The sequence below is a fragment of the Paenibacillus algicola genome, from assembly GCF_005577435.1.
Lineage (GTDB): Bacteria > Bacillota > Bacilli > Paenibacillales > Paenibacillaceae > Paenibacillus_AQ > Paenibacillus_AQ algicola.
This window is the reverse complement of the sequence record NZ_CP040396.1, coordinates 2,112,748-2,343,433: the sequence shown is the minus strand read 5'-3', so window position 1 is coordinate 2,343,433 and position 230,686 is coordinate 2,112,748. Positions and strand designations below refer to the sequence as shown.

At 48.7% G+C, this 230,686-nt stretch carries 239 protein-coding genes and 2 pseudogenes (2 of these 241 running past the window's edge); 51 read left to right on the top strand and 190 right to left on the bottom strand.

Going from position 1 to position 230,686, the window contains the following annotated elements; all coding sequences use genetic code 11:
- The 3 genes and pseudogenes from E6C60_RS10810 to E6C60_RS10800 form a co-directional block, all read left to right on the top strand.
- Window positions 1–611, top strand: a pseudogene (locus E6C60_RS10810) (glycoside hydrolase family 11 protein) (it extends 30 nt beyond the left edge of the window).
- A gap of 106 nt (window positions 612–717) precedes the next feature.
- Window positions 718–1,578, top strand: coding sequence for a formylglycine-generating enzyme family protein (locus E6C60_RS10805; protein WP_138225862.1), 861 nt, complete (start codon window positions 718–720; stop codon window positions 1,576–1,578).
- A gap of 108 nt (window positions 1,579–1,686) precedes the next feature.
- Window positions 1,687–3,204, top strand: coding sequence for a Ppx/GppA phosphatase family protein (locus E6C60_RS10800; protein ID WP_138225861.1), 1,518 nt, complete (start codon window positions 1,687–1,689; stop codon window positions 3,202–3,204).
- On the opposite strand, the gene ppk1 is transcribed toward E6C60_RS10800, so the two are convergent.
- The gene (ppk1, locus tag E6C60_RS10795; RefSeq protein WP_138225860.1) at window positions 3,193–5,274 is read right to left on the bottom strand and encodes a polyphosphate kinase 1; all 2,082 of its coding nucleotides are present in this window, start codon (window positions 5,272–5,274) and stop codon (window positions 3,193–3,195) included. The two genes, E6C60_RS10800 and ppk1, sit on opposite strands and share 12 nt — an antisense overlap.
- 597 nt (window positions 5,275–5,871) lie before the next feature.
- On the opposite strand from ppk1, the gene E6C60_RS10790 reads away from it, so the two are divergent.
- Entirely contained in the window at window positions 5,872–6,333 is a 462-nt protein-coding gene (locus tag E6C60_RS10790; protein WP_138227749.1) for an SRPBCC family protein, read from the top strand.
- Between the two features lie 219 nt (window positions 6,334–6,552).
- On the opposite strand, the gene E6C60_RS10785 is transcribed toward E6C60_RS10790, so the two are convergent.
- The 4 genes from E6C60_RS10785 to E6C60_RS10770 all read right to left on the bottom strand — a co-directional run bounded on the left by E6C60_RS10785 (window position 6,553) and on the right by E6C60_RS10770 (window position 10,141).
- A complete protein-coding gene (locus E6C60_RS10785; protein ID WP_138225859.1) occupies window positions 6,553–6,843 on the bottom strand; it encodes a hypothetical protein in 291 nt (96 codons plus the stop codon).
- Between the two features lie 793 nt (window positions 6,844–7,636).
- Window positions 7,637–8,065 carry a hypothetical protein gene (locus E6C60_RS10780; protein WP_138225858.1) on the bottom strand — a complete coding sequence of 143 codons (429 nt, stop codon included), beginning with the start codon at window positions 8,063–8,065 and terminating at the stop codon, window positions 7,637–7,639.
- A 175-nt stretch (window positions 8,066–8,240) separates the two neighbouring features.
- Window positions 8,241–9,047, bottom strand: coding sequence for a hypothetical protein (locus E6C60_RS10775; RefSeq protein ID WP_138225857.1), 807 nt, complete (start codon window positions 9,045–9,047; stop codon window positions 8,241–8,243).
- Between the two features lie 23 nt (window positions 9,048–9,070).
- Window positions 9,071–10,141 carry a hypothetical protein gene (locus E6C60_RS10770; protein WP_233280979.1) on the bottom strand — a complete coding sequence of 357 codons (1,071 nt, stop codon included), beginning with the start codon at window positions 10,139–10,141 and terminating at the stop codon, window positions 9,071–9,073.
- A gap of 187 nt (window positions 10,142–10,328) precedes the next feature.
- On the opposite strand from E6C60_RS10770, the gene E6C60_RS10765 reads away from it, so the two are divergent.
- Complete coding sequence (locus E6C60_RS10765; RefSeq protein WP_138225856.1) at window positions 10,329–10,709, top strand: hypothetical protein; 381 nt, start codon at window positions 10,329–10,331, stop codon at window positions 10,707–10,709.
- 369 nt (window positions 10,710–11,078) lie between these two features.
- On the opposite strand, the gene E6C60_RS10760 is transcribed toward E6C60_RS10765, so the two are convergent.
- From E6C60_RS10760 to E6C60_RS10715, 10 genes are all read right to left on the bottom strand, one after another.
- Window positions 11,079–11,393, bottom strand: coding sequence for a ribonuclease FAU-1 family protein (locus E6C60_RS10760; RefSeq protein WP_138225855.1), 315 nt, complete (start codon window positions 11,391–11,393; stop codon window positions 11,079–11,081).
- Window positions 11,394–11,408: 15 nt separating this feature from the next.
- Window positions 11,409–11,597, bottom strand: a complete 189-nt coding sequence (locus E6C60_RS10755; RefSeq protein WP_175415271.1) for a hypothetical protein — start codon at window positions 11,595–11,597, stop codon at window positions 11,409–11,411.
- A gap of 19 nt (window positions 11,598–11,616) precedes the next feature.
- Window positions 11,617–12,237, bottom strand: coding sequence for an ABC transporter ATP-binding protein (locus E6C60_RS10750; RefSeq protein ID WP_138225853.1), 621 nt, complete (start codon window positions 12,235–12,237; stop codon window positions 11,617–11,619).
- Complete coding sequence (locus tag E6C60_RS10745) at window positions 12,234–13,094, bottom strand: DUF1430 domain-containing protein (protein WP_138225852.1); 861 nt, start codon at window positions 13,092–13,094, stop codon at window positions 12,234–12,236. Before E6C60_RS10745 ends, E6C60_RS10750 begins: the two co-directional genes overlap by 4 nt.
- A gap of 60 nt (window positions 13,095–13,154) precedes the next feature.
- Window positions 13,155–14,219: a hypothetical protein gene (locus E6C60_RS10740; RefSeq protein WP_138225851.1), complete on the bottom strand. Its 1,065-nt coding sequence runs from the start codon at window positions 14,217–14,219 to the stop codon at window positions 13,155–13,157.
- A 68-nt stretch (window positions 14,220–14,287) separates the two neighbouring features.
- Window positions 14,288–15,205 (bottom strand): pentapeptide repeat-containing protein, encoded by a 918-nt coding sequence (locus tag E6C60_RS10735; RefSeq protein ID WP_138225850.1) that lies wholly within the window; start codon window positions 15,203–15,205, stop codon window positions 14,288–14,290.
- 35 nt (window positions 15,206–15,240) lie between these two features.
- The gene (locus E6C60_RS10730) at window positions 15,241–15,753 is read right to left on the bottom strand and encodes a hypothetical protein (RefSeq protein ID WP_138225849.1); all 513 of its coding nucleotides are present in this window, start codon (window positions 15,751–15,753) and stop codon (window positions 15,241–15,243) included.
- 196 nt (window positions 15,754–15,949) lie between these two features.
- Window positions 15,950–18,721, bottom strand: coding sequence for a glycoside hydrolase family 3 protein (locus E6C60_RS10725; RefSeq protein ID WP_138225848.1), 2,772 nt, complete (start codon window positions 18,719–18,721; stop codon window positions 15,950–15,952).
- Between the two features lie 242 nt (window positions 18,722–18,963).
- Window positions 18,964–20,196: a carboxylate--amine ligase gene (locus E6C60_RS10720; RefSeq protein WP_138225847.1), complete on the bottom strand. Its 1,233-nt coding sequence runs from the start codon at window positions 20,194–20,196 to the stop codon at window positions 18,964–18,966.
- Window positions 20,197–20,353: 157 nt separating this feature from the next.
- On the bottom strand, window positions 20,354–21,157 hold the full coding sequence (locus tag E6C60_RS10715) for an AAA family ATPase (RefSeq protein ID WP_138225846.1): 804 nt from the start codon (window positions 21,155–21,157) through the stop codon (window positions 20,354–20,356).
- Between the two features lie 239 nt (window positions 21,158–21,396).
- Here E6C60_RS10715 and E6C60_RS10710 point away from each other — a divergent pair, with 239 nt between their 5' ends.
- Both E6C60_RS10710 and E6C60_RS10705 read left to right on the top strand, forming a co-directional pair.
- Window positions 21,397–23,385, top strand: a complete 1,989-nt coding sequence (locus E6C60_RS10710; protein ID WP_138225845.1) for an ATP-dependent DNA helicase — start codon at window positions 21,397–21,399, stop codon at window positions 23,383–23,385.
- A 12-nt stretch (window positions 23,386–23,397) separates the two neighbouring features.
- On the top strand, window positions 23,398–24,564 hold the full coding sequence (locus E6C60_RS10705) for an MFS transporter (RefSeq protein ID WP_138225844.1): 1,167 nt from the start codon (window positions 23,398–23,400) through the stop codon (window positions 24,562–24,564).
- A gap of 31 nt (window positions 24,565–24,595) precedes the next feature.
- Here the strand turns inward: E6C60_RS10705 and E6C60_RS10700 are convergent, their stop codons facing one another.
- Both E6C60_RS10700 and E6C60_RS10695 read right to left on the bottom strand, forming a co-directional pair.
- Complete coding sequence (locus tag E6C60_RS10700) at window positions 24,596–26,893, bottom strand: heavy metal translocating P-type ATPase (protein ID WP_138227747.1); 2,298 nt, start codon at window positions 26,891–26,893, stop codon at window positions 24,596–24,598.
- 5 nt (window positions 26,894–26,898) lie between these two features.
- Window positions 26,899–27,222, bottom strand: coding sequence for an ArsR/SmtB family transcription factor (locus E6C60_RS10695; protein ID WP_138225843.1), 324 nt, complete (start codon window positions 27,220–27,222; stop codon window positions 26,899–26,901).
- A 1,045-nt stretch (window positions 27,223–28,267) separates the two neighbouring features.
- On the opposite strand from E6C60_RS10695, the gene E6C60_RS10690 reads away from it, so the two are divergent.
- Both E6C60_RS10690 and E6C60_RS10685 read left to right on the top strand, forming a co-directional pair.
- A complete protein-coding gene (locus E6C60_RS10690) occupies window positions 28,268–28,771 on the top strand; it encodes an RNA polymerase sigma factor (protein WP_208202703.1) in 504 nt (167 codons plus the stop codon).
- Complete coding sequence (locus E6C60_RS10685; RefSeq protein WP_138225842.1) at window positions 28,755–29,405, top strand: hypothetical protein; 651 nt, start codon at window positions 28,755–28,757, stop codon at window positions 29,403–29,405. Before E6C60_RS10690 ends, E6C60_RS10685 begins: the two co-directional genes overlap by 17 nt.
- Window positions 29,406–29,692: 287 nt before the next feature.
- On the opposite strand, the gene E6C60_RS10680 is transcribed toward E6C60_RS10685, so the two are convergent.
- The 9 genes from E6C60_RS10680 to E6C60_RS10640 all read right to left on the bottom strand — a co-directional run bounded on the left by E6C60_RS10680 (window position 29,693) and on the right by E6C60_RS10640 (window position 39,286).
- Window positions 29,693–29,968 (bottom strand): hypothetical protein, encoded by a 276-nt coding sequence (locus E6C60_RS10680; protein ID WP_138225841.1) that lies wholly within the window; start codon window positions 29,966–29,968, stop codon window positions 29,693–29,695.
- A gap of 152 nt (window positions 29,969–30,120) precedes the next feature.
- Entirely contained in the window at window positions 30,121–30,396 is a 276-nt protein-coding gene (locus E6C60_RS10675; RefSeq protein ID WP_138225840.1) for a hypothetical protein, read from the bottom strand.
- A 60-nt stretch (window positions 30,397–30,456) separates the two neighbouring features.
- Window positions 30,457–32,853, bottom strand: coding sequence for a polyprenyl synthetase family protein (locus E6C60_RS10670; RefSeq protein WP_138225839.1), 2,397 nt, complete (start codon window positions 32,851–32,853; stop codon window positions 30,457–30,459).
- A 321-nt stretch (window positions 32,854–33,174) separates the two neighbouring features.
- Window positions 33,175–33,960, bottom strand: a complete 786-nt coding sequence (locus tag E6C60_RS10665; protein WP_175415270.1) for a hypothetical protein — start codon at window positions 33,958–33,960, stop codon at window positions 33,175–33,177.
- Between the two features lie 175 nt (window positions 33,961–34,135).
- Entirely contained in the window at window positions 34,136–35,584 is a 1,449-nt protein-coding gene (cls, locus tag E6C60_RS10660; RefSeq protein WP_138225837.1) for a cardiolipin synthase, read from the bottom strand.
- 221 nt (window positions 35,585–35,805) lie between these two features.
- Window positions 35,806–36,690, bottom strand: coding sequence for a metal ABC transporter permease (locus tag E6C60_RS10655; protein ID WP_138225836.1), 885 nt, complete (start codon window positions 36,688–36,690; stop codon window positions 35,806–35,808).
- 1 nt (window position 36,691) lies between these two features.
- The gene (locus E6C60_RS10650) at window positions 36,692–37,615 is read right to left on the bottom strand and encodes a metal ABC transporter permease (RefSeq protein WP_138225835.1); all 924 of its coding nucleotides are present in this window, start codon (window positions 37,613–37,615) and stop codon (window positions 36,692–36,694) included.
- A gap of 3 nt (window positions 37,616–37,618) precedes the next feature.
- A complete protein-coding gene (locus E6C60_RS10645; RefSeq protein WP_138225834.1) occupies window positions 37,619–38,347 on the bottom strand; it encodes a metal ABC transporter ATP-binding protein in 729 nt (242 codons plus the stop codon).
- 3 nt (window positions 38,348–38,350) lie between these two features.
- A complete protein-coding gene (locus E6C60_RS10640) occupies window positions 38,351–39,286 on the bottom strand; it encodes a metal ABC transporter solute-binding protein, Zn/Mn family (RefSeq protein ID WP_233280978.1) in 936 nt (311 codons plus the stop codon).
- A gap of 661 nt (window positions 39,287–39,947) precedes the next feature.
- On the opposite strand from E6C60_RS10640, the gene qoxA reads away from it, so the two are divergent.
- The 4 genes from qoxA (at window position 39,948) to qoxD (ending at window position 43,838) form a co-directional block, all read left to right on the top strand.
- Complete coding sequence (gene qoxA / locus E6C60_RS10635) at window positions 39,948–40,928, top strand: cytochrome aa3 quinol oxidase subunit II (RefSeq protein WP_138225832.1); 981 nt, start codon at window positions 39,948–39,950, stop codon at window positions 40,926–40,928.
- An 84-nt stretch (window positions 40,929–41,012) separates the two neighbouring features.
- Window positions 41,013–42,956 (top strand): cytochrome aa3 quinol oxidase subunit I, encoded by a 1,944-nt coding sequence (qoxB, locus tag E6C60_RS10630; RefSeq protein ID WP_138225831.1) that lies wholly within the window; start codon window positions 41,013–41,015, stop codon window positions 42,954–42,956.
- Window positions 42,953–43,549, top strand: a complete 597-nt coding sequence (qoxC, locus tag E6C60_RS10625) for a cytochrome aa3 quinol oxidase subunit III (RefSeq protein WP_138225830.1) — start codon at window positions 42,953–42,955, stop codon at window positions 43,547–43,549. The genes qoxB and qoxC overlap by 4 nt, the downstream gene beginning before the upstream one ends.
- 1 nt (window position 43,550) lies before the next feature.
- A complete protein-coding gene (gene qoxD, locus E6C60_RS10620; RefSeq protein WP_138225829.1) occupies window positions 43,551–43,838 on the top strand; it encodes a cytochrome aa3 quinol oxidase subunit IV in 288 nt (95 codons plus the stop codon).
- Between the two features lie 89 nt (window positions 43,839–43,927).
- On the opposite strand, the gene E6C60_RS10615 is transcribed toward qoxD, so the two are convergent.
- The 4 genes from E6C60_RS10615 to E6C60_RS10600 form a co-directional block, all read right to left on the bottom strand.
- Complete coding sequence (locus tag E6C60_RS10615; protein WP_138225828.1) at window positions 43,928–45,172, bottom strand: DHH family phosphoesterase; 1,245 nt, start codon at window positions 45,170–45,172, stop codon at window positions 43,928–43,930.
- 77 nt (window positions 45,173–45,249) lie between these two features.
- Complete coding sequence (locus E6C60_RS10610; RefSeq protein WP_138225827.1) at window positions 45,250–45,579, bottom strand: antibiotic biosynthesis monooxygenase; 330 nt, start codon at window positions 45,577–45,579, stop codon at window positions 45,250–45,252.
- Window positions 45,580–45,677: 98 nt separating this feature from the next.
- The gene (gene bioB / locus E6C60_RS10605) at window positions 45,678–46,640 is read right to left on the bottom strand and encodes a biotin synthase BioB (RefSeq protein WP_407669158.1); all 963 of its coding nucleotides are present in this window, start codon (window positions 46,638–46,640) and stop codon (window positions 45,678–45,680) included.
- 184 nt (window positions 46,641–46,824) lie between these two features.
- Window positions 46,825–48,744 (bottom strand): LTA synthase family protein, encoded by a 1,920-nt coding sequence (locus E6C60_RS10600; RefSeq protein ID WP_138225825.1) that lies wholly within the window; start codon window positions 48,742–48,744, stop codon window positions 46,825–46,827.
- Window positions 48,745–48,962: 218 nt separating this feature from the next.
- On the opposite strand from E6C60_RS10600, the gene E6C60_RS10595 reads away from it, so the two are divergent.
- Window positions 48,963–49,880, top strand: coding sequence for an NAD-dependent epimerase/dehydratase family protein (locus tag E6C60_RS10595; RefSeq protein WP_138225824.1), 918 nt, complete (start codon window positions 48,963–48,965; stop codon window positions 49,878–49,880).
- 105 nt (window positions 49,881–49,985) lie between these two features.
- Here the strand turns inward: E6C60_RS10595 and E6C60_RS10590 are convergent, their stop codons facing one another.
- The 6 genes from E6C60_RS10590 to E6C60_RS10570 form a co-directional block, all read right to left on the bottom strand.
- Complete coding sequence (locus E6C60_RS10590; protein WP_138225823.1) at window positions 49,986–51,047, bottom strand: glycosyltransferase family 4 protein; 1,062 nt, start codon at window positions 51,045–51,047, stop codon at window positions 49,986–49,988.
- Between the two features lie 20 nt (window positions 51,048–51,067).
- Window positions 51,068–51,406 (bottom strand): hypothetical protein, encoded by a 339-nt coding sequence (locus E6C60_RS10585; protein WP_138225822.1) that lies wholly within the window; start codon window positions 51,404–51,406, stop codon window positions 51,068–51,070.
- 35 nt (window positions 51,407–51,441) lie between these two features.
- A complete protein-coding gene (locus tag E6C60_RS20930; RefSeq protein WP_175415269.1) occupies window positions 51,442–51,609 on the bottom strand; it encodes a hypothetical protein in 168 nt (55 codons plus the stop codon).
- An 18-nt stretch (window positions 51,610–51,627) separates the two neighbouring features.
- Window positions 51,628–52,851 carry a glycosyltransferase family 4 protein gene (locus E6C60_RS10580; protein ID WP_138225821.1) on the bottom strand — a complete coding sequence of 408 codons (1,224 nt, stop codon included), beginning with the start codon at window positions 52,849–52,851 and terminating at the stop codon, window positions 51,628–51,630.
- A gap of 10 nt (window positions 52,852–52,861) precedes the next feature.
- The gene (locus E6C60_RS10575; RefSeq protein ID WP_138225820.1) at window positions 52,862–53,575 is read right to left on the bottom strand and encodes a glycosyltransferase family 2 protein; all 714 of its coding nucleotides are present in this window, start codon (window positions 53,573–53,575) and stop codon (window positions 52,862–52,864) included.
- 196 nt (window positions 53,576–53,771) lie between these two features.
- Entirely contained in the window at window positions 53,772–54,698 is a 927-nt protein-coding gene (locus E6C60_RS10570; RefSeq protein ID WP_138225819.1) for a DMT family transporter, read from the bottom strand.
- Window positions 54,699–54,763: 65 nt separating this feature from the next.
- Here E6C60_RS10570 and E6C60_RS10565 point away from each other — a divergent pair, with 65 nt between their 5' ends.
- Together E6C60_RS10565 and E6C60_RS10560 are read left to right on the top strand one after the other, a co-directional pair.
- A complete protein-coding gene (locus E6C60_RS10565; protein ID WP_138225818.1) occupies window positions 54,764–56,125 on the top strand; it encodes a TrkH family potassium uptake protein in 1,362 nt (453 codons plus the stop codon).
- A gap of 256 nt (window positions 56,126–56,381) precedes the next feature.
- Window positions 56,382–58,205 carry a UbiD family decarboxylase gene (locus tag E6C60_RS10560; protein ID WP_138225817.1) on the top strand — a complete coding sequence of 608 codons (1,824 nt, stop codon included), beginning with the start codon at window positions 56,382–56,384 and terminating at the stop codon, window positions 58,203–58,205.
- A gap of 60 nt (window positions 58,206–58,265) precedes the next feature.
- On the opposite strand, the gene E6C60_RS10555 is transcribed toward E6C60_RS10560, so the two are convergent.
- Window positions 58,266–58,541, bottom strand: a complete 276-nt coding sequence (locus E6C60_RS10555) for a hypothetical protein (RefSeq protein ID WP_138225816.1) — start codon at window positions 58,539–58,541, stop codon at window positions 58,266–58,268.
- A gap of 152 nt (window positions 58,542–58,693) precedes the next feature.
- Here E6C60_RS10555 and E6C60_RS10550 point away from each other — a divergent pair, with 152 nt between their 5' ends.
- Window positions 58,694–59,926 carry an aminopeptidase gene (locus E6C60_RS10550; protein WP_138225815.1) on the top strand — a complete coding sequence of 411 codons (1,233 nt, stop codon included), beginning with the start codon at window positions 58,694–58,696 and terminating at the stop codon, window positions 59,924–59,926.
- Between the two features lie 129 nt (window positions 59,927–60,055).
- A complete protein-coding gene (locus tag E6C60_RS10545; RefSeq protein ID WP_138225814.1) occupies window positions 60,056–61,285 on the top strand; it encodes an aminopeptidase in 1,230 nt (409 codons plus the stop codon).
- Window positions 61,286–61,357: 72 nt separating this feature from the next.
- Here the strand turns inward: E6C60_RS10545 and E6C60_RS10540 are convergent, their stop codons facing one another.
- Window positions 61,358–63,250, bottom strand: coding sequence for a sensor histidine kinase (locus tag E6C60_RS10540; RefSeq protein ID WP_138225813.1), 1,893 nt, complete (start codon window positions 63,248–63,250; stop codon window positions 61,358–61,360).
- Between the two features lie 277 nt (window positions 63,251–63,527).
- Here E6C60_RS10540 and E6C60_RS10535 point away from each other — a divergent pair, with 277 nt between their 5' ends.
- Window positions 63,528–64,115 (top strand): RNA polymerase sigma factor, encoded by a 588-nt coding sequence (locus E6C60_RS10535; RefSeq protein WP_138225812.1) that lies wholly within the window; start codon window positions 63,528–63,530, stop codon window positions 64,113–64,115.
- A complete protein-coding gene (locus tag E6C60_RS10530; RefSeq protein ID WP_138225811.1) occupies window positions 64,096–64,953 on the top strand; it encodes a DUF4367 domain-containing protein in 858 nt (285 codons plus the stop codon). Before E6C60_RS10535 ends, E6C60_RS10530 begins: the two co-directional genes overlap by 20 nt.
- A gap of 303 nt (window positions 64,954–65,256) precedes the next feature.
- Here the strand turns inward: E6C60_RS10530 and E6C60_RS10525 are convergent, their stop codons facing one another.
- From E6C60_RS10525 to E6C60_RS10510, 4 genes are all read right to left on the bottom strand, one after another.
- Complete coding sequence (locus E6C60_RS10525; RefSeq protein ID WP_138225810.1) at window positions 65,257–65,754, bottom strand: hypothetical protein; 498 nt, start codon at window positions 65,752–65,754, stop codon at window positions 65,257–65,259.
- Between the two features lie 132 nt (window positions 65,755–65,886).
- On the bottom strand, window positions 65,887–67,167 hold the full coding sequence (locus E6C60_RS10520) for a hemolysin family protein (protein WP_233280977.1): 1,281 nt from the start codon (window positions 67,165–67,167) through the stop codon (window positions 65,887–65,889).
- Between the two features lie 408 nt (window positions 67,168–67,575).
- Window positions 67,576–67,986: a spore coat protein GerQ gene (gene gerQ, locus E6C60_RS10515; protein ID WP_138227745.1), complete on the bottom strand. Its 411-nt coding sequence runs from the start codon at window positions 67,984–67,986 to the stop codon at window positions 67,576–67,578.
- A 150-nt stretch (window positions 67,987–68,136) separates the two neighbouring features.
- The gene (locus E6C60_RS10510; RefSeq protein WP_138225808.1) at window positions 68,137–68,559 is read right to left on the bottom strand and encodes a cell wall hydrolase; all 423 of its coding nucleotides are present in this window, start codon (window positions 68,557–68,559) and stop codon (window positions 68,137–68,139) included.
- Between the two features lie 191 nt (window positions 68,560–68,750).
- On the opposite strand from E6C60_RS10510, the gene E6C60_RS10505 reads away from it, so the two are divergent.
- The 3 genes from E6C60_RS10505 (at window position 68,751) to E6C60_RS10495 (ending at window position 72,005) form a co-directional block, all read left to right on the top strand.
- Window positions 68,751–69,722, top strand: coding sequence for a carbohydrate ABC transporter permease (locus E6C60_RS10505; protein ID WP_138225807.1), 972 nt, complete (start codon window positions 68,751–68,753; stop codon window positions 69,720–69,722).
- Window positions 69,723–69,730: 8 nt separating this feature from the next.
- Window positions 69,731–70,543 carry a carbohydrate ABC transporter permease gene (locus E6C60_RS10500; protein ID WP_407669157.1) on the top strand — a complete coding sequence of 271 codons (813 nt, stop codon included), beginning with the start codon at window positions 69,731–69,733 and terminating at the stop codon, window positions 70,541–70,543.
- A gap of 76 nt (window positions 70,544–70,619) precedes the next feature.
- Window positions 70,620–72,005, top strand: a complete 1,386-nt coding sequence (locus tag E6C60_RS10495; RefSeq protein ID WP_407669116.1) for an ABC transporter substrate-binding protein — start codon at window positions 70,620–70,622, stop codon at window positions 72,003–72,005.
- Between the two features lie 52 nt (window positions 72,006–72,057).
- Here the strand turns inward: E6C60_RS10495 and E6C60_RS10490 are convergent, their stop codons facing one another.
- The 5 genes from E6C60_RS10490 to E6C60_RS10470 form a co-directional block, all read right to left on the bottom strand.
- Entirely contained in the window at window positions 72,058–73,134 is a 1,077-nt protein-coding gene (locus E6C60_RS10490) for a copper resistance D family protein (protein WP_138225805.1), read from the bottom strand.
- A gap of 3 nt (window positions 73,135–73,137) precedes the next feature.
- Window positions 73,138–73,800 (bottom strand): copper resistance CopC family protein, encoded by a 663-nt coding sequence (locus E6C60_RS10485; protein ID WP_138225804.1) that lies wholly within the window; start codon window positions 73,798–73,800, stop codon window positions 73,138–73,140.
- A gap of 235 nt (window positions 73,801–74,035) precedes the next feature.
- On the bottom strand, window positions 74,036–74,782 hold the full coding sequence (locus E6C60_RS10480) for an SDR family NAD(P)-dependent oxidoreductase (RefSeq protein WP_138225803.1): 747 nt from the start codon (window positions 74,780–74,782) through the stop codon (window positions 74,036–74,038).
- Between the two features lie 7 nt (window positions 74,783–74,789).
- On the bottom strand, window positions 74,790–75,191 hold the full coding sequence (locus tag E6C60_RS10475; protein WP_138225802.1) for a DUF2500 domain-containing protein: 402 nt from the start codon (window positions 75,189–75,191) through the stop codon (window positions 74,790–74,792).
- Between the two features lie 140 nt (window positions 75,192–75,331).
- Window positions 75,332–76,624 carry a WD40/YVTN/BNR-like repeat-containing protein gene (locus E6C60_RS10470; protein ID WP_175415268.1) on the bottom strand — a complete coding sequence of 431 codons (1,293 nt, stop codon included), beginning with the start codon at window positions 76,622–76,624 and terminating at the stop codon, window positions 75,332–75,334.
- A 234-nt stretch (window positions 76,625–76,858) separates the two neighbouring features.
- Between E6C60_RS10470 and tlp the strand changes: the two genes are divergently transcribed.
- Window positions 76,859–77,092 carry a small acid-soluble spore protein Tlp gene (gene tlp / locus E6C60_RS10465; RefSeq protein ID WP_175415413.1) on the top strand — a complete coding sequence of 78 codons (234 nt, stop codon included), beginning with the start codon at window positions 76,859–76,861 and terminating at the stop codon, window positions 77,090–77,092.
- 54 nt (window positions 77,093–77,146) lie between these two features.
- On the opposite strand, the gene E6C60_RS10460 is transcribed toward tlp, so the two are convergent.
- Complete coding sequence (locus E6C60_RS10460) at window positions 77,147–77,773, bottom strand: LysE family translocator (protein WP_138225799.1); 627 nt, start codon at window positions 77,771–77,773, stop codon at window positions 77,147–77,149.
- A gap of 119 nt (window positions 77,774–77,892) precedes the next feature.
- Here E6C60_RS10460 and E6C60_RS10455 point away from each other — a divergent pair, with 119 nt between their 5' ends.
- Complete coding sequence (locus tag E6C60_RS10455) at window positions 77,893–78,822, top strand: L-lactate dehydrogenase (protein ID WP_138225798.1); 930 nt, start codon at window positions 77,893–77,895, stop codon at window positions 78,820–78,822.
- Between the two features lie 125 nt (window positions 78,823–78,947).
- Here E6C60_RS10455 and E6C60_RS10450 read toward each other — a convergent pair whose 3' ends face one another.
- Complete coding sequence (locus E6C60_RS10450) at window positions 78,948–79,880, bottom strand: tyrosine-type recombinase/integrase (RefSeq protein ID WP_138225797.1); 933 nt, start codon at window positions 79,878–79,880, stop codon at window positions 78,948–78,950.
- Window positions 79,881–80,278: 398 nt separating this feature from the next.
- Between E6C60_RS10450 and E6C60_RS10445 the strand changes: the two genes are divergently transcribed.
- From E6C60_RS10445 to E6C60_RS21145, 3 genes are all read left to right on the top strand, one after another.
- Window positions 80,279–80,653 carry an AbrB/MazE/SpoVT family DNA-binding domain-containing protein gene (locus E6C60_RS10445; RefSeq protein ID WP_208202731.1) on the top strand — a complete coding sequence of 125 codons (375 nt, stop codon included), beginning with the start codon at window positions 80,279–80,281 and terminating at the stop codon, window positions 80,651–80,653.
- Window positions 80,654–80,950 (top strand): type II toxin-antitoxin system RelE/ParE family toxin, encoded by a 297-nt coding sequence (locus E6C60_RS10440; RefSeq protein ID WP_138225796.1) that lies wholly within the window; start codon window positions 80,654–80,656, stop codon window positions 80,948–80,950.
- A gap of 109 nt (window positions 80,951–81,059) precedes the next feature.
- Window positions 81,060–81,455 (top strand): hypothetical protein, encoded by a 396-nt coding sequence (locus E6C60_RS21145; RefSeq protein ID WP_138225795.1) that lies wholly within the window; start codon window positions 81,060–81,062, stop codon window positions 81,453–81,455.
- Window positions 81,456–82,160: 705 nt separating this feature from the next.
- Here the strand turns inward: E6C60_RS21145 and E6C60_RS10430 are convergent.
- Window positions 82,161–83,324, bottom strand: a complete 1,164-nt coding sequence (locus E6C60_RS10430; RefSeq protein ID WP_217496330.1) for a hypothetical protein — start codon at window positions 83,322–83,324, stop codon at window positions 82,161–82,163.
- 233 nt (window positions 83,325–83,557) lie between these two features.
- On the opposite strand from E6C60_RS10430, the gene E6C60_RS10425 reads away from it, so the two are divergent.
- Window positions 83,558–84,232, top strand: a complete 675-nt coding sequence (locus E6C60_RS10425) for a hypothetical protein (protein WP_217496329.1) — start codon at window positions 83,558–83,560, stop codon at window positions 84,230–84,232.
- A gap of 304 nt (window positions 84,233–84,536) precedes the next feature.
- Window positions 84,537–85,037: pseudogene (locus tag E6C60_RS10420) on the top strand (Tn3 family transposase); the annotation flags it as partial.
- Window positions 85,038–85,448: 411 nt separating this feature from the next.
- Here E6C60_RS10420 and modB read toward each other — a convergent pair.
- The 4 genes from modB to E6C60_RS10400 form a co-directional block, all read right to left on the bottom strand.
- On the bottom strand, window positions 85,449–86,129 hold the full coding sequence (modB, locus tag E6C60_RS10415) for a molybdate ABC transporter permease subunit (protein WP_138225793.1): 681 nt from the start codon (window positions 86,127–86,129) through the stop codon (window positions 85,449–85,451).
- Complete coding sequence (gene modA / locus E6C60_RS10410) at window positions 86,126–86,926, bottom strand: molybdate ABC transporter substrate-binding protein (RefSeq protein ID WP_138225792.1); 801 nt, start codon at window positions 86,924–86,926, stop codon at window positions 86,126–86,128. The genes modB and modA overlap by 4 nt, the downstream gene beginning before the upstream one ends.
- Before the next feature lie 377 nt (window positions 86,927–87,303).
- Window positions 87,304–88,200, bottom strand: coding sequence for an aldo/keto reductase (locus E6C60_RS10405; protein WP_138225791.1), 897 nt, complete (start codon window positions 88,198–88,200; stop codon window positions 87,304–87,306).
- 24 nt (window positions 88,201–88,224) lie between these two features.
- A complete protein-coding gene (locus E6C60_RS10400) occupies window positions 88,225–88,767 on the bottom strand; it encodes a GNAT family N-acetyltransferase (protein ID WP_138227742.1) in 543 nt (180 codons plus the stop codon).
- A 131-nt stretch (window positions 88,768–88,898) separates the two neighbouring features.
- Between E6C60_RS10400 and xerS the strand changes: the two genes are divergently transcribed.
- Complete coding sequence (gene xerS / locus E6C60_RS10395; RefSeq protein ID WP_138225790.1) at window positions 88,899–89,987, top strand: tyrosine recombinase XerS; 1,089 nt, start codon at window positions 88,899–88,901, stop codon at window positions 89,985–89,987.
- Here the strand turns inward: xerS and mobB are convergent.
- The 10 genes from mobB to E6C60_RS10345 form a co-directional block, all read right to left on the bottom strand.
- Window positions 89,976–90,509, bottom strand: a complete 534-nt coding sequence (gene mobB, locus E6C60_RS10390; protein WP_138225789.1) for a molybdopterin-guanine dinucleotide biosynthesis protein B — start codon at window positions 90,507–90,509, stop codon at window positions 89,976–89,978. The genes xerS and mobB overlap by 12 nt on opposite strands.
- Window positions 90,506–91,795, bottom strand: a complete 1,290-nt coding sequence (locus tag E6C60_RS10385) for a molybdopterin molybdotransferase MoeA (protein WP_138225788.1) — start codon at window positions 91,793–91,795, stop codon at window positions 90,506–90,508. Before E6C60_RS10385 ends, mobB begins: the two co-directional genes overlap by 4 nt.
- A gap of 124 nt (window positions 91,796–91,919) precedes the next feature.
- Window positions 91,920–92,684, bottom strand: coding sequence for a twin-arginine translocase subunit TatC (tatC, locus tag E6C60_RS10380; protein ID WP_138225787.1), 765 nt, complete (start codon window positions 92,682–92,684; stop codon window positions 91,920–91,922).
- Window positions 92,641–92,859 (bottom strand): twin-arginine translocase TatA/TatE family subunit, encoded by a 219-nt coding sequence (tatA, locus tag E6C60_RS10375; RefSeq protein ID WP_138225786.1) that lies wholly within the window; start codon window positions 92,857–92,859, stop codon window positions 92,641–92,643. Before tatA ends, tatC begins: the two co-directional genes overlap by 44 nt.
- 38 nt (window positions 92,860–92,897) lie before the next feature.
- A complete protein-coding gene (locus tag E6C60_RS10370; protein WP_138227741.1) occupies window positions 92,898–94,523 on the bottom strand; it encodes a PhoX family protein in 1,626 nt (541 codons plus the stop codon).
- 167 nt (window positions 94,524–94,690) lie between these two features.
- Complete coding sequence (locus tag E6C60_RS10365) at window positions 94,691–95,440, bottom strand: DUF4247 domain-containing protein (protein ID WP_138225785.1); 750 nt, start codon at window positions 95,438–95,440, stop codon at window positions 94,691–94,693.
- 10 nt (window positions 95,441–95,450) lie between these two features.
- A complete protein-coding gene (locus E6C60_RS10360) occupies window positions 95,451–95,957 on the bottom strand; it encodes a DUF4178 domain-containing protein (RefSeq protein ID WP_138225784.1) in 507 nt (168 codons plus the stop codon).
- Window positions 95,958–95,988: 31 nt separating this feature from the next.
- Window positions 95,989–96,393, bottom strand: coding sequence for a DUF350 domain-containing protein (locus tag E6C60_RS10355; protein ID WP_138225783.1), 405 nt, complete (start codon window positions 96,391–96,393; stop codon window positions 95,989–95,991).
- Window positions 96,394–96,515: 122 nt separating this feature from the next.
- The gene (locus E6C60_RS10350) at window positions 96,516–97,190 is read right to left on the bottom strand and encodes a PspA/IM30 family protein (RefSeq protein WP_138225782.1); all 675 of its coding nucleotides are present in this window, start codon (window positions 97,188–97,190) and stop codon (window positions 96,516–96,518) included.
- Window positions 97,191–97,288: 98 nt separating this feature from the next.
- A complete protein-coding gene (locus E6C60_RS10345) occupies window positions 97,289–98,320 on the bottom strand; it encodes an NADH:flavin oxidoreductase/NADH oxidase (protein ID WP_138227740.1) in 1,032 nt (343 codons plus the stop codon).
- Window positions 98,321–98,554: 234 nt separating this feature from the next.
- Between E6C60_RS10345 and E6C60_RS10340 the strand changes: the two genes are divergently transcribed.
- Window positions 98,555–99,259, top strand: coding sequence for a polysaccharide deacetylase family protein (locus E6C60_RS10340; protein WP_233281233.1), 705 nt, complete (start codon window positions 98,555–98,557; stop codon window positions 99,257–99,259).
- A gap of 72 nt (window positions 99,260–99,331) precedes the next feature.
- Here E6C60_RS10340 and E6C60_RS10335 read toward each other — a convergent pair whose 3' ends face one another.
- From E6C60_RS10335 to E6C60_RS10325, 3 genes are all read right to left on the bottom strand, one after another.
- A complete protein-coding gene (locus E6C60_RS10335) occupies window positions 99,332–100,000 on the bottom strand; it encodes a 3D domain-containing protein (protein ID WP_175415267.1) in 669 nt (222 codons plus the stop codon).
- Between the two features lie 142 nt (window positions 100,001–100,142).
- Entirely contained in the window at window positions 100,143–100,865 is a 723-nt protein-coding gene (locus E6C60_RS10330; RefSeq protein ID WP_138225781.1) for an amino acid ABC transporter ATP-binding protein, read from the bottom strand.
- Window positions 100,852–102,276: an ABC transporter substrate-binding protein/permease gene (locus tag E6C60_RS10325; RefSeq protein ID WP_138227737.1), complete on the bottom strand. Its 1,425-nt coding sequence runs from the start codon at window positions 102,274–102,276 to the stop codon at window positions 100,852–100,854. Before E6C60_RS10325 ends, E6C60_RS10330 begins: the two co-directional genes overlap by 14 nt.
- A gap of 305 nt (window positions 102,277–102,581) precedes the next feature.
- Here E6C60_RS10325 and E6C60_RS10320 point away from each other — a divergent pair, with 305 nt between their 5' ends.
- Window positions 102,582–104,339, top strand: coding sequence for an alpha-glycosidase (locus tag E6C60_RS10320; protein WP_138225780.1), 1,758 nt, complete (start codon window positions 102,582–102,584; stop codon window positions 104,337–104,339).
- A gap of 81 nt (window positions 104,340–104,420) precedes the next feature.
- Here E6C60_RS10320 and glgA read toward each other — a convergent pair whose 3' ends face one another.
- Window positions 104,421–105,857, bottom strand: coding sequence for a glycogen synthase GlgA (gene glgA, locus E6C60_RS10315; RefSeq protein WP_138225779.1), 1,437 nt, complete (start codon window positions 105,855–105,857; stop codon window positions 104,421–104,423).
- A 46-nt stretch (window positions 105,858–105,903) separates the two neighbouring features.
- Window positions 105,904–107,826, bottom strand: a complete 1,923-nt coding sequence (glgB, locus tag E6C60_RS10310) for a 1,4-alpha-glucan branching protein GlgB (RefSeq protein WP_138227736.1) — start codon at window positions 107,824–107,826, stop codon at window positions 105,904–105,906.
- Between the two features lie 242 nt (window positions 107,827–108,068).
- Here glgB and E6C60_RS10305 point away from each other — a divergent pair, with 242 nt between their 5' ends.
- Window positions 108,069–109,283 (top strand): glucose-1-phosphate adenylyltransferase, encoded by a 1,215-nt coding sequence (locus tag E6C60_RS10305; protein ID WP_138225778.1) that lies wholly within the window; start codon window positions 108,069–108,071, stop codon window positions 109,281–109,283.
- A gap of 74 nt (window positions 109,284–109,357) precedes the next feature.
- On the opposite strand, the gene E6C60_RS10300 is transcribed toward E6C60_RS10305, so the two are convergent.
- The 6 genes from E6C60_RS10300 to E6C60_RS10275 all read right to left on the bottom strand — a co-directional run bounded on the left by E6C60_RS10300 (window position 109,358) and on the right by E6C60_RS10275 (window position 115,426).
- Window positions 109,358–109,885, bottom strand: a complete 528-nt coding sequence (locus E6C60_RS10300) for a GNAT family N-acetyltransferase (protein WP_138225777.1) — start codon at window positions 109,883–109,885, stop codon at window positions 109,358–109,360.
- Window positions 109,886–109,917: 32 nt separating this feature from the next.
- Window positions 109,918–111,384, bottom strand: a complete 1,467-nt coding sequence (locus E6C60_RS10295; RefSeq protein ID WP_138225776.1) for a sensor histidine kinase — start codon at window positions 111,382–111,384, stop codon at window positions 109,918–109,920.
- Window positions 111,381–112,079, bottom strand: coding sequence for a response regulator transcription factor (locus E6C60_RS10290; RefSeq protein WP_138225775.1), 699 nt, complete (start codon window positions 112,077–112,079; stop codon window positions 111,381–111,383). Before E6C60_RS10290 ends, E6C60_RS10295 begins: the two co-directional genes overlap by 4 nt.
- Window positions 112,080–112,082: 3 nt before the next feature.
- A complete protein-coding gene (locus tag E6C60_RS10285; protein ID WP_233281196.1) occupies window positions 112,083–113,396 on the bottom strand; it encodes a hypothetical protein in 1,314 nt (437 codons plus the stop codon).
- Between the two features lie 53 nt (window positions 113,397–113,449).
- Window positions 113,450–114,169, bottom strand: a complete 720-nt coding sequence (locus E6C60_RS10280) for a phosphonate ABC transporter ATP-binding protein (protein WP_138225774.1) — start codon at window positions 114,167–114,169, stop codon at window positions 113,450–113,452.
- A gap of 81 nt (window positions 114,170–114,250) precedes the next feature.
- Window positions 114,251–115,426 carry an MFS transporter gene (locus E6C60_RS10275; RefSeq protein ID WP_138225773.1) on the bottom strand — a complete coding sequence of 392 codons (1,176 nt, stop codon included), beginning with the start codon at window positions 115,424–115,426 and terminating at the stop codon, window positions 114,251–114,253.
- Window positions 115,427–115,573: 147 nt separating this feature from the next.
- Between E6C60_RS10275 and E6C60_RS10270 the strand changes: the two genes are divergently transcribed.
- Together E6C60_RS10270 and E6C60_RS10265 are read left to right on the top strand one after the other, a co-directional pair.
- Entirely contained in the window at window positions 115,574–116,500 is a 927-nt protein-coding gene (locus E6C60_RS10270) for an ArsR/SmtB family transcription factor (RefSeq protein WP_138225772.1), read from the top strand.
- A 40-nt stretch (window positions 116,501–116,540) separates the two neighbouring features.
- Window positions 116,541–117,290 carry an HAD family hydrolase gene (locus E6C60_RS10265; RefSeq protein WP_138225771.1) on the top strand — a complete coding sequence of 250 codons (750 nt, stop codon included), beginning with the start codon at window positions 116,541–116,543 and terminating at the stop codon, window positions 117,288–117,290.
- 79 nt (window positions 117,291–117,369) lie between these two features.
- Here the strand turns inward: E6C60_RS10265 and E6C60_RS10260 are convergent, their stop codons facing one another.
- The 8 genes from E6C60_RS10260 to pdhA form a co-directional block, all read right to left on the bottom strand.
- Complete coding sequence (locus E6C60_RS10260; protein WP_138225770.1) at window positions 117,370–119,661, bottom strand: type IA DNA topoisomerase; 2,292 nt, start codon at window positions 119,659–119,661, stop codon at window positions 117,370–117,372.
- Between the two features lie 137 nt (window positions 119,662–119,798).
- Window positions 119,799–121,286, bottom strand: a complete 1,488-nt coding sequence (locus tag E6C60_RS10255) for a glutamate synthase subunit beta (protein ID WP_138225769.1) — start codon at window positions 121,284–121,286, stop codon at window positions 119,799–119,801.
- A gap of 311 nt (window positions 121,287–121,597) precedes the next feature.
- Complete coding sequence (locus tag E6C60_RS10250) at window positions 121,598–122,095, bottom strand: dihydrofolate reductase (protein ID WP_138225768.1); 498 nt, start codon at window positions 122,093–122,095, stop codon at window positions 121,598–121,600.
- A 59-nt stretch (window positions 122,096–122,154) separates the two neighbouring features.
- Entirely contained in the window at window positions 122,155–122,949 is a 795-nt protein-coding gene (gene thyA, locus E6C60_RS10245; protein WP_138225767.1) for a thymidylate synthase, read from the bottom strand.
- Between the two features lie 185 nt (window positions 122,950–123,134).
- On the bottom strand, window positions 123,135–124,556 hold the full coding sequence (lpdA, locus tag E6C60_RS10240; protein WP_138225766.1) for a dihydrolipoyl dehydrogenase: 1,422 nt from the start codon (window positions 124,554–124,556) through the stop codon (window positions 123,135–123,137).
- Between the two features lie 3 nt (window positions 124,557–124,559).
- Window positions 124,560–125,885: a dihydrolipoamide acetyltransferase family protein gene (locus tag E6C60_RS10235; protein WP_138225765.1), complete on the bottom strand. Its 1,326-nt coding sequence runs from the start codon at window positions 125,883–125,885 to the stop codon at window positions 124,560–124,562.
- Window positions 125,886–125,914: 29 nt separating this feature from the next.
- On the bottom strand, window positions 125,915–126,892 hold the full coding sequence (locus E6C60_RS10230; protein ID WP_138225764.1) for an alpha-ketoacid dehydrogenase subunit beta: 978 nt from the start codon (window positions 126,890–126,892) through the stop codon (window positions 125,915–125,917).
- Between the two features lie 82 nt (window positions 126,893–126,974).
- Window positions 126,975–128,042: a pyruvate dehydrogenase (acetyl-transferring) E1 component subunit alpha gene (pdhA, locus tag E6C60_RS10225; RefSeq protein ID WP_138227734.1), complete on the bottom strand. Its 1,068-nt coding sequence runs from the start codon at window positions 128,040–128,042 to the stop codon at window positions 126,975–126,977.
- Window positions 128,043–128,297: 255 nt separating this feature from the next.
- Between pdhA and E6C60_RS10220 the strand changes: the two genes are divergently transcribed.
- Window positions 128,298–129,026, top strand: a complete 729-nt coding sequence (locus E6C60_RS10220) for an alpha/beta hydrolase (RefSeq protein ID WP_138225763.1) — start codon at window positions 128,298–128,300, stop codon at window positions 129,024–129,026.
- A 167-nt stretch (window positions 129,027–129,193) separates the two neighbouring features.
- Here E6C60_RS10220 and E6C60_RS10215 read toward each other — a convergent pair whose 3' ends face one another.
- Together E6C60_RS10215 and E6C60_RS10210 are read right to left on the bottom strand one after the other, a co-directional pair.
- Window positions 129,194–129,658, bottom strand: coding sequence for a low molecular weight protein-tyrosine-phosphatase (locus tag E6C60_RS10215; protein WP_138225762.1), 465 nt, complete (start codon window positions 129,656–129,658; stop codon window positions 129,194–129,196).
- Window positions 129,659–129,714: 56 nt separating this feature from the next.
- On the bottom strand, window positions 129,715–130,353 hold the full coding sequence (locus tag E6C60_RS10210; protein ID WP_138227733.1) for a trimeric intracellular cation channel family protein: 639 nt from the start codon (window positions 130,351–130,353) through the stop codon (window positions 129,715–129,717).
- Between the two features lie 152 nt (window positions 130,354–130,505).
- On the opposite strand from E6C60_RS10210, the gene E6C60_RS10205 reads away from it, so the two are divergent.
- The gene (locus tag E6C60_RS10205; RefSeq protein ID WP_138225761.1) at window positions 130,506–131,150 is read left to right on the top strand and encodes a thiamine diphosphokinase; all 645 of its coding nucleotides are present in this window, start codon (window positions 130,506–130,508) and stop codon (window positions 131,148–131,150) included.
- Window positions 131,151–131,406: 256 nt separating this feature from the next.
- Window positions 131,407–131,913 carry a C40 family peptidase gene (locus tag E6C60_RS10200; RefSeq protein WP_138225760.1) on the top strand — a complete coding sequence of 169 codons (507 nt, stop codon included), beginning with the start codon at window positions 131,407–131,409 and terminating at the stop codon, window positions 131,911–131,913.
- A gap of 94 nt (window positions 131,914–132,007) precedes the next feature.
- Here the strand turns inward: E6C60_RS10200 and E6C60_RS10195 are convergent, their stop codons facing one another.
- From E6C60_RS10195 to metH, 21 genes are all read right to left on the bottom strand, one after another.
- A complete protein-coding gene (locus tag E6C60_RS10195; RefSeq protein ID WP_175415266.1) occupies window positions 132,008–132,712 on the bottom strand; it encodes a response regulator transcription factor in 705 nt (234 codons plus the stop codon).
- Between the two features lie 165 nt (window positions 132,713–132,877).
- A complete protein-coding gene (locus tag E6C60_RS10190; protein ID WP_138225758.1) occupies window positions 132,878–134,428 on the bottom strand; it encodes an ABC-F family ATP-binding cassette domain-containing protein in 1,551 nt (516 codons plus the stop codon).
- A 116-nt stretch (window positions 134,429–134,544) separates the two neighbouring features.
- Window positions 134,545–135,537, bottom strand: coding sequence for a hypothetical protein (locus tag E6C60_RS10185; RefSeq protein ID WP_138225757.1), 993 nt, complete (start codon window positions 135,535–135,537; stop codon window positions 134,545–134,547).
- On the bottom strand, window positions 135,524–136,072 hold the full coding sequence (locus E6C60_RS10180; protein ID WP_138225756.1) for a hypothetical protein: 549 nt from the start codon (window positions 136,070–136,072) through the stop codon (window positions 135,524–135,526). The genes E6C60_RS10185 and E6C60_RS10180 overlap by 14 nt, the downstream gene beginning before the upstream one ends.
- Window positions 136,073–136,082: 10 nt before the next feature.
- The gene (locus E6C60_RS10175) at window positions 136,083–136,490 is read right to left on the bottom strand and encodes a hypothetical protein (RefSeq protein WP_138225755.1); all 408 of its coding nucleotides are present in this window, start codon (window positions 136,488–136,490) and stop codon (window positions 136,083–136,085) included.
- On the bottom strand, window positions 136,491–136,949 hold the full coding sequence (locus E6C60_RS10170; RefSeq protein ID WP_138225754.1) for an ABC transporter permease: 459 nt from the start codon (window positions 136,947–136,949) through the stop codon (window positions 136,491–136,493).
- Window positions 136,950–136,969: 20 nt separating this feature from the next.
- On the bottom strand, window positions 136,970–139,042 hold the full coding sequence (locus E6C60_RS10165) for a hypothetical protein (protein ID WP_233281195.1): 2,073 nt from the start codon (window positions 139,040–139,042) through the stop codon (window positions 136,970–136,972).
- Window positions 139,039–140,832: an ATPase, T2SS/T4P/T4SS family gene (locus tag E6C60_RS10160; protein ID WP_138225752.1), complete on the bottom strand. Its 1,794-nt coding sequence runs from the start codon at window positions 140,830–140,832 to the stop codon at window positions 139,039–139,041. Before E6C60_RS10160 ends, E6C60_RS10165 begins: the two co-directional genes overlap by 4 nt.
- Complete coding sequence (locus E6C60_RS10155; RefSeq protein WP_138225751.1) at window positions 140,832–141,665, bottom strand: hypothetical protein; 834 nt, start codon at window positions 141,663–141,665, stop codon at window positions 140,832–140,834. Before E6C60_RS10155 ends, E6C60_RS10160 begins: the two co-directional genes overlap by 1 nt.
- On the bottom strand, window positions 141,662–142,369 hold the full coding sequence (locus tag E6C60_RS10150; RefSeq protein ID WP_138225750.1) for a hypothetical protein: 708 nt from the start codon (window positions 142,367–142,369) through the stop codon (window positions 141,662–141,664). The genes E6C60_RS10155 and E6C60_RS10150 overlap by 4 nt, the downstream gene beginning before the upstream one ends.
- Before the next feature lie 25 nt (window positions 142,370–142,394).
- On the bottom strand, window positions 142,395–143,483 hold the full coding sequence (locus tag E6C60_RS10145; protein ID WP_138225749.1) for an SAF domain-containing protein: 1,089 nt from the start codon (window positions 143,481–143,483) through the stop codon (window positions 142,395–142,397).
- Between the two features lie 19 nt (window positions 143,484–143,502).
- Complete coding sequence (locus tag E6C60_RS10140; protein ID WP_233281194.1) at window positions 143,503–144,984, bottom strand: serine/threonine-protein kinase; 1,482 nt, start codon at window positions 144,982–144,984, stop codon at window positions 143,503–143,505.
- 172 nt (window positions 144,985–145,156) lie between these two features.
- Complete coding sequence (locus E6C60_RS10135) at window positions 145,157–146,182, bottom strand: SAM-dependent methyltransferase (protein ID WP_138227731.1); 1,026 nt, start codon at window positions 146,180–146,182, stop codon at window positions 145,157–145,159.
- Window positions 146,183–146,232: 50 nt separating this feature from the next.
- On the bottom strand, window positions 146,233–147,006 hold the full coding sequence (locus tag E6C60_RS10130) for an ABC transporter ATP-binding protein (protein WP_138225748.1): 774 nt from the start codon (window positions 147,004–147,006) through the stop codon (window positions 146,233–146,235).
- Window positions 147,003–147,353, bottom strand: coding sequence for a thioredoxin family protein (locus E6C60_RS10125; RefSeq protein WP_138225747.1), 351 nt, complete (start codon window positions 147,351–147,353; stop codon window positions 147,003–147,005). Before E6C60_RS10125 ends, E6C60_RS10130 begins: the two co-directional genes overlap by 4 nt.
- Window positions 147,350–147,688: a cyclic-phosphate processing receiver domain-containing protein gene (locus tag E6C60_RS10120; protein ID WP_138227730.1), complete on the bottom strand. Its 339-nt coding sequence runs from the start codon at window positions 147,686–147,688 to the stop codon at window positions 147,350–147,352. The genes E6C60_RS10125 and E6C60_RS10120 overlap by 4 nt, the downstream gene beginning before the upstream one ends.
- A 13-nt stretch (window positions 147,689–147,701) precedes the next feature.
- Window positions 147,702–148,562, bottom strand: a complete 861-nt coding sequence (locus tag E6C60_RS10115; protein WP_138225746.1) for a deoxyribonuclease IV — start codon at window positions 148,560–148,562, stop codon at window positions 147,702–147,704.
- Between the two features lie 6 nt (window positions 148,563–148,568).
- On the bottom strand, window positions 148,569–149,381 hold the full coding sequence (gene mutM, locus E6C60_RS10110; protein ID WP_138225745.1) for a DNA-formamidopyrimidine glycosylase: 813 nt from the start codon (window positions 149,379–149,381) through the stop codon (window positions 148,569–148,571).
- 27 nt (window positions 149,382–149,408) lie between these two features.
- Entirely contained in the window at window positions 149,409–150,215 is an 807-nt protein-coding gene (locus E6C60_RS10105) for a TIGR01457 family HAD-type hydrolase (protein ID WP_138227729.1), read from the bottom strand.
- Window positions 150,216–150,365: 150 nt separating this feature from the next.
- Window positions 150,366–151,295 (bottom strand): ribonuclease Z, encoded by a 930-nt coding sequence (gene rnz / locus E6C60_RS10100; RefSeq protein WP_138225744.1) that lies wholly within the window; start codon window positions 151,293–151,295, stop codon window positions 150,366–150,368.
- A 93-nt stretch (window positions 151,296–151,388) separates the two neighbouring features.
- Window positions 151,389–154,829, bottom strand: a complete 3,441-nt coding sequence (metH, locus tag E6C60_RS10095) for a methionine synthase (protein ID WP_138225743.1) — start codon at window positions 154,827–154,829, stop codon at window positions 151,389–151,391.
- 179 nt (window positions 154,830–155,008) lie between these two features.
- Between metH and E6C60_RS10090 the strand changes: the two genes are divergently transcribed.
- Window positions 155,009–155,542 (top strand): cupin domain-containing protein, encoded by a 534-nt coding sequence (locus E6C60_RS10090; RefSeq protein ID WP_138225742.1) that lies wholly within the window; start codon window positions 155,009–155,011, stop codon window positions 155,540–155,542.
- A gap of 96 nt (window positions 155,543–155,638) precedes the next feature.
- Here E6C60_RS10090 and E6C60_RS10085 read toward each other — a convergent pair whose 3' ends face one another.
- The 6 genes from E6C60_RS10085 to E6C60_RS10060 form a co-directional block, all read right to left on the bottom strand.
- A complete protein-coding gene (locus E6C60_RS10085; protein ID WP_138225741.1) occupies window positions 155,639–156,073 on the bottom strand; it encodes a FixH family protein in 435 nt (144 codons plus the stop codon).
- 187 nt (window positions 156,074–156,260) lie between these two features.
- Window positions 156,261–156,905 carry an SDR family oxidoreductase gene (locus E6C60_RS10080; RefSeq protein WP_138225740.1) on the bottom strand — a complete coding sequence of 215 codons (645 nt, stop codon included), beginning with the start codon at window positions 156,903–156,905 and terminating at the stop codon, window positions 156,261–156,263.
- A gap of 178 nt (window positions 156,906–157,083) precedes the next feature.
- A complete protein-coding gene (locus E6C60_RS10075) occupies window positions 157,084–157,884 on the bottom strand; it encodes an HAD family hydrolase (RefSeq protein ID WP_138225739.1) in 801 nt (266 codons plus the stop codon).
- A gap of 35 nt (window positions 157,885–157,919) precedes the next feature.
- Window positions 157,920–158,441 (bottom strand): hypothetical protein, encoded by a 522-nt coding sequence (locus tag E6C60_RS10070; RefSeq protein WP_138225738.1) that lies wholly within the window; start codon window positions 158,439–158,441, stop codon window positions 157,920–157,922.
- A gap of 39 nt (window positions 158,442–158,480) precedes the next feature.
- Complete coding sequence (locus tag E6C60_RS10065) at window positions 158,481–158,684, bottom strand: DUF896 domain-containing protein (RefSeq protein ID WP_138225737.1); 204 nt, start codon at window positions 158,682–158,684, stop codon at window positions 158,481–158,483.
- 199 nt (window positions 158,685–158,883) lie between these two features.
- On the bottom strand, window positions 158,884–159,156 hold the full coding sequence (locus tag E6C60_RS10060; protein WP_217496401.1) for a LysM peptidoglycan-binding domain-containing protein: 273 nt from the start codon (window positions 159,154–159,156) through the stop codon (window positions 158,884–158,886).
- 281 nt (window positions 159,157–159,437) lie between these two features.
- On the opposite strand from E6C60_RS10060, the gene lexA reads away from it, so the two are divergent.
- Complete coding sequence (gene lexA, locus E6C60_RS10055) at window positions 159,438–160,064, top strand: transcriptional repressor LexA (RefSeq protein ID WP_138225735.1); 627 nt, start codon at window positions 159,438–159,440, stop codon at window positions 160,062–160,064.
- A gap of 129 nt (window positions 160,065–160,193) precedes the next feature.
- On the opposite strand, the gene E6C60_RS10050 is transcribed toward lexA, so the two are convergent.
- The 6 genes from E6C60_RS10050 to E6C60_RS10025 all read right to left on the bottom strand — a co-directional run bounded on the left by E6C60_RS10050 (window position 160,194) and on the right by E6C60_RS10025 (window position 165,128).
- Window positions 160,194–160,511 (bottom strand): hypothetical protein, encoded by a 318-nt coding sequence (locus E6C60_RS10050; protein WP_138225734.1) that lies wholly within the window; start codon window positions 160,509–160,511, stop codon window positions 160,194–160,196.
- 136 nt (window positions 160,512–160,647) lie between these two features.
- Complete coding sequence (locus E6C60_RS10045; protein ID WP_138225733.1) at window positions 160,648–161,835, bottom strand: IS256 family transposase; 1,188 nt, start codon at window positions 161,833–161,835, stop codon at window positions 160,648–160,650.
- Window positions 161,836–161,937: 102 nt separating this feature from the next.
- The gene (locus E6C60_RS10040; RefSeq protein ID WP_138225732.1) at window positions 161,938–162,222 is read right to left on the bottom strand and encodes a hypothetical protein; all 285 of its coding nucleotides are present in this window, start codon (window positions 162,220–162,222) and stop codon (window positions 161,938–161,940) included.
- Between the two features lie 1,216 nt (window positions 162,223–163,438).
- A complete protein-coding gene (locus E6C60_RS10035; protein ID WP_138225731.1) occupies window positions 163,439–163,948 on the bottom strand; it encodes a hypothetical protein in 510 nt (169 codons plus the stop codon).
- Complete coding sequence (locus E6C60_RS10030; RefSeq protein ID WP_217496400.1) at window positions 163,945–164,367, bottom strand: hypothetical protein; 423 nt, start codon at window positions 164,365–164,367, stop codon at window positions 163,945–163,947. Before E6C60_RS10030 ends, E6C60_RS10035 begins: the two co-directional genes overlap by 4 nt.
- Before the next feature lie 428 nt (window positions 164,368–164,795).
- Window positions 164,796–165,128 carry a DUF4064 domain-containing protein gene (locus E6C60_RS10025; RefSeq protein WP_138225729.1) on the bottom strand — a complete coding sequence of 111 codons (333 nt, stop codon included), beginning with the start codon at window positions 165,126–165,128 and terminating at the stop codon, window positions 164,796–164,798.
- Between the two features lie 295 nt (window positions 165,129–165,423).
- Between E6C60_RS10025 and E6C60_RS10020 the strand changes: the two genes are divergently transcribed.
- Window positions 165,424–165,825 carry an SH3-like domain-containing protein gene (locus tag E6C60_RS10020; RefSeq protein WP_138225728.1) on the top strand — a complete coding sequence of 134 codons (402 nt, stop codon included), beginning with the start codon at window positions 165,424–165,426 and terminating at the stop codon, window positions 165,823–165,825.
- A 45-nt stretch (window positions 165,826–165,870) separates the two neighbouring features.
- Here E6C60_RS10020 and E6C60_RS10015 read toward each other — a convergent pair whose 3' ends face one another.
- The 47 genes from E6C60_RS10015 to E6C60_RS09785 all read right to left on the bottom strand — a co-directional run bounded on the left by E6C60_RS10015 (window position 165,871) and on the right by E6C60_RS09785 (window position 196,589).
- Complete coding sequence (locus tag E6C60_RS10015) at window positions 165,871–166,479, bottom strand: hypothetical protein (protein ID WP_138225727.1); 609 nt, start codon at window positions 166,477–166,479, stop codon at window positions 165,871–165,873.
- Between the two features lie 10 nt (window positions 166,480–166,489).
- On the bottom strand, window positions 166,490–166,957 hold the full coding sequence (locus E6C60_RS10010) for a hypothetical protein (RefSeq protein WP_138225726.1): 468 nt from the start codon (window positions 166,955–166,957) through the stop codon (window positions 166,490–166,492).
- A gap of 241 nt (window positions 166,958–167,198) precedes the next feature.
- Window positions 167,199–167,933, bottom strand: a complete 735-nt coding sequence (locus E6C60_RS10005; RefSeq protein WP_138225725.1) for an N-acetylmuramoyl-L-alanine amidase — start codon at window positions 167,931–167,933, stop codon at window positions 167,199–167,201.
- Window positions 167,926–168,198, bottom strand: a complete 273-nt coding sequence (locus tag E6C60_RS10000; RefSeq protein ID WP_138225724.1) for a phage holin family protein — start codon at window positions 168,196–168,198, stop codon at window positions 167,926–167,928. Before E6C60_RS10000 ends, E6C60_RS10005 begins: the two co-directional genes overlap by 8 nt.
- A gap of 1 nt (window position 168,199) precedes the next feature.
- Window positions 168,200–168,493: a hypothetical protein gene (locus E6C60_RS09995; RefSeq protein WP_217496399.1), complete on the bottom strand. Its 294-nt coding sequence runs from the start codon at window positions 168,491–168,493 to the stop codon at window positions 168,200–168,202.
- An 85-nt stretch (window positions 168,494–168,578) separates the two neighbouring features.
- Window positions 168,579–168,737 (bottom strand): hypothetical protein, encoded by a 159-nt coding sequence (locus E6C60_RS20925; RefSeq protein WP_175415262.1) that lies wholly within the window; start codon window positions 168,735–168,737, stop codon window positions 168,579–168,581.
- Window positions 168,737–169,030 carry a hypothetical protein gene (locus tag E6C60_RS09990; RefSeq protein WP_138225723.1) on the bottom strand — a complete coding sequence of 98 codons (294 nt, stop codon included), beginning with the start codon at window positions 169,028–169,030 and terminating at the stop codon, window positions 168,737–168,739. The genes E6C60_RS20925 and E6C60_RS09990 overlap by 1 nt, the downstream gene beginning before the upstream one ends.
- A gap of 14 nt (window positions 169,031–169,044) precedes the next feature.
- Window positions 169,045–170,397, bottom strand: a complete 1,353-nt coding sequence (locus tag E6C60_RS09985; protein WP_175415261.1) for a pyocin knob domain-containing protein — start codon at window positions 170,395–170,397, stop codon at window positions 169,045–169,047.
- Between the two features lie 11 nt (window positions 170,398–170,408).
- Window positions 170,409–171,050, bottom strand: a complete 642-nt coding sequence (locus E6C60_RS09980) for a hypothetical protein (protein WP_138225721.1) — start codon at window positions 171,048–171,050, stop codon at window positions 170,409–170,411.
- Complete coding sequence (locus E6C60_RS09975; protein WP_138225720.1) at window positions 171,043–172,215, bottom strand: baseplate J/gp47 family protein; 1,173 nt, start codon at window positions 172,213–172,215, stop codon at window positions 171,043–171,045. Before E6C60_RS09975 ends, E6C60_RS09980 begins: the two co-directional genes overlap by 8 nt.
- Window positions 172,205–172,570, bottom strand: a complete 366-nt coding sequence (locus E6C60_RS09970) for a DUF2634 domain-containing protein (RefSeq protein ID WP_138225719.1) — start codon at window positions 172,568–172,570, stop codon at window positions 172,205–172,207. The genes E6C60_RS09975 and E6C60_RS09970 overlap by 11 nt, the downstream gene beginning before the upstream one ends.
- Entirely contained in the window at window positions 172,567–172,944 is a 378-nt protein-coding gene (locus E6C60_RS09965; protein ID WP_138225718.1) for a Gp138 family membrane-puncturing spike protein, read from the bottom strand. The genes E6C60_RS09970 and E6C60_RS09965 overlap by 4 nt, the downstream gene beginning before the upstream one ends.
- Window positions 172,941–173,729, bottom strand: a complete 789-nt coding sequence (locus tag E6C60_RS09960) for a phage protein (protein WP_138225717.1) — start codon at window positions 173,727–173,729, stop codon at window positions 172,941–172,943. The genes E6C60_RS09965 and E6C60_RS09960 overlap by 4 nt, the downstream gene beginning before the upstream one ends.
- Window positions 173,722–174,042 carry a phage baseplate plug family protein gene (locus tag E6C60_RS09955; protein WP_138225716.1) on the bottom strand — a complete coding sequence of 107 codons (321 nt, stop codon included), beginning with the start codon at window positions 174,040–174,042 and terminating at the stop codon, window positions 173,722–173,724. The genes E6C60_RS09960 and E6C60_RS09955 overlap by 8 nt, the downstream gene beginning before the upstream one ends.
- A gap of 9 nt (window positions 174,043–174,051) precedes the next feature.
- Window positions 174,052–174,600, bottom strand: coding sequence for a phage baseplate protein (locus E6C60_RS09950; RefSeq protein ID WP_138225715.1), 549 nt, complete (start codon window positions 174,598–174,600; stop codon window positions 174,052–174,054).
- Window positions 174,600–176,801, bottom strand: a complete 2,202-nt coding sequence (locus tag E6C60_RS09945) for a phage tail tape measure protein (RefSeq protein WP_138225714.1) — start codon at window positions 176,799–176,801, stop codon at window positions 174,600–174,602. Before E6C60_RS09945 ends, E6C60_RS09950 begins: the two co-directional genes overlap by 1 nt.
- 191 nt (window positions 176,802–176,992) lie before the next feature.
- A complete protein-coding gene (locus tag E6C60_RS09935; RefSeq protein WP_138225712.1) occupies window positions 176,993–177,295 on the bottom strand; it encodes a hypothetical protein in 303 nt (100 codons plus the stop codon).
- A 26-nt stretch (window positions 177,296–177,321) separates the two neighbouring features.
- A complete protein-coding gene (locus E6C60_RS09930) occupies window positions 177,322–177,717 on the bottom strand; it encodes a phage structural protein (RefSeq protein WP_233280997.1) in 396 nt (131 codons plus the stop codon).
- Between the two features lie 14 nt (window positions 177,718–177,731).
- Complete coding sequence (locus E6C60_RS09925) at window positions 177,732–178,736, bottom strand: DUF3383 family protein (RefSeq protein WP_138225711.1); 1,005 nt, start codon at window positions 178,734–178,736, stop codon at window positions 177,732–177,734.
- Complete coding sequence (locus tag E6C60_RS09920) at window positions 178,723–179,220, bottom strand: phage neck terminator protein (RefSeq protein ID WP_138225710.1); 498 nt, start codon at window positions 179,218–179,220, stop codon at window positions 178,723–178,725. The genes E6C60_RS09925 and E6C60_RS09920 overlap by 14 nt, the downstream gene beginning before the upstream one ends.
- Window positions 179,195–179,557, bottom strand: coding sequence for a hypothetical protein (locus E6C60_RS09915; protein WP_138225709.1), 363 nt, complete (start codon window positions 179,555–179,557; stop codon window positions 179,195–179,197). Before E6C60_RS09915 ends, E6C60_RS09920 begins: the two co-directional genes overlap by 26 nt.
- A complete protein-coding gene (locus E6C60_RS09910) occupies window positions 179,554–179,994 on the bottom strand; it encodes a phage virion morphogenesis protein (RefSeq protein WP_233281193.1) in 441 nt (146 codons plus the stop codon). The genes E6C60_RS09915 and E6C60_RS09910 overlap by 4 nt, the downstream gene beginning before the upstream one ends.
- A 44-nt stretch (window positions 179,995–180,038) precedes the next feature.
- The gene (locus E6C60_RS09905; protein WP_138225707.1) at window positions 180,039–180,581 is read right to left on the bottom strand and encodes a phage gp6-like head-tail connector protein; all 543 of its coding nucleotides are present in this window, start codon (window positions 180,579–180,581) and stop codon (window positions 180,039–180,041) included.
- Window positions 180,581–180,967, bottom strand: coding sequence for a collagen-like triple helix repeat-containing protein (locus E6C60_RS21455; protein ID WP_138225706.1), 387 nt, complete (start codon window positions 180,965–180,967; stop codon window positions 180,581–180,583). Before E6C60_RS21455 ends, E6C60_RS09905 begins: the two co-directional genes overlap by 1 nt.
- Window positions 180,968–181,006: 39 nt before the next feature.
- Window positions 181,007–182,173 (bottom strand): phage major capsid protein, encoded by a 1,167-nt coding sequence (locus E6C60_RS09895; RefSeq protein WP_138225705.1) that lies wholly within the window; start codon window positions 182,171–182,173, stop codon window positions 181,007–181,009.
- Between the two features lie 42 nt (window positions 182,174–182,215).
- Complete coding sequence (locus E6C60_RS09890; protein WP_138225704.1) at window positions 182,216–182,818, bottom strand: HK97 family phage prohead protease; 603 nt, start codon at window positions 182,816–182,818, stop codon at window positions 182,216–182,218.
- Entirely contained in the window at window positions 182,819–184,093 is a 1,275-nt protein-coding gene (locus E6C60_RS09885) for a phage portal protein (protein WP_138225703.1), read from the bottom strand.
- Between the two features lie 21 nt (window positions 184,094–184,114).
- Complete coding sequence (locus tag E6C60_RS09880; protein ID WP_233281192.1) at window positions 184,115–185,818, bottom strand: terminase large subunit; 1,704 nt, start codon at window positions 185,816–185,818, stop codon at window positions 184,115–184,117.
- A 70-nt stretch (window positions 185,819–185,888) separates the two neighbouring features.
- On the bottom strand, window positions 185,889–186,407 hold the full coding sequence (locus E6C60_RS09875) for a phage terminase small subunit P27 family (protein ID WP_233281191.1): 519 nt from the start codon (window positions 186,405–186,407) through the stop codon (window positions 185,889–185,891).
- 117 nt (window positions 186,408–186,524) lie between these two features.
- Complete coding sequence (locus E6C60_RS09870; protein ID WP_138225700.1) at window positions 186,525–187,142, bottom strand: PIN domain-containing protein; 618 nt, start codon at window positions 187,140–187,142, stop codon at window positions 186,525–186,527.
- Window positions 187,142–187,498, bottom strand: a complete 357-nt coding sequence (locus tag E6C60_RS09865) for an STAS-like domain-containing protein (protein ID WP_138225699.1) — start codon at window positions 187,496–187,498, stop codon at window positions 187,142–187,144. The genes E6C60_RS09870 and E6C60_RS09865 overlap by 1 nt, the downstream gene beginning before the upstream one ends.
- Before the next feature lie 9 nt (window positions 187,499–187,507).
- Entirely contained in the window at window positions 187,508–188,392 is an 885-nt protein-coding gene (locus E6C60_RS09860) for a sensor histidine kinase (protein WP_175415259.1), read from the bottom strand.
- A gap of 100 nt (window positions 188,393–188,492) precedes the next feature.
- On the bottom strand, window positions 188,493–188,660 hold the full coding sequence (locus tag E6C60_RS21510; protein ID WP_325053203.1) for an HNH endonuclease: 168 nt from the start codon (window positions 188,658–188,660) through the stop codon (window positions 188,493–188,495).
- A 349-nt stretch (window positions 188,661–189,009) separates the two neighbouring features.
- Window positions 189,010–189,558, bottom strand: coding sequence for a tyrosine-type recombinase/integrase (locus E6C60_RS09850; protein WP_138225697.1), 549 nt, complete (start codon window positions 189,556–189,558; stop codon window positions 189,010–189,012).
- Between the two features lie 542 nt (window positions 189,559–190,100).
- Window positions 190,101–190,478, bottom strand: a complete 378-nt coding sequence (locus tag E6C60_RS09845) for a hypothetical protein (RefSeq protein ID WP_138225696.1) — start codon at window positions 190,476–190,478, stop codon at window positions 190,101–190,103.
- An 18-nt stretch (window positions 190,479–190,496) separates the two neighbouring features.
- The gene (locus E6C60_RS09840; RefSeq protein ID WP_138225695.1) at window positions 190,497–190,700 is read right to left on the bottom strand and encodes a hypothetical protein; all 204 of its coding nucleotides are present in this window, start codon (window positions 190,698–190,700) and stop codon (window positions 190,497–190,499) included.
- 3 nt (window positions 190,701–190,703) lie between these two features.
- The gene (locus tag E6C60_RS09835; RefSeq protein WP_138225694.1) at window positions 190,704–190,982 is read right to left on the bottom strand and encodes a hypothetical protein; all 279 of its coding nucleotides are present in this window, start codon (window positions 190,980–190,982) and stop codon (window positions 190,704–190,706) included.
- Complete coding sequence (locus E6C60_RS09830; protein WP_138225693.1) at window positions 190,979–191,893, bottom strand: DUF3102 domain-containing protein; 915 nt, start codon at window positions 191,891–191,893, stop codon at window positions 190,979–190,981. The genes E6C60_RS09835 and E6C60_RS09830 overlap by 4 nt, the downstream gene beginning before the upstream one ends.
- The gene (locus E6C60_RS09825; protein ID WP_138225692.1) at window positions 191,890–193,446 is read right to left on the bottom strand and encodes a PcfJ domain-containing protein; all 1,557 of its coding nucleotides are present in this window, start codon (window positions 193,444–193,446) and stop codon (window positions 191,890–191,892) included. The genes E6C60_RS09830 and E6C60_RS09825 overlap by 4 nt, the downstream gene beginning before the upstream one ends.
- 7 nt (window positions 193,447–193,453) lie before the next feature.
- On the bottom strand, window positions 193,454–193,759 hold the full coding sequence (locus E6C60_RS09820; protein WP_217496398.1) for a hypothetical protein: 306 nt from the start codon (window positions 193,757–193,759) through the stop codon (window positions 193,454–193,456).
- Between the two features lie 20 nt (window positions 193,760–193,779).
- A complete protein-coding gene (locus E6C60_RS09815; RefSeq protein ID WP_138225690.1) occupies window positions 193,780–194,163 on the bottom strand; it encodes a hypothetical protein in 384 nt (127 codons plus the stop codon).
- The gene (locus E6C60_RS09810; protein WP_138225689.1) at window positions 194,160–195,233 is read right to left on the bottom strand and encodes a DUF4373 domain-containing protein; all 1,074 of its coding nucleotides are present in this window, start codon (window positions 195,231–195,233) and stop codon (window positions 194,160–194,162) included. Before E6C60_RS09810 ends, E6C60_RS09815 begins: the two co-directional genes overlap by 4 nt.
- 84 nt (window positions 195,234–195,317) lie before the next feature.
- A complete protein-coding gene (locus tag E6C60_RS09805) occupies window positions 195,318–195,548 on the bottom strand; it encodes a hypothetical protein (RefSeq protein ID WP_138225688.1) in 231 nt (76 codons plus the stop codon).
- Window positions 195,545–195,742, bottom strand: a complete 198-nt coding sequence (locus E6C60_RS09800) for a hypothetical protein (protein ID WP_138225687.1) — start codon at window positions 195,740–195,742, stop codon at window positions 195,545–195,547. The genes E6C60_RS09805 and E6C60_RS09800 overlap by 4 nt, the downstream gene beginning before the upstream one ends.
- Entirely contained in the window at window positions 195,739–195,957 is a 219-nt protein-coding gene (locus E6C60_RS09795; protein WP_138225686.1) for a hypothetical protein, read from the bottom strand. The genes E6C60_RS09800 and E6C60_RS09795 overlap by 4 nt, the downstream gene beginning before the upstream one ends.
- Window positions 195,958–195,976: 19 nt before the next feature.
- Complete coding sequence (locus tag E6C60_RS09790; protein WP_138225685.1) at window positions 195,977–196,240, bottom strand: group-specific protein; 264 nt, start codon at window positions 196,238–196,240, stop codon at window positions 195,977–195,979.
- Window positions 196,221–196,589, bottom strand: a complete 369-nt coding sequence (locus tag E6C60_RS09785) for a helix-turn-helix domain-containing protein (protein ID WP_233281231.1) — start codon at window positions 196,587–196,589, stop codon at window positions 196,221–196,223. Before E6C60_RS09785 ends, E6C60_RS09790 begins: the two co-directional genes overlap by 20 nt.
- Window positions 196,590–196,643: 54 nt before the next feature.
- Here E6C60_RS09785 and E6C60_RS09780 point away from each other — a divergent pair, with 54 nt between their 5' ends.
- The 3 genes from E6C60_RS09780 to E6C60_RS09770 all read left to right on the top strand — a co-directional run bounded on the left by E6C60_RS09780 (window position 196,644) and on the right by E6C60_RS09770 (window position 198,734).
- Window positions 196,644–197,054, top strand: coding sequence for a helix-turn-helix domain-containing protein (locus tag E6C60_RS09780; RefSeq protein ID WP_138225684.1), 411 nt, complete (start codon window positions 196,644–196,646; stop codon window positions 197,052–197,054).
- 17 nt (window positions 197,055–197,071) lie between these two features.
- A complete protein-coding gene (locus tag E6C60_RS09775) occupies window positions 197,072–197,494 on the top strand; it encodes an ImmA/IrrE family metallo-endopeptidase (RefSeq protein WP_138225683.1) in 423 nt (140 codons plus the stop codon).
- 82 nt (window positions 197,495–197,576) lie between these two features.
- Complete coding sequence (locus E6C60_RS09770; protein WP_138225682.1) at window positions 197,577–198,734, top strand: site-specific integrase; 1,158 nt, start codon at window positions 197,577–197,579, stop codon at window positions 198,732–198,734.
- 66 nt (window positions 198,735–198,800) lie between these two features.
- Here E6C60_RS09770 and glnA read toward each other — a convergent pair whose 3' ends face one another.
- From glnA to E6C60_RS09670, 20 genes are all read right to left on the bottom strand, one after another.
- Window positions 198,801–200,129: a type I glutamate--ammonia ligase gene (glnA, locus tag E6C60_RS09765; RefSeq protein ID WP_138225681.1), complete on the bottom strand. Its 1,329-nt coding sequence runs from the start codon at window positions 200,127–200,129 to the stop codon at window positions 198,801–198,803.
- Between the two features lie 27 nt (window positions 200,130–200,156).
- The gene (locus E6C60_RS09760) at window positions 200,157–200,567 is read right to left on the bottom strand and encodes a MerR family transcriptional regulator (RefSeq protein ID WP_138225680.1); all 411 of its coding nucleotides are present in this window, start codon (window positions 200,565–200,567) and stop codon (window positions 200,157–200,159) included.
- 83 nt (window positions 200,568–200,650) lie between these two features.
- The gene (locus E6C60_RS09755) at window positions 200,651–201,904 is read right to left on the bottom strand and encodes a methionine gamma-lyase family protein (RefSeq protein WP_138225679.1); all 1,254 of its coding nucleotides are present in this window, start codon (window positions 201,902–201,904) and stop codon (window positions 200,651–200,653) included.
- A gap of 97 nt (window positions 201,905–202,001) precedes the next feature.
- Complete coding sequence (gene hflX, locus E6C60_RS09750) at window positions 202,002–203,288, bottom strand: GTPase HflX (protein ID WP_138225678.1); 1,287 nt, start codon at window positions 203,286–203,288, stop codon at window positions 202,002–202,004.
- Between the two features lie 54 nt (window positions 203,289–203,342).
- Window positions 203,343–204,314, bottom strand: coding sequence for an AAA family ATPase (locus tag E6C60_RS09745; RefSeq protein WP_138225677.1), 972 nt, complete (start codon window positions 204,312–204,314; stop codon window positions 203,343–203,345).
- Between the two features lie 74 nt (window positions 204,315–204,388).
- Window positions 204,389–204,988, bottom strand: coding sequence for a YdcF family protein (locus E6C60_RS09740; protein ID WP_233281190.1), 600 nt, complete (start codon window positions 204,986–204,988; stop codon window positions 204,389–204,391).
- A gap of 88 nt (window positions 204,989–205,076) precedes the next feature.
- Complete coding sequence (locus E6C60_RS09735) at window positions 205,077–205,634, bottom strand: ribonuclease FAU-1 family protein (RefSeq protein ID WP_138225675.1); 558 nt, start codon at window positions 205,632–205,634, stop codon at window positions 205,077–205,079.
- Window positions 205,635–205,802: 168 nt separating this feature from the next.
- Entirely contained in the window at window positions 205,803–208,538 is a 2,736-nt protein-coding gene (locus tag E6C60_RS09730; protein WP_138225674.1) for a transglycosylase domain-containing protein, read from the bottom strand.
- Between the two features lie 150 nt (window positions 208,539–208,688).
- Complete coding sequence (gene hfq / locus E6C60_RS09725) at window positions 208,689–208,928, bottom strand: RNA chaperone Hfq (RefSeq protein ID WP_138225673.1); 240 nt, start codon at window positions 208,926–208,928, stop codon at window positions 208,689–208,691.
- A 40-nt stretch (window positions 208,929–208,968) separates the two neighbouring features.
- Window positions 208,969–209,928 (bottom strand): tRNA (adenosine(37)-N6)-dimethylallyltransferase MiaA, encoded by a 960-nt coding sequence (miaA, locus tag E6C60_RS09720; RefSeq protein ID WP_138225672.1) that lies wholly within the window; start codon window positions 209,926–209,928, stop codon window positions 208,969–208,971.
- The gene (locus tag E6C60_RS09715) at window positions 209,921–210,697 is read right to left on the bottom strand and encodes a class I SAM-dependent methyltransferase (protein WP_138225671.1); all 777 of its coding nucleotides are present in this window, start codon (window positions 210,695–210,697) and stop codon (window positions 209,921–209,923) included. Before E6C60_RS09715 ends, miaA begins: the two co-directional genes overlap by 8 nt.
- A 17-nt stretch (window positions 210,698–210,714) precedes the next feature.
- A complete protein-coding gene (gene mutL, locus E6C60_RS09710; RefSeq protein WP_138225670.1) occupies window positions 210,715–212,703 on the bottom strand; it encodes a DNA mismatch repair endonuclease MutL in 1,989 nt (662 codons plus the stop codon).
- Window positions 212,704–212,736: 33 nt separating this feature from the next.
- Window positions 212,737–215,421, bottom strand: a complete 2,685-nt coding sequence (mutS, locus tag E6C60_RS09705) for a DNA mismatch repair protein MutS (protein ID WP_138225669.1) — start codon at window positions 215,419–215,421, stop codon at window positions 212,737–212,739.
- Window positions 215,422–215,478: 57 nt separating this feature from the next.
- Window positions 215,479–216,729 carry a putative amidoligase domain-containing protein gene (locus tag E6C60_RS09700; RefSeq protein ID WP_138225668.1) on the bottom strand — a complete coding sequence of 417 codons (1,251 nt, stop codon included), beginning with the start codon at window positions 216,727–216,729 and terminating at the stop codon, window positions 215,479–215,481.
- Window positions 216,730–216,864: 135 nt separating this feature from the next.
- Entirely contained in the window at window positions 216,865–217,428 is a 564-nt protein-coding gene (locus E6C60_RS09695; protein ID WP_138225667.1) for an outer spore coat protein CotE, read from the bottom strand.
- A 107-nt stretch (window positions 217,429–217,535) separates the two neighbouring features.
- Complete coding sequence (locus tag E6C60_RS09690) at window positions 217,536–218,501, bottom strand: aromatic acid exporter family protein (protein ID WP_138227724.1); 966 nt, start codon at window positions 218,499–218,501, stop codon at window positions 217,536–217,538.
- A gap of 82 nt (window positions 218,502–218,583) precedes the next feature.
- On the bottom strand, window positions 218,584–219,363 hold the full coding sequence (locus E6C60_RS09685) for an ABC transporter permease (protein ID WP_138227723.1): 780 nt from the start codon (window positions 219,361–219,363) through the stop codon (window positions 218,584–218,586).
- 68 nt (window positions 219,364–219,431) lie between these two features.
- Entirely contained in the window at window positions 219,432–220,208 is a 777-nt protein-coding gene (locus E6C60_RS09680) for an ABC transporter ATP-binding protein (RefSeq protein ID WP_138225666.1), read from the bottom strand.
- A gap of 38 nt (window positions 220,209–220,246) precedes the next feature.
- Window positions 220,247–221,251: an ABC transporter substrate-binding protein gene (locus tag E6C60_RS09675; RefSeq protein ID WP_138225665.1), complete on the bottom strand. Its 1,005-nt coding sequence runs from the start codon at window positions 221,249–221,251 to the stop codon at window positions 220,247–220,249.
- A 182-nt stretch (window positions 221,252–221,433) separates the two neighbouring features.
- Entirely contained in the window at window positions 221,434–222,951 is a 1,518-nt protein-coding gene (locus E6C60_RS09670) for a carboxypeptidase M32 (protein WP_138225664.1), read from the bottom strand.
- A gap of 125 nt (window positions 222,952–223,076) precedes the next feature.
- Between E6C60_RS09670 and E6C60_RS09665 the strand changes: the two genes are divergently transcribed.
- The 6 genes from E6C60_RS09665 (at window position 223,077) to E6C60_RS09640 (ending at window position 226,363) form a co-directional block, all read left to right on the top strand.
- Window positions 223,077–223,412, top strand: coding sequence for an iron-sulfur cluster biosynthesis family protein (locus E6C60_RS09665; protein ID WP_138225663.1), 336 nt, complete (start codon window positions 223,077–223,079; stop codon window positions 223,410–223,412).
- 45 nt (window positions 223,413–223,457) lie between these two features.
- On the top strand, window positions 223,458–224,027 hold the full coding sequence (locus tag E6C60_RS09660) for a beta-class carbonic anhydrase (RefSeq protein ID WP_138225662.1): 570 nt from the start codon (window positions 223,458–223,460) through the stop codon (window positions 224,025–224,027).
- Window positions 224,028–224,201: 174 nt separating this feature from the next.
- A complete protein-coding gene (locus tag E6C60_RS09655) occupies window positions 224,202–224,753 on the top strand; it encodes a PadR family transcriptional regulator (RefSeq protein ID WP_138225661.1) in 552 nt (183 codons plus the stop codon).
- Between the two features lie 83 nt (window positions 224,754–224,836).
- Window positions 224,837–225,274, top strand: a complete 438-nt coding sequence (locus E6C60_RS09650; protein WP_138225660.1) for a hypothetical protein — start codon at window positions 224,837–224,839, stop codon at window positions 225,272–225,274.
- Window positions 225,275–225,276: 2 nt separating this feature from the next.
- The gene (locus tag E6C60_RS09645; protein ID WP_138225659.1) at window positions 225,277–225,555 is read left to right on the top strand and encodes a YxcD family protein; all 279 of its coding nucleotides are present in this window, start codon (window positions 225,277–225,279) and stop codon (window positions 225,553–225,555) included.
- A 106-nt stretch (window positions 225,556–225,661) separates the two neighbouring features.
- Window positions 225,662–226,363 carry a DUF6199 family natural product biosynthesis protein gene (locus tag E6C60_RS09640; protein WP_138225658.1) on the top strand — a complete coding sequence of 234 codons (702 nt, stop codon included), beginning with the start codon at window positions 225,662–225,664 and terminating at the stop codon, window positions 226,361–226,363.
- A gap of 13 nt (window positions 226,364–226,376) precedes the next feature.
- On the opposite strand, the gene E6C60_RS09635 is transcribed toward E6C60_RS09640, so the two are convergent.
- The 5 genes in view from E6C60_RS09635 to E6C60_RS09615 are tightly spaced (at most 26 nt apart) and all read right to left on the bottom strand, a layout consistent with a single transcriptional unit that may run on beyond the window.
- A complete protein-coding gene (locus E6C60_RS09635; RefSeq protein WP_138225657.1) occupies window positions 226,377–226,892 on the bottom strand; it encodes a DinB family protein in 516 nt (171 codons plus the stop codon).
- 26 nt (window positions 226,893–226,918) lie between these two features.
- On the bottom strand, window positions 226,919–228,391 hold the full coding sequence (locus E6C60_RS09630; protein ID WP_138225656.1) for a phytoene desaturase family protein: 1,473 nt from the start codon (window positions 228,389–228,391) through the stop codon (window positions 226,919–226,921).
- Window positions 228,388–229,545 carry a glycosyltransferase gene (locus E6C60_RS09625; protein WP_138225655.1) on the bottom strand — a complete coding sequence of 386 codons (1,158 nt, stop codon included), beginning with the start codon at window positions 229,543–229,545 and terminating at the stop codon, window positions 228,388–228,390. Before E6C60_RS09625 ends, E6C60_RS09630 begins: the two co-directional genes overlap by 4 nt.
- A complete protein-coding gene (locus tag E6C60_RS09620; protein WP_138225654.1) occupies window positions 229,518–230,276 on the bottom strand; it encodes a lysophospholipid acyltransferase family protein in 759 nt (252 codons plus the stop codon). The genes E6C60_RS09625 and E6C60_RS09620 overlap by 28 nt, the downstream gene beginning before the upstream one ends.
- On the bottom strand, window positions 230,245–230,686 hold the 3' portion of the coding sequence (locus E6C60_RS09615) for a carotenoid biosynthesis protein (protein ID WP_233281189.1). Its footprint extends 311 nt past the window's final position; the window shows 442 of its 753 coding nt (coding positions 312–753); its start codon lies beyond the right edge, outside the window — the gene reads right to left on this strand; it ends in the stop codon at window positions 230,245–230,247. Before E6C60_RS09615 ends, E6C60_RS09620 begins: the two co-directional genes overlap by 32 nt.

Here is a 230,686-nt window from a genome sequence, read left to right as displayed (position 1 = left end):
GTCACCGTCATGCTGGCCGCCGCTATGAGCCTGGTGGTATTCGGTCATACGACCTATGCGGCTACAGATTACTGGCAGAACTGGACAGATGGAGGCGGTACCGTCAATGCAACGAACGGCGCTGGCGGAAATTATAGTGTTCAATGGACAAACACTGGGAACTTTGTCGTCGGCAAAGGCTGGAAGACGGGCACAGCCAATCGTGTCGTGAATTATAATGCCGGGGTCTGGGCGCATCGGGTAACGGCTATCTTACCTTGTACGGCTGGACCCGAAACTCCTTGATTGAATAATACGTCGTGGACAGCTGGGGCACCTACAGACCGACAGGCACTTATAAAGGAACTGTCACCAGCGATGGCGGCACCTATGATATTTACTCGACCATGCGGTACAATGCTCCTTCCATTGATGGCACACAAACCTTTCAGCAATACTGGAGTGTCCGTCAATCGAAGCGTCCTACCGGTAACAATGCGGCCATTACGTTCAGCAATCACGTGAATGCTTGGAAGAGTAAAGGCATGAATCTCGGAACGAGCTGGTCCTATCAGGTCATGGCCACCGAAGGCTATCAGAGCAGCGGCAGCTCTAATGTCACCGTATGGTGATGCCGGAATAGCTGCATTATAGACGGAAGGCCGTTGGCAGGATCGACGGTCTTCTTTTTTTTAGAAAGAGAAGAATGCATCAATAGAGTGGAGAAAGGAGCGTCCTATGAATCGGATCATAGGCATGGTGTGTGTGTTAAGTATGCTCCTGGTGACCTCATTTACGGAGGATCGTATGGGGGCGGCCGAGGAGCACTTTATGATATTTGTACCGGGAGGAACATTCCAGCATCCCTCGTTTTCCCAATCCGGACCTGGGCTGGAGCGAGGGGTGGAGGTGCCTTCTTTTTATATTGGCGCTTATGAAGTTACGCAGGAGGAGTGGAATGAGGTTTATGAGGATAACCCATCTGCCTTTCGCGGGAAAGGGCTGCCTGTGGAGGGAGTGAGCTGGTATGCTGCGGTTGAATACTGTAATAAAAGAAGCCTGCTGGAGGGCCTGGAGCCGTATTATGTCATCCATCCTCAAGATCAGGATTCTGAAAATTACAACCCCAATGATCCCCTCCAATGGAGCGTCACAATTCAACCTGAGGCGAATGGTTATCGCTTGCCTACTGTATTGGAGTGGGAATATGCGGCTAGCGGAGGAGCTGGAAGCCTGGGATTCAGGTATAGCGGCAGTCATAATCTCGATGAGGTAGCCTGGTATTGGCGGAATTCAGGTACCCGCTACCTGACCGGAGACTGGAGCTGGCCTCTCATCGAGAATAATAACAGTCAGACCCGGCCTGTAGGGAGCAAGCTCCCGAACGAGCTGGGCATTTATGATATGTCGGGGAATGTGCGGGAATGGGTCCAGGACTGGATGGCCGATGAGGGGACCCCGCAGGGAGTATACCGCATCGTCAAAGGTGGCGGGTGGATCGGTGATCTCGGCAGTCATTCCATTGAATTCAGAGGGAAATTCGAACCCAGTGGCTTCGGTCCGGATCAGGGCTTTCGGGTGGTCCGGAGCAGGCTGTAACGATCTTTTGCCTCCTGATTTGTTCATTTGCAGCTTGGTTGATACAATATCAATAGCGATTCCAACCCATGGCTAAGCTGCCAATGACACAGATAAGGAGTATGAACGATGAACATCAGAGCCGGGATTATGGATATTGGATCCAATTCCATTCGATTAGTGATCTATGAGGTCACAGAGCAAGGCCACTATCGGGTCATCCAGGAGTGCAAGGAATCCGCCCGACTCAGCGAGAAAATCGATCAGCAGGGGTACATGAGCCGTCAAGCGGTGGATAAGATCGTACCCATCATCCGCCAATTCAAAAGCATCTGTGATTTATACAAGGTGACTCATCTGCGTGCGGCCGCTACCGCGGCAATTCGGAATGCCGAGAATTCCAGCCAGATTATTGAATGGCTCTATCAGGACACAGGCGTGGCCATTGAGGTTCTTTCCGGGGAGCAGGAGGGGGCCGCAGGCTTTCTTGGAGTTGTGAACACGATGAACGCTCAGGACGGGATTATTATCGATATCGGAGGGGGCAGCACAGAGGTCACGCTGTTCCGGTCCCGGCAGCTGATTCACACGTACTCCTTTCCTTTTGGAGCGGTGAACATGAATGTTCGGTTCAGTGGAGACGGTCAGTGGGAAGCCAAGCACACTCAAGCTCTGGAGCAATATATCCGGGAGCAGCTGCTGCAGCATGAATGGATTGCCTCGAATCCGGGTCTGCCAATTATCGGCCTGGGCGGAACCATCCGTACGGTGGGCAAGATGAATCAGAAGAAGCACCGCTATTCTCTGCCGGTCACGCATCATTATCAGATGCGCGGTGAGGATGTAGAGGAGCTCTATCACAGCCTGCCTAGCATGACGGTTCTTCAGCGCAAGAAAATTCCGGGTCTCTCCAAAAGCCGCGCCGATATTATTATCCCTGGCGTCATTATCATGCAGACCATCTACCGCACCGCTCAGGCCTCAGAGTGGATGATCTGCGGCTCGGGCCTGCGGGATGGATTATTTCAGGAGCTGATCACTCCGGAGCATCCGATCGTACCGGATCCGCTGGAGATCAGTCTGCAGAACATTCTTGCCTTTAACACGCCCGTGCCGCCTGAGCATCTGGAGCGGGTATCCGCTCACGCCCGGCAGCTCTACGCCGCTCTAGAGCCGGCTCCATTAGAGCTTGATCAGAAGCTGCTCCAGGTGTCCAGCAGGCTATACAAAACCGGAGCTGCGCTTAACTATTATCAATACAGCCGGCATACGTATTATTGGCTCCTTAACACCGGGCTTCGGGGAATGACGCACCGGGAGGCTGTGCTCACGGCCCTGATTGCCGATTATCATCCCAAGGCAAGGACGCCTGAGCAGATCCAAGAATTCAAAGACATCCTTCACGATGCTGATGATATGCGAATTTACCGCCTGGGCTCACTGGTTAAGCTGGCTGCTGCACTGGACCGCAGTGAACTGGGAAGTATCACCGAGGTGACGGCGCAAACAAAAACCGGCTCTGTGCATTTGCAGCTAAGCTGCAAAACAGAACCGGTTCTGGAGATGGGCGAGCTGGAGGCCGCTGCGAAGGATGTGCAGAAGGCCTGGGACGTCAACCTATCCTGGTCCGTTCATTTACTTCCATGAGGCAATATTCATCGCCTCGAATTGACTGCGTATAAGCTGGCTATCACTGCTCACGCGGGTATAGCTTCCGTTAGGGAGGAGCATTCTGGCCTTCACGTTATCCCGCAAGGAAAGGTCCAGGATGCTCCATATAATATCTTTGAGCTTGGGATCGAACACGGGGCACATAAGCTCGATTCTCCGTGTCAGATTCCGCGTCATCCAGTCCGCACTGGAGAGGAATACATCCGGCGTACCGGCATTTTGGAAGTAAAAGATTCGGGAATGCTCCAGGAAGCGGTCCACAATACTAAGAACCCGAATATTCTCGCTCAGGCCCTGAATGCCGGGGCGAAGACAGCAGACTCCCCGCACGATCAGATCAATATGCACTCCGGCCTGGGAGGCGGCATACAATTCATCAATCATTTCCTGGTTGGATAAGGAATTGATCTTGGCAATGATTCTTGCCGGCCTTCCGGCGGCGGCATGCTCCGCTTCCCGGCGAATGAGCGAGAAGAGGTTGTCCTTCATGCCTGTGGGAGCCATGCTGAAGGCTTGCAGCTCTCGTTGAGCGGCATAGCCTGTAATCTCGTTGAACAGCGCAGATGCATCCTCGCCGATGATTGGATTGGAGGTCAGCAATCCGATGTCCGTATAGATTCTTGCTGTTGTTTCATTGTAATTGCCGGTTCCTACATGCACATACCGGTTCAGCACCTGATTCTCGCGCCGTACGACGAGAATGATCTTAGCATGAGTTTTTAAGCCGACGAGCCCGTAGACCACGTGGCAGCCGGCTTTTTCCAATGTGCGGGCCCAGGCGATATTCCGCTCTTCATCAAATCTCGCCTTGAGCTCCACAACAACCGTGACCTGTTTACCGGATTCCGCAGCCCGGGCGAGTGCCGGGATCAGGCGGGAGTCACCGTTGACGCGGTACAGCGTCATTTTGATCGCCATGACCTGCGGGTCCTCTGCTGCCTCAATAATAAAGTCAGTGACCGCATCAAAGGACTCATAAGGGTGGTACATCAAGCGGTCCTGTGCACGCAGCAAGCTGAACATATCCTGCTCGGTGTGAAGCTCCTGCGGGTATACCGGCTTGATCGGCGGGTAACGGAGATGAGACATGCCTTCGATACTGTCCGCGAACGAGATCAGAAAGCTGAGATCCAGTGGTCCGTCGACCTCAAACACATGATCAGCCAAACCGAACTCCTCCTGCAGATGCTCCAGCGCAAACGGATGAATGCCTTTCTCCACCTCCAGCCTGACCGGGGCACCTCGGCGTCGGCGTCGTAACTCTTTCTCAATTTCCTCCAGTAAATCTTCGGCTTCTTCTTCATTAATTGTAAGATCCGCATTCCGGGTGAGCCGGAAGCCGTGGACTGCCTCAGGCCAGTAACCGCCAAACAGCGACTGGATGTGATGCTTGATCAGCTCCTCAATAAGAATAAAGGACCGCTTCTTGCTGTTGGAGCGGTGGGGGACCGGAATCACCCTTGGTATATTGGAGGGCACCTGCACAATGGCGAAGAAGCGTTCATCCTCCAGATCACTATGATGCTGACGCAATACAACGGCCAAATACACATATTTATTGTGAACGAGTGGAAAAGGACGGCTCTGATCCACGGCCATGGGGGTAAGAACCGGAAATACAATATCATGATAGTATGTATCCATTGCTTTTTGCTGGGTGGCATTGAGATCGTGATAGCCCAGCATCACAATCCCTTTCTTGACCAGCTGACGGGACAGATCCCGATAAGCGCGGTATTGCTCGGTGACCATAGCGGTCGTTCTTTTTCGCAGACGACGAAATAAGCCGGCAGGGGAATAGCCGGTAAAATCTTTATGAGTGAAGCCTGCCTTTGTCTTCTCTTTCGTTTCGGCGACCCGGACCGCCATAAATTCGTCCAGATTACTGCCTACAATCGCCAGGAATTTGGCGCGTTCGAGCAGGGGAGTTGCAGCATCCTGAGCTTCCTCCAGCACTCTTCGATTAAATTCGATCCAGCTCAGATCGCGGTTCAAGTAGCGGTTCGACACGCCCTTTTCTCCTTGCTTTATGATTTCTTGTAACATAACATTAGCAACCTCCGTTAAGATCCAGACTTGACCTTATGCTTATTGTACGTGTATAGAAAACATCATTCATCAGAAGAATGTAAAAGCAAAGTAAAGCCAATGTAAAATGTGCAAATTTGCATAAAAGCTGGATGCGCTGCTAGCAAAAAAAGGACTTTTTATTAGTTATAGTATAAAGAGAATCACTGCCCGAAACAATATGGGGCAGATGGATGAGAGGATGTCAGACAACATTACCTTGATACGGATTCTTCTCGAGTGAAAAATAAAAATGACTCCCGTGTTACACAGGAATCATTCATATTTTGAATGGTAGAGACAAAATGTAGATTAGGAAATGTTGGACAGCGAAGAGGGACTTTGATTCTCAATGGCGAATTCTACAAGGAACCCATGACGATCCGGAAGAGCAGATTTACGTTAATCCGTCTGCCGCTCAAGTAGGGTATCATTGATCATCGCTTGACTCCCACCCTAACGTCACCGTAGAGGTGACGAAAGCTGAGGCTAAACAACTTCGAGAATAAGCAGGCTATTCTTCCGAGAAAGTAAGTGAAGGAATCATTATCGAATCCAAGGGAGCGGGGAATCAAGATGGTAATTTATAATCAGGGGCCTGTTGCAAAAGCAGAAATGCTGATCAGAAAATCTGTAGAATTAGTATTTGAAGCCTTTATTAACCCGGAGGTAACTACCAAATTTTGGTTTACCAAAAGTAGCGGAAGATTAGAGGTGGGTAAAAGCGTTCGGTGGGATTGGGAAATGTATGGTGTGTGGGATGAAATACTCGTGAAACAGCTTGACAAGCATAAACGAATTATTGTCGAATCGTCCGATGGTACTACCATTGATTGGGTTTTTACATCAAGAGCAGATCACGAGACGTTCGTTACAATTGAAAACTATGGATTTACAGGCAGCGATGATGAAATTATTCGTCAGTGTATGGACTCTGTCGGTGGATTTACAATGGTGTTATGTGGGTTGAAAGCATTGTTGGAGCATAATGTTGAATTAAATTTGATTTCAGATAAAGCGCCAGATGCTCGAATATGAGTGACAATGACGAGGGAGCGGGGATTGTAAGTTTATACAGTATCTCGCAAAATTCAATTAATTATAATTGATGAGCTAGTACTATTCTAAGTTGTATATTAACCGTCTTCTTTCATATTTATGAGAGAAGGCGGATTTTTTACCAGTGAAAGTGAATAAAATTAGATATTAAATTACTTGAAATTTATTATTTTCTAAATTTGGAGCTGCCTAGAAAATTCACGAAAACATCATTTTTTTCAAGCTGATAACATCGCCTTCCCAGCCGCATTTGGACTGTAAGGTAACTAACTGGCCAAAGGGTACCTTTTTAACAGAAACTACTCCACATTCTTCACATTCCAAAGAACAGCTGTCAGCAGAATTTTCCCATGCTCTTTGGAAGCTAGAAATTGCTTTAGCATGAGCAACATTTGTATTGATCCAAGGAGACCAAATCATTACAAAAAGCAAAATAATTAAGGTAAGTGTACCTCCAATAGAGATGTACACCAGGTTCTTTTTTTTCATGACATTTTCACTCCTATCCTTAATTTTGTACATGACTGACTAATTATAGGTATTAACGCTTATTACCCGTATAAAGTTGTAAGGTTCTTTACGCAGTGTTAATTCACTATGTAACTTGTTCTGAGGCTGTAGGAGTCAATGATAATAGGCTGGTACTTCATCAAATACGGTTTGCAAAGAATATGGAAGGAAAATTCTTGTATTTCGTAAGCAATGGGACCGGATGCTCTCTTTATTTATATACTGAGAGGGCTCTTTGTTGTGGTATCATCTATGCGTGGCTTATAGGAATAGAGAGGGAGGGGATGATCCGTCCAGTCGGTATGCTTAAATATGGTATTACGCCGAGTATTCGCCGGAAAGTGTTTCTTAGGCTTCTGAAAACAATGGTAAAAGAGACAGAAGATTTTGCTTAGTACTACTAATACACAAAACTCGTATTTTGTACATATGTTGTTCTTGTTTTGTTTCTCTTCCCACAGCTCCGATAACTTATTACTAACGTCCTATCTACGAACTTCGCTAATAATCACAAGAAAAAAGTATTCGCGAAATCTTTGGATTATCCTGCCTGTTACCTTAATGAATTAGAACTAATCGGTAATCGGAACATGTTCTTGTCCTTTTCGGCAATCGGTACAAGTTCTTGTCCTTGGCTCGGGACTGCTCGCTTATAAAATCATTGTGTTTTGACAAGAACTTGATAACATAAATATAAAAAGCCGCAATATCAGCGGCTTTTTATATTACTATGTTTTGTCACCCGACACATGACTTTAGTGGTATTATCACCTTATTTTATAGAATCGTAAAGCTCTGTCATTCGGTCTGCTAATTCCGATTGCGTCTCCATCCGGTAATGATTAATATTGATTGGCGTCATATACAACTTTTTTTCACCTTGCTCTAACATAGTGACATGGAACAAAACCCCTGATGAATCTTCTCGGTCTGGATCAAGTATGATTTTCAAGTGGCGCACCTTTTCGATCCATTCCTGAATTAGTATTTGATCTGTAGTTGTTTTTTTTGTACCATTATCGCCACTCATTATTTCAATAGAATCAAGCAGTGTAATGTCGCTAGGATAGAAGGTCTCTAGTTCTTTTGATTCCTTGCTTACTCCTACCATATCGGACTGATTAGAAGTTTGGCAGCTACTTAGAATCAAGACCAACAATGAAGCGCATATTAAGATATGAAATAATTTTATTTTCATCATATTTTCCCCTTAACCCTCTACCTGAAAAACTCATAGAGCATTGCTTAATTCTTCGAACTCAGCCCACTGGGCATGTAGTGCTCCCTCTATATCAAAACAAAGTGCTGTATAGCCACTTGTTTTCAAAAATCTTTGCATTAACGGGAGAAGGGATAAGTATTTTTTGATTTCTAATTCACTTCTCAATAGGCGTAGCCGGAATATCCATGTTTTTTATTACCACGGCTTTTCCGGACTCATCTAGGCCTTGAATTTCGATGTTCATACCCATGGAAATTGGAAAACGGGCAAACCAGATCGTGCGGTCGTCTTGAATATAAATCATTTTCGCAACCTGCTTATATTGATTCTGTTTATCAGTCAATTCAATATTAACTACATCCGGTTTAAACGATTCCCCATAGACGATCGGTAGCGGCGGTTCTCCCGATCCGTCCGGTTCAGTTCCTGTTACATATTCAAAGATCAGGCTCTCATCCTGCTTCAAATTTTTCAGGCTGCTGAACTGATAACTGCCTCCTGTTACCCATTTCCAGCCCGTAAGTGTCTTCTTCCAATATTCCAAGTTCAAATCCACGTCTTCATCATCATTTTGACCGTAATCTTTTGTATAAAATACAAGTACACCATTGTCGGTCCATTCTTTATGTACGATTTCATCTAAGTCGAAACCCGATACGTTTAGGGTGCGATACCTTTCTGTGATGACCTGACTTAAAGTCTGATCAATAGCGGGGTCAGCAGCCGGATTTGTCAGATTCATCGGGAAAAACCAAGCAAATACGATAAATCCAATTAAAGTAATACCTGCCGCTGCTGCAGATGTCTTCCAAAACCATCGTTGTTTTCTCACATTAGCCACCTCTTCTTTTATCAATTGCATTTGGCTCGACCATTGAGGTTCATTTGGATCATATGAATCCGCCTCCTTTATTTCATGGGTAAAATGGCGCCGGAGCACCAGCTCCCATATCCAGTCCACGATCTCTACCGTTATACTTTGTATTAGAATCCTCTTACAACCTGAATATTATTAATGAACCCAGCCGTAGGTGTAAATAGAGCAGTGAATTGATTGCTTTTCACATCATATTCAAATAATCCACGTTCATTTTTAACGACTGCTATCGCATATATTTTGCTGCCGTCATAAGAGTAATTAGCCTCTCCCCTTTGTAATCTTGTAGTTCCCCACTTACTCAAACTAATAGTCTTGTTTCCAGTATCGTAATCAACAACCATAGAGGGTACTTGCCCCTGGTTATATTTCTTATCACCAAATGCAATAACATGACCTTCTTTATTCATGAGCATTCGAATCCAATAATTGTTACTAAATAGCTTTGTTTTTTCTTTTAAATTGTAATCCGTTTCGTATATCGTATACGTTGGCATTTTGAAATTATTCTGTCCCACGGGTCCATCTTGATGTGCCAGATTATATTGCCTTTCCTTCAAAGAGTACGCAGAAGCATATATTTTTTTGTTATTTTGATCTAATGTAATAGCTTCTACCAATATGTCATCATCACCCCATAGTGTCATCTCCATGGAGTTTAGATCAACAGCTCCTAATCGTATGGCTTGCTCACCTTTAACATTAGCCACAAAAAACAATTGATCCCCTGAGGGAATAATATAGTTGACTGCAAATAAGTTATCTGTAAGTTGAGTGTTTTTTTCACTCAATAAATCTTTGACAAAGATTTGATCTCCATGATCCTTGTCTGTTCCTACCCTTTGAGTATAGTATACTAATTGATTTGGTTTATCATAGAAGCCCAATGGATATTGAGCTGTATAATCGAATTGAAAGACTGTTTTTATTTTCTTTGTATCCGTATCATAGCTTAGTATTTGTGTCTTTATGGCTCCATTCTCATCTGTAGTCGCATATTCTGAATAAGTCAATGTAATGTAATCTGCTGTAGGGGCCGGTGATTGCTTCTCTGGACTAGCGGCAGGAGCACGGGAGTCTGTATTTGATGTTTCGGAACTTGATTCTTTAGAAGAAAAACATGAAACCAGTAACATTGCAATACACAATAACCAAATTGAGATCTGAGTTTTTTTCAAATAAATTTCTCCTATAACCGATTAAATAATCCGTTCAGCTATAATAACACCCATGCTATAGTAAAAGTTTCATAATTCATTGATTTTATTATTATTTAGTGTCATATATAGTATAATATGTAATCCTTGGTATTTTAGTATGTATATATTATTATAAAAGATAAATTACATATTTAAGGAGTGTATTATGGAGAAATTAAAAAAGGAATTTGTTGTTGGTGTAACTCTTATTTCATTTTTAATAAGCATTCTTATTGGCGCCCTAATGGCAACTTCAGAAATGAATTCCTCTCTACATCGTGATCGTGGTCAGTGGTTTTTATCATTTTTGTTCTTAAGTATGTTTGCTTACTTATTCAATTTTGTTGCAAGCAGTTTGAGTTTTCTCATAGGTAAGTACGTCCTCGTTCAAACCATGTACCGGATCGTTATTCTTAATTTAGCAGGTATAGTATTACTAGTAACAATGTATTTTATTATTGGTAGTAATTACTACTTCTTTCTCTTTATCGCCTTTCCTCTGTATACTTTATACATGCTCATTTATCAAAATAGGAATGTCGCATAAGCGCCTGTTCTTGAGAATATTAGCGACTTTCTATAAGTAGATTGAGATCGATTCAAAATATAAATGTTTCTGCTCACGATCTTCGCTGCATTTAATGTATTACTTGGGTGGATCAGATAGATTGAGATTTTTTATATAGTTACCTCTGAAGAAATTATGATGGTATGTTATGAAATAGGTTTTATTCGTTTCAACTAAGCTAAACGTTGACTCAGGTACAGATATTTTTACTTCATTGCCACCCAATTTTAACATCATTCTCTCCTTTATTGTAGGCTCTGATCCGTGTTTGAAGTTGTGTAACCTGGCTTCGTTCTCCATAAAGCCTAGAGCAACGGTAAAGACCAGAGTTTAAATTCCAGGGGCTTGTCATTGTTGATGGTTATAGCCGGCAGGCAGCTGCCCGAGTACATGTTCGTCAAATGGAAATATTCCATTGACCGCACGCTCCAGCAAGCGTGCCAGTGCCGCTCTGGCACTGGTCTGCAGCTCTGCTGAATAATTGAGGATGATGCTATTAGAAGCAAACTCGTCCTCGTCAACCACCTTCCAATCATCGCCAGGCTGCTTGATTAAATCCAGATCGAGATCTACGAAAGAGATCCCTGTTTCTGTAACGATCGACGGCATCGCTACATTGCAGTAGTACGAGACCGCCTTTCCATCCTCGATGCCGATAGCCACGGTGAACCATTCTTTTTAAAAAAACAGCTCCAGTGAAGTATTATCCATGATGAATACACTTTTCTTGGTATGGTGAATCAGCTTGCGGCCCGGTTGGCACAAGACCATAACATATTCGTCGTTCTGTTCAAGCCGCTCCCCGCTCCATTCGTAATGAGGACGGTTGGGGTGCTTGAGGGCTTGGAGATGCATCATTCGGGTCATGGGAAGGACACCAAGCTTTCTATTTATTTTCGCTCAAAGAAACCACTTTGTTCCCTTGATGTATGATTTTCTCATCGTGTGTGACAAGTACAATGGTCTTGCCCTGCTGATTGAACTCTTTGAGAATAGCAAGAACAGTCTTTGCGTTATTATGATCTAGTGAGCCCGTGGGCTCATCGGCCAGAATAACATCGCATTTCTTAAGCATCAAACGAGCAAGTGCTACCCGTTGTTGTTCACCTCCTGAAAGAGTGTACACTTTGGAATTTAATTTATCTTCGAGGCCCACCTTTTGCAAGGCTTCCTCTATGGAAAGATTTGATCTTGAATTTTTTCGAATCATTAGTAAATTGTTACGCACTGTTTTGTGATCTACCAATGCAAAATTCTGGAATAAAAAACCTACTTTGGTGCGAAAATATTGAAGTTGATTGTTCTTCTTGCTGATATCAACGCCATCTACCTCGATGATGCCAGACTCAACAGACTCTATTGCACCGATCATATTCAGAAGAGTGGTCTTACCACAACCGCTGGGACCCGAAATGATCACAAAATCTTGAGCTTGTATCTCCATATTAAAATTGGAGAATAATGTCTTGCCGCCAAAAGACTTATTGAGGTTTCGAATGGATATCATGTCACATTCCCCCCTTTCAAGATTCGTTGTATGTTAGCTTTTTCAATACGCTTAATGTTGCTGAAAATAACAATCAACTCTAACATCATTATTACTGCGCCAGCAGCTGCCAAATAACCGACAAGATGATAGTTCATCAACATGGTAATCGCTGCAGCAGAGGCCGTACCTAGAATCGTTGTAATGAGTGTAATGAGAATCATCTTTCTATGTTTCTCCCAAACGCTGAAGCCGAGTACTTTTTTCACTGAAAGTTCGATTGCGTTTGCTTCATATTCTAATTTGATTAAAGAGAGGATAATCATGAATTCTAATATGAGCACTAGTAAACTAAAGACAAGGTTTATATAAAGAATTTTCTTGGCAGCATTCCACTGGTTATTGAACTTGTCCATCACATTGGTTTTAGATAGTATGGCATTCGATTCAGTAAGCTGATGCTTCACAAGAAATTGATCGAACGCCTCGTCTGTAATATCATACATCACTTCTCTGATGTAATTGGCTCGATGGGGACTAACATGAAGAGGCTGCGACTCAGGTACCGTATTATCGTACATAATAACGGGATTCTCCAGACGCTCACTTCCGTAGTTGTTGTTTTCATTGATTGCTGTAACATAAGCCTTTTTATCATAATAAATAACTTTGTATTGATTTTCTTGGATGCCTTTATTCTCGAAAAATAAATATTCTTGCTTTAATTCTTCTATAATGCGGGAATCATTCAACAGATCTGCTGGAAGTATAAAGTAATAATCATGCTCCAAGGGCTCGCTTTTCAGCGGGTCCATTTGATCTGACAAATAGCTCCATGTATTTCGATTGGCCATAACGGCTGGATGCGATGTGGACAAAGGGCTGTAAACCACCGAAATTAATGTAGCCTTAGTTGAATTGAAGTGTTCAGAATAGAATTAGGATTGTAATAGCTCGCTTTCTTCAAACATTGCATGAGCTGTACCGTTTTGATCAACATACGGTCTATATTGTATGTAAATATAAGAAAATTGAGCATGCTTTTCGAAAAATGGCTTTTGTTTATATAGCTGATAGGAATCATGAATCATAACAAGATTACTGGAAATAATAGCTATAGTTACTATAACGGTAAAGGCCTTGAAGACATAATTAAGCGTGAGAAGTCTCCTCGTATTGCTGCTAGTATTTGAGAAGGCTTGTTTGATGTGCGTGGTACGAAGACTTAAATAAACCGATCCATTCAAGAAAAGAAGAACAGCTATACATAAGAGTGACTCCGTGAATTGATGTGTAATAGACGTGAGGCGATTTAATCCTATGAATATAATACTAAACATAAGCGCAAAAACTAGGGTGTCGCTAACGATATTTTTAATCAAGATCGTGCTTACTCTTTCGCCCATCGAAATGCGAATCAGATTTTCCTTTCTTTGACGAAGTACATCATAGTACGTGAGCAAGAGAACAATGCCTGCTACTAACCCCCAAATTGCAAACACGGTAAACTGTGCATCTCGGTTCTGATAGCCTTCCCGGGGAAAATTACCGGCATACGTATTTATTAGCTCAGACTTAAATTGATCGGCTTCATCTTTACCCCCTATAATATAAAAATCATGGACATCTTTAAAACCTTGGATTTCTTCAAGCGAATGAAAGCTGAAATGTATGTCGCCCACAAATAAGCTTTTATAATGCTTATCATATATACTGAGCTCAAATTTAAGGTGCTGCTGGTAATTTGGCGTTCCATATAGCTTTATGGAATCGTAATTGCCAGTCGGAGTTTTGATATAGGTAAACACCTTCACGTTATTTCTGTCTGCAGCCCGGAGAATATCTTGAACCATTTCCTTCTCGTCCTGACCATATTGAAGATACAAAGAGGTGTACCGGTATGGGCTGTGAAACTGATCCAGACGAAAAATCTGACTTTCAGCCACAATCACCATCGCAAAACAAAAAACAAAGAAACAAATGATGTATTTAATCCCCTTCAAAGGTACAAACCTCCAGACATATTGGTTAGTGTTTAACCAGCGGCTCGATGGGCTGAGTATTCGTAATTTCACCTGAAAGCTCCGTCCACAAAAGGATCGTCCCAGTGCTGTGGACGTGTGAGTGCCAAAGGTAATCGTGTATGATCATCGCCTTTAGCCGCATTGATCTGAGATTGAGTTAGAAAAATGCTCTTGGAGAGGTCAGCTCCTCTAATATCGGCATCACGAAAATCTGCACCGATGAGATCTGCCCCCCTCAGATTCACTCCTCTCAGGTCAGCAGCAATGAGATACGCTCCTCTCAAATAAGCTCCTTTCAGGTCCACTTTTCTCAGATCGGCGGCAATGAGGTCGGCCCCTCTACCCATCTTCACTTTACGAGCGGAACCCCCTTTTTTCGGCCTCGTTCCATGTTTTTGCTTACTTCGAGCCTCCGCACGCACTAGTTCACTGGTTTTAATAAGCAGTGTATTTACGTGTGCACGGTGTTCAATCATGTCTAATTCCAGGAGCTCGTTAGCTGGGAGCAGACTCCATCGTTCTGTCATCTCCAGCAAGCTGCGAATCTCGTCATGTACAGGCTTTCCCGCTTGAAGCGTCATTACCTCTGTCAAATACCACATCAATTCATGAAGCTGCAGCATAACCAGGAATGCGTTGAACATTGACTTAGCTGTGTCCGGAAACTGGCGCCAGTCTTGCCCGCGGAACGTAATCTGAGAAACCTTCTGCCCCGCTCCGAAACAGTCAAATGCCAAACACCCTTTAAGACCACGGGCACTCAGGCTTTTGTGAATATTGCACCGAAAGTCATGCTGCAGTTGGATACACGGTTGACCTGCTTCTTTATCAATGGGGAAACCTTCAGAAGCTGAGAAACATAGAGAGACACAGCATAGCCCAAAACAATGATCACAATCTGCCCGAAGATCTTCGCCGTCCTTCTCTTGCTTGACCTGGACGTTTCCGTCATTCAAACATTTCATCTGCACCTTCACCCTTTACCTATATGATTTGTGCTTTATCGCATTTGAGCGGCTGATATCCATTTCACCAGATCTGCATCAATGAGAGTTTCTTTATACAGCACATCCCCGCTATTTTGAAAAAAAGGAATATGTAATGAAGCGTCATTCATAAATTTGAAGACAAGCAAACCTTCAGGGCCCTTTTCAAACACTATTTCTGTGGCTTTTACTCGTTCAGCGCTATTTATCTGGTTGACAATTCTATGAATCGTTTGCAGATCCGTAATCGTCTGGCTGCTTTGATTGGACATATAGACATTCTTATAAATGGTCATGGACTGTATGTCGCTCTGGTTAGAAATAAACAGATTTCTTTCATCGTTGTTATCCGAAAACAAAATATAAGCCACGCTGGTCAATACGAGGAGCAATAAGATAAATATATAATTCACCTTTTGAATCCAATGACTTATATGCCAATAACGACTTTTCAGTTTAGATTTCTTTCTTAATTGTTCCTGCATGGTCAAACCCAACTTTCTATCATCCAATGATAAATCATTCATCTTATATAATACCAAATTGAACTAGTTAATGGAATAATATGACTTCGATGATAATCTTTAATAAAATGCCTATTATTCTAATGCCATGTCATCGAAGGTACATTTGCGCAAAAAAGGAGCTTATAGCAGTCTCCAAGACTGTCATAAGCTCCTCAATCTAGTTAATGATGCTCAATGATCATTATGGCGTTCTCAATTATTCTTTCTTGAATGCAATCCAGCCCAGCTCGATTCCTGGCTTCACAAAGTCCAGCCTCATCTCATAATACCCCTGCTCCAGCTCCACCTTGCCGAGACGCTGCTGCAGCCAGCTTCCCTCTGTACCGCTGGTTTGCACGGTCGTTAACAGCTCCTCATTCAAGTACACGTTACAGGCACACTGTGCCCAGCGTACAGCATCCGATTTCAGCTTAACGACAAGTCGGTAGATTCCGGCCTCTTCTACGCGGAATGTGATGGACTCGGTTTCGTTAGGAATGATCTGCCCTTCGCCTTCTAGCACCTGTACTGCTGAAGCAGAAGCTTCTGCCGCAGCCATTCTTGCGACAGGCGGCTCCGCTTGAGGTTCACGTGCAAATACCGGAGCATTCATCAGGAAACGGCAGATGTTGCTGGCCGCCCGCTGCAGCTCAGCCCGTGTAACGAGCCCATCTGCTAGGCCTTGTATCGTGTTGTCGTTCATGACGTTGAATTGAGCTCCGTAGTTCTGTACAACCATGTACAGATCGTTCTGTGCCCGGACCATGGCGGCCGTGTTCTTCTCATCATACGCTCCGCCCAGGACGGGGTCATTCATCTTGGCCCACCAGTCCGTCATCACAATCCCGGTAAAGCCCCACTCGCCCCGCAGGATGGTGGTGTTCAGATCATAGCTGGATGCAGACCAATATCCGTTCACCGGATTATAAGCAGTCATGATGCAGGTCGCGCCGCCATCCTTCACGGCGATTTCGAAGCCTTTCAGGTAAATTTCCCGGATTGCGCGCTCAGACACTACGGCATTGACGAAATGACGCTGATGCTCCTGGTTGTTACAAGCAAAATGCTTCAGCGTCGCATGAGCGCCGCCCTTTCGAATTCCCCGCACTGATGCACTGGCCATAACACCAGTTAGAAGTGGGTCCTCCGAGAAGTATTCAAAGTTACGTCCATTCAGCGGATGCCGGCGGATGTTCATCCCCGGTCCGAGCAGAGCGTCAATCTGGTAATCCAGCAGCTCCTGTCCTTCCCATACATACAGCGCCTCCACCAGCTCTGTATTCCAGCTGGCAGCAAGCAGCGTACCGATCGGAACCTGGGTGGCCAGATGTCCGCTATCCATTCGGATGCCGGATGGGCCGTCTGCCGTACAGGCGACGGGCAGTCCATAGTGAAGCAGCTGCTCGGTTACTCCGCCAAAGGCTGAAGCAGTCCCGGGTGTAACGAGCGGACTGCTCATGCCTTCGCCTCTGACAAGCGCAGCGAGATCTTCATCACTCAGCTGAGCAATAAACGTCTCCAATGTCACGCGGCCCGCCTGCACGTCCTGCAGCTTAAATCCCTGATCCCCTGTCGGTGTCATTTCTGCCGGAAGTCCAGCTTCTATACGTTTGGCCATATCGACCTGACGCGTAGGCACCTCTGCATAGGTCAGCTCGTAGGTTCCGTCCTGCTTCCGCTCTCCCGGCACGATGCGGGTGAAGCCTTCAGTGGGTGCCATTGCCTCTTGCAGCTGCTTGACCACCTGCAGCGACTTCACCTCATAGCCCTCCAATCCATCCAGCTGGACTGGCACGGTCTCACGTACACTGCATCCCGCATGGAAGCGATAATGCCCCGCTTCCAGCACATATGCCGACCGATGTCCGGTGACACCGCTGTCATCGTAGGACGCCAGCGCATGAGCATGTATTCGCACCGTCACTTGTTCGGATGATCCGGGCTTCAGCAATCCGGTCTTGATAAAACCGGCAAGCACGCGAGCAGGCTTACCCAGCTTGCCTTGCGGAGCCTCCACATACACCTGGAACACTTCTTTTCCTTCATAAACAGCTCCGGTATTGGTCACGGTGGCTTCAACCTGAATGATGTCCTCACCATTCTCACGCACTACAGTTCCTTGTACACCTTCGATGCTAAACGTGGTGTAAGACAGACCATAGCCGAAGGGATATTGGACCTTCTCCGGGCAAAAGGTCTCGAAATACCGATAGCCGACATAAATGTCTTCCTGGTACAGGTTTTTCGTATCACTGCCATAGTTAGCGCTTGACGGATAATCCTCCAGCGTATAAGCAATGGTATCGGTCAGCTTGCCGCTCGGCACAGCATCCCCCGCCAGCAGATCCGCAATGGCATTGCCGCCTTCCATACCACCCTGCCAGGCATAAATCACACTCAAAATAGGATGCTTGTGCCCGCTGTCCTTTAGCCAGCTCATATCTATAATATTGGGCACGTTCAAAACAACCACAGTACGCTCAAAATGACTACTGACCAAGGTGAGCATTTCCTGCTCCGCAGTCGTTAACAGATAGCTGCCAGGAGCATGTGCGTTATCCTGATCCTCGCCAGCGGTCCGGCCAATAACAACGATAGCTTGATCCGAGAGGCTGCGGGCATGTTGCACGATGTCATCGCTTAAAGGCATTTCCTGCTGATGCCAAGGCTCTGCCGCCCAAGCGCCGCCGCCGTTATCAAACGGATGCTCCTTGATCCACTCCTCGTAAATACCTGCCAGAGCCTCGTTGACTTTAACCTGCGGCTTGCTGCGCAAACCGTCTAACAAATTCGTTGTATAGGCTACATTGACGCTGCCGCCAGAGCCGGTACCGCTGCGATAATAGTCAATCTGGGAGCGTCCGAACACCGAAACAACCTTCCCTTGTCCAATCGGCAGACCTTGTTCGTGATTTTGGAGCAGTACGGCTCCTTCTGTTGCGGCTTTGCGGCTGAAGTCTGCAAAGGCCTGTGATGGTTTCTGGTTCATATTCTTTGGCAAAGCATTCCCTCCGATGATCATAATCTCATACTATGTAAATTGTACTTGGGTTTCAGTCAACAGGACATACCAACAATTTAAGGTAGATGCTACAATTTCAATATTTTCGAGTGAAGTCTGCCGTATAGATCCGCTATATTCCCCAAAAAAAAACAGCAGCCTGGACCTAGCCCAAGCTGCTGTTTGATCGTAAACCCTATGACTACGGAGTGCTGTGATGTTCAATGTTCCTATTGCTTCTCAAAATAATGCTCGCGGAAATTTTTCACATGTCCATTATTGTATCTTGCAATTCGAATGATTCGTTTGAGGTTCAAATCCGGGGGATACCAGAGCGATTTTAGAACCTTTTTTTGTTTATACAGCTCATGGATTTCTTGAAGCAGCTTCGAGTTCGATACGTATCTGTTCAGTACGCTCTTAGGAACATTGGTCCACATTCCTGTCTGATTCCCGTAGACACATTCCTCTTCCTTGCCATAGACGACATTGTCGATCAGCACCTTGATCATATTCAGGCCCGCCGCTCTGACAAAAAGACTGCTTCTTCCCATTCTCGGATTGATTTCAAACATCATATACTTTCCGGTTCGGCTATCGTATTTCATATCGATATTCGAGAAGCCCACATAACCGATCTCTTCCAGAAAGGTCTTGATCTGCTGGTACAGCTTCATGTCGGAGCGAGCAATAATGGCGGCATAATTACCGAGTGTTTTGGGAGCGTATTCCTCCAGGACGGGCTGTCCCAGACTCATCAGCTTGACCTTGCCGTTCTCATCCGAATAGCTGTTCATGACTCGCATGGCGTCATCCCCGCCGGGAATGAACTCCTGAATAATTAATTTTCCTTGATAGTCTGAACGATTCAGGCTTGTGACCATCTTGAGATATTCATTCTTATCATGGAAAAAGAACACCTTCTTCTTGCCTTCAAAATCACTATGCAGGTAGTCATAGGCATTGCTGTTCTCCGGCTTTACTACGATCGGAAAGTCAAAGCTCATCTTATCCAAAGCGGTTTCGCGTTCATGCGGTTGACATACAATCGTCTTGGGATAGTCCAATCCATGGCGCTCACACAGCTGATAGAATTTATCCTTTGTATCAAAGGTATCCAGCAGCTCCTCAGAAATAAAGTGATTTGCAATCAGCCCTTTGAATTTGGAATAATGACGGGTCAGCAGGCTGGCATAATAGTCTGAGCATGGAATGACCACTATTTTTTGATTGTCGGCAGCGTGCTTCTCCAGAATGGATAAGAGCGCTCCGGGAAAGACCTCGTCATGGTCAAATCTGTCGATCTGCACAAGGTGAAACAACTGACTGTTCATCGTTGGAATGAGCAGCCGGGTGCACAGCAGTAAAGGCTTGATCTGATAGGCTTCATGAATCAGCCGGGCATTGCCATATGCGTTTTCATCGCTTCCTAGGATGATGGGTAGAAAATCGTATGTTTTCATGTCTGCTCCTTATCCTTTATGTACTTGTCCATCTCACTTTGCATCAAAGCTCACATGTTCTGCATTTTAGTTTATGCGCAGTTCCTGGATATTTCAAGTTTGATATGACGGTCAGGATCAGGAAGCCGATGATTTTCAGATCTTCTTCCATTAAAGGTTAACGCTTGGGCTGGTACTCCGCAAAAGCTTCTTCAATATGATCTGCGCGCAGCAGGCTATCCTCGATGATTGCCTTTCGCTTCGCCTTCAGAACAATTTGCTCCATCTCTGCGTAGCTTGATCCTTGAAGAATGGATGCAGCGATCGACTGGAGGTGATCCTCTTGGCCGAAACCTCCGATCAGGAGCGAAATATATTGATCCCGTTCCTTCTCATCCGGCAGGCTGTAGGCCATCTTGGTGTCAAACCGCCGCCAGATTGCGTGATCCAGCTCGGTTTCCAGATTGGTTGCCGCCATAAAGATGCTGTCGCCCTCAAACTCATCCAGACATTGCAAAAGCGTATTAACCACCCGGGACATTTCTTTAACCTCATCGTTGTTCTCTCGCGTTCTCGCGATGGCGTCGAATTCATCCAGAAACAGGACACAAGGTGTGGCCTTCGCATATTCAAAAATTTTACGTACATTGCTCGCGGTCTCTCCCAAATGACTATGAATAACAGCATCCAGACGCACCAGCAGCAGAGGCAGCTCCAGCCGGGTCGCTACATAGAACGCGGTCAGCGTCTTGCCTGTCCCGGGAGGCCCGAACATCACAATCTTATTGGGAATCGGAACATCATGCTCCTTAAACCTTTCCTTCATGCCCAAAATGGTAATGAACTCCTCCACAATCTGCCGGTTTCGATCCGGCAGCACAATACGCTTTACCCTGCTCTCACATTCTTTAACCGTATAATAAGCAGCCATGTCGATGCCTTTGGCCCGTGGCAGCCGTTGATTGGATGACGTTTTGCCCATGCTTCATTCTCCCTTGTCCATCATAATGATGACATTCATTTAATTGTAATGATTACGAATAAATGAAGTATATGCAATTTGTTTTGCCGTTGTCAACCATTTTGCAAAGCGTAGGATGTGTAGTTCATTCAACTTTATCTTGCTAAACCTGTTACTCCATGAGATAATTGATGTTTTCCAAATCGTAATGAGATTGATGTTTACATTAAACGATATTACATTGTGTCGGAGGCGTGAGCGTGGAGCGATATCCTTTTTCCTATAATCCGTCAGAACCGTTCGTCAAGCAGGTTGGCGATTGGGTGGCGGATGTTTTTTATGATGTGCTGCCGGAGCATGGGTTCGAGATCCGGGATGAACAAATTTATATGGCCTACCAGCTGGAGCGTGCCTATGCAGAGCAACAGACCATTTTTGCTGAAGCCGGTGTAGGTACAGGGAAAACCCTGGTGTATCTGCTTTATGCCATCAATTATGCGAGGTATACCCGCAAGCCGGCTGTCATTGCCTGCGCGGATGAATCGCTGATCGAGCAGCTGGTGAAGCAGGAAGGAGATCTGGCGAAGCTGGCTTCTTACCTGGATCTGCAGATTGACGCAAGGCTTGGTAAATCACCCGATCAATATCTGTGTCTCCGTAAAATAGACGGTGCTCGTCTTCAGGATGAGGATGCAGCATTCATTGAAGAGGTGCACGAAAGCCTCCCTGACTTTGTTCATGCTCCCGGTACGATGCAGGCCTTCTATCCTTATGGTGACCGAAAGCAATATCCTCATTTGAGTAATGAGCAGTGGCAGAAGATAAACTGGGACTCATTCCAGGACTGTTTTGTATGTGAAAAAAGGCATCGCTGCGGCATGACCTTATCCCGGGATCATTATCGCAAATCGACCGACCTCATTATTTGTTCCCATGATTATTACATGGAGCATGTATGGACGTATGAGGGGCGCAAGCGTGAAGGCCAGCTCCCTCTGTTACCGGAGCACAGCTCTGTTGTCTTTGATGAGGGCCATTTGCTGGAATCCGCGGCGCAGCAAGCCCTCAGCTACAAGCTGAAGCATAGTGCTTATGAGGAGATTATCACCCGGCTTCTGGATGGCGAGATTCGGGAGACACTGGCCGAGTCCATTGAAGCTTCGTTGGATCAGAGTCAGCTGGTGTTTGACCTCATTGCCAAGCAGGCCAAAGCCATTCCGGGATCCGACCGTTATGAAATTGACGTGGATGAGAAGCTGATTTCTGAACTGAATCGCTGGCGGAGCACGATTGAGCAAATCGATGAGGAGCTGGTGTTTGAGAGTGGACTGCATACCCTGGATGAGTATAAGCTGCGCATTGTAGAGGAGCACCTGGAGATGATCCAGATTGCGCTGCAGCTGTTTCAGAAGCGTGACCGATTCATCTGCTGGGCGGAAATGAATCAGAATGGCGAGGCTACGCTGGCCATGATGCCCCAGACGGTCAAAGAGGTGCTGAAGGAGCGCGTGTTCGGACTGAAAATGCCGATTGTCTTCTCGTCCGCCACGATGTCAGTGGATGGATCTTTTGACTATGTGGCCGAGAGCCTTGGTATAACGGATTATATCTCCTTCTCGGTAGCCTCTCCTTATGATTACGAGAAGCAGATGAAGCTGCTTGCGCCGCGGGAGCTTATGCACAACGATTCTATGACGGAGGAAGAGAAGCTGATGCAGAAGCTGGAGCTGGCAGCCAAGCTGATTGAGCGGACCGGCGGACGAGCTCTATTGTTATTCAAAACCATGGACGAGCTCAAGGCATTCAAGCATGCGTCAATGCGTCATCCAAAGCTCACAGCCTATACCATGCTGTATGAGGGGGACCGGGAGATCAGCAGCCTGATTACACAATTTCAGCAGCAGGAACAGAGCGTGCTCTGTGCAGCGAGCCTGTGGGAGGGCCTTGATGTACCGGGGCCTTCATTATCTAACGTCATCATCTGGTCACTGCCCTACCCGCCGCAGGACCCCGTATTTACCGCAAAACGGAAGGCTGCTGCTTCAGCTGTTGAGGAGGTTGACCTTCCCTATATGCTGCTCCGCTTGCGTCAAGGCTTGGGAAGGCTGATTCGTACCTCGACCGATCAAGGCATTGCAGCCATGCTCGACGCAGAGGTGGTGCTGGACCATGGTGTCCGCGAACGCATCGAAGCCGTATTGCCGCCGGGAGCGGCTCTTGAGATTGAAGCTTTGTTGAGCTATAGCTAGCGGAAGAAGCATATGTTATTTCTAATTCTGATCTATCTGACGTTTATTAGTCTTGGATTACCAGACTCGCTGCTTGGCTCATCCTGGCCGCTAATGAATTCAGATTTGGGGGTCTCTACCGGTAGTGCAGGTCTTGTTTCGTTCATAATCACTTCGGGAACGATTCTCTCCAGTCTTTTCTCTCATTCCCTGATCTCGTTATGGGGTACAGGGAAAATAACGCTGACAAGTGTGTTCATGACCGCCATTGCGCTGCTTGGCTTCTCTTTCTCCCACTCATTTTTGTGGCTGCTGTTATGCTCAATACCGCTAGGCTTAGGCGCTGGGGCCGTTGATGCAGGGCTGAATAAATTTGTAGCTGAGCATTACGAGGCCAAGCACATGAACTGGCTTCATGCATTCTGGGGAGTGGGAGCCATGCTGGCTCCCCTGCTCATGTCTGTACTTCTGTTCGAGGGAAATACGTGGAGAGGCGGATACTTGACCATCTCCTCGCTGCAAATGGCTATAGTAATATTGCTGGTATTCTCACTTCCAGTGTGGAAGAGGGTTGAAGCCTCACCCATTTCCATTCATGGAGAAGCCGAGGACAAAAGGCAACCGGCGCTGCTGAGTACTTTAAGCCGCAGAGGTGCCCTGTGGGGATTGCTATCTTTTTTTCTGGTAGCTTCGATCGAAGCATCCATGATGCTGTGGGGCTCGACGTACTTGGTGAAGCAGGAGCAGGTTTCGCCGGAAAGTGCAGCTGGTTGGGTATCGTTATTCTTTCTCGGCATGACGGCCGGGCGGATGCTAAGCGGATGGATTTCCAGCCGCTGGAGCAACGAGACCTTAATCCGTTTCGGAAGTGTACTGACGCTTTTGGGTTTTATCGTCATGCTCCTGCCCTTGCCCACCCCATTCACGCTGACGTCATTCATCTTGGTGGGCAGTGGCCTGGCTCCAATCTTCCCTTCGATGCTGCATCAGACGCCGCAGTATTACGGTCAACACGCACCGGCAGCCATGGGAGCTCAGATGGCTTGTGCTTATACGGGAACGACACTTGTCGCTCCCGGTATGGGTCAGCTGCTGAGCTTTATTTCGTTCTCCTTTTTCCCGTATTTGCTGTTGGCATGTAGTGCGGGACTGCTTCTTAGTAGAGAGCTGTTTAAATGGAGAACTAGTGATTTACCCTAAATACAGATACACCAAAAAGGGATAGATGGCTCTATCCCTTCACTCGCAGCAGTCTCATACTGTTCAAGATTACGAGCAGTGCGGCCCCCGTGTCGCTTAACACGGCGATCCATAGTGTCAATATATCAGGAAAGATTAGGACCAGCGCAGCAGCCTTGATGATCAGCGAGAACCAAATATTCTGCTTGATGATGCCGAGCGCTTTACGGCTGAGCTTGATCGTATGGGGCAGCTTCTGCAGATTGTCGGCCATCAGCACAATGTCTGCGGTTTCCATAGCGGTGTCCGTCCCGGCGCCGCCCATGGCGATGCCGAGATCCGCAGCAGCCAGAGCAGGAGCATCATTTATTCCATCGCCGACCATCGCTACGCGGTGGCCTTCGTGCTGCAGCTTCTCAATAGCACTTACCTTCTGCTCTGGCATCAGCTCGGCAAAATACCGGGATACCCCGGAGTTCGCAGCCACATGCTTTGCGGTTCCTTCATTATCCCCGGTCAGCATGACCAGCTCCTGCACTCCCGTCTGCCGAATGCCTTGCAGTGCATCTACGGTCACCTGCCGAAGGCGATCCGACACCGCAATCAGCCCTAGCAGCCGATCCGCTGTGCCGATCAATACTAAGGTGTTCCCTTCCTGCTCCAGCTTCTGCACTTTGGATTGTATGGAGTCAGGCATATGCAGGTGCTGAAACAGCTTCATATTCCCGGCCCAATACGTGGTTCCGTTCATTTCAGCCTCGACACCGCGTCCTACCTTGTTATTAAATCCGGTTCCCTTCTGTTTGACGACGCCTTTGCTTTGAGCATAGGCCGTGATCGCTTTAGCGATCGGATGCGTTGAGTACTCTTCAAGTGTGTACGCAATGGAGAGCAGCTCGTATTCGCTGACCTTCCAGGCCTCCAGGTGAGATACGGAGGGCTTGCCTTCCGTCAAGGTGCCTGTTTTGTCAAAAGCAATGGCACTAATGCGGCCAGCCGTTTCCAAAAATGCGCCACCCTTGATGAGCACCCCATGCTTCGCAGCGTTTCCGATGGCGGAAACAATGGCAACCGGCGTAGAAATAACCAACGCGCAAGGACAGGCTACCACGAGCAGCTCCAGCCCTTTATAAAACCACTCTCCCCAGCTTCCCAGCCCGATTACCGGAGGCAGCACCATGGTGAGCAAGGCTGCTGCAAACACAATAGGCGTATATATTTGAGCAAAGCGATCGACAAAAGCCTGTGTCGGCGCTTTCTTCTCCTGTGCTTCTTCTACGAGATGGATGATCTTGGAGATCGTTGTATCCTCCGCTAGAGCAGTAACCTCTACTTCCAGCGTACCCTGCTCGTTAATCGTTCCTGCGTAGACAGCATCCCCGATCTCTTTATCGACCGGAATGGACTCACCTGTAATAGGAGCCTGGTTAACACTGGACTCTCCCACCACGACCCTGCCATCCAGCGGAATACGATCCCCGGGCTTGATTACAATAATCTGTCCCAACCTCATCTCCTCGACCGGCACCTTGACAAGCTTATCCTGCTCCTTAACCCATGCTTCAGGCGGCGCGAGGTCCAGCAGGTTCCGGATGGATTGACGAGTTCTTTCAATTGATGCGGTCTGGAGCATGTTGCCAAGGGCGAACAGCCAGACGACCGTGGCTCCTTCTAGCCATTCTCCAATCAGGGCCGCGCCAACGACGGCAGCCGTCATCAGCACATTCATATCTAAAGCTCTGCTTTTGAGGGCGTAATATGCGCTTTTAGCCGGCTTGTAGCCGCCGGTGAGTATCGACAAGACATAAGCAAATGTACTCCATGCAGCAGAGAAGCCAGTAAATGAGCTGATCAAGCCTAAGGCTAGCAGCACGCCGGAAAGGATCAGGGGATATGGCTTGGCAGTAGGTGCCGCCGGTGCCTTCTGCTGCTTCTTGGTCAACAGGGTGGCTTGAAACCCGGCCTTGGACACCCGCTTGATAATTTCCTCTACCGGATGATCGTGCTCCATTTGCATTTTACCGGTGGAAAAGTTAACGCTGACGCTTTGCACCGCCGGATCGCCCCTGAATTGCTTCTCAATCGTTGCAGCACATGCACCGCAATCCATGCCCTCTATAGCATAGGTTCTGATCTTCGAGGAAGCATTCATGTGTGCAGCCGGTGTAATGCTCTCAACAGCCTTTGCAGGTGCTGCTGTGCAGCAATCATCCTGACAAGCGTCAGCACGTTCACTGACCTGCACCTTTGGCCGAAGGTCAACCTTGATCTGATGTTTAGGCTGTACCGTTTCCTTCGTGGTACAAGAAGAATCCTGACAGCAGCCCGTCTCTTTCTTCTCCTCATTCATGCTCATCACTCCATTATCGGGTTATCGCAAGCCATCATTTCGTTCTGAACCTGCTCATATACCTCATCCAGCAGCTGGATGAGAGACAAAATCTGCTCGTTACGCAGGGCATAGTAGATATACTTGCCTTCTTGCCTGCCGACAATAATGCCACAGCCCTTCAAGCATGCCAGATGTTGGGAGATGTTGGACTGATTGCCTTGCACAGCCTCTACAATCTGAGATACCGTCTTCTCTCCGCTTTTCAATATATTCACGATTTGCAGACGCGTCTTATCGGAGAAGCCGCGGATAAACTTTGTTTTGAGATCCAGATCTATTGTATGCACGTGAGTCACTCTCCTCCTCAATCATATTAGTTTAAACGCATATGTTAGGTTGAAAACATATTAGCATAATCTAATCTGATAAATCAAATCAAAAAAGCCGCAGCTTTTATTGCAGCACCTTTTCTTTATGTATGTTTCTCAAAGTCTTCCAATAATTGTAATAATATTGTAAATTAAAGAAAAATATTCTCTTTTATAATAAATAAGATTCATAAGAAGAAAGGTGGCGGAAAAATTGAAAAAAGGAATTGGAGTATTTTTGCTAGCAAGTGTTGTTGTAGTACCAGCGAAGCTGATACCATCCGCAAAGTAGATGTTATTAAATAGCTAATATTATGGATAATATCCTTACTTAAACCAACTCTTCTCCTGCTTTAGTTCATGCAACTTGATTGCATATGTGAAGAGTGAGTATACATTGGGGAGATATACACCCTCTGAATAAAAATTTCCTATTTCCATTCAGCATATTCACTTCACATTTATAGATAAAGAAGAAGCGCCCCGAATTCGGGATGCTTCTTCTTTGTTTTCAAAATCGAGAACTCAGGGGAGATGAATTCCCTTATTACTGTTTAAATTGTGGCCCCTCATATCCTTTGTTATCTACTTCAGATGGCCCAGTTGTAATGTCTTTACTAGCAGCAGACTCCTGACCCTATGGTTTGGTTTTTGTCCACACTTCATCGCCTAAAGCTGGGGACTGCCACCAATAGAAATCACGATACACTAAATCTGTTGTCAAATATAATAAAGTCGTCTCGTTATCACTTTTATCATCAATGGTCAGCTCATATTAAGAAATTCCAACACCATCGGAATCATTAAACTCTGTGATCCATTTCTCAATTTTAGGAACAAGACTGTTTACCTCTGAAATGTCAGCTGTAAGTACAATAGTCGCTAGCTTCCCACCTAGTGCGTTGCCTAGTGCCTGATGGCTACTACTGACTTAAATCATGCTGCTTAACTACGCAGTTATTTTTTTGAGGGATGAAACATTTCCCCATTTACCAACGTGTTAGGGGTGAAAGGAGGAGAGCAATTGGGAGTTAACGAGCTAGACAAACATGAGTACATCACAAGTATAGTGAACAAATACGCCGATATGATACTACGGCTGGCACTAGCCCACCTCGGCAATTTAGCAGATGCGCAAGATGTGTGCCAGGAGGTCTATATCAAGTTCTTTAAGCACCAACGTTCCTTTAACGACACTGAGCATGAAAAGGCATGGATCATACGAGTAACGATAAATGCGTGTAAGGACGTGATCAGAAGTCCGTGGAAGAAATGGTTCTCACCATCCGAGGAGGTACCCCTGCCAAATAATCATACAGAGAACATGGAGGTCGTGTCCCTTATTCTTATGCTTCCTCGGAAATACCGGATAGTCATACATCTCTACTATTATGAAGGCTACAAAACAGCCGAGATCGCCGAGCTTTTAAATATAAAAGAGAGTACGATTCGGACACAACTAAAACGAGCTAAAGAACTTCTGAAGATGAAGATAACGGGGGGATTTGACGATGATGATGAGAAGTAAGTATGTGAACGGTATGAACGAAGTAAAGGCGGATGATGATCTCAAACAATTAATCATCCGCAAAGCCAAATCGAGTGCCAATGCTCCTCATACCGCAGCTCGGGAATTTCGCAAAACGGTCGCTACGATTACCGTTTCCTGCTTGATTATCCTTCTTCTGGCCATTGGAGGACCGCTTGTTCTTCGCAATGGGGATCAAGCTAATCCATCTACATTATTTAGCGGGTTCGTGGTTACTGCTTATGCAGCAGACGGAGCACCATTAGTGGTAAAACCAGATGTAGAATTCCCGCTTGGCGAATACTCTATGTTAATGAGCAGTGTGCCAGGCTTTCCTGTAACCATTGCTTCTGAAGGTACTGAAAAAATTGAATTACAAACCTCAGAGGGACAACTGTTATTATGGAATCCAGAGGATTCTAAGGTGATACCGCAGGGAAAGAAAGCGACCATTAAATCAGGTGAAAATATTTATTGGACTCCTTTGGTAAATGATGACCCTTCTCAATCAGCGACAACTGACAGTATCCTTGAGATAAACGCCTACAAGGATAGTACAAAGATCGGTAGCACTAAGATTGAGATCAAATCGGAAGATCAAATCATATACAAAGGAAAGTTAATCTATGAATGAACTGGGTTATTAGATTGATAAAGATAAGGGGAGGATACTTCGCGGACAGATAAAAACAAAGATCACTCAGAAAAATTAACTTCTAGATTCTTGGTTACGTATAAGTTTGACAGTTCAAAGAATGAATTTGTGATCGATCAAATCAATCCGGAACCGGTGACACAAAAATAGGCTCGTCCGATCTCTCGCTGATGTGCCTTGTTCCAGAATCGTTGTGATGAAGCCCTGACTATAGGGCCGCCCTTTAAGTTTCTAAAAGCTCGAAGCTGACATTTTCCGCAGCTGGATTACCGATTCAACAGTGAATCCAGCAATTCATCCAGGGATGCATCCTGCAGCTCGTTAATCAATTGATCCAGCCTGGTTTTCCTTCTCAGCGAGCCTCCAAGAACGATTTGCAGTCGCTGCTCCTTGTCAATGAGTAAGGAGTCTACGGTCAAGGCATTGGTAAGTAAACCGGCAATGACCGCGATTTGCTGAGGCGTTAGGTTATTTAACAGAGACCGATCCTGCTTAGGCTTGGAACGTCTGCGGCTTCCTTTTCCCGATTTTCCTTGTGCCATAGCTAGCCTCCACTACACATGAATCCATCCGTTACGGAATGATTGTTTCCGGTGCCTCCGGCGTCAATTCTTTCCCGAATCCGTAAATGAAAGAGAGTGAGATTACAATAAATAACACCAGATTTATGCTTCGCTGTTCATCGTTTGGAGCTTTAGAGGTTCTCGTGCCTGCCAACGGGGTTCCCTCCTTCCTCCTCTGTCGAACGGGGAGCTACAAACAGAAGATAAAACGCAATGGCGGTGATCAGGATGATGTAGAAATCCTTGGCATCCTGCTGAGGGCTGCTTTCACTGCTGTTCAAGGTGTTGAAGGTATAGCTGATGATAAGCACCGCCTTTACGCAGAAAATGTCATCGCTGTCCATGGTTAAGCTGTTACATATATCTTCTTTAGCATATGAAGGCTCACCGCATTTGGGTACTATCATTTATAACGGCTCCAGGACAGGTGTGAAGGAATGTGCGTATGATCCAGGAAAACCTGTGCTTCAGTGGCTGCGATGAATAATGTAATCCAGAAAATGCTGAAAAAAAGCCGTTTTTAATTTTAGCTTCTCTACCGCCTCGATGGCAGAGCAATAATGATCCCACATGGCTTGCCGGGCACCCTCCACGCCAAGAATGGTCACAAAGGTAGAATTTCCGTTCTGCCGATCCATCTGGGTATCTTTACCGAGGGTCTGTGCATGGCCTTCGGTGTCCAGGACATCGTCCTGGATCTGGAACGCGATGCCTGCATGGTAAGCAAATTTCTTGATGCTGTCGATGACGTCGGGCGGTGTCCCGGCAAGAATAGCAGGCATGACCAAAGCTGCCTCAAAAGCAATACCTGTCTTGTAGTAGCAAATCGCATTCAGCTCCTCTAGCGTCAGCGTCTGGCCTCTTGTGCTTAGATCCTTCATCTGGCCGGCGCACATATCCCCCGCGCGCTCCGCGGAATATTTCATCAGAGACTGCACCCGGGAAGGATCAAAGGAGGTCAAGGAAGCCTGCTCCTGCATCGCCTTCTGAATAAGGTAGACTCCGGCCAGCTCTGCGGAGGCACTATCGTAGACCTCATGCAGCGTGGGCCGCCCTCGCCGGGTAGCTGCATTATCCTGAGAGGGCAAGTCATCAAAAATAAGCGAGGCTGTGTGCATATACTCCAGGGATCGGAGTAAAGGCAGGAGGTCCGTTTCCGCAAATCCGTATTCCAGGACTCCCATGACATAAGCAATCACAGGGCGCAGCAGCTTGCTCTCGCCCTGCAGGCTGTAATTCGCAGCAGCAATGATGTCAGCGGTAAAGGCTTGGTCTTCTTGCGGCAAGGTTACCGGAAGGGATGCTTGTATGACTTGTCGCGCATTCTCCATGGTTTGTCGGAACTGAGCCTTTTCTTCCTCCTGACTGCGCAGTGAGCTGATCAGCTGATCCCGTAGCAGTTTGTCGAAGAATTGGACAGGATTACTGTTACGAACCAGCTGCTGCAGCAGGACCGCAAACGGGGTGTGGCTTGGTTCGAGCTCCTTCATCAAGAACTTATACTTATCATAGCCGAGCCGGGACCGGCATCTGTGCAGACTGCTGATCGCTCTGCTTAGAATCGCCTCCTGTACCTGCTTATGACCTTGATACAAATGATGAATGAGATAATGAACGACAGCCCAGTACAATTCAAATGGATTGATCAGATCCGGGCGGTTTTCTCGGTGGGTCAAGTAATAGGTGTACGGCGTTACAGACTGATGCTCCAGATCCTCATACAGATCTGCGAAATCATCGGCCAGCTGGTTGTAAATCCCAAAATAAAAGGTGCGCTCTTCATAGTCTGCACTCGCGTCCGCTGCAAGAACAGAACGAACAATAGTCCGGGAAGCAGCAGACTTCAGAATGATCGGAATATAAAGCTCTTCGTTGCTGTACGCTGCGTAATCCAGCCGTTTGATCCGGTCGATTTCCTGGGCATGAAAAAACACATAAGTCTGTTCAAAGAACGCACTTCGCGTTTCGTCACGCTGGATGGACTGTATATATTCAAAGGCTGATTTCAGCTCACGATAAATAAATGCTGCCAGCTGCTCATGCTGCCGGGCCCAATCCCCCGGTTCGGGAACAATGCCTGTGACAAGAGCATGGCGGATCATTTGAGCATATTGCAGGTTATCTTCTGGACTGAGCACATCGGAGTCCAGAAGATCATCGATAAAAGGATAGGTCAATCCGTAAGAATAACCCAGCTTGATGGCTTCGCCCAGTCTTCTGCTGCGCTCCTCGGCAGAAACGTCCTCTCCCAGCTCCTCCAGGGCGTGCATAACGACGCCTGCGATCAGTTTGATCAGCTTTCTTTGGGCATGCTCCTTATGAATGCCTTCCGGAATATGGTCGCGCACTTGCTTCAGCTTCTCAATGAGCCAGATGATGACAGGCTCAATCTGTTCCTTCTGTCCCCAGCGGTATAGATCCTTAAAGCTGAACAAATTGCCGTTTGCAGCTTCATGATTTGAGTTAACGTGCTGTTCAAGTAGATGTTCTATTTTTACGGTCAGGTTCTGTATCCTTTGCTGGATTGCCGGATTCTCAGGAGAAGCTCCAAGATCTCGCATATAAATATAAGTGATGCTGCGACTCAAGTAGTCGTTCAGCCGCCCGTTATACTGAAGATACTTCAGATAAGTGAAGTTTTCCGCTGGTCGCGGCTCCTTGCGGACTTGCAGGAGCCGTGAAAGTAAAGGCCTGTGATGCTGCTGCTTCCATGCCTTTACCTCCTCCATAAGGTGTTCTGCATAGTCTTGCCGATGAACATAGGCTGACAACAGCTCAAAATATTGTGAAGCCTGCGCTGCTTTCTTGTCATACCATCCTGCGGCCTGATTGTCATTATCCTGATTGTCATTGTGATGTGTCATGTAAGCTTCCCCCGACTGCCTTGACTTCGACTCTGAACTGTTAATCTTTACAACGTATAACAAACTTACGTCTGAACATTGAAGCCGTTTCAAAATGATGAATAATATTGGATTGAATACGGGCTGATTCATTTCCATCGAGTCCATGAAACAACATACTTCATGAAACCTTCCTAAGACAAAAGCCCGATCCGGAATTAGGAATCGAACTTTCGTCGTGTTCTTCAGTGGCAATTTTATTCACGGTCCACCCTGCGGCGTTGAATTTCAAACCATCTATCCACATTGAGTTCCGCGCGCCACAGCCTTCTTGCCCTGGTATTACCGGGGCAGCTTGGCTTCGGCGAGGAATAGCTGCTGCTTGATATCCTTCTCCCATTGATAAATATGCTGATGAGACTGATACATGCCCTTTAGCTCTGAGAGAAGCCGGTTCAGCTCGATTGCGGCGCCGATCGCATCTCCCAGTTTGACTGAGCTTTTGTATCGTTGATCTGCAGCTGATTTGCGTTTATTCATTTCAGCAATGGTCTTGTTCTCGGCGGTAATTCTGGTCTTATTGGCATATACAGGCTGCAGCGCATCCTTCACGAGCTTGGCTTTAGCTGCAGTCTGCTTCTTAGCTGCATCCAGCTCGTCATACTTCTTCTTGATTTCAAGGCGCGCTGCCGCGGCTTGCTCCTTGATCTGATTACGCTTGAGGTCGTACACAAGGGCGCCCTTGCTGTCCTTAGCCTTTCGAGCTGCTGCCGCCTTCTTCCCAAGCTCCGTATATTGCTTCAGGAGCGGGTCATGCTTCTCTTTCAGCTTCTCATAGGCCGTCTGCAGCTGATTCAGCTTGCTCTTGTCAATCTGCTTCACGGCCGCATTCACCTGATCCAGGCGTTCGTTATTCTGCTTGCGGATGTAACTGACCTCGCCCTTAAGGACCTTTAAAGACAGCTCAGCCGCCTCATATCCGTCATACAGCCCTTCAACGCTTCGCAAGGCGGCGTCCCAAGCCGAGGCCGAAGCCTTCCCTTCTCCCGCTGTACTGCCGATGAAGGCGACCGTGAGCAAGGTCATTACCCCCACTTTCACCCATCGTTTCAGCCCTTGAATAAACATATGATCCTCTCCTTCTACTGTCATTACGCAACAAAAAACACCCCGCCAAACAAGCTGCAATCAGCTCGTTCAGCGAGGTGCTTCTCCCGCAGTAACGTATTGAATTCCAATATACTCCAGTTCAAACGACTCGTCAAGCTTAAATAAGAACATTCGTTCTAAGCAGCTCTTTCCCTCACAATATAGGTGATAACAGTCGCGAGATCGCTTCCTTTAACCGTACCCATTTGGAGAGAGCGTGGTATTTGTCCAGAGTCAAGAGTGTGGAAACCTCCAGATCCTTACGGAATTCATCATTAAGGCGGCAGGCAATCGTTTCGTCATAGATGAAGGCATTGACCTCAAAATTCAAGCGAAAGCTTCGGTAATCAATATTTGCCGTGCCGACCGAAGCCACCTTATCATCGACAACCAGCGTCTTGGCATGCACAAAGCCGTTATTATATTGATAAACATTTGCTCCCGCCTTCAGGAGCTCTCCAATGTAAGAGAGCGTGGCCCAGTACACGAACATATGATCCGGCTTGTCCGGAATCATAATATTGACCTCAACCCCGGACAGGCATGCGACCCGCAGAGCATCCAGCATACTGGGATCGGGTATGAAGTACGGCGTTTGAATAAAGATGGAATCTCTGGCGGAGGTAATCATTTTGAGATAACCATTCTTAATATGCTCATACTCGCTGTCCGGTCCGCTGGATACGATTTGCATGCCAACAAGTCCGCCTTCAGGCACCTCCGGAAATAAGGAGGGAAAATACGTGATGTCATGCTCCTGCGATGCCTGATTCCAGTCGAGCACGAAGCGGGTCTGAATCGAATACACCGCGGTCCCCTGCAGCCTTAAATGCGTGTCGCGCCAGTATCCGAACTTCGGATCCAGCCCCAGGTATTCATCTCCGACATTAAAGCCGCCGATATAGCCGACCTTGCCATCAATGATAACGAGCTTCCGGTGGTTCCGGTAATTCAGCCGGAGGTTGATCAATCTGAACTTGGATGGAAAAAAAGCCTCAGCCTGGCCGCCAGATTCCCGCAGCTCCTTCAGAAATCTTTTGCCGATCCCTCTGGAGCCCAGCTCATCATACAGAACCCGGACGCGAACCCCTTCTCTCGCCTTCTTGGACAAGAGATCCATGAGCTTCCTGCCCAGCTTGTCCTTGCGCATGATGTAGTACTGAATGTGAATGAAATCGGTCGCCGCTTCAATGTCCCGGAACAGCGTTTCAAACTTTTGATGGCCGTCTGTAATAATCTCCACCTTATTGTCTTCAGTCAGAAAAGCCTGATTGTTCAGCAGGTTCATGGTAATCAGGTCCTGATACTCCTCCGAGATGCTGTTGCGGAACTCAAACTGCTGGGACCGAAACTGGGAAACCTGGGATTTCAGGCCTCGATCCAGGCCGCTTTTCTTATATTCTTCCCAATAGAACAGCTTTTTGCGTCTGAAATTTTGGGCGAGAAACAGGTACAGAATAAAGCCGGCAATCGGAATCAGCAGCAGAACGAGCAGCCAGGCCCATGTAGATCCAATGTCCCGCCTGCCCTGAAAAATGACAACCATTGCAAATGTGATGTTGAGCAAAATAATGAACCCGAATATACCGCTGGACAAGCTCATATGTTCATTCCTCTTCCTTTATCTATGTAATGAAAAGAATGCTGTTTTCCAGGGTTCTTTCCGGTGACCCCTAATATACAACAATAACAATAGGAGCGTGGTTCTGTCCACTAGCGGCCTGTAACCGATTTGACATTCTTGCCTTGAATCTTGTCTGATCAACAGAAAATCCCCTGGAGCGAGATCCCCAGGGGATTTTAAGTGATGATTGAATGCAGATGCTACAGCTTCTGCTCCGACATGTTCGGACGATAACGAAGGCGGGAGGCAAGACCATGTCTTGGCGAGCACAGAAAGCTGAACAAGAACACCAATCCCGTAGCAAAGGCCATGGAGCCGGAGATGGACGTGTCCAGCCAGACGGCGATATAGTAGCCCGTAATGGCCGAGATCACACCAAACATGGCACTAAGCCCGATCATTACAGACAGACGATCTGTCCATAGATAAGCGGAGGCTGCCGGTGTAATAAGCATGGCCACAACCATAATGGCTCCAACCGCATCAAAGGCGGCCACCGTTGTCAGTGAAACCATGGACATAAACAGATAATGCATAAGCACCACCGGAATGCCAAGACTCGCGGCCAGCGCGGGGTCAAAGGATGTAATCTTCCACTCCTTGTAGAACAGCGCAATCACCGCAATGACCAGCAGAAGCACGATGGATAAGGTCAGCGTCGCTCGCGGCACCTCTCCGAGTCCCGGAACAGCAATCGTGTCCCATGGGATAAAGGTGATTTCGCCCATCAGCGCATGCTTGGTATCCAGGTGCGCATTCCCGACCTGAGTTGCGATCAATACAACACCGATCGCGAACATCGTAGTAAATACAACCCCGATCGAAGCATCCTGCTGAACACCGCGGGCGTGGAACCACTGCACCAGAACGGCTGTCAACAGGCCCGCAATCACTGCGCCAATCAGCATATGAATGCCGCTCAGCTCTCGTGTGATCAAATAAGCTACCACAATGCCTAGCAGCACACTGTGGCTGATGGCATCGGCCATCATAGCCATTTTTCTCAGAATAAGCAGGGCCCCGATGATCCCGCAGGAAAGGCCGACTAGAGAGGCGGTAAGGAGAATCCACATGGCGTAGGTCATGTTAGTCTGCCTCCTTCACGTGAACGGTCTTGTGCTGCCAGGTACTATGCTGGTATTGTTTCTTCTGACTGCGAAGCTGAAGCGCCTGAACGAGAAGCCCTTTCTCAGCTCCAAATACAAGGGAGACGAGGAAAATGGCCGATGAGGTCAGCACGACAAACGGTCCTGTGGGCCAGCCGCTGCCCAGCGAGCTCAGCAGGCTGCCGCTCATCCCGGCCATGCCCCCGAACAATCCGGAGGTGACCACCATCGTCTTGAACGAGTGGCTCCAGTATCTCGCACTGACCGCGGGAATAATGAGGAGCGCAGCCATCAAGATGACACCAACGGCTTGGATGCCGATGACAATGACGAGCACGAGAACCGATAAATAGATGTTGTTCATCCATCTCGCAGATAAGCCAAGCCCTTTCGCAAAGCCGGGATCGAACAGAAACAGCTTCCATTCTTTAAAGCCGATAAATACCACGAGGATGACCAGCACCGCCATGCCGAGCATAATATACACATCCTGCCGAACCATCGATGCAGCCTGCCCGAATATAAATCCGTCAAGGCCGCTCTGGCTTCCGCCAGCAGAACGACTAACCAGGGTCAGCATCATGATGCCAAATCCGAAAAACACAGATAATATAATGCCCATCGCAGTATCCTCTTTAATCCTGCTGGAGGAACGAATGCCCTGAATCATGAGCGCACCCAGCAAAGAGCTGATTGCAGCACCGATAAGCAGCACGGGCAGGCTCTTGACTCCAGTGAGCGCAAAGGCAATAACTACGCCAGGCAGGGCGGCGTGAGACAATGCGTCACTCATGAGGCTCTGTCTCTTCCAATAGGCCAGGCAGCCGATCATCCCCGCAGCCATGCCTAAGATCAACGTACTGAGCAGGACCCACTGTGTATTCGGCGATAACCAAGATAACATTCGTTACGCCTCCTTCATCCAGCGCAATGTTCCGCCGTAGGTACGGTAAACATTCTCCTGTGTAAATACTTCCTCCGTGGGTCCGTGAGCCCATACCGAGCGGTTCAGCAGCAGTACATGATCGAAATAATCCTCCACCGTCTGGAGGTCATGATGCACGACCATCACGGTCTTGCCTCTATCTTTAAGCTCCTTTAAGGTATGCATAATCGCTTTCTCGGTTGCGGCGTCAACCCCGGCAAGCGGTTCATCCATAAAATACAGATCTGCTTCCTGTACCAGCGCCCGAGCCAGAAACACCCGCTGCTGCTGACCGCCGGACAGCTGACTGATCTGCCGATTAGCGTAGTCGGCCATCCCCATTTGCTCCAGACATGCCATAGCGCGTTCACGATGAGAGCGGTTTGGACGTCGAAGCCAGCCTATTTGGCCATAGAGCCCCATGGTGACGACATCTAATGCATTCGTTGGAAAATCCCAATCCACCGAGCCCCGCTGCGGAACGTAACCGATCCGCTTCTTCATCTTCTGCAGAGAAGAGCCGAAGAAAGCGGTGGAGCCGGAGAGCTTCGGATGAAGCTCCAGCAGCACCTTGAGCAGAGTTGACTTCCCGGCACCGTTAGGTCCAATGATGGCCGTCAGCGTGCCAGGCTCAACCGTAAAATTCACATCTTTAAGTACTTGATTCTTCCGGTATGATGCGGTTATGCCTTGAACCTCAATCACACTCATGCATTACTCTCCCTTTCCGGCCAGCGCCTCATAGATGATGTTAACATTGTGTCTGTACATGCCCAGGTAGGTTCCTTCTGCGGTTCCCTCATCGCCCATCGCATCAGAGAACAGCTCACCGCCCAGCTTTACATCCAGCCCTTTACTGGACGCCCCCTCCACTACCGCTTCAACGGACTTGGAATTAATGCTGCTTTCTACAAATACGGCAGGAACCTGATGCTGCATTAGAATATCAATCGTTTGATCAATATCCGATACGCTGATCTCATCCTCCGTGCTTAGTCCCTGGAGTCCAACAACCTCCATATCATAGGCTCTGCCGAAATAGCCGAACGCATCATGTGCCGTTACGATCACGCGATGATTCTCGGGGATTGAAGCCAGCTTCTCCTGAGCTTCCTGCTTGAGCGCCTGCAGTTCTTCGAAATATTTCAGCTTATTGTTCTCAAATTCCTCTGCATGCTCCGGAGCAAATGTCTTCATCTCCTCGACCGCTGCCGTTAATGAAACCTCCCATAACTCGAGGTCGAACCAGACATGAGGGTCAATAGCGCCTGTTTCATCGGTCAGAAGCTGATCCTCGGATACAGATTCACTAATCGCAACTACAGGTCTGGATTTGCCAATCTGCTCAAATACTTCCGTCATATTCCCTTCTAAATGCAGCCCGCTGTAAAACACAATATCTGCTTGGTCGAGTTTGCTGATGTCACCTTGAGTAGCGTTGTACAGATGAGGATCAACACCAGGACCCATAAGACTAGACACCTGCACCTTGTCACCGCCGATGACAGAAACCGGCTCTGCAATTTGAGCGATCGTGGTAACAATGTTGATTTTGCCTTCAGCCGTACTGCCGTTTTTCTCATTTGATCCGGCACAGCCAGCCAAAGCCAGCACCAGAATGAGCGTTGCAGGAATCCAAACCTTCTTCATGTGAGACAACATCTTCAAATTTCCCCCTTAACCATATTATTCATTATTGTGTGGGATGAAACAATTAAATTTCCCTTGGGCAAAATATATGCTTGATAACAAAATAACGTGATTTTTGCGGTTTGTCAACGATTTTTCTCAAGGGAAACATTTATAGTGTGCGCTAACTAATTCTGAGCGTTGCAAAGACCCAGATACTGACTCTTTCGATTCAAAAGAAGGTGAATGCTTTAAATAACGCATGTGAGCTTTTTACTCAGCTTGGCTGAGATGTGCTTTCAGCCCTGCACAGTGGACTACATATCTTATTTGCTTTAGGATCAAACTGATTTATTCAAGGCTATTTTGGGCAAATAACCCTTACCCACCAGGCATTACAGCGTATTTGGAGGCGGTGATTTGTGACGAATCTGGGAACACTCGTGAATATTTGAACAAAGTTTGAACTCACTAAAAACCGCATAACGACAGGGTTTTGCTCTTCTTGAGAGTCTTTTTGAAACAATTTGATCACAAAACGTTACGGTGTTCGTCAAAGTTAAACCATAAAATGTTAAATATACAATGTAATGGGTTTTGCAACGAATGAAAATAGTCATTACTATAGGATTATGAAGTGACAAGCGAATGTGAGATTTAATATGTCAGAAAGGGGTACACCATGAAAAAACGAGGGCCGTTATTTGCATTGTTGATGAGTATAACCTTGCTTTTATCGGGCTGTAGTTCATTGACCGTCTTGGATCCGAAAGGTCCGGCTGCAAGGACCCTGTCCGATACAATCATATTTTCTATCTTCATGATGGTCGGCATTCTGGCTGTGGTATACGTTCTTTACATCTATATGCTGGTCAAATACCGCGCTAGAAAATCCAATGAAGGCTACGAGCCGCCGCACGATGAGGGCAGCAAGCTGCTGGAGATTACATGGACGATTATTCCGATCATTATTGTAATCATCCTTTCCGTAGTGACAGTCAAATCAACCATAGCTGTTGAGAACGTGCCGGAGGGCTATGAAGATCAGGAGCCGCTGGTTATCTACGCTTCCACCTCCAACTGGAAATGGCATTTCAGCTATCCGGAACAAGGCATTGAGACTGTCAATTATGTGAACCTCCCGACCAACCGTGCTATCGAGTTCCGCATGTATTCTTACGGTCCGATTACGAGCTTGTGGATTCCACAGCTTGCCGGTCAGAAATATGCCATGAGTGACATGGTTACGAAGATTAACATGGTAGCAGACGTTCCGGGCTCATATATGGGTAAGAACGCAAACTTTAGTGGTGAAGGCTTCGCCCATATGGACTTTGAAGCGCTGGCGATGCCTGCTGCTGAATTTGAAGAGTGGGTAGAAGACGTGAAGGCGAATGAGAAGGATCTGACCGAGGAGCAGTTTGATGACCTTCTGGTGACCCCTCATGTTGGCAGAATGTCCTTCTCCAGTACGCATCTCGAATTCAGTCCTCCGCCGGAGGATGGCCACCATTCCAATGGTCATACAGATCATCAGGATAAGAAGCAGAAGTTCCCGGAGCCGGCAACCTCTGAAGAGGAAGTGGAGTTCGATGGCGAGCCCAATGTCGAGCCGGACACTTCTAATGAAGATTCTACTCACAACAACCACGAAGGTCACTAGGGACTGATGAGGCTGAGGCAGATGGCGTAAATTTGCGTATACTGCCCCCTCTCCCCTGTACATCCTGAAAGGAGATAAGCCCTTATGAAATGGGACGAATTTTTCGTTACCGGTGAACCATTAATCTATGGCGCCATGGTTAGTATCGTTCTCGTTTCCCTGGCCATTGTAGTAGGCTTGACCTACTTCAAGAAATGGGGATACCTGTGGAAAGAATGGCTGACAACCGTTGATCATAAAAAAATCGGGGTCATGTACATTTTGGCTGCACTCATCATGCTGTTCCGCGGCGGCGTCGATGCGATTATGATGCGGGCGCAAACGTCCATGCCGGATATGAAATTCCTGGACGGACAGCACTACAATGAGATTTTTACAACACACGGGGTTATTATGATCCTGTTTATGGCGATGCCATTTATCTTCGGCCTGATGAACGTTATCATCCCGCTCCAGATCGGGGCGCGCGACGTTGCTTTCCCTCGGCTGAATGCGATCAGCTTCTGGCTCTTCTTCGCCGGAGCGATGCTCTTTAACATCTCGTTTGTGATCGGGGGCTCTCCGGATGCCGGCTGGTCGGCATACTTCCCGCTCGCCGGACCTGAGCTGAGCCCGCATGTGGGGAACAACTATTACTCGTTATCCATCCAGATTTCAGGGATTGGTACTCTGATGACCGGTGTGAACTTTATTGTCACCATCCTCAAGATGCGTGCACCGGGCATGACGCTGATGAAGATGCCGATGTTCACCTGGTCGGTTCTGATCACAAGCGTGATCATCATCTTCGCCTTCCCTGTCCTGACGATTGCATTGCTGCTGATGATGCTGGACCGTCAGTTCGGCACCCAATTCTTTACGATGCAGAACGGCGGCATGGATATGCTCTGGGCCAACCTGTTCTGGGTATGGGGACACCCTGAGGTTTACATTGTCGTACTGCCGGCATTCGGGATTTTCAGTGAGATCATCTCGACCTTTGCCAGAAAAAATCTGTACGGCTACACCTCCATGGTACTCAGTATGCTCGTCATCTCTGCCTTGTCCTTTATCGTATGGGCACACCATTTCTACACGATGGGTCAAGGTGCTATGGTCAACGGCTTCTTCTCCATCACCACGATGGCGATTGCTGTACCGACCGGGGTTAAAATATTCAACTGGCTCTTTACGCTCCATCGAGGGCGAATCCAGTTTACGACACCTATGCTGTATTCCCTGGCCTTCATTCCGATCTTTACGATCGGCGGGGTAACCGGCGTTATGCTGGCTATGGCCAGTGCCGACTACCAGTATCATAATACGATGTTCCTGGTGGCGCATTTCCACTATGTGCTCATCCCGGGTACCGTGTTTGCCGTCATCGCCGGCTTCCACTACTGGTTCCCGAAAGTGTTCGGCTTCCGCTTGAACGAGCGTAAAGGCAAAACCGCTTTCTGGTTCATTATTATCTCGTTTAACGTGACCTTCTTCCCACTGTTCTTCCTGGGTCTGCAGGGCATGACGCGCCGGATGTACACGTATTCGGAAGAGACCGGCTTCGGTCCGCTGAATATGCTGTCGATGGTAGGTGCGATCGGCTTGACCATCGGGTTTATCCTGCTGGTGTACAACATTTACTGGAGTACCCGCTACGAGCCGCGTGATAAGACCGGCGATCCTTGGGACGGACGCTCTCTGGAATGGTCCATTCCAAGTCCGGCTCCCGTGTATAACTTCGCCGTTGTTCCGGAGATTAAGCAGCGGGATGAATACTGGTTTGCCAAGAAAGAGAAGCGTTCCCTGTTTGATAAGAAAATTGAGAAGATTCATATGCCAAGCAATTCGGGCAAGCCATTTGTCCTTGGCATCGCGTTCTTCTTCCTCGGATTCTTCGTGGTATTCAGCTGGTGGAGCCTGGCGATCCCAGCCGGCCTGGCCGTTCTGATCATCATGGCCACCATGTCCTTTGACAGAGACCACGGCTACTACATTCCAGCGGAAGAAGTCGCCCAAACTGAAAAGAAACTGCGGGGTGATACGGTATGAAGATAGATGCCACTCAGCCTCTGGAATATGGAACGGAAGAGAACCGCAATAAGATCTTTGGGTTCTGGTTGTTCCTTGGCGCGGAGATTGCACTGTTCGCGACACTGTTTACCGTATACTTTGTTCTGGTTGACCGGTATGCTTCCGGTCCGAACGGCGCCGAGATCTTTGAGATCGGCCCCGTTCTGGCCGAAACCTTTATCCTCCTGACCTCCAGCTTCACGATCGGCCTGGCGGTTCACGCCATGCGTCTGGGGCTGAAGAAGCAGATGATGATGTTTATGATCATCACGCTGGCATTGGGAGCGGTCTTCCTGGGTATTGAGATTTTCGAATTTTTCACGTACGTTCATGAAGGGGCTACAATTACTACAAGTGCATTCTTGTCCAGCTTGTTCACTCTGCTGGGAACGCACGGTGCTCACGTCACCTTCGGCTTGCTGTGGGGGATTGCCATCCTGGTCCAGCTGAGAAAGCATGGACTGGATCATAGCACAGCGAACAAATCGTTTATCTTCTCGCTGTACTGGCACTTCCTGGACGTCGTTTGGATCTTCATTTTCAGCTTCGTATATCTGAAAGGACTGATGTGACATGTTGAAGCAGCTGTTTCCCATCAAGCACGTCGTTGGCTATGTGGCCTCCCTCGGCCTGACTGCTTTGGCACTGGTCGCATTGATGGACCTGCCCGAAGCTGTCAAAATGGCCATCCTGGTGGTCACTGCCATTCTACAGGCTACGCTCCAGCTGGTCCTGTTCATGCACATCGGTGAATCGGACGACAAGAGATCGCTGTATATCAATATATTCTTTGCCGTCTTCGTAGCCCTCGTCACCATCTTCGGCTCCCTCTTTATCTTCGTGTGGGGATGGTACGCTTAAGCTCGAAGGCCAATCGTTAGAAATACTCACAAAGAAGCTGCCTCGAAGATTAGATCTTCAAGGCAGCTTCTTTGTGCTTACGTAAGGTATTACAGATCATCAATAATCTTTTCTTCATCCAAATCGGGCTTAAGCCCTCTGCGGCGGCTGCGAAGCCAGTGCTCCGACAGAAATTGAACATATCGGTCATCGCGGCAGAGCCAGGCCCCATAGTGTCGTTTGATATGACGCTCGGCGTCTTCAAAGGAAGGGAAGTCAAACGGCAGCGCCTCCTTGTCCCATTCCGCCGTCCAGTTGCCGGAGCCGGATTGATACAATAGGATGTTGCTCTTCCCCGGTGTGTCGTAGAGCACGCCGTGCTCGGAAGCTTTTACGTTATAGGCGTTTCGGGGTGCATCCAGCGGCAGTGGGTCCAGCTCAAACGGCTCTGCCGCATATAAGCGGAACACCTCTTCGTTCATCGTACAGCCCGCTGCCTTGGCATGCCCGCCTCCGCCATAGCGCTTGGCAATGTCCGCTACATCCATATGATCGTGGATCGTTCTCAGACTCATGCGCCGTCCACCCAGGTTCAGAATGGCAATATAATCAAGATGAGGGTTGCCCTTGCCCAGCTCACTCGCCAGCTCGGAATGATAGCTCTCTGCGTACACAATTCCCACGCACTCCTCACCAATAAAGGTCTGAGTCATCTCCCGGCGCTTGCGGCGGATATAGCGTTCAATCTTGTCCTCTTCCAGCGTCAGCAGCTTCTCCTCAAACTCATCAAAGGCAAAGTGACTGCTGCCCTGAAGGCGGCTTAACATGCGGGTCTCAAACTCCTCGGGAGACAGCAGATAAAATAGATCATTCAGCCGCTTTGCCTCAATTTCACCTGCTTTCTCCCACTCCCATGTATCATATAAGCGAACCCATTCTACAAATTGATCTAGTGAGGGTGAAGGCTGCAGCCACTCCCGGGACTGCATATATTCATAAAGCAAGGAGGTGGCAGATGCAGTACGTCCATCCTCATGATGAATGTGCACGCTCCCCCATTCGTGTGCGTTCAGATGCAGTGAGGTCTTATGGTGATCCAGCAGCATCACCTTCCCGCCTGACGTGACAAACCTATTTATGCGCGCTTCAATCTCCGGACTCACAGCAAGATCCGTAATCAGAAGCATATTCTCCGGCTGGTTCTGCTCCGCCTGCTGAAGCAAATACCGTTCTACCTGCGCATTTAAGCTATGAACTGCATGATACCGCACCTCAACCTTGGATCCGAACGCCAGCCTGGCAAGAATTCCACAGCTCACCCCGTCCAGATCATTGTGGCTATATAAGTGAAACAATAGGAACGCTCCTTCACAATTAAAAATGAGGCAGACCTAGCTGCCTCATTAACATTCCCGTCTATTTTCCAAAATACTCAATCGGCTCGGGGTCCCTTGGACGACTCTACAGTATACACCCCGTGGGTGCTGCTGACATGATAGTCAGGCTTGGGCTTGCCAATCTTCGCCTTATGGCCTTGAATATGCGCTTCACTTGTTTCCCAGCGCTTCCATGCTTCTTTGGATTCCCACCGGATGACCACCATAATTTCTTCCGTTTCATCCTGGCGCCGCTTCTCCTTCACCATAACGCTGAGATCGATAAAGCCCTCAATCTTCTCAATCTCACCGGGACCGGTGAAGTTGTCCACCACATGATGTGAATGACCAGCAGTAACTACGATCGTCTTGACCTCTACGAACATGAACAGCACTCCCTTGTATGAAAATAGTCCTCCTGACAGCCAGTCGCTCACTGATCAGATATGAATATCCTCATTGTAAATGATAAAGATTATCATTGTCAAAGAGCGCATGTCTCAATTTCAAACCCGAGATCCTCAATCATCGACCAATCAGACTGCTGATCTTGTCCATCTGTGGTCAAATAGTCACCGACAAAGATCGAATTAGCTGCATAAAGTCCCAGCGGCTGCAGTGATCTTAGGTTGATCTCGCGCCCTCCGGCAATCCGGATTTCTGCGGAGGGGTTCACCATTCGCATCATTGCAAGCCGTTTCAGGCACTGAACAGGGGTGAGCTCCTTGACGCCTTGCAGCGGTGTGCCCTCAATCGAGTTCAGAAAATTACAAGGAATGGATTCAGCTCCCAGCTCACGCAGTGCAAATGCCATCTCTACCGCTTCCTCTTCACGTTCACCCATGCCAAAAATAACTCCGGAGCAAGGTGAAATGCCGGCGGCCTTCACTTGATTCACGGTATCCACCCGATCCTCATACTGATGCGTCGTTGTAATGCGGCTGAAATGGTCCTTCGACGTATTCAGGTTATGGTTGTAGCGATGCACTCCGGCCTCAGCCAGCTGACCTGCCTGATCCTCATTCAGGAAGCCCAGGCAGCAGCAAATTTTCAGGTCGGTGGTGGCTCGTATTTCCTTCACAGCCTCTGCCACATGTCGCACCTCCTTATCCGTCGGACGTCGGCCGGAAGCGACAATGCAGTAGGTACCGGCTTTACGGCGAATCGACTCCTGCGCACCCTCCAGGATCTTCTCCTTGGTCAGCCAGGCATATTTGTCTATGGGTGCTTCCGAAACGATCGACTGGGAGCAATATCCACAGTCCTCGGGACATAACCCGGATTTGGCGTTAATAATCATGTTCAGCTTGACCCGGTTTCCGAAATAATGACGCCGAACTTCATAAGCCGCCTGCATTAAGGACAGCAGCTCCTCATCGGGACATCGAAGAATAGCCAGGGCATCCTGGGGTAGAAGGTCTTGCTTCTGCAGCACTTGAGCGGCCATGTGCTGCCAGCGGTTCTGGGTTAAGGTTATCATCCGTTGTACTCCCTTACTTATATTGTTAACTCAAATATCATATTATCAAGTTAACAATAGACTGGCAAGACTAGGATGAAGCGCTTTTGCGAACGAGAATATAAAAAAGAAGCTGCCAGCATCTCTCGACACGGACAGCTTCTCCTATGGCTCATGGTGCACGGGATGGAAGCAGATTGACATACTCATCAGACAGCTTCATGATTTGCAATATAAAATCATAATCATTTCGGTAAGCCGAGAAATCCTCTACAGGCTCCAGGGTATCCAGCGATACTGCTCTGCCGTCTTCAAATCCATTACCGGGAATGAACAGAATTTCATCGTTCAGAAAAGAGCCCGTTGGCAAGTAGTATCGCATCCCCGTCACATTATGATCAATGTTCAGCAGGTCTTGACCAAAGGCTGTGAAGCCTTCTTTTTCCAAAGAAATCCCCATAATGTTTGCCACCGTCGGGAGAATATCAATCTGCCCTCCGGTGCGCTCGATGGTCTTGCCGCCCTGCTGCCCCGGAATACGTATCACAAGCGGCACGTTCAGCCGACTGACATCATCCTCGTAAGGAATATTTAGCGTGGATGAAATGAGGCTCGCCGGGGTTTCGGCGGGGTTGATGCCAAAATGATCTCCATACACAACAAGCACCGTATTTTCCCATAGCCCTTTCTGCTTCAAAGCGTCAACCAATAGGCCAAGCGCATAGTCCGAGTAGTTCACAGCATCCAGATAATGTCCAAGCTGGGTCCCTTGCAGTTCAGCAGGGATGTCAATCTTGGATCGGTCCTCCGGTACGATAAAGGGAGAATGGCTGGATACCGCAATAAAATGGCCATAGAAGGACTTGCCGGTTTCTTGCACTTCGATCAGCTTTTGCAGTCCGGTTCTGTACATCTCCTCATCCGAAGCACCAAAGTCGTTAAACTGGTCATTGTTGAAGCTCGGCTTATCGTAATATTGATCAAAGCCTAGAGCCGGGTACAGCTGTGCACGATTCCAGAAGGCGGCATCATTAACGTGAAAGGTACTGGAGATATAATTCCGCTCCGCCAAGAGCTTGGGCAGACTCGGCAGCTGTTTATGGCCGAACCCCTTGGACATCGCAATCGACCCTGCGGGATAGATGGACGTATTGGTTAGAAATTCCGCATCCGACGTATTCCCTTGGCCAATCTGCTGAAAAACATTCGGAAAGTACAGTCCCTCATCAGCGAGTGTGTTCATCACCGGAGTAATTTCCTGTCCGTCCAGAAAAGCATGCAGCGGAAAGCGCTGCAGTGACTCCAGCTGTACGATCAGCAGATTCATTCCCTCTCCGCTGCCGAAATAGTCAGGCTCTGCTCTGCTTTCGGTCTTATCCTGATACGTATAGGATGCTTTGAGCTCCTGCACCTTCTGTGCCGTCTCCTCCAAGCTGGTATCTGCCAGCGCTTTGGTGTCCCGCGCATCCCGGAGAGCTTCGGCCACCTGATAACTCACAAACCCCAGCTGTTCTGCGCGCACCTTCTCGTTCTCAATGGTCCAGCTTCTGGTCATCGCCACTGCCGACAATCCGAGGGATGAGATCAATATGAGTGCCATCGAGAGCTTCCAGAGCTTTGACGGTCTCTTTCCTGCTTCACGAGTGCCAAAGGAAAGCGCACTTCGATGTCTTCTGCGAACCGCCACGGCTCGAGCTGCGCGAGCTACCAGCAGCGCCGCCAGATCGATAAAGAATAGAAACTGCTCCGGACGCAGCAGCGTATGGACACTGCCCTTTACCTGATTGACCTGACCCAGTCCGGAAAGCGCTGTGTAGGTCGGGACGGAGCCGAAATATGCGACGTACACGACGGAAGCAAACAACAGGATTGAAATGATTCCATTAAACATCCAGTAGACCAGCGGCCTGACTTTAGCACTGATCGACAGCTCCAGCAATGCGAGTAAGCCTGCAACCGAGATCACATCCCAGATGATCCTGCCCCATTCAATATCCTTAAAAACAAACCATCTGAACAATAGCAGCTTGAGCAGCAGCAAGACAAGCATGCCGCTATACCAGAGCAATCCGGTTCTTGGTGATGTATTCATCGTGTACTCTTCCTTTATGATTGTTATTTTTACATACTTCGGTATTCATTTTTACAATAGTCATTATTATATCAGCAAAATAACACCCAAACCAATAGCGGCAGCCGAAGAGCCTGGAAATGCCCAATCAAGACTCCTCTGGTCATCACCACAAGCGCACCTCCAGCATTTCACGTATCATAGAGCATCCCAACCAAGGCTGGAGGTTGTTCCCGAACATGAAAGTAGTAGTTACCGGAGGTGCCGGATTCATTGGCTCGCATCTCGTGAACCGTCTGGTGATGAGCGGCTATGAGGTGCATGTACTTGATAATCTGGCCAGCGGCGATGCCGGGCGTCTTCATAATGAAGCGATCCTTCATGTCTGTGATGTTCGAAGTGAGTACGCTGCCTCCCGTCTTGCACAGATTAAGCCGGAGCTTATTTTCCACCTGGCGGCCCAGGCTGATGTACAAAGCTCCATTGCCAATCCTTGGCTGGATGCAGACACGAATATTTCAGGTACCTTAAGGCTCCTGGAAGCCGCCAAAGCAACAGGTGTACGGAAAATCATATTTGCCTCCACCTCCGGCGTTTATGGCGCGCTGGATCAGCCGCTCATTACAGAGGGGGACCCTGTGGCTCCGATTTCCTTCTACGCCTTGTCCAAGCTGTGTGGTGAGAGATATATCCAGCTGTACAGTCAGACCTTTGGTCTCGACTATACCATCCTGCGCTATGGCAATGTTTACGGACCGGGACAGACACCGAAAGGAGAAGGCGGTGTTATTTCCGTGTTTGGCGAACGGCTGGCCCAAGAGCTGCCTTTGAATGTGTACGGAGATGGTAATCAGACCCGTGATTTCATTTATGTACAGGATGTTGTAGGGGCCAATCTGGCCGCGATGTACAAGGGACATGGCGAGATTTTGCATGTAAGCACAGGACAGTCTACGAGTATCAACCGCTTAATTGATCTTCTTGCCAGTCGCCTAGCCAGAACCATTATCCCACACTATCATCCTGTCAAAGCCGGTGACGTTTATCATAGCTGTCTCTCCAGCACCAAGGCGCTGAAGGTACTCGACTGGAAGGCTCAGTATGATATGGAACAAGGGCTGGCGGAGACTGTGAAGGCTTGGCGTCTCTCCTCTTGATCCGGGCAGGTTCTTCGCGTATCCCCGTGATCCTGCGAGCGGGAAATCTTATCAAACATTTCAAAAGAGGTGGCACCCGGGATGAACCGGGTGCCACCTCTTGATTTATACGGAGTGCAGCATTTGCGCGAAATTCGCGGCATAGATGTGGGGGTTAAACGCTTGTTGGACATGGCCCTGCGCCTGGGTCCGGATCTGCTCCCGTAAAACTGAATCCTGCATCAGCCCTAACCCTTCATGGACGGCATTCTCTATATTCCCGAGCGTGTAAAATTTCCCGGTAAAATTATGATATACCGAAGTGGAGACGCCGTCTGAATCTGTCGTTAAGACCGGACAGCGACAGCTCATCGCCTCCAGGATCCCATACGGGGCTCCTTCCACCTTGGAGGTGGAGCACAGAAACCCTCCCGAATCTCCGATCACTGAATAGTAATATGGCATATCGGCATTGGGGACATTCGAGAACAGGGTCAGACGTTTTTCGAGACTCAGCTCAGCAATGAGCTGCAAAAACTGCTCTCGTTCTGAAGGGATGCTTAGCTGAGGATCCTCGAACATCCACATGTTCAGTTCCGGGACGTATTGACTCAAGTGATATCCAATCCACAAAAACTCACGCCAGTTTTTATTATCCTCAATTCGGCCGAGCCAGGCAATGACTGGTGATTGCGGTGCAGGAGCAGCATAGTAGGTAAAGCTTGTAGTATCAAAGCAATTATTGAAATTATACTGCGGAATATATGGGTACAGCTCGTTAAACAACGAGGAAATATGAGGCGTGCATGGATTTAGAAGCGCTGATGCGTGTGCGTTTACATAAGGTGCTGCCGATATTAATTGGGTACGCGCATAATCCTTAGGTCCATACCCTTGAATTTCCAAGATCAGCTTGCCAGTGTAGCCCAGCATTCGCAGCCGGGGAAAGCTGAGATGGTCTGTCGTGACGATGATGGCAGCATACTGGTGCAAATCCAGGTAATGCTTGATTTCAATGTCATTTCTGGTCACATAGATCGGGAAATCCACGGGATTCTGCATGCCGGACCCCCAAGTATAATACAAGCAGTGCGCTTCAATGCCCGCTAATCGAAGCGCACGGCAGCGTTGCCGATTCAAGGTCTCAACCCCGCCGCTCGGAGTATAATAAACAAATAATACCTTCATCTTTAGCAGGCCTCCCTTCTTTATTCCATCACACTGAAGTGGGAATTGGAGAACACCGCGATCAACTGTCCCTGGTCCTTGGCATAGACAGTAATGCCGGTCGTAAGAGAGGTGTTAATGTTTGTTACTAGCAGCAGGCTAAACGCCCGGTGGTGATTATAAATATCAGGAAGGCTGACCGTGCTTCCGGCAGCGGCGTGGACCAAGGTGACATAGAATATGCTCCCATCCGGATAATATCCGTGAACCAGCACATCAAAAGGCTCACTGCCATGGTTACTGATATATAGATCACTGCTTTGAATGTATCTGGCATCAATGGGGCTAAAGGGTGCAGCTTCCAAGCGAAATACCGACATGATGAATGACCTCCTTGTACAGACCAGAACCTCGCTTAGCCGATATTGTAAATCAGCGGGTCCGGCAGTACGTAATCTTTGGGCAGAGCGGAGACGATCTGATTCCATACGACATAATCCACCAAGAGCTCGGGATTGGAGGTCTGAACGGCAAACCACCGATTATAGAGGTCGCTGATGACCTGATAGGCATCCGGATTCATATGACAGCCCTCCTGTCGTTATATTTTTCGTGCCAGAACTTCATGATAGGTCATAATCATCTGCTCCATCATTCGATCCATGGACCAGACCTCATTCGCATATGCCTGGCCATTTCTGCCCAGGGCTTGACGATACTCATCGTTGGCCAAGAGCAGTATCAGCTGCTCTGCAATGGCTCCGGCATCTCCCACCTGACTGATCAGTCCGGTGACTCCCTCCTGCACCATTTCCGGCAGCCCTCCCGCGTTGGACACTACGCATGGCAAGCCCGCCAGCTGTGCCTCCATCACGGAATACGGCTGGTTGTCCTGCACACAGGTATGAACGAAAATATCCGATTGCCCCAGCAGAGCCGGGATGTCATTTCGTGCCCCGTGAAATATAACGTACTCCTGCAGGCCCAGCTGCTGCGTCAACGCCTGAAGCGACGCCATAAGCTCTCCGTCACCAACGATCCAGCATACCCAATCGGATCTTCGGCGAGCCACGATGGCGAGCGCGGCAAGCAGCACATCAATCCCTTTGACAGGAACGAGTCTGGCCGGAAAAATGAACACTTTTTTGCCAGGGGGCCGCTGGATCAGAGTACCTCGCGCCATTTTGTCATAGAACGCCTCAGTTTCAATGCCATAAGGCAATACCTGAATCCGCTCTGACGCTACACCGTATTCTTTCACGAGGATGTTCTTGCTCCATTGATTCGCCGTTACTGTCAGATCGGAGGACATCGCGGATTGAAATTCCATCTCCGGGTAGTAGTTCCAGGTTGGAGAGCCGTTGGCTACCTGCAGCTCAGGACGCTTGCGAAAATGCTCATGCATCTCCCGGGCAACCGACCCGTGCACCTGTGAGATGAGCGGGATGTGCTTGGGCTTCACCCGATACAGTGCGCGGGCTGCGAAGATATCCTGTGTGTGGATGATGTCGTAGTGATCCAGTCCAAAAAAAGCTGCTGCCAGCTCCAGACTATAACGTTCAAATTCGTAGTATTTTAGATAGCTTTCGCTGTTCACAATCGGTGCTGTCACCAGATTCAGTTTCGTTCGCAGCATCGGCAGCAGGAGCTCCTTGGGCAGCTCCCGCCCTTGGTTGACAAGATAATAGGATGAGTAGTCCGGGCTATTGCCCAATAGGTCTACCTGATGCCCCATCATCACGAGCCGGTCATGCAGCTGCTGCATAAAGTTCCAGACCCCTCCAACATGAGGCACAAGCCACATCGTAGCCAGCAGTATTCTCATCTTTCTCTCCTCACCCGCCCAGTGCCCACCTTTGATTCAGGCTGGCTCTGTACATTTTCTTAAGCTTTCCGTATTCTCGCAAAATCGTTTTCTTATGCCGGACCGTTCCCATCCCGGAATGAACCCGGTACAGGGTAAGTGGCTCATGCAAATAACCAAACCGTGCGCCGTGCAGAATCATCCGTACCCACATGTCGTAATCATGAGTGTAACGCAGCCGTTCATTGAACAGGCCAAGGCTCATGAACAAATCCTTGCTTGCGACGACGGTGCAGCCGTTCACCGGATTGCTATACGTAAGCTGGCGCGCAAGATCAGCGGTTCCGCTCATGGGTATCCCGCAGGTAGGACGCGTAATGGCATGCTTGCTGTCAATGGTAGAGAAATCGGTGTAGCTCACTTGAAGTCCGTATTCCTGCATGAAGGCCATTTGCTGCTCCAGCTTGCTGTAATGAAACAGATCATCCGAGCTGAGCCATGCGATATATTCTCCGGAGGCATGCAGAATGCCGTGATTCAGCGCACTGGCGGTGCCTCCGTTTTTTTTGCCCAGATAGTGAATGGAGTCCCGAAAGGGTGTAATCCGATGGCTATGCTGGGAAGAACCGTCATCCACAACAACCACCTCGACATTAGGGTAGGTCTGTCCGCAGGCACTGGACAAGGCATGCTCAATATATGGGCAGTTATAAAATGGAATGACGATTGTCACCTTCGGTGTCATCCATGCTTCCCTCCTTCTAATGTGCTTCATAAAGCTTTGCCTCCGCTGCAGCAGGCGGGTTAGTACACCTTATGCAAATATTTCCCAAGGGAAGCGGCTTCCTGCCCTGTGCATTCATCCATTTCCACACAAAGAAAAACCGGATTCCCTGACAGGGACCCGGCATGTTGAATGACTTATGGATGTTATTGACAAGCTATAGCTGCGGCACACTTTCCCTTATGGGAGGAGCCGGTTCGCTGTGAGGCTGCTTATACCTCAGGAACCAGATTAAGCCGCACATCACGAAGAAGCCCCCGGCAAACTGCCAGGCATTCATGGTTTCGTGCAGGAGGATAAAGGCCAGCAGGCTTGCCCCGACCGGTTCCCCTAGCACACTCATCGAGACAACGGACGCGCTGGAGAAGCGCATCATCCAGTTAAACAGCAGATGGCCGAACACGGTCGGAACGATTGCCAGCAGCAGGAAGATTCCCCACTCCTTTGCGGGATAGCCTGTGACGGGAATGCCGAGAGCCATATTGTATACCCCCAAGCACATCGCTGCGGACAGAAACACCATCCAGCTGTACACGAGTGAGCTCATCCTGCTCATAAGCGATTGTCCCAGCAGCATATGAACGGCAACCGCGGCTGTACCTAGCAGTGACATCATATCGCCGGTAAAGCTGGCGTCAGAGCCCGAGACACGACTTGCGCCCATCAGCAGAAAAATGCCCATAAACGCTATAGCCACGCCGACAAGCGCAGATAAACTCGTCCGCTCCTTGAACCAGATATAAGCCCCCAGCATGACAAACACTGGCTCCAGCGCAAGAATCAGGGTCGAGCTGGCAACGCTGGTATAGCGTAAGGACCCCATCCAGAGCAGAAAATGCAGCGCCAGCATGAAGCCCGAGAGAAACAACAGGCCTAGCTGTTTAGGCGTAATTTGATTGATTTCAGGTGCCTTGCGCCAAACAAAGGGCAGCATCATGAAGGCTGTCATAAAGAGACGGTACATCGCCTGCACCGACACCGGCGCCTCCGACCATTTTACGAATATGGATGAGAACGAGATGGCAGTGATGCCGATCAGCAGCAGGATGAGTACAGGAATCGGCGCTTTGCCCGATTTTATCATTGTGGGACCAGCCTTTCATGGTATAGTAGTAATGGTTTAATTTTTGGTAAGGAGCTTTTTATCCCATGATTTCGAAAAAAAACAAAACCCGTAATGATCCCATCAGCCCCCCGAAATTTCTCGCGCTGGGCTTCTCCGCCATCATCTTGACGGGCACCTTTCTCCTGGAGCTTCCGATGGCTACCGCCGATGGCACCCGCACCTCGTTGGCAGACGCCTTCTTCACCGCAGTCTCTGCCACGAGCGTAACCGGACTCGTCGTCGTCGATACCGGCACACATTGGTCCACGTTCGGCCAGATCGTGCTGCTGCTTCTGTTCCAGCTTGGCGGATTGGGATTTATGACCTCGGCTACCTGGATTGCGATGATGCTGAACCGCCGGATCTCGTTCCGTGAACGGATGATTCTGCAGGAAGCTATGGGACAGTATCAGATTCAGGGCATCGTCGATCTGATCCGCAAAGTGTTAGTGTATGCGTTCACTATTGAGGGCATTGGCGCTTTATTGCTGACGCTCAGGTTCTGGAGAGACATGCATTTTGATGAAGCTCTCTATTTAGGCATTTTCCAGAGTGTATCCATCTTTAATAATGCAGGCTTTGATCTGCTGGGCTCGATTCACGGGCCATTTGCCGGCTTCCCGGTATATGGTACGGATATTTATCTTAACCTGGTGAACATGGCTCTTATATTCCTGGGCGGGATTGGATTTATCGTCATGTTCGACGTGATGGAATATCCGAAATGCCGCAAGCTCTCCCTTCATTCCAAGGTCGTGCTGTCCGTCACCGGCTTTCTGATATTGCTCGGAGCGCTTTCCCTGTTCCTGCTAGAATACAGTAATGACGCTACCATTGGCAATATGACCTGGGGTGAAAAGTGGATGGCTGCTTTCTTTCAGTCCATCACCGCAAGATCCGGCGGCATCAGCACCATTGATATCGGAAGTATGCAGCAGTCCAGCCAGTTTTTCCTCATCATCCTGATGTTTATCGGCGCAGCGCCCGGCTCTACCGGCGGCGGCATCAAGGTCACGACCTTCGCTGTCCTGATCGGCGCTGTGATCAGCATGATTCAAGGAAAGCGGGATGTGGTCCTGTTCAAAAAAAGAATTCCGGAAGCGATGGTCTATCGCTCCCTGACCGTTACGATTATCGCCCTGATCGTGCTCGTAAGCTCCGCGATGTTCCTATCGGCTACTGAGGATCAGCAATTTCTAGTCATCTTTTTCGAGGCCGTTTCTGCCTTCGGCACCGTGGGCTTGTCCATGGGGATGACGCCGGAGCTGTCTGAGGTTGGCAAGGTGTTTGTGGCGCTGCTCATGTTTCTCGGGCGATTGGGTCCATTGACCCTCGCTTACGCTCTGACGCGCAAGAAGCACAAGGATTTGTACCGCCACCCGGAAGGCCGGATCATTATCGGGTAACCGTTAAGCGTATCTCTATAGAGGGCGGAGCCTGCGGGCGCCGCCCTTTCTCTATGCAGCTTGGTTTACCCGCGTCTTCGGGCTAAGATCAGCTTCTTCTTACAGTCTTTATTGACTTCAGAGCTTACTGACAGATGAAACGCTTCTAGTGTCCTGCCGATGCTGTAATGCTGTACGGCCGAAAAAATGACGCTCCGTTACAGTTCTGCTAAAATAAAAACAAAGAATGTTAATCATGAATAGGAGCGGCAAAGCTATGTACCCAACACTGGAAGCATGCGTCAATGATCTGGAACGAAATGGACATCTCGTACGGATTCGGGAGGAGGTCGATCCGGATCTGGAGCTGGCTGCCATTCATCTGAGAGTATTCGAGGCGGGAGGGCCGGCTCTCTTGTTTGAGAATGTGAAAGGCTCACGCTACCGGGCTGTCTCCAATCTGTTCGGGACGCTGGAGCGCAGCAAGTTTATGTTTCGTCAGACCTGGGAATCCACAAAAAATGTCATTGCGCTGCGTAACGATCCCATCCAGGCGCTCAAGCAGCCGCTGCGGCATGCCAAATCCGCCGCCGCCGCAGCAAAGGCATTACCTATGCGTCAAGGCGGCGCGGCCGGCTTTCAGGAGATCTCCATTCAGGAGCTGCCCCTGATCAAGCATTGGCCTATGGATGGCGGCCCTTTTATTACACTTCCACAAGTATATTCCGAGGACCCGGACAAGCCTGGCATCATGAATGCGAATCTCGGCATGTACCGTGTACAGCTGCAGGGCAATGACTTCATCGCGGATAAAGAGATTGGCCTGCATTATCAAATCCATAGAGGCATTGGCATTCACCAGCATCATGCGGCCCGCAAAGGCGAGCCTCTGAAGGTGAGCATCTTTGTCGGCGGGCCTCCCTCACATACGCTGTCGGCCGTTATGCCTTTGCCGGAAGGCCTTAGTGAGCTCACCTTCGCCGGCTTGTTAGCGGGGCGCCGCTTCCGATACGGCTACGAGGATGGCTACTGTATAAGTCGCGATGCGGATTTCGTCATCACCGGGGAGATTCATCCCGGCGAGACGAAGCCCGAAGGGCCTTTTGGAGATCATTTAGGCTATTACAGCCTTGCACATCCCTTCCCTCTGATGCGCGTCCATAAGGTATATGCGAAGCCTGAGGCGATCTGGCCGTTCACTGTCGTAGGCCGGCCGCCGCAGGAGGATACTGCGTTCGGAGCACTGATCCATGAGCTGACCGGAGATGCGGTTAAACAGGAAATTCCCGGGGTGAAGGAAGTGCACGCTGTGGATGCGGCAGGTGTTCACCCGCTGCTGTTCGCGATTGGCAGCGAGCGATATACACCGTATGCGCCCGCCAAGCAGCCAGCTGAGCTGCTCACCATCGCCAATCGGATTCTTGGCACAGGACAGCTGAGCCTGGCCAAATATTTGTTCATTGCCGCCGAGGAGCAGGAGCCGATCAGCACGCATGACGAGGCGGCGTTTCTCTCGTATATCCTGGAGCGAATCGATCTTCAGCGGGATCTGCATTTTCAGACGAATACGACGATAGATACCCTGGACTATTCCGGTACGGGACTGAACCAGGGCAGCAAAGTCATCCTGGCCGCTTGCGGCGAGAAGAAGCGCGAGCTGGGCATCAGCGTACCGTCGCAGCTGCAAGAATTGCGGGAGTTCGTTCATCCGCGTATCGTTCAGCCCGGTGTTGTAGCGCTGGAATGTCCACCGTTCACAAGCTATACCGAGGCAAAGGAGCAGCTGCAGGAGCTGTCTCAGGCTATCGTGGAGCGCGGTGGTATACCGGACATTCCTTTGATCGTGATCTGCGACGACAGCGGGTTCCTCTCCGCATCGCTGTCCAATTTCCTGTGGGCGACCTTCACTCGCAGTAATCCGTCTCATGACATGTACGGAGTGAACAGCGGCTATTCCTTCAAGCATTGGGGATGTGACACCCTCATTATTGACGCCCGGATCAAGCCGCACCATGCCCCTCCACTCATTCCTGATACGGCTGTTCAGAAGCGGATTGACCGACTGTTCACCTCAGGCGGCAGCTTGAACGGCATGGGATAAGCATAAAGCAGAAGACGTAAAAGCACCCGCCCCTTCAATTAGCAGGGGGCGGGTGCTTTTTTATTCAAATCCGCCGGCATCAATCGCAGCATCCAGTAGATCGTCAAACAAATCATCGTGAAGCTCCAGCCATTCATCCACCTGAAGGAATTTCTCCTCCGGTCCCGGTTCACCGGCAAAGTGCAGACTGTAATCCCAGTTCTTGCCGTCCTTGCTCATGAACGTAACCTCGTACGATTCAGGATGATCCTCCACATTAAATACCGTGCTGCCGGTGAAATGCTTCTCTTCATCCAGCTGCATGGCTGCCCGCTCTATGGTATATGAAATCAACATCTTTACTCTCTCCTTTAGTGTTCCATAAATGCTTCTCAGGTCCCTGTAAGTATATCACTTTTTCCATTTCTTCATCAGTCGTTTTTCTTATGGAATACAATTTAGTATAATGTGGTTGTTACCCATTAAATCATGTATTGGAGGATACCACAATGTCCGACTTCACAGCATTACTGGACAAATATGCGGAATTGGCCGTCAAGGTGGGGGTCAATATTCAACAAGGACAGACCCTGGTCGTTCACGCTCCGGTGGAATCCGCCGACTTTACCCGGTCCATTGCTGCCAAAGCGTATGAAGCCGGTGCCCGGCTTGTTAAGGTATACTGGAATGATGAAGCGCTAACCCGGATGCAATACGAGCATGCGAGCGACGATGTGTTCACAGAGCAGCCCAAATGGTTCGCCGGCGAAATTACGGAGCTCGTGGAGAACGGAGCTGCGGTGCTTCATATTTTGGCGGAGAACCCGGATTTGTTGAAGGGCATTGACGCGGAACGTATTGCGAATTACTATAAGACCCGCGGAGAAGCGCTGAAGCAATACCGCGCGTATCAGCAGGCAGATAAATTCAGCTGGTGCCTGATCGCTGTTCCTTCTCCTGCGTGGGCAGCGAAGGTGTTTCCGGAGGCGCCGGAGGCAGAACAGATGGAACGCCTGTGGAAAGCAATCTTCCATACCGTGCGCATTGATCAAGAAGCTCCTGTAGAAGCCTGGAAGCAGCATCTGGACGTTTTGAATCAGAAATCGACGGTGCTGAATGCGAAGCAATACAAAGCCTTGCACTATACTGCCCCAGGTACAGATCTTACGATTGAGCTGCCGAAGGGCCACATATGGGCTCAAGGAGACAGCATTAATGAGCAGGGGCACACGTTTGTTGCTAACATGCCAACAGAAGAAGTATTTACCGCACCGCTGAAATCGGGTGTGCATGGGAAGGTCTCCAGCACGAAGCCTTTGAGCTACGCGGGCAACATTATTAACCATTTCTCATTGACCTTTGAGGAAGGTAAAGTGGTTAGCTTTACAGCCGAAGAAGGCTATGAGACGCTGGAGCGTCTGCTGAACATGGACGAAGGTGCCCGCTATCTTGGAGAGGTCGCGCTAGTGCCGCATCAATCACCAATCTCAGAGTCGGGAATCTTGTATTTCAATACGCTCTTTGATGAGAATGCGTCCAATCATCTGGCGATTGGCAGTGCCTATGCATTCTGTCTGGAAGGCGGCAAGCAGATGTCTCAGGAAGAGTTAACTGAAGCGGGCTTGAACACCAGTGTCACCCATGTCGATTTCATGATCGGCTCTGCAGATATGAACATTGACGGCATTACACATGACGGCAGCAAAGAGCCTGTATTCCGGAACGGAAACTGGGCATTTTAAGAATAAGGTTCTAGCAGCCGGCAGATGCTCCTGCCGGCTGGAACATTGTTTCATTGCTTCGTCCTCTCTTTTTTGATATTTATTAACCAACGGTAGAATAAAAGAACATGTGATGGAGGAGTTTTAAGCATGCTGACATTTCAACAAAAGCTGGAGAGATATGCGGAGCTTGCCGTTAAAGTAGGTGTCAACCTGCAGCCTGGGCAGGTGCTGGTTGTGAATGCGATGATTGACTCGGCGGAGCTTGTTCGCCTCGTCGTGCGCAAAGCCTATGAGGCCGGAGCCAAGCATGTTAAGGTCAATTACAGTGACGAGCAAGTGAACCGCTTACGGTTTGATCTTGCGCCGGACGAGGATTTTCTGACGCCCCCTACCTATTATGCCGAAGAAATGACGGAGCTTGCCGGCAACGGCGCCGCATTCATGACGATTCTGTCCTCGAATCCGGATTTGCTGAAAGGGGTACAGCCTGAAAGAGTATCTAACTTTCAGCGTACATTTGGCGCAGCGATGGCTACCTACCGCAGATACCAGCAGGCCGACAAGATGAGCTGGACCGGTCTTGCTTTCGCATCGCCGGACTGGGCTGCCAAGGTGTTTCCCGATGAACCTCAGGATCAGCAGGTGAAGCTGTTATGGGATGCTATTTTTGAAGCAGTACGCGCGGATCAGGAAGACCCGGTTGCTGCCTGGGAGCAGCATATTAATAAGCTTCAGAAGAAATCAGATGAGCTGAACCGCAAGAAATACCACAAGCTGCATTTTACGGCCGAAGGCACTGATCTTGTCATTGAGCTCCCTCCAGGCCATATCTGGGCCCAGGCTGGAAGCCTGAACGAGAAAGGTGATCGTTTCGTCGCCAACATTCCGACCGAAGAGGTGTTTACTGCCCCTCTGAAAACCGGCGTGCATGGCACTGTGCGGAGCACGAAGCCGCTGAGCTATGGCGGGAATATCATCAACAACTTCTCATTAACCTTTGAAGAAGGCCGAATTGTACATTATACTGCTGAAGAAGGCTACGATACCTTGAAGCGACTGATTGAAATGGACGAAGGCTCCCGCTATCTTGGCGAGGTTGCGCTGGTGCCTTTTGATTCCCCGATCTCGAACAGCGGAATACTGTATTACACGACGCTGTTCGATGAAAATGCATCCTGCCATCTTGCTATTGGCAGTGCCTATGCCTTCAACCTGGAGGGCGGCAAGACCATGTCTCCTGAAGAGCTGGCTGAGCACGGACTGAATGCAAGTATCACTCATGTAGACTTTATGATGGGCTCCAAGGATTTGAGCATCACGGGGATTACAAAGGAAGGCCTGGAAGAGCCTATCTTCATCAATGGAAACTGGGCGTAATGCTGGGATGAATGATTCATTCATAACGAAAAGGGGTGCCTTTAGCTGTAATCAGCCGGGCACCCCTTTGTCTTATGTGGCCGCTGCGGTCTCCTGTGCGGCCTTGGATTTCCGAATGGGTACGCGAAATGCAAAGCAAGCGCCTTGTTCAAATCGCGGCTCTACCCAAATCTTTCCGTCCATCAGCTCTACGAGCTTGTGGCAGATGGCAAGGCCAAGCCCTGTGCCTTCGTACTTGCGTTCCCTGCCCTCCTCTTCATGAAGCTGGGAGAAAGGCTGGAACAGCATCTCAGCCTGCTCTGGCTTGATGCCAATACCTGTGTCCGCCACGGTAAATTGAAGGCTGAAGTAGTCTCTGGCTTCCTCTACTACGGATACGTGCAGACTCACATAGCCCCGCTCCGTAAATTTAAGCGCATTGCCAATCAGGTTGACCAGAATTTGTCGTAATCGCATAGGATCTCCTGTCAGCAGGCCTGGAATCTGCTCGTCAACGACGTAACGAACGATAAGATCCTTATCCCGGGATATAATCTCAAACAAATCGAAGCATTCTGATATGAGCTGGTGCAGATTGAAATCATCCCGAACCAGCTTCACCTTGCCCGCTTCCATCTTTGATAAATCCAATATATCGTTGATTACATTTAATAAGGCGTGACTGCTCTTAAGCTGCAAATCTAGCAGCTCCTTCCTGGTATCCTCATCCTCTTCGTCCACAAGCAGCTCGTTGATGCCGATAATCCCGTTTAACGGAGTTCTTAATTCATGGCTCATCGTCGCCAGGAATTCACTTTTCATCCGTGCTGCTCCTTCTGCTGCCTCTTTTGCGGCCATCAGCTCCTGCTCAAACAGACGCTTGTCCGTGACGTCCTTTGTAATAATATAAGACCATTGATGACCCGGCGTCTCCAGAGGAAATACGGTAGCGCTGTGTATGAGCATCACTCCTTGCTGGCTTCGGATACGGATTTCCACTTGCCTCGGGCTTCCCTCCGATGCTTGGCGGACTGCGGAGAGCATAATGAGATAGTCACGGCGATTCCAGAACAGATCATCTAAAGGCAGTGATATTAATTCCTCTGGGGTATAGCCCGTCAGGGCGAGCACAGCCGGATTTACGCTCAAGATTTTTTTCTGATGGTGATCTACACAGACAACAAGGTCGGGGTTATGCTCGAACAATGTCATGTAGCGCCGTTCATTGAATCTCGCATCGGTTAAGACCCTTCTCCGGTCCCAGTAGAGCCCAGTAAGAATGATTGTGATGAGCAGCAGCGAAGCGGTGATGACCATAGCTGCCAACAATGTGCTGTTCATCCCTTCGTTGAGCGAGTCTGCAGTAATCTGAGAGCTTGGTGTAAAGGTCGTTCCCTCCATCGCCGTATCATGCATCAGTGAAACGGACAGCACGAGGATTACCGCACCTGCCCAGCGGCGCAAGCGGGATTGGCGATACGGTGAGACTGAGCGATAGATGCCTAAATATAAAGCGGTATACACGGCCAGCATGGCAATAATTACGGAAAGTGAAGCATAAAGAGGATTTTGGCGGTACATGAAAGGAATATCCAGCGAGAGCATCCCGGCATAGTGCATGGACACCATCGCCAGCGAGATCAGCAGTCCGCTTAATATAAATTGAATTCTGGAGATGACATGGTCCATGAAGACCAGGCGGACAGCAAAAAATGAGGCCATCAATGGGAGAAGAAATGAAACGGCAAACATGGGTGGTTCGTATGCTAAGGCATAGCCGAAATCCATCGACAGCATCCTTGCGAAATGCATACTCCAAAGCCCTGTCCCCAGGGCAAATGAAATGAAGAATGTATATCCTAAAGTTTTAATATTTCTTAACAATGCTTGCTGAATATAATGAAAGGCTGTATAGGTAGACACTACAGCGATCAAGACGGATATGAAGATGAGTACATTCGGGATCCTGTCCGGCAGGTTATCCATAAGCTAACGCTCCTGTCATCATGATCTCCCCCTTGTACTCCCCATTTAAAATTATATATTCCAAAAAAGCAACCCTGTCGACATAACCAGACAGGACAGATTAGTCCTACAAAAGTCCCGGTTTCAAACTGTTGTGGTCACCCTGAAACGGTTTATCTTGACAGGTTATATTTAGAACGCTTACATGCTATACATAAGGTTTATTGGACGTTGTTTCAAGAAAGTTATAAAATATATAAAAGATTAGAGAAAGATGCATCGGAGAGGAGATTATCGTGTGTCTAATCGTCTTCAGCTGTTGTTAGCAGCAGAATTTGAGAATATAAATGAAGCCTTACAGGAAGAAATTTATTATGAATTTTATGATCTGGTATACGGACAGATCATGTATATTGTACGAGATCATGCAGCGGTTGAGGATATTATTCAGGAATCATTTATTAAAGTCATCACCCATAAGCCGGAATTTGAGAATGAAGGCAAGCTAAAAGCCTGGCTGCGTGTAGTAGTCAAAAATTCAACCATGAATTTTTTGAGAAAAAACAAAAACAGCCGTAACCAACTGGATGTTGACCGTGTTTATATTAGTGAAGAAGCGGTGCTGCCTACCTCTAATAATGTGGAGCACCAGGTGGAATCGAAGCTGATGGAAGAATCGATTGCAGCATACCTGGAGGAGATGAAGCCGGAGTACCGACTTCTGATTGAGTATCGCTGGAAGCACGGATTGTCTTATAAGGAAATTGCCGATGTGCTAAATACGAAGGAAGAGATCGTGAAGCAGCGGCTTTATCGCGCCAGGGAATCCGTGAAGAAGAAGCTGAACAGGGAATGGGGTGTTTTTGATGAGCAACGAAAAATTTGAAGATGGATTTGACCCGGCATTTGATGAGGCGTTTGACAAGGCGTTTGACGAGGCCTTCGAGTCGGCCGCATCCAAGATGGATTCCCCCTACCCCGTCCCGACATCTAAAGTGGAATCCTGGCAGAAGGTAAAGCAGCAGCTAGATCAGCAGCATAAAGTAAGAAAGCGTGTTAAGAGGTATCAGATTGCAGGCATTATCGCGGCTTCCATCGCCGGTGGGGCGATTATCTTCTCGCCTCCTGCTGTGACCCAGGCAATCTCCCCGCTCTACCAGCAGGTTAAGGATTGGGGCGATGGGATTATTACCATTGTATCCGGGCGAGATGAACCGGTCAGCGAGAATGAGTCCAAGGCCAAGACGTTACCACCTCCAGACTACAGGGACGATGAGCCCGCGCAATTACATCCGAATGAAGGCCAGGTTACGATTCCTGAAGTCGACAATACGACTTACACCTGGGACGAAATTCAAGAAAAGCTGACCTTTGCGATGCCAGAGCTGGGATATATTCCAGACGGCTACCGTTACGAAGAGGCCTTGCCTCATGTGGTGAAGAGAGACGATCCGATTGGCATGCTGACTATGGTCTACACCAACGATCAGGGTGATCGCTTAACGTTCGACTTCTATGATTTGTCAGATGGCAAGAAGGTTAGCATTGGTGTGCTCGGAGAACTGAGCGAAATTACGTTAGCTTCAGGGGTGACAGCACAGATTAAAGAAACCTCGACCGGCTATAATCAACTGGATTTCGTAGACAACAATGTTCGCACACTCATTACCGCCCCCGTTACCCGGGAAGAGCTCATTGCTATTGCGGATGGCATGCAGCGCTAAAGAAAAGTATAGCTTGACAGTAAGAAGCTGTCCCCAAAAGTAGTTTTTTGAATGCCGAGACAGTTCCCTTTTTGAAAAATTAGTTCTGAAATAAAGACATGGCGATGCCTGGGGAGGTTATCCCAGCACCGCCATGTCTTTATTTTGGTCTATTGCCGCCTTCTTGAGCAAATTAAGGCAAGCGAAAACCATCCGACCTTAAGGCTTACTTTTGTCAGGCCACGAAGCATCTCGCAACAATAAACGAGGCCATCCCGCAAGACCCTAGATCTTTTGGGACAGCCCCTTGAAAAATGATTTAAGTTAGCGGAGAATTGTCTCGGTGTAATTCAGCGTTTCCTCATAGAAAGTACCTTTTCTCACCCAGTGAATCGTTTTGCCTCGGTAGTAGTAGCCTGTAGTGGCGCTGAATATTCGGTTGTCGTTATAGAATGCTGCATTGTTAGATTGTCCGGAGCTGGTACCGCTGTCTACCCAGGCAGAGCCTGTCCAGCGCTGCAATATAAAGTTAACTCCGATGCTGTCGACGACCGTGCTGGAGCTGGTTGAACCATTAAGCTGGAATTGAATGGAGCCGTATCGCTGCAGCGATGCCCCAATCGAGGTTATGTACATGGTGCTGGAGTTGGCGGCGTTGATGTTCATTTCTACTGGAGGCGGAGCCGTTAAAGCACGAGGCTCTTTGTTGGCGCTCTCCAAAGAAGTGTCGGCATAAACGCCAGAAGCGAGGGTCAAGCTAAGGGCACATGCTGCGGCAAACATAGATGTAATTTTAGCAGGCTTGAACAATTTCAACATCATATCACCTTACCCTTTATTTTATTTTCGATCCATATTCTAGCACGACCTCCTTGTATATTCCTTGAAATATTTTGCATTTATGACATGGAAAATAATAAAACCAGCGAAATATTTCGCTGGTTTTATTAGAAACTAAGATGCGCCGGCTTCCAGCAGTTCCATATGGCCCTGCTGGATCAGTCGAATCCGTGATATTCGCTTATGGTCATACTCCTCAACGACGAGCAGCACATGCTCAAACGCATACGATTGACCGACTTGAGGCACTACAGCTTCAAGCTTGGATGATAGCCAGCCGCCAATCGTATCATAATCTTCTGTATCTACGTTCAGGCCGAAATGGCCGTTTATTTCTTCAATTAGCATCAAGCCGTCAATAGAGTACTCGTCCTCTGATATCACTTCAATCCCTTGTCGTTCCTGGTCAAATTCATCTTGAATTTCCCCGACAATCTCTTCCATGATATCCTCCATCGTGACCAGCCCCGAGGTTCCGCCATACTCATCAATAAGAATGGCAATCTGGGTCTTGGAACGCTGCATCCGTTTCAGCAGCTCACTGATTTTGATGGATTCCGGCACGGCAATGATTGGGCGGATCAGGGTGAGCTGATCTCCGATATGTCCCCTCATTAAATCCTTGATATGAATGAAGCCGGATATATGGTCTTTATCCTCTTCACAGATCGGATAACGGGTGCGCATGTTATTCAGCGCAATATCCAGATTTTCTTCCATCGACAGGTTGGTATACAAGCAGATCATATCGGTTCTCGGAATCATGATCTCTCTGGCTGTGGTGTCTGCAAATTCGAAAATATTGTCCACCAGAGCAAGCTCGGTATCATTAATGAGACCTACCTCGCTGCTCTCCTTCATAAGATCGAGAATTTCCTCTTCCGTATGAACCGCTCCCTTCTCCACGACGGGCGTCATCCGAAATACACGCAGCAGCACATTCGACACTCCGTTCACCAGCCAGATCACGGGGTAGGTCAGTACATAAAACCCACGGATCAAGTTGGCGGTATGCAGTGTCATGGTTTCTGCCTTGCGCACGGCTACGGTTTTAGGTGCCAATTCACCAAAGATCATATGCATGATTGCAATGAATGCGAAGGTAATCAGTATAGAAATAGTGTGAAGTACCCCGGTGCTCCAGCCAGTCGCTGACATCAAAGGGGCAAGCATGCCCGCTAGCGTCTGCTCTCCCACAAAGCCAAGTGCCAGGGTCGATAACGTAATGCCCAGCTGACAGGAGATCAGATACGGGTCCAGATTGCGCAGGATTCGCTGCGCCTGTCTTGCTTTACGATGGCCTTCTTCCGCTAATGCGTCAATCCGGCTGCCTTTCACCTTCAGAAATGCAATTTCTGCAGTTACAAAAAAACCGTTCAAAAATACCAAAATCATAACCAAGGATAAACCTATTAGACTCGGTAAGGGGTCACTCAAATGTTCTCCTATCCGCCGGATGTGGCTCTAAGGCGAATAGGAACACCTCCTTCGGTAATTAAAAATGTGTGTTGCCAACTCGGGATACGACGTCATCTCTGTCATCAGATTCAGCTTCAACTTCCCAACGGGCTCATCTCCTCTCAAGATTCAAGGGTTACTATCCTATATCATTAATTATATAGCTAACCTTTTGACAGTCAAATTGAATGTGATGACAACATCTTCAGATGTTACAGGCTGTTTTGCAAGCATAAACCCGATATCTCTTGATTTCGCCTGATTCTGCACCCTGGAGTAAAAAAACACCGGCATGCACCGCGGCTAAGCTGTACAGGCCGGTGTCCGGGCCAAGACGATTATGGATTAACGCCCTGTAGGCGGCGGATTCCCAATGACGCCGGGATATTGATAATTCAGCGGCTCATCAAACACGACATAATCCAGATTTACCATGAGCAGGATCAAGCGCCGACCGCTCTGACGCTCGGAGATGACGATGTGGTCCCGCCCCGCTGCTTCGATGACACCTGTAAAAATTTTGGCGTTCCACTGGGAGTTGTTCTCATAAGTCATGTAGAAGGTCGCTTGCTTTCCAAGATTCAAACGCAGAATATTCTCGATGTAGGACTGCTCGAACTGCGGCGTGGGCAGCACTTGGCCGCTCGGAGTCATGGTTGCGCCGCTCATGACTTGAGGCGGTACATTCGCAGAATACCCTTTGGAGCCCATAGCCTGCTGAGGAACATTCGCCGTATAGCCTGCGCCTCCAGTCATTTGCGGCGGTACGTTTGCGCTGTATCCGGGTGCAGCTCCGCGCTGAGATTGCTGGGATAAGCCTGGATAGCCGTTGCCGTTGCCAATTACCGGATTTGAAGGGACGCCGAAATTCATCATAAGTATTTTCCTCCTCGTACTTCTTAAGTTTTAATACACGGACGGACAATCGGCCGCTGTCGGCCTGAAGAAGCAGTGAGCTTTATAGCGTCCTGTGTTCTGCTGATTGTACCAGGTCGCCGGACAGCCTCCGGCAGGCCGGAAGAACCAGAGCGCGTTGCTTGCAGGCCAGACGCGTTCGCCGGCAATGACGCGGCGGGCCAGCCTGCGGTCGCGCTCTCTTGCCTTTTGATAAAAGTAGCCCTTCTGTGTTGCCTCGAACCCTCCAGGGCTTTGATACACCATGTCATTCATGCTGCGAATTCCCTTGAAGTCCAGGCAATTGGACAGGATGCGGTTCACACCGACATTTCCAACCATCAGCATCCCCTGCTCCCCGTCTCCTTCAGCCTCAGCCCGAATCAGCCTAGCCAATAAATCGACATCAGATGAGTTGGTATTGATGACCGCCATGATGGCTCCTCCTTCCTACCGCACATTAATTGCACAACGTATCGTATGTGCATTCGCCCAGAAATGTGACAATAAATTTTATGATTGCAAAAAAATTACTCTTTCATTACAAATTCATCCATTTTATTTAACATCCTCTTTCTATACTTTGATCTGTAAGCCTAAACCTGATAGAGAGGACTAAAGAAAATATGGACAAAGATCTGCTGCTTTCACCTCCCGGAACTGCAGCCACCGAGGCCCGCTCTCCCAGCACACGTCAGCCGGTCGCTGCCCGTGTCTTGCGAAACCCGCGGCTGCAAGACAGCTGGGTCGCCTATTTGTTGCTGTCCCCTTCATTGGTGCTGTTCGGCCTCTTTTTGTTTTATCCGCTGCTGAAATCCATATATCTGAGCTTATTTTTAACGGATCCTCAAGGAAGAGTCGCTGTCTTTGTCGGCATGGACAACTTTATGGACATACTGACGGCCGATATATTTGTAAAGAGTCTGAGTAATACCTTTCTGTTTATGCTGATGACCGTACCGACCGCCATGGCGGCGGCTCTTATTCTGGCGGTTCTCTCTTTCAATACGCTAAAGGGGATGAAAATATTCCGGTTTATCTTCTCCCTGCCTATGGCTGTTTCCGTCGGCACAGGATCCATGATCTGGATGATCCTCTATCATCCGACCATGGGCATGTTCAATTATTTACTCTCCTTGGCAGGGATCGGACCCGTTCAGTGGCTCACAGATCCCGATTGGGCTATGTTCTCGGTCGCGCTTATGACGGTTTGGATGAATCTAGGCTTTAACTACATCCTGATGCTGAGCGGGATTCAAGGCATTTCAGAGGACATTTTTGACAGCGCCCGGATCGATGGCAGTGATCCCTTTAGAACGTTTTTCCGTATCACACTGCCGCTAATTTCTCCTACCCTTTTCTTTACCCTGGTCGTTTCCATCATCGGAGCATTTCAGGCGTTTGGCCAGATTAATATTTTAACGAAGGGCGGTCCAATAAACAGCACGAATGTGATTGTATTTAACATTTATCAAGACGCATTCGTCAATTTCCGTTTCGGTATCGGCAGTGCGCAGGCCCTGATCCTGTTTGTCATCATTTTGCTGCTGACGCTGCTCCAATTTAAATTCGTAGAGAGGAAGGTGCATTATCAGTGAGCGTAAAAATCGCTTCTTCTACGTTAAATTATGTGCTGCTGGTGCTATGCGCGCTTCTGATCACTTTTCCGCTGCTGTATACTTTGTCCTCTTCTATGATGACCGAGGCCGAATCGTCAGTGTATCCGCCTCCTTTACTGCCAGAGAGCATCAGCTTACATAATTACATGAAGGTTATAGAGACCGTACCGGTCCTTCGCTTTATTACGAACAGCTTCTGGGTATCCCTGGTCATTATGCTGGGACAAATAGTGACATCAAGTCTGGCAGCTTATGCGTTTGCTTTTATGCGATTTCCAGGCAAAACCCTGCTCTTCAGCCTGTTTCTATCCACGATGATGGTTCCTTGGGAGGTCATTATGATCCCGAATTATCTAACGATCAAAAGCTGGGGCTGGCTGGATTCCTATCCCGGCCTGATCGTTCCGTTTCTGGCTACCGCATTCGGCACTTTTTTGCTGCGGCAAACCTTTCTCCAGCTTCCCAAAGAGCTGTTCGAGGCTGCGCGGGTTGACGGCTGCGGACATATTCGCACCTTTATCACCATGGCGCTTCCGCTTTCCCTGCCCGGTATAGCGACACTGGGTGTCTATTCCTTTCTGAATCACTGGAATATGTATTTATGGCCCCTCCTGACCACCAACCGCGAAGAGATGCGCACGGTGCAAATCGGTGTAGGCATGCTGCAATTTGAGGAGATGAATGCCTGGAATCTGATTCTCTCCGGTGTGCTGCTCATGCTGCTTCCCTCCCTGCTGCTGCTCGCCTTAGGCTTGAAGCCTCTCATTCGCGGCATTACGGCAGGAGCGCTGAAGGGTTAACAATCAGCCTTGAGCTGAAGCTTCAGTCAGCTCAATTTCTGATATAGCAAGCTCAATAACTCATAAGGGAGAGATTATGAAGATGAAGAAGGGCTATGGAAGAAGGTCACTGACGCTCATGCTGCTGGCATGGACCATGCTGGTCAGCGCAGCGTGCAGCAGTAACGGAGCAGGGGGCAGTGAAGAGCCGCTGGCTCCACCGGCTAAAGCAGCGGCAGCTACCTCTAGTACTCCGGTTAAGGTCGTATGGTGGCATTCTATGAGTGGTGAGCTGGGACAGGCGGTAGACAAGCTGATCGCAGATTTTAATGGGAAGCAGGATGGAATCGAAGTGGAGGGCGTTTTTCAGGGCACCTATGACGAGAGCTTGAACAAGCTAAAGGCGTCTCTTGGCTCGGACAGCGGACCCACGATGATTCAGGTGTATGAAATCGGCAGCCGCTTTATGATGGATACACAAGCGACCCGCCCTGTTCAGGATTTTATGGATGCTGAAGGCTATGACATTTCAGGCCTGGAGCCGAATATCAAGAACTATTACACCTTTGATGGCAAGCTGTATTCTATGCCTTTTAACTCCTCTAACCCGATTCTGTACTACAACAAGGATGCTTTTAAAGCAGCCGGTCTTGACCCTGAGAACCCGCCTCAAACGTATGAAGAGGTAGCTGAAGCTGCCAAGAAGCTGACTCAAGGTGGACAAACCGGAGCATCCTTTGCCATTTACGGCTGGTTCATGGAGCAGTTCTTTGCGAACCAGGGACAGGAGCTTCTTAACAATGGGAATGGCCGTTCTTCAGCCGCAACGGCATCTCAGCTAAATAGCGAAGCCGGTGTGAACACCCTTGAGTGGTGGAAGGAAATGCTGGACGATCAATCTCTGTTAAACCTGGGCCGGAAAACGGATGACACGAAAAAAGCCTTTGCGGCCGGCCAAATCGCGATGATGCTGGATTCTACTGCTTCCTTGAGAGGTATTGTCAGCTCTGCCGAAGGCAAGTTTGAAGTCGGAACAGGCTTCCTGCCGAAGCCTTCAGACGCCGGTGAAGGCGGTGTTATCATCGGTGGAGCCAGCCTGTGGCTCATGAACAATAAATCCGAGGAGGAATCAAAAGCAGCCTGGGAGTTCATGAAGTATCTTGCGGACCCGGTTACGCAGGCCGAGTGGCATATTAACACCGGCTACTTCCCGGTGCACACCAAGGCGTATGAGGAAGACAGCGTCAAAGAGAACCTGAAGAAGTATCCTCAGTTTCAAACCGCGGTAGACCAGCTGCATCAAACGGTGCCGAATGCGGCAACTCAGGGCGCAGTGATGGGCGTGTTCCCAGAGGCAAGACAGATTACCGAAACAGCGATTGAAGAAGTATTAAACGGGCAAAGCAGCCCTCAAGAAGCTCTGGACAAGGCTGCCAAAGAAATTACGTCCAAGATTGAAACCTACAATAAGACGGTAAAATAAGTAAAAGGCTCAGATGCGTCGCGTGACGCATCTGAGCCTTTTATTTCATAATTCAGGCAACACTAAACATGATGCCTGCATAAGCCGCAGCCGCAGCGCCCAGCGATAGCAGAAGCGCGGTGACTGCTTTTTTATGCTTGATAAAGGACCATAGCATTCCTGCCAGCATTCCGGCAGCCAGAAGCAGCAGCAGGGTTCCAGTAAAGCTCCACTCCAGCATGATGGGTCCCTCGGTAAACTCAGGATGAAACCATAGGAACGGCTTTGCTGCAAAGGAGGACGTTAGGACCTCGGGGTAGGCATGCGGTGCGCCTTGCTGGTTTAAAAAACCGGTAACGACATAAATGAGAAACAGCAGCACCCCCTCCGCCTTGGCCCAGCTTGCAGGAGCAAAGCTTGAGGAGCGTTCCAGCCTTTGCCGGACCCAGCGTCCATTGACCAGCCCGAACACCAAAACCGGAAGGATCAATATGTGCTTAAGGAGCAAGGCCTGTCCATAGGGCAGAATCCAGCTCTGCACGGGCTGGGGGGTGACCGCCGACATCAGAAAAAGGCCTGATGATATAACCAGAAGGACTGCCGTGACCGCTAACGGATGAAACCAACGCAGGTATGAGCTCCAGCCCTCTCTGCCCTTATTGTAGAAGCCTGCGATCAACAGCGTCCCCGTCCAGATTGCCATGGCCGTAAAATGAATGAAGTACCCAGCCTGCCCTTTCCAGCCCATGAGCGAAGCGGCATGGTTAAAGGCGGACATCGCCGCTGCTGTAGCCAGCAGCAGCAGCAATAGCACGCCTCTCAGTCTGGATTGCGGGTTCTTGATGACTCTCCTTGAAGTCACAGCCATTAGCAAGGACAGAATCAGAATCCAGGTATAGCGTTCACCTTCCGAGAAGGAAAACATCACCGCTTCAAAGGAAGCATACAGACCGATATCATCTTTGAAGAACATAATAATTTGCAGCACTGGAACAAAAGAGCCGATCATCACGACACCTGCAGCCGCGGGTCCGAGCCACGATGGAAGCGAAAGCTTCGGCTTCTGACTGGAGGGAACCAGAGACAAGACGGCAATCCCGGCAAGAACTGAATATCCCAGATAGAGGATGGGTTCGCTGAGCCAGTACATGGCTTATCCTTTGTTACGGGCTTGTCGTCTTACGATATACACTCCCGCAGCAGCCACAATCACAAGGACAATGACTCCGATCAGGATCGCAGGAGAGCTTCCGGCTTCAGCTGCTTCCGAGGTCTTGGATTGTGCTTCATCTTCGCCTTCGGCGGCATTACCGTTATCTTCCGGAGCAGACTCTTCTTCAGGTGCCGCCTCAGAAGCTGCCTCCTCTTGGCTGTCCGTCTCTTCCGATGCTTCGGAGCCCGCAGGAGGCTGTTCTGTCGCATTCTCACTAGAGTCTGCTGCCTTTTCCGGGGCCGTAACGGTAAATGAATACTTGTCTTGAATAGGATGGCCATCCGCACTAATAATCTTCCACTGTACCTCATACGTCCCGGATGGAAGTGCGTTCTCGAGAACAGCCTTCATTTCCAGTCCGGTAACCGTAACCGCGGATAAGGCTGAGGACTGTCCCTCTGCATTCGTAATCGTGAGACTGCTAAGCTTGGGATCAATATTTTCATTGAAGGTCAGGACCAGCTCAGATACAACATCATTAACATCCGATCCGGCCGCTGGCTCCGATGCCGTAAGCTTGGAATGAGCCCAGACGTCAGTCGGATGGCTAAGGATGAGAAGCATGATGAATAGTAGTGCGGCAGCTTTGATAGATTTAGACACGTTCGCTCCTCCTTTAAGGATGATTATGGTCGTTCATGTAACATAATATCAAAGCGTGCTGACCAAAGCTAATGAGAGTTTTGTGACTGAAGCTTATAAGCGTGATGTAAAAAATTAAAGTGGCGAGAAAATAGTTTACATAATAATTAATATGATCACTCATGTATTGAAAAGGACAGCAAGCTTTGCTTACTGTCCTGACGCTTTCTATGACTGGAAGGAACAAAGGAGTGATCTACTCTTCATATATCATTTTGCGAGTCATTCCGCCATCGACTACCATATAGGTACCTGTAACGAAGGTATTATCCGGATCTGTGAGATAGAAGCAGGCTCTTGCAATATCCTGCGGGGTTCCTACTCTCCCGGCAGGGTGCTGTTCGTGATCTTCTGTCCGGAGTGCACTATAGTTTTGAGTTTCGATCCATCCGGGACTGACGCAGTTCACTCGAATCTGAGGTCCAAGACTCATTGCGAGCGCATGCGTTAAGGCAACAATGGCTCCTTTAGACGCAGCATAAGCTTCTGAATGGGGCTCCGACATCAGAGAGCGGGTAGAGGAAATGTTAACAATGGCTCCCCCCTGCTCCTGGGATTTCATATGCTTGGCTGCCTCCCTAGATAGCAAGAAGCTGCTGCGCACATTAATGTTCAGCACATCGTCCCATTCCTCTATAGTCAGCTCAAGCGGCGATTTCCAACGAGAAACTCCGGCGTTGTTGATGACAATGTCCACTCGCCCTGTCTGCTGGATTGCCGCCTGGACGAAGTGCTGAATCTGATGCTCCTTTCGAACATCACAGGGTACAAACGTGGCAGACCATCCTTTCTGCCGCAGGGTCTGGGCCAGCTCCTCCCCTTCCTTCTCCTGCACATCTGCCATATATACATGTGCACCTGCAGCTGCATACGCTTCTGCAAGACCACGGCCAATGCCTTGAGCAGCACCGGTAATTAGTACAGTCTGTTGTTGAAATTTCATGCGTTCCTCATCCTCGAAGCGCCTGACGGCGTATTTTATGATGTCTTTCGAACTTTAAATATCGGGTCCCTTGAAAAGAGAGCCGGCCTTCATCTCCTTCGGCGCACATGCCGAATTCATCGCCGCTGACGGCAAATTCCATTCGATCGCCGCTCTCCACCTCAAAGGTGATGAAATACAGGGTACGAGGGCGACTTCCGCTGCCATCCTCCGCAGGAGCCGTGTGCTTCAGCTCGCTTCGCTTGCTAACAATCACCGAATACACCGTCAACAGCGGCTGATGGTTGTTGCGATTCCATTGCAGTATATTTTTGCCGGCTGACAGCAATACAATGCCCAGTACTGCAACCAAAAAAACGGGCATCACGCTTCCGAAAAAGTCGAACATCCACAGTGAATCCGATCCCATTTCGGCACCCTCCCCGCAAGGTTCATCTCACGCAGGCCATCCCTCGTGATCATTCAAGTATATGCGCCTGTACGAGAAAATAACTTGAATCCTTGCAAAGGAGGACACGTTGCGCTATACCGCGGCTTTGGTGTTTCGTATTATCGCACCTTCCAGCTCTTCCCTCCATCGAGGCTAAGAAGCAGTCTGGATCGGGATCCATCCAACGTTTCAACCAGCATCCAGCCTACCTCACTCGAAGCAAACTGCAGCTTGGATATGATCGGGTAGTTGTCCAAATTCTGAGCCAATACTTCATCCTCTTCAAAGGGCTCCCAGGTTTGACCCTTGTCCTCTGTAACATAAACGATGCCGTCCATAATGGCATAGCCCCGATTCATGCGATAAAAGAAAGGGGCGGCATTCCGGGTGCTGCTCTTACGAACCAACGGAAATTCAATCAGCTCCCACGACTTGCCCCCATCCTCGGAGAAATAGCCCAGATCGTGAAGCTGTTCTTCCATAAAGCATTGCAAGGGAACCCAAACCTTCTGCGCATTTCCTAAAAATACGGCCGAGCCGGGATAAAAGGTTTCGCACTCCGTCAGCGGTTCTTCCGAAAACACGCGGTCGACCGGACTCCAGGTTTCGCCTCCATCCCGGGTAATATAAAGCGCTCCACCCCGGCGCTCTTTTACGGAAACTAATCCGGTATAGGCATTGGCATAGGACATGCCTGTCACGAAGCCGCTTCTTGGAAGTACAAAATCAGGTACTCGCGAAGCCGGATAGTTCCGGTTCTGCATAATCTCTGTCCAAGCCGTATCTTGTGGATCGAGACGGTACAGAATTTTCTCCTGGATACCCAGAATGGATTTAGGAGCCGTCATGACCCAGCCCTGATCAGAGTCAAAGCTCAAGGCTGTAACCCGTCCGGTGTTCGGTAAAGACGAAAATCTCCACTCTCTTCCCCCGTCCACCGTTGTCAAAATCATCGTATCTCTCTGTCCCTGTCCATTCCGGACAATATAGCCATGCCGCTCATCGGTGAACACCAGATCGGTGCCATAGACAAGCTTGTCCATAAATTTCACATTGGAGGAGGGAGAAATGTCTACCCACGTTTCACCATAATCGTCTGTAATGTAGAGGCGCAGAGCCGTTCCATTGAGTCCCCAGGCTACTCCGGATGCCTCGTCCAGCATATGAAAATCGGTTAAACGGGTTTGGATTTGATATTTATTTTTGGTTTCAGGAGGGTTTTTAGCAGTTTCCGGAGTGACCACTGTAAGAGTTTGTCCATCCTTGATGGACTCTTCTTCTTCCGGTTTTGTCATTGCGGGAAGGCTGTCTGCGGCCTCTGGAGCTTCTTGATCCGGGGTACACGCTGTGAACATTAAGATCATGAACCCGAGGATTCCCCAGCGCCTGAGCTGTATGGTGTAACCTTTCATCTCACCTGTCCTCCTCATTCTTGCCGCGTAAATGGACTCCTTTAGTCGGAGTCATTATAACATACCCGTCCGCTCTTTTCAGGACAAGGATGAAGTGGGATGAAGTTACAATATTGTAGCCATCGGCTTTTACACGCCGTTCGTGCATAACGCTCGGCAACGTTTGGAAGACTGATGACGTGCTGCATCCGCACCTGGACGGATAAGCCACAACCATTAAGATCAGGAGGGTGAATATTGATGCCGAAACCGGATGACCGCAGTGATAACGTAGAACGTCTACAAGAAGCCGTGCAAAATACGATTGAGAATTTTCGGGAGACCAAGGACTACTTGTATGAGCATGGTGACGAAATATCAGCCTCCGAGAAAGAACAGCTGATGGAGAAAAACGAACGCCGTCAGAGAAGCATCGCGAGCTTCCGCAACGAAATTAAAGATGAGGCGGCGCAGCGGGAAGAAACCTGATTGGGGTCTAGATCAAACAAGCAGGAAGCCGATCTGGCTCCCTGCTTGTTTGATTTACATTTTGGTGAAGAGCAGCTTGATGCCGAGCGCCGCAAAAATAGCACTTCCAGCGGTTTGACTCCAAATCCCGAAGCTTGGCTTGCTGAGCAGCTGTTCGCTGAATGCACCCGCAAAATAAGCCAGCAGTCCAAAGATCAAGCCGCTGAGCACCAAGAAGATCACCCCGAGCAGAATCAACTGCAGAGCCTCACTCCCATAGGAATAATTGACGAACTGAGGCAGAAACGTTAGAAAAAAGAGTGCCACCTTCGGATTCAGGACATTCATCATGAACCCTTTTAGAAGAAGCTGAAATCCACTTTGATTCTTGCCCTGCTTCCATTCAATGGGGTCCTTGCGGTGTTTAAAGGACATGTACGCCAGATACAATAAATAGCCAGCAGCGAGAATTTTGAACAGCGTAAATGCAAACGCAGAAGTTTTCAGAATCAGGGAGAGCCCCAAAGCAGCAGCTAAAGTATGAATGACATTGCCGAGACTAAGCCCGATGGCCGTCATGACGCCTGCTTTTTTGCCGCTGGTCAAGCCCTGGGTTACTGCAAAGATCAAATCAGGTCCAGGGACAAGGATCAACAGCACGGCAGCGCCGATAAAAAATAATAACGATGAAATTGTAATCATTTGTTCAATCCTTTCTATTGCGGAGGCTAATCTGCATCCCTTAGTATTAAGGTGACAAGTCGTTCCAATGCTTTCCACGCGTGTGTATACCTCAATCTTACTTTAAAGGAGACGGTAACATGAACACAACGACGTACAAGCCCACTCGAGCCGTAATTATCGGAGCGGGAGCGGTAGGAACTACGACAGCCTATACCCTTATGCTGCGCAAACGGGTATCCGAAATTGTTCTCATTGACGTGAATCATGAGAAGGCTGTCGGCGAGGCGCTGGATATGAATCACGGTCTTCCCTTCGTTGGCGGTGTAAAGATCTGGGCTGGGGATTACTCCGACTGTGCCGGCGCGGATATTATGATCGTTACGGCCGGCGCTGCTCAAAAGACTGGTGAAACCCGTCTGGACCTCCTTAAGAAGAACGCTGCCATCTTCAAAGACATTGTACATAATATTACGCAATATAATCAGGAAGGCATTCTTCTGATCGCTACCAATCCTGTTGATATTTTATCTTATGTGACCTTAAAATATAGCGGGTTCCCTGTTCACCGCGTGATCGGCTCCGGAACCTTGCTCGACAGCGCCAGATACCGTTATTTACTCGGCAAGCACAAGCAGATTGATCCCCGCAGCATTCATGCTCACATTATCGGCGAGCACGGAGATACGGAGGTTCCTGTATGGAGTCTTGCCAATGTCGCCGGTGCAGCGCTGGCCATTGAAGATGAGCACAAAGAACGTATTTTTGACAGCACGAAAAATGCAGCCTATGAGATTATCCACGCTAAAGGCGCCACCTTCTATGCCATTGCCTTGGCCCTTGATCGAATTGTCACCGCCATCCTGCAAAATCAAAGCGCCGTACTCAATGTGTCCACACTGCTAGATCAATATAATGGCGTGTCCGATGTGTATCTGGGCGTGCCGTGTGTTGTAGACCGATCTGGCGTGCGGGAAGTGTTGGATCTTCCTCTGAGTGAAGAAGAAACCAAGCTGTTCCATCAATCTGCCGACAAGCTGAAGGCCGAGATTGCCAAGCTGAATCTGTAAATGTAAGGCGTCCATCTTATAAAATGAGGTGGGCGTCTTTTTTTGCCGCAAATCATGCGTGATGTGAGAATCTCGGAGTGAATCATAGCTACCCGTTCATTAGTTTACATAATAATTAATATGTATTAATTGGTTATACTAATGGGAAGCTGGATGTCGAGCTTGTCTACGGCCGCTGCTTTTTCTTTGTCAGTGACATGTGTATAGACCGTAGTCGTTTGAATGGAGGAGTGACCTAAAAGCTCCTGCACTGTTCTCAAATCAGCCCCTTTGCGCAGCAGCATGGTCGCGAAGGAGTGTCTCAGCTTATGACTGGAATACGCAATTCGCCGTTCTGCCGGTAAATGATGCTGAAAGCGGTCAAACGTTTCGGCGGCAATTTGCTGGATACATCGAACAGACAGCCGGCGTCCTTTTTGCGAGGTGAACATGGCGTCCTCCTTGATCCGGCGAGGCTCAATTCTGTCCTTCAAAGCACCTTCGAGCATCATAGCGACAGTCTCTGGTACCGGTATGGTTCTCCACTTACGTCCTTTACCGAATACGTTCAGTGACCGCTGCGAAGCTCTATAATCGGCTAAGTTCAGCGAATGCACCTCACCGATTCGAAGCCCCATATAAGCCATAAGCAGGAAGATCGCAATGTTCCGAGTCCGGTACTTCCCTTGCACCGATGCAAAAAAACGGGACAATTCCTGTTCGTCTAGATACATGGGTGTTTTGTTCTTTTCGGTTTTGGATTTTTTGACTCCGGCAGCAGGATTGTGAGTTGCAAGCTCCAGCTCCATCAGCGCTTTAAAAAAACAGGTCACAGCTGCATGCTTGCGATTACGCGTGGCATCACTTACCCCTCTCTCCCTCACCGAGGATAAATACGACATGACATGAATCTTCTTCACTTGATGAATCTGTTTACCATTTAAAGCGTTCAAAAACTCCAGCAAGTCACTTATGTACGAACGAATCGTATATGAGGTATAGCCGGCATCCTTCATCCAGATCAAGAACCCCTCTATTTCTTCTGCATATTGTTCTCTAACATCTTGCTCTTCCTCCATGACAGAACCTCCTTGATACTTTGAAATCCAGCAGAGCGATGATGAATCATCTGTTTATAAATGTATGATATAGATGATTATTACACTTATTGAGGTGGGACAAGGGTGCATTAGTCATTGAAAAATTGCTTAAAATCGAAACAGCGTATAATTTATATTATACGCTGTTTTTTAAAGAGAGTAAATCTTTGTTAGGAGTCTAGCCATGCTATGGCGCGAAGCGCTTTAAAACCTGTGAGTCGCTAGGGATTTAGGGACAGTGATCGGGGGAAGCAAGATCGCATTTTTTTGCCCTTCCCGATCTCTAAATTTTCGCATATAATGTAGTCATGGAATCTAGGAATCAAAGAAATTTACAGTTTTGAATAAAAGAAAGCAAGGAGGGTTAGACTCTGGCTATGAATCATAAGGATGTGTCTGCAATGGAATGGAGACGTGGCCGTGTTTCCGGAAAGCGCCAAGTCACAATACCACAAAAGCTTTTTGAGCAATTGGGTATTAAAGACGAAGTAGAATTTTCCGTAAAAGATCAATGTATTCTGATACGACCGGTTCGAGAAGATATGGGGAGTGACCATTTCTCCGACATGATCCTGGCTGATCTGATTCAAGAAGGTTACGAGGGCAAGGAACTGTTGGGCAAGTTTCGTGAGAAACAAACAGCCTTGCGCGGCGCTGTACAGCATTTGATTACGGAATCCGGAGATGCCGCTCGCCAATACAAAAAAGACAGCCAAACCGAAGAACTATTTACCGATGTTATGGGGGATTAGATGCTTCCAGTTACGTATCTACCTCCAGCAGCACGCTATTTTAAGAAACTCGTGGAAAAACCGCTAAAACGGCTATATTTTGAAGCTATCGAGGCCATCCGTAATGACCCTTCGGTTGGTTCCCCAAAGACCGGCGATCTACGAGGCTTATATGGTTACGACGTATTCTACCAAGGTAAGAACTATGAAATCGCCTACCGGCTGGAGGAAAACGACGAAGGCGAGATCATAGTTGTCATTCTCGCTGGTTCTCGCGAAAATTTCTACAACGAGTTGAAACGATATATGAAAAGCTGAATCAATAAAGCGCCGTGACCCAAAACGGGAGTCGCGGCGCTTTATTTGTCTTTTTTTGCAGCACACCTACCAGGACCGGGTCCTGCTGGATTCCGCATCCAAAATCCGAATGATAATTGAATACTGGCGGATTAATCATTCGGATTTTTTGGCTCAAAGCTTGTGCCTCATCATTCTAACCACATTGATACTCGGATGTGAGAAGGAGCGCCAAGGCCCACCTACGGATGTCCTTTCACAAAAGGAAGGGAAATATGTGTTGTGTATAGTTTCGAATTCAGTTGAATTCGATTTTGAAGTGAACAAAGTCGTTAATGCGGATAATGCACTTCTAAATGCAATAGATATGGTAGTTGTGCATCACACCGAAGATGAAAGAGAGATGTGGCATAAGCTGGGCGTCAATGAATTCCCCAGCGTAGTGGTATTGGACTCCACAAAAATAGTATTTCAATCCACTGATCCTAGTATGCTGAACGATTTTGCCATAACTCATGGAAAGTAAGATCCCGAGTGCCAATCATCCGCCTCCCGTTAATAACGAAAATTACAAGGCAAAACAACTTTCAACATGCTGCCAGGGCGTGACGATACCATGAGAAAAGCCGTAAATCCCCCTTTAGGGTTTACGGCGCTTCTTAGCTACAACGATCATTCCGCCAGCTTGTTCTCTATTCGACAAGTCTGCAACCAAGCAATGACCAGGAGGTGTTCATATAGGGGTCACCTCACGAAACGGAAAAAATCGTACGCTAAGCAATTCATAACAGAAAAAACCGGACCCTTTACCCTACAAAGGAATCCGGTTTTCTTAATTCGGGGTAGCTAGAAATTAAACTAACGGTATCCGCAACAATCTAAGCTACTGGGCTGCTTTTCTTTCGTGGTCGATATTTAATGCGGATACAGCATTGGATCCGTGCACAGTTACACGGATGCATTCTGTATTGGGATAATACCAGCGTAACTGTCACAGACCGCAAACGTATGGAACCGAAATGGTAATTGTCACTATGCTTTTTCACTGTACCACTATCAATTATCAATCAAAGTTCCGAATTTGTTTTCGCAATTGGAACTCTAATGACTTTTGAAGCTGGAACCTAATACTAACATTTACTCACAGATGTCTGCCCCTGGTGTCAGCTACGCTGGTACTGGGCCAGTTCCTCTATTAAATTCATTAATGCTGAAGCCATTTGACGAAACATTAATTCGTTTGATTGATTGGAGATATAATCTCAAACTCAACTTCTCCATTATTGTTTTTAGCATCCATATATGAATATCCTAAGTAATCTGACGTATTGAAGATCTTCGATGTTGATAGACGGTATTCAGACAGTTCACTTGTCTTGCCGGTCGTTAAATCAACGTCAAAGATTTGATACATCGAATACCGATAATAGAGATGGTTATCTCTAATAAATGGAGAATCTATTGTAAGGTCTTTATCTTTAGCTTCGATTACGTACCTGATTTCTCCTGTTTTTCTGTCCGCGACACTGAGTTTCCCTATCTCGCTCCATACAAACCACTTTTGATCAGCTGTGAAATCAACCATACCTTGTTGGCTTTGTCGTAATGTAATCGGCTTTGATTGATCATAGGGATAAAATACAATTTCATAGGATTTATCCGTTGTATCTCCTACGGTCTTGAATACTGATTGTTGAACAAGCATGCCATCAGGAACCGGTCGTTGAATGGCCATATAAATGCCTTTACGATGCTTTCCTTGCTCATTCAGTTCACTTGTAGCCACTTTAACAAAATCATTAGTAATTGGTTTGTATAACATTGCAGAACTGTATACAATGTGATCTTTGATCGTTTTTTCAATCCATGTGACTTGATCGTCGAACACCCTTAGAATGGGTGGCTCTATATTATCCTCACTAGCTCCAGAAAATAATGTCTTTTTCTGATTGGTTTTTAGGTCAAGAGATTTTATTTCCCAAGATTTATCTTTTTCTTGGTCTCTACTGTATTCCACCCAGAATAACTTATCTTCTACGCCAACTAATGAGTTAATGATTTCTTTGTTTGGTGTTTGATATATATTTTTAAGCTGCTTTGTGGTTAAGGAGAAGGTATCAATATAACTCGTTGCTTTTTCGCTGATATCTTTTTCAAATGCAATAAACGAATCGCTGATATAACTGGGAGCAACGAAGGTCGAGACAAAGCTTTCGCTCTTAAGTTTGTACTGTTGAACAGCTGGAGGAGAAGAAGCAGTCGCAGTTATAGATTGAGGTGGTTTCTTCTCCGCGATTTCTGAAGGTGTGGCCTGCTGGTTACTTGTAGGTTTATCATTTTTGTTAGCGATATTAATTGTAACGATTCCTGCTGCTATTATGACGACAGTGAGCATTATCACTATGTATTTCGATTTCTTCCGCTGCATTATTTTTCCCCTTCTTTCGACAAATAGAGGGGATCGCTCCCCTCCACATTGTCTATTGTTTAACGCTTACCAAAGAATCGCTTTACGGAAGTGTGCTTGGTTTGCGTTCCATACGCCATCGAACGGATGCCACACATTACCGAGTGTTACCCCTCGACAACGACAAGTTGCGTCTTTATTTTAGCATTGGTCGAGCGCTATTGGAAGCCAAGCAAAGCGGAGGTGATCCGTTTGCGGCCATCGAATCCATTTTGCCGTGGCAGGTTTTTACCGATAGCGTTACAGAAGCAGAAAAATTGGCTCAGCCCGTAGACTTCGACTATCTTCCGCTAATCGGCGACGGTTTCTCCCAGCTTCGTCGCTATACTCCAAGTCTTTTGGAATCGCTGCAACTCAAAGCTGCGCCAACCGCACGTGACATTCTCGAAGGAGTGGAATTGCTTAAGAGCATAAATCAACATCAGTTGCGTAAGGTGTCAGAGGATGCACCGACGAGTTTTGTTCGCAAGCGCTGGGAAAACGTTGTCCGCACAGAGGACGGCTTTGACCGTCGCTTCTACGAAATCTGCGTGTTGTCTGAGATGAAGAACTCTCTGCGCTCCGGTGATATTTGGGTGCAGGGATCACGCCAGTTCAAGGACTTCGAGGAGTATCTTTTACCGATACCACGCTTCACAAATCAACGTCAACGCCAAGAACTAGGCCTAGCCGTGGACACCGATTGTGAGCGCTTCCTTGAAGAGCGGCTGAAGATCCTAAATAGCGAATTGATCAAAACGGAACAGCTTGCTATGCAAAACGAGCTGTCAGATGCGGTCATTACAGACAGTGGACTCAATGGCATGGCTTTATTGCCTGCGTCTAGTCCGGAATAAGACAAAAACAAGCCGTGCCCAAATGGATACGGCTTGTTTTTACGTTTTTACCATATTAGACGTTACCCATGGGTGGTAATAGGATCAGGATTACTCTCACTTGAAGAATTTTTTATTCAGACTTGTAATTACCGTATTTATGCATACAGTTAGCACTTACAGTAACGCTGGAATCGTCAGCTAAGAAAGTGTCAAATCATTATTTAACGAGAAAAGAGAACTGCAAAATAAGAGACAAACACAACGAAGACCATTTAATTACATCTACTTTGCGGGTGGTGTCAGCTTCGCTGGTACTACCCCTATCCGGGAAGGTACAGTCTCTGCATCGTTGATTATGGAGAAATTAGGCTCATATGCAAGTCAGAACCGATTAGCAACGGCACTCCGAGAAATGGGGCGAATTGAAAAAACGATCTTCATTCTGAATTACCTCTCAAGCGAGGCGATGCGGCGAAGAATACATCGAGGATTGAATAAAGGGGAAGCCATGAATGAATTGGCCAGAGCGATCTTTGTTGGGAGGCGAGGGGAACTCCGGGAACGGGCGCTTCAAGACCAGCTTCAGCGGGCCAGCGCGTTAAACATTATCATCAATGCAATAAGCGTATGGAACACGGTTTATTTAACCCGAGTGACAGAATTTATGAGAGACAACAGACAATTGAACGAAGAACTTTTGAAGCACATTTCTCCGCTCGGATGGGAACACATCAATTTCTTGGGAGAATACAAGTTTGACATCAAGCAAATCAAGGCGTTGAAGGGTTCACGTCCGTTAAAATCCCCGTCAAGCGAAGCGTAGCATCTAGCGAATATAAATTCCGGATTTCCTTAGCGTACGGGAAATCCGGGTTATTGGGAGAAATGATCGCTTAGCGTACGTTTTTCGCGTTTTGTTGGCGGGACCCCTTAATACATCTCGCCGGAAAACAATTGATTGACAAGCCCCCATATTAGCGTCAGTTTATTTGAACCTCAGCGCCTACTTAGGTTGAAACAACAATCTTAATTACTATTGCCAGTTGTGAATAAATACACAATCCCCTCCTTTTTACGTGAATTTAGATTCATCTGACTGATGGGTTTTTGTATAGTGACTAGAAAAGTTTATGTTTACTATTATGAATTTTTCACATAATGAAATAGTTTAATTAGGGCGGCTATAATAACAAAAAAACGGCTGCTTCAGCCGTTTCGACAGTTCAAAAGGTGTTTAATCTCGAGCGCGATAGTTGGTAGCCAGTAGCAGCATGGATGATATGAAAATCATAGCATAGGTCCAGATCCAAGCCATCGGCATATTTCCAGTGTCTACAGCGACGTAAATGGCTGTCGGTACCGTTTGAGTTTGGCCAGGAATATTGCCGGCGATCATTAACGTTGCCCCGAATTCTCCAAGGCTGCGTGCAAAGCCTAGAATCCAGGCAGAGATTAGAGATGGCAGTACAAGCGGGAACGTAATATGACGAAATACCTGCCATTCACTCGCCCCGATGGATCGACCGGCTTCTTCCAGATGGTGATCGACCGATCTGAAGCCTACCTTCATCGTCTGATACACAAGCGGGAAGGCAACGACGACCGAAGCTATGACTCCAGCCCACCATGTGAATATGATAGGTGAAGAAAATAAGGTTTCAATCCATTGCCCCATCCAGCTTTTTCGACCTAACAGCTTGAGCAGAATAAATCCCACCACTGTAGGAGGAAGAACCAGTGGCAGCATAAACACCGTTTCAATGATCACTCTTCCTCGGATGACAGGTCGGCGGGTCATCATCCAGGCAGCTGCCAGGCCTAGCAGAAGCACAGCGATACTGGAAAGCAAAGCGATCCGCATAGACAGTAACACAGGTGACCAGAATTCACCCCAACTCACTTGATTCAGTATCATTCTGCAACATCGAAGCCATAGGATTGAAATTGTAAAATGGCTTCATCTCCCCGGAGAAAATCGTATAGCTGTTGGGCTTGCTCTGTGTGCTTCGTCGCTTTCACAATGCCGATCGGATAGATTATAGCCGAATATGTAGAACGATCAGGCTTTAATGCAATAACAGCTTGATCGGTGGTTTGGGCATCGGATTGATAGACAAAACCGGCATCCACATTCCCTGTTTCTACATATTGAAGCACCTGCCTGACGTCCTTCGCTTGAATCATATGATCTTGTACATCCTCCCATAGACCCGCAGCCTGCAAGCTTTCTTTTGCATAGCGCCCCGCCGGTACACTCTCGGGTATGCCCAGGGCGATCTTGTTGATGTTCTCTCCCGCCAGGTCCTGAATCGTCTTAATCTCTCCTGCTCTCTCCGGGGCTGTGACAACAACGATCGAGTTACTTAATAACGGCGTCTGCTGATGTGGCTCTACAAGCTGCTGAGTGACTAGACTCTGCATTTCCTCAGAGGAGGCCGAAATAAACAAATCGACCGGTGCGCCCTCCTCAATCTGCTGACGCAGACTGCCGGATGACCCGAAATTGAACTGTAGCTGAATCTCCGGGTGAACTTCAACAAACGCCAGCTCCAGCTTTTCAAGAGCATCTCTCAGGCTGGATGCTGCGGATACTGTTAACGTTATTTTTTCCTTCGAGCCCCGCCCTTCTTCCCCACCGCAGCCACTTAATAGAATGATAAATAGTGCAGCTAACTTGAGCCACAAATAAGGCTTTAAATATCGTGCGTTCATTCTCCTGATCACTCCTGAGGTCCGGTTGAAATTCTAAGTTTCACTTTAGCACATATTGTCGTTTATGAAAAAGCGGCCCGGCACGATTTTAGTATTTTATCAAACGAATGTTGACTTCGTACCTCAAGCATGGAACACTCATTGACACGATCATTATTTTAAATTTTATTGTGAATTTTTCATATGATGAAAATATTTAGTTTACATAATATTTATTATTTACTAATGTGTTGCTCATACGATAAAAATTAAAAAAAGCCCGGTTATTACGCCGGGCTGAGCACAATTTTCCCACCTACGATGGGATTAGTCGTTTTGTAGGCTTAGTGAATCAAAAGCTTGCTTCACGATGCTTCGCTCACTGATCTATGATCGAGCTATATTTGGCCAATCCAATCCTCGCTCGATATCTCTTTCCAGCGTGCGCGGATGGCTTCATAAGCAGGCTGACTCAAGGCAGAGCCGCCCGCGAGCAGACTGGCATTCTGCTGCCAGCGATTTGGATTATTCGTTCCTACAATAGCAGTAGCTACACCCGGAACACTAAGCGTAAATTTTAACGCTTGTTCTACGTCTGATTCCGCATCCGTATCCTGAAGAAATTCATACTGCAGCTTCTTCAATCTCTCCCAATACGGAAACCCGTAATGATCCTTCTCCATCGTCTCATGCTTCCAGGCTACGTTTGCAATCGGACGCTTGGCAATGATCCCCATGCCTCGTTGGGCTGCTACCGGAATGGTCAGCTCAATAGACTGCTGATCTGCAATATTAAGTGAGGTTTGAAAGCTGTCAAATACTCCACTCTGAACGGCAGCATAGGCGTCATCAGCATCTCCGCTGTAGCCGATGAATCGGGTTTTACCGGCCTCTTTAGCCCGCTGCAGCACTTCAATCACGTCACCTTGCCGCAATATTTCTGCAGAACAGCTATGCAGATGAATCACGTCCACATTATCTACCTGCAGCCGCTTTAAGCTGCGGTCGATCGTGCCTGCGAGTACCTTTGGATCCCAATTGTGACCGGCAATCCCATCGGCATGTCCACATTTCGTAAACAGATACGCTTCGCTTCTGCGTCCTTTCAAGGCTTGTCCGATCAACTCCTCGCTGCTTCCATAGCATTCAGCCGTATCAATCATGTTTAGTCCCGCATCCAGCGCTGAGTGCAGCAGCCGATTCACCGTGGCTTGATCAGAATCCCGTATTTCCGAACCTCCAAAGCCGAGTATACTCACATTCATGCCTGTATTGCCAAAGGCTCTTCTTTCCATAATCCACACTCCTTCGTTTAAATGTCATTGTGATTCATGCTGATGGGTCTGGGTCTTATTCATTCTACGGCTCTGCAAATACTGCGAGGGGTTCCCGCTCTCCGGATCTTTCTCTTCTCGGTAGCTGCCGTTCGTATACGCATGAATGACTTTTCGCCAGAAGGCCTGAGCCGGGACATTGGATGCGACCTCCGTCACCTTCCAGCTTCCCTGCAAGCGGTCAAACAGCTCCTTCGCTGCCCAGGTGCCTAGCCCGCTCCGGCGATACTTTTTCATGACAAAAAACTCCGTCAGATAATAATCCGCCGCCGCGGTATCGATCCGTTCAACCAAGGCAAACCCGGCGGGCTGCTGCTGGTACGTGATAAGAAACGGAAATTTATCTCCCCGGCTTGTAAAAAACAGCTCCAAATCCGGATACGCACTATACATCCCCTCAGCATTAACGTCAAAATCCAGAAACTCCGTAAAATCGTAAAAATAAAACTGCATCAAGTTGTGAATAATCTGTTTCTGCCTTGCTGGAAGCAGGCTCAGTCTCATATGAGCTTCAGATGCCGCTCTCATCAGGTTCACTGTCCCTTCGTCATAGAATACCAAGCCACTACACTTCTTCATTTCGCAGCCCCCTCATATCTGATATGATGAAGCTAGAAGCAACATATGTTCTCCGTGAAGGAAAGGAGTTTCAACCTCCCATGAATATTCAAAAAGTCATCGACCGTACCAAGCTGGATGAAAAGGTTCCTTCCATGCCTTGGTTTGTGCAGCAGTTTATTGACTATAAGCTGCCTGATCTGTCTCCCTCCACGCTGCTTGAATATGTAAGAGATTATGAAACCTTTTTCAACTGGCTGCGGGCTGAAGGCCTCTCACTCAGTGAAGATAACCGCCATATCAAGCTGGAGGAGCTGGAAACGCTTCGAATGGAGGACGTTACGGGCTTTCGACTCTATTTGACGACCCGACGTGAAGGAACCAATTCAAGGATTACCGTATCCAGGAAGCTTTCGTCCCTGCGCTCCCTTTTTCACTATTTAAGTCAAATTGCGGAAGATGAAAACTTCTACCCCTTGCTCAAGCGCAACATTATGGCCAAAATCGAAAACAAAAGAATACATAAGCCCAAGGACACCGCCGCTAAATTGAAAGGCAAAATTCTGGAGGAAGATGAGCTGATTGAATTCATCTCCTATATCCATGAAGGATATGCACTGGATGTTGCTGATAACAAACAAGCTCTGTTCGCCCACGGATTAAATTCAGAACGGGATGCCTGTATCGTCAGCCTGATTTTGAACTCGGGTCTGCGAGTGTCGGAGGTCGTCAATTTGAATGTTGATGATCTGGATCTTGGCAACAAAATGCTGCACGTCTACAGAAAAGGCAATAATGACGAAACCTTCAAATCTCCGGTCTATTTCCGCAACCAGGCCAAGGATGATTTGGAGCATTATATCGCTCTCAGACCTCATCGTTATCACGTGCCCAAGAAAGAAAAAGCACTGTTTGTCGCCATTCGTAACGGTCAGAAAGAAGGATCTCGAATGACCAAACGGGCGATTCAAGCGATGATCATTAAATACGCCAAGCGGTTTGGCAAGCCTTTCCTGACTGTGCACAAGCTGAGACACTCCTTTGCTACCGATTATTATCTCCAGAACGATATTTACAAAACCAAGGAGCAGCTTGGACACGCTTCAACGGAAACGACCGAGGTATACGCCCATCTGACCGACAAGACGATGTCCCAGGCTATTGAACGGCGCAATGACTCATCGGATTGAGAGCTGCGAATAGAGATGCTCAAAAATATGATTCCGGTCCTCCCGGCTAAACCAAGGTACCGTAGCTTCTGCTTCCTGCTGCAAGGCTTGCAGGCGCTGCGGTTCCTTTGCCATGTCCGGATGCACGACAACTGCGAGAATGTGGCTCAATCCCCCCACCAGGCTTACATCCTGAAAGCCGGAGAGCAGCACCAGCTTGGGATAGCACTCTTGCTTGAAGCCCTCGACTACAATCCAGTCGATGCAATCATCGACCTCGCCTATGAGCTCCTCCAGCTCCATTGGACGCTGTCTGAGGACTGCCATACGAAATGGTGAGGAGATCAGTGCTGCCTCGGCGCCAGACTCTATGAAACATGAGGTGTCTGTGCCCGTGTGGTCCATCTGAAAATCATGACCATCATGCTTGATGACCGCCACTCTGTGGCCTCTCTGCTTCAACCAGGGAATTAGAGAAGAGATCAAGGTGGTTTTGCCGCTATTCTTATACCCTGTAATTTGAAGGATGACCTGACCGCTCAATGCAGAGCTCCCGGCAGCAGCAGGACGTTCACCTCTGTTCCCTCAGAGGCCCCCTTCAGCTCTGGAGGAATAATGATCAAGCATGAGCTGTCCTTGATCGTCACCATGACGCTGGATTCATCCAGCTGTGCGGGATAGGCCACGACTTGTCCGTCCGATACCTCCAGGGTACCTCTGACAAAGCGAGTAAAGTTGTTCACTTTTGTATAGGCTCGGCCCAGTTTTGCGCTCCAGCTTGGGAGCCGCAGCTTGTCTTTAGGCATGCCGAGCATTTTGCGAATGGCCGGCCGCACAAAGAGCAGGAAGCCGACATAACAGGCACCCGGATTGCCGGAAAGAGCAAATAGCAGGCGTCCGTCCTGTACAGCAGCTGTAGTAACACTGCCGGGCCGCATGGCCACCTTGTTAAACAGCATATCCATCGAACCGCTTCGCACCAGATCCCCCATAATATCATAATCTCCGACAGAAACGCCTCCTGTCGTCACGACCAGGTCGTAAGCCTTCAAGGCTTCCTCGACCTTTGCCTTTGCCAGCTCGATGTCGTCAGGAATCGCGTCCATGACCACCGGCTCGGCGCCCGCCTCTACAATTTGAGCCGCGAGCATGTGGGTGTTGCTATTGCGGATTTTCCCCGGCTCCAAAGGGTCTGTAATATCCAGAAGCTCACTCCCTGTGGAGAAAATACCCACGACCGGCTTGCGGTACACATTCACCTGATGGACTCCGAAGGTGGCGAGCACTGACAGCTCTCCAGGACCAATCAGCCGGCCTGGTTTGAGGAGAACCTCACCGGAAGGAATCTCAAAGCCGATGGGCGTAATATGCTGTCCGCTTGCGGCTGGCTTTTTCACAGTGACCAGCTTCCTGCCGTTCTCCACGTGTTGCTCTGTCACCTCCAGCATAACTACAGCGTCAGCCCCTTCCGGAACCTGGGCTCCGGTCATAATTCTGGCCGCTGTCCCTGCGGTTATTGCCTCCTTCGGCACCGCTCCGCAGGGCACATCGTCAATGACCTCCAGCCACGGTAATTCTCCGTCATCCGGTACTGTGTCTTGTGCCCGAACCGCATACCCGTCCATGCCGGATCTTCGAAAAGCGGGGTAGTCATGAGGTGCCTGTACCGTTTCCGCTAGGGTTCTCCTGTCACTGGTTACCGTCGAAATCAATTCTGTGTGCCCTGCTGCTACATGAGATAATACCAATTCCTGTGCTGCTGGAACCTGCAGCGCTTTACGTGTAAACCGATCTGTACTCAATGCTTCGTGCCTCCCTCTGCTGTTCATCCTACTACTGTTATATCCTCTTTAGCCCTCAAAGTGCAAACCGTTTCTCCGCACTAATAGGTTTCCGTAAACAAAAAAGCCGCTCCGAAAGATCCGCAGATCTTTACAGAACAGCCTCTTTGAGCTAGCCTTTGCCGGGGTCAAGCTGGGCGCTTCTCGCGTATACCGCTTTCGATAGTCCAATGCTGATCTCGTACAGCAGAAACAGCGGCACGATCACAATGAGATCGGACATGATATCTGGCGGTGTGATGGTTACAGCGATAATACAGAGTAGAAAATAAGCCATTTTCCGTGATTTGGACAGCCTCTCAGGGTTCAGAATTCCCAGCTTCGTCAGAAAGACGATGACGACCGGCATCTCGAACAGTACACCGAAGGGCACGGTCATATGCACCAGAAAGGTGAAATACTTCTGCGCGGTATACATCGTTTCAAAGCTTCCCGCAGCCATCCCCTTCATAAACTCATAGACCATGGGAAAAAGCACGAAATACCCGAAGCTGATTCCCAGCACAAACTGCACACTGATCAGCGGAATGAAGACTTGAGCAGCACGCCGGCCGTGATCTGGAAGGGCTGGCTGCACAAACCTCCAGATCTGGTAGGCTGCGATGGGAAGCGTCACCACCAGTGCCGCCACTGCCGCAATGACCATATACACCCAGATCACATCCGAGGGACCGAGCAGGATCAGCTTCTGATCCAGATCCCGGACCAGCCAGGCATACATCGGCTTGACACCGATCAAGGCAGCGGCCATGGATACCAGGAACGCAGTGAACACGGTGATTAAACGCCGGCGCAGCTCCTCCAGATGCTGGATCGCATTTTGCGCATTGGGATCAGCTCTGCGGTTTAGAGACCGTTGCAGCAGATGCTTGATCATTCTTCGTATTCTCCTCTTCATCCCCGTTCACCAATCCGCGCGTAGCCCCTTTAAACTCGCTCAGTGTCCGTCCGAATGCCCGGCCGAGCTCTGGCAGCTTGGAGGGTCCGAAAATAATTAACGCGATGATCAGGATCAATATAAGACCACCGACTCCAATATTTCCAAATGGCATATTCTAGCTCCTTTCTCTTCTATGGATGAGTGCCTGTCCTACTGCAGCTTGAAGCCGCTAATTGCGACCACACCGCAGCGTGCCATATTCTCGCCACGGCGATGAGGCCAGGTGCTGGTCGGATTGCTCAGGTCTTGTGTCGTTTCTCCCGGATGCTGAATGGAAAGGAACAGTGTCTGCTCGTCCGGTGTGAAATAAGGGCCGGTCAGCTCGGATTCTACAGGACCTGAAGCAAATTGCATGGCTTTGCCTTGATCCGGACCGCTGGTTGGAATGACGAACATGCCATTGTTTTTAAAGGACTTATGTACGCCTTTATTCTGGCTGCTGCTCGAAATATCGGTAACGACCCACAGATCACCGTTGGAATCAAAAGCAAGGTTATCCGGTGCGCTGAAGCCGGATTGGCGTCCGCCGGCAGCAAAAATTTCAAAATCAAACTCCATGGCGCCGAGATCATTCCCTGCTTCAAAAATACGTGTGATATGGCCGTGAATATTGCCATGGCTGTCATTGTTCGTATGACAGATGAACACGGTGTTATCAAATGGTGAAATCTCGATATCCTCCGGACGGTCTGTCGGTGTTCCACCCACCAGCTTGGCAGCCTCCTGGCAGTATGTAACCACGTCGCCCTGGGATTTGAACTTGTTCTTAAGGCTTGGATCCTTAGCCGCAGCCTTGCTCACTTCTGCAAGCGTAATAGGGAGCCACTTACCACTCTTCAGATTAGCCACATACAGCGTTCCGTCTTCCAGCAATGCAGAGTTGCCGCGGCCCTTGCTCTTATCGTACTTGTTCTTGCTAATAAATTTGTACACACAAGCGTCCTTTTTGTCATCGCCCATATAAACGACAACCCGGCCGTCTGCTGCAAGGCCCATGGCGGTATTCTCGTGGTTAAAGCGGCCCAGTGCGGTATGCTTTCTGAGATAGGATTTGTCAAACGGATCAACCTCAACAACCCAGCCGTAATGAGTATCCGGAAGCTTGGATACAGCAGCGGTACCTTCAAAGTTCTCTTCGCATGAAAGCACGGTATTCCACAGCGTCACCCCGCCGGAGCAGTTTGCAAACGTACCTTGAACGGATGTAGCTCCCTTAAGCGCTGGGATCCCCTTGGCCGGCCCGGTCAGCTGGAAAGGAGTGAAGCCGTTAATACGGCGTGCGTAGGACGAACGGGTATCCATTTTCCAGACACCATTTTCATCACGGTACACCTCAATGACAGACATGCCGAGGTAATACAAATTTTTCTGAATTTGATCTGCGGTCATTTTTCCGTCCTTCACCGGACCGATGGAGAAAATGGTGGAGTACTCATGATTCGTTACGAGCAATCCGCGCACGTTCGAGCCCTTCAGCGGGAAAAAGGCATTGTAGTCGCAGCCAGAGCCGAATTTCTCGCCGGCCGAGTTGATGACATCGTCAAAAGCGGCTACAATGTCATATTTGAAGTTTTTAGGAAGTACCAATTCATCAATATCCGTAGGCTCAATGGGATTGAAGTATCCGCTAACCTTGTTGGTTTTGAACCCGAATAGGTGATCGGCGGTTCCGGTCATCGCTGATGCTTTTCCTTCCAGCAGTCCCAGGCCGGCAGATGCTGCCGCCAATGCGGCAGTTCCAGTACCCAGGTAAGAAAGAAATGTTTTACGATCCATCGTTTTATTCAAGTGCTCCACCCCTTGTCCAATTGTTCATACATTCCTAGCATAATGATGAATTGTTACGTAAATATTATGTCTTTTGTCGGAATTGTAAAAATAATGTAATAAAAAGAGACCGCCTGATGCGGAGGTGATCGCATCAGACGGTCTCGTCAAGAACCTTATCTTCGGCCGCGGCGGCCGATTTTGCCGGAACCGAAGCTCGTTTTGGGCTTCGTATAGGAACGCTTAGGAGGAGAGAACAGACCTCCTCCGCTGCTGCCGCTGCTTTTGTCGCGGCTGATCGTGCCCTTACTGCTATTATCAGAAGGCCGCTTGAAAATGCTGCCGCTTGACCCTACTGAATCCTGACCTCGGCGCGTAATCTTTCCGCTTCGGTCAGAGGTCAGGGGCGGAGCCAGCTTCTTATCATCAGCGGTTGGTACCTTATACGTACCGGCTTTGGGCTGGTACACCTCCCGGCTTGTATATCCCCGGTAGCCGCCCCCCCGTCCATCCAGAGCATCAAACAGATTGCCGATCAGCACAGCCGTCAAATACCCTTGCAGAAAGCTGGAATCATAATTCTGCCTTACATATTCTCTGGAGCTGATCTCTACCAGCGTGTCCTCCGGCTTTTCAGGGTCCTGCTGCAAATGATAGATATCATCTCCATAGACCAGGAACATCCGCTCGGTGTCTTCCTTCGACATTTCATCCGGCGCGGTATCTGCCGCAAGCTCCTGGGCGACGATGGGAACACTCTTATTCTCTGCCCGGTACACATAGGAGGACGCATTGTCCATCCGGTTGACCGATTCCAGCGGATAGCTGGATTTCACATCTGGCGGCGTCCCGCAGCCGCTGAGAATCGACACGAGAAAGCTGAGAACCAGCAATAATTTAACAAACAGCATTGAGCGTTGCTTCATTTAACCACTCCTAGGTTGCCCGGATGACCTTAACATCTCCCGGTATGACTTTCTCCCCTTCGTAGAGCATAAACCTTCCATTCTGCCATTCCACGCGAACCAGTCGGTAGTCATCAGATTGATGCTGCCAGACGTGCTGCTCGCCATTTTGAGTAAACGGGGTCCGGCCGGCAAGCGTAACCATTCCGCCGTACTCTTCCTCCAAATGATACATCCTGTCATCCAGCTCAATCGTGGTCGGAACCTCATGCGGGTTATCCAATCGCCCATCAATCGGCTCATACAGTCTATACTGGAGCGTTTCGCGCTCTTCAATCTGCAAATACATGGTCGTATTGCCGTCCTGCAGGGTGAGCATCACTGCATTTCTGCCGCGATTATGTACGCGGCCTGTTACCTCGTAAGTCACGAGAGAAACCTCGCATATATCTCCCGGCGACAGCTCCAGCATGCTTTTCTCCCGCTTCGGCGGCTCGGGCTTGGTCATTAGATTGCGGATTCGTTTCCATACACTCATGATAAGCGGCTCCTATCGTTCATAAATATCTTTACAGGCAGGCTGTAATAATTAATGCTCCTACAATATGGAGCGAGCCTGCAAATAATCCATAGCCCGTCTTGCCCTGCTGAGTGCCCAGATCCAGATTGATGCCACCCAGCAGCTTGAGCATCCACTCCGTCAGCCGCTCCACAATAAAGAGAATGATAAAAGAGACGACCGACACGACAATGGCTTCCACCAGATCCGGTGAGGTCTGAATCGATACAGAAAGAATATAGCCCTGTGCAAACAGCTTCATGATCAGCCTGGCTGTCACGGCCATATTCCCTTTCTTCACTTCCTCGAGATCCTTGTATTTCGTAAACAGCGAATCTACATACATCAGGATAAACAGCAGCAGCGCGCCAACCCCGGTCCAAATGCTGATTCCTAAGATCATTTCAAAAGTCATACTCAACCTCCGTCATAATAGGCTTGTAACCTCATGGAAAACGGAGGAAAAGCTCGCATCCAGCGCTCATTCTCCTCCGTTATGATCCATAGATCCGCCGCTGTTCCAGCAGCGGCTTACTGCTATTCGTTCTTGTTCTCGTATTGCTTCATCAGCGCTGCCAGCTCGTCTTCAACGGCCTTATCCTTGCCCAGCGCTTCAAACTCATCATCCAGCGACTTCTCTTTGGCGTTCAGCTCATTGCCCGCCTCGGCACGTGCCTCCATCTGAAGCATTTTCTCTTCCATGCGCTTCAGCCCTGATGATGCGGAGTCACTGCTGAAGCCGTTCATCGCTTTGTTAATTTCGGTTTGAGCTTTCGCTGCATTATAACGGGCAACCAGGGTCTCGCGCTTGTTCTTCATCGCGGTAAGCTGCTTGCGCATTTCGTCCAGCTTGGCACGAAGGTTATCGGCGGCAGCCTTGTTCTGATCATAGCTTGCCTTGTATTCATCCCGCTTGGCTTCAGCCGTCTTCTTCTCCTCCAGCGCCCGGCGCGCCAGATCCACGTTCTGTGCCTGTGCTGCAGTATGAGCCTGCTGCGTACGCTTCTCGGCCAGCGCCTGCTGCTCTTCGAACAGAGCCTTAAAGCGCTTCTCAATCGCGATCTGTGCTGCTACGGCCTTCTCGGCATCCTCCAGGTCTTCTGTCATATCCCGAATGTATTGATCCGTCAGCTTGATGGGATCCTCGGCCTTATCGATCATCGCATTGATATTGGACATGGTCAGATCACGCAGTCTTTTGAAAATGGACATGGTATTGTTCCTCCTGAAATTTTCTTATTAGTAGGTTCACTTGCTAAATGAATACGCAGCAGGTTGCGCATGGTTTCACGAAAATGCACGAGAATTCATTATTTTTTGGGAAAGCCACGCTCGTAGGCTTTCGGCACCTTCTGTTCACCCTGCAGTGCATGGGAGGCATGCAGCGCCCAGTACGGGTCGTTTAGCATCCCCCGGCCTACGGCTACCAGATCCGCTTTACCGGACAATACCACATCCTGCGCCGCCTGATATTCATCAAGCAGCCCGACGGCGATCACTGGCACCTGCAGCTTCTGCTTCAATGCAGAGGCCATCTCCACCTGGTACCCCGGCACCGCCTTCGGCCCTCCGTCGGAGCCAATGGGACCCTCTCCTCCGGAAGTCACATGAAAGAGATCAACTCCCGCGGCCTTGTACCTTTGACATATTTCTGCGCAGTAATCCAAGCCATAGCCGCCATCCACATATTCCATTGCAGACACCCGCATCATAATCGGCATGCCGGCAGGCACAACTTCTTTGACCGCTTGAACTACGCGCTCACCGAAGAGAGCGTAATCCTGTCCAAATTCATCCTCGCGCTCGTTGCTAAGCGGCGAATGAAACTGATGGATCAAGTATCCGTGGGCACCGTGAATTTCCACCGTATCAAAGCCCGCTTCCACCGCCCGTCTGGCCCCCTCCCGAAAAGAGTTGATCACATTCTCAATGTCCTCAGCTGACATCGCTGCAGGCATTTTATAGGTGGAGCTAAACGGAATATTGGAAGGAGCTGCTGGCGGATCCGCATCCTGCGCCTTTCGTCCCGCATGACCGAGCTGAATTCCGATCTTGGTGCCATAGGTATGAACACTTTCCACAATCCTGCGATATGCCGGAATATGCTCATCACTCCATATACCGGTATCCCGATTCGTAATTCGGCCGTCCGGCTCGACTGCCGTCATTTCTACGATAATGAGACCCGTTCCACCGACAGCACGGCTGACATAATGGACGAAATGCCAGTCATTAGGCTTGCCATCCTCCGCCTGAACGGAATATTGACACATGGGAGGCATGACGATCCGGTTTTTTAACGTTAAATTATGAAAGCTATATGGTGTAAATAAGTCAGCCACAACATTCATTCCTTCCGTGCTTAAATAGTTCACGCTCCTTTATTATACACCCTTTAAACCAGGCATCCAAAACGCTGGAATGCTTTAATATTCATCCCCATAGCATATTTTCACCGCTGCCAGGGAATACCATAAAAAAATAAAAAGGAGCGGAGTCTTGTGAAATACACTGCCTTCATCAGCAGATGTCTGATGCTCCTGGTCGTGTTGCTGATGTCATCACCGGAAGCTGCTATGGCTTCCAGCAGCATGGACACCAACCCGCGGAGCGGACGGTCAGATCCTCTGACCTTAAGTCAGTTGATCAAAAAGTATCCGGACACCTTTCGTACTAAGGGGCTCTCTTCACAGCAAATCGCTTTAACTTTTGATGATGTGCCTGATCCGCGCTTCACCCCCCAGGTGCTGGATGCCTTGAAAGAGCATGGCGTCAAAGCGACCTTCTTCGTGGTCGGCAGCCGGGCCGAAAAGCATCCCGAGCTTGTTCTTCGAATGAAGCAGGAAGGGCATGCCATCGGCAACCATTCATACAATCACGCTCAGTTCGGCAAGCTGAGCCTGATCCAATTTCAGGATCAGATTCAACGTACGAATGAGATCATTCAGAAGATTACTGGCGAGGCCACCTTGCTCATTCGTCCCCCTTACGGCGATATTACTGAAGAACAGCTGCTTTGGGCACGTAAGCACCAATACAAGATTGTAAATTGGAACGTGGACTCCCTGGACTGGAAAGGGCTCGGCAAAGATGAGGTGAAGAGCAATGTACTGTCAGCAGCCGGTCCGGGGGCCATCGTGCTGCAGCATGCAGGCGGAGGAACCGGCTCGGATTTGAGTGGAACGATTGAGGCTTTGCCGGAGATTATTACCGAGCTTCGCAGCCAAGGCTATGAGTTTGTTACCTTACCTGAGCTATTGTCTTTGTCTGAGCCGCGTTGAATCGAACCGATCTGCGCCTCATAACATCATAAGGCCGCTTCCAGAGCATCCACGGAAGCGGCCTTGTTTGAATTATTGAATGAAATAAAGCTTGATATCCTGAAATCCGAACATTCTGACTGACTGCTGAGAACCAGGGATAAAGATGTCGATCTTATTGCCTTTAATCGCTCCGCCAATATCCCGTGCAACAGCTACAAAGGCTTTTTTAGGCAGTCCAGGATGCGCATGTCCGGTCACCAGCACCTTGGTGCCTAAGGGAATGACCTTGGGGTCTACAGCAATAGTGCCCAGCACAAGAGGGTTGCCGAAGTAATCCACAGCCCCCCAGCCCCCGTTCTCGGCAGCGTCCGAGGAATAGGCCGTCGCTCTGACCCCCAGCGTCTTACTGTAGCTAAAGGTTTTTCCCCAAGCCTCGACGATCTTTTGGTCTGGGAAGACATTCAGGCTTGGTACAAACACACCTGGCTTCGCGCTGATGCCAGGAATTGTAATCTTTAGACCGGGATAAATGTTCAGGGCGTGAATGGAAGGATTCTCCTTCATCAACGTAGTCAGATTCACGTTATACTGCTTGGATAACAAATAAAAGGTATCTCCCTGCTTGGCTGTATGTATCCGTGCTGCTTCTGCTTTCGGAATTGCAAGTCCAGCGGTCATGGTGCATGCCATTATGGCGGCGGTAAACCATTTTAATGCTTTACTGCTCTGCATCCTTTTGTTTCGCAAACGTCTGTTCATCTAGCTGCCTCCTGTGGTAAGTTGGTTACAAATATATCACGATTTTGTAACTAATTCCGCATGAAAATGCTGCCAATCTAAGCGAAACGAAAAGAAGCCGGAACCTCCAATAGAGGAACCGGCTTAGAATCGAAACACCCTATTACAGAACTTTGCTCAGAAACTCCCGGGTACGAGGATGCTTCGCCTGGGTGAAAATCTGCTCCGGGGTCCCTTCCTCGGCAATGCTGCCCTGGTCAATGAACAGAATGCGGTCGCCAACCTCCCGGGCGAAGCCCATCTCATGCGTGACGATCACCATGGTCATGCCGTTCATTGCAAGCTTCTTCATCACCTCCAGCACTTCACCGACCATTTCAGGGTCCAGCGCTGAGGTCGGCTCATCAAACAGCATGACATGCGGACGCATGGCGAGTGCCCTTGCAATAGCAATCCGCTGCTTTTGGCCGCCGGACAATTGTGACGGATACGCCCCTTTCTTGTCCAGCAGACCCACGGTTGTGAGCAGCTCATCTGCAATGGCTTCTGCTTCTGCGGATGACATGCCTTGAACCTGAATCGGTGCCAGGGTAATGTTCTCTAACACGCTTTTATGCGGGAACAAATTAAATTGCTGAAATACCATCCCCATCTTTTCCCGGGTTTCATTGATGTTATGATTCTTCGCGGTAATATTCTTGCCTTCAAACATAATTTCACCGGACGTCGGCTCCTCCAGCAGATTCAGGCAGCGGAGAAAGGTGCTCTTGCCCGAGCCGCTGGGACCGATGACAACGACAACCTCACCCTTTTGAATCTCCACATCCATGCCTTTCAAAATATCAACTTTACCGAAGGATTTATGCAAATTCTTAACGTTGATCACTTGAGCTCAGCTTCCTTTCCAGCACACCCATCAGCTTCGAGAGCGTGAAGGTGAGTATAAAGTATATGATGGCCGCAACCAGCAGCGGATTTAATGGAGCATAGGTGCTGCCCCGCAAAATTTGCGCTTGATACATCAGATCGAATACGCCGATAAAAGACACGATAGACGATTCCTTGATGATGACAATAAACTCGTTGCCAATGGCCGGCAGAACGCCCTTAAATGCCTGCGGAAGAATGACATGCCTCATCGCTTGCTTGCGGCTCATCCCGAGGGACCTCGCGGCTTCCAGCTGTCCCCGGTCCACTCCCTGAATGCCTGCCCGGAATATTTCAGCAAGATAGGCTGCGCTATTCAAAGAGAGCGTCAATACACCGGACTGGATTGGCGTGAAGTTAATGCCAAACGAGGTCAAACTGTAATGAATGATGAAGAGCTGCACCAGCATCGGCGTCCCCCGCAGCACCTCGATATAGCTGACAGCAATCCAGCGCAGAACAGCCATGCCGGACATTCTCATCAGTGCCAAAAGCAGGCCCAGAATAAAGCCGAAAAATACTCCAAGCGCGGATATCAGCAAAGTGTATTGGATGCCTTTCAGGTAATAGTCGCGATATTTCCAAAAAAATTCAACGGTGTTCAGCTGCTCCTTCACGCGTCCTGCGGCAAGATCGCCTGCTTCATCCACATACTGCTGCACCAGATCATTCTCGATCAGGCGCTGCAGCGTCTGATTAATGCTGTTCAGCAGCTCCTCATTGTTCTTGCGCACACCGACGGCATACTCGTCATTTTCACTTTGTGGCACAGCAGCCGTGATCGCCATCGTTTCAGCATTCATATTGGCGTTGGCAATGGGATACTCGGCGATGACCGCATCCACCCGGCCGCTTTCCAGCTGCAGAAGGAGATCCGGGATTTTGTCCAGCGACGTTACCGTGGCATTTGAAATCTTTGAGGCGATGCCCTCTTGAACCGACGCCTTCTGAACACCAATTCTTGCGCCTTCCAGGCTCTCCATAGTGCTGTACTTCTCTTCGTCCTCCTTGCGGACGATGACCGACTGCTCTGCCCGATAATACGGGATGGAGAAGTCAATGCTCTGGCGGCGCTCCTCCGTCGGATTCATGCCAGAAATAACGAAATCGACCCGGCCGCTGGTTAACTCCGGTAACAGCGCATCAAAGGACGTATCCTTGATGATCAGTTCCGCACCCAGATCCTTGGCGATCTCCTTGGCAATTTCAATATCAAAGCCAACGATGGTATCGACGCCATCAATGGTTTTGTGAAATTCATAAGGCATATAGTCTGCGCTTGTGCCCAGAATGATTGTCTTTTTCACACCCTCAGCGCCAGCCACGCTGCCAAAAGACAGCAACATAACCAGAAGCATAAGCATGGACATTTTTATTTTGGTTCTCACGTTTGCACTCTCTCCTCTTCATTGTATCTGTAGGTGATCTTGATGACTGAGTTATTATAGACCAGTGTGTATGATTATTCAATCCTCTTCCATTTATTTTCATGAAAAAATGTTGGACCTGTGTATTAACGAGTGATTTCAGGCATATTTTATCTTAACCATGGTCAATTCTCTGATTCCAGCCTCCTTCTTTTTATATGAAGAAAAAAATTCCTGTTTTGATTCAATAGACAAGCTGGCTGGTTATTAAACCCTACTGACTGAATAAATGTATTGGAGGTGCTGCCATGCTGCTCGAAGCAATCTACCATGTTCCCCGAGACAAGTGGGCTTACGCTTATGATACTTCAACCATTCACCTGCGTGTCCGCACCCAGAAGGATGACGTGGACAGTGTGATGGCACTGACCGGCGATAAATATGACTGGGATCGTACGTATTTTGAGATTACGATGGAAAAAGCAGCGTCTGACGGGATGTTTGATTATTGGGAGTGTGCCGTAAATCCAATGTACAAACGTTTGTCTTACGGCTTCCGCTTCCATAAAGGGGATGAAACCGTCTATCTCATCGACAATGGCTTCTGCTCTGATTACCCTTACCCTCCAGGGGGCTATTTCGAGTTTCCTTACATCCATGAGATTGATGTATTTAAGGTTCCGGCCTGGGCCAAGGAGGCAGTATTTTATCAGATCATGCCGGAGCGCTTTGCCAATGGAGATCCCTCTAATGACCCTGAGGGAACGGAGCCTTGGGGCGGTCAGCCTCAGCTGGACAATTTTTTTGGCGGCGACCTGCAGGGCGTAATGGATCACCTGGATGACCTGTTGGATCTCGGCATTAATGCAATCTATTTTACCCCCTTATTCCTCTCCCCCTCCAACCATAAATATGACATTGTAGACTATAAGCAGGTAGACCCTCATCTTGGCAGTAATGAGCTGTTGAAGGAGCTGGTGGAAGCCTGCCATGAGCGAGGAATTCGTGTCATGCTGGACGCGGTGTTCAATCATTGCAGTGATCAATTCGGGCCGTTCAAGGATGTAATGGAGAACGGAGAGAACTCCCGCTATGCAGACTGGTTTCATGTGAATGAGTTTCCATGTACAGTGCATGAAGGCATACCAACCTACGATACGTTCGGATTTTTTGCCAATATGCCCAAATTCAATACAGCGAATCCGGAGGTCAAGCAGTACCTGCTTGATGTCGCCGAATATTGGATCAAGGAAATCAAGCTGGATGGCTGGAGGCTCGATGTCGCGAATGAGATTGACCATGAGTTCTGGCGAGACTTCCGCAAGGTTGTAAAGGGTGCGAACCCGGAGGCTTATATTGTCGGCGAGGTCTGGTCCGATTCCCTGAACTGGCTGATGGGCGACGAGTTTGATTCCGTCATGAATTATCCGTTCGCTGACAAGGTGCTCAGCTTCTTCAATGGAGAACTGGATGGGCGTACGTTTGCTGATAATATGGCCTCCTTGATCATGCGCTACCCGCAGCAAACGAATGAAGTTGTATTCAATATGCTGTGCAGCCATGATACACCGCGCTTGCTTACCCGGGTCGGACATGACATCCGCAAAATGAAGCTGACCGTCGTATTTCTGTTTACATATATGGGAACCCCATGTATCTTCTACGGCGATGAGATTGGCTTGACCGGTGGCGATGATCCCGATTGCCGTAAATGTATGGAATGGGATCCCGACAAGCAGCAGCGGGAGCTGTATGATTTCTACCAGCTTATGATCGGGTTACGGCGCAAGCATAAAGCACTGCGCGAAGGCCGCTTCCGATTCCTCAAGGCTGACCCTCATGACCCATGCGTGGTATATGAGCGCGTCGATGACAAGGTTCATTTCATCATCTGGATGAACAATACCGACCAGCCCTGCACCCTGTCTCATCCGCTCGTCAAGAATGACTGGTACGACTCCTTTACGAATGAAAAGGTAGATACCGAGGGCGGCATCATGAAGATTAGCCTGGATCCCTATGGCTTCCGTATTCTCTGCCGAAATCTTCATGAACAAACTTCATGAACAATAAACCAAAAAAACTTCCGAAGCAGACAGGCGCTTTCGCCCTTTCCCTGCTTCGGAAGTTTTTGTATTCATGCCGTCTTACTCTGAGCTGTTAATGAGATCATAAATATCCATGTATTGCTTTGCGGACACCAGCCAGCTGTAATCTCCGGACATAGCGTTCTTGGTAACCTTTTTCCAATGCTCCGGCTTCCGGTAGATGTCTTCCGCTCGGCGGATCGTGTTCAACATATCGTGGGCATTATAATTCGTAAATGAGAAGCCGTTACCCTCGCCGGTAAATTCATTATAAGCCTGTACCGTATCATTCAGCCCTCCGGTTTCACGAACGATGGGAATGCTTCCGTAACGAAGCGCAATCAGCTGGCTGATGCCGCACGGCTCGAACTTCGATGGCATTAAGAACAAGTCACTGGCGGCATACAGCTTGCGGGACAAGGGCTCACTGAAGGAGATCTGTGCGGAGCATTTATTCGGAAAGCGAATGGCTGCCTCGCGGAACCAGTGCTCATAAGACGGGTCACCGGTACCCAGAATAACAATCTGAATATCGTCGTAATATAACAGCTCGTCCAGAATACGAACGACAAGATCCAGTCCTTTGGAGTCCACCAATCGGGTGACCATCGCCATCAATGGAACAGTACTGGATTCCGGTAAGCCCAGCTCCTGCTGCAGCTGCAGCTTGTTTTTGACCTTTTTCCCCAGATTGCTGCGGTATTTCACCGCGATGTGAGGATCGGTAGCAGGATTATAGCTCTTGGTATCGATGCCGTTCACAATGCCGCTTAAACGGTCACCGCAGGACGACAGCATGCCATCGAGACCATAGCCATAGTACGAGGTCTGAATTTCACGGGCATATGTCGGACTTACGGTTGTAACGTGATCAGAATAGACAATGCCGGCCTTCAGGAAATTCACATTCCCGTAGTACTCGACACCTTCAGCATGGAAGTAACGGCTATGCAGTCCCAATGTATCCACCAGCACCTCATACGGAAATACACCTTGGTACAGCAGGTTGTGGATCGTAAATACAGAGCGGATATTACCATAGCCCTCTCGATGCCGATAATCTGCCTCCAGCAGCAGCGGGATCATGCCTGCATGCCAGTCATGACAGTGAACGACATCCGGCATGAAATCGACAAGCGGCAGCATTTCCAGAACGGCCCGATTGAAAAAGGAAAAACGTTCGCCATCGTCCATATAGCCGTAAATTCCATCCCGTTTGAAATAATACTCATTGTCGATGAAATAGATCGTAATTCCGTCCTCCACGATCTTTTCCACACCACAAAACTGTCGTCTCCAGCCTACCTGCACCCGGGTCTCCCCGACGTGCTCCATCTGTGAGACATACTCCTCGGAAATGGATCCATACTTTGGCATCACGATACGGATGTCAGCACCGGCCTTTTGCAGCGCTTTGGGCAAAGCCCCAATCACGTCGGCAAGTCCGCCTGTTTTGACAAAAGGTACACCTTCTGCCGCGGCAAATAACAGCTTCATGGTTTCTCTCCCCCTGATCTCCTGATTTTTATGTGGTGTTTGTGTTCTACTTGTTCGCTGCAGTAGTCCCCTTCGTGCCCGGCTTGCTTGAGGCAGTTGTTTTACGGGGACGAGGCGGTTTTTTTTTGAGTACGAGCATGCCTAGTGGCGGAACCATCACCTCGAGGCTCTGATGCTGATTGTGCCATGGGACCTTGTCCGTCTTCAACGTCTCATTATTCCTGCGGCCTTCCCCGCCGTACAGCACGTCATCGGAATTAAAAATCTCTTCATACTGTCCCGGCTTCGGAACGCCGATGCGGTAACGCTCATGCTGCTGAGGCTGAAAGTTGATGATCACGATCAAGGTGTCGCCTGGCTTGGTGCTCTTCCTTAAATACGTGACTACGCTCTGCCCCGCATCATCCGCACAGATCCATTGAAAGCCGTCCAGATCATGATCCAGCTCCCATAGCGCGCGTTGCTCTTTATACAGCTTGTTCAATGACGCTGTATAGGTGTGCAGCTGACGATGGGCTTCATAATCCAGCAGCAGCCAGTCCAGCTGCTCCTGATCCTTCCATTCGATAAACTGGCCGAATTCTCCTCCCATGAACAGAAGCTTCTTGCCCGGCTGGGTCATCTGGTAGCCCAGAAGCCCCCGCAGTCCGGCAAATTTCTGCTCATACGACCCTGGACATTTGTCCAGCAGTGATTTCTTGCCATGCACAACCTCATCATGGGAAAAGGGAAGCGCAAAGTTCTCGGAATACGCATAGCAGATCGGGAACGTCAGCAGATGATGCTTGCCCGGCCGCTGGTCGAAATCTTCTTCTATGTAAGAAAGCGTATCGTTCATCCAGCCCATGTTCCATTTGTAATTAAAGCCGAGTCCGCCTTCGTGCGCAGGGGATGTTACACCAGGCCAAGCACTGGATTCCTCTGCCATCATAAGTGCATTCGGGTAGTACTCAAATACCGTCTTGTTAAGCTGCTGCAGGAAGGAGATGGCTTCCAGGTTCTCCAGTGTGCCCTGCTCATTGGGATGATATTGCCACTCTTCCTTCTCAAAATCGAGACGAATCATGCTTGTGACGGCATCCACTCGAAGACCGTCAATATGATACATTTCCATCCAGAAAATAGCGTTAGAAATGAGGAATGAAACCACTTCTGGCTTGGAATAATCGAAGGAGAGTGTGCCCCATCCCGGCTTTTCGGCTTTTGAGGGATCTTCATACTCATACAGCGGACCCCCATCAAACTGACGCAGGCCATGCGCGTCCTTGGCAAAATGCGCAGGTACCCAGTCCAGCAATACCCCGATATCTGCCTGATGCAGCTGATCCACCAGATACATGAAATCGTGTGGGGAGCCGTAACGGCTCGTCAAGGAGTAAAACCCGGTACCCTGATAGCCCCAGGATAGATCATAAGGGTGCTCCGCCAAGGGCATAAATTCTACATGCGTGTAGTTCATGTCCAGCAAGTAAGGAATGAGGTGATCTGCCATTTCACGGTATGTCAGGAAGCTTCCGTCCTCATGCTGGCGCCAGGTTCCAAAGTGCATTTCGTAAATATTGACCGGCTTGCGGTAGCCAGCGGATTTCTTGCGGCGGTAAGCTGCATCGCTCCACTTGTAGCCGGTAAGATCCGTCACCGCTGAGGCTGTAGCCGGGCGGAGCTCGGAGGCAAACGCATAAGGATCTGCTTTTAGAAACATTTCTTGATGAGGCCCCGTGATTTCATATTTGTATAAAGTACCAACCGTAAGTCCGGGGAAAAAGCGAGTCCAAATGCCCGTTTCGGGTATCTTATGTAATGAATCCTTGGAGCCGTCCCAGGCGTTCCAATCGCCTGCAAGCCCCACATGAGAAGCATTCGGAGCCCATACCGTAAACCGGACACCCTCCTGACCGTTTTCTATACGCGGATGCGCGCCCATAAATCGGTAGCTGTGAAACGAAGTGCCTTCATGAAACAAATACATGGCTTCCAAGCTTGCGTTTCCTTCCCAAAAGGTTTTACCGATCAAATTATCACCTGCTTTAGAATAGATCTTATGGTTAAACAATATAACACTATTACCCCATTTTAACCATGTTGAAAATAAAAATGATACTGAAAAATTATTTTGTAATTTTCATAAAAATTGCTCAATATAATCGTTTCAAACCCTGGAGCAGTCGTTTATTAATGTATTACGTTGAAAATTTTTGGGAGGGAAACGTGATGAAGAGAAAAGAATGCATCGCTATGCTGTTGGCCGGAGGAGAAGGTAAACGACTCGCTCCACTGACCTCAAAGCTTGCCAAACCAGCCGTTCCGTTTGGGGGCCATTACCGTATTATCGATTTTCCTCTCAGCAACTGTGTAAACTCGGGAATCGATACCGTAGGCGTATTGACACAATACGAGAGCAGCTCGCTGCACGAGCACATCGGGGACGGAGCACCTTGGGGTATGACGCGCAGTGAAGCAGGTGGAGTTGCGCTATTATCCTCTGACGAGATTCCACAGGGTCAATACCTGGGAACGGCAGATGCGATTTACAAAAACATGACTTACATTGACGGTCAGAATCCGGAGCATGTGCTCGTTCTCTCCGGTGATCACATTTATCATATGAACTACCGTGAAATGCTGGAAAGCCATATCGAACAAGGAGCCTCAGCAACCATTTCTGTGATGGAGGTGCCTTGGGAGCAGGCCAGCCGTTTTGGCGTGATGAGTGTAGATGAGAATCTGAAAATTACTGAATTTGCTGAAAAGCCCGAAAAGCCGGAAAGCAATTTGGCCTCAATGGGCATCTACTTGTTCCAATGGGATTACCTGAAGCGCCACCTCGAAGAGGATGCACAGGATCATCAGTCCAGTCATGACTTTGGCAAGGATGTTATTCCAAAGATGCTGGCCGAGCAGAATCCGCTGTACGCGTTCCGGTTTAAAGGCTACTGGAGAGATGTGGGTACGGTGGAGAGCTTGTGGGAAGCTCATATGGACGTTCTGGATCAAACAGAGCTCGTTCTGGAGAAGCCTGAGTGGCCTATGTACACCCGCCCATGGCGCACAAAGCTGTCTGCTCACAGTGGTCGTCAATACGATTACAGCAGTGACAGCCTGCTTCATAAATCCTGTCAATTTGAAGGTAAAGCGAAGCGGTCCGTCATTTTCTGCGGCGCTGAGATCGGAAAGAATGCGATCGTCAAGGACAGCATTATTATGCCTAATGCAAAAATCGGGAAAAATGTTCACATCGAGCATGCCATCATTGGCGAAGGTGCTGTGATTAAAGACGGTGCCAGCGTAAAAGGAACACTAGGCAATGTTGTTGTCGTTGCCCCTCACGAAACCGTGACACCGAAGCCGACGGTTCGTACTCAGCCTGCGCGTCTGCTGGAGGTCTATGAGAAAGGCCGTCTGCGCGCCAACGTCTCCTCTTCTTAATTATCCTTATACAAAAAGCGATCCGATGACTCGGATCGCTTTTTTGATACCCTCTTTAGCTTAGATCATTAGGACTACCACTGCTTCTGATATAAATTAACCGTACGGCCACCCATATCTTGCATAGCAACAAATTGATAGCCTAGTCTTAGGTAATAATCATTTAACCCCTGGAGGTGTGTTACACAATCCAGGCGTAAGCCTGCCTTCCCTTGCTCTCTGGAGCGCCTCTCGGCGAAGGCGATCATCTGACGCCCCAGCTCGAAGCCCCGATACCTGGGAAGAACAGCGAGACGGTGTAAATAATGATAACGGGTGTCGTTCCGATCCTGCCAATAGGAGGGGTCGCTCTCCTGGATCGTAAACATGCCAGCAGGCTCCCCCTCATGTTTGAGCAGAAACACGGATCTTTCGCTCAGGTACTGCTCCATCAGGTTGAGATCAAATAAGGCCGGCGTCCATTGATGACGCGCTTGCCGAACCATCTCCTCCGCGGTAGAGACCAGAACCTGAAGCATCATGCCCTCTTCCCCTGCTTCCGCCGGGGCCAGCGTGAATACACCGGATGAGGTTTCTATAAATGCTGTTGAATTATTGAACATTACAGGCTCCTCCTGTCTCTGCGTAAACCTGATTACGTATGATCCTGCTGTGACGGAGAAGCCGTTGCTTCGATCTCTGTCTGCTGATCATTTACGGACATGTCCTGCGGCTGCGGCTCAAGCAACGGCAGCCGCACGGTCACAGTAGTGCCTTGACCCAGCTCACTGGCCATCTGCAGCGTCCCGCGATGCAGTTCCACGAGCTGCTGCGTAATTGCCAGACCCAGCCCGGTTCCACCATTGACAGGGTTCACCTGGAAAAACCGATCCTTAACTCTTTGAATATGCTCCTCGCTAATGCCAATGCCATAGTCGCGCACGACAACGGCCACAAAGCCCTCTTCCATCTCAAAGGTGAGATCGACAGTGCCGTGCTCATGCGAGAATTTGACGGCATTGTCCACCAGGTTGAGGAATACCTGCTTCAATCGGTTGGCATCTCCCTGAATGACTGGCTTCCAATCCGCGACCAGATTCAGCTTGATGCCTTTTTTCTCCGCCTTGGCCCACATATTCAGCATGATTTCCTGCAGCAGCTCTTTCAGATTGACTGAGCTGGTTACGAGCTTCATCTCGTTTTGCTGCAGCTTGGAGAAGTCCAGAATTTCTTCTACGAGGCCGATAAGCCGATCGGTTTCCTTCGTAATGATCTGCATTCCGATGCGCGTCTCTTCGGGATCGTACCCGCCAGAATTGAGTGTTTCACTCCAGCCTTTAATGCTCGTGAGCGGTGTCCGAAGCTCATGGGAGATGGAGGATATGAAGTCATCCTTGACCTGGTTACTGCGTACAATTTCTTGTGCCATATAATTCAGCGTTGAAGCCAGCTCACCCAGCTCATATTTGTAATCGCCCTTTACCCGTACGTTGAAGCGCCCCTTTGCCATCTGAGCAGACACAGCACGAATATTGTTAATGGGCTTAACAATCGAGTTCGCCAAGCCAATACTGAAGGCCAGCACGGTAGCCAGCACGGCAGTTCCGATCAGAATGGACAGCATCGTGAGATTCAGCAGCTTGTCGTTGATCTTCTCCAGTGAGGTTACATAGCGAAGTATGTATTGATTCTCACCTGCGTTTTTCAAGGTTTTGGAGACGGACATGACAATCTGATTCGTTCCGGGCTGTTTCCCTACCCACCGGCTCGTTTCACCGGCCAGCGCCTGGGTCACATCACTGGTCTGAATCACATTATCCGTATCAAAATCATTAGAGCTGGAAAGTATTCTTCCATCGAGATTCAGCACCTGCAGCTCTGTCCCGTATAGCTCGAAGTAGGAAATGACCTGATTGATGATCGATGTATTTTTATCCCGCAGCGCATAGGTTTGATAATATTCATCCGCTAGCACGATATGGGAGGCGATATGGCTGTAGACACTGTCATAGTAATAAGTCCTTACCGCCAAAAGAAATATAACCTCGACCAGCAGGAGCGCCATAAACACTACCAGAAAGTAGTGAACCACGATCTCCCGCCGGATCCCTTTTTTGATCATTGGCCCTTACCCTTCCACTTGTAGCCATGTCCCCATACCGTTTGCAGGAACTCCGGCTCGGAAGGATTGTCTTCAATTTTCTGGCGTAATCTGCGGATGTTCACGTCCACAATTTTGGGATCGCCCATATATTCCTTGCCCCATACATGATCCAGCAGCACGTCCCGGCTCAGCGGCGTATTCTCCTTTTCCAGGAAAAACTGCACCAGAGAGAATTCAGTCGGCGTCAGCTCCAGCGTCTTGCCGTTCTTCTTAAACAGCTTGGATATGAGGTCCAGCGTAAACGGCCCCGACTGAAAGCTAACCTTGGCGCTTCCGGCACGCTGTACATTGACACGGCGAAGGAGTGACTGCAGCCTCGCGATCAGCTCGGTCGGACTGAACGGCTTGCTGACATGATCGTCGGCGCCGACCGAAAGCGCGTATACCTTATCCTGCTCCTGCACCTTGGCTGTGAGGAAAATAATCCCGATTCGCTCATTCGCTTCGCGGATTCTGCGGCATACCTCAAACCCGTCAATGCCAGGCACCATCACATCGAGAAGCGCAATATCAATGTCCGGTACAGTCTGCAGCAGATGCAGCGCTTCATTTCCGTCTCCCGCTTCCAGAACCTCCAGACCGTTACGCTTCAAATTGATCACAATAAAGCTGCGGATGGATTCTTCATCTTCCAATATGAGAACTTTGCTCAATGGTTAATTCCCCTTTCTCTCAATAGGCGCAACCTCGCTGCTGGCCTTTTTCTCATTTTTAATCAGCTTCATGTCCCCTTTATAGCCAATAATCTGATCGTCGTCCTTGACCAGCAGCTTCCATTCCTGCTTCTCCTGCTCCCACTCTGCAGCCGGGAAAAACTTCACTTCCGCTACGGTCTTGCCGGTATTCGTCATCACAAAACGCAGATACTCATCTTTGTCCGATGCAGGATCAATCGTAATCAGGTTATACCATTCGACAGGAAAATTCAGAAAAAATCGGCGTTCCATATCCTCATACCGCTGTGATACGAAGGACAAGCCCTCTTTCTTGCTGGCCAGCCTTGTCTCGCCATCCCATTGATAGTAAGAGCTGAGAAACGGAATATCCTCATATCGGGCATCCTTCCAGCCTGCGGGCTCCTCCAGCAGTCCGATTTCCAGAATTCCATCACCATTTACATCCTGGCTGAGCACAGGCAGCTCTTTATACGCTGCATCCTCCTTCAGCACATCAATCAGTTCGCCATTCTCCATCACAATCATCTTGGAGGTAGAGGAATTGGACACAATCGTCGTATCCAGAATGACTCCTTCTTTGTCCTTCGACACGTTTCCTGAGACAATATTGTAATAACTCTCAATGTTTTGGCCTAGGTCCAGCTTCGAGAGCTCCTTGAAATCATCTTCACTGCTGTCATACTGATACGTTGCAATAAAGGACAGCTCATATCGCTGCAGCGAGACGACGGTAAGCTCATCCACCCGGTCACCGTTAAGGTCAGTAATCTCCACCTGCGTGAATGGAATTGTCAAAATTTTGCGAAGTGAGTCTCCTGTGAAGCTGTATACAGCCAGACCGTTTTGCAGCTCCTCCTGTCCTCTGGAGAACCCTGCGACAATATCCAGCTTGCCGTCATTCGTAATATCAATGAGCTCGAAGGATTCAAGAACAGTCCCTTCTCCGTCAAAATCCAGTTTTTTCACCCATGAGCTGCCTTGCTCCTGCATAATCATGCCGTGAATCTGCACCTCTTGATTCGGAGTCTTGTAGAACACCACGGCCTCCATGACACCGTCACCGTTCAAATCCTCGATTCGAATCGAGCTGGGATCCGGATCGCGGCGGGGACGAATAATATCCCCCTTCTCAGAGCCTTTGGCACTCAGAGCCGAGCTGACAGCCCCCATCAGCGTCGCCTTATCAGCAGGCAGATCCGGTGTCGTCATGAGCGATACCGGGTCGCTAATAAAGCTGCATCCGCTGAGCAGAAGCGCCATTAGACCGGCTGTCGTCTGCTTTATCCATTTCAATGTTCCATGCATCACCTTTCTATAACGTACCTGTTCCTGAGAATACACTTAAATTACAGTCTGCTTTTTTCACCGTGGGTAAGACGTCTTCCGGTCACATCTACGGCAATCTCCCCGCCGGCAAGACCCAGTATGCGAGTACAATATTTCTCAGCAAGCTCCAGCGGGATCACTGCGATGACGGTTAGGCGCTCCTCTTCGCACAGAGAACGCAGCGTTTGCAGGACATGCTCGGCTGACTTTGGATCAAGGCCCATAACCGGCTCATCTGCGAGAATGACCTTCGCACCATGGACGAGCGCCCGTGCAATCGCAATTCTTTGCTTCTCGCCACCACTCAGCTCTCCTGTCTTGCGTTTGGCCTTGTCCAGCAAACCTAAATGCTCAATCGTATCCATCGCTCCCATATAATCATCCGAGCGGACCATACCGGTGATCATGCGCCACAGCGGCGTTTGGCTGGACTGTCCTACCAGAACATTTTTTAGGGCTGTACGGTTGCGGTTCAGCTCCGGATTTTGCTCCAGATAAGCCCACTCCCGGCGGATTCTGCGCCGGCCGCCAGCCTTAAGCACATCCTCTCCGTCAATGAGAAAGCGTCCGCCGTCCCATTTTTGGCGCAGTGCCAGACAGCTGAGCAGCAGACTCTTCCCGCTGCCGCTGCCGCCGATCAGGCCGATCATTTCTCCTGGCTCCATTTGAAAGCTTATATCTTTTAGCACCGGCTTGGGCTCGGTGACAATTTTCTTGATCAGGCGATCCACTTTTATCATTTGTCTCTCTCCCGTCGCGTTACATTCCATACCTCTAGTTTAGAAGAAACTACCCTTAATTGCCATGAGAACACATGTTCCCTATAGCTTGAACGGGCTTCCTTTAAACCAAGGGCTAAGGCTGGAAAAGATCAGATAAAACAGCCCCAGCAGAACAAACACGCCGCCGATCCAGCCGGTCTGCATGACCGCTCCTCCTATATTCGGCCCGAGGATGCTTCCCATGTTAAAATGGAAGGAAGCGACAACATTCGCTGCCGGAAGTATGGCCCTCGGCAAGATATCCGCTGCATAGGCGAGACCAAGCGAGAAGAATGATCCTACCATGCCCCCGGCAAGGGTAAGAAGAATCAAAACCATCCAAAAGTTCGTTCCCGCGAACGGAATGAGCAGAAAGCTGATTCCGCCAATGAAGCCGGAAAGCGTAAGCACTCTTTTTCTGCCGAATCGGTCACTCCAGATGCCTAGCGGAAGCTGCAGGATCAGTCCACCAATGCCGATAAAAGGAAGCAGGGACGAAATCTGCTCCAGCGTAAAGCCGCTACGAAGCCCGTAAACCGGGAAGTTACTATGCAGGCCCGCCTCCATATATCCGTACAAAAAGGCGGGAATAAGTGCAAACCAGGCAAGCCGGTAGCTTAAACGGTATCTTCCTCTGGTTTCGGCGGCGCTGCCTGAGTGCTTCTCCGGACGTGCATCCGGCAATCTAAGCAGAACCACCACGAGCAGGGCAGCATACAAGGCAGCCAGTGCGAAGAAGGGTACCGCTGTGCCGTAATTCAAAAGATTAATTCCCAGCGGACCGATGCTGAAGCCGATGCCATAAGACATTCCGTATATGGAAATGCTTCTGCCGCGGTTGCGGTCCGTGGACATCATCAGCACCCATAGCTGAGAGGCGTAGTGAAGGGCACTGTCGCCAACACCGACCAGAATTCGCAGAACGAACCACAGACCCAGGCTTGGAAACAACGGAAATGCCATAAGTGCTGCCATCACGAGCAGAAGCCCGCCGATAATCAGTTTTTTGAAGCCTAGTCTTCCGAGAATCCGTTCAGCTACGAGGGTCATGCCGAAGGAGCCGACATACAGAGCAGCCGCGTTCAGGCCGTTCATCCCGGAGGAGACACCCATGCGTTCCAAAAATATAGCCAGTACTGGCAGCAGCAGTCCCTGGCTAATTCCCGCCGCAATAATGACAGCGATGAGAATGATATAGTGTGTTGAATTCTGACTGACCGTGCGGGTCATTGACATTTCAGGATATTCCCCTTCCAGCGTATGCTGTACATTTGTGTTCTTAGCCTTAAAATAAAAAAAGCCAAAGAAACATTATAGTAGACAAGCCTATTCCTTACAAGCCATAATAAAATAATGTCATTTATCAGGAGGGTACTTTAGTTTATGAAGTACAAAGTAAGCGTTGATGTATCGGTGGTCTATGAATGCCTCAGCAGCTTTATGATCTATGTAACCAAGAAGTGGACGGACAATCTCGACATCGGCCCTTCATTTATGCAGGATCTGGATCAGCGTCTTCCTGAAGAGGTCAAGTCTAAGCTGAATGAAGCCCGTAACTGCCCGTTTCTAGATTTCGATGTTCTGTACGCCCTGATTATGCTACGCGACCCTCATATGGACGATCAGCCCGCGGCGTTCCTGGATTGGCTGGACAGCACCCCTGTGGAAGAGCTGTATTCTCGCCTGATAACCTATATGCCCGTCCTGTCTCAGGATGAGCTGCAGCGCGTGATTGATACTTATCCTGCCCTGATGCGCCTATGGTACCATCATTATTTTCAAGAGGCTGAACATGAATACCGCCTTCTGCTGGAAGAGGATGCTCAAGAAAAGAGTATTTTGCTAAGCAAGATGGAGCCGGAGAGCCTGGTTGAATATGCAACCGGCGGCGTAATTCTTGACAATTTGCCTGTCACGAGCGTCATTTTGTTTCCGGGTGTTCATTTTCGTCCCATTAATACATACTGCTTTTATGAAAACCTGCTGCTGATTCAGTATCCGGTCGATGTGCCAGAGGACAATGAGGACGACCCGCCGATGGTGCTGCTTCGCATGACCGACGCCCTCGCCCATCCGGAACGTCTCCGCCTGCTGCGATTTGTGGCGCATGAGCCCAAGACCGTCGGCGAAATCGGAAAGCACCTGGCCTTATCCGACGAAAGGCTGCTTCATCATCTGGTTATTCTGAGAGCAGCAGGACTGCTGCGTTCTCATGTTGATACTACCGATGAGAATGGCCGTTTTAGCTTAAGACCGGATGGAGCCGCGGAGCTGCAAATGTTTCTGGAATCTTACATGCGGTTAACCTAATAGCGGTATACTAGAGAGAGATGTTGTGAGGAGTGAGAGCATGAACAGCATGAACCAGCATATTATTTTTGACATGGATGATACGTTAATTCATTGCAATAAGTATTTTGATTTGATTCTGGCCGCCTACTTCGAGCAGATCACAGACTGGTTTCGGGATTACGGCGTGACCACAGAGGAAGTGCGTTCCAAGCAGATCGAAATTGATGTCGAGGGGATTAACAAGCTGGGCTTTGCCAGCAGCAACTTTCCGGAATCGCTGATTGCCACTTATCGCTTCTTCAGCAAGCGGCACCGCAGAACGCCGGTCACCTCAGAGGAGCAGGAGCTGTATCAGCTGGGACTGAGCGTCTACGATCAGGAGGTTGAGGCCTATCCCGGGATGGTCGAAACGCTGAACGCTTTGCAGGAATCCGGTCATCACCTCTACTTGTACACAGGAGGAGAGACAAAGATTCAGCAGCGCAAGATTCAGCAGATGAAGCTTTTCCAGTATTTTGACGACCGGATCTACATTCGTCAGCACAAAAATATTCATGCCCTGGAGGAAATTCTCCAGATGCGAAGCTTCGAGCGCACCCGTACCTGGATGGTCGGCAACTCCCTGCGTACGGATGTTATGCCGGCTTTGACGGCAGGCATTAACACCATTTATTTGAAGCAGGAAACGGAATGGCAGTACAATATGGTGGAGTTAAAGAAGCAGCCCCACAATATTTTATACACCGTGGAGGCCCTGACAGAGGTGCCAGAAATTATTACGAGCCATCTCACACAGACCTCCCTTTAATTTCCTCACTACAAACAGGCAGAAGGCACTCTAATAGAGAGCGCCTTCTGCCTGTTTGACATTTGATAAACGTGCTGCTTCATGATCCTTGCTCCCGCTCCACCCGAAGCTGTCCGCTGTCGGGACGCTGCTGCACAATTCTCGCTTTAAAGGGATGGCCCCGCTCATCCTTAAAGGACAAGAGCTGTGTTCGCCCCTGGCTCAGGAGTGATTTCAGCATTGCCTGTGAGATCGTTTTGCCGGCAAACTCCTTCCAGATGACAAATGTACAGCCGGATTTAAAGCTGGAGCAGCCATAGCCTTTGCGTCCCTCAATAATGTGTCCGCCGCAGCCCTCAACAGGACAACTGCCTAACGTCGTCTTCACTCTCGTGTCCACGGCGGAGGCTGCTGATGATGTTCGCCCCGTCTTCGCAGCTTTAGAGGATCCCGCTGTGCCTGAAGCTGCCTTGGTCCGCGTCCCTGTAGGACCCTCACTTCGCTTCCCGGTGCGCGGTGAGCTTGGGCTGTTCTCATCTCCAAACATGGAAGGCGGCGCTGCCTGCTGCGTGGACACCTTCTGAATGATGGATACCGCAAAGCGCTGCACATTGCTCATAAATTGCTCGGAGGAAGCCTCGCCTTTAGAGATCTGATTTAATCGGCGCTCCCATTGTCCGGTCATTTCCGGGGAAGCCAGCAGTTCAACGCCGGCGTGACGGATCAGCTCAATAGCGGATCTGCCCTTTTGCGTCACGGTAATCTTTTTCCCCTGCATCGTAATGTAGCCAACCTTCTTCAGCCGTTCGATCGTAGCTGCTCGTGTTGCCGGCGTGCCGAGGCCGCTATCCTTCATAATATCGCGCAGCTCTTCATTTTCCATGCTTTTGCCGGCGCTCTCCATGGCCTTCAATAGGGTTCCTTCCGTAAAGCTTTTTGGAGGCTGTGTCGCCTTCTCCTTCGCTTCGCTCTGCACACATTGCACCGGCTTGTCTTCTTCTAGACCGAATGATTTGCCGCTCCATTCCTGTGTTTCTTCTTCCTCATCGTCCTTAGCTTTCTTTGATGAACGCGCTGGCTTTCGCTCTGCATCCTGCTGAATCAGTACCTTCCACCCTAGGGAGACAAGCTCCTTGATGCTGGTCTTAAAAGCATCGCGCTCCACTTGCGTAATGACCGTATGCTGTTTATATTCTGCCGGAGGGTAAAATTGTGATAAGAAGCGGATGATGATCAGGTCATACAGCTGCTGCTCTTCCTTGCTTAATGTTCCTGGCTTCTTCAGGGTCGGAAGAATGGCATGGTGATCCTCGACCCGCTGCGGATTGCATATAGATTTATTATTCTTATGCACCCGGGATGGATCCGCATTCTCCGCCATGGCTTGATAAGCTGTAGCTTTCAGCATATTTAACGCCTTGTGCATCGGCTCGATGTTCTGCTCCGTCACATAGTTGGAGTTCGTACGAGGATAAGAGATAACCTTGTGCCGCTCGTACAATGCCTGAGCAATATCCAGTGTTTTTTTGGCTGAGAAGCCCAGCTTCGCATTTGCCTCCCGTTGAAGCAGTGTCAGGTCGTAGAGCTTGAAGGGATAATCCCGCGTGTCCTTAACCTCATAAGAAGCAATACGGCCTATTCGGCCTTGTACGCGAGCGGCAATGTCCTCCGCAAGCTCTTTGGAGGTCAAACGGTCTCCTTGCCAGACCCCGGTGTACTGCAGCGTGCCTTGAGAAAAAGCCGCCTTTACTTCATAAAAGGTTTGAGATTCAAAGGCTTCAATTTCCTTCTGCCGGTCATAGATTAACGCCAGCACCGGAGTCTGTACTCTGCCTACAGACAGCAGGGTCTGATGCTTCGTTGTGAACGCCCGGGATGCATTCATCCCGATCAGCCAATCTGCCTCGCTCCGTGCCCGTGCCGCCTTCGTTAAATTATCAAATTCCGCCCCGTCCTTTAGCCCTTTGAAGCCATTCGCAATACTCTCTGGTGTCAGATCCGAGATCCACAGGCGTTTAACCGGCTGCTTAAGCTTCAACTGCTGCTGAATGAGTGCAAAAATGTACTGCCCTTCCCGCCCTGCATCACAGGCGTTAATAATCTGGTTGCACTTCTTCGCCAGTTCACCGATGACCTTAAGCTGATCCTTGGTTTTGGGGTTTGGAACAATCTTGAAGGACTCCGGAATAATCGGCAGATCCTTGATATTCCAGCGTTTGTATTTGGGATCATAGGCATCCGGCTCTGCCAGTCCAACCAAGTGGCCGATCGCCCAGGTAATGATATACTGCTCTCCTTCGATATATGTCCGGTTATTCTTTGCTCGCGGCTCCATGACCGCAGCGATATTTCTGCCCATATCCGGCTTCTCCGCAATGACCAGTGTCTTCAATAGCAAGACCCTCCTATCCGCCGACTCTTCAGCTGAATCTACCACTTGCAGACTCCCGCTGGACTCTAAAAAAGGACTCCGCCCAGGCGAAGTCCTTCTCAACATGATATTTAATTATAGCATAGATGACAGAGTGATTAAACCAGCACCGTGCTGCCCATCAAAAACTTATCCACTTCACGGGCAGCCTCACGGCCCTCATTAATTGCCCATACAACCAAGCTCTGTCCCCGGCGCATATCACCTGCTGCAAAAACCTTGTCAACGTTCGTTGTATATTTGCCGTATTTCGCTTTTACATTAGAGCGGCGGTCGGCTTCCAGACCGAGCTGATCCAGAATCGTAGATTCCGGTCCGTCAAAACCGATGGCAATAAACGCCTTCTGAGCCGGAAAAATCCGCTCTGTGCCCGGTACCGGCTGGTATACCTTACGTCCTGTTTCATCTACAATCCGTTCAATCTGAATCGTATGGAGCTCTTTCAGATTACCTTCTTCATCCCCGACAAATTTCGTCGTCATAATGGAGAATTCACGCGGATCCTGTCCAAACATAGCCTTGGCTTCTTCGTGTGCATAATCCAGCGTGTACACGTTCGGGAATTGCGGCCACGGATTGTTCATGGTATCACGCTCTAATGGCGCTTTCTTGTGTGTACCGAACTGCGTAATGCTTCTGCAGCCGTGACGCAGAGCAGTAGCCACACAGTCAGAGCCTGTATCGCCGCCGCCAATCACGATCACATCCTGATCCTTAGCGGAGATATAATTGCCATCCTCCAGGTTGGAATCGAGATAGCTCTTGATTGTACCGTTGAGGTAATCCATCGCATAGTGAACGCCCTTCAAGTCACTGCCTTCAATGTTGAACTGACGGGGCTTTGTGGCTCCGCCGCACAGGACAACCGCATCGTAATCATCCACCAGCTGCTGGGCAGGAATGTCCTTCCCAATCTCCGTGTTCACAATGAACTCTACACCCTCTGCAGCGAGAAGATCCACACGGCGCTGAACAACTGCTTTATCCAGCTTCATAGATGGAATACCGTACATAAGCAGTCCTCCAACACGGTCAGAACGCTCGTAAACTGTAACGGTATGTCCAGCCTTATTCAGCTGCGCCGCCGCCGCCAGACCGGCAGGACCGGAGCCTACTACGGCAACACGGCGCCCTGTCCGCTTCTCCGGCGGCTCTGGAACTACCCAGCCCTCTTCAAAGCCTTTATCAATAATGGCCTGTTCAATGGTCTTAATTGTCACAGGCTGACCAATCAAGCCTACTGTACATGAGCCTTCACAAGGCGCCGGACAGATTCGTCCCGTAAACTCCGGAAAATTGTTCGTCTTATGAAGACGCTCCAGCGCATCTCTCCACAAGCCGCGATAGACAAGATTATTCCACTCCGGAATCAGGTTGTGCACAGGACAGCCTGCCGTACCTCCAACCATGTCGATGCCCGTATGACAATATGGCGTTCCGCAATCCATACAGCGAGCTCCCTGGGTTTGAAGCTCTTCTTCTTCCATATGTTTGTGAAACTCTTCCCAGTCTTTAATCCGCTCCGCCGGTTCCCGATCTGCCGGCAGCTGACGGTTATATTCCATAAATCCAGTTGGTGTTGACATCCTGCTTTCCCCCATCCGTTCTAGTCATGCTGAGTCATTCGTGTGATTGTATTTTTAATCATATCATAAAATGTGAGCTATCTATCTGTGAAAGAAGGAATAAACCGTGAAAATCGCGATTTATTTTTTCTATGCCTGTTAAGAAAAACTTTTATCACCGCTTGTCCGCTGGCTTGTCAGCATCTTTACCGGTTCACAGTGTAAAAATATCGTAGCATTAGTTCTTTCTGCTGTTAAATGGATTATATGCATAATCATTTGTGTTTTCCTACAACCATCTCAGCACGAAGAGTCACCACAGGAAATCGTTTCTAGCTCTCAGCCCGCTCATAAATTGCAAATCGATAGCTGTACGGATTGTTCTCATCCATAATTCCGGCCTCATTGCTCACAAGCGTCCACTGACTCCAATCAACCTCGGGGAAATACGTGTCTCCCTCAAAATCTTCTTCAATAAATGTTACATACAATCGGTCCGCTTTTGGCAGCATCTGCTTGTAGATTTGAGATCCGCCAATAACCATTAGCTCCTGATCCTGAGAGTAAGGCATCGCCTCCTCCAAATCATGAAGGATGTGCACCTCTTCAAAAGGAACCGAATAATTATGATCTCCGGTCACTACTAAATGGCGACGCTGAGGCAGCGGCTGGCCACCGAACGACTCCCACGTTTTTCTGCCCATGAGAATCGTTTTTTGCAGTGTCATTTTCTTAAAGTAGGCCAGATCCCGCGGCAAACGCCAAGGGATGTCATTATCCTTGCCGATCACTCCGTTTCGGCCCATAGCCCAAATCATTGAGATGCTCATCCTTTAAAGACGCTCCTTTGCCTTAAATTACGCTCAGACCTGCTACAGTAGAGATATCGTTAAATGGCGACCGTTGCCTTGATTGTCGGATGATGCTCGTAATTCTGGAATTCAAAATCCTCAAATTCGTACTGAAAAATACTGTCTGGCTTGCGCTTGATCACGAGCTGCGGCGGAGCATATGGCTCTCTTTCCAGCTGGGTTTTTACCTGTTCCAAGTGGTTGGAGTAGATATGAACATCACCGCCGGACCAGATGAATTCTCCAGGCTCTAAATCGCATTGCTGAGCGACCATGTGCGTCAATAATGCATAGCTCGCAATGTTAAAGGGCAGTCCCAGAAACGTATCCACGGATCTCATCGTCAGCATGCAGGATAGCTTCCCGCCGGCTACATAGAATTGAAAGACGAAATGGCATGGCGGCAGCTTCATTTGCTCAATCTCCGCGACATTCCATGCACTCACAATATGCCGGCGAGAGTCTGGGTTCTGTCGGATGGATTCAATCACATTCGCAATCTGATCAATCTGTCGACCGTCCGGCGCTTCCCAATGACGCCACTGTGAGCCGTATACAGGCCCAAGCTCACCTTGCTCGTCTGCCCATTCGTCCCAGATCCGCACCTTATTTTCCTTCAGATAACGGATATTCGTGTCTCCGCTCAGGAACCATAGCAGCTCATGGACGACAGATTTTAGATGGATACGCTTTGTTGTTACCAGTGGAAAGCCTTCAGCGAGATTAAAGCGAAGCTGGCGACCAAATACGGACAAGGTTCCCGTACCGGTGCGGTCCTCTTTTTCCACTCCATGATCTAGAATATCCTGTAATAATTCCAGGTAACTTTTCAACCGGATTCCCACCTTATATCTCTTTTAATTTAGCTTCTCTCATTTAGTTTATGTGATCCATGTATTCCTATCAAGTGAAATCAAGTGGAACTTTGACCACAAGCTAACCAGGTGAAAAGAAAAAAAACCGGCAGAGTCCTAATGGAGTCCGCCGGCCATTTTATCATGAAAGTGATATGAATTCTTTATTTGCGCGGTGCCATGGCGTGAATTGGATGACCGAGCACCAGCTCAGCGCCTTCCGCAACGATTTCGCCAAGCGTAGGATGTGCATGAATGGTCAGGGCGATATCTTCCAGGGTAGCTCCCATTTCGATAGCAAGACCAAGCTCAGCAATCAGATTGGAAGCTTCGATCCCGGCAATATGAGCGCCCAGCACCAAACCGGTATCTTCATCAGCAACAATCTTCACGAAGCCTTCAGGGCTGTTCAGAGACAGGGCACGGCCGTTACCCGCAAACGGGAACTTCCCGGACTTCGGCTTGTAGCCTTGCTCTTTAGCCTGTGCTTCTGTCAAGCCTACGCTGGAGCATTCCGGATCTGTAAACGCAACCGCTGGTACACATTTGTAGTCTACTACGGATGGAAGACCGGAAATCGCTTCAGCAGCTACTTTACCTTCATAAGAAGCTTTGTGCGCCAATGCAGGACCTGGCACGATATCACCAATCGCAAAGATATGCGGATGGTTGGTACGTCCCTGGTGATCCACCTTGATCAGACCGCGGTCTGTCATTTCAATATCGATCAGATCCAGACCGAGCTCACCGTCGGTGTTCGGACGGCGTCCAACGGTTACAAGCAGATAATCTGCAGTGATTTCTTTGTTCTCACCGTTGACAGTGTACTTCACAGTGACGTCTTTATCCGTCTGCTCTGCACTTTCAGCTTTAGCATTCGTAATAATTTCAACGCCGGTTTTTTGCATGTTCTTAGCAACCAGCTTCGTCATATCAGGATCAAATCCGTTCAGGATCGAGTCCAGACCTTCCAGGATCGTAACCTTCGTGCCGAATTTGGAGAACATTTGACCCAGCTCAGCGCCGATGTACCCGCCGCCGATTACAACGAGGCTCTTCGGCAGCTCTTGCAGCTCCAGAGCTTCCGTGGAAGACATAATGCGTCCACCGAACGGGAATGCTTTCAGCTCAATCGGACGGGAGCCGGTAGCAATGATACAGTTTTTGAAACGATAACGTGGAGATTCATGCTCATTGAATACACGAGCTTCGTTTTCATTAATGAACATGCACTCGCCGTTGAATATTTCAACCTTGTTGCCCTTAAGCAGCGCGCCAACTCCGCCGGTCAGCTTCTTGACCACACCGCTCTTGAACTCTTGAGTCTTGGCAAAGTCAACCGTCACGTCACCAACCTGAACACCGAAAGCATCTGCATGCTTCGCGGATTCAAAGCTGTGTGCCGCAGAGATCAGTGCTTTTGAAGGAATACATCCTCTGTTCAAGCACACGCCGCCAACCTCAGCCTTGTCCACAATCAGAACCTTTTGGCCCAGCTGGGCCGCACGAATTGCCGCCACATAGCCGCCGGGACCAGCACCAATAACTAATGTATCAATATCCAGAGAAGCGTCTCCTACTACCATGTGTTACACCTCCATCACAAGCAGCTCAGGGTTAGCGAGCAGTTGTTTAATGTAATTCATAAAGTTTTGGGCAGTTGCTCCATCAATAATACGGTGGTCAAAGCTCAGGGAAAGAGCCATGACAGGTGCAGCTACAATTTCTCCGTTCTTCACAACCGGCTTCTCGGAAATCCGGCCTGTACCCAGAATAGCAACCTCAGGGAAATTGATAATCGGAGTAAAGAACATACCGCCAGCAGATCCAATGTTCGTGATGGAGATGGTCGAGCCTCTCATTTCATTAGGGCTCAGCTTGCCATCACGACCACGGCTTGCCAGATCACGGATGCTGTCCGCGATCATCCAGATGCTCTTACGATCCGCGTCCTTAATTACAGGAACGATCAAACCGCTGTCTGTATCTGTTGCAATTCCGATGTTGTAGTACTTCTTGTACACAATTTCATTGGACTCTTCGTCGATCATGGCATTCAGGGCCGGGAACTGACGGCATGCCGCTACCAATGCCTTCACGATGAATGGCAGGTAGGTTACCTTCGTACCCTTCTTCTCAGCAATCGGCTTCATCCGGGTGCGGAATGCAACCAGCTCGGTAACGTCCACTTCATCCATGATGGTTACGTGAGGTGCAGTATAGGCTGACTTCACCATTGCGTTTGAAATTGCCTTGCGAATCCCTTTGAACGGAACGCGCTCTTCTTCAGCACGTGCATCGGAAGGAGCCGCCGCTGCAGGTACTGCCGCTTCAGCCGCTTCTTCTACTGGAGCAGCCTCAGCCTTCTGGGCAGGAGCTTGACCTCCGCCGTTCTTGAACGCTTCTACATCCTCGCGGGTAATCTTGCCGTTGTTGCCGGAACCGGATACCTGCGACAGGTCTACGCCCTGTTCCCGTGCAAATTTACGTACGCTTGGGGTAGCAAGCACGTCTTTGTTCGGTGCTGCAGGTGCAGATGACTCCGCTCCACCTTGCTTCGAATCGGCAGGCGCATCCGCTGCTGGGGAGGAATCGGTATCCACTCCGCCTTGGGAAGCGTCAACCTCTTGAGCGGATTGTTCATTTTCCTGGACTTCCTGTTCAGGAATTTCACCCTCCGCATCAATGATGGCAACCACTTCACCTACACGGCATACCTGACCGTCCTTGGCAAATACCTCCTGAACCGTACCATTTACGGGACAAGGAACTTCAACGACGGCCTTGTCGTTCTGCACTTCCATGATGATGTCGTCGTCTGTTACTTTGTCACCCGGCTTGATGTGCATTTTGATGATTTCACCTTCATGCAGACCTTCGCCCAGCTCGGGGAAACGATATTCGAATTTTGCCAACTGTATAACCTCCCTAGATAATTCTGCGATTAAAATTCCATAACTTTCTTGACCGCCGCTGCAATACGGGCAGGCGTCGGCAGCCAGGCATCCTCAACCTGGGCAAAAGGATATACCGTATCCGGAGCAGCTACCCGAAGGACAGGAGCTTCCAGATGCAGAATAGCTCTTTCATTGATCTGAGCGATAACCTCAGCAGCTACGCCGGCAGACTTTTGAGCTTCCTGCACAACAATCGCACGGTTCGTTTTCTTCACAGAGTTTACGATCGTATCAATGTCGATCGGAGATACGGTGCGCAGGTCGATAATCTCAGCTTTAATGCCCTGCTTCTCCAGCTCATCTGCAGCCTTCGTCGCGGTATGAACCATCATGCCATAAGCGATAATAGTCACATCAGAGCCATCACGCACAATATTAGCCTTGCCGATCTCAACGGTATATTCACCCTCCGGCACTTCAGCACGGAATGCATGATACAGATTCAAATGCTCCATGAAAAAGACCGGGTCGTTATCACGGATCGCCGCAATCATCAGTCCCTTGGCATCATAAGGATTGGAAGGAACTACGACTTTAATACCCGGGGATTGTGTAATCAAACCCTCCAGCGCATCGGTGTGAAGCTCAGCTGCTTTAACACCGCCGCCAAAAGGAGTACGGAATACGATTGGGGACGTATATTTGCCGCCGGAACGGTAACGCATCCGGGCAGCTTGAACCAGAATCTGATCCAATGCTTCAAAAATAAATCCGACGAACTGAATCTCAGCGATCGGGCGGAAGCCCTGAATACCGAGACCGACAGCCATACCGCCAATTGCGGATTCAGCCAGCGGTGTATCAAATACGCGCTCGTCACCGAACTCCTTCTGCAGGCCTTCCGTTACCCGGAAAACACCGCCTACATTACCCACGTCCTCACCGAAGATGACAACGTTAGGGTCACGGTTCAATTCGACGCGCATAGCGTCGCGAATCGCTTCTTTCATGTTCATTTGTGCCATTGCTTCATTTCCTCCTTAGACATTACAAGTCACATCAGGTTGACAGTACCGTATTTATAGCGCAGCCAAGAGCTGCATAATCTTATTGGAAATCAGCCTTTTGCTCTTCCAGGTGCTTCGGTGTTTGCTCGAACATGCTGTCGATCAGGCCCGAAACCGTCATTTTCTCGGTCTTCTCCGCCTTCTTGATCTGTTCATTCACCGTTGCCTTCGCTTCTTCCTTCACACGAGCCGTATCTTCTTCTGACCAAAGTCCCTTCTTCTCCAGGAATTTAGCCATACGAACGATCGGATCCTTCGCGTTCCACTCTGCTTCTTCTTCTTTGCTCCGATACTTCGAAGCATCGTCAGACATGGAGTGAGGACGGAAACGGTAAGTGACAGCCTCGATCAGCGTCGCACCTTCACCGTTGCGGCCGCGCTCAGCAGCGTCACGAACAGCTTTAATGACAGCCAGCACGTCCATACCGTCTACCTTAACACCCTTGATGCCGGCAGCTACAGCCTTGTGCGCGATGGACAATGCAGCCGTCTGTTTAGAGAACGGAGTTGTGATAGCATAGCCGTTGTTTTGAACGAAGAAAATGGTTGGAAGCTTATATACGCCTGCAAAGTTCAAGCCCTCGTAGAAGTCGCCTTCAGAGGAGCCGCCATCACCGGTATAAGTAATAACAACCTGCTTCTGCTTCTTCAGCTTATAGCCCATGGCAATCCCCATAGCATGCAGAATCTGTGCGCCGATAATGATCTGCGGCATCAGAACGTTTACGCCATCTGGAATCTGGCCGCCATGCTGATGTCCACGGGAGTACAGAAATGCTTGGTAAAGCGGAAGTCCATGCCAGACGATCTGCGGCATATCACGGTAGCCCGGACATACAAAATCTTCTTTATCCAGAGCGTACACACTGCCGACCATCGTAGCTTCTTGACCGGATACAGGCGCGTAAAACCCGAGACGTCCTTGGCGGCCGAGGTTAACGGCGCGGTCATCCCAGGTGCGGGTAAATACCATGCGGTACATAATTTCCTTCAACTGCTCATCGGTAAGCTCAGGCATCAGATCCTGGTTTACAATCTCGCCTTCCGGAGAAAGTACGGATAGCGCTTCAACTTCCTCGGAATATACTTCGTAAGGAACCTTGGTCATTTTTTTCACCTCAATAAATATTTGAATATCAAGTTCCGCTGTTATAGAATTATTATACACCTGTTTCACTATGTTCGTCAAAGAATTACTGAACAAAAGTGAATTTAATTCACTTTGTATATGTAACAGGTTAAGATAATTAGTATAACAGTTTAACAGTTAACGGGGTTTCCATTTCTTTTTTCCTGGCTGCAGGTTAATCTTAACTTATTGTGGACATCTTTTCAAAAACTTACCCTCGAAAGGTGACGAAATATGACAGACCGTTCTTTATTGAAGCGTACCATTGTCAAGGAAGAGATTCAGAGCGCTCATTTAAAGGAATCCAGAGCCCTGCGGATTTATCTGCCTCCAGGCTATGATCCCAAGCTCAGCTACCGTGCTGTCTACTGCCAGGATGGCGAGGAATTTTTCAATTTCGGGCGAATCGCAACCTGGGCTAACCAGCTTATACTTGAAGAAGGAATTGAGCCATTCATCATTATCGGCGTGGAAGTGAATACCAAAGTCCGGACCGAGGAGTATGCGCCATTTGGCAACCGGTTTGACCATTATTTGTCGTGCTTCGCCGAAGAAATTGTTCCCTATATAGAAGGGAAATATCCTGTGCGGCCCGAGCCCTCTCAGCGTGTGCTTGCCGGAGACTCACTTGGAGGCAGCGTGTCACTGCATCTCGCGCTTTCCTATCCCGAGCTCTTTCAACAAATTATCAGCTTGTCCGGCGCCTATTACGAGCAGACGCAGCATCATACGGCACTCGAAACCGATCTATCCTGGCTAAATATCTTTATGATTGTCGGACTGCAGGAGGACAGCTACACCACGGATACGGGCGTATACAATTTTGTTGAGCTCAATCGGAACACGCGGGATTTATTAGAGGAACGGGGTGCTACAGTCCATTATGAAGAGAAGGACGGCCGTCATATTTGGGGCTTTTGGCAGCAGGAGCTGCCGGCGGCTTTGAAATACTTCCTTCAATAAAGGCTCCACTATACAAATCCTTGCAAAAAAGATGAACAGCGTGCGCATTCTTTCTCAATGTGCCTTGTTCATCTTTTTTTAGTAGCTGATGCTCTCAACTTATTCATGATTCCGCTTTCAATAAGAACTAATGAGGAATGCTGCCGCATCCCTTTACACGAACATGATTATAACTTTTCATTCACAATTCTGTCCAGCAATACATCACAGCCTGAATCGATCAGGCGATAAACCTCTTCAAAGTTTCCTGTAAAGTACGGGTCTGGCACTTCTCTCAGCTTCTCTTCCGGAAGCAGGTCCATAAATTTGAGAATGTCCGCCTCCGAACCTCCAGGCAGAGCGCTAAGATTCTCGGCGTTTGTGTTATCCATTGCAATAACATAATCAAAGTCGGACAAGTCCTCATGCTGCACCTGCCTTGCACTCATGCCCTCATAGCTGATTCTCCAGCTGTCCAGCAGCTTGCGCGTGCCCTCATGAGGTATTTTGCCGATATGCCAATCTCCTGTTCCAGCTGAATCTACTTCAATCTGCTCACTCAGTCCTCTTTGATTCACCTTGTGACGGAACACGGCCTCCGCCATGGGCGAGCGGCAAATGTTCCCGAGACATACGAATAGCACTGTGATCATGGTCCTCATCCTTTCTTTCATTATTACTGATTACCCTCTCAAGCTTTATTCCAAAGCTAAGCGGCTGTATCCTTACCGGTCGGTGCCGATTCTGCCTGAAGCAGCCTTCTTGGCAAGCGCCATTTGTAATGTACAGAAAGCATACGAAACACAATAACGAGCAGAAATAACAGCAGCAGCTGCCATGTGGACTGGGTCAGTCCCAGGCCGATGGCTGCTCCCGCGGCCATCGCCCAGACGGCATAAATCTCATCTCGAAGCACGAGCGGCTTGCGTCCTGCAAGCAGGTCGCGGATAATTCCGCCGCCAATTCCGGTCAAAGCCGCGGCAACGACGACCGCACTAAGCGGATGATTCATTTGCGTGGCATAAATGCCGCCTTGTACCGCAAAAGCTGATAATCCAATAGCATCAAAAAGAGCCTCGGTCCGCTTCCAATGCTTGATCCAAGCCATCGGCAGCACAAAAGCAACAAAAACTGAAATGATGGCCAGCAGAATAAGATCACCTTGGCTCCATAAGGTCGTAACTGGAACCCCGATTAATACATTTCGGACCACACCGCCGCCAAAGGCAGTTACAAGGCCCAGCACCACAATCCCCAAAATGTCATAATCCTCTTCCATCGCTACAAATGCGCCGGACATCGCAAAAGCAACCGTACCGATAATGCTGAACCACTCAAAAACGTGCATGTCCAAAATCCTTCATCCCGCTTTCTCTCATCATCCTCACATCGCTCTTCCATTTTATCCGCCGCCGATTCAATTGTGCAAGATGAAAAACTTCTTTATACTGTATAATACGACAGCTTCCGATACATTGATCGTACATTGGAGGGTATAACATGAGCTCGGACCGAATTGTAATCGTCACCGGCGGCCAAATGTCTCCTGCTTTACTGGAGCACATTGAAGACGATGATTTTCTGATAGGCGCTGACCGCGGCGCTCTCTATTTAATTGAGCACGGCTTGACACCTCATATCGCTCTTGGTGATTTTGACTCTGTGACGAGAGAGGAAATGATGGTGATCCAGAAGAACAGCGGTGAGGTATGGAGCTGTGATCCCATCTCTAAGGATTTAACGGATACCGAGATGGCCTTCAACCTGGCTATTGACCGCAGCCCTAAACAGATTCTGATAATTGGAGGCACGGGAACCCGAATGGATCACACGCTTGCCAATATTCAGATGCTCGTTCGCGGGGTCCAGCATCACATCGACTGCTCCATCCTGGATCTGCATAATTTCATTACATTAACCGGCTCCTCCTGCTCGCTCGTGGATCGAGGCTATACCTACGTATCTATTTTACCAATTACTCATGAGGTCACTGGCATTCATTTAGAAGGGTTTCAGTATCCTCTTCACAATGCGACCGTTAAGCTCGGACAATCCCTCGGAATTAGCAACCGTTTCTTAGATAAGGTGGGACATGTCAGTATTGAGAGTGGTCTGCTGCTGATTATTCAGAGCAAGGACGCATAGTTATTACTTTTTTGTAACTTAATAAATTCATAGTCTCCGAGCTGCAATCCCTTATATGATAAGGGGTTGTGGCTCTTTTTATTTCTTTTACAATCATTATTTTTAAAGATTTGTAACTTTTAATCAACTTTTAATAAATCGCTTTCAATGCAGTAACAGTAAGCTTTTTGCAGGGAAAGGAAAAATATGTATAGTTTCATATCTGTTATACTCGGTTCATCGGCAAAACAATAAACCCTTTGGAGGTAATTACAACATGAACAAACATACTTGGGTCAAAAAAGCGATTATTGTCAGCCTTAGCGCATCGGTGGGCTTTGGTACTCTGCTGGCAGCAGGTCCTGTCGGACAAGCTGAAGCGGCTGTAAGCTCCAGTTATTCCACGGCCAAGAAGGTCGTCAATTACGGCAAACAATTTATGGGTACTCCTTATCAATTTGGCGCTTCCACAAGCACAACTAGAGTGTTCGACTGCTCGTCTCTGATGAAGCATATTTTCAAAAAATACGGCGTTTACCTGCCGCGTACTTCTGCGGCTCAATCCAAGGTGGGTACCTACGTATCCAAATCCAATCTGCGGACAGGTGATCTGGTCTTTTTCTCCAGTGGCAGCCGCTCTACAGGCAAAAATGTAACGCATGTTGGCGTTTATATTGGCAGCGGCAAATTCCTTCACACGTACGGCAAGCCTGGCGTTATGGTTTCTTCCCTAACTTCAGGGCATTGGAGCAAGACATATGTGAAAGCACGCCGCGTGCTATAAATCGAATTGGATTCATCGCCTTATAGGCCGTCTCTCTTGCAGTAAGCTGCTGGGAGGCGGCCTTTTCATATTCCAACCCATGTGGTCATTGGCGCTATGAAGTGACGGGGCTCTGAAGAAGGTATCCCGCTCCGCGCACCGTGCGTATTAGCTTCCACTTATGACCCTTGTCCATTTTCTCGCGCAAATGAAGAATGTACACATCAACCACATTTGTTCCTGTATGAAAATCAAAATTCCATACCTGTCCTAAGATATCCTCTCGTAAACAAACCTCGTCCTTCCGGACAGCCAAATATAGCAGAAGATCATATTCTTTTCTTGTCAATTCAATGGTTTTTCCCGCTCGCTTGACATGGCGTGTTTGAGCATTAATGCATAAATCGCCAATCTTGATAAGCCCATTATCATTGACAGCAGCAGATGAGGCTTTGCTTCGAAACAACGTGATCATGTTCCGTACTCGCGCGATAAACTCTCTTTGATCTGCATATTCAAAGATATAGTCATTAGCTCCAGCTTCTAACACATCCGCAGCCTCAACTGTACTGCCAGTTCCATAAATCACGATCGGGACTCCTTCCCTCAAGGCATGAAGCTCGTGGATCAACGCGATCAGATTCGCCTGCTCCTGCAAGCTGTCGAGAATGATTAAATCAACAGATGCTTGTGCAGCCTGGATGAACGCTGTGGACAGCTGCTGTGCAACAAGGACTTCATATCCAGCTTCTTGAAGCCATTCTTCAATGCATAGCCTGCGCTCCGCGTGAGACACAATCCATAGCACCTCTCCCGTCACAGTGCGCACCGCCTTCTCATTTCATCTTGAACTCTCAATTCATAGCTTGCCAAGGAGCAAGGGGGCTTATGCTTTAACCACACGATATCATCCACTCTGAACTGATTGGTTATAAAGAAAAAACCACTCCGAAGAGTGGCTCAGCATATCTACAGCTTGATTATTCTAAGAACGATGAGACCAATCCTCAACATTCCAGGTCTTGGTGACCCAATCCTCATAGAACTCCGGCTCGTGCGAGACGAGCAGTACGGTGCCTTTATATTCCTTGAGCGCTCTTCTCAGCTCTTCTTTGGCCGCGACATCCAAATGATTGGTCGGCTCGTCAAACAAAATCCAGTTGCTCTCCCGCATCAGCAGCTTACACAATCTTACCTTCGCTTGTTCACCGCCGCTGAGCGCCTTCATCGGACGTGTAATGTGCTCATTCTTTAAACCGCAACGGGCTAGATGGGCACGAACCTCATGCTGATTCAGATGTGAAAACTCGTTCCAGACCTCATCTATTGGCGTCAGATTTCCGGCCCGAACCTCCTGCTCGAAATAAGCCGGCTCAAGAAAATCACCTTGATAGGTCTTGCCGCTGAAGGGCTTGATCTTACCCAAAATCGTCTTAAGCAGAGTTGACTTACCGACGCCGTTGCAGCCAACAATTGCAATTTTCTCGCCGCGCTCAATCGTAATCGACATCTTTGGAAGCAGCGGACGATCGTAGCCGATCTCAAAATCAATGCCTTCAAAGACGGTCTTGCCGCTTGCCCGGGATTCTTTAAACTGGAACACCGGCTTGGCCGCTTCCTCCGGACGATCAATGCGCTCCAGACGATTCAGCTGCTTCTCCCGGCTCTTGGCACGGCCTGAGGTTGAGTATCTCGCCTTATTTCGCTGAATAAAATCTTCTTGCTTCTTAATGAACTCCTGCTGCTTCTCATAAGCGTCAATGTGCTGATTCTTGTTGATATCCGCCATTTCCAGGAATTTCTCGTAATTCGCCGTGTATCTTGTCAGCTTCGCAAATTCTAAATGATAGATCACATTGACAACCTGATTCATAAATTCAGTATCATGAGAAATAAGTATGAACGCGTACGGATAATCCTTCAAATATTGAGTCAGCCATTCGATGTGCTCTACATCCAGATAGTTCGTTGGCTCGTCCAGCAGCAGCACATTCGGCTTCTCAAGCAGCAGCTTGGCCAGCAGAACCTTCGTACGCTGCCCGCCGCTCAGGCTTGCCACATCGCGATCAAGTCCTATTACGGACAGCCCAAGGCCATTTGCCATTTCCTCGACCTTTACATCAAGCAAGTAGAAGTCGCCAATCTCCAGCTGCTCCTGTATTTCACCCATCTGCTCCAGCAACAGCTCCAGTTCTTCCGGAGATGCCTCACCCATGCGGTCGGTGATCTTCATCATCTCTTGCTCCAGCTCCAGCAGCGGCAGAAATGCGTCCTTCAAGACGTCGCGGATGGTCTTGCCCGGCGTCAGCTTGGTATGCTGATCCAGGTAGCCGTAGCGCAGCTTTGGCGTCCATTCTACTTTACCGCTGTCCTTCAGCAGCTGGCCTGTTAAAATGTTCATCAACGTCGATTTACCGACGCCGTTGGCACCTACCAGCCCGACATGTTCACCGGCCAGCAGCCGGAAGGAAACATTTTTGAATAGTACACGATCTCCGAAATTATGGGATACGTCTTCAACAGTCAATAAGCTCATATCTTTAGGTAACTCCTGTCTATATGGAATAAGCCCTTGAATAGCGGCATTGTATCGGCTCGCAATCAAGAATTTATTGTATCACAGAGAGAAGCTAAGCTGAAACTGTATTTTTGTCAAGGAATGATAGAAGAGGTACAATCCACTTCCTTGTAGCCTGCCTTTGCAGCCGCTTTTCGAGAGAAGAATACCTCTTGAGGTGAATAGGGGACAATGCAGCTGTCCCTGTAAAACAGCCTTTGGCCATAAACAGGATCACTCGTACCGAAATATACAGGCTTCTTGATCAGTCTTCCGCCTCCGAATGCATAATTGTTGAAGTAGCCGCTCCCGAGCGGCAACCCTTGAATAAAAGCCATCACACCGATATCGTCGATCGTATTCAGCCAATCCTCCTCGGAAAGAAGCGGAAGTGTAAACTGATACGTGATCCCATAGGATCTCGCTGCCTCATTATGTCTGGCGATTAAGGAAGCTAGAGAGCTTTGCAGAGTATGAACAATCGTAGTACGGCGAACAGCTTCGAATTGAACAGAATCATTCAGCAATGGGATGCTGCTCTGACCAATCAGCTCATCCTGCATGCCTTCGTATAAAATGCCGCTGCCGGCCTGATATGCCTTCACCTGACGATCAAGCGTAAATTGAATATAATTGCCGTGATCATCCGTATACGCAAAAGGAATTTTGCTAGACCAAACCTGTTTAAGCAGGGTCTCGCCTGCAGCAGATGGAATTAACTCTGTAGAGTAAATGTAAAACCCGTCATCATCTATAACTGCAACGGCAGGAATATACGTCCAAAGCGCACCCTGAGCCAATACATCCTCATGAATGCCGAAATTTCTGTACAAGGTTTGACTAAATGTATCTAAGGCTTTCTCTTTATTAATCTTCAGAGTTTTAAGTGACTCGTAGCCAGCTTCATACTGTGGCTCCGCATTGTCATGGAGCATGTAGCCAGCATCTTGAACAGCAGCTTTCAAGGCAGCATTGTATTTCATTTCTAGATAAGCTGTCTCTTCCAGCTCATGTCCCTGGAGACTCAGGCCAAGAAAAAAAGGGGCAAACACAGCAGTGAACAAAATTGCAAAATCAGTAATCTTCATTCAGCACCACCCCGCCATAATGGTATCCGGGTTCAGCGTCAGAGGATGCTCCATATATGAAGTTGGAAAGAAGGCCATAGGGACTGCTGCTGCTTCTGTATACCTGAATTGAGAAACGATCCCCGGATGTCAATTTGTAGGTGCGTTCAGGAGCGTCCAGATCCATTGCCTGATTCGGGAACAGGACGCCAAGTATTTCCTCGTTATAATAGCCATCATACACCACGGCAAAAGACTGGAGAAAGGTTCCTGGGTCCGCCGGGTCACCATATTCCGGGTGATACCTCTTGTGCTCATGCTCCAGCTCCACTTGCATAGCGCCTCCTGAATTTGACAGCTCCTGCAGAAAATCATTGTACATTCCCGGTGTTACATACCCCTTCGTCCTGACATGGTCCACAAACTTTACAGTGGTCTGCATAATCATCAGCCGCGACAAATCCTCCTGTCTCCGCGCCCCCTCCCATGCGGGCACAATATTCAGGAGAAGCACCGCCAGCAAAGCGGCGAACCATTTGGTTAATGAATTTACCATGGCTTTCTCCTTATTCCTTACTCAATTTGATCAGCTTAACCCTGCCCTCAGCGTCGTACTCATACTCAGCCTCATACATGGCATTATCAGCTAGATTCTGGAGAATCACTGGGGAGGCTGCTTGTCTGCCAGAGACAAAGCTATGTCCTTCGAGCTCAATCAGGTAAGCTTCTTCGGCATGCGTCAGCATATAATATACCTGTGCACTGGTTAACTTCAATAAGGCTGATCGTGGTGCTCCAGCGTCATGGATCTCATAGGCGGTAAGATTTTTCTTTTGCATAAACCTGGCTTCATAATAAGACTTTTGCGTTGTACCAATTTCCTGCTGAAGATTGAAGGCCAGGCTGCAGGCAGCGATAAACATAGCGGCGTAAGCAGCCACCTCCAGCATACCAAGGGTCTGGTTAGTCATCACTTATTGAGCAAAAATAATGCCCCGGATCACATTGGAATGATCCTTGACAATCGTCGCTTTAAATTTCCCGCTCGGGTTCACATACTCCGCACTTCGTTCATTCCAGGTTTCCGTAATGACACCTTGTCTAATATCCGGTGAATCGACAGAGCCATCGTTTCGAAGCACATTACCGTACCACTGTCCGCCCGGGTTCTTTCCTGTCATAATCATAATGCCGAACTGATCCTTATCTTTATATTTACGCAGCGCATTTGTCACCTGTGACCCGCTGATCGTGGTCCCGTCATATACGGTAAATGCAGCCTGAGAGAGCTCAGTCTGGATGTCCGAGAAATTGTTCTGCGCTGTCTTCGTGGCTTCCTGGGCTGAAATAAACAAAATGACAACAATCGTGATCAAGGCAATCGTTAAAAAAATACCAGCCGCTACTTTTAAAGCCGATGAAGCATTATTCATAGGTATCGTCCTCTCAACATTTAAATGTTTTGAATTTGTTCGTAATAATCATTCATCTGGGCAAAGCTCATCCCGATCAAAGGGATAACCAGATAAAGAAACACTAATGCATACATCGGTGCAAAGCCGATCATCCGGCCCCACGCTGCCTTGGTTTCGATCATGACCTCATACTCTTGTCGGCGCTGCTCAAACATAAAGCTCATTTCCCCGTCCAGGTCATCAAAAGCTTCAGAGATCGACACCTTCTCTTCGGCGAGCAGCAGCTTGTCCACCAGCCGGCGAAAATCAGCAAACCATACTTCGTCCCTCAGCTCATGCAGCGCAAGCTCGGCACCATGCTCGTAATGCAGCACGGCCTTTTGGATTGGAATTTTGAAAATCACGCTGAACCGGCTGAGCCACTCCAGCAATTCCTCGACCGAAATCCGCTTCATATCCCTGAGCACTGATATGACGGTGTATAGCTGATACACCTCGTGCTTCATCTCCATTCTTCGAACCTTACGATGAAAGTAGAGCAGCCCTAGCGGAAAATAAGCACCGGCGTAGCCTGCGGCGGCAGCAAGAAGAACCTCCCACCATTTCAAATATTCATGCTGATACCGATTCAGCTTATCCTGTACTCTCATTGCGGTCTCTCGCAGCTGGTCTTTGCTCCATCGTCCTTCTGACGCCTTAGAAATCCAGTCAATGAGCTGGTCTGCCTCCACTTTGTCGTTACCTAGCATGGCGGCCATAATTTCTGAATCACTGACTCTGATGGTGTTCCCGGAAAGAGTGACCTCCGGATTCCCCCGTCCGAACCAGCCTGCCTCTACAGACTGACCATGGAGAAGCTGATGCTTTGCAAATAGATGAAGAGATATAAATATGACCAGCATACTTGAGGTTATTCCCAGAGCTAAGAGAAGCCGCCTTAAATAGAACACTTCCAAATGAATACGGCGGCTGCTGTCTTTTAAGAGCCCAGTTCGCTGTTCATATTTAGGTGTTCCGGGAGAAGGGAGCAAGGCGATCACTATACGGTAAATGATCACATTTCGGAGCAGGCTGGCACCCCAATTTTTTTTTCGAAACCCGACTTTAACCTCTTCTTCATCATTCAAGTACAATTTTTGAAGCAGAATATAGGCAGCTAAAATAACAACGTATACGGATAGCTTGGTCAGAATACCGAGCTTGCTCATATAAAAGACATCCATAGCCGGAAAGCTGGCTCGAGCCCATTGCTCAATGGGAGAGGTGAAAAATACCGGAACCAGCGCAATAGCATGCAGGCCTTTCAGCAGGTAATCAAGGCGTTGTCTTTTTAAAATATCTAGATGCAGCTCTTTAGTCAGGCTGCTTAATCCCTTCAAAAATACGGAATGGCTCTTATCCTCGTGATCTCCAAGCTCAAGCACTAAATGCGAAATACCCGCGAAAGCCTGAATATACCGATTCGGTGAGGTATTGTATATATGATTGAGCTCTTCCTCTGCATCCCGGGAAATTAATGCCTGATGTATGCGGTGTCCATGGATAGAAATTTCATGACCTGAAGTCGTTGCTGCTTCGTAGATCGCTTCTTCCACCATACCGTGCTGCTGGTAATGATGCCTGACTGAGGAGAACAGCTCTACCGTTTGATGCATCAGCTTCAGCTCCAGGCGGTGGAGAAATAAATCAATCATTAAATGATGGATAATGACCGCAGCCAGCACTGAAGTTATGATAAAGACCGGACCGGGATTATGCATGAACAGTAAGGCTCCGGAGAGAGTAGACGCCGTAATGACAAGTAGAATAAGCTTCATCGTCTCGTATCTTAAAGCAACCTCGTCATACGGATGAAGCAGCTTGATCTTTCTTCGGATCCTTCTTACATAGTTAGAGATCCCAGGGATGTTGATCGCAGCAAGATACAAGGATTGCAGCCATTGCTTCAGCTTGAGCCTAACATCCTTCAGAGAGCCGCCCGGGCCCAACGTCTTGCTGTTCATGCCATATAGCACCTCATAGCGGCGCTGAATACGGACAGAAGCTATCGTCAGAATAACGCAGATGACAAGAGAGCATACCAAAATGCCGATTAGCAGCTGCTGGCTCAAGCGGATTCCCCCCATGCATTCAGCACAAAAGCCCTGAACGCCTCAAGATCCTGTGGCTGCATTTGCTGCTCCATATCCTGAATAGAGCGCCGCGACAGCGGATTCACCGCGTGATAGGCTCCATCGCGATACTCCAGCACATTACGGGATGACCCTGCTTTTACTATGCCGTGGGTGTCCGGCTCACCGGGAAGACATTCTGTCACCCGTTCAATAAACCGACGGCCATCATGGGTGCGCTTCAGATGAACGTCAAAGTGAACCACCTGAACCACCTGCTCCTCCGCCAGCTGCTCCTGCTGGAATATGCCGCACTTTAGCAGGGAATTGCGCAGCGATAAGATCAAATCAGGGAATGTCTTGGCATGATGAGTGAACACGGTAAACAAACTCGCTACCTGTGACATCTGAATCATCCATGCTGCAACCTCATCGCTGGCAACCTCCCCGAGAATGTTGACTGTGCCATCTGTCTTTTTCTGCAAGTCCAGGCCCTGCTGTCCTGAGATATGAGCTGTCTCCCGGAAGCTCAAGATATTTCGCCGGCTGTACAGCTTTCGCAGCTGTAGCTCAAAGGACATCTCCTGCACCCGAATGGGATAGGTCGCGTAAATATGCTGAATCATAGCCATGAGCAATGTTGTTTTACCAGAGCCCTGCGATCCGGTGACCGCTGTGATTCGGCTGCCCTTCATTAGAAACGCTAGCAGCTTTACCGCCATCTCCGCATTATCACCCTGAATCAATTGCGCAAGCGTAGCCTTCTGGACATCAAACTTCCGTACGAAGAAAGCCCAGCCCTCTGAGAAAGGTGGACGAACGACAACGACTCTGGAGCCGTCCTTCATTTCATTGACTTTGTAGCCTACTGCCTCGGTTAGCTGACCGGGATGGTTGAATTTATAAATGTTCTGACATACCCGGCGCAGCTCATTAGGCTGGTCAAAAGACAGAAAGCTTAAATGGATAGACACACCTTTGTAGAACAGCCAGATACTCTCCCGCTCCGTGGACATCGGGATCTCATCCAAACGATAAGAATCCTGAATCGGACTCTGCAGCAGTCTGCCGACTACACCGCTTACACCTCCACTGATTCCATCAATACGCTGCTCTCGAAGCTCATCAATGACCGAAAAGCCTTTGTAATGCTGATATAACCGCTGTACAATGAGATCCAGCTTCTCACCTGCCGTCAGCATTCGTATTTCATGCTCGTAAATCAAATCAATATCTGCAGCATTGACTGCGTAGACAGGGTCCTCCCCATAACCCTCCAGCACTCTCGGGACTGCTAATTCATATTTCTCCAGCAATCTGGAAAGTGCGTCATCCTGATGCTCTTGCTTGAATAGAAAAAGGATAATATCGAATTTATCTGCTGAGGTTAGCTGTTTGTGATGATCGAATGGAATGATCAAGTTCATAGCCTGCTCGTCCAGGCGCAGTTTGGTTCTTAACAGCTCACGGATAAAAGATTTAACATACTGCTTGTCAGAAATATCACCGGTTACGCAGCCTTTCAGCGCCCTTTTGAGCTCATTTTGCTTATTCAGCCTTTTACGGTACTCTACATCGTGGAGTCCCAGGTCTGCCAGCTGTCCATGAGTCAGCTGATGAAGCTGCTCTTTCACTCCATCCGTCAATGAATCCAGCGTATATGTGGCGGCCCCCTGTTCAGGTGTACGGCTCTTGAATGTTTTGGAAGAAACACGAATGAACATGTAAATCAAGAGCAGCACAATGACCGCCGCCATCGCCAGAGCGTTTCGTAACCACTCCCCATGCATCAAGCACCCTTCCCTTCTGCGGCGGCACCCGGCAGACCCAGCTGTTTAGCGACATGTGCAGCTATGACTGTCACAGCTTCTCCGAATGGTGTACGGCTTCTCCGCATCACACCACCACTCCGAAGCATCGCTGCTAGCAGGTTTCTAGAATTCCAGGCATCCTGTATTTCCGTACAGTAGGGTATGGTGCCAGCCCACGATTTCACTCCATACCTGCGCTTCATATTTAGCAATGAGGCGTGACTTGAAGCATCGTATTTACCTGTAACGAAACAATACTGTTTGACATGCTCAACCATTGCCGGAAGCTGATCTCTAAAGCACTGATCGATCGCATGAAGGTTTTGGTTCAGTCCAATAATTAACAAATCAGATCTTGATATAAGCTCCATGTCTAAAGCATTCGGCAAGCCATTACCAGCATCGGCTATGACAACATCATAACCACCCAGCGCCGCTGTAAGGATGCCGCTGTATTGCAATAATTGAATCGCTCCGTAAGAGCCCGATTCCCCATCCTGATCGCCCCTGATCAGATCCAGCTTGCCCGGTATTAATGAGGCGGTGTAATCCTTAATGTTCCGTGAATCCAGTCGGCCGCTTAGGTACATTCGCTGAAGTGCCCTCATACCTGAGTCCTCTTCTTCAGTCCTAAAGCCCTCTAGCTTATTAAATGGCAGCAAGCCTGCTTCAACCCTGTCACCTAAAGCACCACCATGCAGCAGCAAGCAGCTGGATGGATAGGCTGTACAGAGCATCGCCGGCAGGCAAGCAGCCAGGATCGTACTCCCGCTGCCACTTGGCAACGGACTCCAAACGGTAATCAAGCTCATGCTCTTCTCCTTCCCGCCTGCTTGAATGCTTTATGAATATGGTGATCCTCCATATCGCTCAATCTTTGAATAAATTGAGCTAATGCCCGCTTGTATCTGCGGCTTAGCGGCTTGATTCGCAGCCGGGAGGTGTGCTCGTTATCAATTTTTAGTGCTGCTGCGGTCTCATCCCAGGGAATGCGGATTGGATCAGCCAGCCAGTGCACTGACACCTGGCTCATAATGCTTGTAATATAGGAATCTGCAGTTCTATCTTCGATAACGTTTAAATACAGCTGGTGAAAGGCGATTTCGCTGCTCCATGCGCTGCTTCTTGAGAGCTCGTTCAGCCACCGTTGATCGCTCAACAGATTGGTAAGGCTGAAGCTGCTGCACCATACGCATGCGTCCGCCTCCTTCCAACGATGATCTAGAATATAATCTAAACTTCCAACATCCCATAGCCAATAATCATATGCTTCTTCCTCCGAGTGGTTCAGCCAAGTCATCAGATCCTCCCCGTGCCGGAAGTAACACGCAACATCAAAGCCGCTAAATTCATAAATGCCTTGATCTTGCCCTGCCGCCCCAATGTGATGGGCATAATTGTGTTGTAAAGTCCCATCTACCAGGAGCACCCGATAACCGCTGCAGCTAAGCACTTTAGCCATATAGAGCAGAAAATCGTTTTTTTCACTCACACCTGCAAATATCCATGTTTTCACAACAATAAGTCCTCCTTAGCTTCATTTATGGAGCTGAAAATATCAGATCAGCTTCCTTCTCCGTAGAACCGGAGGCTTGCCCTGCATGAGGGGCTCCCAGTATACGACTAGACTCAGTTTCCTGATCTGCACGCTCCTGCATGAACTCATTACTCGGCAGGGTACCCGTTCCTAAATCAGGCTGCGACGGTCCACCCGCCGGAATCCAGGTAGCAAAATCCTGAGTCCCGCTGCTACCGCTGTCATTTCTGATACTAGAGCTGCTGCCAAAACTACTGCCGTAGCTGCTCGGGCTGTCACCTGTATTCAGCTGTGCCAGATCCTTCTCCAGAGCCTGCCTTATAGAGACTTCTAAAGCTCTCTCCGCTGCCCTAATAATGTTAGGGTCACTTCTAATGAGAGAATTCACTTTTACGTTAGGCGGGTAATTGGGAATGGCCCGATCCTGAATTCCAGGCTCAACGTAGGTCAGAGCGTACAGCGAGGCACCATTCAGATAGGCATCCACCATCGCACTGGATAGCAGTAAGATCTCTTCTTCATTCAACGTCGTCCAAAAAGCAGGCGCAGCCAAGCGATCCACTTTTTTCTTGGCAAGAACGATAAAATCCTGTCCCGTCGGAAATTGAATACGAATGTCTATCTGATCCTGCAGCTTGAGGTTGCTGGGCAGCCACACCGATTTCAGCTCCCGGTGCCGGAGATCATCGGGTGTCATCTCCTGATCAAACAGCATAGACAGCGTGATGGGTGTTCCTTTCCGAAGCTCGATCTTGGCTCCTTTTCCCTGAAGCTCCTCCAGGGACGCCGGCACATTTTCAGGCAGCATTTCAGCCGGAACCTGAACCTGCTTCATCTTCTTCATACTTAGCAGCTCTCCTGCAGGAACATCCTGATCCGGCACCCACAAGGTCTTCATGCCTTGTCCGCCGGCCGAAGCCGAAACTTGCAGTTCCTCAATCTGATCTAAATATTGCTGCTTCTCCTCACGATACTGGCTTTGGAAATGATCTTGCGCAAAATATAAGCCTCCCGCAGCGAAAAAAGCAGTAACCCCGGCGCCAGTCAGCCCCGCTAGCAGCAGTCTTCGGTTTCGGGCAGTTAATATTGGCATGTGCTGAATCTACCTCCTTCTAATGCATCCATCGTTTTGCAAATGAGAACCACGGCCTTCTGGTCCCTGCAGGAATAACCGCAGCATAGATTTGATCCATAGCCTGACGGGTAGTGTCTGTATATTGAAAAGGGTCCTTCAACAATGGCAGAGGTACGACCTGGCTTCCTCCGAGCTTTCTGCTCATTCTCTCTGCTTCACCTTCATCTGAACAAGGAAGCGCATAGACCCTTCCGGGCTGGCTGTAGCGAGACAACGCTTGAGTTACAGCCTGCACATCCTTCCAGCGCCATTCTGCTGAGGGACAGACCACAACCGGAATCTGCGCCCGGAAAAATTCCTCCAGCCTATCGCTGTCACGGTAAGCTCCAAGATCGAGCACAACGGCATCATAGCTCCCTGCAAGAAGTGAAATGATGTCACTTCTTGCCGCCTGCCTCCAGTAATCGATACCTTGAATGACAAACTTGCGTTCGTGCTGCCTGGATGCATCCACTGCAATTTCTTGAATTTGCTTAAACGCTGTTGATTTGAGTCCCATTTCTACAATTGCTACCCGCTTGAAGCTCTTCGCCAAATAATGTGCCATCATAATGCAGCAGTGTGTCACTCCGATCCCGGGAGCAGCACCCAGTACAGCAGTCACCAGGCTCCCGGAGAATGAAGAGAAACGGCCGGAAGAGGAGCCGCCTCCCCCGGAGTGCTGGCTTTCCCTCAGAACTCGAAGCACCTCTGCAGCAGACTGGTAGCGATCCTGCGGCTGTTGCTCTAATAGCCGGCGAACCATGGAGACCATCTCTGGGGGTGCACCTTCCCGGATAAAAGATTTGATTCCAGGTCTCCATTCACTCGCCCGCCCATTAGTAAGCATGTAAAGCAGCAGCGCGCCCAGACCGTACAAATCCGATCTCTCATCACTTTCCCCTCCGCCATATTGCTCGGGAGCCGCAAATCCGATCGTTCCTAGCTTGACGGTATCCTCGCCTTGAAGGCCTTTGTAGCTCCTGGCAATCCCGAAATCGACAAGTCTGATTAGATGGTCCGGAGTCAGCATAATATTCGATGGCTTCAGGTCGCGGTAGATGATAGCCGGCGTCTGCTGGTGCAGGTAACCCAGCACCTCCAGCAGTTGATTTGCAGCTGCAAAGATAAAGCTGTTGCTGACTTGACCACCCTCACCCCTAATAAACTGCTCCAGTGTTTGTCCATGGATATAATCCATAATCAAGTAGGCATATCCATCTGGATCCGGTTTGAAAAAATCTATGATCCCAGGCAGCATGGGGTGATTAAGTCCAATTAACACATCGGCCTCAGCCTGCACATGTCCTGCCTGCCCTTCTGCATGCAGGCTTTCCTTCACCGCCCATTGCTTCCCTGGCAGCTTGGCATCATCCGCTAGATACACATAGCCCATACCGCCTTCACCAATCCGGGTCAGTATTTCGTATCGTTCACCCAGCACAGAGCCTGGACTCAGCTTACTTGGCTGTTTCAGCATTCTTCTCGCCCTTCCTAATTTCCTGACATGATTACGACATTACAAAAAAAAAGCACCCCGACTGTTCTCTGCAGTAACGCAGTGAACAGAGCAGGATGCTTTCCCGATCTATTGGTTAATTTTGGAATCATTATAGCTTGCCAGGCCGAACTTTGTAAAGAGTTTTTTTTATTTAGTATTTAATCATATACAGCGTAATCTCATCGCGATTGTGAAACAGCTGTTTGGCTCCCTGGACCTGCATATGAGCATCCTCGAACCAATTCAGCATTTCAGTAACCAGCGCCATTGGCTTCTTGGTCAGCAGCTTCACCGTCACAATAGCTGTTCCGCCGGGAGTCAGACTATAGAGCAGGTCCGTCACGAGCCTAGCCATTTGCTTGGGACTCCAGCTCATATCACACACAAGCATATCGAACTCATGCTCTTTAAATTTCACATCTGAAGCGTTCTTGTTCAGAATTCGGAGCTGCGGATGTCCCTTTAAAGAGTCATGCATTTGAGCAGGGTCCACTGCCGTAACTCGCAGCCCGCGCTCCAGCAGGAACGAGGTCCAGCCGCCGGGGGCTGCCCCGATATCCAGCGCATTGTGGAAGGAGTCAAACGGAATCGAGAATTGATGCTCTGCTTCTAGCAGCTTGAATTTGGCTCTGGAGATTTGACCCTCCTCCCGCTGGAATCGAATCGCCCCACCGTTCCAATCCGACAATTGATCTTCGGGTCTAGCGACGCCTGCATACCAATGATCAGCTGCCGCAAATACGGACAGAATCCACTCCGAATGCTGAACTGCAAACGCTGAAGCAAGGGGAGTCATCGACTGCTGCAGCCTGTCTCTAAGAGCAGAAGGATGCTCCTTCCAGCTGCTATCTGCTGTTTTTCGTATTTGAAGAGCTACACGGCTCTCGCCCAGCTCCTCCCGGCCAAGTGCATAACGCTCCAGTTCTCTGGCAGCAGCTTCAGCGTCTTCAGCCTTCATTTCAAGATGGACAGGAAATAGATGCCGCAAAAAAATCAGCGACGCTTCTTTAATTTTGCGGATCACCTGCTCGATACTTTCGGCTTCCAGGGTAACGATGAATACTTCTCCCGGAATTAGCACAGTGCTTTTCAGCTTGCCGAACAAGCGGCGAATCTCCTCCTGGGCATAAGGTGCAAAGCCATGGTTGGCTGTACATACCAGCTTCACCTGCTTCATGTGACCGGCTTGTTCATTCCTAATTTCATGCTCAATGTCTCGCAATGGGGTTACCCTCCAGATTTCACTTTAATCCACGGACGCCCGCTGTCCCATTCCAGCTCGGCATCAATATCATAAGCAGCTTTTATAAGTTCTTTATTTAATACCTCTTCTTTGCGTCCAGCTCCTGCTAGCTGTCCATCCTTCATTAACGCAACATGGGTGAACAGAGGAACAATTTCTTCAATATGATGAGTGACATAGACAACCATTACGTTCCGTTTACGAAGCCGGTCAATTTCAAGCAGCATTTTTTCACGCTCATACAGATCCAGCCCTGCACACGGCTCATCCATAATGAGCAGCTGAGGATCAGCCATCAGAGAACGAGCCAGCATCACCTTCTTACGTTCACCTTGGGACAACGTGCCGAGCGGATGATTAGCCAGATGACCAAAATTCATATCATCAAGCAATTCACGGGCCTGTTTCTCCACCTGCTCCGGAATCTGCTGATAAAAGCGAAGAAATGCATACGCTCCCGTGGCTACAACCTCCCATACCGGATCACGCAGAGACAGCTTTTCCATCAAGGACTGACTGATATAACCAATGCTCTTGCGAACCTCTCTGACATCACATCGGCCATACAGATTCCCGAGCACCTCAACCTGCCCAGAGCTGGGAAAAAAATAGCCTGTAATCATTTCAAGCAGCGTCGTCTTTCCACAGCCGTTTCGGCCAAGTATGACCCAGTGCTCCCCGGGCTTCATGTCGAGGGAAATATCGTTAAGGATCAGGCGGTCTTCCCTTTTGTAGTGAATATGCTGCAATGAGATCATCTCATCACTCCTCTGACAAAACTCAAAATATCCTGAACCGAGCCCATCCGGTACAATATCTTGTAAGGCTCTGCGTCATGATCAGTGACGGCCAATAGGGCCGGCACACTTCGCACTTGTAGCTGCTGGACCAGGTCAGGCAGAAAATTCACATCGCTCTCCAGCAGCATTCCGTCCGGAAGCATCGCCTCTGCAACCTCCAGCATTTTACGTGCAGCCTTGCAGGTTCCACAGAACGGAGTGTGTAAAAAGACAATAACCGGCTGTACCCCATTCCGTCCCTGCTTCCGCAGCTGCTGCTGCCAGGCCAGACGCTCCTTGAACTCCCGTTCTGAAATAGCAATCATGCTTCTGAATACCCTGCATTCTTAAGATACTCTGCCGGCATGGGACCATGATGAACCTTCACGCCCAGAGGCTTGTGCTGATAGAGCATCTCGTACATTCGCGTGCGTCCGGATGGACTTGAAGTGTGAAGAAAAATTTCTTCCGGATACAGCTGCTCCCGTACAATGGCCGCGGCCACATCCCCGCCGTTCATCACATCCGGCCCCAGCTCATAATCGAGAGATAGAATACCCACCTTGCACTCTCGCAGCAGCATTAGGCATTCTTCCCCGTTTCTAGCGAGAGCAAAGCCTGGGGGACAGGCACGCCAATCATCCAAATATACATGAATTATGGTCATTCCCTCCTTAGTTCAGCCAGGATCTCACTTTGGCAATATCTTGCCGGTGAGTTCCGTCCTCGCCTTTTTCCGTTTCCAAAATAAACACTTTATCAGCCAGCTCCCTGCTCTGCAGCAAGCTTTGCAGACACTCTTTTCCAATCCTGCCGCGCCCCACACGCTCATGACGATCCTTCCGGGAGCCGGCTCCGTATTTGGAGTCATTCAGATGAACGAGAGCCAATGACTCCCAATACCCGAGCTCTGAGCCCCGCTTCAAAAGCTGAGCCGTATTCTCCCCCTGCCACTGTCCGGAGGCAAACCAATGACAGGTATCCAGACAGAAGCCGATTTGGTCCGGAGACGAAGACAGCTCTCTCACCTTCACGCATTCTTCAAGCGTGATACCCATATCGCCATGGTCACCCGCCTGGTTCTCAATCAGCAGCTTGGCTTGTCCGTTCCACTCACGCAGCACCTCATTCATGCAGCGAATCATATTCTGGTAGGCAGTAAGCTGATCCTGACTGCTGCCGTGACCAAAATGCACCACGATTCCGAGGGAGCCGCAAGCTTCCGCAATGATCAAGTCATTGATCAGACAATCCACAGTCAGCCGGTAATGCTCTTTTCCCTTTAACAGACCAGCAGCCATATTCACAGGATAAGGCGTGTGCGCAACAGAAACAAGTCCATGCTCCTCGCAAAAGGCTCTGCATGACAGGCAGTCGTGAAAATCAGGGGTTTTTACGTGCAGCCGGCGCGGGTTCTTCGGGAAATATTGAAAGGCGTCACCGCCCATCTGCAAGGCTCGCCGAGCAGCGGCAGCATATCCGCCTTGAGTGCTTACGTGTCCGCCAACTTTAGGTGTGGTATGTGTGAAATTCATGTCCCTTTACGGCTGACAAACCGGACAATAAAATACTTTTCTACCGCTCAGCTCTGTCTTAACAATTGTGCTGCCACATCTGACGCAAGGCTGTCCTTCGCGATCATAAATCCTGAAGGATTCGTCAAAGCCGCCCGTTCGTTCATCTCCCTGAAATAGAGGCAGCTCCATATAACCGCCAGCCTCCAGAGCGTCAGTTAATACGCTCATTGCAGCATCATAAAGCCTGGAGATCTCGGACTCAGTCAATTGCTGAACCTTGGTTGAAGGATGCAACCCCGCTGCAAATGCAATCTCATCCGCATAGCTGTTACCGATCCCGGCAATAGCCTGCTGATTGACGAGCAAGCTTTTCAAGGTTCCCCTGCGACTCTGGAGAATCGCTGTGAAGCGCTCCCGGGTGAGCTTTCGGCTAAACAGATCCGGGCCCAGACCTTCCAGTGCAAGATCACTTTCTTTGGCAGAGAGCAGATGCAAATAGCCGAGTCTCAATCCGATAAAGTATAGCGTAGCAGACCCGAATGAAATTTCAATTTGTGTATTTCGGGACGGCTTGTCTTCATGTCCATGTCCCAAGTACAGCAATCCTCCAAGCATCAGATGCAGCAGCAGCCGTTTGCCGTCGCTTAAGTGGAAGATGAGGTATTTGCCTCTGCGTTCAATAAAAATGAAGCGTGAGCCTTTTAAAGTACTGGCAAACAGCTCAGGTGCCATGTTAATGGATTTCTCCCGCTGAACGGTTACATCCGTAATTGGGGTATTCAAGATTACTTCTGACAGCAGCCTGCGATAGTTCTCCATTTCCGGAAGCTCCGGCATGATGCATCTTCCCTTTCCATTCCAGCTTTATGTAAATAGCTCCCCGCTGCATAATAAGTCGGCAGCCTGCGATAGCGTTTCGCAAATGTAGTCTGGCGACACGCCTGCAGATGTACGGTGCTCCTCGATATTATACGGTGTCGTAATTCCCGTCATGACGAGTATGGTCTTGCAGCCTGCCTGAGCCCCTGCCGCAATATCGGTCCTCATATTATCACCAACCACAACAGCCTGTCTTGGTGAAATGCCCAGGCGGTCAGCCGCATAGTTCATCAGAATCGACGAAGGCTTGCCAATGACAATAGGCTTGACGCCCGAAGCGGCTTCGATGGCTGCACCCAGTGAACCGGCGCCAGGAGACAGGCCATCGTCCGAAGGCAGGAGCAGGTCCGGATTAGTCAGCACGGATACTGCACCGCCGTGAATCCACTGGACTGCACGGGCCAGCGAATCATAGCTGAGAGAACGGTATATACCTTGAACACAATAATCCGGCTGATCTTCTGTAACCTGCAGGCCAGCCTGTTCGATAGCCGCGTGAAGTCCCTCTTCTCCCAGAATCGCCACTTTTGCGCCCGGTAATTCACGGGAAATATAACTCGCCGCGGCAAGAGATGAAGTACACACCTCATCCGCTGCAGCATCAATCCCCATTTCCTTCAGGTGGTCTGCAACCTGCTCCGGAGTTCGTGAAGAATTGTTCGTCACAAACAGGAATGGCAGCTGACGCTCCCTCAGCCGGGATACGAATTGATCCGCTCCGGGAATGCGGCGCTTACCGTGATACAAGGTTCCGTCCAAATCAATCAAGATCCCTGTTGTGTGTATGCTCATCACGATCACACCCTTCCTTCATCCCATTAAATATTTATAAGGTTAACGATCATAATGTCTGCTTCAGGTCTAACAGACTTACAATTGACAACAGTCTACATCGAATGTATTCCCTTGTCATTTCCTGCGCTTTCCCGGAAAATAATTTTCTTATTCCCTGCGAGTGACAGGAAATAAAGCAAAGTCTTCCGCCAGCTTGGTGTCAGGAAACACCGCCTTGGCTTCCTCCAGCAGCGGCTGTAGATGCTCTACATCCTTGTATCTGGAGCTGAAATGAGTCAGCAGAAGCTGACGCGCGTTAGCTTGGAGCGCAGCCTCTGCGGCTTGCGTCGAGGTGCTGTGAAAATATTCAGCCGCGGTATCCGCAAGCTCATGCATGAAGGTTGCCTCGTGCAGCAACACATCGGCATCTTGGGCGAGCGGCACCACATTCTCGCAGGGTCTAGTGTCCCCCAGAATCGTTACGATCCGTCCCTTCTTGGGAGCCAGAAGCACCTGAGACGGATGCAGCATCTCCCCTTCGCGGAGCTCAACGCTTTCCCCGCGCTTTAGACGACCGTATAACGGGCCGGGCTTTAGGCCAAGCGCCTGCAGCTGATCCAAATCGAGACTGCCGGGGCGGTCCTTCTCGGTGATCCGGTAGCCATAGCTGTCTACCCGATGCTCTAATCTGGCGGCCTCGACCTTGAAGGTACCGTCTTCGAGTAATACGCCTCCATCATGCTCCACAATGTCGAGCGGATAATTCACTCTTGATTGACTAAGCGTCAGCGCTGTTTGAAGAAACGACTGTATTCCTACAGGTCCGAATACAGTCACCTTGGTGGCTGCTCCCTGCGCTCCACGGCTCGATAGCAGGCCGGGCAAGCCAAAAATATGGTCACCATGCATATGTGTAACAAAAATATATTCCAGCTTGCTCAGCTTCAGCGGAGAGCGGAGAATCTGATGCTGCGTTCCTTCGCCGCAATCAAACAGCCAGATGGTCCCGCGTTCTTCCAGCAGTCTTAAGGCAACTGAGGTGACGTTACGCTGCAAGGAAGGAACCCCTGCGTTCGTCCCTAGAAAATAGAGCTCCATGTCGTTTCTCCCTTCTATTTATGCAGGGATGTAAACCGTAGAAATCCTCCGAATACTCGGAGGATTTCCAGCGGCTGTACACCGCATATGATGTTAAGCTTTATCCACATTAAAATATTTAGCCTCAGGGTGACTAAACACCATGGCCGATACCGAAGCTTCCGGCTCCATCATAAAGCCTTCCGTCAATTCCACACCAATGTCTTCCGGCTTCAATAGCTGGAACAGCGGTCCCTGATCCTCCAGATCCGGACATGCCGGATATCCAAAGGAGACGCGAATACCTTGATAACGAGCACCCAGTCGACGCTTCATGGTCATATCCTCCGGATCCGGGAAGCCCCAGGAATCCCGCATCATATGATGGACACGTTCCGCCAGTCCCTCTGCGGTTTCCAGAGCAACTGCCTGGAGCGCATGAGATCTCAAATAATCGCCTTTGTCCTTCCACTCCGTAGACAGCTTGTTAACCCCATGCCCGGCCGTAACGACGAGAAAGCCGACATAATCCATAATTCCGCTGTCTGTAGACTTCAAGAAGTCAGACAAACACAGATAAGGCTCAACCTGCTGCCTTGGGAAGCTAAAACGATGAAGCACCGTTTTGGAGTCCGCTGGATCATAGATGAGAATATCATTGCCCTCCGACTGCGCCGGGAAGAAGCGGTACATAGCGTGTGCTTGAATAATCCCGTTGCGAATCGCTTCGTCAAAAATGCTGTCTACCGTCTCCTTTAATGAAACTGCTTTGGGATCCTGTGCTGCCAAGAGCTGCTCTACCGATCCCCGCAGGCCGAGGTGATGACCTAACAGCATCTGCATGTTTACATAAGGAAGAATATGAGAAATCGGGTAGTTACGAATAATATGACGATCCAAATCCGGCGGCATGTATACCGGCGCTTCCGTAGAAACCTCAGAACGCTTAATCCGCACCGGCTCTGGCATTACCTTAATTACAGTTTGGACCTGTGCATCCTCCTCGCGCTCCTGTTCAAGCTGCAGCTGCAGGCTGGAACGGTTAACCGGATCACTCAGCTTGTTGGCAAGATCAAGGCCGTCCATCGCATCCTTGGCATATAACACCATACCTTCGTACTCGGGACGAATCCGCGTCCGGGTAAATTTGCGTGTTAACGCTGCTCCGCCCACCATGATCGGAACGCTGATGCCCGCCGTTTTTAAATCCTGTGCCGTCAGAACCATCTGTTGGGCCGACTTCACCAGCAGACCGGATAACCCGATTGCATCGGGCTGTTCTCTGCGATACGCTTCAATGATCTGCTCCGGTGGTACTTTTATACCCAAGTTAACAATATGGTAACCATTGTTCGCAAGGATGATTTCTACCAGATTTTTTCCAATATCATGCACATCACCCTTGACTGTGGCGAGCATGATTTTCCCCTTAACTGACGATTCGTTTTTCTCCATAAATGGTTCCAGATAAGCTACTGAAGCCTTCATGACTTCCGCACTCTGCAGCACCTCGGCAACGATCAGCTCGTTATTATTAAACAGTCTCCCAACCTCGGACATCCCTTCCATCAGGGGACCATTGATAATTTGCAGCGGTGAGCTTTTTTTGAGGGCTTCATTCAGATCCGGGATCAAGCCTTCCTTGGAGCCTTCAACCACGTAAGATGCTAGACGCTCTTCTAGAGAAAGGTTCGAGATCTTTTCCTTCTTCTCAACCTTCTTATTCCGGAATGCGGCTACAAAAGCGGAAAGGGTATCATCATTGGTCCGGTAGATCAGATCCTCCGCAAGGCGCTTCTCCTCATCGGAGATAGAAGCATAACGCTCCAGCTTCTCGGTATTGACGATGGCATAATCGAGGCCCGCCTTCGTGCATTCATATAAGAATACCGAGTTCAGCACCTCTCTGCCCGCCTCCGGCAAGCCAAACGAAACATTACTAATCCCCAGAATCGTATGGCACTCCGGCATTGCCTCTTTAATGAGACGAATTCCTTCAATCGTTTCTTTGGCCGAGCCAATATACTGCTCATCCCCGGTACCTACCGGGAACACCAGCGTGTCAAAAATAATATCCTCCGGCTTGATTCCGTATTTATGAACCAAGAGCTCATAGGAGCGCTTTGCAACGTTTAATTTATCCTCCCGGTGTATGGCCTGGCCGCTCTCGTCAATGGTACCCACGACCACCGCAGCACCGTACTTATGAATCAATGGAGTTACATGCTCAAACTTTTCTTCGCCATCCTCAAGGTTAATGGAGTTAATAATCGCTTTCCCCTGGGAGTAGCTCAAGGCCAGATCAATCACTTCCGGATCGGTTGTGTCAATCATCAAGGGCACCTTGACCTTTTTGACGACAAGCTCCAGGAACGCGATCATATCGGCCTTCTCCTCCCGATCGGGGTCCTGAACGCAGACATCAATAATATGTGCACCGTTCTTGACCTGCGCCCTGGCTATTTCCGAGGCCTCTTCATACTTGCCTTCTACAATAAGACGCTTGAACTTCCGCGAGCCGAGCACATTCGTCCGCTCGCCGACCATATATGGACGGTTATCCTGTTCAATGTAGACGGGATCAATTCCGGAAAGCGCGGGCAGATGGCTGCCTGACAGCGGGCGCGGTGCATAGCGGCTCATTACCTCACTTAATGCCCGGATATGCTCCGGTGTCGTTCCGCAGCACCCTCCGGCAATGTTCAGCCAGCCTTTTTCGGCAAAAGCACCCATTTTTTGCGCCAAGGATTCCGGAGACTCATGATAGTGACCATTCTCATCTGGCAGTCCTGCGTTTGGATAGCAGCTAATCGCCGCACTCGACATATCTGACAGCGAACGAATGTGGTCTCTCATAAACTCCGGACCCGTAGCACAGTTGAGCCCGATGGAAATCGGCTGTATATGCTCTAATGAAATGCAGAAGGCCTCAATATTCTGACCGGCGAGTGTGGTTCCCATTGGCTCAATCGTACCTGATATCATAATTGGCAGCTGAACGCCACATGACTCAAAAGCCTGACGAATGCCAATCGTACCCGCCTTAACATTCAGCGTATCCTGCGATGTTTCCAGCAGCAGCGCGTCAACCCCGCCCTCAATGAGAGCTACAACCTGCTCTTCGTAGCTCTCAATCAGCTCGGCAAACGTCACGCCTCCGGTCACCGACAGCGTCTTCGTCGTGGGTCCTAGGGCCCCGATTACGTAACGCGGGCGCTCTGGTGTCGAATATTTATCTACAGCAGCACGCGCTAAGCGAGCAGCCTCCAAATTGATTTCTTTGGCTAAATGCGGGATATCGTATTCGGCCAATACCACGGATGTCGCGCCAAAGGTATTGGTCTCGATTAGATCTGCACCCGCCTCGAGGTATTTTTCATGTATATATTGAATCACGTCCGGCCGCTCAAGCACCAGCATTTCGTTACAGCCATCCAGTTCTTCTCCACCAAAATCCTCTGGAGAGAGGTCCTCCTGCTGAATCATGGTGCCCATTGCACCATCGAGGATTAATATTCGTTCTTTTAGCATATCTTGTAAACTTGGCTTACTCAAAGCTACCCCTCCCCGTAAAACGTTAAATCTTAGTGTAACAGAATTAAATTCATTAGGAAAGAATGATTATAACGTGAATTATGCGGCGCAATCATATAAAATACAGGTAAAGGGATGACAAGCTGCTTGTAAAACCTTATAATACTTATTATTCCAAGTGGAGAAAGAGGGATATAATCATGGCTGAAATTGTAATTCGCAACACGAACGAAAGAATCTCCGGCGAGGAAAATGTTCGTCAATTCCTAAACTCGCAAGAGGTCGTATACGAGCATTGGAATATGGATAAGCTTCCACAGGAGCTGCAGGAGCAGTTTTCACTCTCTGATGATGACAAGAAACGAATTCTTGATATTTTTGATGAAGAAATTCGGGATCTGGCTGCCCGCCGCGGCTATAAAATCTGGGACGTCATCACCCTGTCTGAATCTACCCCTAACCTGGAAGAGCTTCTGCAAAAATTTGAAGAGGTTCACACTCATACTGAAGATGAAATCCGCGCTATTGTTGGCGGTAAAGGCATTTTCATTATTAAAGGTGCAGAGGATGTAGGTTATTTTAATGTGGAATTGGAGCCGGGGGACGTTATTTCCGTACCTGAGAATACGCCGCACTTCTTTACATTAATGGATAACAAGCAAATTGTAGCCGTTCGTTTGTTCATTGAAGCCAATGGCTGGATCGCGACACCCGTGCCTAACCCAGGCCTGTAAAAACGATCAGGAACCAGCAAAAGCAGCAAGGCCTCAGAGGTCTTGCTGCTTTTGCATTGTACAATATTCATAGTATGGCGGTGACCAGCATGTGCGCTATGGGGTAACCTGTAGTTCCTTGACAGGCATGGAATGCATTCCCCTCGCGGTAACGTGAGAGACAATTCGGTATGTACCCGTATCCGTAAACCTCTTCTGAAGTTCATAATTTCCGTTGCCGGAGTGCTGTGCCGGGACCTTTACCTGCATGCCTCCGCCTTCCTGCGTAATTTCGAATTCTACGGTATCCGCATCATCCACCGGTTCGCCCGATTGAGTGACCTTCGCGATCATGGACACAGCCTCGCCGACAGCGGCCACCTCTTTGCTCAAAGTTAATTCAATGAGGATCGGATCCTCTAGCACCCATTCCCCGCCACTCCCTTTGACGGACTCCCCACTGCAGCCAGCCAGTGCAATCGCGGCGAGCAGGAGCGCGGACCATAGAGCAGCATTTCTTTTCAAAGACAGCTTCGTGCCAGTGCTCTTCATATAAATTCACCTGCTTTAGTATCGGTTCTACATCCGTAAGGTCATTATACATGATTCCTCTCCTTCGATGCATTGCGGGAGACTTACAATTATGTGACGATTCAACCCGCCGGAGTTATAAAAAGACCTGGAGACCACCTTCAATTGAGGAAAGTGTCTCCAGGCATTCTTCATTTGCTGTATTCAATCAGAGCTTTGATAAAGCTTCTGATATTGGTGTACTGCCCTCAATCAGCTCAAACGATTTGCCCTGTGTGTTAGGCTCTAATAATGCAGTCACAATGGCAGCAGCAACATCTGCTCTTGGAATACTTCCAGGCTCAAGACTCGGCCCCGCTTCAATGTTTCCACTGCCCTCGTCATTGGTCAGCGCACCCGGACGCAATATCGTATAAGAAAGTCCGCTGGATTCAACGGCCTGATCGGCATAGTGCTTGGCCACATAATATGGCTTGATGCTGTCGCTCCAGCGCTCCCGTTCACCTGCACCCATAGCACTCACCAGCACAAACCGGTCAATGCCTGCTTTCAAGGCTGCCTCGGAAGCTTTCACCGCCCCGTCGAGGTCGATCAGCAGCGTCATATCTGCCCCGGTATCCCCTCCAGAGCCTGCAGCAAAAACAACTGCTTCACAGCCTTCAAGCGCCTTCGCCAGTGTGTTGACATCATCCTCCAGATTAAGCAGCACAGGATCTGCACCGAGTTCTTCAAAATACCCTGCCTGATCACTGCTTCGTATCAAAGCTCTTACCTCACCATGCTGCTCTCGAATCCAGAGGTCTGTGAAGATTCTTCCAATTTGTCCGTTTGCTCCAAACACTGCTGTCTTCATCGTGAATTCTCCTCTCTAGGTTTAGATCTCATGGTCATCATGGTCATCATGGTCTACCTGTATAATTACCTGAATGAGAGAATGTGAAACACAGCTTTAGAGGCACGAAGTAAAAAGGGAACGCTAAAAAGCCCCGAATCATATTCGGGACTTCAATAGCGCAGCATATAAGGATTGTTTATGTAAGCTGCAGCTCATTTAAGATGGGGTGCAGCTCCTTCAGATCCTGAATTTCGTAATTCGGAAGGATTGCAGGATCTTTAGGACGGTCGGTTCGATTAATCCAGACGGTTGTCAGTCCGGCCGCATTACCGCCCTTAATGTCAGTTGTCAGCTTATCCCCTACCATTATAGCCCGCTGTGGATCGACCTCCAGCATGCTGAGCGCATGCAGGAAAATGGAAGGATCAGGTTTACCCTTACCGAAGCTGCCTGAGATCACAATGTGATCAAAATACGGAGCCAGATCAGGCACTCCATCCAGCTTCTCTTGCTGCAAATCCGGACTGCCGTTCGTCAGCAGCAGCAGCTTAACCTTACCTTGCAGCGACTTCAACACTTCAAACGTTTCTGCGTACACGTAAGGGCGCTTTCTTCGTTCCGCGGCGAACTGTTCCGCCAGTGCAGCGGCCAGCTCCTCATTCTGCACTCCGAGCCTGTTCAGTGCCTTGTCCCAGGACGATTTGCGGTAGCCTGGCGCCAGCTCCTGCAGCCGGCGAAACTCTGGCTGTTCCCCTGCCGTGAAGTTCGCCCACAAGCCTTCGTAAGGATTAATGCCGATCATTTGAGTAAAAGCAAATGTATCATAGGTTTCATAAAGCTTACGAGCTTCTTCACGAACAGCTGCAAGCAGCTCCCCGGCATCAATGGAGACAGCGTCGGCAGCTGCTTTGCAGGTAGCTGTAAAGGCCTCTTCTACACTTCGCTCATCCCATAGCAGGGTATCATCCAAATCAAACAACACAGCAGCAGTAGACATGTCCCTCTCCCCTTCAATCTTCTGTAATTTGTCGGTTACTCGCGCTCCACCGCAATTTGGTGCATGCTGGCGAATTCCTCCAGCCTTTTTCCCATAGCATCCGTGTCATATCGGTTAATCAGACGGGAAAACACCCAATTGCCGCCCTTTGCTGACGTCTCAATAACGACAGAGCCGTTCAAAAGCCGAATCTTGCTAATTTCGGAAGGTGATAGCTTCCGTTCGCGATTGAATTTGAACGTTGACAGCGTATTTCGGCCAACCTTCAAGAACGGCTTTCTCAAAAAAATCATGATCGCAAGCAGCACATACAGACTAACTCCTACCCAGTTCAGAACGTCGCTTGCTCCAGCCGCGCTCGCTGTAGCTCTGCCCAACAAAGCGTACAGACCTGCCAGGGCCAGAAGCACAATCGGCAGTACATATTTACGACCCTTAAAAATGTGTCCATCAGCCGCTGTACCGTTACCGCCAATAGAGGTCTGGCCCTGCTTCTTACGCTGTTTATTGACCTGGGCCAGGTTCTTGCTTACTTTTCTTTCCCATGAACGAGACATGTCCTTACCCCTTTATTCATGTTTATTTAAAAAGCAGACTTAATGCTTTAAGCCTTTCCCTTTACCGGGCTCTTCATCAACAAATTCAATGGAATCCAGCTGCTGCCGGAAATTTCTTCTTATATTATTGAGATAGATTTCACGAAGCTCAGCACGCTCCTGCTGCTCCTGCTCCGTTAACCCCTCCGTCTTATTCTTTCTCGCTAGAACGTTAATACGCTCCACCAATGCATCAATGTCCATCTGAATACCTCCACTTATATGTTCATTTCTAACTGTGACATGAGAAAAAGAGCTTGTCAAGAAAGCGGCCTTGACCAAGCTCTTTATTATGAAAGAGTCAGATATATTATATCATTATCTGTGAAGAAACAGATACGTCATTTTAAATAATGCAGATCAAGGAGAATGAGTATACATTAAGCCTAATCCCTATGACAGTTTAGTAGAGGGGTAAGCTCAGAACCTCTCCGAATTTAATATCATGGCTATTCAGTCCGTTAAACTTCGCAACGGTATGAATATAGTCACGGATGTCCATGGAATCCGGCTTGTGACTAGCTGCAATGCTCCATAAGGTGTCACCTGACTGCACAACGATCTCCCTCACCTCAGCAGGTTCCTCTACCCCGTTTGCAAATACAGTCAATGCACTGCTAAAGCCCAGAAAGAACACGAACAGAATACCTAACAGCTTTTTGCGGTTTAAAGACATTATGTAATTCAAAGCTTGAGATAAGGACTTCCTCCCCTGTGCCCTAGCTTGCGGCTGCGCCGGGTGGTCATAAATACTCCGATAAGTACTATATTTCAGCATGTCGATCATCTCCCAAACAAATGTTCTGTTTGAATCTACTATAACAAGAACACTTGTTTGTTTCAAGCGTTTTTTACGAACAATTGTTCCGAGAAAAATTATTTAGAACTAATGTTTGTACGAACGGTAGTTCTATGTTATACTTTTACCAAACGTTACATAAATGGGGTTGATAAGGAATGTCGAAGATATCCAGCCGCCAATTGGCCATATTGGAATTTATCCGTACAGAAGTACGCAGTAAAGGGTATCCGCCTTCAGTTCGTGAGATTGGCGAAGCCGTCGGACTGGCCTCCAGCTCTACGGTACACGGTCATTTAGACCGTCTGGAGAAGAAGGGCCTGATTCGCCGAGACCCTACTAAGCCTAGAGCGATTGAACTGCTGGGCCAGGAAGAGTCAGAGAGCAGCAATCTTTTCACGCATACGATTTCCAGAGTGCCTGTAGTCGGTAAGGTTACCGCCGGCGTTCCGATCACCGCTACGGAGAATATTGAAGATTACTTCCCGCTGCCTCAGCATTTTGTTGGCGATGACAAGATTTTCATGCTTTCCGTCGCTGGCGACAGTATGGTTGAGGCTGGAATTATCAATGGAGATTACGTGATCGTGAGACAGCAGCAGACCGCGGACAATGGAGATATTGTCGTCGCCATGACCGAAGAGGACGAAGCTACAGTCAAGACCTTCTATAAGGAAAAGGATCATATCCGTCTTCAGCCAGAGAACTCGGCGTACGAGCCGCTTCGCTTGAATCATGTATCGATTTTAGGTAAAGTAGTAGGCATTTTTAGAGATATTCATTAGGAATATTCACCATCTAATTAAGAGAAGATGACCTCTGTACTTGTACAGGGTTATCTTTTTTTGTTGTTGCTTCCGAAATAAAAAAGCTGCCACTGTATTATAAAATTATAAAACATAAATTCTGGATTTTTAAAAATTCTTTAGATAAGACTGAATGGCTCTTGTAGCTTTTTTTGTTATTTCGCTATCTATTTTAGCCTCTGCATTCTGCTGGACAATAATTATCAAGTTTTTATAGCTAAAAGTTAAAATATCTGTTTTTTGAGATAGGTTCTGATCAATGTCAGATAGACCTTTAGTTTTACTATATTCAATAATGTCGTTTCCTATAAAATTTTTAGTGTAGGCAAACTTTATAATTACTTGCTTAGTGGTATCTTCATCTTCAAAAATTAGCATTCTTTGAGTTGTTCGTATTGGTGTGTTATTTTCTATCTTTCCTTCCAAAGATAAAATCTCTCGGTAGCGTCAAGAAGTTTGTGTAAGGCGGTAAGGATATCCATCGGGACGATGGATATGAGTGATGTCTGAATGTTGAGACCGTGTTGTTCGTGGGGGACAAAGCCCCACGTTTGTGCGGTCGTTACTGGTTACTCATGGGTAGCGGATAGCGTTCGTCAAACATCTCAGCAAGCTTCTTTTTGACCTCTGTCATTCCGAATCCAGGTGTGACGCGTTCTGCATACGTATCGTTGTACTCAATGCATTGTAAGTAGACGACTTTCTCGGCCGCATCCATATTCGTTAAACTGTTCATTGGCTTGAGCCGCTTACGAAACTCCTTGTTCATACGCTCGATGGGGTTCGACGTATAGATGGCCTTCTTCAGTGCTGCGGGGTACTTGTAGAACGTCAACAGCGTCGACAGCTGGCTCTCCCATGACTTCATCTCCTTCGGGTAAAGCTTGCCCCATTTGGACTTCACCGTGTCGAAGGCGGCAAGCGCCATCTCATGGTCGATCGCGTTATAGATCGTTTTCAGATCGTTAATCACGTCGGTCTTGTGCTCCACCCGAATCTTCGGGAAGGTCGCTCGGACCTTGTGTACGATGCAGTGTTGCACATCGGCCTTCGGATAGGTCTCCCGGAAGGCATCGTCCAAGCCCGGCAAGCCATCGAACACGCCGAGCAGCACTTCTTCGACTCCACGGCTATAGAGGTCTTTCAACACCTCGCGCCAGCCGTTAGAGCTCTCCTGCCCGCCGATGTAGAAGCCGAGGATCTGACGATGTCCGTGCTCGTCGATCCCCATCGCGAAATAGATGACCTCGCCGCTTACCGTGCTGCGCTTTAACTTGACGTACATCCCGTCTAAATAGATGACGGCGTAGCGCTTGGAGAGCGGGCGTTCTTGCCAGATCTGAATGTCTTCAAGCACAGTTGCCGTAATATTGCTTACCGTCGTCGGAGAATAGTGGCTGCCGAACATGCTCTCGATGAAGCGAGCGACGTCACGGGTGCCCATGCCGCTTTTGTACATTTGGATGACAGCTTCCTCCAACCAACCGTCACGACGTTGATACGGTTCGAACACTTGCGTCTGGAACTCGCCGTTACGATCTCGCGGAACCGACAGGTCCTCGATGTTGCCGTATTTCGTGTGAAGGGAGCGCTTATAGTAGCCATTGCGGCTATTGTGTCTGCAGGACTCGTCCGATTCCATAAAGGCTGTAATTTCAGCACGCATTATGCGCTCGAGGTTATCCTGTACAAATTGCATGACAAGATTTTCAAATAGATTATTCATCGTGTTTTCGGTTATATTAGTCATCGGTAGGGTCCTTTCTCTGGTGGCATCGCAACCCCGAGAATACCCTACTTTTTTTGTGTTCGGCTAGACCACAAATTCTGGTACACAACTTATTTTACGCCATCAAATCTCTCGTGTGTTAAACGATAAATCCTTATCGACTATTACTAACTCCTCTTCAAAAGTTCCGTTTTTTAAGTCAAATCCTTCAATTTTTAAAGTTTTAGCAGAATCAAAAAATAGTTTGTCAAAAATTTTATACGATATCACTTGATTTGATAATGCATTGTTATCTGATACAGGTTTATTAACTTCATGAGTATCCTTCGTAACTTCAACCTCCCCCTTACAACCCATAATGAATAATAGCGTAATTAATATAAGCAAAACACGTAAGTTTCTCATCATCTCTCCTCCTAGAAAACAGTTTTTCTATTTGTATTCTTCTATCCTATGATTGCACATCATATCAAGGAAGACATTATGTAATGTCCCAAATTCACACTGTTTCCCGTGCCTTACTTTGAAGCACAAGGATGAACAGATACGCCAAGTCGCAGAGGTTTCGTTAAACCATCCAATTTGATGAGAACACAATGCGGAAAAAGGTGTCTAAACTACTGTCACGCTGGGCTTCAATTCTAAGAAAACGACCTACAAGATGGCAAAAGCCGATCCCTAAAAAAGCTCCGTTTCACGAGGAAATCATGCCAGCGCTAAAAAACAAATGGTGGACGGGCGTATCGATCATCTGCAATTTGAGAATGAGTCAATAATTCCCACTTACCTGACCGCCTTACAATACAACTGGTGTCCCTTGAAGCAAACCACGGCTGACTGTCTTAAGTTTTTTGCCCGAGTACATTCCTGAGTTGAACCCTGATGAAGGTTTGTAGAAGCTCTTAAAACAGGACGTCGTTCACTGTGTATTATTCAGTTAATTCTACCACATATATACTAGCTCTTTATGAGGAAGATAAATTTTCCATCTATCAGATTATTTGGATCACTTACTTGTTTGGATTTAAATTTTATAGTTCGGTTTTGAGCCTAAATATCGTTTTTATATTTAATTATTGGAAATCCCCGTTTACTCTCAAACATGTACAAGAACGCTTAGGTCATGGAAGTATTCGGATAACATCCGATGTGTACGCTCACGTGTTTAAAAAACTTGAGGCTACGAATATGTATAAGTGCGAGTGTCACAAGAAAAACATTTTCGAGTAATTTGTGGGTGAATTGTGGGTGTTCAAATATATTCCTTATACCGATTCGTATTGCCCCCCAAAACAAAAACCCCTCACGCCATACGGCGCAAGGGATTCCTCTTTTAGTACATGGTCATGTATTGATCGCGTTCCCATCCGTGAACCTGTGTGCGGTTTATGGTCATGGCTATCAAACAGAATTTTTTCTTCATTAATATATAGGAATCAAGGGGGCTTTAATAAATCAGTTGTCAAAGCTTTTTAGAGTTTATTTTGATCAAGGGGGCAAACGGGGGGCAATTTGGGGGGCATTTGCTTCGTGTCGTAAATGCCCTTAAAAAATAACATTCAATTATAAATGAAATATTTGAGCTTATCAGTGATATTGTTTCAGCAAAACGCTGGGGAGAATATTATATAAATTTTTCCAATGTATTTATACGTTCTTTTTCAGACATTATCATCAGAATTTTGTTGATCATTTCAAATAACATTCTGTAAATGTATACTAACCGTTTTATTCCCGCCTCTTCATTTTTTGTTATTCTTGCCTCTTCATTCTTAGGAAACTTTTCTGCCATAGAGTTTAAAACCATTGGTATATTTTTATAAAATCCAATTGTAATTGAAGCAGCTAATTGAAATCTAAAGTAACGCGATACTTTTTTATAAGGGACTTTTTCAGATTGAGAGTGTTTTCTAATCAAAGAATTAATTGCATCTTCTGTAATATCTCCCATCACAACATAACCTCTCTTAAAGATTATTGCTGGCATCACAGATACAAGACACACTGCCAATATTGGTAAAAGTAAGTAATAATCAGAATGTACATTATACATACGAAATTTAATTCCGACACCTATACTTGTACCAGCTATAATTACTAGCAAGATACTAACAATTAAAAATGAAATGCTCAAGCCCTGGTGCCCCCTCTCTCTCCGTTCTCAAGAGCTACAGCGGTCTGTAAGCTTGCCTTTTCTAATTCCAATTCTTCTACGTATTCTCCTAACCAATCGGCTAGCGTCCAAATAACTGTTAAACCAGAAAAAAGCCAATACCACTTTACAGCAAAGCCATTACCTTCAAAGAATGGGAATGATTCAATTTTTATATTTAGATTATTATCTACAGTCAAAGCTCCAAATACAGCTATTAAATTCAGCATAATAGTAAGAACTGCTATAGTCATCCCTACCCCTTTGGTAAATGATCTAATTTTTGTTGTAGGCGTACATTTAGCATAGTCAAATAACAAACCACAACCAAGCATGAATAAACCAACAAAAACACTATTACCTGGAGAAACTGTTATCCCTAAGATTATCCATGTAATCAAGTTGTAAGAAACTCTCCATCCTGGATGAGAAAAATTCGAAGCCTTGTCCTGTTTTCGAGGCATTTAGTATTGTTCATCCCCTTAAATTTCCATTTAAACATTTATAATAGCGAACTGTTTTTTTTCATATCACACTATAGTTAAAACAAGTATAATCAATTTGGAATTTGATGTAAATATATTTCCTATCAAATAATCTTTCACGCTGTGAGTAATTATTATCCAGTACGTTATACGTTTAAATATTCGGTAACTTTATCTGCAAATATATAGGATTTGAAGTATGTCTTCCTCGTAGATTAAATGCTATCGAAGTTTTTACAGACCAAGTATTGAGCATACCGTTGTTAATTGGCAATGTCTAATTGAAAATCCCAAGCGTTTGGAAATATGAAAAAGGCCCGGGACGCCATACCCAGGCCTTTTTATTATGCCGTTTTGGTTTGCACTTCTCTCTTGCCGAGGATCCCCATGAATCCGCCGATAATGAAAAGAATTGCAGATAATATGTAGAAGAAAGAGATGCTGATAAATCCAGCAATGCCGCTGATTACCATTAAAACACCAGCTACTTTAGGTTTTGGCTTAGACATTGCAGCTCCGATAATGCCAAGAATGCTAAATATCATGGCCGTTAATCCAAGTCCTAGAATACTGGAAGTACCGTCATTTGAAAAAGCAGCGTCAATACCTCCGACCGTCAGAGCGATAATCGAAGCAATCACACCAAAAATACCTGCTACCAGACCCATTGCAAACATAGAATGACCTCCTAATATATGGTTCTAATGTACTATACATGATATTATACAAATATCAAAGCAATTTTTGTAATATTATAGGGGGTTCTGTTATGATCACCGAAATAAAGCTTGCTCTTCAAAACCGCCAGCAGCTGACAATACGTACAATAGACGGAGATAGGCTGCAAGGCATACCTGAAGCATGCACCGACCGTGTGAAGCTTCGTATCAATCAAGGTGTTGTATACGTGCCCTTGGCGGATATAGTGCATGTAAGCCGAATAATTAATTTTCAATCAAAAGGAGGGTGTATATGAAATTTATCAAACATCAGTTATCAGTCGATGACATCAAAACACTTACGAAGCAAGAAGTTGAGAGATTTCATGAATCAGCTTTATGGGGCGATCCTGAACCGGGAGAATTCTTCTATGACTTTTCGACTGACAAAGTACATATGCTCAAGGAAGTAAGAACTGAAGATAGCAGCTATTATTTAGTATACGAAGATGGAAAAACAGATGATTGGGATACGTGTTTCCCTTTGCTCGATATGGGACAATTCTTAGATCTTCTTTCGTATGATACTAATATAGAGGTTCGAAGTTGGGGCAATGGTTGGCTAGTGCTTTATGAGGGCCGATTTTTCGAAGCAGATCGCGAAGAATTAGTTGATGTTCTATTTAAAGTCCTTAAAACTAAATTATCTCATTAGTTAAAAATCCTACTAGTATTTTACTTATCTAGTAGGATTTTTAATTTATTTTAGAATTCTTATTAGTATTCCAGAGGCAATTCCCGAAACAGTAATCATAGTAGCAATAATCCAAAGTACTAATTTAATGTGAAGTTTGCCGACAGAGTCGCTAACATCAGTTTTAGAAGCCAGATTTAATTGACCCTTCATGTCTAGGATGAGTTCTTTAAAATCACCTTTGGAAGGGATTTCGTTAAATTTGTTCTCCATTTTTTCGAGTGACTGTTTAAGTTCTTTATGTTGATAATCACCTGTAGTCTTCAAATAATCCTGTAGGTTAGCAATATCTGAACTTACTTTCTTTTCGATTTCTAATTGAGCAATTCTTAGGTCAGAGGATGTTGCATGTTTTTCTAAGGCTGTTTTTAATTCAGATATAGAATGTTCTAATTTATCAACTCTTCGACGAAGATCATCCATACCATTACCTCCTCCTCCTTGATTAGAAGCAGTTGCAATCTGAACTATTGATGTGAGTTCCTTTAGTATGCTCTCAAACTCAGACACAGGGTAATGCGGGTAATCCAAAGAAATGTCTAATTTACGTTTCTTATCTCTTCTTATTTTAACCTCATCAAGTATATTTTCATCTACTGACTTGGGATTGGACAAATTTTCAACCCTATTCTCCATTAGAATCACCATCTATTTTTTCTTCTTCTAAGTTTTGTCCCTTCCTAATCAGTAACTCAGTTTGGTACAATTCAACATCATTTAAATAAATAAAAATTTTATGTATACCATATTCGTTAATTGCTAATCCACTCTGTTTGGATGCTTTAAGATTAAAGTATAACATTTTTTGGGATTCCTTAACTCTTTTTTCTTCAACTATACGATCTATTAATGAAGTAGCATCTCCTTCGAATATTATTTCCCCTGATGGTGTTTCCACCTCGATTGTTAACGATTCAACCGTGGTTACATCTAGCCGTAACCCCATAACAAAATGAAAATCTATCTTAGTGGGAACAATTACTCGTTTAAAAAAGTAGGGATTATATAATATAGTCGCTTCTGACTCCCCCATATCTGTAACATCATTCGCTAAAGTAAAAAAGTAGACTTTATTCTTAGTTGATTCATTCACTACCATTAATATCACCCACAATTATGATTATCCATACATTTCCTATAATTTACTATAATAAATAAAAAGTTACTAGTGTTTTTTTAAAATTTATAAGACTAAAGAACTAATTGCATTAGTTTATATTATTTTACTAACTTAAATTATTGATTTTAATTTTCTTATTTAATCACTTTATGAAAATTTTTAGTAAATCAAAATAGAAATGACCCTGCCAGACATAGCCGGTAGGGTCAATGTGTTACTTCTGTTGATTATTAATAAAACGACTCAGCATCACAGCTATTTCCTCCCGGGTGATCGGCGCACCTGGCCGGCTGCCATCCACGTAGCCCTGTTCGGTCATTGCTTTCCATGCCGTAGCAGCCCACGAGCTTACAACATTGATATCCCGTTCATTCTTGGACACCGCAGCTTCCTCCTTCTTTTTCAGGCCGAGGTGATTTGCAATCCCGGTCACATGCCCTTGAATAAGAGCGTCCAGCACTTCCTGCCGTTTCAACAGACCGGCATCATTCGAAACATCAACAAACAGATTCTCGGTCAGCACTGCAGGCATCTTGCTCTCCCGAACCATATGCAGGTTCGCACTCTTCTGGCCGCGATTCGTAACACGATAAGGATTGAGTGCCGCCATGATTTCACGATGCAGGGAGATTTGCAGTGCAGCTGAAGCCGGCATTGCATTGGTAAAGCGAAACGTCTCAAAGCCGCCTGAGCCGCCTGCAGCATTACAATGGATAGACACCAGGATATCAGCGCCCGCCTTATTAGCAGCTGCGGTCCGTTCTGAAAGCTCCAGAAACACGTCCGTGCTTCGGGACATAAGAACCTCAATACCCTCGTATTCAGTTTCCAGCTGCTTCTTAATCCCTTGGGACAACTTCAGCACAATATCTTTCTCCTGCAGCCCATTAGCTGTAGCACCCGGATCTTTACCGCCATGGCCTGCGTCGATCCATACCTTCTTACTCAATTTGATCAGCTCCAATCTTGGTTTGTTTAACGACCTGATGACCAAACACGGCAAAGGCACCGGCAAGGATGCCCTGGATTATGGATTCCATGCTCCAGCCGATGACGCCAACGGTGAAGAGAATAGCCACCGCCAGCACAATATAAATGATGGACCAGTCCGGCACCTTGGGTGTCTGTTTCAAGATGAAGCCAATCACCCAGCATGCGGCCACAACGATCAACAGCCGCGGATCAACCAACTCAAAAATCATGTTCCATTCCATTTCAAATTCCGCCTCCCATTTCTTCTTTTCGGTCCAAGCGCTTGTGAGCTTGCTTGGCCGATTCTTCGACTCGTGTCACGCGCTCAGACAAAGCATCAATCCGCTGACCTTGCACCCTTTGCTCGAGCCTAATATCATCTACTCCCCGTTTGATGTAATCCACATCAGCGCGTTGGAGCGCGTCAGCTCCAGCCTCTTGGATTAGATCTTGACGATATGATCTGGTGCGGCCGATCCAACCCAACACAATACCGCTTATAGCAGCGATTAATGCAATCATGGCAGTGATGTCCACCCTTCTTCCCCCCTGTCTCCCTCTCTATAAATAAAAGAGCCCCCGGACCACCCAGGGGCATAAAAAATACGCCTTGCGGCGCTGATTAAATTCCATCGGTGTTTTCGAGGATATGATCCTCTACCGCTTGCCGATAATCCGGATTTGTGATGTCGTCCAGCACATAGGTTTCCCCCGTTTTGGGATTCATCCCGCCGTTCATAATCCGATCAGCCGCAATTCTTACTACCACTTGGTTTACCATTATAAAATTCCTCCTGTTTCGGCATCAGCCAATATTAACAGTTGATCTTCCAGCTCCTTGATCCGTTGTTGCTCTGGTGATAATACGATTTCCAAAGATTCTAGCACGGGTTGTTTTGTGTCTACGTCAATTCTTACAATTCTGTGCGTCTGGAAGTTGACAGCGCCATAATCTAAATCTACATAGTCAAGACTTGTCACCTCCTTCCGGGGGAGCACATCGCCTTGCATTTCTCCTGATTGATACATGATTTCCCCGTCTTGATCAAAAATGATTCTATTTCCTATTTGCATTATGCAATCCTCCTTTATCCGATAGCGATCCATTCGATGTTGGTATCGATGTTGCCTGTCTTCAAATAAGCGTGTTCGCTCGCCCAGTATCCCGTTGATGTAAAGCCATTCGAACGCACTTCGAAACCTTGTGAATAATATTGAGTCAGAGTGTTGTCACCTACAAAACTCATAGATCTCCAAGAGGTTCCACTTGAATTAAGATATGCAACAAACCTAAATTGATAATTGTAGAAATTGGTTGCCGCGCGGATAACCAATACCAATGACGAAGGTGTAAAGTTAAGGTTGTCGATGGTGAAATTACAATTATTAGACGCTGGCTTAGTGAATGACCCCGACGCCATCTTTGCTGCTGTGCTTATTTGTGAAATCTTACTCGCCAATGACGAAAATTCTTCGCTACCTGATGCTGCTATTCCCTTGCCGCTAATGGCGGTAGCGATCGCCTGTTTCCCGTTAGCGACAGATTGAAAAAGGTCTTCTGACCAAGCACTCCAGGACCCATTCTGCTTCATTCGCTGCCTATAGCTGTGCGGATTGTTAAAATCGTATGCTTTTTGAACCTCCCACAGGTCATTGTGCCTGATGACTTCATAATACCACCAGCCACTATTGGGAGCGTTTATGACATTGGAACCCATGTACCAACCACTTTTCCAAAATGAATTAATATTCTTATTTGAAATGTCGATGGCAAATCCATTGTTATCTGTGACTTTAACTAACTGTGCCAAACTATCGTTATCATGAAGTACACGCCGGAGGGTCGGAGTGAACGCTTGACCGGCAGTCGTCGGAACTAAGCCTGTATCAAATATGAAGATTTGCGGCTCAGTACCTGAAGCATATCTCATATAGAGACCCCGCGCTCCCAGTGACGTATGGGTGTTTTCGTACCTGAAAATAGCATTGTCCAAATAACAGTTATTCCCAAAGAGAGCATTACCCGAAATGCCTGATGAAAAAGTTCCCCATTGCTGCTGGATCAAACGTCCTGTCATGTTCTCTCCGCCGGCTTTGGACAGCGCCGCCACAGCTCTATCATATGCTGCTTTGACTGCGCTTGGAGTAGCCGCCTGGGCCGTTGACGTACTCGTGACGCTATTATTGAGCTGTACGATCCCCTTGCCTGTCAGAGAGGCATCAGGGATATCCACGTCGAGCTCTGCCAACTGCTGTACCACCCATGCTTGTTCAGCAGATTTTTGTTGCAGCTCTTGTATTGATTCAGATGATTGATTGAAAAACCAGTTAAGCCACGCGGCCGGCGGATGATCCCCCACCTGCCACCCTTCTTGCTTTTTGGACTCCGGAGGCTCCACCCCCGGCGCGCCCCATTCAGGCACGATTTTTTCAAATGGCACAGCAATCCCTCCTATATCGGTAATACATAATCATTGCCTGGCACGTACACTTCTCCCAAAGACCCGCCGGTCGTCATGTCCACATCTGCCAGGCCGGTCGGTCCAGTCTGCAGCTGATCATAGACTGATGACAGCCGGAATGTACCGGTCAGCTCGATCTGTGCCACCCTCACACCAGCAGCCACCGTCTTCTGGATAATCTGCCCAAACTGCAAGGGGGACATGCCAACCTCATTTAAGCGCTTCGTCGGCACGCGAATAAGTTTTATAGCTGCTGGCTCAGGTTCGCTTGAGTCAGTGTACTTCGGCTCAATTCGAATATCAGCGTAAGGACAGTCTAACGCAAGGGCAAGCACCTGAATGATGGTGTTTACATCGGTTTTCGACAAATTTCGAGCGATCTTCGATTTCAGCAGTACCCGGTAAACTTCATCGGAGGCAGCCCCTCGAGCCTGCACGATGTTCTCACCGATCCGGTCCAGTGTCGTCCCCTTGGCCTTGTCGATATCCCGCCATTCTCGAATGGTTTCCAGGCTGTCACTCACCTGCTGCAGCTGGCCGTGGAGGATGCCGATCAGCTTGCCAATATTGCTCGTTGAGCTCTTATTGTAGACATCGGTAAGGCGGCCAAGCATGTCTTTCAAGCTAAACATGACTGATCACCTCAATATCCGTTGCCCGGACCTGTGCGACCTGGAACGGCTGAATCTGTACATTTGCCGGCTGCAGATTATTCCCCGAGCCAACCAAGACGGACACATCCTCAACGCCTGGAACGCTGTACACAGCGCTAATCAGTCTGGTATAGATGACAGAAGCGCCCATGTTCAGCCCGTTGTAGTAGCTGCCACCATCCTCCCCGCCCACATATCGGACCAGCGCGGACCTGATTTGTTCGTCTCCGTCTGCTGGGTAACTTTCGTTTTTAGTAACATCCACACTGATCTGCAGTTGTACTTCCTCCGCCCGGCTAAATTTCACATCATGGACATATCCGCCCAGGTCCGGTACCTGCACAGTAATATCACCGTGTGACTCAATGCCGGCGGCACCCTTCTGGAAAATCATCTCCGCTATGGCCTGATCATCACCGCCAAGCACATAGGCTTGATATGACTTCGCCGGCCGGCCGACAGGATCAGCCTGCATAGTGTTATTCTCGATAACGGCAGCTGCGCGGACATTGTCCAGCCTTAAGAGCGCACCGCGAAGGGCATCCAAGGACGCCGCACCGCCGCCGGCTACGGCTTGATCCATTCGGTCCCGGAATTCAGCGTCTGTCTCCTTTTCACGGCCGCCTTGGGTGCGTTCCGGGTTTGAAACAGCTGTAATATCCGGATTAGGATTTACAATGATCGTGATGGCACCTGCTGCCACGTTGCCTTGTGAACCGGAATCCAGCGCTTCTATGGCCGCCGTTACCGTTCCGTCCGGCCCGATGACTACATCTTCAAGGGTTTCAAAGTAAACCCCCATTTCTGTGGCAGCCTGAAACCCCGCCTCAACGCTCTTTCCTGCGGTCCCGGTCAATACAACCTCCCCGGTCGCCCACTGCTCCAAGATCCGCGTGACGCCTGAGTAGGGCCCAAGCCTGTCTAAGTTATTGCCAGCAGCAGTGTTTTTGTATCCGGCATTATATACGTCTTCGGCTGTCCCCCAGATCCGTGCCAGAAACCACGCAAACAGCCGCAGGATGATACCGAGTGGCGAACGCTCCGAAGTATTAATCTGGTCGCCAAACGTTTCGCGGGCCTTGTCCTCCATTTCTTCAAACAGATCTTGGAACCGCCGGCGCTTGAACCCTGTTCTATCCAGCACCTACCTCCACCCCCTCTACTCTTATCGTTGTGCCGTCAATCCCCACTGCCGTAAAGGTGACCAGCATTGTCCGGGATTTCCGGTTAATCGTGAAGTCTATGTCCTCCACGGTCTGGAACCGATCCTCCTGCAGTAGCCCGGCTGTTAACTCGTCCCGCATTTCTTCCTCGTTGATCTCTTTTCCAAGGAATTTGCTGAAGGTAATACCGGCATCCGGATTGAGGAACCATTCCCCTTTATTGGTGCCTATAGCCGTCCGGCCGCACTGCGCCAGTTCCTCTGGTCCCTCGATCATGGCCAGCTCGCCGCCAGAAAAGACCAGATCCCCTGTTTCATCAATCTTGAGGGAAATCATACGAACACCCCCACAATCACAGCGTCATTAATGTCATGCGTCCGGGAACTGTCCGGGGCCGCGACTTTTCCCCCGAGCACATTCTTGATCTCCCGGTCAGCGCAAACCACAAGGACGATATCGCCTTTTTCATAAAACGGCTTTTCCGTCTCAATTTCGACCCCCACCTTTCTTTTCCGGCCGAGTGCCGGCACGTTTTGAATCACGGCCGGTTCATCATCCCCGGTCCGGATCAATGGCTGCACGTCTGCCCTGCAGATGGATTCGTTAAAGGTGATAACTCGGCAAGGCAACCCCACATGGACTCCGCTCATGGACCTGTTTACAAATCCCTCAATCAGTTTGGAAAGAGTGGCGGCAGGATCGTTTCTCATAGCAGAGCCTCCATTTCCGTCATAAAATCCCCCGTCCGGCTGATCCGGTGCGTGCCGCTGCGGACGTGCATCCGGCCTTTGAACAATTCACTTTCCAGGTCAATGACAGCTGCCGTGGTGATGCGATACTGCAGCTGGGATCGGACATTATATCCCTTAGCGGTTGCATCCTCGAAATACTCTGGTGAGCCGATTAATCCGGTACCTTTGTTCAGACTGAATACACTGTCTCCGCCGCGGCGCAGGCTACGGACATACAACTTCCCTTTGTTAATATAAACGGATGTTCCACAGTCCTTAGCCACCTTGGTTATGATCTCAGTGACTGGACCCTTTGCGGTATATCCATCCTGATAACGGTAATCCTGGTTCAGATCCATCTGAGCTACCGGCAAGCCGATGTAACGGGCCATCTCCTTAATGATGTGGCTGGCCAGTGTGTTCTTGGCGTAAGCAATCTCCTTTATCTGCCGTTTGGATAAGTCCTCCGAGTCCAGAACCGTAATCGTGGTGATTTTGTCCACCCCCGACCGATCGGTTTTTACACTGGAGATATAACCGTGCAGGATGACCCCGGAGTCCTCCAGGTAACCGGCATTCATCATCAGAATCTTGCCGCGTTTGATGTTATTAATCGTCGTGTCGGACAGGTTCCAGATTTGAATCTCCGCTTCATTCGGCAGTGCGTCATTATCAAAGGGTACGGAAGCCACAATGTTGAAATCATCCATGGAAAATTTCATATTCTCGGTCATGACCTCACAGACACGGCCAAAGTTATTCATCTTCCTCACCTTCAATCACAAATAGAAAGACGCTTACTCCAAGCGTCTCCCAAGTTACTTCTCTATTTTTTTCAGATTCGTCATAGGGAATAATGGGCACTTTAGGGAAACGGTTGTCCATAACATCAAGAAAGAGAGGCAAACCGTACACCAGTTTTTCGCCGGTAGTCAAAACCACGCCGTCCTTTTCTAGATCCACCGTGAAGAAGTCGTAATCGGCATTATAGTGGACCTCAAATGTGAACATCTCACCAGCCAGATCAACGTCAAAACGGTGTGGTATCTGGTCCTTCTCAATGTCGATGTACTCCACTTAATCACCTCAATCCGCCCAGGGGCTGCCGAGTTTAAATTTCACCTTTTGCACCTGCTCCTTTGCTTTCTTGCTGGTCTTCTTTGTTGTCGTTGCTTTTGCTGTCTTTTTGGTGGTGGCCTTCTTCTCGCTCTTTTTGTTGGATTTTTTCTGCTTAGTGCCTGAGTTTACGATTTTGGCCACCTGAGCCTTCACCGGCAGCGGAAGGTCCTTCACATACGAAGATGAAGCGAAACGAACCTCTTTGATCGTGATACTAAAATCAAATCCGGTTGCGTTTCGATAGGTCCGGGTCGGTGTGAAACTGGTGATCAACCCGCTGAAGGTAGTTCGGCCAACATACCGGACCACCTCTCCCTGATCCACGGCCGTTTTTAAAAATCGCTCTATCTTCGCCGCGTCCTCAACGACCGTGCCTGTGATGCTCATGTTTCGGAGCTTCCGCTGGACATGGTCGGACACATCCACCTCTTTCTCGACCGGCTGGTCTGTGACATCCACAGCAAACTCAGGTGTTTCTTCAGCCACTGAGAGGTAATGACCGTTAATCGTTGCCATTAATCTGCTGCCACCTCCAGACCGTTACGCCGAATGATACTCTCAAACAGCGCCTGCAACTCAGACATAACCGCCGCCTTCTCCGGGCCGCCCATGGAGCTCCCGTTGACATCGACTTTCACACTGACTTCCATGCGACTTGTCGATGAGCTGCCGCTGCTTGCCCGGGCTGGAGCCGTCTCCGGCGTGTACCCGGAAGAATAAGCTTTGTTTTCATCTGCTGTAAGGACTCGTTCCCCCTTATGCAGCTCTGCGATGTATCCATCAAACGGGACATTCGGAAGACCGGCAGCGTGACTGCCGTCCACGGGCATTTCAGGGATTTCCGGAATATTGATCGCAAATTCTTTCCCGCCCAACCAATCTGGCAGCTTAATGGACAGTGCACTGTTGATTTTCCGGATCAGATTGTTGACCAGGCCTGTGATAAAGTTAACGCCCGTAGAAAAACTGTTCTTCACGTTGGTCCACATGTTGCTGAGTCCCGTCCCGATCCCTTCCCAGGTGGATGTGGCCACATCCTTGATCGTGTTCCAGGCATTGGTCACAAAGGACACAATGCTGTTAGCCACATTCGAAATCGTTGACCAGATGCTGTTCCATACACTAGAGAAGAAACCGACAATCGCATTAAAAACAGACATGGTGACTGCCGTGAATGTATTCCAGTAACCTGATACGGCGGAGACAATCCCCGATACGGCCGAGGTAATGGCCGACCAGATCACCGTACCCCACGTCACGAAAAATGCTGCGATGCTGTTAAACAGACCTATGACCCATGTTTTAAACGCATTCCATATGCCGACCAGCCAGGCGCTAATAGTCCCCCAATTTTTAAAAATTAGGATGACACCAGCTACTGCCAAGCCAATACCTGCCGCGATCGCGATGAACGGGAGATAGGCAACCGTCATCCGGATTCCGGATATGGTCATTAACTTGATTGTAGGGATCAGTTTTGTCGCCAGCACCAGCGCAAATGCTCCTGCTGCAGGCCCAATCACATCGAAGTTATCGGTCAAAAAAGACGCCGCGCTCGCGGCCATGTCGAAACCTCTGGCAAGAGAGTCGATGACCATGCCGCCGACATTGGCAATTTGGGGCCCTGCCACCTCCAGCCAACCAGAAAAGTCAATCAGATACGGCATGAGCTTATCGCCGAGCGGTTTTAAGATCCCCGTCTCGATCTGCCGCCCCATTCGGGCCATGGCTTCTCCTGGGCTGTTCATCTTGATGTCATTAATCTCCTGCATCTTATCGGCTGTCATGTCAAATTCGCTTCGCGCTCGACCCATTGATGCGACTGTCGTTGCCTCCAAGTCCTCAAATTGAGTACCCATCAGCATTACGCCAACCGTGTTCCTTTCGACTGGATCTGCTATATCTCCCACCATCTGCATGACCTGCTGAAAGGCTGCCTTGGCTTCAGGTCCACCAGCGGCAAAGGTACCCATCATTTTCTCAGCATTGAGACCAAGCATCTGTAATCCTGTTACCGTGTCCTTGGAGCCGTCTTTCGCTCGAATATTAAACTCTTTAACGGCATCTCCGACCTTGTCCAAGTTAAAAGCGCCATTCTCAGAGCCGGCAGCCAGGGTATCAAACATTTCTTCAGCTGTGAAGCCCAGGGCCTGAAATTGGTTCGCATACTCATTTGCCGTGTCCAGTAGGTCTCCCGATTTATCCAAACCGTTTTGTGTCCCCTGTGCCAGCAGGTTCATCGCTTCCTCGGAGGTAATACCAAAGTTTTTCATCATGGTATCCACTGTCCGGACCGATTCCGCTACTTCAAAGCCAAAAGCATCCCGCAGCAAGAGAGCGTTTTGTGTGGTCTCTTTCAGATCGTCGCCTGTTTGCTGCGTAATTTGTGCTGTTGCAGTAATGGCGCCGCTGAGGTCCTGCCAATTCTGGCCAAAGTTTTGATTATACAGATCCGTTGCGATGGACTTTGTCTCTTCCATCTGATCCGCTGTTTGACCTGTGGCCATCTGTATGGATCGCATGGAGTCATTAAATTCACTGGCTGCATTCACTGCAGCAAATCCAACCCCTGCTACCGCGGCTGTAATGGCCCCAGCTGCTAACCCGACCGCTGCCCAGTTCTCTTTCATCATGCTGACCTGCTTGTCAGCCTTTCGCAGTGCGCCATCAGACACTTTAAAGCCCACAGCGAACATGAGGTTACTGATTACTGCCATCCGTCACACCTCTTTCCAAGACAAAAAGAGCGCCCGCAGGCGCTCACTTCTTCGTTTCCTTCTTCTGTTGTTCAAGGTAGATATCCAGGGCAGCACTGGCTTCCATGATGTCATCATGATCCATCTTGTCCAGGTCGCTATAAGAAATGTTCATATCCGATAGCAGCAGCCGCCACATCGGCCAGTTCTCTTTAGCCCTCTTGGCCGCTTCCTGCCTGCTGATCATCCCCGTCACCGTCCTGCCCGGAAATAAAGGCATAAGCCGCGTTAATGACTTCAGAGTATTCCTGGTAGGATGCAAAGTCATCAATCTTCATTTTCGGTTCAACAATGACATGCTTCAGCATTTCATCAGCAAGCTTTTCTTCCAGAACGACACCGAACTTATTCTTGCTGGCGTCATTGATCTTGGACACGGCTCGAACACCCGGGAACTGATATACATAATCTTTACCGGATTTGGAAGTATACTTTTTCTGTTTGAAGTTACTCATGGACAATTCCTCTTTTCATTTGTATTTTAGGCAATATCTGCATCAAGACACTGCAATTCGTATTCGCGGTCTTCAGCCTCAGAACCATAGGAACGGGCTGCTGGCTTTTTGACATAAGCTTCGGTGACTGTGACGGTCTCTTTTGGATCTCCGTTATAAATCAAGGATACCGGCACCATTTCACCCGATTTAGCCAACTTGTCCAGCATAGAAACTTGCGGGCTGCTGGATAACAACGTAATGGATAGCGTATGCAATGGGTTGTTAATTTTTGAACGCACTACATCGCCCTGTGCTCCGACCTTCGTCTCATAACCGTCTTCATCTTTCTCGAATTCCACCATATCTTCAGCAAAGCCGGTCAAATAGACACCGTTGACCATCACAGTCAAATCATTCGGATCGTATGTTTTTACTGACACTTCGTTTCCCTCCCTTAATAGGTCACAAGACCGCGAATTGTGGTTTCGTGAATGGCCCCGGCGAGTTCAAATCCAAATGTACCGCCGTTGTATTCCCTTGTAGACCGTTCCAGTGCCGTGGTCTGTTCCCGGGTCTTAAAGGTTGTCTCGAACAGCCCGGTTCCGGCATCGTCTCTGGCAATGATCCCCTGCAAGGTGCATCGCTGCAGCACGTTTCGGACCACGCCCTCAATTTGAGCAATGCCGGTGTTGTCGTAACCGATTTTCTGGTTCCGGGCGTTGTTGAACAGCTTTTGCACCTCGTACTCGATAGTGTAAATCACAAAGTGCTTCGCATGGATTACATCAATGTACTCTCCACTCACTGTTTTGCCTTCGCTGGTCACCGGGTCACCGGCTTTCGTAACATAAGTGATCCCGCCCAAATTATGAATCTCCCGGAGCTCCGCAGCCGAAATGTCCAGCGGCAAAATGCCTCTGAGGCGCTGACCCTTCCAGGTAATGCTGCCGACCGTTTTCGATCCAGCTTCACCAACCAGAGCTGCCTCCGGATAGTTGTCTATGTTGGTGTGATAAAAGACCGTGGTGTTTTTATACTCCTTGGCCTTGATCGTCATCATATCCTCCTTGCTACTGGTGCTGACCATGAACTGCCGGGAGTCGTTCGCTTCGACCGCATCGGCAATAGCTGTAATGTCTTCCACAGCGCTGCGTGTGCAGATTAGAAAATACCAATCCTTTTCAAAGATTTGCGGCAGGAAATCCTCCCAGGTGCCTGCGGTTTCCCTCGTCATGACGGCCAGCTCTGGAGGTCGATGCTCCTGATTAAAAATTGCAGCAGCTGCTTTGTAGATTTCAGAATTGATCGTGTGATCCGCGGCGACTTCAGCCAAATCATTGTAGGATTTGTACGGTTTAGCCGCAGCTGATGTCCCGATGATCAACGGTTTACCAAATCCCACAATTGGCGTGGGTTTTTTAATGTCAATAATGACCGTGACGTCTTTAATTGCTGACAACGATACCAGCTCCTTCTAGGTTTACTTTTTCAATCACGTCCAGCTTACGGCGGGATTTGTTCTGCATCCGGAATTCAACTTCGAATCCGTGCCGGCGCTCCCACTCGGTACCTACGGCAACATCCCGATTTTCGACCTGCCCGACACTATGGACGACAATGCCAAGATCATCCTTCAATTTAACTCGGCCGTCTGCCTTGAACCATTCATGAGCCTGCAGCGCATAGTTCATGCTGACCGGGTTATCATCCGCATAGGACAAAAAGGAGACGGTAAATTCCACCGTCTCAATCTGCTCCAAATATTCGCCGTTCTGCTGTTCAATGGGTCGTCCACCGGTACTATTAAACCCAGGCTCAAAATGATACGTGATAAATGCGCCTTTAGGGATGCCGCCACCGCCGTTCATGTTGATCACCTGCAGGCCGGTATGGTCGGATAATCCGGACACCAGCGCTTTACGGATTTCGTTGTACGGGATCATTCGCTACCCTCTTTTTGATGATGTATTTGTTCGTATCGCTGTATTCCCGGTTTTCCGGGACATCCACGGTGTATTCCTGGTCCTGATACAGAATTAGATCGCCGCTTTCGTGCCTGTGCACCGTGTACAACGTCCGGTCCTCTGCGGTATATTGACCCCCTTCCGCCTGCTGGAGCTGCGAGGAGATAGGCTGAATTACACCTCTCAATGGCACCATATTAGGCACGGCAGGGATGTAATCGCCGTATTCATCATAATGCCCGCCGGATCCTGGCCGTACCAGCGCATAGGGGACCTCATATTTGCGGAGGATGGAAGAAAATCTGATCTGCATCATCGGCGCCGCCCCCCTTTGGAAACAACCACAGACGTTAGGGAATCCCGCAGGGTTTCTTCATCATGCAGGATTTTCTTATTCCCTTTGCGCTTCGCATAGATCGGAGACAGCGGCGGTGTCCGCAGCTTGTCAAAGTTTTTCACCACTCGGCTAAGACCTACATCACCAATCTGCTGAAGCAAATCCTTGGCACTCAGATTGCCTGTTACCAGCTCGATCACGCCCGCCTTCACCGTTTTGGAAATAGGAGCCTGAGCCTTTTTCTTGCCGGTACCGACAAAGGAACGGGCCGGGATCCCTGCTTTCAGCGAACCGTATTCATGTATGCCGGCAATCATGGCCGTTTCCTCGTCTCCCTGCACACCTATGTGCACCTCTTTGGTGACCAAATCCTGCAATGTGTCGATAACCCCCGGGAGGTAGGTGGTTTCGGTCACTTCAATGTTTGCCCGCCTGTAACTTCGTCGCGTTTTCTTAGGCATTACACCCACCGTCCTACATATCCAGTAATTAAGGACTCAACAGGTCTTGGTAAGCATCCGTCGAACCCGCTGTCCTCGTAAGTTACACTAAGATCTCCCACCCGCTCTGTTCGAATTCCAGGCGTCCGGATCATGATTTGACAAAGCAGCAAACAGGCGAGTTCCAATGACTCAGGCAAGGTTCGAGGTTGTTCCTCTGAAGCGTCCCCGGGCAGCACATATCCCCCTGTATACGACACTGTAATATTGTGATCGCCGACCGGCCAGCCCTCAGCCCGGTATACCCTCCCATCCTCCAATACTTCATAATTCCAATCGCTTGGCAATTCAATATCATGTACCGGATAATTTTGAAGGTTAATGTACTTGGACTTTCTATCTCCGCTGATCCTCTCCGTGTACCGCTGTTTTTTAAATCTCCGTTTACAGCGCTTCTCAATCGCTGATGATGCTGAAGCGATATGAAGCATCAGCATCTCATCCCCCATTGCATCGACTGGCGGGCCCAGCAATCCTTTCAGACGGGGCAAAGTAGTCAACATTAGCCCTTGCCCTCTTGCACAGCTTCAAGAACCGCCACGCGTTCAAGCAGGGCGTTCCATTGGGCTTCTGTTAGGAATCCCGGTTCTCCTTTAGGACCAGTTGCCCCTTTAGCTCCGGTCTCCCCCTTATCTCCTTTTTCTCCTGGCTCTCCAGGCGGACCCACTAGGGAAGATAACCATTCATCTTCAGAGCCACTGTAGCCTTGACTTACAGCGATTTCATAGGCTGACTCTCCCGCAGGACCTTTCGCACCTTGTAGGCTCTCAGAGCCAAGCTGAAGGGGCTCTCCGTTTATTGTTATCTTACCTTCTCCTTCCAGGGCTAGCTCCCCCTGGATCACCCAGCGCTGACCACCGGGTTCTTTATAGTTCTTGGTTGAATACATCCCAATACCTCCAATCGGGGGCATGAAGCCCCCTCACTGTTAATTGATGGTGATCTGTCCGTACACAACGGCATCCAAATCAAACGCCCTTACGTCCTCCCGCTCGATGGCTCGAACATCCGTCGAATTCCGGGCAAACGACTTACCGCCGACATTTGTGGAAGCGATCGAATACTGCTGCCTATCGAACAGGACGACGGCTTCTTTGAGATCCCCGATAATCATCGGTGCAAGCTTGGTCGTTGTGCCTGTGGTAGGCAGCCAACGGTTAGCCAGAACGACAATCGGCTTACCTTTATACATCTTCTGGGTCGGATTCTGTGGGTTTGGCTGCAGCAAGTCTCGGCCGTCGCTATCCTTTTGAGTGTCGAGCCAGTGGAAGCCGTCCTGATTCGTCAGGATGATCGCGCCTAGGCTCATGCTCGGGTCCAGGTCCACATTCAAAATCTTTTTAATATCATCCAGCCCGTTCAGTTGCACCTTCATTTTCGTGTTCAGCAATTCCAGAATCAATTTATTTCGCGTAACGACGGATTTTTTGGCAATCCATTTCGAAATGTAAGCCATCAGGTTTTGATCCGTATCATGGAGAAGGCTGTTACTGATCGGCATGATGCCGCCGCGATCCTTGATATCAAACTTCACTGGCGAAAACTTCGGATTGTCCATATCATCGAGATCGGTCAGCTCCGTCATCTCGACAAAAGGTGTAACATCCGCATTCTTCTCAATGACGCGGGAGCCGCTGCGCGAGGAAACTGGCTCGACCGTCACGTAAGATTCAAGGGAAATGTATTGCCGCTTCAGCTCACGAACCGTCGTGTCGATGTCTTGAGGGACGAGCAGGCCGCCATCCTCTTCAACGCTGCCCTGCATAGCGCGCGTTTCTTCGATTGTGCTTTCCTCGATCAGTGTGCGTTCTTCTGCATTGAGTGGTCTATTCCGAAGCGTTTTCAGGAAGGCGCTTCTGTACTGGGCAGCCTTGTCCGGATTATCCGTCCGCGTTTCCGGCTCGATAACCGGCGTTGTCACTCCTGGAGTGTCGGTCTCTCGGATCTCGGACAGCAGATCGATCTGGCTTCGAAGTGCCTGCGCGGCATCCTTTACCGCTCTCGCTTCGTCGAGCTTCCCTTCGCCTGCAAGGTTCCTTGCTTCTTCCAACTTCTGCGCCAGCCTTTGACGCAATTCGCGTTCTTTTTCGTCCATGGTGAACCTCCAATTAGTGAATTTTGGATATAAAAAGACCCGTCAGCCGATGGCCAACAAGTCTATTTCCAACAAGATTTTTTCTTTTTCATGCTTTCGCTGTTCTTTCGTTGTAATGCCCAGTTGCTCAAGACTTCGCTGATTGACTTCACTGTCTGGATAGGCTGCAAACGGTGTTGGGGAAACTTCAAAGAGGTTCACATCCAACAGCGTCCGCTCGTACACATCTTCATCTTTTAGATATTGCCATGAATCACTTCGTACATAGAAGCCGAAGCTTACTCCGTCGACATCTCCGCGCTGAATAGATTCATAGGCGTCGTTGCCCCATGTATTATTGGGAAGATCCAGTTCGAAGGCTAAACCTATATCATCTTCCGAAAGTCGTAAAGTCCCATTCTTAGTTGACCCAAGTACAAAGTCACTGCGATGATTCCAGAAAGCCTTGATTGTGTTTTCTTGCAGGCTGCGCGCGAACGCCCCTTTGGCTACACGCTCATAAAATTCGCCCCAAATCAGGTGACTCCGTTGATTGAACTTGACGACGTAACCGCCGATCGTTCGAGTCGTGGAACCTCCTTCATTTTCTGTGCCACGAATTTCAATCGTCTCTACAGGCATATAACGTTTTACCAGGTCATCCATCTATTCACCTCCTTTCTCGGTTTTGAGACCGGCTTTCAGCGATTGATACTGATCCATCTTCTCCAGGCTGACATAGTTCAAGCTTACAAAGTGACGGTCTCCCATCTCTCCGATGTTGTCCCGCTCCTCCAGTTCGCGCACTTCGTTAATCGTGTACACACCCATTGCGATCATTTCTTTGTAGTACGCAGCCCGGCTAGCGCTATCGCCCCGCAGCTCCCCGGTTGCATTAAATTTCGTGTAAAATTTACTGCGCTCCGCTTCCGTGAACAGCTTGTAGTCACATTCCTGTTCCCAGTTCGTCATGATCGGCTGCAGCGTACTTTTCACGTATTCCAAGGATTGGTTTTCCATGTTGGAGAACTTCACGTCGGTCAGGCCGAGCTTGTACCCGGGCACTTTGTAAATCTTGGCCACTTCTGCGATGCCGAATTTGCTAGTTTCGATGAACTGGGCATCGTTGAGCGGCATCCCTAAGTTCTGATACTCCATACCGGCATCCAGGATGGCGATCCGGTGCGCGTTGTTGAGCCCCGAATTTGCCTTTTGCCACTCATCCCGGGCCTTATCCTTGGCTGGCTTGTCCAAGGTTGTCCCAGCCGGCAGCTTGAGTATGCCCCGTGTGGCCGTTCCGTTCGAATAAAACGAGCCGAGAAATTTCCGCTGAGCCTGCTGAACCCCTAGCTCTTCACGAATGACAGATATCGGCGTGATGCCCTTCAGGCCACTTTTGCTGATGGCCTTGAAGTGAAGGACGTCGCTGTGCTTAATCTTTCGCATCTCCCTGTTCGGAAGCGTGGTCACGTACCATATTTCTCCGGTGACGTTATCCACCTGCACATCCGTCTTCGATGGATCGAGTGGCCACAGCGCTTTTGGTCGGCCGTTATTCGGTCCGCTGGTTTCCCATTCGATATTGGCGTACCCATTACCCCAGACCGTGACATGAACTTGCATCAGCTCTTTGAAGATATAGGCGCTCATATACGGGTTCGATCGGACGCCCAATAATCGTGATACCGGATGGGAGCTATCCTTTTCAATCCCGTTGCCTCGGCGCTTGAACACCTGCAGCGGCAGCTTGCCGATGTCCCCGCCTAAAATGGAGGCGCAGGTGTACACGTTGCTGTTCAGCAGCGCCTTATCGTTCGTGATCCTTTCCCCGCTGGATGTGTTGGAGACACCGAATAGATCCAGCAGCCACTGTTTTGGATTCAGCAGCGAATCATCACTGGACCGCCGTTCCCGCCAGCGCCGGAAGACGCCTTTTCGCATTGGTATTATCACTCCCTTCCGTTAGAACGAGAAGTCGTCGCCCATGATATGGGCGTTCAGATCAACACGGCCGTCGCCGACCATGGCGCGAACCATCGCGTTAATGATCGCCGCGATCAGGTCAATGCGCTGGCTGTCGTCCTTATGCTTCTTACTGAGCTTGATATTTCCATTGTTGTCGGTGAACTCCACGGCATTCGATAAACACCAAGTTAAGACTGGGCTACCGTCGTGCACGATTAATCCTTTCAGGACCAACTCACGAAAAAACTTGGTCGGCTCGGATAGCGTCTGCACACCTTGGCGGATCTCTACCCGCTCATACCCTTGCTTTTCCAGCTCCTGTGTGAAATGAGTCGCATTGTAGGGGTCGTAACATACTTCCTTCATGAACCACTCCTGCTCCCGCTCCATCTGCTGCATGAAGGACTGGATGAAGCTGTAATCGACCACTTCACCCGGCGTTAACGTACACCAACCTTCTTCCTGCCATTGACGATACGGCACTCGGTCGCTGTGCTCATGCTGCGTCGCTCGATCCGAAGGCATAAAGCCATGGGCGGTGACAGCGAATCGCCCTTCCGGCAAGCGGAAGACGTAACCAACAGCCGTCAAATCTGTTGTTTTCGATAAATCCAGCCCGCTCCATGTCTCATAACCTTTTACCAACACCAAAAAGTCCGCTCGCGGTACCGCAAGGGACTTCCATTTGTTCATGTGGATTGTGGACATGTACTTATTCTCGCTGTCCTTCTGCCATTGGTTTACACGTTTGGTCAGCCATTCCCGGATTTTATCAGGGTTTCCGGAGCCAAATGCTTCATCATGCTCGGTTTGAATCTGGCGGCGCAACTCCTGGGCGTATGCATTGTCTTCCTGCAGAACGGGGTTCGACTTGACCCAATTCTTTGGATCATGAGGGTCATCTCCTTGGTCTAGTTCACGAATTATAGCACAGTACGTTTCCTGCATCGGCACTTGACCGCGAAGCATCTTGCAGAGGAAATCGTATTCCTTCTTACAAGGGCTGTTTTCGGCGTCCTTACCGGCGGTGCTGATAATCTGCATCAGCGACTGCAGGCGCTTGCCAAATCCAGAATAGGAGACATCTACGATCTCGGATGTCGGATGGGCATGGTATTCATCAATGACGACTAAACAAGGCGCGCCGGAATCCTTGTTCTTGGTATCCCGACTCAGTGGCTTGAGCAGCCCGCCTCGAGTCGTGTGCTCGATGTATCCCCTTCGAATACGAAGGCGTTTTGAAATCGCAGGGCTATTCATTCCCATTTCCCTCGCATCGCCCCATACACGCTTCGCTTGTCCTTTATCGACCGCCGCACAATCTACCTCGGGGCTGTGTTCGTACTTCCTAAGTTCCGGTTGCCCCGGCGGATAGATGCAGTCTGCGCACATTCCATATAGGGCTAATCCACTCATCTCCGTTGACTTAACGTTACCTCTTGCCCGTAGATGAAGTGCCTTTCGGTACCGACGCTGTCCAGTTTCCATATGTACCCAGCCGTACACCTCGCCCATGTCAAACTTTTGAAAAGGCAGCAACTCAATCAGTTGTCCACTGAACACGCCGCGCACATGGCGGCAGCAGCGCTCGAACCACTCAAAGACACGATCGGCCCGACCTTCATCGAACACATACGGAAAATTTGGCGTAGCCTGACGCTGCAGGTCATTGAGATGACGCTGACAGGCAAGGCGTTCCATTTCACAGCTTGGCCGGATCCCCATCACGATTTCGGCAGCGTACCGGGTCGTGGGGTGAAGGTCCGTCCAATTAATCGAAGAGCTCTGCATCTGGGTCTATTTCCGCATCCGCCTGACGCTTGGCGAGTCGTGCGCGAGATTCTGCGTTCAGTCCAAGCTTGTTGGAAAATCTTAAGGCGATATCAGAATAACGCTGGGACATTTGTACATATGCATTCGGGACCTGCACCCCGGATTTGTTCGTTTCGGTAAATCCATGTTCGTCAATAAGCCGGCTAGACTCTTGGACCTTGGATACGGCATCGCAATAAATAGCTAAGACATCCTCGTCCACCTTATCCAGAACGCCGAACTCTTCCATGTCCTTAACCGTCTTCCGCCAAATCTTACGAGACGAGTCATCCAGCCACTCAGGAATCCGAAGCTTGAGCTTTTTCTTTCGCTCGAATTTCTTGGATGCTTCCTCCCGGGCTTCGACTTCCTTTTTTGTCCAATTTTTACCGCCGCCTTTTTTGCCAACTCGCATATGATCGAATTTTATTACAGGATTTGCCACTTCTAAAACCTCCTTTTTTCCCGATTCATTCACGGGGACTTTTTTTTACATTTGAGGGGGCCGCGGTCTATATAATTGCAGCCTAGTATTCCCTAGTCCCGGGGGTAACAAAAAAACGTCTCGATCTGAGACGTTTAAAAAAATGAATCACTATCTTGCTAATACCTTTCCCTGAGCAGTAGATGAACGTATAACATTATCATTTGCAGTGTAGACTTGTAAACCTGGGACACTAGTATAATCACCATCGTCAGTAATTACCTTTACCATATCTTGCGAAAGCAAGGAATTAATAATAAAAGCATCGTAACCATCAAGCTTGGAGAGGGATAGTCTTTTTAATGCCTCATCTGTACTGTAATTGTCGATGGCTAAATTTTCTAAGGGGAGAGCCATACTTTTCACTTGACCCCATACAGATTCAATTTCACTGATTACATTTGCTCTTTCATTGATATGATTGTGTCGATAAACTTTAGGTTTTATGGTTCTACTAAATATTTCACGTTCAGTTTTCTCAATAATATGAGCTAACTCTGATAGTGACAGACCACTCCATAACAATTTCGAACCAGCACCAATTGCCTTTGCAATGTAACTAGGATAATGAGTTGTTTGATGATTCAATGGAGGTGATGGTGCAATACTTGCTCTAGAATAAGTGAGCCAATACCACACGTTAGTGTCAACTAAAAAGATATCTTCAGGCTTAGGTTGATCAGCTCTTATATCAATAACATCCGACTCGATTATGTAATTAGTTGACATTAATTCTCCTCCCCGTCATCCTCATTTTCACTAAGAATATCGTCATGAACCTTCCGGAATTTTTCATCAGAATAATACCTTGAAGAATTTTCAATAACAATTTTCATTAAAGATTTACCAACTGAATTAATATTAACGAACAACAATTGCTCCCTGAGTTCTTCTCTGCTGAAGTCTTTGAATAAGGGTCCGATTGCAGAATTTAAAAATGGGGAAGTAAAAACCCCAATATTATTAAAATCCAAAGTAACTACATCTTTTCTCTGTAAGAGAGGGAATATCAATTCATAAACTTTTTGTCCGTCTTCTCGAGTAATACAATTGTCCCCGACGATATTTTGGATTTTAATTTCCATGTTAACCTCCTAAAAAAATAGTGAGTCATCCTCAACCTCTGAAGCCAAACAGTAATATTTTTCATCTGTCTTCAATGTAATATTTACGAGTGTCCCACCATAAAAAGAATTAACTTTTTCATGTATTTCTTTATCTTCACTTATATAAGTATAACCCTCGTGACTAAAAATTTCTAACTCACCTTTATTCATTTTTACAAAGCTTTTTAAAAGGTCTAGGCCAAGCCCTCTAGGTGCGAGACCCTCACCTATTTTCGTTGTATTTCCTCGTTTAAAAGCCCACTCCATTGCATCAGAAGCATCAATATCTTGGTTATTCATAAAATTTCTCACTGAATTTGGAATTCCTTCTCCAAAGTCCACTAAGGTTAGTTTTAATTCTAAAAATGAAGGGTAATTCTGCCCGCATGTAATTAATCCAACTGGTGAATGACCATGGTCAAAGGAGTTAATGTATATTTCCCATACATTCCCTACAATTAAATTCCTTAATGCAGGACTGATATTTATCCACCCACGTCCAAGCCACTCATCATTTAAATATCTTAGATAAGATTGTTCAGACTCTGATCGATCCTCACGGTAAGGTACTGAGTTACCTCTCCAAGGAGGCTGTTCGACTAGATCAAATTGATACATAAATCCATTTTGTTCAAGATTAGTTCTCACACTATTCTTTAAAGTATCCAGTTTAAGTTCTACTTTATAACCTTTACTTGTTATAAGTCGAATTAAACCACCAAGGAAAGCTACTCCATTTTGCCTCAAAAAGGAGCACCGAGAAAAGTCAAAAATGATGTCTGAGTTAAAGTGTAGAAACTGACGCCATAAATGAAATAAGTTTTCGTATGAGCGTTCGTCTTCATTTACAGTAGGAACGTGGAGTACTTGCAATAGTTCATCCCCCTAAGCCTAGACTAAGAAGATTATAACATTTACATTTTCCCAATCAATAGTAGCTAATTCAAATTACCCAAAAAATTAAGCATGAATTTTATTTTTTACCAAAACCACCATCTTCTCGAACTGTTTTCGAATCATGGCATGCTTTACATAATGCCTGCCAGTTTAGTCGATCCCAAAATAAGTGCATGTTTCTTTTATGTGGCTTGATGTGATCCACGACCTTTGCAGCTGTAACACATCCGGCCTTATGACACATCACACATAACGGGTTAGCCTTAAGAAAGCCTTCTCGAGCTAAACGCCAACGATGTCCATATCCACGCTTAGCAGCTGTCTCCCTGTACTGGTCGTATCTTCTTTCCAAAAATGCATGATCAGCGCAATAACCTGTTCGGGTTAACTCATTACATCCAGGCTTTTTGCACGGTCGTTTCGGAGCTGAATTCACTGAAAACCACCTTCTTTTAGATTACATAATTCACTAAATGAATTACTCATAGACATTGTTTTGTTAAACTCAGTAAATGTAGTTCAGGCCTGTTACTGCCTGAGTTTGTTCTGGTTTTCTTAAACGAGTTACACCTATACCAGATATGTGGAATTGACTATCTGCGGTGACGTTTCAAAGCCATGTCCATGCTGTCTTGCTCCATCCCAATATATCGAAGTGTTTCTTGTGGGGATGAATGATTGTAGTACCTCATCAGCAAGGCAATGTCCTTGTTTGTCGTCTGATTATAGAAGATATATCCGAATGTCTTCCGTAAACTATGGCATGCAATTTCCATGAGCCCAAACTCTTCTGCTACTGCACGAATAATCTTGTATGCCATTTCTCGGGTTATGGGCCGGTTCAACCCTTCTCGACTCTTAATCAGAAACTCATTAGACGCCTTGCCTTCTATGTAGGGCATAAGCTTTTTCTTGAGAGTGCCGGTAATCAATATCCGTTTCTGCTTTCGAGTTTTCTTCTCTCGGATTGAAATGTGCGTTCCCATTACATCTCTGACCCGAAGCCTTAAAATATCGCCGATACGTAATCCTGTATCGATCCCAATAAGGAACATAATAAAGTTCCGATAGCTAGAGCTCTCCAGATAGTCTAAAATGTCTTGAAGCAAGTCCATATCCCGGATCGGCTGAACGGTATTCATTTGGGATCCCCCAATTTAGGTGGAGAGCCTTTCACACATATCCCCTCTGGTTTAAAACAGAATTGTGCAGGAGCCTCCCATCTCCCCCAAATACCCCCTCGGCACTTTAAAGGCTGTCTAACCAATGGCTTCTTTGTAGCCATGATACTCTTCACCTCTCTCTTATAAAGAAATGCCGCCCCTGAAGGGAGCGGCTATATGGAGAAAATGGTTATGAAACCTTGCTCTGTGGGCCTTGATAGGATTCGAACCTACCTGATCCTTGAGGCCACATAATAAAAGCCCGTATTTAGTATGCCGCCCGGGCGGAGCGACTTTGGGGCATCGAACCCCACCTCACACCGAACCCTTGACGATAAACGTCTAAGGATGCATCTTGCCATCCCACAGCGCGGCCGAGTTCCTACCGCGATAACGGGCAGTAGGCACACCGGAGAGTGAATTCCTCTCTATGTGCCTACTGTATAACTAAAGTACAGACGCAAAGCGGACACGGAACAGACAAGCTACAGACAAGCTACAGACAAAATACAGACACGTTTTCATAAACTCGCACCCATTAGCTTTAAAGTACTGGCAATGGAATCAATGCCTTCGTTAATTCTTCTGTCTATAGATCGATCAGTGATAACATTGAATTTGATGACGGCCGCCTTTCTCGGATTACCATGTATGAACCGGTATTCAATGAGCCTTTTAACTTCCGGATCCATAATTAGGCTTATAGCCATCTCAATATCTTCTACCTTCGATCTCCATTCAGAGTACAGGGCTTGCTGACGTTCGTTTCGGGCTTTGTCCTTTAATAGCTCTACGGTGAGTTTCATTTTGGGGTATCGCCGAAGCAAGGACCTTACTGCCTGCTTTTCTACCTCTGTCACGCTCGGGAATATTTCCATTTGTACCACCACAGCCCCCATGTTTGGCCCCTTTCTGATTTATGTACTTACGGCTTTTGCCATTGCCAGACCAGCAAAGGTTTCAAGAGAACAGCGTTTGGGAGCTCCGAAGCTGCCGCCCTTTCCGATTGGTGTATATAAGGCCCATTGCTTGTTGTTTTCTTCCTCAATCCTGTCCAACCGACGAATCAATCCATTCCGAAGCACGTAAGTTTGACCTGCCTTCATCGATTTATATTTCATCGTTTATGCCCCTCCTTTTTTTGCTATGGTACTGCTTGATACCCAAGCGAAGCCTCTATTTCGCCGGCCAGGGTCTTCTATCAGATACGACACGCCGCGTGGCACAAAACCATCCGGCTGAATCTTAAGCATTCCGTATTGTGTTTGGATTTCTTTCTCAACGGATATGGGAGCCTCAGTGCAGACGACCATCGAGATTCTTTCAATGTTTCGCCCCTGATCGATCAACCGACCAAGGGCATTGTGAATCATGTGCATGGCTTTAGGATGAATCCCATTCATTTCAACTTCTCCGTCATTCGACTAAGTAAACCATTAACTGCATTACTGTATTTATCGTACTCTTCTGGAACCGAGGTTTTGATTTCATAAAGAGTGTTCAGCAAATTATCAAAATCCCGTACAACGGTTTCGAAGCAAACCGCAAATTTGGCGAGAGCCTTATTGTCATTCCGTTTAACCTGCTCTCGAAGTTGCTGCAGCTCCTTCTCCATTTCTTCAGGCACTTTTATGACAATTTCCTTTTCAGGAATTTCAATAGGCTTTGCTTTCAGCTGCTTCTCAAGTTCCTTTATCTTTTTCTTGGTGTCTACCAGCTCAGACTCAGCTTGATTCAATTTAACTTGAATCTCGGCTGCCTGTTCATCGTTTCCTCCTTCCTTTGCTGCTTCTAATTCCGTTTTATACCTTTCGGCCAATTCGTAATTCATGCCGTTTTGTTGCTGCATTTCACTCAAGCTACTTTGCAATTTTTCGCGTTCCAGACGCTCATATTCGGCCTGATCATTTGCTTTTTGCAGCTGTTTTTCGAGTGCTTTCTTTTCTTTGATCACCGATTGCAGTTCCCTGGTTGATAACTTTGTTACGTTGTTTTCTTCGACAAACGTTTCCCGCTCTTCTGAAGGGATCGACAAAAGCGCTACGGCTTGGGTATAGTTTAAATTCTCAAGCGCTTGTGAATTGGCATATTCTTCAGATACCCGCATGAAGTTATTGGCTGTGGACTGGCTGTAATTCACATTGTTTTGCAACCATCCGGTCCACTCACCGTGCCCGACAACCTCTTTGGCCTCTTTTAGCCTTCTTCCTATCTCTATCGCAGACTGAAGCACATACTGTCTGGCTTGCTGATCTATGGACCGGATTTCAGCGGCAATCACATCAGGTGAACGCAAGATCATTTGTGTTGTCATACTGCTACCTCCCTCATATTGTTCATTTTGACTTGGCTTTTCTTCTTTCTCGTTAGAACGGATAACTTAAAGGAGTCTACGAAACGTCTAACATCTTCAGACATATCCTTGTTCTTATAGCCTCTGCACTGAATGAGCGTCCCCTTTTGGATCTCCATGGTGTAAAATGACTTGTCCGGATCTTCTATTCTGCGAACAAAGAGTATGTCCGTATGGCCAAGAGCATACCGATCAGAATATCCCCCCACACAGTGCTGCAGCACTTTTCCTTCCTCGAACAATTCCATCGTTGAGACAGCTGGACGAATCATGAAGCCGTTTTTTTCAAAGCAGTATTGATTCAGTTCAGGAAGGCGAGCTTCAATTTTTTTATTCAGTTCTCTATCAGCCTTCATCTTCAATCGCTTGGTTAACTTCATATGTGCGGTGTGCAACTCTTTAGGAAACAAATTCTTTTCTTTACTGAGATCTATATTGAAATCTAAACATTGCAACCGGTAATCTCGCCAATCTGATAAAGCAGTTGAAGCCTGTCTGTAGTTGCTTCCTTTTAGCTGAAGCTGCTTCAAAACATATTTGTAAATTTCTTTTGTTGATGTGTATTTTTGAAATTCTTTAATGTAATCTTGATAAATGGAGTGCTCAAGGTCAGAAAGTGCTTTTGCATCTAAGAAACCTATTCGAAATCCACTGTTTCTTGCCTTTTGATAGGTTCTGAGCTCCCTTGGTGTCAATTCAATTCCTAAGCTGCGCAACTCTTTAAGCTCAGACTTATTAAGCCGTAAGACTTTATCAATCGTTTGGCCATTCCAGTTAATCGCTCCGCATGTGTGTTCTTTATAAAGCTTGGCCCATATTATGGTACTGAACCCTAGCTTAGTTAGATACTCTATGCATGGATACCGAGCAGCTAAGTCGAAAAACTCTATCATGTCCGAGGTGTAATCTTGATTTCTATACTTTGTATATTTCTCCCATGTACTGTATTGAAATGGAGTCCCTTGTACGGCGTCTTGGACATTCTCTTGAGACATAAATCTTCTCCAGTTTCCATAACCGGCATAGAACCTATCAAATGCTGAATACACGCTTTGAGCTCGATTCCCCTGATATCCGAAGTACGTGCTTCTTCCGCACTCGAACAGATACATATGATTACAACTGTATTCTGTCCTAACCTGTTTGAAGTCTCCGCTGTAGTCTCTGCGAACATTAAGAACACGTGCAATAATTGCTTGAGGATCCTGCAGGGATTTTTCATACCAAACCAGAACTGCATAATCACACATTCTATTTCTGCTAATCCCTGCCGCTCTTATACTGCACTTCGATTCACATTTAGGGCATATTGCTCGCTCGACCTGTTTATGTCTCAATCGTTTTTCAGTTTGGTGTGTCTTCTTGCAATGCGTACAGTATGCGAATTGTACCGAAGACACGGTTTTAACGAACAGATATCTGCTGTCGACTAACACAGTTTCTGTCACGTATTTCTCCAGCTGCACACTAATTTTTTCAGGGAAGTGCTTTGTAAAATCTTTATACTCCATCATGTTCACCTCACAGGAAATCGTCTAATTTCGCATCGAATCGAGAGGAATCTGGCACTGGCTTGATATCTGTTCTACCGTAAACGGATTCCATTGGCGGTCCATCGATCCCGAAATACTTCAGAATGTCCTGACCCGTGATCATAGCCATACCGTTCGACTGTTTTTTTTGTCCTTCTTGCTTCATGGCATCCAGGCTCTTTGCAATGCTCTTGCCTTCTCCCAGGATCCCTACCGCGCTTTCTGGATTTGCCTGAACATATTGAATCAAGAAATTCCCGATCACTTGGATGTATGGATTGTTTTGACTAGCCATAATTTCATCTTGAAGTTTCTTTATTGCTTGTTCCATTTCGAACACCCTTTCAACTTATTTCTTACTCCATCGCCTCGATGACGTTTAATGATACGAGCCTCTGCTTCATCCGTTTTTGACATATCAATTTGTTCTTCAAAACGCGACCAAAACGGCACATAGCGGAATTGGGTTTTCTCAGATGCCTTATAAACATAAGCATCTGGCGATTCGCCTGGCTGTACTGGACATCCTAGTTGTTTACAGCGAGCGAATGAAAGAAGGATATCTGCTATAGGTTCAGGAGCACCAATCCACCTACCATCCCAGACCCATTCTCCATCAACTTGAATTTGACGAGGTATAAAGCAGGCTATTCCAGCTGATTGGACCTGTTGCTTGTTGAGCCACTGATTCTTTATCATCGGCTGCCCTTGCTTTCCTGCATTTCACGGGCAAATCTCATCATTTCTTCAAATTCATTCTCTGATAGGTCGGAGATAGTTGACTCCGGTATTTGCGGCTGCACAACAGGAATCAATGGCTTCACTTTAGCACCATATGTGGTTCTGGTTTTCTTGTTCATCTCCAGAACCAGCTTTGGAAACTGAGTCCTGAATTTAGAAGCGCTCAGTACATTAGATTTCCAGAAATGATCCGTGACGACCCAATCCATGACCTTCCGGATCAGGTCTTTATCGGAGTGCTTGTCCACTTCAACCATCAGCCTGAAGTCATTGGCCCAAGTCTGGATGTTGGTGCTTGCTGTTAAACTTGATAGCCCTTCTTTTGCAGCCATATCATCAATCTTGTCTTTGAAGTACACGGCCATCTTGAAATAGGGGCTGTCTTCTTCATAATTGGGTTTTTTAGTCCCCTTTTTTGCTGAATTAGAATTTTTCGATGGAGACTCCTTAGGATTCGGTTTTAGATCCGAGGGAGCATTATTATTAATTACTTTACTTTTCTTTACTTTACTTTCCTTTACTTTACTTTGTGGTATTTCTGCGTCCGCTTTGTCTCGCTTATTAGGGTTAATGTATGCATTAACTATTTTTCCGTCATCATTAACGACTGCTATCGAGTGGGACACCTTCTCCGACTCTTCCTCCGGATTGACCAGAATGTAATCCTCATGGAGGGTTATAACCTTCCTGCGTTTGGCTGCTTCAATGAATCGCTTTTGAAATCCTCTGGACGTTAAGATGCCGAAGTTCTTATACAATTCCTGATGGAAGAAACCCCATTTAATGCATTCATCAATAACCCCATTTACGGTATTAATGTCAGCATTAATCCGGTTAGAGAACACATATTGTTCTCGCTCTCCCCACAGATAGAAGTATCCGTTGCGATAGATTTCCATCATGATTTTTACGACGATGCCTAGTCCGTTCATGCCAAATTTGCTGATCACGACAGAGAGTTTGTCGTCTTGGTCAAAGTCGATATCAAGAGGGAAATAGTCCAGGCTCTCTTTCAATGGCCGGGCCATGACTTCGACCCCCTTTCCAGGTCACTTTTCATATGACTGTTAGTTGTGTTATAATCGAATAAATTGATTTTCAAATGCATTGACTTAGATCACGTTTCCGAGACGTGATCTTTGTTTATGTGTAGGGATCCCGAACGACGGATCTGGCTGCTCGACAGGATCAATACACAACAAAGTTCTTCTTAAATCCTTGATCTGCTGATCCAGCAACGACCGCTCGACATTGTCCTCGTTCAGAATCTTCAAGTACAGCAAGTTCAGCTTTCTGCGAATCTCGCGCCGTTGTTTATCTCTCTGAGCAAGAACATCCTTCACATTGCTCCCTCCATTCCGCTGTATCTTTGTTCTTCTGTATGAGCGAAATTGATCATGGTGTTCAAATACTTGATACCGTCGATCAGTTTTTGCGGTTTGATCATCCTGTCCGGCTCACGAGCAATCAGAATGAGGTTGTGCTCAGCTGCCTGTCCTGCCGCCAGAGCTTGTTCTACCAGAATGTGTCGTTTCAAGCTGAATCCTCCTTTTCCTCCGAAATAAGTTCAGACCTTCCAGCTTCAACCTTGGCGAGGGCAGAAGAAGCATCCTCAATAGATCTTTGCATCGCTTCAATCACCATAGGCTTACAATCTGAAAGTTTCTCGTAATCAGACAATTCTCTGGATTGGTCTTTCACATATTGTTTTAGGGCGTAACGAATCTGACACCATTCATCAATACTAAACATCTACATTTCAACTCCCTTCTTACCGCTGTTCAAGAAGCCATGTTTTTAAGAAATCACGTGTTTCTTTCACTGGAAAGTACCACTTTCCACCCACTTTGACTTTTGGGAACCTTGGATCGAAGAAGAAGTTGTCCTGGATCGTATTCCAACTCATACAGGTTCGTTTTTTCAATTCGGTTGAATCCCAAAACACATATTCAGAATCAACTTCTTTTACCAACTCTTCGACACGTTCACGGCACATTTTTTTGACTTCATTCTCATCAATGTTGATAGTCAGCATACCGTTCATCGCTCTCTTCTCCACCCTTCTTTTGTTGCTCGCAGATAACATATCTGCTTGCACTGAAAATCTTTGAAACTTCAACTTCATATAAGCAAGCTATGTTTTCAGCTCTTTGATCGCTTACATGACGTTTCCCATTTTCAATCTGAGACAAATATCCGGCTGGAATACTTAAGGCTCTAGCTGCTTCTTCAATAGACATACCCTTTGCAATTCGCGCTGTTCTAGCTGCACTCTCCAAAATATGACCTCCTTTACTTTGCGTATTGCGTTGTTTGATACCATAATATTCTCCATTATTAGTTTTGTCAATGCATTTTGCAAAGTTTAAGCTTTTATAATTCACATTTTGCAAAGTGCAAAGTATAATCTTAATAAACCATGGCGAAGGGGAATTAAAGTGTACGGAAGAAAAATACGAGAATTAAGAAAATTAAAAGGTCTGACTATGAGGGAATTTGGAGAAAAATTCAGTTTGGCGGAGTCAACTATATCTGGTTATGAAAACGAAACAAGAAAACCTGATATTGAATTATTTGAAAAATTCGCTGACTTTTTTGGGGTTTCTACAGATCAGTTACTTGGAAGAGATAAAACGTATTATTCTCTAACCGAATCTGATGAAAAAGATATCGCTAAAGACCTTGAGCGTATGCTGGCTGACCTTGAAAGCAATGAATCTCTGGCATTTAACGGAGAACCCATGGACGAGGAAACAAAACGACTCTTCGCAATCTCCCTTGAAAATTCAATGCGTTTGGCCAAAGAAATGGCCAAAAAGAAATTCACCCCAAAAAAATACCGCGATTAATAAGCGAGGGATGCAGCATGATCAAGCATACTGTAACTCGACTCATTAAGAAGCACGGCACTAACAATCCTTTTGAGATAGCATCCCAGAGAAATATTATAGTCCTCTTCGAAGAGTTGGGAGACATGCTCGGCTACTACAATACTTATCGCCGGGTTCAGTTAATACATATAAATTCCAATGCCAGCGAACAGGAACAACGGTTCACTTGTGCTCATGAACTGGGTCATTCCATCCTTCATCCAACACTGAACACGCCATTCCTAAGGAACAAGACCTTGTATTCCATAGACAGAATTGAACGTGAAGCAAACCTGTTCGCTATCGAATTATTGATGCCTGACGAATTATTACATAAAGAAAGTATTACTACCCTGCGAGAAGCAGCTCTTACATACGGAGTTCCTGAAGAGTTAATTGAATTAAAAACCTTAGACTAAATTTAAACCTTGCGCTTTCACCGCTACAAGGCGGTTTAATATATATTAACTTAGAACACATGTTCTTGCGGGAGGTAATTAAATGGCGAACTTCAAGAAACACAAGACCGGCTGGGAATTTCGCTTGAAGTACAAGGATCCATTCACACAATCAATAAAGGAAAAGTCACAGAGAGGATTCAGTACTAAAAAAGAGGCGCAACTAGCAGCAGATGAATTTGAGAAGAAGTTATTGGAAGGGTATGAGCAAACTGATGACGTTAGCTTAGCAAGCTTTCTTGAGGCATGGTTAAACGAATATAAGGCAGGCACCGTTCGAAAGAATACTTTCAAATTACACCAGAACAATATCAATAATCATATCTTGAAATACTTCCAGAAAATCAATCTCAAGGATATTAAGCCAATCATGTACCAAATGTTTCTGAACTCTTTAGCAGATAAAAACTACAGCAAAAGGACCGTTGAATTGGTTCATTCCACGATGCATAACGCTATGGAAAAAGCCGTCTACCTTCAAAAAATCAGAAAAAACCCATGCAATGGTGTGACCATTAAAGGTCATAGAAGTAAATCAAATGTCCAGTTTATTGAATCAAGTGACATTCCCAATTTTCTTTCTGCAGCTCGTCAGTACGGATATATCTATTGGATTTTTTATAAACTCCTCATCGAGACGGGAATGCGTAAAGGTGAAGCGGCTGCTTTACAATGGCCAGATATAGATTTCAAGAACCAGGCCATCAGCATAAGCAAAACTTTAGACTTTAGTACTGATAACCGCAGTGAACTGTTCGGTGATCCCAAGACATTTAATTCTAAAAGAACAATCAGAATGAGCAACACATTGGTGAGTGACTTGAAGTATCATATGACTTATCAAAATCAAAACAAACTTGCATTGAAGGAATTATATCGCCATGATCTGAATTTGGTCTTGTGCAGAGATAATGGTGAAATCATGCCAAAATCATCACTCTTCAATTCGTTCTCTCGCATCCTTAAGAAGGTTGGTCTTCCATCAATGCCTATACATGCCCTGAGACATACACATGCTGTTCTGATGCTTGAGGCAGGTGTAGAAATGAAGTATATCCAGGAACGTTTAGGACATGGCAGCATCCAGATCACTTCAGACATATATGCTCATATATCCAAGAAAATTGAACAAGACAGCATTAAAAAGTTTGAAGAAAAAATAAATTTCGGGGGCATTTGGGGGGCAGACACCCCCAAATAACTCTTCCCTCAAATTTGCCCCCAAAACAAAAACCCCTCACGCCTTACGGCGCAAGGGATTCCTCTTTTAGTACATGGTCATGTATTGATCGCGTTCCCATCCGTGAACCTGTGTGCGGTACATATCCCACTCGATTTCTTTCAGCTCGTAGAAATGGGACAGGGCGTGCTCACCCAATGCTTCGCAGATCGTTTCATTGCGAATCAATTCGTTCAGCGCTTCCTTCAGGTTAGAAGGCAAGCTAGGGATTCCTTCTTCGATACGCTCTTCTTCCGTCATCACATAGATGTTACGGTCGATAGGCGCTGGCAAAGGAAGCTTACGCTTAATGCCGTCCAGACCAGCCTTCAGCATAACAGCCAGAGCCAGGTAAGGATTCGCTGCCGGATCCGGATTACGAGCCTCAACACGCGTGCTCAGGCCGCGGGATGCCGGAATACGGATCATCGGGCTCCGGTTACTTGCAGACCATGCTACATAGCATGGAGCTTCGTAGCCAGGAACCAGACGCTTGTAGGAGTTCACTGTAGGGTTTGTAATGGCTGCAAATGCGCGGGCATGCTTCATAATTCCTGCCATGAAATGACGTGCCGTAGCGCTCAGGCCAAGCTCATCACTCTCATCGACAAATGCGTTCTCTTTGCCATTAAAGAGAGATTGGTTACAGTGCATCCCGGAACCGTTCACACCAAACAACGGCTTCGGCATGAAGGTTGCGATCAATCCGTGCTGACGAGCAATCGTCTTAACTACCAGCTTGAACGTCTGGATCTGGTCAGCGGCTTTAACCGCGTCCGCATATTTAAAGTCGATTTCGTGCTGTCCTGGAGCCACTTCATGGTGAGAAGCTTCAATTTCGAAGCCCATCTCTTCCAGTGTCAGTACGATATCACGGCGGCAGTTCTCACCCAGATCGGTAGGAGCAAGGTCAAAGTATCCGCCTTGGTCATTCAGCTCCATAGTCGGGTTACCCTTCTCGTCTGTCTTGAAGAGGAAGAATTCCGGCTCTGGGCCAACATTCATCGAAGTGAAGCCCATCTCTTCGGCTTCCTTCAGGTTTCTCTTCAGAATGCCGCGCGGATCGCCAGGGAACGGAGTGCCGTCCGGCAGATAAATATCACAGATCAGACGCGCAACACGATCTTCGGAATGCCATGGGAAAATAACCCAAGTGTCAAGATCCGGATACAGATACATATCCGACTCTTCAATCCGAACATAGCCTTCGATGGAAGATCCGTCAAACATCATTTTATTGTCTAACGCCTTTGGCAGCTGACTTACTGGAATTTCAACGTTCTTGATCGTCCCCAGAAGGTCGGTAAACTGCAAGCGGATAAAACGTACGTTTTCTTCCTTGGCAATACGAAGAATATCATCTTTCGAATAACTCACTATATCCTCTCCCTTTTCATCTTTGGTTTATTTATTAAAAAACCGGGACAATTCGCCCTGGATCAAGGATACTTGACCCGGTCTTTTAGCCGAAATCAGTTCCTGCTTCAGCAGACGCCGCAATTGGGACTCAGACATCTCCCGGCGCTTGCTTTCCGTATCCGGGGTCAGCACCGTGGCTTCCTCCGACTCCTTCGTGACGGGATTCATCACTTGCTTGATGCCCGCAATGTTTACGCCTTTCTCGATTAAAGCTTTAATTTCCAGTAATCGTTCAACATCATTGAAGGAGAACAGTCTCTGGTTGCCTGAAGTACGGGCAGGTACTATTAAGTGATGCTGCTCGTAGTAGCGAATCTGTCTTGCAGATAGATCCGTGAGCTTCATGACAATCCCAATCGGAAACAGCGCCATATTTCTTCGGATATCATCACCCATAACTCATCAACCTTCCAAGTGATCTTTTCTTCCTCCCATTGTATATTTCCTGATCTCTTATGTCAACCATATGTGAGATAAACTCACAATAAATTTCGATCCTTTAGGGTTTGAAGAGCCGATAAAACGCCGTATTTGACATGAGAATAGGTGAGTCCTCCCTGCATATATCCGATATAAGGCTCCCGAATAGGCGCATCTGCAGACAGCTCCAGACTCCCTCCTTGAATAAAGGTTCCCGCCGCCATAATGACCGGATGCTCGTATCCCGGCATATCCCAAGGCTCCGGTACCACATGGCTATCCACCGCAGCTGCCTGCTGAATACCCTGTACAAAAGCGATCAAATGCTCCGGTCCCGAGAATTGAACGGCCTGGATTAGATCTGTCCGCGGTTCGTTCCAGGCAGGACGTGTTTGAAATCCAATGGCTTGAAATACGGCCGCTGCAAATATACTGCCCTTCAAGGCCTGTCCAACGGTATGCGGGGCCAAAAACAAGCCTTGATAAATGGCGCGGGTGGTTCCCAGCATAGCTCCGACGTCCCGGCCGATGCCTGGGGCTGTCAAGCGGTAGGCTGCCTGATCCACCAGCTTCTTGCGGCCACAGATATAGCCTCCGGTTTCCGCAATCCCGCCGCCCGGGTTCTTGATCAGCGAACCCGCGATCAGATCGGCTCCGACCTCTGTTGGCTCCAGCCGCTCTGTAAATTCTCCGTAGCAATTATCGACAAAGATGATAAGATCCTCTCGGATCCGCCGAAGCTGTTCAACCATATCTTTAAGATGAGAAATAGTAAAAGAAGATCTCCAGGAATAGCCACGCGACCGCTGAATGGCGATCACCTTGGTGTTGGGCTGAATGGCGGCTGCCACGGCAGGCCAATCTACCTCGCCTTCCTCCGTCAGAGCCACCTCCGAGTAGGTTATGCCGAAGTCACGCAGCGAGCCCGTACCGTCCTGCTCCTTGCCGATGACCTTGTGAAGCGTGTCATAAGGTCGTCCGGTGATCGATAACAGCTCATCCCCAGGTCTTAATACCCCAAACAGCGCTGTTGAAATCGTATGCGTCCCTGAAGCAAAGTGAGGCCTTACCAGAGCAGCCTCTGCTCCGAACACATCCGCGTACACCTCATCCAGTACTTCACGTCCCCGATCGTTATAAGCATAGCCTGTAGATGCTGCGAAATGATAGTCGCTAACCTTATGACGCTGAAATGCATCAATCACTTTCCATTGATTAAAATCTACAAGCTCATCGATCTCCCGGTGCCGGGAAGAAATCCGCTCCTCTGCGGCGATACTTAATGCCGTAATTTCTTCTGCAAACCTTGCCATGTCTCTCTCTCTCCTAACTATTCATGCTGCACTATAGCGCATATAACCCGCAAACGGCCGGCACGAAGCCAGCCGCTGTAACAGATCGATGTCATCCTTAAGGAATCAGATACTCTTTCAGCTGATACCCATGCTTCTCATAGTCGGCTCTGTTGACGTGCACCTCATAGAGGAGATCATGATCCTCTACCGATTGCTCTACCACATCGCCGATTCGATAAATGAGAGAGCTGAGATCGCCTCGCTCCGCCGGAATTCGGAACTTGACCGCTCCCCCGGACAAATGATTCTGAATGGCAAGCTTTACCCGCTCCAAATCCGATTCATTGAATGCGCTGATCTTTAGATTCCCCTCACCTGCCGGCAGCATCTCCTGTTGCTGCGGCTCACAGGCATCGATCTTGTTAAAAATGGTAAGCTGGTCCGTATCACCGGCTCCAAGCTCCTGCAAAATCTTGGACACGACCTGCATCTGCTCATCCCGCATCGGCGAGGAAGCATCCACCACATGAAGGATAAGCTCCGCTTCATTCGCTTCCTCAAGGGTCGCACGAAAGGCCGCAACCAGGTCATGAGGAAGGTTCTGAATAAATCCAACGGTATCGGTCAGCACGACCTCCTTGCCACTCGGCAGCTCCAGCACTCTGGACGTCGGATCCAGCGTTGCAAACAGCTGATTCTCAATATATACGTCCGCAGCGGTCAGTCGGTTGAGCAAGGTTGATTTGCCGGCATTCGTATATCCCACCAGAGCAACCTGAATGGCTCCGGATTTCTTTCTGCGTTCGCGGTGCAGCACGCGATGCTTCGTAATCTCATCCAGCTGCCGCTTCAAATCACTGATGCGGTCACGGATATGCCTGCGATCCGTTTCCAGCTTGCTCTCGCCGGGACCCCGGGTGCCGATTCCACCGCCGAGCCGGGATAAATTTTTGCCATGACCTGATAACCTGGGCAGTAAATAGCTGTGCTGCGCCAGCTCAACCTGGATAATCCCTTCACGCGTCTTGGCTCGCTGAGCAAAAATATCAAGAATGAGCTGAGTCCTGTCGATTATTTTGACGTCCAGCGTCTCCTCCAGATTGCGAACCTGAGCACCCGACAGCTCCTGATCAAAAATAGCCGTGTTTGCTCCCAGAGCGTCAATAGCCATGCGTAGCTCCTCGACCTTGCCTTTGCCGATAAACCACCGGGAGTCCGGGGTCTCGCGATTCTGGGTAATCACCTCCAGCACCTCGACGCCAGCCGTCTCTGACAGCTGAACCAGCTCCTGCAGAGAATGCTCGGTATTCAGGCCGGAGCGCTTTACCTGATCTGTTACGAGGCTGACCAATATTGCCCGATCCTTCATCTCTGAATTCGTCTCATGTAAATGATTTGCCATAGATAGTACTCCTTTTAGAGGTTAGGTAATTGCATCAAATCTGTAGAAAATCATTTAAGGAAGCTGCATACGAAAGTCCTCAGGCCGCAGCGTCATCAATTCCAGCTTGCCCGGATTCCCGGTAACATATTGATTTAGCAAACGCACGGCCTGATTCCGGATACCCTTCTCTATTAAATTTCGCACGTATCTCGCATTGCTGAAGGCATGACTGCCGTCCTCTTTCTCACTTTGCAGATGCTCACGCAGCCGGCTCATGGATTGCGGCATCAGAATATAATCTCGTTCCTTTGCCATGAGCTCAGTGATCTGAATCAGTTGATCCAGGTTATAGTCCGGGAAATTCATCTGGATCGGAAATCGGGAATGCAGCCCGGGATTACTGCACATAAAAAAATCAATTTCATCACAATAACCGGCGAGAATCAGAACAAACTGATTCTTATGGTCTTCCATCGCTTTGACCAGGGTATCGATAGCTTCCTTACCGAAATCCTTCTCCCCGCCTCTGGCTAGACTGTAGGCTTCGTCAATGAACAGAATCCCACCGATCGCTTTCTTAACCAGATCCCGCGTTTTCTGGGCCGTATGTCCGATGTATTCACCAACCAGATCTGCACGTTCTACCTCGACAAGATGTCCTTTGCTCAGCACACCCATCTTCTGAAACAGCTTCGCAACGATCCGGGCTACTGTCGTCTTTCCGGTCCCCGGATTGCCTTTAAAAATCATATGAAAAACCTGACCGCCGCTATGGAGCCCGGCATCTGATCGCATTCTTGCCACCTGAAGCAGCGCATAAATCTCGTAAACGAGCTCTTTAATCTGCTCCAGCCCGACCAATTGGTCCAGCTCCTTCTGAATCTCCTGAAACAGGCCTTGTACCGGCGTATTCAAGGCTGCCGGCTCACTTGCGGGTACGGCACTGCTGACCAGCGGGGCCTCGCTGCTTCGGAGCACGACATTAATTTGTCTCGAAGGCCTCGACTCCGATCGGCTGCCGGCAGCGTTAGTTCTCCCGTTCATTGCTCCTCACCTCAATCCAAAGGGCTCACTATCCCTTCATATGTATTCTCTTTGGACTTCGGTTATTAGAAGACTTATTCCTTCCATCCCATAGCAAGCAGCATCCGGTCTAGTCTCCATTTGCTGAACGCTAGAATTTCGCGGCCCTTTTGCTGAGTCAGCGGCAGCACGTCCGAGGTTGTGACTGCAAGCTTGGGGTTTCTGTAATCCAGAACCTCAGCGATTTCCATAGCACGGGCACCATGGTAATCATGAGTGATAATAACAGCCTGCTCCCAGCCCTGCTCTTCCATGATTGCGCGGCTAAAGAGCAAGTTCTCGTACGTGCTGGTCGCTTCATTCTCCAGGTGGATGTTCTCCTCAGGGATCCCCTGACTTACTAAATCGTTGCGCATGCCTTCTGCCTCTGTGTAAGGATATTCTGGCGCATCCAATCCACCCGTCACGATAAACTCCTCAAAGTACCCCTGATCATACAGCGTTCGGGCATAATCAAGTCGCTCCTTCAGTCCCGGGCTCGGCTTCTCTCCCCACATTGAGGCTCCCAGAATAATTCCAACCTCCACAGTGTCATCCAGTGTAGATTCGGCTTGGCCAATTCTTGTGTAAACATAACCGCACCATATCACTCCCAGCAGGATCACAACCAGACCCAAGCGCGTCCATATCTTCATGTGAAGTCTTAGATGCCGAGGACGAGCAGACGAGGGCTGTACAGCCTTCGACTCCCACATATTACTTCATCCTCTCCTTCTTCACCTGTTAGCGTTTCCTGCGAAACTCTCCATTATGAAACAGCCGGTCTCGATGATCCAGCGACATCATAAAGTAAGGAAACTCATGAGCATCAATCGCTCTCAGCACTTCGCGGGCCGTTACCTTGGCCTGCCTGTAATCATCGCGGGTAATGTCGCTGCGCCGAAGCGCATCCTCCAGTTCATCCTCGTCCAGCAAAAAGACTTCCCCATCCTTGTTCACGACGACGTCAAGGTATAAATCATCAAACCACGGCACACCCTGGTCCGTAACCCCCTGCTTCTTGCAGATATCGATGTACCACTGTACAATTCTCCGCTTCTCATCAAACATCGCCGTGACAATAAAATGGCTGTCCTTCGGGTAATACTGCAGCCACGAATAGCCTCGATCCGCAATACGGTATGTATGCCTTCCATACGTCTTCCACAAAGGCTCTTTCAAACCGTAGATGGTGTATAAGGTGAGATATCCCGTGAACTGCTCTCCTTCCACATACCGGGAAGTGAAATGCCGCCTCGTAATGCGCCGCCAATTCGCCCGGTCTCCGAATTTACGTTTCATGGAATTTTCCTCCCCATATCGTAAATTCAGCTTACCACATTTGTTAAATACACTCAAAATAAACAAAGCAGGCGCAGCCGAGAGTAGATCTCAGCCGCGCCTGCTAAGCTGCTGCAGCAACTGCTTGGATGCGGTAGTATAAATTGCCTGCTGCCTGACAGGACTGTGCTAAGGCTGAGGCTGTGCCGTATTATTGCCTGGAGATAGACTGCTTTGAGGCGTTGTGGTGCCAGGGACAGATGTGTTCCCACCGCTGCCTCCGCTTTCACCTGTAGTACCCGTGCCCGTGCCGTTTCTGCCGGTGCCTGTACTGCTGCGGCCTTCAGTGCCGCCTGGGACAGGCGTGCTGCCGGTGTCACCGCTGGGTGCTGTTTCTCCCGAATCGTCCTCCCCTTCATCTTCTTCGCCAGCGCCTTCGCCTTCTCCACTCTCACCGCCTGGTCTGTTCGAGGTACCGTTCTGACCCGGACTCGGCTGCTCTGAGCCATTTCCTTGACCCGAACCGCTCCCGCTGCCAGAATTTCCTTCCCCGTTGCCAGGCTCCTCATTCTCTTCCGCATTGTCTTCTTCCTGATCACTCTCCTCGCGATCTTCCTCTTCCTGCTCGTTCTCATCATTAGGTTCCGCTTCCGGCTCCTCCTCTGGTGGTGCCGGACCGGTAATGACCACCTCAACAGTATTTGAAGGCTCACTTTCCTGATCGCTTTCCGGATCATAGGCGGTGACATAATAGCTGTAGGTCAGACCTGCAAGCACGCTGATATCATCGGTAGACGTGCCGGCCAGCTCATTCATAATCCGGGTATAATCTGTTTCTGACGCTTCCTTCCGGTAAACACGGTACTCTACTCCGCTAAGCTCGGAAGCACTCCATGTCAGGTTAACTGCATTCCCCTCTTCATTGTAATAACCGGATACATTCCGGACTGCGGACAACTCCGGCTGCTCCGGCTCAACGGGCGCCTGGGGCTGATCCAGAACCGGGAAGCTTTGCGGATCATAGTTCTGAACGGCCTTGTCCATAATCTTGCCCCACAGTGCCGCAGCCATCGGGCTGCTCTGCTTCAGCATGCGTTCAGCGCTGGGTTCATCGTACCCCATCCAGACTGCTGCAGTCAGCTCCGGGGTATATCCCACAAACCATACATCCCGGATTCCGCTGACCCCGGTTATCCCGCTCTGCGTCGTGCCCGTCTTGCCGGCAACAGGGCGGCTGATTCTCGCGTTACGGCCAGTCCCTTCATTCACCACCAGCTGCATCATATCTGTGATCTCCGATGCCGTCTCCGGTGACATGACACGCTCCGATGTCATCCCCTTATTCTCATGAACCACTTTGCCATTGCTGTTCTTAATCTGCTTGATAGCATAGGCCTCTTTCAGCTCACCGCCATTGGCAAAGGCTGTGAAGGCGCGTGCCATTTCAAAGGTATTGGTGCCCGTCGCTCCCAGAGCCAGAGACAGATTCTGATCGCTTTCTTTCACACTGATGCCCAGCTTCTGAGCAAATTGAAAGCCGGTCTTGACCCCGATCTTGTTCAGCATCCAAACAGCCGGGATGTTCTCAGAACGCTGAATTGCTTCTGCCATGCTGACACTTTTGGAGTATCCATTCAGGTTGTTCGGGCAATACTCCCCGAAGCACTGCTTTTCATTTGTGATCCTGGTGTCTTTTGACAGTTCGGGATCACTCTCCAGTGCGGGAGCGTACACAGCTACCGGCTTCAGTGAAGATCCCGGCTGCCGCACCTTACTGTCAAAAGCCCGGTTGAAGCTGGCGCGCTGATAATTCCGCCCCCCGCCAATGGCTACGATGCTGCCATTATGCTGGTTCATAATCACCATAGAGCCCTGCACAATGTCTTCACCGACACCTTTTTCAAAGTTGCTGTCATTATTGAATTCATCTTCAACCGCCTGCTGAGCAGACGCATCCATCGTGGTATAAATAGAGTAGCCGCCAACATTCAGGTCATCCTCGGTCAGGCCGTATTTCTCCTCGGCCTCCTCGATGACATAGTCAATGAACGCGGTATATTTCTGCTGTGTCGCAGGCGGCTCGTAGGTATACTCAACCTTTTTGGCTTTCTCGGCATCCGCCGCGCTGATATAGCCCTGCTGCTCCATCAGCGTCAGCACGACTGCTCGGCGTTCCATACTGAGCTCCGGATTTCGAATCGGATTGTATTTGGAAGGTCCCTTGGGCATTGCAGCGAGTGTCGCCATTTCCCAGAGCTCCAGCTTATTCAAGTCACTCTTGCCGAAATAATGCTGCGACGCAGCCTTAATTCCATAATAAGGGCCGCCAAAGTTGATCCGGTTCAGGTACATTTCCATAATTTCGTCCTTCGTGTGCTGACGCTCCAGCGCCAGCGCAATGGAAACCTCTGTGGCCTTTCGGAAGAAAGTCTTATCCCGGGTAAGGAAAATATTTTTGGCCAGCTGCTGGGTAATGGTGCTTCCCCCTTCAACCATCGCTCTTGCCATAATATCCTTCACGGCAGCGCGCCCGATCGACCAAATATCCACGCCGCTGTGATCATAAAAGCGTTTGTCCTCGGTGGCGATAAATGCCTGCTGCAGCAGCTCCGGGATCTGATCAATGTCGACCGGATCACTCTTTTGAATGGAGAGCTCACCCATAAGCTGCCCGTTACGATCATAAACCTTCGATGTGCCGTATGCCGTTAATTTGTCTTTGTTCTCCTCCAGCAGCCTCTCGCCGCTGACCATGATAAACAGGTATCCCGCCAGCGCACAGAACACGGCAAAAACGCCGGTAAAAAATAAGATCCACCCGACTTTTTTCCCCTTGCTCTTGGATTTGCCTGCGGGCTTCGTTGTTTTTCGGGCATTGTTATTTTTGTTTACCCTTGAAATTCCGTTATTATCCTTGCCAGCCATATGCGGCCCCCTCCTGACTCCCTGGTACTGTGGAAATGTGAAGACTTCTTCGGAAAGAAAAGAACAACCTTCTCAGGTTGTCCTCCACACTTCTTATACAACTAAACGAAATATACACCAAAAAGTTTCAGCTTAAACATGAAGCCAATCTTATTGCTCTCCCTGCTGCTCCTGCATCAGAGAAACATTGCGCTGCGGCATAAAGGTTGAAATCGCATGCTTATACACCATTTGCTGACGGCCGTCGCTGTCGATCACAATCGTAAAGTTGTCAAAAGCCTTGATGGTTCCGCGGATTTGGAAGCCGTTCGTTAAGTAAACGGTAGCGGGAATGTTCTCTTTGCGAAGCTGGTTCAAGAACGTATCTTGGATGTTGATGGACTTGTTCATTTAGCCGTACCCCCAATGGTTCAATTAGATTGTTATCATGTTATTCCATATGAATGTGAAGCTTTCCTGCTATTATAGCATGGATTTTTTCATAGCTTTCAATAAAATTTCCGGCTTCTCCCACATCGACCCACTGGATATCCTTCATATGGCGGAACCAGGACAGCTGGCGTTTGGCAAATCGGCGGGTATCCCGCTTCAGCAGGGTGACAGCCTCCTCCCACGTCAGCTCATGGCGTAAGTACGACACCATTTCCTTATAACCCAGCCCTTGCATGGCCACCATTCCGGGTTCAAAGCCTCGGTCCATCAATGCCGCAACCTCTTCAACAAGCCCTTGTCGCAGCATGATATCGATTCGTTCCTCAATACGGTTATATAGCATTTGGCGGTCCATTGTCAAACCGATCAAACAGAGCTCATAGGGAGATTCTTTCTTTTGCTGCTGCAGCGAAGCGGACATAGGAACCCCGGTCAGATGAACAATTTCGAGAGCCCGCACCACGCGGCGGACATCATTGGGATGCAGCCTCTCCGCGCTCAGAGGGTCTGCCTCGACCAGCTGCTGATGCAGGGCCGCTTCGCCATGCTGCTTGGCAAATTGAAATTTTTCCTGCCGGAAGGCTTCGTCAGAGCCTGTCTCACTGAACTGGTAATTGTAACACACCGACTCGATATACAGCCCCGTGCCGCCCACTATAAACGGCAGCTTTCCCCGGGCGCTGATCTCATGGATGAGCCTGACGCTCTCCTCTTGAAATTCCGCTACGGAATAGGGATAATCCGGTTCATGAATATCAATGAGATGGTGCGGGATGCCCTCCATCTCTTCTGCCGTAATTTTGGCCGTCCCGATATCCATGCCCCGGTACACCTGCATGGAATCGCCGGAGATGATCTCGGCGTTCAAGGCTTTCGCAAGCTCAATGCTCAGCTTCGTTTTTCCGACAGCTGTCGGGCCGATCAGAACCAGCAATTTGGGTCTCGCAGCACTAGTCAATGTAAATCACTCCGTACGTTATTTTTGAATTGCCGCGCGCCATTGCCTCAAACCCGAGACGTTCGAATTCAGGACTATTCCGCTTTTCCTTCATCACAACACTCTTACGGGCCACCCGTACCGCTTCCTGAACACTGAGTTGATCTAGTGCACTTCCATTTGCATAATGCCGCAGCGGATTAATAGAGGCCGAATCTGTCAATGGATCCCGAAACATGGGGTCAAAATACACAATATCCACGCTCTTGTCCGGAAGGCTCTGCAAATATTCCAGATGTCCGCTATGCTTGACCTCAATGCGCCGCATCGCTTCATCACTCCGTGCCAAATGACTGGTATAGGTCTTCAGGCCTTCCTTCAGCAGCACATATAATGGATGAGAGCTTTCAAGAGCCGTTACATGCCCGGAAAGCCCTGCTTTAAACGAAAACACGAGGGCATCCGTACCAAGACCCGCGGTGCAGTCCAGAACAGAATCTCCTTCCTCCATCCGCGCTGCCTGAAGCATAAGGTCCGTCTCCCCCCGCATGACGCGTTTGAGACGGACAAATCCCATGCTGGGATGGAATTCCAGCGTTTCCTTCCCGGGTCCCCCAAGCCGCACATGCCCTTCCAGAAGTATCAATATATCCTCATCGCCACTACTGGCTGCGAGACGGGCCAAGGAGCGTCCGCTGCGGGGCACGTACCTGCATCCCGTTTCTGCTGCAATACACTGAGCCCGGCTTACTAAATGTGCCGCTTCAGCCTCACCTGTTGTAATAATCATCGTATCCTCCTGCTTCGTTACATCACTCGTTTGAACAATTTTTCCAGATCATAGGTTGAAAAAGAAATGACGATCGGCCGTCCGTGAGGACACGTATACGGCTGTCTGCAGGCCGCAAGACGATCCAGCAGCTTCACGGACTCAGCCTCTGTCAGCTTCTGGTTCGCCTTAATCGAAGCCTTGCAGGAGGCCATAATCGACGAAGCCTCCCGCAGCTTGGAGAGATCAATATTGCGCTCCTGCAGCACCCACTCCGCCATTTCGATGATAAGATCTCGTTCCTCCCCCTTGGGAAACCAGTAGGGATGGGAACGGACGAGAAACGTCTGACCGCCGAAATGCTCCAAATAGACACCTACCTGCTCAAACCAGTGCAGACGTTCCTTCAGCTTCAAGGCGTCAGAAGGCGTGAATTCCAAGGTAATCGGCAGCAGCAGCTCTTGTGAAGCGTCCGCCGGCCTGCCGAATTTCTCGAAATAATCCTCATAATTAATGCGCTCATGGGCAGCATGCTGATCAATAAGGTACAGTCCGGTGTCGTTTTGGGCAATCAAGTACGTTCCGTGATGCTGCCCGATCAAAGACAGCTCGGGAAAAGCCGGGATTTCCGGTGCCGCACCGCCCCCAGTCTGCAGCCAGTCCTTGGACACTTGTCTCGCCGCTGGCGATAACGACGACTCTCTTTGCCCTCCAGGCTTGAAATTATTGCCGCTTGAAGCCGGCATGCCAGAGCTGCTTCGTGAAGCCGGCTTCTGTACGTCATAAGAAGCGGCGGCGGCCTCGCGAAGCTCGGGAGCATGCGGCCCCGCCTCCTGCCGTGTGGCCTCCGACAGCTTCGATGGGGTCGCCTTAGCCTCTTTCACTGACCTGTCCTCAGCAGGTTCAAAAGGCTTGGCTGCGTGATGGGGAGCAGCAGCTTGCGGATCACCCATGCCTTGTCTTGGAAACGACAGCTGCTCCTGGATATAAGCCGCTCCCTCTTTACCAATATGTTGCTTGGCCGGACGCGGGATTAGCACCTCCTGCATCAGCACCTTTTGAACAGCCTCCTGAATCAGAGCTGTCAGTTCTGCCTCCTTGCTGAAACGCACCTCCAGCTTGGAAGGGTGAACATTGACATCCACCAGAGATGGATGCATGTCCAGCTTCATGACCATAAGCGGGTAGCGGTTGATCGGGAGCATCGTATGATACCCTCGCAGAACAGCCTGTGTCAGGGCGTAGCTACGGATATACCGTCCATTCACAATAAAGGACATTGCATTGCGGTTCGCTCTTGTCCAGTCCGGGCGGCTGATAAAGCCGCTAATGCGGTAATCCATGTCCTCCGCTTCAATGGGCAGCATCGCTTTCGCTGTACCCGTCCCGTAGATCGCTGCAATGACATTGCGCGTATCTCCACCGCCCATCGTCTGAAGCAGCACATTGCCGTTATGCCGCACCGTAAACGCAATATCGGCCCGAGACAGGGCGAGGCGGTACATATAATCCGAGATATGGCCCAGCTCGGTCTGGATCGTTTTCATATATTTCAGCCTTGCCGGCGTATTGTAAAACAATTCCTTCACGATGAAATCTGTACCACGCGGCGCCGCCGTATCCTCGTTCACCTTCAGCTGCCCGCCTTCAATAACAATCCTTCGTCCCCGTCCGTCAGTATTGCTCGATGTCGTCAATGTCACCTTGGATACAGCTGCAATGGACGGCAGAGCCTCTCCGCGAAAGCCGAGACTCGTAATCTGAAACAGATCTCTACCCTGAGAAATCTTGCTGGTAGCATGGCGGTAAAAGGCGGTTTCGCAATCGTCAGGCTCAATGCCGGAGCCGTTGTCGGTGACGCGAATGCTGTGCAGGCCGCCTTCTTCCACGGACACCTCAATCACGGTGCTCCCGGCGTCCATCGCGTTCTCAACCAGCTCCTTGACGACGGAGGCCGGCCGCTCCACGACTTCACCGGCAGCGATCTGGTTTGCGATATGCTCGTCCAATATGTGTATTTTGGCCATCGTTTCTACCTCCATCGTTGTTGCTGATTTACATTATAGTAATTGCTTCGCTTTCGTTCTCAGCTCGTTCAAGAGCTGCATGGCCTGCAGCGGGGTCATGTTCATAATATCGGCTGACCTTATATCCTCCAGAATCTGCTCCTTCATAGGGTCCGGGATCGACGCCTTCACGGCGGACTCAGGCTTGCCTGCGGCCATCGCTCGGGTAGAAGCCTCTTCTTCCTCACCGAACATCGAGAGCTGGAATACATCCCGGCTTTCTTTGGTTTGATCCCGCTTCCATGCTGTCTCCAGGGAAGCAGCCGCTTCTCCTGCTACAGCATGCAGAGAGGCCTTCTCCAGATCCTGCAGCAGCCCGTAGGCACGGTCAATGATGCTGCCGGGCAGGCCAGCCAATCTGGCACAGTAGATTCCATAACTGCTGTCTGCCGCACCTGAAACCAGCTTTCTCAGAAAATGAACCTGATCCCCGCTCTCCTGCACGGCCATTGAATAATTGACGAGACCGTCCAGGCTGTCCGCCAAATGGGCAAGCTCATGAAAATGCGTGGAGACCAAAGCTTTACAGCGTATGACATCATGTACATACTCAATCACCGCCTGGGCAATCGCCATACCCTCACTCGTTGACGTGCCTCGTCCCAGCTCATCGATGATAATCAGGCTGTTCGGTGTCGCTTTCTCTGTCATGACCTGTATATCTGCCATTTCCACCATAAATGTGCTTTGACCGCCAATCAGGTCATCTGCCGCCCCAATCCGCGTAAAGATACGATCCACCAGCGGTAGCACAGCCCGCTCTGCAGGTACAAAGCAGCCGATTTGAGCCATGATGGAGAACAGCGCCACCTGGCGCATATAGGTGCTTTTTCCAGCCATATTCGGTCCGGTAATCAGCAGTATGGACGAGCCGTCCTTCTGGAGGCTGGTTCCATTTGAAATAAAGGCAGAATCCTTCATAACCGCTTCGACGACCGGATGCCGGCCGGCCTCAATGTTCATATCATATCCATCGCTCAGCTCCGGCTTGACATAACGCTGATCTGCGCTGACTGCAGCAAGAGATTGGTATACGTCCATCTCCGCGACCTGCTCTGCGAGCTTCTGCAGACGGGCAATCTCGGCATTGACCGCTTCACGCAGCTCTGTAAACAAGGCATACTCCAGATCCACCATCTTGTCTTGGGCTTCCAGAATAAGGCCTTCCTTCTCCTTCAGCTCCGGAGTCACGTAACGCTCCGCGTTCGCAAGCGTCTGCTTCCGTTCATACCGCCCCTCAGGCAGCGCAGACAGATTGGATTTGGTCACTTCGATATAGTACCCGAACACTTTATTGAAGCCGATTTTGAGCGATTTGATGCCTGTCGCCGCACGTTCTCTGGCTTCCAGCTCGGCGATCCACTGCTTGCCGTTCCGGCTTGCCTCGCGCAGCTCGTCCAGCCGCTCATGATAGCCTGGCTTGATCATGCCGCCATCACGCAGAGACACCGGAGGATCATCCGCAATGGCGTCCCCGATCAGGGCGCATAAATCACCGCAGATATCCATGCTTTGGGCGAGCCGCTGCAATGTCTCCGAGCCTGAATCCTGACAGAGCTCTTTCAATGCGGGAATCTGCTGCAAAGACAGCTTCAGGGCGTTCATATCCCTGCCATTGGCGCTGCCAAAGGCAATTCTGCCGACCAGCCGCTCCAGGTCATAAATTTCCTTCAGGGCGGCCCGCAGGTCCTCCCGGACAATATATTGCTGATACAGCCGCTCTACGGCCTCCAGACGTTCTTCAATACGGCTGCGCGAGCGCAGCGGCTTATCGATCCACCGGCGAAGCAGACGCGCTCCCATGGAGGTCTCCGTCCGGTCCAGCAGCCACAGGAGCGAGCCCTTCTTGGAGCGCTCCCGAACCGTTTCAACCAGCTCCAGGTTTCTCCGCGTGAACGGATCCAGAACCATAAATTGACCGGGCTCATATGAGGATATCCGGGTTAACTGTCCCATGCTTCGTTTCTGCGTCTCATTCAGGTATGAGATGAGCAGCGACACGCATTTCTGCCGTTCCTGATCCAGCCGGGCCCATGTGGAGTCCCCGAACTGTGCCGAGACCAGATCATCCTGTCTCCGTTCCCAGGACGTATAGAGCACGGGCCGGCCGGAAGGAAGCGCACTTGAAGCCACAGCGCTGAGCAGCGACTCATCACCAATAATTTCAGAAGGCTCATAGATTCCGATTTCGTCCCGTAGCCACTCTTCCGAAGCCGGCATTGAGGTCACATAGAGCTCCCCGGTGGATAGGTCACAGGCCGCAATTGCCATTAATGCATCCTGAGACGTGATACAGACCATGTAGTTATTCGCCTTCTCGGCGACCGTCTTCCCTTCCATAATGGTGCCCGGCGTCACGACGCGGACAATTTCCCGCCGCACCATCCCCTTGGTCACCGAAGCGTCCTCCATTTGCTCGCAGATGGCGACCTTGTAGCCTTTTTCAATCAGACGTACGATATAGCCCTCGGCCGAGTGGAAGGGAACGCCGCACATCGGAATCTTGTCGCCGCCCCCGCCTTCGCGGCCGGTTAATGTAATCTCCAGCTCTTTGGATGCCAGAATGGCATCGTCAAAGAACATCTCGTAAAAATCTCCTAAACGGAAAAAAAGAAACGCATCCCGCGCCTGTTCTTTAATGCCTAAGTATTGTTCAATCATCGGCGTGTATTTTGCCATATTTACCTCCATGCCGTGTTCAGCTTGAACTCTATTATACCAAAAATCGAGTTAAGGTCACGGGAGTACCGGAAGATTCCAAAGTCTGCGAATATCCCTCGATTCATTCCAGGTTTTCCCGGAATAAATCTGCTGAAACAATCGGTCGATGCATTGCCGGTGAGCCTCATAAGCCTTTAGCTTCCCATAATCCTGATGCAGCCGCACAGCCCATGCAGATAGAACGCTGCGGTCACCTTCGTAATAAGCCCGGTGCACTTCGTTATAGGAGAGCGGCCGAAGATTCAGCTCACTATAATAGTGGGCAATCAGATATGCCATGTGGAGCACCCCGCGCGTAATCAGAGGAGACACGAGAAAGCTGGGGGGTGTCCGGTATTCAAAGCCGCCATGGCTCTGGTGACGGAAATCGCCGAGGCTTCCATATCTCGGACGGCGGGAGCGTCCCCGCGGATCCTCAAGCGCGGCCAAAGGCAGTGAAAGGTAGTTGTCCAGGCACTGCAGCACCTCAAGCGAGAGAGGAATACCGCTGAAATGCAGATGCCCGCCCAGCGGATAGCCGTCTGCCGGCATGGCGCCCGCTCTCCACTCCAGCGTCCGGTCCGTGATCAAGCTCCATGCGTCGCGGAACACCCTTCTCATCTCCAGCAGCAGACTTTCCGGCTCCGCTTTAGGCTCAGGACGAAGCTCCGCCAGCGGATAGGTCACGGTCTCGCCAATCCGAACTGCATCACAGCCCGCCCGACCATACCGGTCCAGAAATTGAGAGGCATCAGCCACCCTCCCCTCCCGGTCCACCAGAATAAATTCCGGGTCCATGCCCAACAAGACGGGGGCGCAGGGACCTTGAGGCTTCAGGCTGCTGTCTTGCCTCGGCTTACCATTATCGGAATGAGACCGCCGGGCGATGTGCTCGACAACGTAACGTCGCCCCGGCAGCAAAGAGATGGTGACCTCCCCGCGCTCCAGCCCCAAGACGTACAGAGTCCGTATAGCGGCTCGGCACAGCCGGGCGTGGAGGCCATCACTTGATCCGGAATGCCCCATACCTTGCATTGGAGTCTGCAAATAACCGGCGTTCGAAGCCATCAGCTTGCAGACCTCTGCGTCTTCCAGGCTATAAACGGTCACCAGGTAGCTGGCAGCATACCTGGACGGCATGCTCAAGGCATCTCCCTCCAGCGGACCTTTGATCCGGCTTGGAATGCCGGAACGCTCCAGTCGATGATGAATGTCTTCAAGACTCATTTGGAGCGGCTGCTCCACATTCCCGGAACTGCCTTTCCATTCGACCTCATCCAGCTTCATGATCCACCACCCTTTCCACGCCAACAAAAAAAGCCCCGGCACTCGGAGCTTTCAACAAAAGAGGGCGTTTGCCCTCTGCAAAGCCGCCCCCTACTGCATAGACTATCTTGTAACATGGGAATCAGCAGGGTTGGTTTACAGCTCATCCTCCAGATCGTCAAACTCCAGATCCTCATAATCGCTGTCGCCGCTGTCTCCCCCGGCAAATTCAAACTCTTTGTCCTCCAGATCACTTGCTTGACCCACCAGCACCAGCACCTTGGTTTCGGCGACCAGCTCAACGGAGTACTCTCTCTCCACTCTCAGAATTACGCTTTTCCCGTTGGAGGATACACTGGCTTCCACACAGCTTGGTTCCTGGGTTGCTTCCGCCGATACCTCTACGGTGGAGGAACGGTGCTTGGGATCCAGATAAGAGAGAGGCACGCGCTCTACATACGACACCGTTTCTTTGGCCACATCGGTCTGCGAATTTTTGTCATAGGAATACCAGATGTTCAAATCATAAGTACCTACAACCTCGATTCCGTCTCCGGCGGCCACCGCCTCATACTGATGCTGTATAATCCAGGCCCCTAAAATACTGGTTGGATTATTGGGCGGAGTCACGGTATGTGTTACGGTAGAGAATTTGCGCCCTTTGCCGCAGATCGCCTTGGTGATAATTTCTCTACATTGGTGTTTACTGCTCAATGACATCTTCGAACCTCCTCCATACAATCATTCCCTACAAGTGTATGCACGACATGGGCGAATGTTGAATGAAGTGGTCCAAATAAATTGTCTTTATGCTAAAAATAGTGATGCTAAGCGCGTTTAGCGACCTTACTGGTCGGCGCCTTGCTTCGCTTTGAAATTTTCAAGAAATCCTCCAGCTCTTTGCTCAGCTGCAAAATCGCCGACCTGACCTCGAACTCCTCCCGAGTCTTCGGCAGCTCCATTTCCCGGAATTTGGCTTGGACCTCTGTCAGCAGCTTCTCGGTTTTGCCTGTGTATTCCTCTGCGATCACATCCTGGCTGATCTGATCGAACAGCTCGGCGGCGAATATGCCTGTGGGCAGCTTCTCATAGATCTGGGACACCAGATGCATCATGGCGGCAATATGGTCCAGCTGCTCCTTCCGCATATAGAAGTAAACGTTCCACGCCAGATCCGGGTGCAGCATCTGGTTCTCCAGATTGCGGTTGCTCTCTGCAATGCCGCGCTCGACCATTTTACCGGCCTGAATCATTTCCTTGCCATCCCACAGATGAGACGGCTCCCGCAGCGTGCGGGAAATCTGGGTGAAAATCTGCGAGAATAGCCCGTCCACCTGCCGCCTGATTTGACCCAGCTGCCCCTCACCCTTGGGCATGTAGATCATGTTCACGACCATCGCCGAGCCCAGCCCGATCATAAGCAGCTGCACCTCGGTCCAAAAAATGTGAATGTCCAGCTCCTGCCCGCTGAATACGCGGAATACGACCACAGAGCTCGTGACAATGCCTTCCTTTAAATGTGCTTTGGAAATGGCCGGGAACGCAATCAGTATGTATAATGCCAGTACCCAGTAATGATAGCCCAGCAGCTGAAACAGCACTGACGCAAACACAAGACCGAGCAGTGACGCAAAAAAACGCGACGATACGGAGTGCAGGCTGCGCTTGCGCGTTACATCCACACCCAGTATCGCCAGCAGACCGGCTGAGGTTGCTCCCGGAATCTCTAATGCATCTGTAATTACAATGGCCAGCAAGGCCGCAATCGCTGTTTTGATCACACGGAATCCCATCATATCCAGTCTCCTGTCATTCCCGATGAACTTACAGATTTATCGTATCCCATTTTTGGAGGGGAGACAACCTGACATGGGCTCAACGGGAGCGAAGCAGCAGCTTTTCTATATAGACGACCAGCTGATACATGCCTGTGGCCGCCACTGCAATTACGAGCAGACTGGAGAGCACAATGGTGAAGTTAAACACCTGAAATCCGTACATAATCAAATAGCCAAGACCTGATTTCGCAACGAGAAATTCTCCCACAATCACGCCTACCCAGGCCATTCCTACATTGACCTTCAAGGTGGAGATTATGGCCGGGAATGAGACAGGCAGAATGACCCGCCTAAACCTCTGGGCCTTGCTTCCTCCGAATGTGCGGACGACCTTGACATAATTGGGGTCCACCTCAGAAAAGCTGTTATAGACCACCAGTGTAGTAACAATAACCGTAATTGAGAGCGTCGTCATGACAATCGCTGTAAAGCCGCCTCCAAACATGACAATAAAGATCGGTCCCAGCGCGACCTTGGGCATGCTGTTAAACACGACCATATACGGGTCCAGCACCTTCGACAGAAAAGGGGACCACCAGATCAGCACCGCCAGCAGTGTCCCCGCCAGCGTTCCCAGCAGAAATCCTACCGCGGTCTCGCCTACAGTTACTCCGATATGCCCCCACCATTCCAAGGTCACTGCCTGCTGAGAAAGATAGAGCGCAATTTTGCTGGGATAGCTGAAGAGAAGCACATCAATCCAGCTAAGCCTTCCGGCCACCTCCCACAGGGCAAAGAAGACGGCTAGCAGCAAAAGCTGCACTGCCAGCACCAGACGGCTCTCTTTTCGTTTCCGCCGCAGATGCACGGCATGCATATCATCAAGCCAGGCCCCACCGTTCTCCTGGCTCGAGAAAGCTCCTTTTCCCGGTTCTCCCACGGCATTCACTCCTTTCCGCTGATCTTCTCCATTTCATGCCATATGCTATGAAACAGCTCGTTAAAGCCTGGCTCCTTCCGGGCCAGAAACGGCTCCGTGCTGCGCACAGGCTCAGTGACGTCAAACACATAGTGAATCCGGCCCGGGTTTCGATTTAACAGCACCACCCGATCACTCATAGCAATGGCCTCCGACAAGTCATGCGTGACCAGCACAGCCGTTTTGCGGCGCTCCTTCAGCGTTTTGACGATGAGGTTCTCCAGCTTCAGCTTTGTCTGGTAATCCAGCGCAGAGAACGGCTCATCCAGAAGCAGCAAGGATGGATCGGCAGCCAGCGTGCGGACCAGGGCCACACGCTGACGCATCCCGCCGGACAACTGCTGGGGATAAAAGCTACCGTAGCCCGCCAAGTCCATCTCCTTCAGCAGCTCTTCGATCAGCACAGCCGAAGCCTCATTCAGTCCGCCTGTCAGCTCCAGTCCGAGCAGCGCATTCTTCTGAATGCTAAGCCAAGGGAACAGATAATCCTGCTGCAGCATATAGCCTACCTCGGGGGAGGTGCCCTCTACCGCATGGCCGTTCACGGTTACTGTGCCCTTTGAAGGCTGCAGCAGCCCGGCAATGATCGACAGAAGGGTCGTTTTGCCGCAGCCGCTAGGCCCGATGAGACTGACAAATTCACCAGGATAAACGGTGAGATTAATGTCCTCAATAGCCAAGGAAGCTTCCCGGTCACTAACATAAGCATGTGTAATTTGCTTCAGCTCCACAGCCGGCTTCATTCCTGATTCCTCCTTCCCCGGCAGGCGGCCGTCTTGGTTCATTCTCCGCTCCGCTTTGCCTGCTCTGCAAAACGATTATTGACGATTTCCTCTGCAGCCACCCGCTCTTTGAGCTCGCCCGCCTGCTCCATGACATCCAGCAAATTATTCCACTCCTGATCATCTACAATGGGGTCCGTAGCGTACGTGCCCTGCTCCATGTAACGCTTGACGGAAGAAATGACAATTTCGGGATCTGTATCCTTGAAAAACGGCATGATGACCTCCGCCACCTCTTCCGGTGAATGCGTGTTTACCCACTGCTGAGCTTGGTACAAAGCATTTGTAAACCGCTGGACTGTATCAGCATTCTCATTCATATAGCTTTCTTTTGTCATAAACACGGTATAAGGCAGATGGCCGCTCTCTACCCCGAAGGAGGCGACGACCTTTCCTTTGCCCTCCTGTTCGAAGATGGATGCCTGCGGCTCAAACAGCTGCACATATTCTCCGGTTCCCGAAGCGTAAGCAGATGCGATATTGGCGAAGTCGATATTCTGAATCAGCTCCAGATCCTGCCTGGGATCAATGCCTTTGCCCCGCAATGCAAACTCGCCCGCCATCTGCGGCATACCGCCCTTGCGCTGGCCCAGGAACACCTTCCCTTTTAATTGATCCCACTCAAAGGCTCCCGGGGACTCTCTTGCCATCAAAAAGGTCCCGTCTGTTTGTGTCAGCTGCCCGAAGTTAATGACCGGATCCTCCGCACCTTGCTGATACACATAAATCGAGGTCTCAGAGCCTACCAGCGCGACATCAATGCCCCCTGATAACAGTGCAGTCATCGTTTTGTCCCCGCCAAAGGTCGTTTGCAGCTCTACCTCCAGTCCCTGATCTTCAAAAAAGCCTTTCTCCATCGCGACATACTGCGGTGCATAGAACACCGAACGCGTGACCTCGCCGATCTTGACCTTCATCGTTTCACTCTTTCCGCTGCATCCGGACAGTACTAGGGTACATACCATCAGGATGGACAGGGTCATGAACCAGCCTTTTCTTATCATCGCTACCCCTCCACCTGTGAATGATTCTTTTCTTTCCCTAATTTATGCAGCAGCCGTGAGGATGGTTAAAGGCCTTGAGGGCCCATACCAACACAGTCTTAGGACGCCCATAAAAAAAAAGGGCTTTACGTCTGATCACCTTTCGGCTGTCAGGCGTAAAGCCCATATCAAATTCTATTCTATTAAAGCTGATAAACGTCCTTATACTTCGCTTCCAAATAATCGGCCAAATAATCCGGATTCAGCGGTTCACCAGTTACACGGACAATAATCTCGGAAGGCTTCTCGCTTTTGCCGTAGCGGAGGATCTTGTCCGTCAGCCACTCCTTGATGGGCGTCAGATTCCCTTCCTCAATAAGCTGATCCAAGTCCGGCATTTCCTTACGCATCGTGTGCATAAATTGTGCTGCATACATATTTCCAAGCGAGTAGGAGGCAAAATATCCGAAATCTCCACCGGACCAGTGAACATCCTGCAGAACACCCATCCGGTCATCAGGCGGCATGATTCCAAGGTATTCTTTGTACTTCGCATTCCAGATTTCCGGGAGCTCCTTTACGGAGAGGCCTTCATTAAACAGCATCTTCTCGATTTCATACCGGATAATGATATGAAGATTGTAGGTCAGCTCGTCGGCTTCAATGCGAATGAACGAATTCTCCACGCGATTGACTGCACGGTAGAAGGCTTCTGCCTCGACATCTCCAAACTGCTGCGGAAAATGCTGCTGTAGATCGCGGAAATACCGCTTCCAGAAGGCGCGGCTGCGGCCAATCATATTCTCCCACAGCCGGGATTGGGATTCATGAATACCCATTGAGGTGCCGCCGGATAACGGAGTGCCGTGCAGCGCAGCTTCAATATTTTGCTCATAGAGAGCGTGACCGCCTTCGTGCAGCGAGCTGAATACCGCGCTCGTCACTTCATCCTGTAAATAGTGAGTTGTAATCCGGACATCACCGTTGTTCAGCCCGATGGCAAACGGGTGAACACTCTCGTCCAGACGGCCGGCTTCAAAATCGTAGCCCATCTGCTCCAGAATAAACAGGCCGAACTTTTCCTGCTGACCTACATCGAACAATTGATGCATAAACGCCGTTTCTGGCTGCTTGCCACGTTCTCTGATGGTTTGAGCCAGCGGAACAAGCCTTGCGGTCAGGCGCTGAAACACCTCATCCAGCTCCGCCACGGTCATATCCGGTTCATACATATCCAGCAGGGTATCATAGGGAGTCTGCTTCGCACCCCAATAACCGATGAACTCCTTTTTGAATTCCACAATGCGGCTCAAGTAAGGCTCAAAGCCAACAAAATCGTCATTCTTCTTGGCGTCCTCCCACATCGATTCCGATTGAGCCGCCAGTACTGTATACTCCTTGAAGCGTTCTGCCGGCAAAGACTTGTTGCGGTCATACTCCTTGCCCGCTTCCTGAACCATTCGGCGCTGCAGCTCATTTAGCTGCTCTTGAACGCTTGGAGCGGACAGCGCTTGGATCAGCTCTCCCATCTCAGCGGAGGTCAACAGCTTGAAAGCTTCCGTAGAGAGCATGCCCAAGGTTTCTGACCGGGAAGCAACTCCTTTCTTGGGAGCTCCGGTGCGCAGATCCCAAGCGAGCAGCCCGACCGCTTCATTATAACTGGAAATTTGGCGGAATAACGCTTCAAAGCGTGACCATTCCTCACTCCATTGTTTTTCCATCGAACTTCACCTGCTTTTTAAATATGGTTTACACCTTCTACTTGATGATACTTTTCTTCAGGTTTATAATCAACTTTTGAGAAGGCACATCTGTGTGTACATAGCAAAAGGAGTGTGTTACAGCCATGATGATCCAACTGACCGAGGCAGCAGAACAGAAACTTAAAGGAAAGCTTAGCAATTCCCCCGGCGTCATCAGGCTGATCCACGACTCTGAAGGCTGCGGCTGCGTGATGAGTGCCGTTCCGGGGCTGGAAATTATCGAACAACCGGGCGAGAATGACGTCGCGTTGGACACGAAAGCTTCTTACCCTATTTACATGAGCCGCAATCATGAGGTATTTTTCGAGGAAGCGCTGATGCTGGACCTGAATTCGAGCGGACTTCATTTCCGATTGTCAAGCACGGGCCAGACCTACAGCACGAACGTCAAGCTTGTGGACCGCCGCCTGAAGGCGTAGGTTACATGCCCAGCACATTATCTATTATCAAGGAGGAATTGTATCATGACGACTCAGCTTAGCAGTATTATGGAGCACAACCACAAATTTGTTCAGGACAAGCAGTATGAAGCTTACGAAACGAGCAAGCTTCCCGACAAGAAAACCTTGATCGTAACCTGTATGGACACTCGTTTGGTTGAACTGCTTCCTAAAGCTATGAATTTCAAGAATGGCGACATCAAGATCATCAAGACAGCAGGCGCCATTGTCTCCAACCCGTTTGGCAGCGCGATGCGCTCCATTCTAGTAGGACTTTATGAGCTTAACGTTGAGGAAGTTATCGTCGTTGGACATCATGAGTGCGGTATGGCCTCCCTCAATTCCGAACGAATGGTCAGTTCCATGAAAGAGCGCGGCGTTTCCGATGAAGTGCTCTCCACCCTGGATCATTCCGGAATCAAGCTGGATGAATGGCTGCGCGGCTTCGATAACGTAACCTCTGCGGTTGAGAATACAGTCAGCCTGATCAAGAATCATCCGCTGCTGCCACGAAACACCCCAGTTCATGGAATGGTGATCCATCCGGCAACAGGCGCTCTTGATCTGGTCGTTGAAGGCTACAGCGCACCCTGATCAGTATCTTTCATCCCCTGGCATGAGCCGCACTGCGGCTCATGTTTTTTTGTATTTTCTGTGACTTATTTGTCAAACCATACAGTCATGGTGTACACTTTTAATGAACGGACCCGGAAGACGGGAGCACCTGGCTTTCGGCTCACTGATACAGTTCCAAAAGGGGTCATGAACATGAATACGTTGTCATACGGCCTGCTTGGTTTACTCGCCCGGAAGGAATCCTCCGGCTACGAGCTGATGCTTCGAATTCAGCCCTTCTGGCAGGCAAAGCATAGTCAGATTTATCCGCTGCTTGCCCGAATGGAAGAGAAAGGCCTGCTTAGCTCCTACTGGGTTCAGCAGAGCGACAAGCCTGACAAGAAGATTTATGCCATCACGGAAGACGGTATAAGCAAACTCCGGGAATGGATGCATCAGCCGATCGCTCCCTCTGTCACCAAGGATGAGCTGTCTCTTCGAACCTTTTCACTCTGGTTAAGCGAGATTGGCGTATCCGTTGAGATTTACCAGGAACGCCGGGAGCTTTATACGGAGAAGAAGCGGTATTATGAAGAGCTCTTGGCAGGCATTCCGCAAGGACAGTGCCACCCCGGCTCCAAAGAGTTCGGCAGTTATATTTTGGCTACCAAAGCCTTAATGACGGTCGATGCCGAGCTGAAGTGGTGTGATTGGGTCCTGAAGCTGCTGACTGAGCACAGCTACGCTGCTGCCGGACGTGAGTAAATATTTTTGAAACGAATCATGAGCTAGTCCGTATACTAAAGTATGATCACTAATTTTATTTTTGGGAGGTTCGAAAGAACACGATGAAAAAACTACTCGCGATCTTAGTCGTGCTTACCATGTTTCTGGTAACCATTGCTCCGGATTCTGTAGATGCAAGAAGAGGCGGCGGATTCAGCTCAGGTAAGAAAAGCTTCCAGTCCACGCCGAAGAAAGCGGATGATAATGTACAGAAATCCACGACGAACAACACGAATAACACAACAGGGGCAGCTACACAGAACCGCGGCTTCTTCAGCGGCGGCAGCCTTATGAAAGGTCTTATGATCGGTGGCCTGGCAGGTCTGCTCTTCGGCGGGATGTTCGCTGGTATGGGCTTCATGGGTGAAATCATGGGACTTCTGATTAACCTGATTGCCGTATGGGCTTTGATTATGATTGTGATGGCTGTAGTGAGAGCTGTTAAGAATCGCCGCCGCAACGTAGACACTGACGTAGACGATCGTAACAGAAGGTACTAATTATGGTCTTAAGCATGGACGAGATTATCAATGCCGTATGTCTTCACCAGGCTGAACGTAAAGGCGTAAAGCCTACAGACGTTACTGTAGAACTCAACTGGGACGAAGACACCGGCTATACTGCTGAGGTATGGGTGCATGATCGCAGTCAGTATCTGATCGAAGCCAACCTTATGGAGGCTATTCTGCGCTACCTCAACTCCGAGTACAGAATCCGGGCCTACCGGGAACAGGTACGCCTGGAGCTGGAAGACGAGATTATTGCCGTCGTATCGCAATAAATCACAGCATAGCTAAGGCGCTCACTAGACATTGTCGGTGAGCGCCTTTTATAATATCTGCAATGTCAGAGAGGTGTGAATGAGCTTGCTTCGATCCTACAAACCTATGATCATTGTTCTTTTGCTTATGGCTGGCATTGTAGCCGTTTGGATATTTGGAGCTACATATTATAGTCAGCATATTTTTCACGCAGCAGATCACAAATACAAGCTGTCATCTGCTTCACATCCTAACCGTCTGCAATACATATCAAGCACTGGTCCACTTATTGAAGTACAACCCGGGCAGGATGATCAGGTTCAAATTACCATCGCTAAAGAAGAATATGTGGTAGAGAAGCTTCTTGACCATACGGACAGCCCTGACTCTCAAGAAGACAGCAGCGCTGAGTACCTCGTAACATACCCTGACGGTGAAGTCTACAGAGTCAGAGAGTCTGCGGGCCGATTAACTGCTGAGGACTCTTACGGCAATACAGTCAACAGACATAGCGTTTATATTGGCGGTGTCAGAAAGCTGGCAGAAGACGAGCCGTACTATCATCCCGTAGCATTCGTTCAGGCCGCGTACGAGAAGCATCAGCCGTTACAAGGCCAGCGATGGCTGTATGTGCTCTCCATTCTATTGCTGATTCATGGCTGCTGTCTCTTTTTATTCGAGCGTTATCAGACGTTTTGGTTCTGGATGTCCTTTGAATGGATTTATGTCAAAAACCCTCAACCGAGTGATTTCTACTACTTCTGTACCAAGTTGGGAGGTATATTTACCGTTGCAGTCTCATTTGTGATGTTCTATAAATCGCTGTAGTTCACGGTATGCACTAGGATAGATACCGCTCCCGGATGATCTTTAAATGATATTTTTCATGACCTGCAATAATGTATGCCATCGCCCGCACAGAGAGTAGCACCTCACCTGCGAAGCCATGGCGTTCCCAAGCCTCTTCAGGAAGCCCCTTAAGGAGCTGAATCGTGGACTGACGAACAGCTTTATATTCGTCGATCATGGAGTCAAGCTCTCTATGCTTGTAATCTGCCAGCTTCACGAAGCTTTCCCGATCGGAGCTCGTCAAAGGCATGGCATCCCCTCGTGCAAACCGGTACAGCCAATAGCTTAACAGGCGTTCATGATCAAAAATATGACCAAACACCTCTTTAACGGTCCACTTTCCTTCCTCATAACAGCCATTAGCCTGATCCTCATTGAGTGCACCGAACAGCTCTGCAGCTTCAGCCTGCTGTGCTGCCAGCACCTCAACAATTTGGGGTTCTTGAATGAGCCCAATATATTTCTCATAATATTCCGGATAATCCTTAGCCTGTGGTCTTCCCTTCATCTATGTCTCCTCCTTCAACCATGTAGTCAGCCTTGATTGATGATCTCCTGTGCGACAAGCTGCCCCGATAGGGTAACCAGAGGCGTCCCTCCACCCGGGTTGGTCGTTCCTCCTACAAACCAGAGACAATCTAGTCCCTTCAACCGATTGGATGGACGAGCAAAGGTCTGTCTGGCTGAATTAGACGAAATGCCATAAATAGCGCCCCGGAATGCACTGGTATCTCGCTCCAGGTCCTCCGGCGTATACCAGCGCAGCACCTCCGCCTCCTGGATGCCATCCAAGCCCAGCGAGTCCAGCCGCGTTAGTATGGAGGCCTGATATGCCTTGCCATCCTGCTCCCAGCTCCATTCGGGAGAGGTGTACGGAGCATTCAGCAGCAGAAACAGGTTACTGCCTCCTTCCGGGGCCATCCCGGCCTCCGTATAGCCAGAATAGCAAATATATGCTGTAGGCTCTTGAGGCGGCTTCCTCTGGTCAAAAATATGCTCAAACTCTGCTGCATACCGCTCTGGAAAAAACACATTATGATGCAGCAGATGATCATATTTGCGCCTCACGCCAATGAGCGCCGTAAGACCGGAAATGGAGGGCTCATAGGAAGCAATCCGCGCATTCCGCATTCCTGGACGCTTTAGTTCTGGAATTAAATCCCGGCACGCACTGAGCACGTCTCCATTCATCACAACAACATCCGCCCTGTATGTCTTCTCTTCCGTTTCCACTCCTGTAACACGTTTACCCTCGATAATCAGCTGCTGAACCCTGACGCCCGTCTCGATATCAACGCCGAGCTCTTCGGCAACCTTGCGAAAGGCCTGTGGAATGCTGTAGGTTCCGCCCTTGACTCCATAAACCCCCATGCCTTCCAGATGGGCCATCATGCCAAAGATCGCTGGCGCCCGATATGGAGATGCCCCGACATAGGTCGCATATCTTCCGAACATCATTAACGTATTGGGATGACGGAAGTAACGGGCAAGAAGCTTTTGCAGGGAGGTGAGCGGCCGGATTCTAAGGAAGGCTGAGACCAGGGAAGGCGACAGCTTCGATGAGGTATCCAGCATAAGCGTATTTAGAAAATGCCGATCCGCCTGATGATAAAGAGCCGCAGATTCAGACAGAAATCCTCTCAGCCGGGAAGCGTCTTCCGGGCTGTACTTGGCGATCTGCTGCTCCAGGCTCGCAATGTCTGAGGTCATATCTACAGTCAATCCGTCTGCAAAAAAATTACGGGTGTGCGGATCCAGCGGAATGAGCTGAAGGTAGTCCTCCATCTTTCGTCCGCTGTCCGCAAACACCCGTTCAAAGGCTTGTGGCATCGTTATTGTACTGGGACCACGGTCAAAATAATATCCGTTATCCTGCACACGCTGCAGCTTTCCGCCAACCTGGTCCTGCTGCTCCAGAACCGTAACCTGGTAGCCGGAAGACGCAAGCTTGATTGCGCAGGAGAGTCCTCCTAGTCCAGCGCCTACAATAATGGCTGTTCTTTTCATGAATAATAACGTCCCTTCCATTGGTAGCCCCGGCTGGTGTAAGCGGTTCGGCATGAGTCCAGTGCCAGAAGTATAACCAGCAGCATACTGATCGGCTGGAAAATAGACAGCCAGGCCGGCTGGCCTTGATTCACATCCGCTGCCATTTTGACTGTAATCCCAGTCAGTACGCAGCAGGCGGACCATATCATAAGCTCTGATGATCCCAAGTCTGTACCTGCAAGAATGAGACTGTAAGCCAGCATCAAGACAGGAAATACATACAGAATAAAATAGAACAAGCTCATGGCTGTCAGTAAGGGAATGCTTCTGCCCAGTCCTTCAAAAATATTTTTGCGGTAGCCGCTCCAGACCTCGGCACTGGTATGATACATTCTCATGGTCACATGTCGATGAATATCCGCAAGCTGAACCGGCTCCTTGCCTCGCTTGAAGCTGCGGACGAGGGCCATATCGTCGACCAGCTCATTTCGGATTCCGAGATGACCGCCGACCCGCTGATAGCTGTCCCGCTCCACCAAGATAAAGGCGCCATGTGCAGCAGCAAGCAGCGGATGCGAGGTTCGCTTGATCCAGCGTATGGGCAAATGGCATAAAATTGTAAAGGTCATCAGCGGTACAATCAGTTTTTCCATCCAGGTTCCAACGACCTGAAACGGAAATCCTGTAATCATTCCTCTTCCCTGTCGCTCTGCGACCTGCATAGCCCATGTCAGGGCACCTGGCTTCAGACGGGCATCGGCATCCATAAACAGCCACCATTCCCCTGCCGCTGCTTCCGATAGCTGATGGCAGGCATGAACTTTTCCACTCCAGCCGTCTGGCATTTCTTTGCCCTCAAGAAGTTTAACGCGCGAATCCATGCCGCTTATTCTTCGAACAGCCTCTGCTGTACCATCCTCCGAGCGGTCATCCAGCACGAGCACTTCCAGATGGGGATAATCGCTTGCCAGTACAGATCGCAAGGCATCATCTATGTTGCGTTCCTCATTACGGGCAGGAATCAGAACAGAGATGAGAGCAGCGGGCGCAGCACTGGCATCCCGGCGGCTGACGCTGCTTAAGCCGGAAGTGAACCAGCCCCAGCCGTTCCACAAGACGTACAAAAATTGCAGCATCAGTATAATTAAGAGGATTTGAAGAAACGTTTCCACCACTGTGTCCTCCTCTGGAAGTCCTCAAACAAAGCATCCGTGGAGGAGCTTTTTTTTAGAATCGGGTTAAAGCCGCTTTGGGGACCACATTGATCCTCGACCACCAAAGCCTTATGACGGTCCAGCTGTTGCTCCAGCCGCGCCGCCAGCCAAGCTGAGGACTCTCTGCGCCTTGTAGAAGACCAATCCTCTTCAATCGGGGTGCCTGCCCACATCGTTGCCACCGGCTTCTGTACATAGGTCATCGAGAACACCGTCGTTACCGGAATCACAATGGGAGAGGGTGAGCGTGAGAGCAAATAACCGATGCCCGGCTGAAAATGCAGCGGCCGGACATCATTGTGATAAATGTCGCCCTGTGGAAAGATCCAGACGCTCTTCCCCTGCTCCATCAGCTCAGAGGCATAGTGAAGGGATCTCAGAATCCCTTTCATCGATTGCTTATGTATCGAGAATGCGCCCAGCTTCTGAAAAAAACGGAATTTGCTAAGCTGCCGCTCATCCATCATGATGAAATGATCACCAGCTGAGCGCTCCTTGACCGCATGATACATCAGCAATCCGTCCCACCAGGAGCTGTGATTCATGGCATAAAGGGCCGGCCGGCGGAGATCCGGTGGATCCAGCTCTCCCCGAAGCAAAATTTGATCAAAATGCCGGGGAAGCAAGTAGTGCTTATTATAAGCGTGAAAAAGAGCATTAAACCATTTGCTTTTTCGGGCTTGAAGCATACCGGTGCACCCCCTCCGCGGCTGCGATCCCCAAGACAGAGATCAGAGCTGGAACGACCAGGCCCTCCTTCAGAGACAAGAGACCGAACATCGCCAGCATCCCTTGATATAAGAAAACGGTAGAACGGGACGGACGGCTGTCACGGCCCTCATGATAGAGTGGAAATAAAAAGGACAGCAGGAATGCAGCCCCGAACCAGCTGATGAAATTCTGCAGTGGAATTCCGGCATAAAAGCCAGTTCCGCTCCACAGCCAGAACTCATTGGCGAAGGCAGCAGGATCCAGTACCAAATCTAGCAGCATGGCCCAGAAGCCGGTTTGCAGCGCCCGGGTCAGCAGGGTCTTGCCTGTAGACATCAGCACCGACATGACCATGACTCCAATCCAGGCAAAGCCGATCGCAATCGGG

Bases quoted from the DNA above. Each gene is read 5' to 3' on its own strand.
- E6C60_RS10805 (WP_138225862.1), top strand. From the start codon at position 718: ATGAATCGGATCATAGGCATGGTGTGTGTGTTAAGTATGCTCCTGGTG.
- E6C60_RS10800 (WP_138225861.1), top strand. From the start codon at position 1,687: ATGAACATCAGAGCCGGGATTATGGATATTGGATCCAATTCCATTCGA.
- ppk1 (WP_138225860.1), bottom strand. From the start codon at position 5,274: ATGTTACAAGAAATCATAAAGCAAGGAGAAAAGGGCGTGTCGAACCGC.
- E6C60_RS10790 (WP_138227749.1), top strand. From the start codon at position 5,872: ATGGTAATTTATAATCAGGGGCCTGTTGCAAAAGCAGAAATGCTGATC.
- E6C60_RS10785 (WP_138225859.1), bottom strand. From the start codon at position 6,843: ATGAAAAAAAAGAACCTGGTGTACATCTCTATTGGAGGTACACTTACC.
- E6C60_RS10780 (WP_138225858.1), bottom strand. From the start codon at position 8,065: ATGATGAAAATAAAATTATTTCATATCTTAATATGCGCTTCATTGTTG.
- E6C60_RS10765 (WP_138225856.1), top strand. From the start codon at position 10,329: ATGGAGAAATTAAAAAAGGAATTTGTTGTTGGTGTAACTCTTATTTCA.
- E6C60_RS10755 (WP_175415271.1), bottom strand. From the start codon at position 11,597: ATGACCCGAATGATGCATCTCCAAGCCCTCAAGCACCCCAACCGTCCT.
- E6C60_RS10750 (WP_138225853.1), bottom strand. From the start codon at position 12,237: ATGATATCCATTCGAAACCTCAATAAGTCTTTTGGCGGCAAGACATTA.
- E6C60_RS10735 (WP_138225850.1), bottom strand. From the start codon at position 15,205: ATGAAATGTTTGAATGACGGAAACGTCCAGGTCAAGCAAGAGAAGGAC.
- E6C60_RS10730 (WP_138225849.1), bottom strand. From the start codon at position 15,753: ATGAATGATTTATCATTGGATGATAGAAAGTTGGGTTTGACCATGCAG.
- E6C60_RS10725 (WP_138225848.1), bottom strand. From the start codon at position 18,721: ATGAACCAGAAACCATCACAGGCCTTTGCAGACTTCAGCCGCAAAGCC.
- E6C60_RS10720 (WP_138225847.1), bottom strand. From the start codon at position 20,196: ATGAAAACATACGATTTTCTACCCATCATCCTAGGAAGCGATGAAAAC.
- E6C60_RS10715 (WP_138225846.1), bottom strand. From the start codon at position 21,157: ATGGGCAAAACGTCATCCAATCAACGGCTGCCACGGGCCAAAGGCATC.
- E6C60_RS10705 (WP_138225844.1), top strand. From the start codon at position 23,398: ATGTTATTTCTAATTCTGATCTATCTGACGTTTATTAGTCTTGGATTA.
- E6C60_RS10700 (WP_138227747.1), bottom strand. From the start codon at position 26,893: ATGAATGAGGAGAAGAAAGAGACGGGCTGCTGTCAGGATTCTTCTTGT.
- E6C60_RS10685 (WP_138225842.1), top strand. From the start codon at position 28,755: ATGATGATGAGAAGTAAGTATGTGAACGGTATGAACGAAGTAAAGGCG.
- E6C60_RS10680 (WP_138225841.1), bottom strand. From the start codon at position 29,968: ATGGCACAAGGAAAATCGGGAAAAGGAAGCCGCAGACGTTCCAAGCCT.
- E6C60_RS10675 (WP_138225840.1), bottom strand. From the start codon at position 30,396: ATGATAGTACCCAAATGCGGTGAGCCTTCATATGCTAAAGAAGATATA.
- E6C60_RS10670 (WP_138225839.1), bottom strand. From the start codon at position 32,853: ATGACACATCACAATGACAATCAGGATAATGACAATCAGGCCGCAGGA.
- E6C60_RS10665 (WP_175415270.1), bottom strand. From the start codon at position 33,960: ATGTTTATTCAAGGGCTGAAACGATGGGTGAAAGTGGGGGTAATGACC.
- cls (WP_138225837.1), bottom strand. From the start codon at position 35,584: ATGAGCTTGTCCAGCGGTATATTCGGGTTCATTATTTTGCTCAACATC.
- E6C60_RS10655 (WP_138225836.1), bottom strand. From the start codon at position 36,690: ATGACCTACGCCATGTGGATTCTCCTTACCGCCTCTCTAGTCGGCCTT.
- E6C60_RS10650 (WP_138225835.1), bottom strand. From the start codon at position 37,615: ATGTTATCTTGGTTATCGCCGAATACACAGTGGGTCCTGCTCAGTACG.
- E6C60_RS10645 (WP_138225834.1), bottom strand. From the start codon at position 38,347: ATGAGTGTGATTGAGGTTCAAGGCATAACCGCATCATACCGGAAGAAT.
- E6C60_RS10640 (WP_233280978.1), bottom strand. From the start codon at position 39,286: ATGAAGAAGGTTTGGATTCCTGCAACGCTCATTCTGGTGCTGGCTTTG.
- qoxA (WP_138225832.1), top strand. From the start codon at position 39,948: ATGAAAAAACGAGGGCCGTTATTTGCATTGTTGATGAGTATAACCTTG.
- qoxB (WP_138225831.1), top strand. From the start codon at position 41,013: ATGAAATGGGACGAATTTTTCGTTACCGGTGAACCATTAATCTATGGC.
- qoxC (WP_138225830.1), top strand. From the start codon at position 42,953: ATGAAGATAGATGCCACTCAGCCTCTGGAATATGGAACGGAAGAGAAC.
- qoxD (WP_138225829.1), top strand. From the start codon at position 43,551: ATGTTGAAGCAGCTGTTTCCCATCAAGCACGTCGTTGGCTATGTGGCC.
- E6C60_RS10610 (WP_138225827.1), bottom strand. From the start codon at position 45,579: ATGTTCGTAGAGGTCAAGACGATCGTAGTTACTGCTGGTCATTCACAT.
- bioB (WP_407669158.1), bottom strand. From the start codon at position 46,640: ATGGCCGCTCAAGTGCTGCAGAAGCAAGACCTTCTACCCCAGGATGCC.
- E6C60_RS10600 (WP_138225825.1), bottom strand. From the start codon at position 48,744: ATGAATACATCACCAAGAACCGGATTGCTCTGGTATAGCGGCATGCTT.
- E6C60_RS10595 (WP_138225824.1), top strand. From the start codon at position 48,963: ATGAAAGTAGTAGTTACCGGAGGTGCCGGATTCATTGGCTCGCATCTC.
- E6C60_RS10590 (WP_138225823.1), bottom strand. From the start codon at position 51,047: ATGAAGGTATTATTTGTTTATTATACTCCGAGCGGCGGGGTTGAGACC.
- E6C60_RS10585 (WP_138225822.1), bottom strand. From the start codon at position 51,406: ATGTCGGTATTTCGCTTGGAAGCTGCACCCTTTAGCCCCATTGATGCC.
- E6C60_RS20930 (WP_175415269.1), bottom strand. From the start codon at position 51,609: ATGAATCCGGATGCCTATCAGGTCATCAGCGACCTCTATAATCGGTGG.
- E6C60_RS10580 (WP_138225821.1), bottom strand. From the start codon at position 52,851: ATGAGAATACTGCTGGCTACGATGTGGCTTGTGCCTCATGTTGGAGGG.
- E6C60_RS10575 (WP_138225820.1), bottom strand. From the start codon at position 53,575: ATGACACCGAAGGTGACAATCGTCATTCCATTTTATAACTGCCCATAT.
- E6C60_RS10570 (WP_138225819.1), bottom strand. From the start codon at position 54,698: ATGATAAAATCGGGCAAAGCGCCGATTCCTGTACTCATCCTGCTGCTG.
- E6C60_RS10565 (WP_138225818.1), top strand. From the start codon at position 54,764: ATGATTTCGAAAAAAAACAAAACCCGTAATGATCCCATCAGCCCCCCG.
- E6C60_RS10560 (WP_138225817.1), top strand. From the start codon at position 56,382: ATGTACCCAACACTGGAAGCATGCGTCAATGATCTGGAACGAAATGGA.
- E6C60_RS10555 (WP_138225816.1), bottom strand. From the start codon at position 58,541: ATGTTGATTTCATATACCATAGAGCGGGCAGCCATGCAGCTGGATGAA.
- E6C60_RS10550 (WP_138225815.1), top strand. From the start codon at position 58,694: ATGTCCGACTTCACAGCATTACTGGACAAATATGCGGAATTGGCCGTC.
- E6C60_RS10545 (WP_138225814.1), top strand. From the start codon at position 60,056: ATGCTGACATTTCAACAAAAGCTGGAGAGATATGCGGAGCTTGCCGTT.
- E6C60_RS10540 (WP_138225813.1), bottom strand. From the start codon at position 63,250: ATGGATAACCTGCCGGACAGGATCCCGAATGTACTCATCTTCATATCC.
- E6C60_RS10530 (WP_138225811.1), top strand. From the start codon at position 64,096: ATGAGCAACGAAAAATTTGAAGATGGATTTGACCCGGCATTTGATGAG.
- E6C60_RS10525 (WP_138225810.1), bottom strand. From the start codon at position 65,754: ATGATGTTGAAATTGTTCAAGCCTGCTAAAATTACATCTATGTTTGCC.
- E6C60_RS10520 (WP_233280977.1), bottom strand. From the start codon at position 67,167: ATGATTTTGGTATTTTTGAACGGTTTTTTTGTAACTGCAGAAATTGCA.
- gerQ (WP_138227745.1), bottom strand. From the start codon at position 67,986: ATGACTGGAGGCGCAGGCTATACGGCGAATGTTCCTCAGCAGGCTATG.
- E6C60_RS10510 (WP_138225808.1), bottom strand. From the start codon at position 68,559: ATGGCGGTCATCAATACCAACTCATCTGATGTCGATTTATTGGCTAGG.
- E6C60_RS10505 (WP_138225807.1), top strand. From the start codon at position 68,751: ATGGACAAAGATCTGCTGCTTTCACCTCCCGGAACTGCAGCCACCGAG.
- E6C60_RS10495 (WP_407669116.1), top strand. From the start codon at position 70,620: ATGAAGATGAAGAAGGGCTATGGAAGAAGGTCACTGACGCTCATGCTG.
- E6C60_RS10490 (WP_138225805.1), bottom strand. From the start codon at position 73,134: ATGTACTGGCTCAGCGAACCCATCCTCTATCTGGGATATTCAGTTCTT.
- E6C60_RS10480 (WP_138225803.1), bottom strand. From the start codon at position 74,782: ATGAAATTTCAACAACAGACTGTACTAATTACCGGTGCTGCTCAAGGC.
- E6C60_RS10475 (WP_138225802.1), bottom strand. From the start codon at position 75,191: ATGGGATCGGATTCACTGTGGATGTTCGACTTTTTCGGAAGCGTGATG.
- E6C60_RS10470 (WP_175415268.1), bottom strand. From the start codon at position 76,624: ATGAAAGGTTACACCATACAGCTCAGGCGCTGGGGAATCCTCGGGTTC.
- E6C60_RS10460 (WP_138225799.1), bottom strand. From the start codon at position 77,773: ATGATTACAATTTCATCGTTATTATTTTTTATCGGCGCTGCCGTGCTG.
- E6C60_RS10455 (WP_138225798.1), top strand. From the start codon at position 77,893: ATGAACACAACGACGTACAAGCCCACTCGAGCCGTAATTATCGGAGCG.
- E6C60_RS10450 (WP_138225797.1), bottom strand. From the start codon at position 79,880: ATGGAGGAAGAGCAAGATGTTAGAGAACAATATGCAGAAGAAATAGAG.
- E6C60_RS10445 (WP_208202731.1), top strand. From the start codon at position 80,279: ATGAATCATAAGGATGTGTCTGCAATGGAATGGAGACGTGGCCGTGTT.
- E6C60_RS10440 (WP_138225796.1), top strand. From the start codon at position 80,654: ATGCTTCCAGTTACGTATCTACCTCCAGCAGCACGCTATTTTAAGAAA.
- E6C60_RS21145 (WP_138225795.1), top strand. From the start codon at position 81,060: ATGATAATTGAATACTGGCGGATTAATCATTCGGATTTTTTGGCTCAA.
- E6C60_RS10430 (WP_217496330.1), bottom strand. From the start codon at position 83,324: ATGCTCACTGTCGTCATAATAGCAGCAGGAATCGTTACAATTAATATC.
- modB (WP_138225793.1), bottom strand. From the start codon at position 86,129: ATGATACTGAATCAAGTGAGTTGGGGTGAATTCTGGTCACCTGTGTTA.
- modA (WP_138225792.1), bottom strand. From the start codon at position 86,926: ATGAACGCACGATATTTAAAGCCTTATTTGTGGCTCAAGTTAGCTGCA.
- E6C60_RS10405 (WP_138225791.1), bottom strand. From the start codon at position 88,200: ATGGAAAGAAGAGCCTTTGGCAATACAGGCATGAATGTGAGTATACTC.
- E6C60_RS10400 (WP_138227742.1), bottom strand. From the start codon at position 88,767: ATGAGAGCGGCATCTGAAGCTCATATGAGACTGAGCCTGCTTCCAGCA.
- xerS (WP_138225790.1), top strand. From the start codon at position 88,899: ATGAATATTCAAAAAGTCATCGACCGTACCAAGCTGGATGAAAAGGTT.
- E6C60_RS10385 (WP_138225788.1), bottom strand. From the start codon at position 91,795: ATGAACAGCAGAGGGAGGCACGAAGCATTGAGTACAGATCGGTTTACA.
- tatC (WP_138225787.1), bottom strand. From the start codon at position 92,684: ATGATCAAGCATCTGCTGCAACGGTCTCTAAACCGCAGAGCTGATCCC.
- tatA (WP_138225786.1), bottom strand. From the start codon at position 92,859: ATGCCATTTGGAAATATTGGAGTCGGTGGTCTTATATTGATCCTGATC.
- E6C60_RS10370 (WP_138227741.1), bottom strand. From the start codon at position 94,523: ATGGATCGTAAAACATTTCTTTCTTACCTGGGTACTGGAACTGCCGCA.
- E6C60_RS10365 (WP_138225785.1), bottom strand. From the start codon at position 95,440: ATGAAGCAACGCTCAATGCTGTTTGTTAAATTATTGCTGGTTCTCAGC.
- E6C60_RS10360 (WP_138225784.1), bottom strand. From the start codon at position 95,957: ATGAGTGTATGGAAACGAATCCGCAATCTAATGACCAAGCCCGAGCCG.
- E6C60_RS10355 (WP_138225783.1), bottom strand. From the start codon at position 96,393: ATGACTTTTGAAATGATCTTAGGAATCAGCATTTGGACCGGGGTTGGC.
- E6C60_RS10350 (WP_138225782.1), bottom strand. From the start codon at position 97,190: ATGTCCATTTTCAAAAGACTGCGTGATCTGACCATGTCCAATATCAAT.
- E6C60_RS10340 (WP_233281233.1), top strand. From the start codon at position 98,555: ATGGCTTCCAGCAGCATGGACACCAACCCGCGGAGCGGACGGTCAGAT.
- E6C60_RS10335 (WP_175415267.1), bottom strand. From the start codon at position 100,000: ATGAACAGACGTTTGCGAAACAAAAGGATGCAGAGCAGTAAAGCATTA.
- E6C60_RS10325 (WP_138227737.1), bottom strand. From the start codon at position 102,276: ATGTCCATGCTTATGCTTCTGGTTATGTTGCTGTCTTTTGGCAGCGTG.
- E6C60_RS10320 (WP_138225780.1), top strand. From the start codon at position 102,582: ATGCTGCTCGAAGCAATCTACCATGTTCCCCGAGACAAGTGGGCTTAC.
- glgA (WP_138225779.1), bottom strand. From the start codon at position 105,857: ATGAAGCTGTTATTTGCCGCGGCAGAAGGTGTACCTTTTGTCAAAACA.
- glgB (WP_138227736.1), bottom strand. From the start codon at position 107,826: ATGTATTTGTTTCATGAAGGCACTTCGTTTCACAGCTACCGATTTATG.
- E6C60_RS10305 (WP_138225778.1), top strand. From the start codon at position 108,069: ATGAAGAGAAAAGAATGCATCGCTATGCTGTTGGCCGGAGGAGAAGGT.
- E6C60_RS10300 (WP_138225777.1), bottom strand. From the start codon at position 109,885: ATGTTCAATAATTCAACAGCATTTATAGAAACCTCATCCGGTGTATTC.
- E6C60_RS10295 (WP_138225776.1), bottom strand. From the start codon at position 111,384: ATGATCAAAAAAGGGATCCGGCGGGAGATCGTGGTTCACTACTTTCTG.
- E6C60_RS10280 (WP_138225774.1), bottom strand. From the start codon at position 114,169: ATGATAAAAGTGGATCGCCTGATCAAGAAAATTGTCACCGAGCCCAAG.
- E6C60_RS10275 (WP_138225773.1), bottom strand. From the start codon at position 115,426: ATGTCAATGACCCGCACGGTCAGTCAGAATTCAACACACTATATCATT.
- E6C60_RS10270 (WP_138225772.1), top strand. From the start codon at position 115,574: ATGAAGTACAAAGTAAGCGTTGATGTATCGGTGGTCTATGAATGCCTC.
- E6C60_RS10265 (WP_138225771.1), top strand. From the start codon at position 116,541: ATGAACAGCATGAACCAGCATATTATTTTTGACATGGATGATACGTTA.
- E6C60_RS10255 (WP_138225769.1), bottom strand. From the start codon at position 121,286: ATGTCAACACCAACTGGATTTATGGAATATAACCGTCAGCTGCCGGCA.
- E6C60_RS10250 (WP_138225768.1), bottom strand. From the start codon at position 122,095: ATGAGCATCTCAATGATTTGGGCTATGGGCCGAAACGGAGTGATCGGC.
- lpdA (WP_138225766.1), bottom strand. From the start codon at position 124,556: ATGGTAGTAGGAGACGCTTCTCTGGATATTGATACATTAGTTATTGGT.
- E6C60_RS10230 (WP_138225764.1), bottom strand. From the start codon at position 126,892: ATGGCACAAATGAACATGAAAGAAGCGATTCGCGACGCTATGCGCGTC.
- pdhA (WP_138227734.1), bottom strand. From the start codon at position 128,042: ATGACCAAGGTTCCTTACGAAGTATATTCCGAGGAAGTTGAAGCGCTA.
- E6C60_RS10220 (WP_138225763.1), top strand. From the start codon at position 128,298: ATGACAGACCGTTCTTTATTGAAGCGTACCATTGTCAAGGAAGAGATT.
- E6C60_RS10215 (WP_138225762.1), bottom strand. From the start codon at position 129,658: ATGATCACAGTGCTATTCGTATGTCTCGGGAACATTTGCCGCTCGCCC.
- E6C60_RS10210 (WP_138227733.1), bottom strand. From the start codon at position 130,353: ATGCACGTTTTTGAGTGGTTCAGCATTATCGGTACGGTTGCTTTTGCG.
- E6C60_RS10205 (WP_138225761.1), top strand. From the start codon at position 130,506: ATGAGCTCGGACCGAATTGTAATCGTCACCGGCGGCCAAATGTCTCCT.
- E6C60_RS10200 (WP_138225760.1), top strand. From the start codon at position 131,407: ATGAACAAACATACTTGGGTCAAAAAAGCGATTATTGTCAGCCTTAGC.
- E6C60_RS10190 (WP_138225758.1), bottom strand. From the start codon at position 134,428: ATGAGCTTATTGACTGTTGAAGACGTATCCCATAATTTCGGAGATCGT.
- E6C60_RS10185 (WP_138225757.1), bottom strand. From the start codon at position 135,537: ATGAAGATTACTGATTTTGCAATTTTGTTCACTGCTGTGTTTGCCCCT.
- E6C60_RS10180 (WP_138225756.1), bottom strand. From the start codon at position 136,072: ATGGTAAATTCATTAACCAAATGGTTCGCCGCTTTGCTGGCGGTGCTT.
- E6C60_RS10170 (WP_138225754.1), bottom strand. From the start codon at position 136,949: ATGAATAATGCTTCATCGGCTTTAAAAGTAGCGGCTGGTATTTTTTTA.
- E6C60_RS10160 (WP_138225752.1), bottom strand. From the start codon at position 140,832: ATGCATGGGGAGTGGTTACGAAACGCTCTGGCGATGGCGGCGGTCATT.
- E6C60_RS10155 (WP_138225751.1), bottom strand. From the start codon at position 141,665: ATGAGCTTGATTACCGTTTGGAGTCCGTTGCCAAGTGGCAGCGGGAGT.
- E6C60_RS10145 (WP_138225749.1), bottom strand. From the start codon at position 143,483: ATGCCAATATTAACTGCCCGAAACCGAAGACTGCTGCTAGCGGGGCTG.
- E6C60_RS10140 (WP_233281194.1), bottom strand. From the start codon at position 144,984: ATGCTGAAACAGCCAAGTAAGCTGAGTCCAGGCTCTGTGCTGGGTGAA.
- E6C60_RS10135 (WP_138227731.1), bottom strand. From the start codon at position 146,182: ATGAAGCAGGTGAAGCTGGTATGTACAGCCAACCATGGCTTTGCACCT.
- E6C60_RS10130 (WP_138225748.1), bottom strand. From the start codon at position 147,006: ATGATCTCATTGCAGCATATTCACTACAAAAGGGAAGACCGCCTGATC.
- E6C60_RS10125 (WP_138225747.1), bottom strand. From the start codon at position 147,353: ATGATTGCTATTTCAGAACGGGAGTTCAAGGAGCGTCTGGCCTGGCAG.
- E6C60_RS10115 (WP_138225746.1), bottom strand. From the start codon at position 148,562: ATGAATTTCACACATACCACACCTAAAGTTGGCGGACACGTAAGCACT.
- mutM (WP_138225745.1), bottom strand. From the start codon at position 149,381: ATGCCGGAGCTTCCGGAAATGGAGAACTATCGCAGGCTGCTGTCAGAA.
- E6C60_RS10105 (WP_138227729.1), bottom strand. From the start codon at position 150,215: ATGAGCATACACACAACAGGGATCTTGATTGATTTGGACGGAACCTTG.
- rnz (WP_138225744.1), bottom strand. From the start codon at position 151,295: ATGGAGCTCTATTTTCTAGGGACGAACGCAGGGGTTCCTTCCTTGCAG.
- E6C60_RS10090 (WP_138225742.1), top strand. From the start codon at position 155,009: ATGGCTGAAATTGTAATTCGCAACACGAACGAAAGAATCTCCGGCGAG.
- E6C60_RS10085 (WP_138225741.1), bottom strand. From the start codon at position 156,073: ATGAAGAGCACTGGCACGAAGCTGTCTTTGAAAAGAAATGCTGCTCTA.
- E6C60_RS10080 (WP_138225740.1), bottom strand. From the start codon at position 156,905: ATGAAGACAGCAGTGTTTGGAGCAAACGGACAAATTGGAAGAATCTTC.
- E6C60_RS10075 (WP_138225739.1), bottom strand. From the start codon at position 157,884: ATGTCTACTGCTGCTGTGTTGTTTGATTTGGATGATACCCTGCTATGG.
- E6C60_RS10070 (WP_138225738.1), bottom strand. From the start codon at position 158,441: ATGTCTCGTTCATGGGAAAGAAAAGTAAGCAAGAACCTGGCCCAGGTC.
- E6C60_RS10065 (WP_138225737.1), bottom strand. From the start codon at position 158,684: ATGGACATTGATGCATTGGTGGAGCGTATTAACGTTCTAGCGAGAAAG.
- E6C60_RS10060 (WP_217496401.1), bottom strand. From the start codon at position 159,156: ATGTCTTTAAACCGCAAAAAGCTGTTAGGTATTCTGTTCGTGTTCTTT.
- lexA (WP_138225735.1), top strand. From the start codon at position 159,438: ATGTCGAAGATATCCAGCCGCCAATTGGCCATATTGGAATTTATCCGT.
- E6C60_RS10045 (WP_138225733.1), bottom strand. From the start codon at position 161,835: ATGACTAATATAACCGAAAACACGATGAATAATCTATTTGAAAATCTT.
- E6C60_RS10040 (WP_138225732.1), bottom strand. From the start codon at position 162,222: ATGATGAGAAACTTACGTGTTTTGCTTATATTAATTACGCTATTATTC.
- E6C60_RS10025 (WP_138225729.1), bottom strand. From the start codon at position 165,128: ATGTTTGCAATGGGTCTGGTAGCAGGTATTTTTGGTGTGATTGCTTCG.
- E6C60_RS10020 (WP_138225728.1), top strand. From the start codon at position 165,424: ATGAAATTTATCAAACATCAGTTATCAGTCGATGACATCAAAACACTT.
- E6C60_RS10000 (WP_138225724.1), bottom strand. From the start codon at position 168,198: ATGGAATGGAACATGATTTTTGAGTTGGTTGATCCGCGGCTGTTGATC.
- E6C60_RS20925 (WP_175415262.1), bottom strand. From the start codon at position 168,737: ATGGTAAACCAAGTGGTAGTAAGAATTGCGGCTGATCGGATTATGAAC.
- E6C60_RS09990 (WP_138225723.1), bottom strand. From the start codon at position 169,030: ATGCAAATAGGAAATAGAATCATTTTTGATCAAGACGGGGAAATCATG.
- E6C60_RS09980 (WP_138225721.1), bottom strand. From the start codon at position 171,050: ATGTTTAGCTTGAAAGACATGCTTGGCCGCCTTACCGATGTCTACAAT.
- E6C60_RS09970 (WP_138225719.1), bottom strand. From the start codon at position 172,570: ATGATTTCCCTCAAGATTGATGAAACAGGGGATCTGGTCTTTTCTGGC.
- E6C60_RS09965 (WP_138225718.1), bottom strand. From the start codon at position 172,944: ATGAGAAACGATCCTGCCGCCACTCTTTCCAAACTGATTGAGGGATTT.
- E6C60_RS09960 (WP_138225717.1), bottom strand. From the start codon at position 173,729: ATGAATAACTTTGGCCGTGTCTGTGAGGTCATGACCGAGAATATGAAA.
- E6C60_RS09950 (WP_138225715.1), bottom strand. From the start codon at position 174,600: ATGGCAACGATTAACGGTCATTACCTCTCAGTGGCTGAAGAAACACCT.
- E6C60_RS09945 (WP_138225714.1), bottom strand. From the start codon at position 176,801: ATGGCAGTAATCAGTAACCTCATGTTCGCTGTGGGCTTTAAAGTGTCT.
- E6C60_RS09935 (WP_138225712.1), bottom strand. From the start codon at position 177,295: ATGAGTAACTTCAAACAGAAAAAGTATACTTCCAAATCCGGTAAAGAT.
- E6C60_RS09920 (WP_138225710.1), bottom strand. From the start codon at position 179,220: ATGATCCCGTACAACGAAATCCGTAAAGCGCTGGTGTCCGGATTATCC.
- E6C60_RS09915 (WP_138225709.1), bottom strand. From the start codon at position 179,557: ATGATGCAGATCAGATTTTCTTCCATCCTCCGCAAATATGAGGTCCCC.
- E6C60_RS09905 (WP_138225707.1), bottom strand. From the start codon at position 180,581: ATGTTGACTACTTTGCCCCGTCTGAAAGGATTGCTGGGCCCGCCAGTC.
- E6C60_RS21455 (WP_138225706.1), bottom strand. From the start codon at position 180,967: ATGTATTCAACCAAGAACTATAAAGAACCCGGTGGTCAGCGCTGGGTG.
- E6C60_RS09895 (WP_138225705.1), bottom strand. From the start codon at position 182,173: ATGGACGAAAAAGAACGCGAATTGCGTCAAAGGCTGGCGCAGAAGTTG.
- E6C60_RS09890 (WP_138225704.1), bottom strand. From the start codon at position 182,818: ATGGATGACCTGGTAAAACGTTATATGCCTGTAGAGACGATTGAAATT.
- E6C60_RS09885 (WP_138225703.1), bottom strand. From the start codon at position 184,093: ATGCGAAAAGGCGTCTTCCGGCGCTGGCGGGAACGGCGGTCCAGTGAT.
- E6C60_RS09880 (WP_233281192.1), bottom strand. From the start codon at position 185,818: ATGGAACGCCTTGCCTGTCAGCGTCATCTCAATGACCTGCAGCGTCAG.
- E6C60_RS09870 (WP_138225700.1), bottom strand. From the start codon at position 187,142: ATGTCAACTAATTACATAATCGAGTCGGATGTTATTGATATAAGAGCT.
- E6C60_RS09865 (WP_138225699.1), bottom strand. From the start codon at position 187,498: ATGGAAATTAAAATCCAAAATATCGTCGGGGACAATTGTATTACTCGA.
- E6C60_RS21510 (WP_325053203.1), bottom strand. From the start codon at position 188,660: ATGTGTCATAAGGCCGGATGTGTTACAGCTGCAAAGGTCGTGGATCAC.
- E6C60_RS09850 (WP_138225697.1), bottom strand. From the start codon at position 189,558: ATGAATACCGTTCAGCCGATCCGGGATATGGACTTGCTTCAAGACATT.
- E6C60_RS09845 (WP_138225696.1), bottom strand. From the start codon at position 190,478: ATGGGGGCTGTGGTGGTACAAATGGAAATATTCCCGAGCGTGACAGAG.
- E6C60_RS09840 (WP_138225695.1), bottom strand. From the start codon at position 190,700: ATGAAATATAAATCGATGAAGGCAGGTCAAACTTACGTGCTTCGGAAT.
- E6C60_RS09835 (WP_138225694.1), bottom strand. From the start codon at position 190,982: ATGAATGGGATTCATCCTAAAGCCATGCACATGATTCACAATGCCCTT.
- E6C60_RS09830 (WP_138225693.1), bottom strand. From the start codon at position 191,893: ATGACAACACAAATGATCTTGCGTTCACCTGATGTGATTGCCGCTGAA.
- E6C60_RS09825 (WP_138225692.1), bottom strand. From the start codon at position 193,446: ATGATGGAGTATAAAGATTTTACAAAGCACTTCCCTGAAAAAATTAGT.
- E6C60_RS09820 (WP_217496398.1), bottom strand. From the start codon at position 193,759: ATGGCTAGTCAAAACAATCCATACATCCAAGTGATCGGGAATTTCTTG.
- E6C60_RS09815 (WP_138225690.1), bottom strand. From the start codon at position 194,163: ATGATAAAGAATCAGTGGCTCAACAAGCAACAGGTCCAATCAGCTGGA.
- E6C60_RS09810 (WP_138225689.1), bottom strand. From the start codon at position 195,233: ATGGCCCGGCCATTGAAAGAGAGCCTGGACTATTTCCCTCTTGATATC.
- E6C60_RS09795 (WP_138225686.1), bottom strand. From the start codon at position 195,957: ATGTTTAGTATTGATGAATGGTGTCAGATTCGTTACGCCCTAAAACAA.
- E6C60_RS09790 (WP_138225685.1), bottom strand. From the start codon at position 196,240: ATGCTGACTATCAACATTGATGAGAATGAAGTCAAAAAAATGTGCCGT.
- E6C60_RS09775 (WP_138225683.1), top strand. From the start codon at position 197,072: ATGATCAAGCATACTGTAACTCGACTCATTAAGAAGCACGGCACTAAC.
- E6C60_RS09770 (WP_138225682.1), top strand. From the start codon at position 197,577: ATGGCGAACTTCAAGAAACACAAGACCGGCTGGGAATTTCGCTTGAAG.
- E6C60_RS09760 (WP_138225680.1), bottom strand. From the start codon at position 200,567: ATGGGTGATGATATCCGAAGAAATATGGCGCTGTTTCCGATTGGGATT.
- E6C60_RS09755 (WP_138225679.1), bottom strand. From the start codon at position 201,904: ATGGCAAGGTTTGCAGAAGAAATTACGGCATTAAGTATCGCCGCAGAG.
- hflX (WP_138225678.1), bottom strand. From the start codon at position 203,288: ATGGCAAATCATTTACATGAGACGAATTCAGAGATGAAGGATCGGGCA.
- E6C60_RS09745 (WP_138225677.1), bottom strand. From the start codon at position 204,314: ATGAACGGGAGAACTAACGCTGCCGGCAGCCGATCGGAGTCGAGGCCT.
- E6C60_RS09740 (WP_233281190.1), bottom strand. From the start codon at position 204,988: ATGAAGATATGGACGCGCTTGGGTCTGGTTGTGATCCTGCTGGGAGTG.
- E6C60_RS09735 (WP_138225675.1), bottom strand. From the start codon at position 205,634: ATGAAACGTAAATTCGGAGACCGGGCGAATTGGCGGCGCATTACGAGG.
- E6C60_RS09730 (WP_138225674.1), bottom strand. From the start codon at position 208,538: ATGGCTGGCAAGGATAATAACGGAATTTCAAGGGTAAACAAAAATAAC.
- hfq (WP_138225673.1), bottom strand. From the start codon at position 208,928: ATGAACAAGTCCATCAACATCCAAGATACGTTCTTGAACCAGCTTCGC.
- E6C60_RS09715 (WP_138225671.1), bottom strand. From the start codon at position 210,697: ATGATTATTACAACAGGTGAGGCTGAAGCGGCACATTTAGTAAGCCGG.
- mutL (WP_138225670.1), bottom strand. From the start codon at position 212,703: ATGGCCAAAATACACATATTGGACGAGCATATCGCAAACCAGATCGCT.
- mutS (WP_138225669.1), bottom strand. From the start codon at position 215,421: ATGGCAAAATACACGCCGATGATTGAACAATACTTAGGCATTAAAGAA.
- E6C60_RS09700 (WP_138225668.1), bottom strand. From the start codon at position 216,729: ATGAAGCTGGATGAGGTCGAATGGAAAGGCAGTTCCGGGAATGTGGAG.
- E6C60_RS09695 (WP_138225667.1), bottom strand. From the start codon at position 217,428: ATGTCATTGAGCAGTAAACACCAATGTAGAGAAATTATCACCAAGGCG.
- E6C60_RS09690 (WP_138227724.1), bottom strand. From the start codon at position 218,501: ATGGGATTCCGTGTGATCAAAACAGCGATTGCGGCCTTGCTGGCCATT.
- E6C60_RS09685 (WP_138227723.1), bottom strand. From the start codon at position 219,363: ATGCATGCCGTGCATCTGCGGCGGAAACGAAAAGAGAGCCGTCTGGTG.
- E6C60_RS09680 (WP_138225666.1), bottom strand. From the start codon at position 220,208: ATGAAGCCGGCTGTGGAGCTGAAGCAAATTACACATGCTTATGTTAGT.
- E6C60_RS09675 (WP_138225665.1), bottom strand. From the start codon at position 221,251: ATGATAAGAAAAGGCTGGTTCATGACCCTGTCCATCCTGATGGTATGT.
- E6C60_RS09670 (WP_138225664.1), bottom strand. From the start codon at position 222,951: ATGGAAAAACAATGGAGTGAGGAATGGTCACGCTTTGAAGCGTTATTC.
- E6C60_RS09665 (WP_138225663.1), top strand. From the start codon at position 223,077: ATGATGATCCAACTGACCGAGGCAGCAGAACAGAAACTTAAAGGAAAG.
- E6C60_RS09660 (WP_138225662.1), top strand. From the start codon at position 223,458: ATGACGACTCAGCTTAGCAGTATTATGGAGCACAACCACAAATTTGTT.
- E6C60_RS09655 (WP_138225661.1), top strand. From the start codon at position 224,202: ATGAATACGTTGTCATACGGCCTGCTTGGTTTACTCGCCCGGAAGGAA.
- E6C60_RS09650 (WP_138225660.1), top strand. From the start codon at position 224,837: ATGAAAAAACTACTCGCGATCTTAGTCGTGCTTACCATGTTTCTGGTA.
- E6C60_RS09645 (WP_138225659.1), top strand. From the start codon at position 225,277: ATGGTCTTAAGCATGGACGAGATTATCAATGCCGTATGTCTTCACCAG.
- E6C60_RS09640 (WP_138225658.1), top strand. From the start codon at position 225,662: ATGATCATTGTTCTTTTGCTTATGGCTGGCATTGTAGCCGTTTGGATA.
- E6C60_RS09635 (WP_138225657.1), bottom strand. From the start codon at position 226,892: ATGAAGGGAAGACCACAGGCTAAGGATTATCCGGAATATTATGAGAAA.
- E6C60_RS09630 (WP_138225656.1), bottom strand. From the start codon at position 228,391: ATGAAAAGAACAGCCATTATTGTAGGCGCTGGACTAGGAGGACTCTCC.
- E6C60_RS09620 (WP_138225654.1), bottom strand. From the start codon at position 230,276: ATGCTTCAAGCCCGAAAAAGCAAATGGTTTAATGCTCTTTTTCACGCT.